The sequence below is a fragment of the Janthinobacterium saanense genome, assembly GCF_014200675.1.
In the GTDB taxonomy this organism is placed as follows: Bacteria; Pseudomonadota; Gammaproteobacteria; order Burkholderiales; family Burkholderiaceae_D; genus Janthinobacterium.
Map to the genome: position 1 here is coordinate 1 of NZ_JACHCI010000014.1, position 177,367 is coordinate 177,367.

Sequence of the window (177,367 nt, forward strand, 5' to 3'; positions counted from 1 at the left end):
AGGGTCATCGAGCATGCTCGGCAGGTTAACAGCTGAACTTGCCGTTTACAAGACCCAAATAAAAATGCCGTTCAGTCTTAACTGAACGGCATTACAGCTTCGCGCTGTCTTTTTGTTTTTTGCCGCATCCACGTTCATCGTGTCGTGTCTGAGAAAAATACAGCAGTGTGTAAGCGTTTGTAATCGCCGTCAACGCCATGCTGACGGGCCGCGTTTTATGCTCAGTGACACGGCAAACATGCCGACACGGATTGAAATACCAGACAAACCACCACTGAGGACTGCACCATGAAAAAAGTATTAGCTACCCTGATCGCCGGCCTGTTCGCTACCGCTGCTTTTGCTCAAACGCCTGCAGCTCCTGCCCCGGCAGCAGCACCCGCCGCAGCGTCGGCTAGCGCGTCGGCACCGGCCAAAGCCGTCAAATCGAAAACGCATCACAAGGCACACAAGACCAACAAGCTGAAAGCCGATGAAACGAAAGCGGCCGATGCTACCCCTGCAACGCCAGCAGCAGCGAAGTAAGCAGCAAGCAGTAGCAGCAAGCAAGCCCCCTGCAACGTCAGCAATACCAGCAAGACTAAAAGACAGCTTCGGCTGTCTTTTTGCATTTTCAGTCACAAAAAAACAGCGCAACACCGGTGCAGGCTCGATGTAAATCGATGTAAAAATCGCGGCAATAACGCTTCCTGGTCACAGAAATGTTTGCCTGAATACCCGACCATCAAATACAATTGAGAACTATTCGCATTAACGTTTTCATTTGCTTACCCTTCAGGAGTGTTTTAATGCCCGGCCGTCCCCCTTTCGCCTCCCCTTCCCTCGCTGCCTCCCTGACAACACCCGTACTGCGCCCACTGGCCCTGGCCATCTCGCTGGCGCTCGGCGCGGGTTTGGCCCATGCCACCGATGCACTACCTGCTGCACCGGCCGGCAATGGCGATGACGCCGTCATGCAAACCATCACGGTCACGGGCAAGAATGACGACGAAGCGTACACGGCGCGCAAGAGCGCTTCGGCCAGCAAACTCGATCTGTCGCTGCGCGAAACGCCGCAATCGGTGTCGGTCGTCACGCGCGCGCAGATGGATGATTTCAAGCTCGACAACGCCAGCAAGGTGCTGGCGCAAACCACGGGCGTGACGGTGGAAGCGGTGGAAACGGACCGCAGCTATTACACGGCGCGCGGCTACGACATTACCAATTTCCAGTATGACGGCGTAGGCATTCCCTTCGTCTTCGGCAATGTGATGGGCGACCTCGATACGGCAGTGTTTGAGCGCGTCGATGTGGTGCGCGGCGCGAACGGCTTGATTTCCTCGACCGGCAATCCATCGGCCACCATCAACTTCGTGCGCAAGCGCCCCGTCGCCGGCCTGGCCGCATCGGCCGCCTTCACGCTGGGCTCCTGGGATACGCGCCGCTTCGACGCCGACGTCTCGACGCCGCTCAGCGCCGATGGCAAGGTAGCGGCGCGCTTCGTGGTGGTCCACCAGGAAGGCAATTCCTACCTGGACCGCTACTCGCCGCAAAAGGATGTCGTCTACGGCATCGTCGAAGCGAAGCTGACGCCGGACACCACGCTCACCGTCGGCAATACCTATCAAAAGAACCAGGAACGGGGCGGCATGTGGGGCGCCCTGCCCCTGTCGTACAGCGATGGCACGCCGACCGATTACCCGATTTCCACTTCCACCTCGGCCAACTGGTCGCGCTGGAATATCAAGACCAACAATACCTTTGCCGAACTGGCCCACCAGTTCAATGACGACTGGAGTTTGAAATCGACCCTGAGCTACACGCGCGCCACCTCGGATTCGACGCTGCTGTATGTGTATGGCACGCCCGACCGCACTACCGGCGACGGCTTGTTCAGCTACCCGTCGGCCTATAACTCGAACAATGGCCAGACGCTGGTCGATATTTCAGCCAATGGCAAATTCATGCTGGGCGGGCGCAAACACGACATCACCCTGGGACTGGGCTGGTCGAAATCCACGCTGAGCGAAACCTCGTATTATGGCCGCGGCATCGGCACTCCGCTGCCGAATGGCACGGCCTTCAACGGTTCCTATCCCGAGCCGGTTTTCGACGCCTCGACCGACGGCAGCGCCTATACCGACAAGCGCAAGAACGCTTTCGTCGCTGCCCGCTTCAACCTGGCCGACAATACCAAGCTGCTGGCCGGCTTCAATACCGTCCAGGCTGACAGCACCGGCACCGCCTACGGCGTCAGCCAGGCCAAATCGCAAAGCGACACCACGCCCTACGTGGGCCTGGTGTACGACATCAACCGCAATGTGTCGGCCTACGGCAGCTACACGGGTATCTTCAATCCGCAAAGCAGCATCGATTCCCGCGGCCAGACGCTGTCTGCGGCAACCGGCAAGAGCCTGGAAGCGGGCCTGAAAAGCGAATGGTTCGGCGGAAAACTGAACCTGTCGGGCGCCTTGTTCAAGACGCGCCAGGACAATGCAGCCGAAGTGGCAGGCACCACGGCCGACTTCAGGACCTACTACAAGGGCGTCAATTCGGAATCGAAAGGCCTGGAGTTCGACGTGGCGGGCGAACTGGCCAAGGGCTGGCAGGCGAACGCCGGCTACTCGCAATTGCACATCACGGGCGACGATGGCCAGGACGCCCGCACCTTCATCCCGCGCAAGCAGTTCCACCTGGCCAGCACCTACCGCGTAGCCGGTTTGCCAGCAATGAAAGTGGGCGCCAGCCTGACCTGGCAAGACGCCATCTACAACCAGGTCAGCGACAGCCTCACCCTGCATCAGGGCGCGTATGGACAACTGGGACTGATGGCCAGCTACGATATCAGCCGCAATGTCAGCCTGTCGATGAACCTGAACAATGTGACGGACAACAAGCATTTGACCAGCCTGTACTGGACCCAGTCGCTGTATGCGCCCGGCCGCAATGGCAGCGTGACCCTGAGCTGGAAGTACTAGGGAAGCCGGATGCGTTTGCGCCCTGCCCTGGTCGTACTGCACCGCTGGTTCGGACTGGCGGCGGCCGTATTCCTGTTTATCTCCGGCTTGACGGGCGCCGTCATTTCGTGGGACCACGAACTCGACGCCTGGCTCAATCCGCAGCTGTTTCATGCGCAGAGTCGAACGGGATCAGCGCAATCAGGCCTGGCGCTGGCGCAGCAGCTGGAGGCGCAGAATCCGCGCCTGCGCGTCAACTACCTGCTGACGACAATGGAGCCGGGGCACACGGCGCTACTGTCCGTCGAAGGCAGGGTCGATGCTGCCACCGGCAAGCCCTATGCACTGGGCTACAACCAGGTAGCGCTGGACCCCGTCAGCGGCAAGGTACAGGGCACGCGCGAGTGGGGCGCCGTGTCGCTGACGCGCGAAAACCTGCTGCCCTTCCTGTACAAGCTGCACTACACCATGCATATTCCCGATGGCCGGGGCATCGAGCTGGGCTTGTGGTTCATGGGGATCATCGGCATGGTGTGGTTTGTCGACTGCTTTATCGCCCTCTACCTGTCGTTCCCCAACTGGCGCAGCTGGCGCAAGTCGCTGGCCTTCCGCTGGCGCCAAGGCAGCCATAAGCTGAACTTTGACCTGCACCGTTCTGGCGGCGTGTGGGTTTGGCTGCTCTTGCTGATACTGGCGCTGACATCGGTGTCCATGAATCTGCAAACCCAGGTGATGCGCCCCCTGGTGGCGAAGTTTTCCACCCTCAGCCCGAACGCCTTCGACAGCCGCACGCCGCGTACGCCCGCGCAGCAAGGCGCACCGCGCCTCACGCGCGAGCAGGCGGTGGCGCTGGCAAAAACGGAGGCGGCAAAACGGGGCTGGCTGCTGCCGGCTGGCGGGGTATTTTATTCATCGGCCTACGGCTTGTATGGCGTGGGCTTTTTCAATGCCGACAATGACCATGGCGACGGTGGCCTGGGCAATGCGTGGCTGTATTTCGACAGCAGCGATGGCAGCCCCGCCGGTGGCGTGATACCCGGCACGGGCAGCGCCGGCGATATCTTCCTGCAAGCGCAATTCCCGCTGCATTCTGGCCGCATCATCGGGCTGGCGGGACGCATATTAATTTCCGCCATGGGCCTGGTGGTAGCGATGCTGAGCGCCACGGGCTTGATCATCTGGGTGCGCAAGCGCCGCGCGCGCTTCATGCAAACTTCAGGCAAACGGCAATTTATATAAAGACAAGACGGGGAAATTGAGCGACACTTTCCATCCGATTATCATGCTGGATAGCCGCCCATGCCACGCCTTGCTTCTCCCCTGCTCTTATTACCACTGTTCGTCTCCTGCGCCGCCCTGGCGCAAGCAGACGCCCCATCCCCCCTCTCCACTGTGTTGCAAACCTACGACAGCGACCCGCACGGCGACTTGCGCGCCGTGGTCGTGCTGCGCGATGGCGCCCTGGTCGCCGAACGTTATTACAACGGCGAGACGGCGGACACCCTGCACGATATCCGCTCGGCCGGCAAAAGCATCACCGCCCTGCTGGCGGGCGCCGCCGTGGCGCGCGGCCAGCTGCAAACGACGGGCACCGTGGGCCAGTACTGGCCCGAAGTCGCCAACAGCCCTGCCGGCAAGGTGGTGCTGGACGACGTGCTGACCATGCGTTCCGGCCTGGCCGCGTTTGACGAAGACGAAAACTCCCCCGGCAATGAAGACAAGCTCGATGAGGCGCCAGATCCCAGCGATTTCGTGCGCGGCGTGCCATCGAACGTCACGCCTGGCACCGTCTACCGCTATAACTCGCTGACCGCCTATATCGCCGGGCGCGTGGTGGAACAGGCCAGCGGCGCCGACCTGGAAACCTTTGCGAGCAAAACCCTGTTTGCACCGCTGGGCATCACGCGCTGGAGCTGGGGCCGCGATGTCGCGGGCCACCCCAAAGGCCAGGGCAACCTGTCCCTGCGCGCGCGCGACACGGCGAAGATAGGCCAGATGGTGCTCGATGAAGGTGTGTTTGACGGCCGTCGCGTGATCGAGGCCAGCTGGATCAAGGCGGCATTGGCGCCGCGCGTGGCCACCGGCAAGGCAGACCGCTATGCCGATCACTATGGCTATTTCTGGTATGCGAAGACGCAGGAGATCAGCGGCGAAAAAATTCCCGTCTTTTTCGCCTCTGGCAATGGTGGCAACAAGATCTATGTGATTCCCGCACGCCACATGGTAGTCAGCATCGCATCGAGCGCCTATGGCAAGGGCTATGGCCAGCGCCGCTCGGAAGAGATTTTGAAGGCCTTGCTACAGGCAGAAAAAGCCCGCTAGGCCAGGAAAAAAACACGTAGATGTAAGCGTTTGTAATCCCCGTCAACGCAGTGCTGGCGGGGCGCGTTTTCTGCTCAGTGACACGGCAAACATGCCGACACAAACAGAAGCACCAGACAAACCACCACTGAGGACTGCACCATGAAAAAACGCATTTTCAACGTTACAGCTACCCTGATCGCTACCCTGTTCGCTACCGCCGCTTTTGCACAAACGCCAGCCGCACCGGCAGCGGCATCGGCCACTGCCACCGCGCCAGCAGCGAAAGCTGAAACGCCAGCACCGGCCGCCAAGGTTGCGCACAAGAAAGCCAAACATCACAAGGCGAAGACAGCCAAGCCAGCCGAAGCAGCTGCTTCAGCAGCGCCGGCCACGCCAGCAACGCCAGCCAAATAATCGGGCTGCAGTATTCAGAAAGACAGGGCTAGCCCTGTCTTTTTTTTCGTCCGATTATTTGTACTTACTTCGGCATCAGCACCGTGTCGATCACATTGATCACGCCATTCGACTGGTACACATCATAGGTGCTGATGTTGGCGCTATTACCGCTTTCATCCATCACCACGATGTTGTGCATGCCGTTCATGGCGAACATCAGCTTGCCGCCGCTGGCCGTGGCCAGGGTCGCTTTACCGTCATGCATCTTGATTTCGTGGGCCAGGGCCTTGAAGTCGTATTTGCCGGGAACCACGTGGTAGGTCAGGATTTTTGTCAAGGTGGCCTTGTTTTCTGGCTTGACCAGGGTGTCCACGGTACCGGCTGGCAGTTTGCCGAAAGCCGCATTGGTGGGCGCGAAGACCGTGAACGGGCCCTTGCCTTTCAGGGTATCGACCAGGCCTGCCGCCTTGACGGCTGCGACCAGGGTGGTGTGATCGGCCGAATTGACGGCGTTGTCGACGATGTCCTTGCTGGGGTACATGCTTTGGCCACCGACCATGGTGGTCATGTCGGCGGCGAAGCTGGCGCCGGTGGCCAGCATGGAAGTGGCAAACAAGACTGCTGGAATGAAGGTGCGCATGATGATCTCCTGGTGTCTGACTGTCTGAAGGCTGGCTAAACCAGCCTGTGCGTGATTGCACAGTCATTTACGCGCCCATGCAGCGATCGGATTCAGTTATTTTTGCTGCCTTGAAGGCAAACCCCCAAAAAAATACGGCGCAGCGCAAAATGCGCATACGCCGTACTCAGTTACTATTCAATCACTATTCAATCAAATCCCAAGGCGCGGGCCGGGGTTAGCCAGCCCGCGCTGCCGGGATCAGTTGGCCGCGACTTGCGGCTCAGGCTCGCCCCAGCCACCGCCCAGGGCGCGGATCAGCGCCACGGTGGTGACGGCGCGGTTGCCCCGCAATTGCACGGCATTGCGCTCGATGGTGGCCAGGTTGCGCTGTGCGTCCAGCAGGTCCAGGTAGCTGGAACGGCCGGCTGCGTACAGTTTTTGCGCCAGGTCGGCAGAACGGCGGGCCGATACCACGGCTTCATCGATCTGCTGCGTCTGACCCGACAGGATGCGCAGGCCGGCCAGGTTGTCTTCCACCTCGGCGAACGCCACCAGCACGCTCTGGCGATAGGTCGCCACCGATTCTTCCAGCTGCGCTTCGCTGCGCGTCACGGCTGCCTTGTTGCGGCCGCCATCGATGATCGGCATCGACATCAGGGCGCCCAGCAGCCAGGAGCGGCTGCTCCACTTGAAGATGTCCGCGACGGTGTCACCCGTGCCGCCAGCAGCGGCATTCAGGGTCAGGGCCGGGAACATGGCCGATTTCGCCACGCCGATACGCGCATTCGACGCTTCCATGGTGCGCTGGGCCGACGCGATGTCGGGACGGCGCTCCAGCAAGGACGAAGGCAGGCCAGCCGGTATCACGGGCAGGAAAGCGCTGTCTTGCAGCGGATTGACCGACGCCGTGAAACTGGCGGCCGGTTTGCCCAGCAAGACGGCCAGCGCATGCTCGTTGGTGGTGCGCTGGCGCTGCAGGCCAATCGCTTCGGCGCGCGCCGTCGACAGCTCCGTGCGGGCACGGGCCAGATCGAACTCGCCGATGTCGCCCAGGTCGTAGCGGCGCTGGTTCACATGCACGCTTTCTTCACGCAGGCGCACCGTCTGTTCCAGGGTCGCCAGTTCCGCATCGGTTTCACGCAGCATGAAATAAGTCTGCGCCACGTCCGCTTGCAAGGAGAGCAGCACCGAACGGTAAGTCGCTTCCACCGCCAGCGCATCGTTGCGCGCAGCGCTGACATTGGACGATACGCGGCCGAACAGGTCGACTTCGTAGCTGGCCGTCAGGTTGGCCTGGTACACATTGCCAGGCGCGACTGGTGTGCCTTCCGGCAGCGACAGCGACAGTGCGGAAGCGCGGTTGCGCTGTGCACCCACGTTCACGCCCACTTGCGGAATGCGGTCTGCTTCGGCGATACCGGCAATCGCCCTCGCCTGCTTGACGCGGGCGGCGGCCACGGCCAGGTTGGCGTTGGCCTTGGTCGCTTCGCCTATCAGCTCGGTCAAGGCCGGGTCATTAAAGGCCAGCCACCATTCGCCACGCGCCTGGCGTTCCGCCGGCACGCCCTGCTTCCAGCGCGTGCCATCGGATGCCGTCTGCACGGCCGCCAGCGTTTGATCTTCCTTGAACGCGGCGGGCGTGGCTATTTGCGGCTGCTTGAACTCAGGCGCAGCGCAGGCCGCCAGCAGCACGGCAGCGGCCATGGCCGTCAAGGTCGTGCGCAAGGCAGTTGCAGCCCTGGGTGCAGCCATGCGTGTCATGACATTTTTTTTCACGATACTCACGATACATCTCCTTCCAGATCCAGCACAGGCGCTGCAGCATGCTTGACCACCGCATCGGCCGGCTTTTTCTCAAAACGCTGCGCCAGAGTGCGCAGCAATACATAGAACACAGGCGTCAGGAACAGGCCGAAGAAGGTCACGCCCAGCATGCCGGCAAACACCGCCACACCCATCGCATGACGCATTTCCGAACCGGCGCCGTGCGAGAACACCAGGGGCACGACACCCATGATGAAGGCGATCGACGTCATCAGGATAGGACGCAGACGCAGACGGCAAGCTTCCAGCGCCGCTTGCACGATGGTGCGGCCATGGTCTTCCAGTTCACGCGCAAACTCCACGATCAGAATCGCATTCTTCGACGCCAGCCCCACCAGCACGAACAGGGCGATCTGCGTAAAGACGTTGTTGTCGCCACCGGTCAGCTTGACGCCGAGCAAAGCGCACAGAATCGACATCGGCACGATCAAAATCACCGCCAGCGGCAGGGTCCAGCTCTCGTACTGGGCAGCCAACACCAGGAATACCAGCAGCACGCACAGCGGGAACACATAGATCATCGTGTTACCGGACAAGATGTCCTGGTAGGTCAGCTCGGTCCATTCAAACGAAATCCCTTGCGGCAGTACTTCCTTGGCGATGCGTTCCAGCGCGGCTTGCGCCTGGCCACTCGATACACCCGCTGCAGGACCGCCGTTGAAGTCGGCTGCGGCGTAGGCGTTGTAGCGCTGTACGCGGTCCGGACCATAGGTATCCTTGACGCGCATCAGCGACGACAGAGGAATCATCTCGCCCTTGTCGCTGCGTACTTTCAGCTGCGCGATGTCTTGCGCATGCGAACGGAAGGCTGCATCGGCTTGCACACGGACCTGATAAGTGCGGCCAAACTGGTTGAAGTCGTTCACGTACAGCGAACCGAGGTTGATCTGCAAGGTCTGGTAGATCGTTTGCAGCTGCACGCCCATCTGCTTGGCTTTCACGCGGTCGACATCGGCAAACAGCTGTGGCACGTTGATCTGGTAACCCGAGAACACGCCCGCCAGTTGCGGCGTCTGGTAAGCCTTGGCGGCCAGCGCCTGCGTCGCGTTGTACAGCGCGTCGTAACCGAGGTTGCCACGGTCTTCGATCATCATCTTGAAGCCGCCGATGGTACCCAGGCCGTTGACCGGCGGTGGCGGGAAGACCATGATGAAGGCGTCCTGGATACCGCCCAGGCGCTTGTTGATCTCGGCCGCGATGGCGCCGCCCGACAATTCCTTGGTGGTGCGCTGGTCAAACGGTTTCAAGGTGGCGAACACGATGCCCGAGTTAGGTGCATTGGTGAAGTCGTTGATCGACAGGCCGGGGAAGGCAATCGTCGACTCAACGCCAGGCACCGATTTGATCACGTCGGACATGCGGCGCACGACATCTTCCGTGCGGTCCAGCGAGGCGGCGTCAGGCAATTGCGCAAAACCGACCAGGTACTGTTTATCCTGGCCTGGCACGAAGCCGGCCGGCACTGCCTTGAAGGTGAAGATGGCGGCAATCACCAGCAGCACGTACACGCCCAGCGACGCGCTCTTGCGGCCCAACACACCTTTGACGCCCGCTTCATAGCGGTGCGAAGCACGGCCGAAGAAACGGTTGAACCAGGCGAAGAAGCGGCCGAAGACTTTATCCATCACGCGCGTCAGCGCATCTTTCGGTGCATCGTGCGGTTTCAAGAGCGCGGCCGACAAGGCTGGCGCCAGGGTCAGCGAGCTGAAAGCGGAGATTACGGTCGAAATTGCAATCGTCAGTGCGAACTGGCGATAGAACTCGCCCGACAGGCCAGGAACAAAGGCGATCGGCACGAACACGGCGCACAGCACCAGGGCGATGGCGATAATCGGGCCACTCACCTCTTTCATGGCCTGGATGGTGGCGTCGCGTGGCGACAGGCCTTCTTCGATATTACGCTCGACGTTTTCTACCACCACGATGGCGTCATCGACCACGATACCGATGGCCAGCACGAGGCCGAACAGCGACAGGGTATTGATCGAGAAACCAAAGCCCAGCATCACGGCGAAGGTGCCGACGATGGAAACCGGAACGGCCAGCAGTGGAATGATGGACGCGCGCCAGGTTTGCAGGAAGATGATCACGACCAGTACCACCAGTGCGATCGCTTCGAGCAGGGTGTGGATCACGGCTTCGATCGAGGAGCGCACGAACTGGGTCGGGTCGTACTCGATGCGGTATTCCACGCCTTGCGGGAAGTCTTTTTTCAGCTCTTCCATCTTGGCGCGTACATCGCTGGACAATTGCAGCGCGTTGGCGTTAGGTGCTTCGAAAATACCCATGCCGACGGCCGGATTATTATTGAGCAGCGAACGCAGCGAGTAGCTATTGGCGCCCATTTCCACCCGCGCCACATCGCGCAGGTGCGTCACTGCGCCATCGCCATTGGTACGCACGATGATGTCGCCAAACTGCTCTGGCGTTTGCAGACGGCCCTGGGTGTTGACGGTCAGCTGGAATGGCGCATTCTTCGCTGGCGACGCGCCGATCACACCGGCGGCGACCTGCACGTTCTGTTCGCGGATGGCGTCAACGACATCATTGGCCGTCATGCTGCGGGCAGCGACTTTTTGCGGATCGAGCCAGATGCGCATGGCGTAATCGCCGGCGCCGAAGATCTGGATATCACCCATGCCCGGCAAGCGTGCCAGCTGGTCCTTAACGTTCAGCACGGCGTAGTTACGCAGATACATATCGTCATAGCGCTTGTTCGGCGAGACCAGATGCACCACCATGGTCAGATTGGGCGAGGACTTGACCGTCGTCACACCGATCTGGCGCACTTCTTCCGGCAGGCGCGGCAAGGCGCGCTGCACGCGGTTCTGCACCTGCGTTTCAGCTTGCTCGACGTTGGTGCCGATCTTGAAGGTCACGGTCAGCATCATCGCGCCGTCCGAGGTGTTTTGCGAAGACATGTAGAGCATGTTCTCGACACCGTTGATCTGCTCTTCGAGCGGTGCTGCCACCGTCTCGGCGATCACTTTCGGGTTTGCACCCGGATACTGCGCGCGCACCACCACCGATGGCGGCACGACGTCAGGATATTCGGAGATGGGCAAGCCGAAAATCGACAATAGCCCCGCTACGAATATGATGATCGACAAGACCGCCGCAAAAATCGGCTTGTCGATGAAAAAGCGTGAAAAATTCATGTTTTATTCCTTGGTAGTCGATGCTGCTTTCGCGGCAATCTTGGCGTCTTTTGCTTCAGGTTTCGCCGGTGCAGCCGGTGCGGTTGGATCAAAGTCCATCGCCACCAGTTGTGGCGTCACCGCTGCGCCTGGGCGCACGCGCTGCAAACCATTCACGACGATCTTCTCGCCCACTTTCAAGCCTTCGCGCACCACGCGCAAGCCGTCCGAATTCGGACCCAGCTTGACGGCGCGGTATTCAGCCTTGTTGTCGGCGCCGATCACGTAGACGAATTTACGGCTTTGGTCGGTGCCCACGGCGCGGTCGCTGATCAGCAGCGCCGTGCTTTGCGCCTTCGGACCGTTGCCGCCATCGAGCTGGACGCGTGCAAACAGGCCAGGCACAAGTTCGCGGTCGGTATTGGCGAAGGTGGCGCGCATGCGCACGCTGCCGGTAGCCGGATCGAGCCGGTTGTCGACGAATTCCAGCTTGCCTTCATGCGGGAAACCGGTTTCATTGGCCAGGCCGATTTTCACGGTGACGGGCGTGCCTTTTTGCGCCGTACCGGCGACGCGCAGATAAGTGTCTTCATCGCCGTCAAAGCTGGCGTAGATGCGGTCGGTCGACACCACGGAGGTGAGGATGGCGGTAGCATCGATCAGGTTGCCGACGGTGATTTCAGCCTTGCTGACGCGGCCGCTGATAGGCGACTCGACGCGGGTATAGGACAGATTCAGCTTGGCCGCGTCATACGAGGCTTGCGCCGCGCGGGCATCGGCTTCCAGCCCTTTCATATCGGCCGCTTTTTCATCGTATTCGCGCTGGGCGATGGCTTTTTCAGCCAGCAGCTTTTCAGAGCGCGTCAACTCCAGCTTGGCCAGGCCAGCCTTGGCGCGGGCCGAGGCGGCAGCGCCTTCGGTGCGTTCCACTTCCGCCTGGTATGGGCGCGGGTCGATCACGAACAGCACATCGCCCTTTTTCACTTCGCTGCCTGGCTTGAAGTTCACGGACGTGATGAAGCCGTTGACGCGCGAGCGGATTTCCACGCGGTCGATCGCTTCCAGGCGGCCCGAGAATTCCTGCGTTTCCGTGATCTGTTTTTCCACCACGGCGGCGGTGGAGACCGGCGGACCGCCGGCTGCGGGCGCGTCGGGCACCTTGCTATTCGCCGAATCGCAGCCAGCCAGGCTCACGGCAACCAGTCCGGCCAGCGCGAGCGATGCGGCCAGGGGCTTGAGCAGCGTCGAAAATTGTTGAACGTTTTTCATTTTATTTCCCTGTCTTATGAAAATTTCTAATGGTATGGGCGGCAGGAAGCAACCCAGCTAAAAAGGTACTGTTGGTGCCATGGCGCCCGACGGCGCTCGATCAAAGGTAAACAGGCCGCCTGCGGCTTAAAAGCAGACGGGGACGACAAAGCTGGCTGTGCGAGTGCACAACGCAGGCAGAAAGGGAATTACACCAAGAACTACACTACATAGTGTAACAACCAAAACTCAAAAAGTAAACTGCTTAGTGTAATTTTTTTTGTGATGCCGCGAAGATCGGCGTCATGACTCGGGTTCTTGTCCCAAGCCAGCCACAAAACTGGCAATTTCACCCAATACGTGCACTCTGCACGCGCATTCATTGCGGGCGCCCGCTTCATTGAGGGGCGCGGCGGGCATGCGCCGCACGGTCGTCTTGATGCCACAAGCGATCAGCTTGCTGCCGTATTGTTCAGCCTCATCGCGTAATGGGTCATCTTCGCTGGACAGGATGAGCGCTGGCGGCAAATTCTTCAGCCGGCTCGACTGCAGCGGCGACGCGTACGGATGGGCGCGGTCAGCGGCGTTCGGCAAATAGCCACGGTAGGCGGCGGCGCATTTATCAGCCACTTCCACCAGTTCCGGACAAGTCGGCAAGGCGCGCATCGAGCACGACGACAAGCCGGGGTCCAGCATGGGCATGATCAAGACCTGGCCAGCGAGCGGCGGGCCGCCCCGGTCGCGCGACATCATGGCGCACACGGCAGCCAGGTTGGCGCCCGCCTCGATGCCGGACACCACCATCTGCTTGCCCGTCCAGCCCAGCTTGGTCTTGTTCTTTTTCGCCCACAGCAGCACCGCATGCGCGTCTTCGACGGCGGCGGGAAATGGGCGCACCTTGGCCAGGGTGTAATTCGATGCCAGCACCACGTGGTCCGGGTTGCTCAACACCAGGCAGCGCAGAAAGTCGTCAGATTCGTCGAGGTCGCCATCGACAAAACCGCCGCCGTGGAAAAATACGATCAGGCTGGACTGCCTGGCGCCAGGCACACCGGCCGTATAGAGCCGCGCAGCGAGCGGCTCTTGCGCGCCCTGCACTTGAATATCGCGTATCTTCAACGCCTGGCCAGGCGCCAATTCGGCGACCAGCGCACTGACCTGGCTCATTGCGCCACCACCGGCTGCACTGCAGCATCGACCACAGTATCATTCAGGCACAGCAGCGCGGCGCGGCCGACTTCATGGGTCAGGGCGTTATAGCCGCTGGCTTCGGATTGCGCCGCCTGCGAGTACGCGTCCGTATATACCATCGCGGACAAGGCAAGCGCACTCAGCAATATTGCGAGCACTGCAAAGCTTCCATTTCGATGACCCATGATCTTTCTCCTGATGACTGTCTGCAGACACTTCTTTATGCTGCAGTACAACAACTATAGACTTGTTCTACAATCTGATAAAGAGTGCAATGACGAATTGATTGTTCAGAATCTCGAACAATAAGGAAGAACATGAATAAACTGCAGGCAATGGAAGTATTCATACAGGTAGTCGATGCGGGCGGTTTTACGCGCGCTGCCGAAAACATGCAGTTACCCAAGGCGACCGTCTCGACCCTGATACAGTCGCTGGAAGCGAGTTTGTCCGTCAAACTGCTGAACCGCACCACGCGACACGTCAGCATCACCTCGGACGGCGCCGCCTATTACGAGCGCTGCGTGCGCATCCTGTCGGACGTGCGCGAAGCGGAGGAATCGCTGTCGCGCACCCGGCTCAGCCCCAGCGGACGCTTGCGCGTGGATGCGCCCACGGCCCTGGCCAGCGAATTGCTGATCCCTGCCCTGCCCGACTTTTTTGCGCGCTATCCCGACATCGTGCTCGAACTCGGTTGCAGCGACCGCCCCGTGGACTTGATCGAGGAAGGCGTCGATTGCGCCGTGCGCGGCGGCGAACTGGGCGATTTGAACCTGATCGCCCGGCGCGTGGGCCAGTTGCATTTCATGACTTGCGCCTCGCCCGGCTACCTGGCACAGCATGGTACGCCCACGCACCCGAATGATTTGACGGCCCACCGTGGCGTCAACTTTTTCTCGGCCAAGACGGGCAAGACCTTCGACTGGGATTTTACGCGCGACGGCGAACGTATCCAGATCGCCATGAACAGCCATATCGCGCTGAACGATTCGAACGCCTACACGGCGGCCGGACTGGCGGGACTGGGCGTCATCCAGATGACCCACTTCATGCTCGAACCCCTGAAGCGGCAAGGCAGGATGATCGAATTGCTGGAAGACTGGCATTCAGACCCGCTGCCCATCCACGTGATCTATCCGCCGAACCGCCACCTGTCCGCCAAGGTGCGCGTATTCGTCGAATGGGTCGCCGACATGTTTTCCACCCACCCGGCCACGCAGCTCAAGAACAAGCATGCGCGGCCTGAACTCCCGGAGACACAGCCATGACCGCAGTTCCCGCAACACCGCACAAGATCGTCTTCCTCGACCGCGACAGCCTGATCGCCACCGTCCGCGCACCAGCGTTTGTTCACGAATGGGCCGAATATCCGCATACCAAGGGCAGCGCACAAACCGTGGAACGTTTGCAAGACGCCAGCATCGCCATCAGCAACAAGGTGCCGCTGCGCGCGGCCGAACTGGCGCAACTGCCGCAACTGAAAATGATCGCCGTGGCCGCCACCGGCACGGACATCATCGACCTGGCCGCCTGCCGCGAGCGCGGCATTATCGTCGCCAACATCCGCGACTACGCGCGCGCCACCGTGCCCGAACACACGCTGGCGCTGATGCTGGCCTTGCGCCGCCAGTTAATCGCCTACCGGGCGGACGTGGAAGCGGGCCTGTGGCAGGCATCCGAACGTTTCTGCCTGTTCGGCCACCCGATCCGCGACCTGGCCGGCAGCCGCCTGGGCTTGCTGGGCTATGGCGCGCTGGGCAAGGCCGTGGCCCAGTTGGCGCGCGCCTTCGGCATGCAGGTGGCCGTGCATAACCGCTCGCCCATCAACGAGACCGATGTGCTGGAAGTATCAAAAGAAGAACTGCTGGCCACCTCCGACATCCTCAGCCTGCATTTGCCGCTGACCGACAAGACGCGCAACATCATCGGCGCGCTTGAGCTGGCCAGCATGAAGCCGACCGCCCTCTTGATCAATACGGCGCGCGGCGGCCTGGTCGATGAAGCAGCGCTGGCCCATGCCTTGCACACCGGCGTGATCGCCGGCGCCGGCTTCGACGTACTTAGCCAGGAGCCGCCGCCGCCCGACAACGTGCTGCTGAAGCTGCGCCTGCCCAACTTTATCCTCACGCCGCACACGGCCTGGGCAAGCGGCGAGGCCATGCAGAAACTGGCCGAGCAGCTCATCGACAATGTGGAAGCGTTTGAACGGGGCGCGCCGACGAATCTCGTCGGCTGATCGTCGCTTACAGTTTCTGCTTGCCGCGCTGCGTATCGTTGCCGACCCGGCGCAAATCGGCCTGTTGCACAGAACCGAGCGCGCCCGAGCCTGAGCGGCTGGCGTTGATGTCGCTGATCTGGTCGATGCGCACCGTCAAGTCATTACCGTAGACGGTGCTGTGCAACTTCAGCGTGCCCGCATTGTTGTCAAACTTATGCTTGCTGAAGACGCCGCGCCTGCCACTCGCGCCGCAGCAAGCCATACAGGGCCGAATCGCTGACCTGGCCGCCGACAATCCAGCGCTCAGGCAAGAAACCTTCCTGCTTGAAACCCTGGCGTTCCAGCGCGCTGGCCGAACCCTTGTTGAGCGGATCGATATCGGCTTCCAGGCGGTTCAAGTCCCGTTCGATGAAAGCGTATTCCAGCAAGGCGTTCAGCGCCTCCTGCATATAGCCGTGGCCCCAATGCTGGCGTCCCAGCACGTAGCCGAGCTCGGCGCGGCGGTTTTGCTTGTGCAGCGCAAACAGGTTGCAACTACCCAGGTATTCTCCGGTGGCCTTCAGTTCGATGGCGAAGCGAAAAAATTCTTCCTTTTCAAACGCGGCGACGTCTTCGGCAATCTTGGTAGCGGCGCGTTCGCGGTCCGTCCAGGGCGGTTCGCTGAAATAGCGCATGACTTCAGGGTCGGAGTGGATGGCAAACATGGCTGCGGCATCGGAGGGCTGCGTCTTGCGCAGGATCAGGCGGGTGGTGGTAATCGTCTTCGAGTAAGCCATGCAATTCTTTCTGTCTCCAATCAGCGATTCTTATTATTTCATGCAACTATAATGATGTGGCAATTTTTTTAGCAAGGACATTTTCCAGGATAGAGGCATGTCGTTTTTAGCTGATGCGCTGCGGCAAACGTTGACGCAACTGGGCAGGCAGCAGCCAGCACCGGGGTTTGCCCACACGTCCAGCCACTCGATGCTGCCTCATTTGGCGAGCCGTGGACACAAATCGATCTGAAAACAGCAGCCCAGCATTGACAAGCAGAAATGCGCGTGGCATCGTGAGGCCATGCCATCCTCATTCCCCCACCTTTCGATTATTGCCACCATGACGCACAAGGTGGCTTAGCAGAGGAATGACATTGCAAAAGCCGCCTGCGGGGCGGCTTTGTTGCATCAGGCGTCGCGCAGGTTTTATCTCCAGCAACAGAAACCAGCGAGCGACCATGCACTCCACTTCCAACACGCCATTTTCCACACCGACCCTGCACCTGGTATGCGGCAAGATCGCCTCGGGCAAATCCACCTTGACCAGCCGCCTGGCTGCGGCGCCGCAGACGGTGCGCATCAGCGAAGATAGCTTGCTGGCGCAGCTGTATCCAAACCAGATAAGCAGCCTGGCCGATTACGTGGCCCACGCGGCGCGCCTGCGGGCGGCCATGCAGCCGCTATGCCTGCAAATGCTGCGCGCCGGCGTTTCCGTGGTGCTCGATTTCCCGGCCAACACGCCCGCCAGCCGCGCCTGGATGCGCGAGCTGGCAGAGCAGAGCGGCGCGCCGCATGTGCTGCACTTTCTCGATGTGCCCGATGAGGTCTGCAAGGCGCGCCTGCGCAAGCGCAATGAAGATGGCAAGCATCCATTCCAGACCAGCGAAGAACAATTCGACGCCATCACGCGCCACTTCGTGCCGCCCTCCGCAGAGGAAGGATTTGTGATCGTCCGCGCGGACAGTTAATACAGCACCAGCTCGCGTGCCGGCTTGACAGGGGTACGGCGCGGCGTCGCCACGGCGCGCACCGGTGCCGCATCCTCCAGCGCGAAACGCGACACCAGCTGCGCCAGGTTGGCCGCCTGGTCTTGCAAGCTGCCAGCCGCCGCGGCCGCCTGCTCCACCAGCGCTGCGTTTTGCTGGGTAACGCCATCCATTTCCGTGATGGCCTGGTTGACGTGGCTGATGCCCGTGCTTTGCTCTTGCGAGGCGGCCGTGATGTCCGCCATGATGTCGGTGACCCGCGACACGCTGGCCACCACCTGGTCCATGGTGGTGCCGGCCTGCGCCACCAGGGTGCTGCCGGCATTGATGCTGTCGACCGAATCGCCGATCAGCACCTTGATTTCCTTGGCCGCCGCCGCGCTGCGGTGCGCCAGGTTGCGCACCTCGGTCGCCACCACCGCAAAGCCGCGTCCCTGCTCGCCGGCGCGCGCCGCTTCCACGGCAGCGTTCAAGGCCAGGATATTGGTCTGGAAGGCGATGCCGTCGATGACGCTGATGATATCGACGATGCGGGTCGCCGAATGATTGATGGTCTGCATGGTCTCTATCACTTTGGCCACCACCACGCCGCCCTGCTGCGCCACTTCAGACGCAGCCTTGGCCAGCTGGTTCGCCTGCAAGGCGTTTTGCACATTATTGGTGACGGTCGAGGTCAGTTCTTCCATCGAGGCGGCGGTTTCTTCCAGCGAACTGGCTTGCATCTCAGTGCGCGCCGACAAGTCCATATTGCCACTGGCAATTTCACGCGAGGCGGTGGCGATGGTGTCGGCACTCTGGCGGATTTCAGCGATGGTGCTGGCCAGATTGCTTTGCATGGTTTTCATGGCGAACAGCACGCTGCCCCTGTCATCGGCATGGGTGATGACGACGCCGCTCAAATCGTTGTGGGCGATTTTTTCGGCGACCTGCGCCGCGTAGGCCGGCTCGCCGCCCAGCGCATGGCGCAGGTTGCGGTTAATCGCCAGCACGATGAGCGACAAGGCCCCGCACAAGACGGCCAGCAAACCCAGCGATTTCCACAATGCTTCCTGGAACGCTTCGTCGATATCGTCCATGTACACGCCGACCATCACATTCCAGCGCCATGGTTTGTAGCCAGCCACCCGGCTCAGTTTCGGCACGGCGCTGCTTTGCCCCGGCCGTGGCCACACGTAACGCACAAAACCGGCGCCGGCCTCGCTCATGCCGGCCGCCACGATGTCGTGGTACATATACTTGCCGTTGGCATCCTGGAAATTCATCATGTTCTTGCCATTGTTTTCAGGCTTGAACGGATTCATCAGGGCGTAACCGTCAAAGTTGGTAATCGTCAGATAACCATCTTTGCCGAAACGCATGTTCTTGATGATCTCGGTGGCTTGCTTTTGCGCCTCTTCCTTGCTGATCTTGCCCGCCGCAGCCTGGTCGCCAAACAGCTTGATGGTGCTCAAGCCCAGGTCGGCGATATTACTGAGGTCGGCGCTGCGCTCTTCGATGCGTATCTTGCGCACTTCGTAGGCGTCGTACACGAAAATACCGGTGATGCACAGCAGGCTGCACAGCAGCGGTATCCATAATTTTTGCTGAAACGAGAGCTTGTTCATGCGGTCTCCAACGTAGGTGGCGGTCACGGTCAAGACCACAATACGTTGGAAGCAGGCCCAATTTCATGCGAATAAACAATGTTTTAGCTACATACTCATTAATGTGTTGCAACTTGTTTTCAGCCGCAACAGGTGCTGCGAAGGCTGCTTTTAAAACGTCCCCGGCAGCAAAATTTTCTTGTCCACCTGCTGCAGGTCGCGCAAGCCGCAAAAAGCCATCGTCAAGTCCAGTTCGTTGCGGATGATGTCCAGGCATTTTGTCACGCCCTGCTCGCCCATCGCGCCCAGGCCATACAGGAAAGGCCGGCCGATATACACCCCCTTGGCGCCCAGGGCCACGGCCTTGAGCACGTCCTGGCCCGAGCGGATGCCGCCATCCATATGTACTTCGATCTGCGCGCCGACGGTGTCGACGATGGCGGGCAAAGCTTCGATCGATGATTGCGCGCCATCGAGCTGGCGGCCGCCATGGTTGGACACGATCAGCGCATCGGCGCCGCTGGCCACGGCCAGGCGCGCGTCTTCCGGGTCCATGATGCCCTTGATGATGAGCTTACCGCCCCAGCGCTGCTTGATCCATTCCACGTCCGCCCACGACAGGCTCAAGTCGAACTGCTGCTGGGTCCAGGCCGACAGCGAAGACATGTCGGACACGGAAGTGGCGTGGCCGACGATATTGCCGAAACCGCGGCGTTTAGTCGCCAGCATACCCGCCACCCAGCGCGGCTTGGTGGCCATATTGAGGATATTCGGGATGGTCAGTTTGGGCGGCGCCGACAAGCCGTTGCGTATATCCTTGTGGCGCTGGCCCAGCACCTGCAAGTCCAGGGTCAGCACCAGCGCGCTGCAGTTTGCCGCCTTCGCGCGGTCGATCAGGCGATTGATGAATTCGCGGTCCTTCATCACATACAGCTGGAACCAGAACGGTTTGGTGGTGTTCGCCGCCACGTCTTCGATCGAACAGATGCTCATGGTCGACAAGGTGAACGGCACGCCGAAACGTTCGGCCGCCCTGGCCGCCAGGATTTCACCATCCGCATGCTGCATGCCCGTCAAACCCGTGGGCGACAGGGCCACCGGCATCGCCACTTGCTGGCCCACCATGGTCGTAGCCAGGTTGCGGTTTTCCAGGTTGACGGCCACCCGCTGGCGAAATTTGATTTTGGCGAAATCGCTGTTGTTGGCGCGGTAAGTCGATTCCGTCCAGGAACCGGAATCGGCATAATCGTAAAACATGCGCGGCACCCGTTTTTGGGCCAGCAGACGCAAATCTTCGATGCAGGTGATGATATTCGTGCCCATGCTCATGCGTTTCCCCGGTCGATAACAAGTCAAAGCATGATCCTGCATTTGCCGGCAATTGTCTATCCGCCACATGATTTGCTGTAGACCGACCGCTGCGGCCATAAAAAAAGACAGGCGAACCTGTCTTTTTGTGGGTACAACGCGCGCTTACTTGGCTGCTGGCGCTGGCGTTACTGGTGCGCTGGCGACCTTGGTGTCAGCGGCCTTGGCTTCGGTTTTCTTCACGCTTTTATGCGCTTTTTTCTTGGCAACCTTGGCTTCAGGGCTGGCGGCTGGGGTAGCTTCCTTGCCTGGCTTGACCTGGGCCTTCATCGCCACTGGTGCGGAAGCGGCTGGCGTAGCGGCTGGAGCTGGTGCTTGAGCGAATGCAGCGGAAGCGAACAGACCGGCGATCAGGGTAGCGCTCAGTTTGGCAAAAACGTTTTTCATGGTGCAATCCTCAAGTTCAAGTGGTTGATTTATCTGTCTATCTGTCCTTCTGTGACGCGGTGTTTTGCGTGTCACAGAGCAAAAAACGCGGTGGCAGGCACTGGCGTTGACGGGCATTACAAACACTTACATTGTGGCGTTGGATGCCGCGCTTGATGTTATGCAGAACCGATAAAAGGGACTCAAGTTGTAGTTCAAGCCGGCTCGCCGCCAAAGTCCAATTCGGCCCCTCCTCCGGCCAAGGCTCACCGGGCCCAGCGGGCCTGAAAAATGTTCAGGGCAAGGCGCGCGGGCGCAGACAGTACGCATGTACGGCAAGCCCAAGCAACGCAGCCATGGACATTTTCTCAGGCCCGCGACTCAGGCCCGCACTTCCAGTCGATGAACGGTGGCAAAGTAACGGGCTAGCGGGGCAAAGGTCACCTTAAATCCTTCTGTCATGGATATCACCCGAGGAAACTATTTACGCTACCAGTCGCGCAGACCGAGAATCTTCTGCCCCAGCTCGCTCAGCTGCGCCTGCGGATACAGCCGCTTTTCCTGCTCCAGCGGGTCGCCAGGAAAAGCATACCCTTGCGGCGCGCTGCGCTCGCGCCAGCTTTGCACACGCCAGTCGCGCAAGCTTTGCTGCTCTTGCTGGGCGGGCGTAAAGGAAATATATTGCGCCAGCCGCACCTGGTCCGTGGAGGTATTCGGGCGGATGCCGTGCGCCAGCAAGCTGTTGAAGATCAATAGCTCACCTTTTTTCATGGCAATGAATTCCATCGGATACGGCACCGTTGCCAGATCAGGCTGCCATGGGTTGCGCTCCTTGGCAGCCTGCGCGCGCCAGGCGGCAAAGTGCTGAAACAGTTGCGGATAACATTGAAAGCCGCCGCTCTCGGGTGTCGTGTCGGACAGGGCCAGCACGCCCTGCACGTTGACGGGCAGCGGGTCGATTGTCGTGTCCGCATCCCAGTGGATGAAACCGCCAAACTTGCGCTTGCCCTGATTCGGCGTGTTCAGATTGGCGCGATCTATCGTCACCCATAAATCTTCGCGGTCCCAGATATCGACGAAGGCATCGTAGACTCTAGCCGTCTGGCGGTTATCCCAGAGTGTCTGGTTGTGGTACGCCTCCACCATGCCGGAACCGTTGAGCTCCTGCATGGCGTGATCGCGCAATTGATCGCGGTTCCAGCTGGCAGGGTCGTGCTGGTCCAGGCCCTGGAATTGCCACAGAAAATCCGTGGTGCGCCGCACCTGCTCTGGCGTGACGGCATCCTTGACGATCACATAGCCATAGCTTTGCCAGTGCAGAAAATCGCTGTCGGACAGCACGCGCAGCGGCAACTGCTTTTGCAGCTCGCGCAACTGGGTTTGCACCGTGTACGCCACGGAAGGGTTGCCGGGGCGCTGGTCGCCATACTTATACTGATCTTGCATCGCTGTCTCCTTGGGTATGTTGTGAGACAGATTGTGCGATGCCGGCGCCGGTCAAAATGCGCGCAAAGTCGCCAATACTGATACGATCCTGACTATTCATCCCTATAAAACGTCACGATGACACCGCTATTCGAGCAAGTCACGATACCGCCAGGTCACTCCTGGGGCTTGCTGTGGCGCCAGCTCGACGCGATTCCATTTATCTGGCATTACCACCCGCAGTTCGAGCTGACGTTGACGGTCAATGCGCGCGGCCAGCGCTATATCGGCGACCATCTCGGCGATTTCGAGCCTGGCGACCTGGTGCTGGTGGGGCCGAACTTGCCGCATACCTGGTCGGCGCATGAGCGCATCGATGCTAAGCAGCCGATGCTGGCGGTGGTGGTGTGGTTTTCGCCGGAATGGATCACGCAATTGGCGGCGGTATTTCCCGAGTTGCAAAGCTTGCGGCAACTGGCCATGCGCGCCGGCCCCGCCCTGTGTTTTTCACCAGAAACCAGCGCGCGCTGCGCCGAACGGCTGTTGCAACTGCAAGCCTTGCCGGTACCGCAGCGTTTGCCGCTGCTGCTCGATGTGCTGCTGATGCTGGCCGGCGATGGCCGCGCGCAGACGCTGGCGTCGACGGCGCAAACGCCGATCAAGGCCGACGGCCAGCAAAAACGCATGGAAAAAGTACTCGACCATATGCATGCGCATTTCCGCGACGAGATCGCGCTGGAAACCCTGGCGCAGCAGGCAGCGCTGTCGCTGGGCGCTTTTCACCGCTTTTTCAAGCGCCACGCGTTTTGCACGCCGGGCGCTTATCTGGCCCGGCTGCGCATCGGCCGTGCCTGCCAGCAATTGATCGAGAGTGAATTGAGCATCGCCGTGATCGCGCAGGAAGCCGGTTACCGCAACCTGGCGCATTTCAACCGCCAGTTTCTGGCGACCAAGCGTGTGACGCCACGGAAATTTCGCCGGCAATATCGTAACGATTAAAAAAACCAGCAGAAAAACGAAAAAGGGGACCAGATTTTTCAATCTGATCCCCAATATTCTGGTGCGGCTGGCAGGAATTGAACCCACGACCCCTTGGTTCGTAGCCAAGTACTCTATCCAGCTGAGCTACAGCCGCAAAACTTCTACATCACTTCACCAGACTGCATGAAGCTTGAAACTTGAATCGGCACCGTTTTCACGATGCGGACCTGATACTGGTGCGGCTGGCAGGAATTGAACCCACGACCCCTTGGTTCGTAGCCAAGTACTCTATCCAGCTGAGCTACAGCCGCAAAACTTCTACATCGCTTCACCGAACTGCATGAAGTTTGAAACTTGATATCTACACCGTGCTAATACGGCGCTGACCTGATACTGGTGCGGCTGGCAGGAATTGAACCCACGACCCCTTGGTTCGTAGCCAAGTACTCTATCCAGCTGAGCTACAGCCGCAAAACTTTTACATCGCTACACTTTACTGCACGCAGCCAATTACTAAAACTACGCATTAAAACTTTTTACAACAAAACCAGAAAATATCTGATTTTTAGAATTCTGGTGCGGCTGGCAGGAATTGAACCCACGACCCCTTGGTTCGTAGCCAAGTACTCTATCCAGCTGAGCTACAGCCGCGCAGGCAAACATTATAACGTATTCATTTCGCTTTGAAAAGTTCGATTTTTCAATCGCTTAGCTGGTTTTGACAGAACAATCGTCCTATCGTATCCCGCTACTTTTCATCACGAAAAAGCCTACGTCATTCTGCACACGACACCCTGCTTGCGCAGAGTACTTCCAGTGCATCGAGTAGTTGCTGTCTCGAAAGAAGCGGGATTATAGGCACTGCTTTCCACTGTGTCCAGTGCTATCTCTCATAGAGTGAAAACAAGCGCAAAAACAGCTGACCGGCCTGACGGCAATTATCCCCACAAACCTGGCGGCAAGCGTGTGGTGGCCGCCAGGCGCTTGGGGCTACAATGACCGCATCGTCCAAGCCAGGCATGGCCTGGCCTGGCAAATACATGGCGGACTTCCATCATGACCAGACATACCAAAGACATCAGCGGTCACAGGAGGCCAGATGGCCAAGCGTGAACGCAAAACAAGTCTGCCGCCCGCCGCCGCACCAAGCCTGCCGGATGAGCGCCTGGGCCATCTGCTTGAAGGCATCGCCGATGGCGTTTGCCTGCTGGACCGCGACTGGACCATCCGTTATATCAATACGCACGGTGCCGACATGCTGGCGCCGCAGCGCCCTGCCGGCAGCGCGCTGGCCGGCCAGTCCCTGTGGCTGGCCTGCCCCGAGATGCCGGGCACCGAAATGGAAGTGCAATACCGGCGCGCCATGGCGCAGCAGCAAAGCGGCAGCTTCGAATTGTTTTATCTGCCGCTGGGGCGCTGGCTGGAAGTGCGCCTGTTTCCCTCGGCCGAAGGCCTGAGCACGTATATCCAGGACATCAGCCAGCGCAAGACCTCGGAAGACAGCTTGCGCCAGAGCGAGGAAGACTTGCGCGCGCTGGCCAATTCGATCCCGCAACTGGCCTGGATCGCCAGCTTCGATGGCACCATGGCCTGGTATAACCAGCGCTGGCACGATTACACCGGCACCACGCCCGAACAGATGGCCGGCGAAGGCTGGAGCACGGCGTACGACCCGCAGCGCCTGCCCGACATGCTGCAGGCATGGAAGGATGCCTTGCACAGCGGCACGCCCTTCGAGATGGAATTCCCCATCCGTGGCAGCGATGGCCAGTACCGCTGGTTCCTCACGCGCGCCAATCCCGTGCGCGACCGGGGCGGCCAACTGCTGCGCTGGTTTGGCACCAGCACCGACGTGGACCAGGTCAAGCGGGCCCAGGAAGCACTGCGCGATGAAACGCGGGTACTGGAATTGCTTAACAACACGGGCGCCGCGCTGGCCCGCACGCTGGACTTGCCTGCCCTGCTGCAGGAAACAGTCAATGCGGCCACCCGCATCAGCGGCGCGCGCTTTGGCGCCTTCTATTATGGCGTCGACCATGACGAACACCATCTGCACGAGAGCGGCGACGGCCACGAACCGCCGCTGCCTGCGGCGCGCGCGGTGAGCGGCATCAGCGCCGGCCAGGCCGAAGCCATCGACATCGACCTGCGCCAGGGCCCCGGCATGCGCCACAACGATTTGCTGGCCGCCCCCGATCAGCGCACCGACGGCGCACCCGCCTTGCGCAGCTGCCTGAGCATGCCCGTGCGCTCGCGCTCGGGCCAGTTGCTGGGCCGCTTGCTGCTGGGTCATCCACAAGCAGGCATGTTCAACGCACGCAGCGAACGCATCGTTGCCGCCATCGCGGCCCAGGCCGCCGTCGCACTCGACAACACGCGTTTGTACGCAGCCGCCCGGCGCGCGGCCGAAGAGCGCAAGGTGCTGCTCGACAGCGAGCGCGAGGCGCGCGCCGAAGCCGAACGCACCAACCAGTTGAAAGACGAATTCCTGGCCACGCTGTCGCATGAACTGCGCACGCCGCTGTCGGCCATCCTGGGCTGGGCGCAAGTATTGCGGCGCGGCACGCGCGACCAGGCCGACCTGCACCGCGGCCTGCACAGCATAGAGCGCAATGCCCGGGCGCAGGCGCAGCTGATCGAAGACTTGCTCGACATGAGCCGCATCACCTCCGATAAAGTCATGCTCGACATGCAGACCATCGTGCCGGCCAGCGTGATCGCCTCGGCCATCGAAACCCTGCGCCCGGCCGCCGACGCCAGGCACATTGCGCTCAATACCATCATCGCGCCCGATGCGGGCACCATCATCGGCGACCCTGGACGGATGCAGCAGGTGATCTGGAATCTGCTGTCGAATGCGCTGAAATTCACGCCGCAGGGTGGCCAGGTGACGATCAGCGTGCAGCGCGACAGCAGCTATCTGACCATCACCGTGGCCGACAACGGCATGGGCATACAGGCCAGCTTCCTGCCCTATGTGTTCGAGCGTTTCCGCCAGGCCGATGCCTCGACCACGCGCAAGCATGGCGGCCTGGGCCTGGGACTGGCCATCGTCAAGCACTTGGTCGAACAGCACGGCGGCGCTGTCACGGCCAGCAGCGCCGGCGAGATGCAGGGCGCCACTTTTACCGTGCGCCTGCCATTGAGCCGCCAGGCTGGCAACGAGCTGGCGCAAAACGATGGGGCGGTAGCCAGCGACGCCGGCCTGTGCGACCTGTCTGGCATCAAAGTGCTGCTGGTCGACGATGAGGCCGATGCGCGCGAGCTGGCCGAACGCATATTGCGCGGCAGCCATGCCGAGGTCTGCAGTGCGGCCAACGCGGCGCAGGCGCTGCAGCTGATGAGCAGCGAACGGCCCGATGTGCTGGTCAGCGACATCGGCATGCCCAATATCGACGGCCTGGAATTACTGGCCCTGATACGCGCACTGGGGCCAGACCATGGCGGCGCCCTGCCCGCGCTGGCGCTGACGGCCTTTGCCCGTCCACAAGACCGTCAGCGTGCACTGGAAGGCAGTTTCCAGGCCTATGCCTCCAAGCCGCTGGACCCTTCGGCCTTGCTGGCGACAGTGGCCCAACTAGCAAAAACAGTGAAGCAAGGCAATCAAAATTGATGAAAAGAAACAAATATGGCGAGTCAAAATGATCACGATCGTGGGTTGCCACTCCTACTTTTAGACGCGGCCCTGTCCTACAAGCAACTTCCACGAAGTTTGCTACACTAAAAAAAATCACTGTTATGGCTATACAGCAATGATACGGCTTAGCACCTGATCAGCGGTGCGGCGGCGGCAAGCCCATCGGCTGTCGTGCGCCCTGTCTTGTTGCATAAAGATACTATCACTCTGATATGCTGCCAGCCGATGATGTTGCCAGCCGTGATGCTACCAGCCGAAATACAAGCTGCGTCGCCAGCGCTAATTTGATGCATAGACCTGAGACCACACATGCCCAGCCAAGATGAGATTTTGAAAGCCAAAATTTTGGTCGTCGACGACTCCCCCGACAATGTCGACCTGATGCTGGAAATCCTGCGCGATGCGGGCTATAGCAATGTGACAGCCACCATGCGGCCGGCCCAGGTCTGCCCCTTGCATCTGGAACATTGCTACGATTTGATACTGCTGGACTTGCAGATGCCCGAATTGAATGGCTTTGAAGTCATGAAAGGCTTGAAAGAGATCGAACACGGCGGCTATCTGCCCGTGCTGGCCTTGACGGCGCAACCGAGTTTCAAGATTGCCGCGCTGGAAGCGGGCGCGCGCGATTTCATCAGCAAGCCTTTCGACCTGATGGAAGTACATAAACGCATACACAATATGCTGGAAGTGCGGCTGCTGTACAAGGAACTGGCGCAATACAGCAAGCAGCAGCAGGAACTGGCCTTGCACGATCCACTGACGGGCCTGCCTAATCGCCGCCTGCTGGAAGACCGCATCGAACATACGGTGCAGCAATCGGCCCGCAACCGGGGCAAATCCGCCGTGCTGTATCTGGATCTGGATGGCTTCAAGGCGATTAATGACCGCTATGGCCACGGTTATGGCGATGAAATACTGAAAATGGTAGCCGCCCGCCTGGTCGGCGCCTCGCGCAAGGAAGATACCGTGGCCCGCATCGGCGGCGACGAGTTCGTCATCGTGCTGGGCAACCTGGCCGGCAAGGGCGATGCGCGCGAACCAGCCGCCAAGCTGATCGAAGTCATTTCAGAACCGTATTTCATCAACGACTTGACCCTGCGCCTGTCGACCAGCATCGGCATCAGCATTTATCCCGACGACGCCACTTGCGTCGAAGTTTTGCTCAGCTCGGCCGACACGGCCCTGTACGAAGCCAAGCGCGCCGGCAAGAACCGCTATTGCTGCACGCCCCATGACGTGGTCGCCTCGCAAGCCAGCAAGCAAAAGAGCGGCCTCGCTTCCATCCTCTGAACAAGCTGCATGCCTGACAAAAAACCGGGATGCCACCCGATGGCATCCCGGTTTTTTTATTGATTGAAATGCATCGCTTAACTGCTTTTCTTGGCAGCCGTCACTTCATGCCTGCCCGCATGCTGGTGATCGTCATGGGCATGGACTTTCTCTGGCGCCACTTCGATGCGCGTGATGCCTGCATCGACGGAAATCGGATCGCTGGCGGGGAAAGTCATTTCGACGGCGTCGTCGAGCAAGGCATCCTTGGCTTTTTCCTCGCCGCTCATGCCCTCCTCGTCCGCCAGGATGGCTAGCGCGCTGGCCCATTTGACGAAATTCAGATTGGACAATTCACGCACGGTGCTCACGCCAAACGCCTGCTGCAAAGCCTTGGCGTCTTTCGCGCTGACGCCACGCAGGGCGCTGATGGGCGCATTGACGATGTCGCGAAAACTTTTGTCGGCATATTCCTGGTCAACGATGGTATCGATATTCATGGCAATTCCTTTCAGGGCGGTGATAGGGCCGCGAGCGCATCGGCATCACGGCAAGACAGCCCCACTATGGCAGCGGCGAGCGCCTGAGTATGTGCGCAGCCGTACGTAAAAACCGAGGCTTGCGACACCCGTCCGACAGGGATTAAATAGTCCAAACACATTATAATTGCCCAAAAGACATATTTTTTCCATACATGCGCCTTGTGGCGAAATCCTCATGTATGATCCTCACCTTCCATCCTGTCGTATTCTTTTTATTATTTACGGGGCGCCATGTCCGCACAAACAGATCCGAACCAGGAAGCTTACAGGGCCGATGCGGAACGCGCCGCCGATCTCAGCGAGTTGCTGGGGCATGTCAATACCAGTTGGGACAATGAACGGCGCGCCCTGTCGCGCCAGTTGCACGACAGCCTGGGCTCGTCGCTGACGGCGCTGACCATGCATCTGTCGCTGCTGACCCAAAAGATGCCGCAGGAAGCACCGTTGCTGGACCGCGCGGCAACCATGAAGCAATTGCTGCTGAACGTGATTGAAACCAATCGCCAGATGCAGATGAAATTGTGGAACGACAAGCTGGAATTTTTGGGCGTGAATGTGGCGCTCAGTGAACTGGCCGCGCAATTTGCCGAACAGCACAAAATCACCGTGCGCTGCAGCCTGCCTGAAGATGAATTGATGTGCCCCCGCAACGTGGGCGTGGCCCTGCTGCGCACCCTGGAAGAAGCGCTGAGCAACATCGCCGCACACGCGCAGGCAACAGAAGTGGACATCATCGTCGATGACAATGACGAGGGACTGATGCTGACCATCAAGGATAACGGCGTGGGCCTGCCGGCCAACAAACCGGTTGAAATGAGCAAGCATGGCCTGCGCTCCGTGCGCGAACGCGTGCACTACCTGGGCGGCACCCTGGCCTTGTCGGCCCATCCGCAAGGCGGCACGATATTGCAAGCCATCTTGCCGCGCATTTTGCCGAAAGAATAGACAAAGAGGACAGCATGCACCGATGCGCCGCTATTTTGCTGGGAACGCTAATAAGTGTGGGAAATGTGCAGGCTGCCGAAAAAACCGTGCCGCCACCGGATACGGTGGACAAGCTGGCCTGGCTGAGCGGCTGCTGGCTGGTCGATGGCGCCGAGCCGGGCACCGGTGAACAATGGAGCACGGCGGCCGGCGGCACCATGCTGGGCGCCAGCCGCACCGTCAAGGGTGGCAAGACCACCGAGTTTGAATTCGTGCAGATCCGCATCACCGATCCGGGCCAGCTGGCCTACATCGTGCAGCCATCGGGCAAGGCGCCCGTGGTCTTCAACTTGCTGCGCCAGGATAAAGCGAATGAATTTATTTTCGCCAACCTGGACAACGATTTCCCCAGCCGCATCACCTACCGCCATGATAGCCAGCGCATCTTGCATGCCAGCATCACCGGCAGCTTGAAAGGGAAATTGACCACCATCGCATTCCCGATGACGCGGGCGCGCTGCGACGCTGTCACCAGCGAGCGCTCCCGCTAAGGCCAAGGGTCAAGGGTCAAGGCAACTCGTCAGTGCAGCTTGACCTGCGGCGTGCTGCGCTTGATCAAAAAGCGCCCCATCGCCATCACGCCCGTGCGCACGCTGCCCAGCACCGCCTTGTGGTGCATCAGGTGCAGGCTCACATACATCATGCGCGCAACAAAACCTTCGACGAACCAGCTCAGGCCTTTAAGCGAACCCATCAAGGTTCCCACCGAGGTGGTGCGGCCGAACGACACCAGCGAACCGTAATCGAGATACTCATACGGCTTGGTTTGCGGCGGCTTGCCTTTGACCTGCAACAGGAAGGTCTTCAGCAGATAATCGGCCTGCTGATGCGCAGCCTGGGCGCGTGGCGGCACCAGCTTGCCATCGGCGCCGGCGCACGCCGCGCAATCGCCCAGCGCATAGATATTCGCCTGGCCCTGCACATTGAGCATGCCCGTCACTTCCAGCTGGCCGGCGCGGTTGGTCGGCAAACCTAAAGTAGACAAAAATTCGGGTGCGCGGATGCCGGCCGCCCAGACGCAGATATCGGCCGCATAGGTGGTGCCGCTGGCGATCGTGACCTTGTCCGCTTCGATGGAAGTGACGCGCGTATCGGTCGCTACCGAAATACCATGCTGGTTAAGCAGCTTCAAGGCTGCCCGCGAGACACGCTCGGGCAGCGGCGCCAGGATGCGCGGTGCCCCTTCGAGCAGGGTGATGCGCACATCCTTGATGGCGTTCAGGTTCTGGAAGCCATACGCCGCATACACGCCGCTCGCTTCACGCAATTCAGCCGCCAGTTCCACCCCCGTGGCGCCGCCACCGATGATGACGATGTCGACGCCAGGATGGCCCAGGTCGCCCTGGCGCTGCTCGGCCATGGCCAGCAGTTTGAGCAGGGTCAGACGGAAACGCTCGGCGTCTTCCGTGGCATTGAGGGAAATCGTGTTTTCCTTGGCGCCAGGCACACCGAAATAATTCGAGGTGCTGCCCACGGCCAGCACCAGCTGCTCGTAGCCGATCTGGCGTTCCGGCAGCAGCTGCTCGCCCTTGTCGGTGGCAATGGCGCCCACCGTGATACGGTTCGCCGCCGCATCGAGCGCCATCAAGGGGCCATACACATAGGTAAAGCCGTTATCGTGGGCCAGCATCTGGTAGGACAAGCCTTCCTGGTGGATGTCCAGGGTGCCCGCCGCCACTTCATGCAGCGACGGTTTCCAGATATGGTAAAGACGGCTGTCGACCAGGGTCACCTGGCCGGGGCCGAGTTTGCGGCTAAGTTTGCAGGCCAGCTCCAGGCCGCCTGCCCCACCGCCTACGATGAGTATTTTACTGTGCAAAGATCCTCCGTACGATTGCTATGATGAATTCTGTTACTGCTTACCTGCGGTCGCCACCGCGGTCGCCGCCCCGGTCATTGCCTGGCCCACGGTCTCCCGGTCCACGGTCATTGCCGGGACGATTGCCTGGCCGGTCGCCCGGGCGATTATCATGGCGGTCATCGGGCCGGTTGGGCCTGGCCTGTGGCGGTGGTGGCGGACGATAGCCCGGACGGCCATGATAGCGGTCCGGATGCTGCTGGCGATAGCGCGGTATATACTGGTCGGTATACCAACGGTCCTGAACAAAGTATACCTCTTGGTTACAGGCATTGTACACGCGGCAGTAGCGGGGCCAGTTTTGCGCATAGCCCGGTGGCACGCGCAGGTAGATAGGACGGCCCGCATAGTGGCTGGGACGCTGGACAATTATCGGTTGCGGATAGAGCAGTTCGGGCGCGGGATAATCGCCCACGTCGATACGGCCGAAAAAGCCGGGCTGGCCGATACTGATGGATACACCCGTTTGCGCCTGGGCGCCGGCGGTAATCGCCAGCAAGGCAATCGCGAGGGTCAGGGTTTTCATTGAGAACTCCTGTAGATGGCAGTACATCAATTGTAGTCCTTGTTTGAAAACAAGTCGGTACGCATGAACACTTAGCGCCTGACGCCCGGCTTTATCCGTCATTACCAGTATTTTGCCAGCGGGACGACCAGGCCGCTGAACAGCGACCAGCTGGGCGAGGCCGGGGTCAAACCGCGCGCCAGGCCCATGTCGATGGCCAGGCGCGGCGTGGGATTCCAGGTCGCCGCCAGCAGTAGCTGGGCCGTAGCCGGCGCGCCACGCAGTCGCGTGCCCGACAATTCCGCCGTGGCGCCCCAGCGCGTGCTGACAGGCAGGGAAAAGGATGACGCCCAGCCGGTTTGCACCCGGCCAGCTTGCGGCGTTTGCGCGCCCAGCCGCGTGGCATTCAGATTGATATCCATATGGAGAATGTCGAGGTCGTGGCTGACGATGCCGTTCACGGACAGATCGCTCTTGCCGCTGCCTATGCTGTCTTTCGCGGTGGGAAATTTCCAGCCCAGCTCCAGGCCCAGCGCCGTTGCGCTGTCGAGCAGGAAAGCGCGCTTGAGCACCACCGTGGTATCGCCCACGCCAGAGGCAGGCGCCCCCGCTGCATCGCGCGCATGCACCGCCGCCTCGCCTTCCAGCAAGAGCCCCCATTCGGGCGTGAAGGCCAGCTTGAAGGTATAAGGCAGACTGGTCCGGCGCGTCTCGCCCGTCTTGCTGGACAAGCCGCCCGCCTCGAACTCAAGCTGGCCAGGCACGGGTAACTGGGCAGGCGTGGATACGGAGGGACGGTAAGGCAGGACGGCATCGCCGGCGTCCTGCTGCGCCTGCACGGGTGCTGCAAGCAAGGCGGCCCAAGCGATAAAGATGCTCAGGAAGAACAGCCTGGCGCCTGGCAAGCAACTGCGTCTTTTGCCCACTTCAAGCCAACATCAGGCTAATCTGCGCACAGTCTGCCTGGCCGCGGGCGCCGGACGGCGCAGCGGCGTGACATTGCTGGCCGCCGCTGCGGCCGGGCTTTCCTGGGCATGCAGGCGGAATACGCCGACCAGATCGCTCAAGGCATGGGCTTGTTCCTGCAGCGATTCGGCAGCCGCAGCAGCCTCTTCTACCAGGGCCGCGTTTTGCTGCGTCACCTGGTCCATCTGCACCACGGCCTGGTTGACCTGTTCGATGCCCGCGCTTTGCTCGGTACTGGCGGCCGTAATTTCCTGCATGATATCGGCCACCCGGCGCACGCTGCTGACCACTTCATCCATCGTCAAGCCCGCGTCTTGCACCAGCCTGGCGCCAATTTCCACCTGCTCGACCGAATCGCCGATCAGGGTCTTGATTTCCTTGGCCGCCGCCGCGCTGCGGTGCGCCAGGTTGCGCACCTCGGTCGCCACCACTGCAAAGCCGCGCCCCTGCTCGCCTGCCCGCGCCGCTTCCACGGCCGCATTCAAGGCCAGGATATTGGTCTGGAAGGCGATGCCGTCGATCACGCTGATGATGTCGACGATCTTGCGCGAGGACGTATTAATCGATTCCATGGTTTGCACCACTTGCCCCACCACCGCGCCACCCTTGCCGGCCACTTCGGAGGCGGCGCCGGCCAGCACATTGGCCTGGCGCGCATTGTCTGCATTCTGGCGCACGGTGGAAGTGAGCTCTTCCATCGACGAGGCGGTCTCTTCCAGCGAACTGGCCTGCTCTTCCGTGCGGGACGACAGGTCCAGATTGCCCTGGGCGATTTCGCCCGAGGCCGTATTGATGGTTTCCGTGCCCGCACGCACCTGGCTGACGATGCCGACCAGCTTGTCGCGCATGCCTTTCATGGCATACAGCAAGCTGCTATTGTCATGGCGACCGGTGCGAATCTCGACCGTCAGGTCGCCCTCGGCAATCGCGCCTGCAATTTTGACGGCATAGTCCGGTTCACCACCGAGCTGGCGCGTCAGGCTGCGCGTGATCAGCGCGCCCAGCGCCAGGCCAGCTGCCAGGCTGCCCAGCACCAGCGCGATCATGAAGCTGCGGCTGCCCTCATAGACACTGTTAGCTTGATCGGCGGCAACTTTGGCCCGCTCTTCCTTTTGCTGCGACAAGGTATCGAGCACGGTATCGAGCTCATCGGCATGCGCACGCGTCTTGTTCAACAAGGCATCGAGCTCGGCGCTGTGCTGCGACAGGGGCTCGGAAGTTGCCAGCGCCAACGCTTCTTGCATGGTGCTGCGGTATTCGGCGTCGACGGTAGCAAAACGGGCAAACAATTCCTTGGCCGCCGGCGTGACGAACAGCGGTTGCGCCTTGGCCAGATTGGTCTTGTTGATGTCCAGGTATTTGGCGATATCGGCCTGGCGCGTACTGCGTTCTTCGGGGGTCGTGGCCAGCAAGAAATTGCTGCGCGCCCGGCCTACCTTGGTCAGCGCGATATTGGCTTCCTTGATATACGACAGCCCCAGCAACTCATTGTGGTACATCTCGCCAGCCATGGTATCGATCTTGCCCATATTGAAGATACCAATGCCCGCCACGATGGCGCCCAGCAGCGCGACACCAAAGAATGCAGCGATCAAACGCGTCCCCACCTTCATCCGATTCAACATGATTCCTCCTTTTCTAGTCGTTCGACACACTGGCCATATAGCTAATCTATTGATTATAAAGAAGAAAAGAAAGGACAAATGCTCGGATTGTCACTAAGCAACAATTGCTTGATTTAGCACAACAACTAAAACGGCTTGCCGTGATAGCAAGCCGTATGTTGCACTGCGGAATGTTCCGCTATCTTAATGGTCCATCTGTCCTGAGGGTTTGCGCACCGTCATCTCGACGCCATGTTGGCCAGGCGCCAGGTGTTTACCGACTCCCTGGCCGCGTACCGTCTCGGGCAAGGCGCCCGTCCATTCATAGGCCAGCGTGCCGGCCGGGTGCTGGTACCAGCCCGGATCGCGGTAATCGCCCGGCTTCTGGTCCTTGCGCACCTTGACCGTGGTAAACATGCCGCCCATGCCGATGGCGCCAAATGGGCCGTCGCCGGCCATCATCGGCAAGGTATTGTCGGGCACAGGCATCTGCATTTCGCCCATGTCGGCCATGCCCCGCTCGCCCATCACCATATAACCGGGCACCAGTTGGTTGATCTTGGCGGCTATGCCCTTGTGATCGACGCCTATCATGGTGGGCACATCATGGCCCATGGCATTCATGGTGTGGTGCGACTTGTGGCAATGGAAAGCCCAGTCGCCCAGTTCGGTGGCCGTGAATTCCATGGCGCGCATCTGGCCCACGGCCACGTCCACCGTCACTTCGGGCCAGCGCGATTCCGGGCGCGTCCAGCCGCCATCCGTGCCCGTCACCTCGAATTCATGGCCATGCATGTGGATAGGGTGGTTGGTCATGGTCAGATTGCCCACGCGCACCCTCACCTTGTCGCCCTGGCGCACCACCATCGGGTCGATGCCGGGGAAAACGCGGCTGTTGAAGGTGTATAGATTAAAGTCGTTCATGGTCATGATCTTGGGCGTGTAGCTGCCCGGATCGATGTCGTAATTGCTGAGCAGGAAGACGAAATCGCGGTCCACCTTCATGAAATTCGGGTCTTTCGGATGCGTGACCCAGAAACCCATCATGCCCATCGCCATCTGCGTCATTTCGTCCGCATGCGGGTGGTACATGAAAGTACCGGGCCGTTTGGCGATGAATTCATACACAAAGGTCTTGCCGGGTGCAATGCCGGGCTGGGTCACGCCCGTGACGCCATCCATGCCATTGGGCAAGCGCTGCCCATGCCAATGCACACTCGTGTGTTCCGGCAATTTGTTGGTGACAAAGATGCGCACGCGGTCGCCCTCCACCACTTCAATCGTGGGCCCCGGCGACTGGCCGTTGTAGCCCCACAGATTGGCCACCATGCCGGGCGCCAGTTCGCGCACGACAGGCTCGGCCACCAGGTGGAATTCCTTGACGTTGTTATTCATGCGCCATGGCAAGGACCAGCCATTCAGGGTCACCACGGGATAGTACGGCCGGCCATTCGGCGGCGGCGGCGGGGTCCTGGTGTCGGCCGTGCTCATGCTGACGGCTTCCGGCAGGGAAGCGGCGCCCACACGGCTGACGGCGGCGGCGCTCAAGGCGACGGCGCCCGCGTTCATGAAGAAGTTTCTACGTGTAATCATCATTATTCCTTGTTGGGGTTGCCGCTGTTACCTGCGCCATTGATGGCGGCCTGCAGTTCGGTTTGGGCGATCCAGAAGTCGCGCTGGGCTTCGATGGCGCCATTCACGCTCATCACCTGTTCGCGCGCATCGGCCAAGAGCTCGAACACGCTGGCCAGCATGCCGTTGTAGCGCAGCAGCACTTCATGCGAAATCGTCTTGCGCAAAGGCACGACTTCATCGCGGTAATGGCGCGCCAGGTCGTAGGCCGTGCGGTAGCCGGAATACGATACGCGCACTTCGGAGCGGGCGCGGATGGCGGTGTCGGCCGTGCGCTGCAAGGATTGCTCGTACAGCGCTTGCGCCTTGGCGTTGCGGGCCGTGCCCCAGTCGAACAAGGGCAGCTCCAGCGCAACTTCGTAACCGTTTTCGCGTGGCGCGCCATTGACGCTCTTGTTGGTGTAACCGGCGTCGAGTACATTGACCAGGCTGGTGACTTTCGACAAGCCCAGCGCATCGGCTGTGGCATGGGCGTCCATCTTCGCGCTTTGCACGTCGAGGCGCTGCTCCATCGCCTGCGCCTCGATATTGCCCGCTTCCGGCAGCTTGGCTGGCAAGTCGGGCAAGCGGTCCGGCAGGCTGAAGTTCGTCTGCGCGCCCCACAAGCCCAGCAAGCGCGTCAAGCGCTCGCGCGCTGCCGTCGCCTGATGCCGGGCGCGCGCCAGTTCGCTGACGGCGTCTGCATAAAACACTTGCTGGCGCGCCTGGTCGAGCCGGCTCCAGTTGCCTACCTGCTGCATGCGGCCCGCCAGTTCGGCGCCCGCTTCGGCGGACACGCGCGCCTGCTGCATGAATTTTTCCGTCTGCACACTGGCCACCGCGTTGAAATAGGCACGCCGCGTATCGGCCGCCAGTTGCACGGCGCTGCTGGCCGCCTGCAGCTTGGCTTGCTCAAAGCGGCCTTTTTCTATTTTCACGCGCATGGGCATGGTCAGCAAACCGGCCAGGTCAAAGCTGACGCTGCGGTCGATTTCATTGCCATCGCCACCATGGACGCGGCCAAACGACAGGCCGGGATTACGCAAGCGGCCCGCTTGCACCAGGTCCGCCTCGGACGCGCCCAGTTCGGCCAGGGCGATTTTCAAGCTGCGATTGTTCAGCAAGGCAATCTGCACGGCGCTGTCTGCGCTCAGGGGCTGCGACAATAACTGTGTCAATTGCGCATCGTCAGCCTGCCTGGCGAGCGTGGCGCTCTGGCCCACGCGTGCCGAGGTCAATGCCGACACCTCCTGCAAGCCGCCATCCTGGCTGAAACTGGCGCATCCGCTCAACAGCAAAGCCAGCGCCAGCGCGCTCATTTTGGGATAAGCCATGTCAATGCCCCTCATGCTGATGTGCATCTTGCTTGGCAGGCATCTTCATGGGTTCCATCTTGTCCATCTTCATATGCTCCATCTTGTCCATCTTCATATTCCCCATATGGCCACCGGCATCGCCGACCGTCTTGTTGGCCGCCACCCACACTGCATCGGGCGTCTTGTCGGCTTCGTCAAACGCCTGGTAACCGTCCAGGGCGGAGTGGAATTTGGTGGCGGGAACAGGCGCTTGCCCATCCTGCGGTTGTGGCGTGCTGGAAGGTGCGGCAGCAGCCAGCAGCGGCCAGGCGAACGCCAGGCAGAGTAATTGCTTCATGTTATTTCCTGATGGTAAAAAGTCGCGCACGGGGCACGGCGCAAGATATGGATAACGCTAGCGATAGCGAAGCTGAAGGCGCAGCCAGGCAGCGCCGCCAGGTTCACGGGCGGTCAGGCGGAGCGGACCAGTCTCGGCGGACGTTCCAGGCCGGCAGGGATATGCCCGCTGAACAGCAGGCTGCCAGCCAGCGGCACGGGAGCGCCGCACAGGCTCAAAGGCTGCAGCGCCAGCATGGCGGGCGGCGCCGTGGCGCCTGCAGTGCAAGCGCCGTGGTTGCTGCAATCGTGGCCATGGTGCATGCCCATGTCCGCTTTGGCAGCAGCCGGTTCGGCCATGTCGTGGCAATGGGAAACCTGCGCCGTGACGACAGTGGCCACCACCGCTTCCTCCACGCAACAGGCGCGCATGGACGACGCGTACCCTTGCAGGGGGAGCGCGGCGATCAGCAGCCAGAGCAGGAAACGGAAAAAAACGCGGTGCATGGAGTCAGGTATTCTCTAAAAAACCTTGATTAACGACCTCACTATAAACCTTCCCATGTAAGGAAGGTCAAGCATTATCGATCAGTAAATGCTCTTGCGCACTGGCCACGCCCACGCAGTTGCGGCCCTTTTTCTTGGCTTCATACAGCGCTGCATCGGCGGCGTGCAGGATGGCGGCGGCATCCACGGCCTCTTGCACCGAGGCCACCACGCCCAGCGACACAGTGACGGCGCCGGCGCCTGGAATATCGGCGTCGGCCACGCGCGCGCGCAGGCGCTCGGCCACGCGCACCGCCGCATTCAGGCCGGCGTCAGGCAAGAGCATCAGGAATTCATCGCCGCCATTGCGGCACAGCACGTCGGCATCGCGCGAACAAGAGCGCATCAGCTGGGCCAGGTGCAGAATGACTGCATCGCCGACGGCATGGCCGCGCTGGTCGTTGACTTGCTTGAAATGGTCGATATCGATGGCCACCACCGCGAATGGCCGCGCCTGCGCCTGCCACGCTTCCAGCGCCGCCGCCATGCCGCGCCGGTTGGACAGTCCCGTCAGCGGGTCGGTCTGCACGTCGAACTTCAGCTTGCCTATCTTGTGCTGCAATAGCGACAAGCCCAGCAGCAAGGCCTTTTTAATTTGCGACGCTTCCAGATACCAGGCGCGGATGGTGCCGATATGCTCGGCCGTGCCATGCCGGTCCATGCGGCTGGCGCTTTCCGCCAATTGACCCAGGGGCCGCGAAATCAGCCTGGCCAGCCACCAGATGAATGGCAGGCTCAGCAAGGCGATCGGCAAGGAATGCCAGACGGTATCGAGCATCAGCTGGTTCAAGGGCGCCAGGGTCATCGCCGTGGGCCGCTGGGCCACGATGCCCCAGCCCGTCGACGGCATCACGGCGTAGCCAGCCAGCATGTCGACACCAACACTGTTGACCATGCGGGTGCTGCCCGCCTCACGCCGCGCGATGATGGTGTCGATCATGCTGTTGGCGCCGACCTGCTCGCCCAGCCGTTCAGGGTCCGGGTGGTACAGCAGACGCCGGTTCTGGTCGACCACATATAAATAAGAGCCATCGCGGTAGTAGTGATGGCCGAGCATGCTGAACAGGATGCTCTTTTGCTTCAGATAAATACTGCCGCCCACATAACCAAGATAGCGGCCATCCTTGTCGACGATGGGGTGGGAAATAAACACCACCAGATTACCTGCCGTCGAGACATAGGGTTCGCTGATCACGGGGCGGCGCTCTTGCAGCGCATGTCTGGCGCCCGGCGAATCGAGTTGGCGGTTTTTCAAGCCCAGGGTTTCCGGCGACACGCCCAGCACCTTGCCCTGGGCGTTGACGATCAGTACGGAATTAAAGCTGTTGGTTTGCAGGCGCAAACGTTGCGCCTCATCGGCCAGCATATCGCCATTGGCCATGTGCAGCGGCAAGCGCGCGGCGCTATAGGCCAGTTGCTGGCGGGCCGACTGCAGGAAATCCTCGGCCGTGCTGGCCAGCTTGCTTGCATAGGCGTGATTGGCTTCCAGTGTGGTGTTGATCAGCAACTGGCGCTGGACCTTGTAGCTGGCATAGAAAGTATTGACCAGGGAAATCAAGGCGCTGGCAAAAGCGACCAGCACGATCAAACGGCGCAAGTTCATGCGCAGAACAGGTTTAGTCCACATGGAGTCGGCAACAATGCGCACGATTGCGCGTAGCAAAAGTGCACATTATACGAGCAGAAAAGTAGGCCTAAGCTGTAAAAAAACAAATACACGCCACAAAAGACTATTTTCAGGCGGCAATGATAACTTTGCCGCCCAAGTCAGTTAATGCCCTGCTCAGGCGTGAATCGCGTGCTTTTTTACCCAGTCCACATAGCGCTGCATCCAGCCCTGGAAGAAACCCAGGCTGGCCGCGCCGATGGCGCCATGCTCGTCGAACAAGCCCTCTTTGGCCTGGATAAACATTTCCGGCTGGGCCAGCAGCGGCACGTCGAGGTAGGCCAGCACATTGCGCAAATGCTGCTGCGCCAGGGCCGTGCCGACGGCGCCCACAGACACGCCCAGCACGGCGCCCGGCTTGCCGGCCCACACGCTTTGGCCATACGGACGCGAGGCGTGATCGATGGCGTTTTTCAGCACGCCGGGTATCGAACGGTTGTATTCGGGGGTAAGGAAGAGTACAGCTTGCGAATCGGCAATATCGGTCTTCAAGCGCCGCACCTGTTCGGCCTGGGCGCCGTCGTCATCCTGGTTATACAAAGGCAGGTCGCCGATTTCAATATGCTTGAACGAAAATTCAGGCGGCGCCAGCTTGATGATGGCCTCGGCCAGTTTGCGGTTGAAGGAATCCTTGCGCAGGCTGCCAACAATGATTGCCACTTGGTATTGACTCATGGGAACTCCTGATATGGTTGAAAAAAAGCCCTGGAGCAGAACGTCACGCCAGGGCCATCTTGCCACAAAATTCAGGAATTTCTCACGCTAGTGTGCCGCCCCTGCCAGGCCTTGCGCCAATCCTTGATACTCGCGGTAATAACGTCCACCGAGATTGGTCAGCACCTCGTAGCCGATGGTATTGGCCATGGCGGCCACCGCATCGACCGTATGTTCGGCGCAGATCAGGTCCACCAGGCTGCCGGGCGACAGGCGTTCCGGCGCAATCGCGCTGACGTCGAGGGTGATCGAATCCATCGAGATATTGCCGATTTGCGGCACTTTGACGCCATCGACGATGGCCAGGCCCTGGTTGCTCATGCTGCGCAGCCAGCCATCGGCGTAACCGACGGACACCGTGGCCACCTGGCGCGGCTCGCTGGCCGTGTAGCGGCGGCTGTAACCCACATGGTCACCGGCGGCAATCGTGCGCGTCTGCAATACCTTGCCTTGCAGCCGCACTACCGGACGCAAGGGATTCGGTGCATCGGCGTGCGGCGCAATGCCGTACAGGGCCGCGCCGGGGCGCACCAGGTCGAAGTGATAGTCGGGCGACAAGAATACACCCGAGGAATTGGCCAGGCTGGCGCGGTATTGCGGCAAGCGCGCGCGGATGGCGGTGAAGCAAGCCAGCTGCTCGGCATTCATGGGGTGGCTGCGTTCATCGGCGCAGGCCAGGTGGCTCATTATGTAGCGCACATTGATGCCATCGAGAAAGTTCGCGTCGGCCAGCCAGGCATCGACTTCCTGCGGCGACAAGCCCATGCGCGACATGCCACTGTCGACTTGCACGATGGCGTCCAAGGTCTTGCCGAGCAGCTTGGCATGGGCGCGCCAGCCGGCTACCTGCTGCGTGCTGTTGAGCACGGGAATCAAGCCATGGGCGGTGAATTCGCCTTCCGTGCCGACCGGCGGGCCGTGCAGCACGAAGATATCGGCATCGGTCGCCACGTGCGGGCGCAGGCTGATGCCCTCTTCCAGGTGGGCCACGAAAAAGTGGCGGCAACCCTCTTCATACAGGGCCGCACCGACTTGCGCGGCGCCCAGGCCATAGGCGTCGGACTTCACCACCGCCGAGCAGACTGCCGGATGGGCGGTGCTGCGCAGCAAGCGGTAGTTGGCGCGCACGGCGCCCAGGTCCACCGTCAGGATGGCGCCGCTACGCTCTTTCGGAGGCATGACCATCTCAGGCACCCGCGTATTGCAGCTTGCCGCCGCGCTGCAGGCCCGCATAGCGGCTGACGGACAAATCGTCGGCCAGGATGGCTGGCTTTTTCGACGAGATCAGGTCGGACAGCAATTGCGCCGAACCGCAGGACATGGTCCAGCCCAGAGTGCCGTGACCCGTGTTCAGGAACAGATTGCGCAGCGGCGTGCGGCCGACGATAGGCGTGCCGTCCGGCGTCATCGGGCGCAAGCCGGTCCAGAAGGTGGCTTCGGCCGTGTTGCCGCCGCCAGGGAACAGGTCGTTGACGACCATTTCCAGGGTTTCGCGGCGGCGCGGGTTCAAACGCAGATTGTAGCCCGCGATCTCGGCCATGCCGCCCGCACGGATGCGGTCATCGAAACGGGTGACGGCGATCTTGTAGGTTTCGTCGAGGATGGTCGAGGTGGGCGCCTTGCTGCCGTCGACGATGGGCACGGTGATCGAATAACCTTTCAGCGGATACACGGGAATTTCCAGCAGCGGCTGCATGAAGCCGGTCGAATAGGAACCCAGGGCCACCACATAGGAATCGGCCTTGAGCACTTCCGCGCCGCACTGCACGCCGGCAATGGTATCGTTTTCCGTCAGCAAGGCGTCGATCGCCACGCCGTAGCGGAATGTCACGCCCAGTGCCACGGCCATTTCAGCCAATCGGGTGGTAAACAACTGGCAGTCGCCGGTTTCATCGTTGGGCAAACGCAGGCCGCCAAACAATTTATCCTTGACCGCTTCCAGCGCCGGCTCGGCGCGCGACAATTCATCGCGCTGCAGCACTTCAAACGGCACGCCCGCGTCTTTCAGTACTTCGATATCCTTGGCGGCCTCGTTGTACTGTTTTTCAGTACGGAACAATTGCATGGTGCCTTGCTGGCGGCCTTCATAAGTAATGCCCGCTTCGGCGCGCAAGACTTTAAAGCAGTCGCGGCTGTACTCGGCCAGGCGCACCATGCGTTCCTTGTTGACGGCATACGCTTCCGGCGTGCAGTTCTGCAGCATTTGCCACATCCATTTCAGCTGCGCCATGCTGCCATCGAGCGAGATCGACAACGGCGCGTGGCGCTGCATCATCCATTTCACGGCCTTCAGGGGAATGCCGGGCGCAGCCCACGGCGAGGCGTAGCCGGGAGAAATCTGACCCGCATTGGCGAAGCTGGTTTCCAGCGCCGGACCGGGCTGGCGGTCGATGACGGTCACTTCATGTCCCGCCTTGGCCAGATAGTAGGCACTGGTGACGCCGATGACGCCGCTACCCAGAATCACGATACGCATAATTTCCTCAATTAAATTTAGGGCACATTGCCAAATTTACCGCTATCATATTGGGAATGACCCAGTATTTGTTCACGTATAAATCGAGAAATTCAGCAATAAATCATGAGAATTCTTAAAGAATCGGCGCGGGGACTCGATAAGCTGGATCGCCACATCCTGCGCATCCTGCAACAGGATGGCCGCGTGTCCATGAAAGAGCTCGGTGAACAGGTGGGATTGTCGATCACGCCCTGCATCGAAAGGGTCAAGCGCATGGAGCGCGACGGCGTCATCACCGGCTATCACGCCAAGGTCAACCCGGCTGCGCTGGGCGCCAAACTGCTGGTGTTTGTCGAAATTACCCTCAATCAAAAATCGGCGCTGGCCTTCGAGCAATTCCGCCGCGAAGTGCTGCAGATCCCCGAAGTGCAGGAATGCCATCTGGTCTCGGGCGACTTCGATTACCTGATCAAGGCGCGCATCCACGAAATGGCCGAGTACCGCAAATTGCTGGGCGACATGCTGCTGCAACTGCCCGGCGCCGCGCAATCGAAAAGCTATGTGGTGATGGAAGAGATCAAGGAAACCCTGGCGCTGTCTACCGAGGTACTGCAAAACCGGTAAAAGTACCGGAATGCAGTACCAGTGGCATTGCTATTTGCACCTTTGTATAATCATGTAGCCTGTTTGACGAAACGCCAGCACACTGCAGTCCTGACATCGCGCACCTCCCCGAGATTGGAAGCCGTGATGCACACAGGGAGCATGTTATGAATACAATCATGAAACTGGCGTTTTGCTGCCTCGCGGGCCTGGCCGTCGCCATGTGCACTGCCAGCGAATACAAGGTCAACCGCGCCCCGGCCAATGGCGCCATTTATCAAAACATTACCGTCGGCAAAACCACCCGCGTCGACCTCGACGCCGCCCTGGGCAACGCCACCGTCGTCAGCTTCGACCCCGGCTATGAAGTCTGGGTTTATAAAAACCAGTTGCAATCGCCGTCCGTCAGCCGCTACCTCCCTCTGCTGGAACCGAAAGGCACGCGCGAAGTGGCCGTCATGTTCGACCAGGCCGGGGTAGTTCGGAAATACCGGATACACGAGCCACGCCGATAGCGCTTTACACAACACACAGTCACCCCGCTCAGCCTGATGGCATGCCATCGGGCTGAGTCCTTTTCAGCGCCGTCTTTTGCGATGGCCGGTGGGCCAGGGCGCAAGACACCACGCCCGCCACCAGCAAGCTCATCGCGGCGCACTCGGCAACCGTCGGCCAGCGCTGCTCCCAAATATAGCCATATAACAGGGCAAACAGGAATTCAAACACGATCATTTGCCCCATCATGGCCAGCGGCAAGACGCGGCTGGCATAATTCCACAAGCCATTGCCGACTACCGAGCACAAGATAGCCACGCCACTGACCACGCCGGCAAACACCAGCCATGCCGAGCTACTGCGCCCGGAAGTCGCCACGCCCAGCGCCGGTATCAGCAGCAATAGCGCGCCAGCGCCCGTGACCAGCCCCGTCAGCAAATTCCATTCCTGCGCCGACACACCGCGCAACTGGCCCAGCCATCGGCTATTGCTGACGGCATACACAGTCCACGACAGCAGCGCCGCGATTGCACACAGCAAGCCGATCACCGAGCCATGGCCCGGATGCGAGAGCGGCTGCCAGCTGATGCACAGCAAGCCGCCAGCGCTCAGCAGCAGCGAAGGAAGCAAGCGCCGCAGTGGCACGGCGTGCTGGTCGCGGCTGCCGACCAGGGTGACCACCACCGGCAGCAAGCCGATCACCATCGACGTCAGCGCCACGCCGCCCGTTTGCACGGCGCTGGCCAGCAAGATGTAATACACGATATTGCCTGTCAGGCTGAGCCAGACCAGGGCGCGCCAATCCTGCCACGTCAGGGTACGCAGCAAGCGCATCCAGGCAGGCGCGATCAGGATGGCGGCAATCAGGCCATAGGCCAGGTAACGCCCGGCCGCCAGTTCCAAAGGGTGAAACGCGGGGATCAAGGCCGGGGCCAGGAATACCAGCCCCCACAGCGCACCGGCAACGATGCCGGCGGCCATCCCCGAGCGGGTCTTGTTTACTTCCATACACAATCTCCTGAAAAGAAGACAGTGTGGAAGGAATAGCCGGGCAATTCTTGACACGCTCTACTGCACTTTTGACCTGGCCTCGCGACGTAGACGGCGGTAGGCAGACGGCGTCACATCAATGCTGTCGCGCATGGCGCGCGTCAATGCGCTCTGCTCTGAAAAACCGGCAAGCAAGGCGATCTGGGCAATCGTGGCCTTGCTGGTCGTCAATAGTTCGCAGGCGCGGCTCAGGCGCTGCTGCAACAGCCAGGCATGCGGCGTGGTCTGCAATTCCGAGCGGAACAAGGCGTGCAGGCGGCTCACGCTCAAACAGGCGCAGCGCGCCATGGTGTCCGTCGACCACGGCTGGCCCGGATCGCTTTGCACGCGCACCAGCAGCGCGCTCAGGCGCGAGGTGGCTTGCGGCGCATCGAGCAGCAGCGTATCGAGCAGCAACGGCGTCCAGCCCTGGGCCAGGGCTGGCGTCAGCATCTGCTGCTGCGCCATCAAGCCCATGTATTCAATCAATTTTCGCGCCCCCTGGCCAAGCGCCATATACGGTTTATCCAGCAGACGCTGCCAATTGCCAGATGTCACGCTCGCCTCATCCACGTCAAGGATGATGGAACTATTGGCCACCTGGCTATGCTGGGCATGCCAGGCGCCGGACGGTATCACCACACCCTGCTGCGTATCGACCCGCCCTGTCCTGCCCTCTATCTCCAGCAGCAACTGCCCATGCATGGGCAACACCAGCTGCACATAATCATGCCGGTTCGGCGCGCGCAACTCCGCATAACTGCGCAGGCTGAGATCGATGAGAGTGGACGAGGTGCTGGACATGGCGTGGCCGTGTGGCGCGGGGAAGGGTTTATTCTAGCAGTTCAGCCTGCTGCCGGAACAACTTGCGGTAGGCCGACGGTGAAGTCTGCAGGCTGGCCCGAAAATGCTGGCGCAGCGATAATGCCGTGCCGAAACCGGCTTCTTGCGCCACGACATCGATCGATGCCTCGCTTTTTTCCAGCATGCCTTGCGCATGGGTCAGGCGCTGGTTCAGCAGCCATTGTTTAAATGATGTACCCGTGGCTTGGCGGAAATGCCGGGTGAAGTTGCGGCGGCTCATGGCGGCCCGCTCGGCCAGCGCATCGATGTTGTGGTCCATCCCCAGGTTGGCCGTGACGCAGGCCAGCACGTCGGCAAACCGGCCGTCACTGCCGGACACGGGCAGCGGCCACTCGATGAATTGCGCCTGCCCACCCTGGCGATGGGGCGCCACCAGCAAGCGCCGCGCCACCCGGTTGGCCACCTCGGCGCCGGCCAGCTGGCGCAGCAGAAACAAGCAGCAATCGAGGCCCGCCGCCACGCCAGCCGAGGTCAGCACGCCGCCATCGTCGACATACAGCACTTCGCGGTCCACTTTGACTTTGGGATAGCGCACCGCCAGCGCGTCTGCCATATTCCAGTGCGTGGCGGCGATCTTGCCATCCAGCAGCCCCGCCTGCGCGAGTGGAAATGCCCCCAGGCACAGGCCCACCATGCGCGCGCCGCGCACACTGGCAGCACGCAAGGCGTCGAGCAAGGACGGTGATGCATCGCGGCAATCGTCGTGCCAGGCCGGCATGATGATGATATCGGCGCCGTCCAGCCCCTCAAGGCCGAACTCGGGCGTGATGGCAAAGCCGGCTGCCGTGCCCAAGGGCACAGGATCGGCAGCGCAGACGCGCACCTGAAAGCGGGGCAGATCAGGTTCGTTCAACTGGGCGCCAAACACCAGGCAAGGCACGGACAGGTGAAACGGCGTCATGCCATCAAAGGCGATCACGGCCACGGTCAGGGGAGTGTGTATATTCAGCATGGCCCGATTCTATCTCATAATGGCCTTCAGGCCACTCGCCGGCGACAGCGCGCCGTCCCACAATGTGGCTATCAACTTTTAAACCGGACTTTTCAAGGAGAACTCCCATGTCCCCAGCCCCAGCTCCACGCCGCGCCCTGCTCGTCATCGATGTGCAAAATGAATACTTTACGGGCAATATGCCCATCGAATACCCGTCCGTGGATATTTCCCTGCCAAATATCAGCAAGGCCATGAACGCAGCGCGCGCCGCCGGCGTGCCCGTGATCGTGGTCCAGCACGACGCGCCATCCGACTCGCCGGTGTTTGCCAAGGGCAGCGACAACTGGCAGTTGCACCCGGCCGTGGCCAGCTTTGCCGCCGACCACCACATCAACAAAAGCATGAGCAGCGCCTTTGCCGGCACCGACCTGGCGGCCTGGCTGGCCCAGCACAATATCGACACCTTGAGCATCGTCGGCTACATGACGCATAACTGCAACGCAGCCGCCATCTTTCACGCGGTCCACAACGGTTTGCACGTGGAAACACTCAGCGACGCGACCGGCTCGCTGCCCTACGCCAATGCGGCCGGCCAGGCCAGCGCCGAAGAAATCCACCGCGTCTTCAGCACGGTCTTCCATTCCAACTTCGCGCCCGTGGTCAGCACGCAAGAATGGATCGCGGCCGTGCAGCAAGGCAATCCTTTGGAGAGGGACAATATTTACCTGTCGAACCAGCGCGCCCGGACCGCAGCTTGAGTTTTAAAAGCGCCGGTGCCCGTCATCGGGCTCGCAGCGGCCGCTGAACTTGATCATGCCGTCGACCGTGATCACGCCGCTGCGGCGGTTGATCACGAGGGTGGGCCGGTTCAGGCTATTGAGCTGGAAGCGGCCGCGTATTTCATCGTGGCCGACAATCAGATCCATCACATCCCACCAGCCATTATTGCTGTCCGAGTGGATCGGCGGCACCAGTTGCTTCGGCAAGTGGATCTGGGCGGCACTACCGTGCACCGAGACATTGACGGCCGTATCGAAATTGCTCTTGCCCGTTTCAATCGCCGATTTCTGCACGTATTGGTGCTTGTCATTGTCCCATTCCATGCCGGAACGGTTCTGCACGATGGTTTTTTCCGCTTCGCCGTAACACACCAGCTGGATATCATCGCCGCGCTCGGCGCGCTCATATTGTCCATCCGCTTGCGCGGCCAGGGCCATGGCGATCAAAAGAGTGGAAACGGCTGTCATCGGGAGCCTCCTGGTGAGTCTGTCACGACAAATTATCAGATAATTAATCCTAACATAGAAAAAGCCATGGCACTGTCAAGTGTGGAACTCTCCCGGCGTTGCCTTCAATACTGTTCGACCGGTCTGATCAGTCAGACCTCAGCCTTGCAGGAAGATTCCCCATTTATTGCGGACAGGGCCATTCTGAATGGTTCCCTGGTATCGCGCGCCATCGTCATTCAGGGCTACACAACATGATGCAAGGCCCGAAGCTTCTGTCCAGAAGCACCTTTATTGAGCGGTATTGGTGTCACAGTGTGTTATCTGGATAAAAAAATGATTGCGGTATCATATTAATTCCACAATGAACCAGGGACACGACATGGGGCGCCGCTCAGGATTTGAAGGATTCATCCGCGCTACAGGCAGAGCCATCGCAGCTGCGGAGAGGGAAAGGAAGCGACAAGAGCGAGGCGCCGCAACGATGCAGCGCGTTTATGAGCGCAAGCAGCGGATGGCCGCTGCGCAATCCCTGCGTGATATAAAGGCTTCAGAAAAACAGGCAAAGATCGACTATCTGGAATTAAGGCAGCAAGAGGTCGCAGACCTGAACGATGAAATTGAGGATTGCCTGGCTAGTTTGCGTGGCGTGCTGGCTCACACTCTTGCTGTTGATGATACGATTAATTTTGATCGTCTTCGGCCAACGGAAAAATTCGCCCCTTTTGAAATATCGCCCCGCTTGCGCAGTAGCTCAAGTCCAGAGCGGGTTCTGCACCAACCTCCTCCCGCGTGGTCAACATTCATACCTCATGTAGCCAGGCGTCATGAATTGCAGGAAAAAACCGCAACAGAAAATTATAACAAGCAGTTGTTAGCATTCAACATACAGGAGATCGCAAAGAATTTCTTCAGGGAGCAGGAGCGCCATGAATATGACGCGCGAAAAGCAGCTTTTTATGCGGCCCAATCAGAGCGGAATAGCGAGATCGATCAATTCAAGGCGGATTATTTCTCACACGACCGCGATGCCCTGGTCACTTACTGTGAAATGGTGCTATCCAGGTCAGAGTATCCCGTCAACGATTTCCCTCAACAATTTCGTCTGGCCTTCGACCCGCAAAACGGTACATTGGCTGTTGAGTACGACTTGCCATTGATTTCGATAGTCCCTGCCACCATCGAATTTCGCCACATAAAAAGCAAAGACAGTATCGAACCCAAAGTGCGTAAGCCCGCAGATATCCAGGGCATTTACCGGCAACTGATCGCGGAAATTGCCTTGCGCACCATGCACGAGCTCTTCGAAGCCGATCAGGCATTGGCGATCCAGGTGCTCTCATTTACCGGCATCATTGATACGCATGATCCGGCGACAGGCCACGATACCCGCGTGCCTGTCATTTCGGTGCGTGCAGCACGCGATACTTTTATAATGATTAATTTGCACCGCGCCGATCCTGTCGCATGCTTGCGTACCCTGGGTGCACATATTTCTGCCCGTCCCGCTGAACTGCTCGCAGTCAAACCGGTCATCGAATTTAATATGGTCGATAAGCGATTTGTTTTGCAGGGCGATGCATTGAATGAGTTGGAAAACCGGGCAAATTTACTTGAACTCACTCCAACACAGTTTGAGGTTCTGGTTGCAAATTTATTTGGGAAAATGGGACTGGAGACCAAGCTCACTTGCAGCTCACGGGACGGTGGGGTGGACGCCGTGGCATTTGATATCCGGCCTGTCCTCGGTGGAAAAGTTGTTATTCAGGCCAAACGATATAAAGATACCGTAGGTGTGAGTGCAGTGCGAGATCTATACGGGACCATGTTAAATGAAGGAGCAAACAAGGGCATCCTGGTCACAACCAGCAAATATGGCCCCGACGCCTATACTTTCTCGGCCGATAAGCCGATCGAACTGATAGACGGCTCAGCTTTACTATACCTGCTGCGAGAGCACGCTGATGTGCATGCCAGGATTGTTCCGGTCAGCTAGTTCATACAGAAAAGCACAGGTATGATGTTGCCATTCCCTGTACCCGATCAAAGATGCACAAACTCATACTGCTGACCTTGGCCGCTGCCGGCACCTTTCTGCTGGCCACCGGCGCCCTCGTTGCCACGGGCCTGCACGACCAGCTGGCGCAAGCCGACATGATCGTCGTGCCCGGCAACACCATCGCGCCCGATGGCCGGCCCAGCCCTCGCCTGCAGGCGCGGCTCGATGTGGCCTTGAAGCAATTCCGGGAACGGCGCTCGCCGCGCCTGTTTGTCAGCGGCGGCACCGGCAAGGAAGGTTTTGACGAGGCAGCCTCGATGGCCAGTTACCTGCGCAAGCAGGGCGTGCCGGATAGCGCCATCATCGAGGATAATCAAGGCTGGACCACGGAGGCGACTGCCCGCAACGCGGCAACGTACTTGCGCAGCCATGGCTTGCAGACGGCCATGGTGGCGACCCAGTATTTCCATGTGCCACGCTTCAGGCTGGCGCTGGAACGGGCCGGCATCGCCGTCAGCGGCAATGTGCATGCGCCCTACTTCGAGCTGCGCGACCTGTATTCGGTTCCGCGCGAAACGGTGGCGTACGCCGTGTATTACACGAAGCCTTAACTTCCTGCGCTCCAGTCGCGCGAACGATCCACGGCGCGCTGCCACTTATGCAGGCGCGCCAGGCGTTCATCGGCTCCCATGGCTGGCTCGAAACGCCGCGCCACCTGCCATTGGGACGCGATTTCTTCTTCGGAATCCCAGAAACCCACGGCCAGACCCGCCAGGTAGGCCGCGCCCAGGGCGGTGGTTTCCGTCACCACGGGGCGCACCACGGGCACATTTAATATGTCGGCCTGGAATTGCATCAGCATATCGTTGCGGGCCGCGCCGCCATCGACGCGCAATTCGCTCAGCGCAATGCCGGCGTCATCCTGCATGGCGGACAATACGTCCACGTTTTGATAGGCCACGCCTTCCAGCGCGGCGCGCGCGATGTGGGCTTTCCCCGTGCCGCGCGTGATGCCGATCAAGGTGCCGCGCGCATACGGGTCCCAGTACGGCGCGCCCAGGCCGGCAAATGCAGGCACGAACACCAGGCCGCCGGTATCGGGCACGCTGGTGGCCAGCGCTTCCACTTCGGACGAGTCGCGGATGATGCCCAGGCCGTCGCGCATCCATTGCACGGCTGCGCCGGCGATAAAGGCGCTGCCTTCCAGCAGATAATCTGTGCTGCCCCTGGCTTCGCTCAAGCTCCAGCCCACGGTCGTCAAGAGCCGGTTTTTCGATGGCAGCGGCTGCTTGCCCACATTCATCAGCATGAAACAGCCCGTGCCATAGGTATTTTTCGCCATGCCGGGCTGCAAGCAAGCCTGGCCAAAGGTGGCCGCCTGCTGGTCGCCGGCGATGCCGGCAATCGGCACGGGTACACCCAAGAGCGCCGCATGCGTGTGCGCGGCCACGCCGCTCGACGGCAGCACATCGGGCAATAGCGAGGCGGGAATCTCCAGCAGCGCCAGCAAATCCGCATCCCATTGCAGGGTGTGAATATTGAACAGCATGGTGCGCGAGGCATTGCTGGTGTCGGTGATGTGCGCGCCGCTCAGCTTGTAGATCAGCCAGGTATCGATGGTGCCGAACGCCAGTTCGCCGCGTTCGGCGCGCGCGCGGGCGCCCGGCACGTGATCGAGCAGCCATTTCAGCTTGGTGGCGGAAAAATACGCATCCAGCACCAGCCCCGTCTTTTGCTGTATCGACTGCGCCTTGCCCTGCGCCAGCAGTTGCTCGCAGAACGCGGCATTGCGCCGGTCTTGCCAGACGATCGCATTGGCGACGGGCTCGCCCGTGGCCCGGTCCCACAACACGGTAGTTTCGCGCTGGTTGGCCACGCCGATGGCGGCGATATCGCTGGCCGCCACGCCGCTGTCGCGCATCAGCTGTTGCAGCACCGCCAGTTGCGAGCTCCAGATTTCATTGGAGTCGTGCTCTACCCAGCCCGGCTGCGGGAATAGTTGGCGAAATTCCTGCTGCGCGCTGGCGTGCGGCCGGCCTGCATGGTCGAACAGGATGGCGCGCGAACTGGTGGTTCCCTGGTCCAGGGCAAGTATGTATTGAGTCATGGGTATTATGTGTTCTTGTATGGATGATCTTGTAGCCAGCTTTCCAGTCTGGCAGCCGTCTCGGGCGGCAGATGCAGGCCCAGCTTGGAGCGCCGCCACAGTATATCGTCGGCGCTCACGGCCCATTCGTGGCGCTGCAGATAGTCCACTTCAGCCGCATACAGGCTGGCGGCAATTTCCTCGCCCATCTCGGGCACACTGCTGCGGCCGGCCAGCAGCACATGGGTGCGGCTGCCATAAGCGCGCGCGTAACGGGCCACCAGCGCAGCCGGCAGCCAGCCATATTGCCGCTGCAGCGCCAACACGAACTGACCGAATTCGCGCACGGAACGGTTGCTGGGCTCGCTGCCAAACAGGTCGCCACCGGGCAGGCAGGCGTTTTCCGTCCAGGCGCCATGCTTATTGCCCAGCAGCGGCGCCAGCAAGTCCAGCGCTTCTTCGGCCAGCTTGCGGAAGGTGGTGATCTTGCCGCCAAATATGCTCAGCAGCGGCGGGCCATGCCCCTCCTGGTCCAGCTCGAAACGGTAATCGCGCGTGACGGCTTTCGCATCTTCCTGGCTAGCTGCCGCCTCTTCCACCAGCGGACGCAGGCCCGCATAGGTCCAGACCACGTCAGCGGGCACAATCGGCTGGCTGAAATACTCGCTCGACAGTGCACATAGATAGGCAATTTCCGCTGCATCGATTTCCACCCTGGCGCTGTCGCCGTGGTAATCGAGATCGGTGGTGCCGATCAGGGTAAAGTCGTGTTCATACGGAATCGCAAACACGATGCGGCCGTCATGGTGCTGGAAGATGTAGGCATGATCATGCGCAAACAGGCGCTTGACGACAATATGGCTGCCCTTGATCAAACGCACATGCTGGCGGTGGTTGCCGGGCGCGGCCTGCTGTAAAAAATCCGAAGTCCAGGGGCCGGCCGCGTTGACCACGGCGCGCGCCCGCACGGTGGACTGCCTGCCGTCACCGTGCTGCAAGGTCGCCCGCCAGTATTGCCCGTCACGCAGCAAGGCCGTGCAGCGCGTGCGCGTATGGATGCGCGCCCCATGCTCTTTGGCGTCGATGGCGTTGAGTACCACCAGGCGCGCATCGTCGACCCAGCCGTCGGCATACACGAAACCGCGCCTGAACTCGGGTTTCAAGGGCTGGCCCGCCACATGCTTGCGCAAGTCGATGCCATGCGAAGCGGGCAGCAATTCGCGCCGCGCCAGATGATCATATAGAAACAGGCCAGCCCGTATCAGCCAGGCCGGGCGCTGCCCACGGGCGTGCGGCATCACAAAAGACAAGGGCCAGATGATGTGGGGCGCCGAGCGCAGCAGCACTTCGCGCTCGGCCAGCGCCTTGCGCACCAGGCGAAATTCATAATATTCCAGGTAGCGCAAGCCGCCATGTATCAGCTTGGTGGAAGCGGACGAGGTATGCGCCGCCAGGTCATGCTGTTCGCACAGCAGCACTGACAGGCCACGCCCGGCCGCATCGCGCGCAATGCCGGCGCCATTGATGCCGCCGCCCACCACCAGCAGCTCGCAGTCACTTTCCAGGGGAACTGCTTCATCGTACGGTGTTGCGGCCATCTGGACTCCATGATTGCCTGTGGCAGGCAGAAAGAAGGAGGTTACGCCAGAACACGAATACTCAGCAACACATTCTCCATACGCGTTGCCCGCATCGCCACCCGCCGCCGTGATCAGAAAGCGCCATGAAAGCTTGATGGATAGCCCAAGATGATGTTACAATAGATACAACATGCATTATTTTTTTAATCTTGCTATCTGGCAATACAGTTATATAAATGATATTTGTCTTAAGTGCATCTTAAGTAAAGAAAATAAAGATCCGCATGAAACGTTGTAATTCTTGTCAAATCAGTGAGAAATAACTCGCAATATGACTGTTCCCCAACAAACCACTCGACAGCAAAAGCGCGAAGGCCCCAACCCCGCCGGTTGCGCCGCGAAGTGAAGGAAATAAAATGAGCCATAATTTTGAAGCGGCCGTCATGCCGCCTGCCTCCCGCCCGAATACGGCCTCTGTCAGCGAACTGGAAGCACACCTGGGATACTGGCTGCGCTTTGTTTCCAATCACGTTTCGCACAGCTTCCAGAAAAAAGCCGAAGCCAATGGCGTTACCGTTTCCGAATGGGTGGTTTTGCGGGAAATGTTCCGCCTGGGCTGCACCTCGCCCACTGTGCTGGCGCAAGTGGCCGGCATGAGCAAGGGCGCCGTGTCAAAACTGATCGATCGCCTGGAAAGCAAGGGCATGGTCAGCAAATCGATCTTGCTGGCCGACCGCCGCCAGCACTCGATCGAGCTGACCAGCGAAGGCGAGGCGCTGGTGCCGGTGCTGGCCGGCATCGCCGACCAGAACGACGAGGAATTCTTTGGCAAGCTGCCCCAGCAATTGCGTGAGGACTTGCTCGAAGCGCTGAAGGAAGTGGCGCGCACGCACCAATTGAAGAGCGTCCCGCTCAATTAAAAGCGGAACAGCCGTGCCGGCGTATCGTGCAGCACCACCTGGCGCTGCGCCAGATCCGGCAGCCAGCTTTCCATCAGCCTGAACTCGGTATCGTAATGCGCGGTTTTCTCGAACAGCGTATGCGGCCAGTCGCTGCCCCATATCAACCGCTCCGCACCAAATTCACGCAATAGCAAGGGCATCGCGGCCAGCGCCGTTTCTTCGCCGCGGCCACCAGGGCCGTTGCGGTAGGCGCCAGACAGCTTGACCCAGACGCGCCGCGTCTGCCCCAGCGACAGCAGATAGCGAAAGCCGGGATCATTGACGCCCAGCATGGCGCTGGGGCGGCCAAAATGGTCGACCACCACTTTTACACCAGCGGCCAGCAAGGGCGCCAGCACCGGTTTTAGTTCCTGCGCTATCTGGTGCACCTCGACTTGCCAATCGCGCAACCTCACCTGTTCCAGCAATTCCGGCCAGCCAGGGCTGGCAAAGTCGGGCGCCGGCAAGCCGACCAGGTTCAGGCGGATGCCGACCACGCCAGCACCCTGCAAGGCGTCGAGTTCTTGCACCGATACGCCGGGCGCCACCACGGCGATGCCGCGCAAGCGCCGGGGATGGGCGCGCAATACGCTGACCAGATAGCTATTGTCGAGACCGAGAAAACTGGGTTGCACCAGCACTCCGTGCGACATGCCGTGGGCATCCAGCAAACCCAGATAAGCGGCCGGCGTCGCATCGTAGCCGGCTGGTGCGCGGCGCGGGTCCGGCATCGGCAGGCTGTGCAGGAATACATGGGCATGGCAATCGATAGCGGTCATGGAAGTCATTCTTTGCGTGGTCGCGCATCCGGCCAGGGGCGCAAGCGCCATCCCTGCAGCCGAACACATCAGGGTAAAAGTAAAATCGCGTCGCGTCGTCATCGTGATCACTCGATTGAGGTTTTAATGGGAAGCCACCGCGTCAAGCGTGCCATCGAGCTTCTTGCCCATGGTTTCAGGCAGCAGCAAGACGGTGATCACCACCAGGCCGTAGGCGATGGCGGCGTCGATGCCGATCGCCTCGCCCAGCGGCATGGAGCGGCTCATATAGCCGACCAGCAGCGGGAAACCGGCCGAGGCGATGCGGCCAAAGTTGTAGCAAAAGCCCACGCCGGCGCCCCGTATCGCGGCGGGATACAGTTCATTGAACAGCGCGCCCAGGCTGGCCGGTATGCCGGCGGCAAAGAAGCCCAGCGGAAAGCCGAGAAATAACATGGCCGTATTGCCCATCGGGATCAGCAGATACACCAGCACGGTAATCGTCGAGCAGACGGCGAACAGGGCCACGTTGCGGCGCCGGCCTATGCGGTCGAGCAATTGCGCACTGGCAATGCAACCGAGCCAGAAGGCGGCGATGATTACCGCCAGGTAGCCGCCGGTGCCCAGCACCGACAGATGGCGTTCCGTGCCCAGGTAAGTCGGCAGCCAGGTCATCAGCGCGTAATAGCCGCCGTGGGCGCCCATGCCCAGCAGGCTGCCGATCACGGTGGTTTTCAGCAGCGCCGGAGAAAAGATGCCGACCAGCGCCACCTTGTCTTTGGATGGAGGAAGGACAATCTTGGCCGGCTCGGGTATCGAACGGCGCACATACACCACCAGCAAGGCGGGCAGCAGGCCCAGCATGAACATGGCGCGCCAGGCCAGGTCCGGCGACAACCAGGAAAACAGTATCGTGTAGAGGATCACGGCAGCGGCCCAGCCTACCGCCCACGCGCTTTGCACGGTGCCCATGGCCTTGCCGCGATGCTCGCTGCGCACCGATTCAGCCATCAGCACGGCGCCAGCGGCCCACTCGCCGCCGAAACCAAAGCCTTGCAAGGCTTTCAGCACGATCAATTGCGGGAAGGTTTGCGCAAACGAGCATAAAAACGTGAACAGGGAAAACCAGACGATGGTCAGTTGCAAGGTGCGCACGCGGCCAAGGCGGTCCGAGACAGCGCCGATCACCCAGCCGCCCAGCGCCGACGAGACCAAGGTCGCGGCGCTGATCATGCCGGCCTGCCCTTTATCCAGGCCAAAGGCGGCGATCAGCGCGGGAATGGCGAGGGTAAAAATCTGTACATCGAGCGCATCGAGCGCCCAGCCGCTGAAGCAGGCCCAGAACGTCTTGCGTTCCAGCGCGGATACCTGCCGATACCAGTTAAACATTGTGTCTCCTCAATTTCATACGACAAGATGGCCTGTCTGTTTTTATTAAATCATATAAACATATAGATGTTTGAACGAATCTTAGGCCGGGAAATTGGCTTTGTCAATCAACTTCAGCGGCCGCCGCAGGATGGACTGGCAGCCCATATCCAGATACAGTGCTGAGCATTCACCCCTTATTCACGTCCAGCCCATGATGAAACACACCATTCCCGCCCACGATGACCGTTTGCCCCTGTACCAGCGTCTGCGCGATGACATGCTGGCCAGGATTGCTGGCGGCGAATGGCAAACGGGCGTGGCGATACCCACTGAAATTGAATTGACCAGGCTGTATGGGGTGGCGATAGGTACGGTGCGCAAGGCGGTGGAAACGCTGGTGGCCGATGGCATGCTGGAACGCAACCAGGGACGCGGCACGTTCATCCGCCGGCCCAGTTTTGACAGTTCCTTGTTCCGCTTTTTCCGTCATCAAGTCAGGCAAGGCCAGCCGGTCGTGCCGCAAAGCCGCATCCTGGAACGCAGCCTGACCACGCCGCCGGCGTTTGTCGTGAGCGCGCTGGGACTGGCAAAAAAAGCGCAAGCCTTGCGCCTGGAGCGCTTGCGCCTGGTCGATGGCAAACCCGTGCTGCTGGAAGAAATCTGGCTGCCGCACACCCCGTTTGCCGCGCTGCTGAAGGTCGAGGTGGAAGACTTCCCCGATTTGCTGTATCCGTTTTATGAAGCGCGCTGCGGCAAGGTGATCGCTTCGGCGCAGGAAACGCTGACGGTCGCTTCCGCCGATGAGGACGAGGCCCGCTTACTTGCAATCCAGGCGGGCCAGCCGGTGGTGATCATCGAGCGCCTGGCGCTGGGCTACGACCGCCAGCCGCTGGAATGGCGCCGCTCGCGGGGGCCGGCCGATGGTTTCCGCTACCAGGTAGAGATACGTTAAGCATCACGCCAGCTGGCGCCGCAGCAAGGCAACGGCCTCGGCTAGCGATAGCAGAGCCGTGTCAAGCGACAAGGCGGGGGCCAGCGGCGCTTCATAGGGCGCGGAAACGCCCGTAAACTGAGGCAGTTCACCGGCGCGTGCACGCGCATACAGCCCCTTGGGATCGCGCGCCTCGCACACTGCCACCGGCGTGCTGATATGGATTTCGATGAACTGCGCCGCGCCGATAATTTCGCCAGCCATGCTGCGGTCGTCGCGGTACGGTGAAATCAGCGCCGCGATCACCAGCACCCCCGCCTGGTTCATCAGGCGCGCCACTTCGGCCGTACGGCGGATATTTTCACGCCGGTCGCCGGGCGCAAAGCCCAGGTCGCGGTTCAAGCCTTGCCGCAACACATCGCCATCGAGCACAAAGACCGCTACCCCTTCGGCGCGCAACTGCTGTTCCAGCGCCTGCGCAATGCTGGTCTTGCCCGCGCCGCTCAAGCCTGTCAGCCAGAGCGTGGGCGGCGCGGTGATGGCGTATGTCGGCTGTGGCATCGTCTGTCCCTGTTTAATGTGTAGCTTGCAATATAGCAAAGCACTGCAAAAAAACCTATCTTCGCCGCCAATCTGAACACCTGTTTGCGCCAGATCATATTGGGTGATGCAGGGGCAAGCCATGCCTGCCTCGCCTGAAAAAGTGGCCGCAGATTCTACGGTCAACGGACACACAAGCAAATAATATTGGAAAAGCATGTCTTTTCCTCACTACAACTACACGACACTGGTTCCTCGAGGCAATTCATGGCAACATGGCTGCGCCGTTTTGCTTGCAAAACGCCATAGACCAGAACCCTCGAGGAAAAAACGCAATGTCTTTATATCGCAAACTGGCCGGCAGCATGCTGCTGGGCCTGGCTACAGCGGGCATCGCCCACGCACAATCCCCTACCCCGGCCGCCGCGCCCGCCAGCGATCCTGCCGTCAGTGACCCGGCCGGCACGGATCCGTATCTGTGGCTGGAAGACGTACTCGGTGAAAAGTCTTTGGCCTGGGTCAAGCAGCACAATGCTGTCAGCGTCAAGGAGCTGGAAGGCCAGCCCGGCTTCCCTGCCTTGCAGGCGCGCCTGAAAACCATCCTCAATTCCAAGGAGCGCATTCCTTACGTCAGCAAGAACGGCGAGTATTACTACAATTTCTGGCGCGACGCCCAGCACGTGCGCGGCATCTGGCGCCGCACCACCCTGGCGCAATTCCAGACGCCAGAGCCTGCCTGGGAAACCGTGATCGACCTCGACCAACTGGCGGCCAGCGAGCATGAAAACTGGGTCTGGGCCGGCGCATCTTGCCTGTATCCAAAAGGCGAACGCTGTTTGATCTCGCTGTCGCGCGGCGGCGGTGACGCCAATGTCGTGCGCGAATACGACGTGGCCAAGCGCGCTTTTGTCGAGGGCGGCTTCAGCTTGCCTGAAGCCAAGGGCAGCGCCAGCTGGATAGACCAGGATACCCTGTTCGTTTCTACCGATTTCGGCCCCGGCTCGATGACCAGCTCGGGCTACCCGCGCATCATCAAGCAATGGCAGCGCGGCACGCCATTGGCGCAGGCGCAAACCTTGTACGAAGCCAAGCCCGAAGACTTGAGCGCAGGCGCCTACAAGGATTTCACGCCCGGCCATGAGCACCAGTTCATCGAACGCCAAATCGATTTCTATAGCGGCGAAATGTTCCTGCGCGATGGCGCGAGCCTGAAAAAAGTCCCGAAACCGGACGACGCCACCGCCTTCACCGTGCGCGACCAGTTGCTGATCACCTTGCGCTCGGCCTGGACCGTCAATGGCAAGACCTATCCGCAAGGCGCTTTGCTGGCCACCGATTTCAATGCCTTCATGCAAGGCAAGCAAGACTTGGAAGTGCTGTACGCACCGACGGCCACCTCGTCGCTGGACAATGTCGCGGCCACCAAATCGGCCATCCTGATCACCGAGCTGGACAAGGTCAAGAACCGCATCACGGAACTGCGCCACGTGAATGGCAAGTGGCAGCGCCGCGCCGTCGATGCGCCGAAGCTGGGCACCCTGGCCGTCAGCGCGCTCGACCACGTCGATTCAGACCAGTATTTCCTGACCGTTACCGACTTCCTCAACCCGACCACGCTCTACCTGGGCACGGCGCAAAACGACAAGCGCACGAAAATCAAGTCGCTGCCGGCCTACTTCGACGCCAGCCCCTACAAGGTCGAGCAATTCGAAGCGACTTCGAAAGACGGCACCAAAGTGCCCTACTTCCTCATCATGAACAAGCAGACGAAGTTTGATGGCAGCAATCCGACCGTGCTGTATGGCTATGGCGGCTTTGAAGTATCACTGAAGCCGAATTACAGCGGCATCATCGGCGAAGCCTGGCTGAACAAGGGCGGCGTGTACGCGCTGGCCAATATCCGTGGCGGCGGCGAATTCGGCCCGCGCTGGCACCAGGCGGCGCTGAAGGAAAACCGCCAGCACGCCTATGACGATTTCATCTCGGTGGCGCAAGATTTGATTACGCGCAAAGTATCGAGCCCGCGCCACCTGGGCATCATGGGCGGCAGCAATGGCGGCCTGCTGACGGGCGCCGTGCTGGTGCAGCGTCCTGACTTGTTCAACGCCGTCGTCAGCCAGGTACCGCTGCTCGACATGCGCCGCTACAACAAGCTGCTGGCAGGCGCATCGTGGATGGGCGAGTATGGCAACCCGGACGTGCCGGAACAATGGGCATACATCAGCAAGTACTCGCCGTACCAGAATGTGTCGAAGGATAAAAAATATCCACGCACCCTGTTTACCACTTCTACACGCGACGACCGGGTCCACCCTGGCCATGCGCGCAAGATGGTGGCAAAAATGGAAGCCCAAGGCCACGACGTGCTGTACTGGGAAAACACGGAAGGCGGCCATGCCGGCGCCGCCAATAATGACCAGCAAGCACTGATGTGGGCGCTGACCTACACCTTCCTGCTGGAACAGCTGCGCTGATCCCCGCCCCACTGCAAGACTGACTCTTTCTGTCCTCCCCTGCCCGGCGCGCTGACGCCGGGCAGGGCAAACCAGGCGCCGCACGAAAAGCTGCGCCTGGTTTGCCGTATGTAAAATATTTATATTTAAATAACAAATAACCGGGAATATGCATGAACCATCCATTGCTGCAGGAAGTACAACGTCAAAATCGTTTATTAAAAGGCATGCTGGGCGTGGCCGGCATCGGCCTGGTGGCCTTGCTCACCATGGCTGCCAAGAAAGATGACCGCGCCAGCTTTTCCGAAATCAATGTCGAACGCATCAACGTGCTCAACGCCGATGGCGGCCAGGCCATCGTGATCGCCAACCGCGAACGCTTGCCGCAGGAATTCAAGGTCGACGGCAAGACCATGAGCAGCAATCGTGGCGAGAAGCCAGGCATGATTTTCTACAATGGCAGGGGCGACGAAGTGGGCGGCCTGATTTTCGATGGCAAGCTCGATGACAAGGGCAAGCCAGCCTCCGGCATGCATTTCTCCATGGACCGCTTTGGCGGCGACCAGCAAGTGTCGCTCAGCCATATCGAAAACAATGGCAGCATGGAAACGGGCCTGAAAGTGTATGACCGTGGCCTGCTCAGCGACTATGCACCGCTGCAGGAAGCCATGGACAAGGCGCCGCCTGGCCCGGAAAAAGATGCACTGCGCCAAAAATGGAAAGAAGCGGGCGGCGCCCAGACCAGCCGCGTCTTCGTCGGCCGCACACGCGGTAAATCGTCGGCCGTGATCCTGGCCGATGCGCAGGGACGTCCGAAAATCATGATGCTGGTATCGCCCGACGGCAAGCCTGCCCTGAACTTCCTCGATGACCAGGGCAATGTGACGCAAAGCTTCCCGCAAGAGCCAGCGGCGAAGTAAGACTCTCCGCCTGAGCCTGAACGCCCCGAAAAACCGCTTATTTGATGTGAGCGCTGGGGCGCTCTGCTATCCGGTCACGGAAGGCTTGCAAATGCTGCAAGCCTTCCGCTCCTGGCCGGTATTTCATCAATCCCCGCGCAAACTCCAGCGCACAAAACGCCGTGATGTCGGCGATGGTGAAACGCTCGCCGGCAATATACGGCTGGCGCGCCAGCAACTGGTCCAGCCATAAGGCCGTCTCGCGCATCTTCGCCCCCTGGGCCGCGCCGAAATCGGGAAACTGCGGATTTTCCAGCGCCACCAGGGCAGGATGGCTGTGGCGCACACAGTTGGCGATGCCCATGAACAGGTGCAATTCCACCCGGCGGTCGGCCATTTCAATGAAGGCGCGCTCGTCAAAGCCCTCGCCCATCAAATTCGGTTCTGGCTGCACGCCTTCCAGATAGGTGCAGATGGCGCGCGTCTCGGCCAGCACGCGGCCGTCCGGCAATTCCAGCGCCGGCACCCGGGCCATGGGATTTTTCGCCAGAAAGGCGGTTTCGCGGTGCTGGCCCGCCATCAGGTCCAGCGGCACGTCTTCGATGCCGGTGATGCCTTTTTCAGCGATGAACATGGTCACGCGGCGAGGATTCGGCGTGCGGGGGCTGGTGTACAGTTTCATGGTTTTGTCTCGTTATCAATAATAAAATTTGTTATTTACCTACCATCATAGCAGCCTGACAAGACGGCCAAGGCGCGTTGACTTTGCCCCGTTTACAGCTTAGATTGCTTGGCGGAAGCGCTGACATCGTGTGCCAGCGCCTCCTCACAATAATCCACAATAATCGACGCAGGCGGTCCACGAAACCATTATGCGTTTTACCCCATGACCAACAGGCATTCCATGTATCGCAATCTTTCCCGCAGCCGCATCGCCGCAGCCGTCCTGGCGCTGACGGCGCTAACAGCCAATAGCTACGCCGCCAACAACGTCCCTGCCAAACAGGCAGACGCCACCAATGCCACCACCACGCAATTGCCGCGCGGCGTCACGCCACAGCACTATGCGCTGTCGCTGACACCCAACGCGCAGGCGGCCACTTTCGCCGCGCGCGCCGTGATCACCATCGACCTGGCCGCGCCTACCAGCTCGATCACGCTCAACGCGCTGGAACTGGCGTTCCAGCATGCGGACATCGCGGGTGCTGGCGGCAAAAAACAAACGGCCAGCAAGATCGATATCGATGCAGCCACGCAGACGGCTACCTTCCATTTCGCCCGTCCGCTGGCCAAGGGGCAATACAAGCTGGCGCTGGACTACAGCGGCAAGATCGGCACCCAGGCCACCGGCCTGTTCTCGCTCGACTACGATACACCGGTCGGCCACCAGCGCGCACTGTACACGCAGTTCGAGAACTCGGATGCGCGCAGCGTGATCCCGTCATGGGATGAACCGAACTACAAAGCCACGTTCGCGCTCGACGTGACGGTGCCGAGCAATCAGATGGCAGTCGGCAACATGCCCGTGGCCGCTAGCGAAGACCTGGGCAATGGCAGCAAGCGCGTGAGCTTCGCCGTCACGCCGCGCATGTCGACCTATCTGCTGTTCTTCGGCCTGGGCGACTTTGAACGCTCGACAACGATGGCCGATGGCACGGAAATAGGCGTGATTACGCAAAAAGGTTCGCTGGCGCAAGGCAACTTTGCGCTCGATGAATCGGCCAGGACCTTGCGCGAATACAATGATTACTTTGGCGTACGCTATCCGCTGCCCAAGCTGGACAATATCGCCGCGCCGGGCCGCAGCCAGTTCTTTGCGGCGATGGAAAACTGGGGCGCCGTATTCACCTTTGAAAACAGCCTGCTGTTCAATCCGGCCATCTCGACCCAGGCCGACAAGGAAAATATCTATTCCACCCTGGCCCATGAAATGGCGCACCAGTGGTTTGGCGACCTGGTGACCATGCGCTGGTGGGACGACCTGTGGCTGAACGAAGGTTTTGCCTCGTGGATGGAAAGCCGCACCACCGCGAAACTGCACCCGGAATGGAATACGGCGCTGTCGGCCGTGGGCGTGCGCGAAGCGGCCATGGGCCTCGATGCACTGGCCACCACGCACCCGGTGGTGCAGCGTATCGCCACCGTGGAACAGGCCAGCCAGGCTTTCGACACCATCACCTATCAAAAAGGCGAATCGGTGATCCGCATGCTGGAAGCGTATGTGGGCCCCGACACCTGGCGCGCGGCCGTGCGCAGCTATATGCGCAAGCACGCTTACAGCAACACGGTCTCCGACGACCTGTGGCGCGAAGTCGATGCCGCCGCCGGCAAGCCGGTCAGCGCCATCGCACATGACTTCACCTTGCAGCCGGGCGTGCCCCTGATCAGCGTGAGCGAAGCTACCTGTTCTGCCGGCAACACCACCGTCACCCTGCGCCAGGATGAATTTACCAAGGACCGCGACAACAAAAAAGCCCTGTCGTGGCGCGTGCCCGTCATCGCGCAAATCGTTGGCAACGCGCAGCAGACGCGCGCGCTGGTGGAAAACGGCAAGGCCACCTTGACCGTACCAGGCTGCGGCCCGCTGCTGGTCAATGCCGGCCAGACCGGCTACTACCGCACCGTCTACACGCCGCAAAACGCGGCGGCCCTGGCCGCCAGCTTTACGGGCCTGGCTTCCATCGACCAGCTGGGCCTGCTGTCGGACAGCCTGTCGCTGGGCCTGGCCGGCCGCCAGGATCCCGCCCAGTTCCTCGACCTGGTCAAGGCCACGCCTTTGAGCGCCGATCCGCAAGTGTGGGGCAAGGTCGCCGGATCGCTGGCAAACCTGCATGAGCAATATGCCGGCAGCAGCGGCCAGCAGCGTTTCGACGCCTGGGCAATTGCCCGCCTGGCGCCGGTACTGGCCCAGACGGGTTGGCAGGCGCGCGCTGGCGAAGCGGCCACGGTCGCCACCTTGCGCAGCCAGCTGATTTCCACCCTGAGCGATCTGGGCGACAGTAGCGTCATCGCCGAAGCGCAGCGCCGTTATGCCGCACGCACGCAAGACCCGAGTGCGCTGCCGGCCCCGCTGCGCCGCACCATCCTGGCCGTGGTCGCCCAGCATGCGGATGCCGCCACCTGGGATCAGCTGCACGCTGACGCCCAGGCCGAGAAAACGCCGCTGATCCGCAGCCAGCTGTATGACTTGCTGGCCTCGCCGAAAGACCAGGCCCTGGCCAGCCGTGCACTGGACCTGGCGCTGACCGATGAACCGGGCGTCACCAACAGCCCGGCCATGATCAGCCGCGTGTCGCGCGCCCATCCGGAACTGGCCTTCGATTTTGCGCTGGCCCATCTGGAGCAAGTCAACGCCCGCATCGACGCCAGCTCGCGCAGCCGCTACTTCCCGCGCCTGGCAGCCGGTTCGGCCCAGGCAGCGATGATAGGCAAGCTCGAGACCTACGCCCAGACCCATCTGGCGCCGACCGCACGCGGCGATGCCGACACCTCGGTGGCCGGCATCCGCTACCGCATCTCGGTGCGCGAACAGCGCTTGCCGGCAATCGATGCGTGGCTGGCCAAGCAGGCTGGATAGTGTTTTAAAGTAGTTTGCAGGGATATGCTGCCTGATGCCTGGGCAGTATATCCCGAACCCCTCCTCAGCGTGGCGTCAACCAGACGCCCGTCAAATACCCCCTCAAAAAATACCCTTACACTAAAAACTCACAAACCCCAAAAAAACCCAATCAGCTTGGGTTTAGACTATAATGCCAACAGTGCTGCATATTTTTGGACTGCGCGTTGTCATTTACACCAATGATCATCGCCCTGCGCACGTGCATGTCATGGGCAACGGTGGTGAAGCGGTTTTTAACTTGCATTGCCAGCAAGGTCCGCCGGAACTCAGGGAGAATTACGGGTTTCCAGAAAGCGTACTGAAGAAAATTGCAGCGGCCCTGGCTGTCAATATGATGCATCTTTGTATTAAATGGAAAGAAATTCATGGACATCACTCATACTGAAATCATTGAGGCGAATCGTCACGGGGAGGCAAAGAAAGCGGCGCATGCTGGCGTGACGGCTGCGCGCTATGATCGCGGCATTTCCCGTATCGTGCTTTCTTTCGATACCGGCCTGGATCTGTCATTTTCACCGCACAATGCGCAGGGGCTTGAACATGCGCGCCCCGCTGATCTGGATGTCATTGAAATCAGTCCATCTGGCTTGGGGATACACTTTCCAAAGATCGATGCGGATCTGTATATCCCGGCCTTGATCGACGGTTTTTTAGGTTCCAGGCGCTGGCTTGCAGCGCAAAATGGCAAAGCCGGCGGCGCCGCTTCGACGCCGGAAAAGCGCAAGGCGGCCCAGGAGAATGGCAAGTCAGGTGGCCGCCCAAGAAAAACGCCGGCAGCCACCGTCAAAACCGGGGAGCCGGCATAAAGCCCTCCCCTGCCTCGAACTACCACCGCGATAATGCCAGCACAAAAAAAAACCGGCTTCGCCAGTGCGGCAGCCGGTTGAAACGCTGTATCAGAGCGCAGGGATAAACAGGGTGGTCAACAACAACACAATTCGTGCCGGTCAGTGAAGGTGTCCGGCAACCTTGGGAACGGGTATTCCGTCTTCCATGTGTGTACTATGCCAGTCCGAGCTTCTTAAAGGCTTAGGACTTCATTAAAGCCGCCTGCTTTTTCCCTCTTCGCATGTCTGGTGCCGATGGTTGAGCTCACCGGCTAAGCTGTTGAGTCATGCCCTGCATCCTAGCGCTCCCGGAACGTAGTGATCTGCGCAGGGCATGCTGTGTGCCAACAAAAGCATCATAACAGCCTCATATGACGGCCTTATGACCTGGCTTAAGGTTTGTCGCCGGCCAGGGGAACACGCTTAATGCCCGTCAATTCAATCTCTACCCGGCGGTTCGGCTGCAAGCAGGCGATCAGGGCGGTGCGTGGCGCCACTTTGTCGCAGGCGGCCAGCGGTGCGGATTTACCTTTGCCGTAGGCGCTGATGACGTTGGCGATGCCCTGTTCGCGCAGAAATTGTTTCACCGCCAGTGCGCGCTTTTCAGACAGGGCCTGGTTGTAGGCATCCGATCCCAGCCGGTCCGTATGGCCGGTGACGGACAAGGTATCGATCTGCACATAACCCTGCTTCAGGCGGGCCGCCAGCTCACGTATCTTTGCCGCGCCCTGCGGCAGCAAATCGTGAGCCCCCGCTTTGTCGAAGGGGAACAAGGCGTCCATGTCCAGCGTAATGCGCTCATGCTCCATGCGTGGCGGTGGCGGTGCCGGTTCTGGCGGTGGCTTGGGCTGGTCCACTGGGCAAGCCGCGGCAGCGGACTGGGCCGACGCTTGCGCATCTTCGGCCAGTTGCACATAGGGATTGGCATGGCGCCAGCCTTGTTGCTTGTATTCATTGCCGGCATGCACCAACTCCACTTCCCCGCAAGCCACTTTTTGCGCCGCGCAGGCAAAGCCGGGCGACTGGTGCAACTGGGCAAAGTTACGCCACAAATCCTCACGCAAGCGCGTGGCGCCATTCACCAGCGGCGTCTCGTCGCCGGGATTGGGACCGCTGCCGCTTTCCAGCGCGGCAACAATTTTTGCCGATTCCTGCAAGGCTAACAGGGGAAAATCCGAGCGGTCATTGCGCGTGTATTCATGGTAGGACACGTCCAGCCAGCATTGCGCCTTGGACAGATAATAGTCCCCTACCCGCACGCCGCCATCGTTGAGTTTTTTGATGCGCTCCTGCAGCAGCCGGTAGGCTTGCTGGTCGCCGGACACGGCCTGGTCAGAAATACGCGCCTCGGGCAAGGCCAGCGGCCCGGCTGGCGCAGTCGTGGGCGTTGCCGCCTGGGCCAGGCCCACGGCCAGCAGATTGGCCATCGATATTAAGGTCAATTTTTGAGTGAATTTCATGGTCGATACTTTCCACAGGGTGAGGTTCATGGCCGGGCCAGGGTACGATTGATGACAGGATCTTTGCCTTTGAACAGCTTTTCATCGAATTTGAAGCGCAGGCGCAAATAGGGGCCGCGTGCCGTGTAATCGGCGCCCGTCAGGTCGCGGTCGGTAAAACCGGACCAGTTATGCCCCGCCGACAGCCACAGGTTTTGTGCCAGCAAGTAGCCCACTTCCAGGCCGTTGGCCCATTGGCGCGAACCCCCTTGCGGGCTGCCCATCACGGCCGTCAGCACGCCGATGTCCCAGTTCTTGCTGATGTCATACACGGTGCGGCCCGAGAACAGCCATGCCGTGTATTTTTCCTGGCCGGCAGGCAAGTTCTTGTCGTTATTGTGCTTGGCGGCCACCCGGCCCGTGAACCACCATGGACGGCTGGGATGGTAATCCAGGTGAGTGGAAACGATGTGCGCACGGTAATTGTCGCCATCGAGCTGCGACTTGTCGCGCACCGTCTTGTACTCGTAGCGGGCCAGGCCGTTGTAACGGTTGTTATCCACGGGGCGCCAGGCAAAACCCAGCTGCGCCCGGTCCTGCAGCACATTGCCGATCGGTGCGCCGCTGGCGTCATCGTTATTGCGCGTGTACAGCAGATAGTTGCGGGCCAGGAAAGTCCAGTCGCGGCTCAGCTTGCGCGCCCAGGCAATGGTATTGAGCCATTGATCCTGGCTCTGGTCGCCCGGTGCAATCTTGCTGTCGAACAGGCGGCGGTATTCCAGCTTGACGGAAGCGCGCCACAGCGGATTGGCCGAATAATCGAGCCCCGCCGCCACGGCCACCGCTTGCTGCTGCTGGCCGTTGATGACTTTCAGGTATTCGACGTTCGTGCTGGCCGCCAGGCCTTCGCTGAGATTCCAGGTATTGCGCAAGCCGGAAGCGAGCTGCAGATCGCGCTGATTGCTGAGGCTGTAATCGAGCGCGTCACGCATGCGGTACTCGCCAAACACGGTGCCGCCCGGCATGTAGCCGGTATCCACGCCGGCGATAAAGCTGGTGCTGCGGTCGGCCGGATTGAGCGAATAGGCAGACGCCAGGCCAGTCTGGTTTTCATAGCGTCCATACAGGCGGCTGCGTTCGGCCAACTGGTATTGCGCACCCAGGGCATAGCGGTGCTGGTCGGTGTCGGAGACGCTTTTTTCCACTTCGCCGTTCAAAGTCCAGCGGTCCGTCGCCTTGTATTGCGTGCCCAGCCGCACGGTGGTGGCGTCCAGCGGGCCGCTGGTGCCGCCGCCCACGCCGGGATTAATCGGCGCAAAGGTGGTGATGCTGCTGCCGGTGACGGGGTCGATGGCCGTGTTGGCCGTGCCATTGCCATAAAAGCCGCCAACAGGATTCAAGCCCGTGCCCAGCGGCGCCGTGTTGGGCGCGATGCCGGCCGTCGATGGCAGGCCGCCGCTTTCCTTGATGTGCTGCAAGGATACATCGAGCAGCCAGCGCTCGCTGGCGTTCCAGGCCACGCCCAGCCGGGCTGCATCGCGGTGGGCCTCGGTGCTGCGCTCATCGCTGCGGATCGCTTCGCCATACACGGTGACGGCCGGATTGATTTTATAGCCGGCCTTCAAGCCCGTCTCGCCGCGCCCGCCCGTGATGCCAGCCGCCGTGTTGTTGAAATCCGTGTCCGAGCGGCTCCAGTATGCACGCGCCTCCAGCTTGTCATCCTTGTGCTGCAACTCGACCCTGGCCGCATTGCCGCTGACGTCATCGCGCATTTCTCCTGCCTGGCCCGATGGCGTGGTGTAGATGCCGCCGCCCGCGCTGTAGCTGGTCGAGGTGGTGCGCGCCGCTTCGACCACCAGCAAGGTGTTGTCGCCCAGGCGCAGGCCAGCATTGACGCTATGCAATTTATACGGCGACAGCGGATTCTTGTCTTCCACGATGGCGCCGCCCAGGGAGACCATCTTGTTCAGCTGCAGCTGGCCATCGGCGCCCACGGTCCAGAATTTCTCGCCGCCCTGGTCCACCTCGTAGCTGATGCGTATCGATTGCGGATTGCCCGCCGCCGTCAGCGCGGGAATCGCCTGCTTGAACAGGATGCGCCCGCTGAAGGGCTCGAAGCTGTAATCCTCGAAGCGCTGCAACTGCGTTACTTGCAAGATATTGCCGTTCTGATTCTTGTCGCGCACCACGATCTCGATCTTTTCAGAGTTCTCGATGCCATTGTTATTGCGCACCGCGAATGGCCCCGAAGTACCGTTGGCCTGGTATTCCTCGATTACCTGTTTCAGGCTGTCGTTGATGGCAAACACGTTGGCGACGATGCCCTCTTTTTCATAATGGCCGCGTCCGCCCGTGGCCGTGCGGTTGTACTGGCCCAGCTTGCGCTGCTGCAAGGTCGCCACATTGCCGCCACCCGTCATCTGGCTAAAACCTTCGCCGGTGGCAAAGTCGCCATACAGCACATAGCTTTTTTCCTTGTCGATACGCACATACAGGCGGTCGCTGGAACGGGCGTCGAAATTGCGGATGGAACTGTCGCCATACACGGGATAAAACTCTTCGGGATTGACGTCGCGCAAAAGGCGCGAGCGCGTATCCTTGTCCGAGTCGTAGGCGGCCGTCAGCAAGGCGTCGCCACGTATCGTGCCTTTCAAGAACATGGCGGCGCGCCCCGCCACGTTGGCCTTGCCATTATTAAAACTGCGGCTCCAGCGGTCAATATCGCGTTCAAAGCCGTCATTGAAACGCGACGGTGAAATCGAACTGCTCGACAGGCTGCGCTTGCTGATAATGCCGTCGATCAAGCCCACGGCCAGCATATCGCGCAATTCGGGCAAGAAACTGATCACGCCCTGGGCCGCTGCAGAGCCAGCCGACACGCGCAGCAGCACGTCTTGCGGCGTGCCAGGCGCAATCAGGCTGAAACTGGCTACGCTATTCTCCACCTTCAACTGCGTGCCTGGCGTGACCTTGTCGGCATCGCGTGCTTCCGGGCCCAGCTCGTCAGTCCGGGCGCCGGGCAGCAAGATGCGCCCGCCGCTCGCCTCCAGCGTCAGCAGGGCTGGCCCCTTCACCGGCTGGCCCTGCTCATCGAACAGGGTGACCCGCACCGTGACGGCGCTCTGGCCATCGGCCGGCACATCGCTTTGATCCGTATCGACGACGATGCGCGCGATGCCCCGGTTGATGCTGTAGTCCACCGCGCCGATGCGGTCGTTAAACAAGGTTGGCGGGGCAAGGCTGGGGCCGGCCACACTGTCCGGCAAGGGCATTTGGGCCTGGCTGACAGCCGGCAGCATCAGCAGCGCCAGCACCATGGCCAGCCGCTTGCGTGCAGGAAGATCGTTCTTCATAGGCGACTTTTCATGAAATTGGGCATCGAACTTGACGGGGGATGGCTTATTGCGCATGATTGCCTCCCGCTGCCGGCGTGGTAGATGGCACGGCGGCAGGCAAAGGCTGGCTGCTAAAACTCTGTCCCGGCCCTCCCCTTTTCAGCGTTTCCGCGCCGCGCGTCTCACCCTGGGCCCGGCGTGCCTTGACTTGCTCCAGCACCGGGGCCGAGCAGGAACCTTCGATGAAGTCGGCACGCATCAGCTCGCCGTTCTTGGTATCGAGGAACAGGCTGTGCGCATCGCCCAGGTTGCGGTTCGACGCTTCCATCATGCGGCTGCCGCGCGGCAAGGTAGCGCCATCGACCTTGATCACATGGCTGTTCGGCGTGATGCCGCAATAGCTGTACTTGCCTTCCACGTCGGTGGTGAAGTTGGTGCCATCTTCCATGTACAGGCGCACGCCCGGTATGCCCAGTTCCTCGTCATCCTGCACGTGGTTGTGATTGCAATCGACAAACACCTTGCCGGCGATACAGGCATCGGTGGTAAATACCCCACCCGTCACTTTCACCCTGGCCCGCGCCTCGTTCGACGCCGGACCGTTGGTGGTCGTCGCCTGGGCCCGGTTGATGCCGTCACCCTGCAGCGCACCGACACCCACCCGCAGACGGTAGCGGAAGATGATGCTGGCGTTCGGCTCCAGAGATTCGAGCTTGAACGACAGTTGCGGACCAGGCTTGCCGCCCGGATCGGCCTGCACCACATTGTTGCGCGTGGTGGTGCCGTCGATGTAGCGGAAGCCGGCCGGCAGCTTGTCGAGCACGCTGACGCCAAACGCCGTCACCACGCCCGTGTTTTTCACCTCGATGGTGTACTGCAAGCTGTCACCGAGCTCGGCCGTGGTCTTGTTGGCGATCTTGCTGACCAACAGCATCGGCTTGTCCTGAGTGTTGAACACCACCGGTGTAAAGCTGGGCGGCGTGGCGCCTGGCGTGGCCGGCAAGACGGCAGTATGGGCCGAGCTCGACTGCGCCAGCGCACCGGCAGGCGCCACCGGCGTCGCGACACCACCGCTCACCGCAATATAGCTGTGGCCGATATTGAAGCCGCCCGTGCCCGTACCTTGCGAGGTACTCGCATACACCTGGTTCAGTTGCGGCACGGTCGGGATCGCCGCCACGCTGCCGAAGTCCACCACCACCGTAAAGGCGATGCTGCAACTTTCCTGCGGCAACAAGTCACCCTTGCCAGTCAGCAAGCCAAACACCGTCACGCCATTAAAATCGGGATTGGCGCTACAGGCGCTGGCGCCGGCAGGCTGCGCCGTCACCAGCAGGCTGCCCGGCTTGAGAAGCACGCTGGTGGCCGTCGGGAAGACCGCCCTCAGGTTTTCCGTCACCTGCACCATGGTCGAGGCAGGCGAGCCGGCCGGATAGCGGTTGGCCGCCTGCACCAGGTAGCCGATCTCGAACTTGCTGGCATCAAGCTGCTGTTGCGACGAAACAGACTTGATCACGTCCACCACCTGCGCCTGCAGGATCACCGGGGTCGGCGTATCTTCGCCCGTGAACGGCACGCCATCCACGGTTTCCGATGCATTGCCGTTACGGTTGGGGTCCACCTTGTCTATCATCGCCGCCACCTCGGCCGCCGTCGCCACCGTGCCCGCGTAAGCACCGGCATTGTTCGACGCATCGACCACGGCGTTGCCCACTGGCGGTGTGTAGACGGGATTGGGCGCATTGGCCGCCACAGCGCGCGCCGCAAACGCCCGTGCCAGGCTGATGGCACCACCGGCATTGGCGCTCGCACCGCTGACGGAGCTGGCAAACACGCTGTTGTTGTATTGCGGCAATGGCGTGCCCTGCACGGTCACTTGCACCGTGAAGGTCACCACGGTCAGCTCGCCTTCCGCCAGCGCCGCATCGCCGGTCAGCAGACGCAGGTCGCTGCCGCTGCAGCCGCCATTGAAAGCCGGGTTGACCGGCAACTGCTTGCTGCCGGCAATCGCTGGCGCCGATGGCGGCGTCACGATGCTGCAGGTGGCCGGTGCAGGGAAGGTGGCGGCCAGGCTGTCCAATGCCTGAACATTGCCCGTCGCCCCCTTGCCTACGTTCTTGACCACCACTGTATAAGGCACGTTATAAACCTGTGCCGACAGCTGCGTCACCTTGCCCACGGCCAGCGAAGCGCCGATGGCGGGCTGCGCCACGTCGGTGACAGCCGTGCAATCGCTGGCCTGGGCGCAGCGCGGTCCATCAGGGCCGGACGGCACCACCGTGTTGTTCAGCGCACCACCACTGCTGAGCTGCGCGCTGACAGTCACTGCCGCGACCGCGTTTGGCGCCAAGCCGGCCGGCACCGTGCAGACCAGCTTGTTGCCCACCAGCGCAGCGCAGGTGGCCGGCGCTACCGGCGTGACCGTGATATTGGCGAGGTTAGCCGGCAAATCATCGCTCAGGGTCACGGCGGATGTCGTCGCGCCACTGCCGTTATTGGCGGCAGTCATCGTCCAGCTGACCGTGTCGCCCACCGTCGCCGTGGCTTTGTCAGCCACCTTTTTCACCAGCACGCTGGAGCTGCTGACCGTGGTGCTGGTCTGGCAATCGGCAGGCTGCAAGCACTGCGGCCCGTCGGGACCGGACGGCACTACCGTGTTGACCACCACGCCAGCCTGCGTCACCTTGGCCGTGACCACGATGCTGGCCACGCCGCCATTGCCATTCAAACCAGCCGCAACGCTGCAATTGAGCACATTGCCAGCCACCGGACTGCAGCTGGCGCCCGTCGCATTGACCACCACGCTGGCCAGGCTGGCCGGCAAGGTGTCGGCCAGCGCAATCGCCGCGCGGGTGACGCCGCCGCCCGTATTGGTGGCCGTGATGGTCCAGCTCACGGTATCGCCCACATTGGCCGTAGTGTGGCTGGCGACCTTTTTGATGGCCACTTTCGGCCCTGTCAGCACCACGCTGGACTGGCAATCGCCCGCCTGTGCGCATGCTGCATGGTCGGGACCGCCAGGCACCACGCGGTTGGACAAGGTACCTTCCGCGCTGCCGCTGGCCGTGATGCGGATGCTGCGCGTGCCATTCACGGCCGCCAATTGACCGGCGGCGATGCTGCAAGTCTGTACGCTGCTGGCCAGCCAGCTGGCCAATGGCGGACAAGTCACGCCCGCATCGGCCGCCACATTCGAGACCGTCAGATTGGCCGGCAAGATGTCAGCCAGGCTCACCACACCCAGGTTGGCCGCGCCACCGCTGTTGATGGCCGTGATGGTCCACACAATGCTGTCGCCCAGCTTGCCCGTCGCCACGCTGGCCGTCTTGCTCACGCGGATCACCGCGCCCGGCATGGTGACGACAGCCGTGTTGGGCAAGTCATTCTGCACTTCGGTGGAACTGGTGGCGATGGTGCTGACGATGGTCGAGACATTGCTGGCCGGCTGGATATACGCCAGGGTAAAACTGTGCGTCTCGTTGGCCGCCAGGCTGGCTGGCAAGCCCGTCACGGTGAGGATGCCGCTGGCCGCATCGTAGCTGCCGGCCGCGCCGATCAGGTTCACGCCCACCAGGCCCTGCGCCAGTTTCAGGCTGTAGCTAACATTGTCGGCCGTGCCCGGACCCACGTTGCTGAAACTTACCGTGCCCGAAATCTGGTCGCCCGCACTGGTGCTGCCGGGGAAGCCGTTCAGGCTGGTGGTCACATCGACCAGCAGCCTGGCGACCGTGCTGCTGGTCTGGCAATCGCTGGCCTGCACGCAAACGGCGTTGTCGGTGCCGCTCGGCAAGACACTATTTTGCAAGGCGCCCGCCGCCGTCGCCGTCGCGCTGACGACCACTTGCGCCACCGCGCCCGGCGCCAGGCCGGCCGTCACGTTGCAACTGAGGATGGCGCCCGCTGCCGGCAAACAAGTGGCCAGTTGCGTGGACAATACTTGCACATTGCTCACGCCGGCCGGCAGCTTGTCCGTCAGGAGGATGGCTGCGCGGGTGGGACCCGTGCCGTTGTTGCTGGCCGTAATCGTCCAGGTCACAGTATCGCCCACGTTCAGGCTGGTTTTATCGACGCTCTTGCGCACAGCCACATTCGGCGCGGCCAACGTCGTCGTCGCCTGGCAGGCGCTGGCCTGTTCGCAGGCCGGATTATCCGTGCCGCCCGGCATGACCCGGTTCGACAGCGGACCTGCCGCGCTGCCACGGCCCGTGATGCGCACGCTGCGGCTGCCATTCAATGCCGCCAGCTGGCCGACGGCCACGCTGCAGCTTTGCACGCTGCCGGCCGTCCAGCTGGCCAGCGCGGGGCAGCTCACGCCCGCATCGGCCGTCACACTGAGCACGACGATATTGGCTGGCAACACATCGCCCAGGGTCACCACACCCTGGTTGGCCAGGTTGCCGGTGTTGCTGGCGGTAATCGTCCAAGTTAAGGTATCGCCCACGGCGGCCGTGGCCTTGTCAACCGTCTTGCTGACGCGCACCAGAGGACCGGGCAAGCTGGTGGTGGCCGTCTTCGGCAAGCCGACCGGCACAGCCGGCGAGGTGGTGGAAATCACGCTGGTAATGCGCGAACTGTTCGTGCCAGGCTGCACATAGAACAGGCGGAAGCTGACGCTCTGGCCGCTGACCAGGGTCGCCGGCAAGCCGCTCAGCACATACAAGCCGGTGCTGCTGTTATACACGCCGCTCACGCCAGGCGCACCGTTGACCGCACTCAGGGATACGCCGGTCAGGCCTTTTTCCAGTTGCAAACTGTACATGACATTCTCGGCCACGCCAGCGCCTTCGTTGCTGAAGGTCACCACGCCGTTGATGGCGTCACCCGCATTGCTGCTGGGCGGGAAACCGTTCAAGGTAGTGGTCACGTCCACCAGCAAGGCCGACACCACCGTGCTGGTGCTGCAATCGCTGGCCTGCAGGCAGACAGGATTGTCCGGGCCGCCAGGCAGCACGGTATTGTTCAGACTACCGGCCAGGGTAGCCGTGGCGCTCAGCCTGACACTGGCGCTGGCGCCCGCAGCCAGGCCGGCCGGCACGCTGCAGGTGACGACATTGCCCACCGGCGCGGCGCAAGTGGCCGGCGCGGTCGGCGCCAGCATGATATTGCTCAAGCCAGCTGGCAAGGTATCGGTCAAGGTGACTATGCCGGTGCTGGCGCCCGTGCCGCTATTGCGCACACTCAAAGTCCAGGTCAGGGTGTCGCCGACGGTGGCGGCTTGCTTGTCCACGCTTTTGATCACGTTCAGGTTCGGACTATTGACCACACTGCTGGTCGTACAATCGCTCGCCTGCAGGCAAACGGGATTGTCTGGACCGTTAGCCGTGACGCTATTGCCGAGCGCCCCGGCCACGGTGGCGCGGGCACTGATCTGCACGCTGGCAGTGGCGCCCGCACTCAAACCAGCCGGTACGCTGCAAGTGAGCACATTGCCGGCGACTGGCGCGCACGTGGTGGGCGCCACAGGCGTGACGACCATATTGGCCAGGCCAGCGGGCAAGGTGTCGGTCACGGTGGCAACGGCCGTGCTGGCGCCGGTGCCGCTATTGGCCAGCGTAATCGTCCAGGTGAGAGTGTCGCCGAGATTGAGCGCCGCCTTGTCGACGGTTTTTCTCAAAGCCAGCACCGGGCTGGTGACGTTGACCGTGCTGAGGCAGGCGCTGGCCTGGCTACAGGCTGGGTTATCGGGACCGCTGGGCACGACCTGATTGGCCATGCTGCCGCCGGCACTGGCATGGCCGGTCAGCACGATCTTGCGCAAGCCATTGTTGGGCGCCAGTTGGCCAGCGGCAACGCTGCAGCTCTGGCTGCTATTGGCCAGCCAGCTGGCCAGCGGCGGACACGTCACGCCGCTGTCGGGCGTGACGCTGGTGACGATGATATTCGGTGGCAAGATATCCGTCAGGGTCACGACGCCCTGGTTGGCCAGGCTGCCCGAATTGCTGGCGGTAATCGTCCAGCTGATGTCTACCCCCAGATTGGCCACGCTCTTGTTGGCCGTCTTGCTAACACGCACGATGGAACCTGGCGTGGTGGCCGTCGCCACGTTCGGCTGGTCGTTCGGCACTTCGGTCGAACTGGTGGCGATACGGCTGACCACGGTCGACAGATTGCTGGCCGGCTGGGTATAGCGCAGCTGGAAGCTGAGCCCCTGCCCCGCCGTCAAGGTGGTGGGCAAGCCGCTCAAGGTCAGCAGGCCGGTAGCGGCATCGTAACTACCGGACACGCCGGTGACGCTGACACCGGCCAGGCCCGTGGCCAGTTGCAAACTGTACGTCACGCCTTCGGCAGCGCCAGGGCCAATATTGCTGTAGCTCACAGTGCCCGTGATGGTATCGCCCGCGTTGCTGCTGCCGGGGAAACCATTGAGCGTGGTGGTCACGTCCACCAGCAATTTCACGGCCGTGCTGCTGGTCGTGCAATCGGCGGCCTGGGTGCACACTGGATTGTCGGGGCCGCTCGGCAGCACCGTGTTGACGTAGGCACCGGCGGCCGTGGCCACGCCCTTGACGACGATATTGAGCGAGGCGCCTGCCACGAAACCGGCCGGTATCGTGCACACCAGCTGGTTACCGTTGACGGCGCCGCAGGTGGCTGGCGATGCGGGCAGCACCTGGCCCACGGTCAGGTTGGCCGGCAAGGTATCGCTCAAGGTGATCGCGCCGGTGGTGGCGCCGGTGCCGTTGTTGGCCACCGCGATGGTCCAGGTCAGCGCATCGCCGACATTGAGATTGCTCTTGTCGACGCTCTTGCGCACCGTCACTTGCGGACTCAATATAGTCGTGGTGCTCTGGCAGGAAGATGCTTGCGCGCAAGCGGGGTTATCCGGGCCGCTCGGCAATACCTTGTTGCCCAGGTTGCCGGCCACAGTGCCGCGCGCGGCGATCGTGATGCTGCGGCTGCCATTGCCTGCCGCCAATTGGCCGGGGGCGATGGTACACGCTTGCGCGCTGTTGGCTTGCCAGCTGGCCAGTGGCGGACAGCTGACGCCGGCGCCCGGCGTCACGGCGGTGACCGCCACGTTCGCTGGCAAGATATCAGTCAGGGTCACCACGCCCAGGTTGGCCAGGCTGCCCGTATTGATGGCCGTGATGGTCCACGTCACCGTATCGCCCACGTTGGCCACCTGCTTGTCGGCCAGTTTGCTAACGCGGATGATGGGACCGGGCACCGACACACTGGCCGTGTTCGGCAAGTCATTCGCCACTTCCTGCGTGGTGGTGGCGATGCTTGACGTCACCAGCGACAGATTGTTGGCCGGCTGCGTATAGCTGATATTGAAGCTGGTGCTCTGGCCGCTGGCCAGGCCAGTTGGCAAGCCCGTCAAAGTCAGCACGCCGGTGGCGCTGTTGTACGTTCCGCTTGCGCCCGTCACCGTCACGCCGGACAAGCCGGCCGTCAGTTTCAGGCTGTAGGTCACGCCGTCGGCCGGGCCGGGGCCCACGTTGGCGTAGGTGACGATGCCGCTAATCAAGTCGCCGGGCTGGGTATTGGGCGGGAAATTGTTCAGGGTGGTGGTCACGTCCACCAGCAGCCTGACCACATTGGTGCTGGTGCCGCAATCGCCAGCCTGCACGCAGACGGGGTTGTCGGGACCGGATGGCAGCACGCTATTGACGGCAGATCCGGCCAGGGTGACCGTGGCTTTCACCACCACCTTGGCCGATGCGCCAGCGCCCAGCCCTGCCGGCACGCTGCAAGTGAGGGTAGTCCCGGCCAGCACGGCGCAGGTGGTGGGCGCTTGCGGCGTGACCTGGATATTCGTCAGGCCGGCAGGCAAGGTATCGACCAGGTTGATCACCGCCGTGGTCGGGCCCGTGCCGCTATTGCTGGCTGTCACAGTCCAGGTAATCGCATCGCCCACATTGACCGTGGCCTTGTCGGCCGTTTTCGTCACTGCCACCTTGGGACTGGTCACTGTGCTGCTGGTGCTGCAGTTGGCTGGCGTCAGGCAAAGCGGGCTGTCGGGACCGGATGGCACGACGCTATTGGCAAACGTGCCGCCGATAGTCGGCTGCGCCGTCACGTTGACGCTGGCCGCCGCGCCACCGGCCAGGCCGGCCGGCACCGTGCAAGTAAGGATATTGCCGACCGGCGCAGCGCAGGTGGCGGGCGCAGCAGGTGTTACCACCAGGCCCGTCAAATTGGCCGGCAAGGTATCGACCAGCAGCACCGGCGCGGTGGTCGCGCCACTGCCGCTATTGCTGACGTTCAAGGTCCAGCTCAGGGTGCCGCCAAGATTCACGCTATTTTTATCGACGGTTTTAGTCACTGCCACTTTCGGGCTGGTGACAGTCGACGTCGTCTGGCAATCGCTGGCCTGGCTACAGACAGGATTGTCGGGGCCGGACGGCAGCACGCTATTGGCAAACGTACCGGCGATGGCTGGCTGCGCCGTCACGGTCACGCTGGCCATGGCATTCGCAGCCAGGCCGGCTGGCACCGTGCAAGTGAGCACATTGCCGACCGGCGCCGCGCAGGTGGTGGGTGCAGCAGGTGTTACCACCAGGCCCGTCAAATTGGCCGGCAAGGTATCGACCAGCAGCACCGGCGCCGTGGTCGCGCCGCTGCCGCTATTGTTCACCGTCAAGGTCCAGCTCAGGCTGGCGCCGAGATTCACCGTATTCTTGTCGACCGTTTTAGTCACCGCCACCCTCGGACTGGTGACAGTAGAGCTGGTGTGGCAATCGCTCGCTTGCAGGCACAGCGGATTATCGGGGCCGGATGGCAGCACGCTATTGACAAACGTGCCCGCGATGGCCGCTTGCGCCGTCACATTGATGCTGGCCGAAGCGCCGCCGCCAGCCAGGCCGGCCGGCACCGTACACGTCAGGATATTGCCCACGACTGGCGTGCAAGTGGCGGGCGCCACCGGCGTTACCACCAGGCCCGTCAAATTGGCCGGCAAGGTATCGACCAGCACCACCGGCGCGGTGGTGGGACCATTGCCGGTATTACTCACCGTCAAGGTCCAGTCCAGGCTTCCCCCGAGATTCACGCTGCTCTTGTCGACCATTTTGTTCACCACCACTTTCGGGCTGGTGACGAGCGAGGTCGTCTGGCAATCGCTGGCCTGCAGACAGACTGGATTGTCAGGACCGGATGGCAGCAGATTGTTGGTGAGGCTGCCGGCGATGGTCGGCCGCGCCGTCACGCTGACGCTGGCACTCGCCCCGGCCGCCAGGCCGGCCGGCACCGTGCAGGTCACCACGTTGCCCACAGGTAGCGCACAGATGGTGGGCGCCACCGGCGCCACCAGCAAATCGGCCAGGCCGGCTGGCAAGGTATCGCTCAGGACCATGGGCGCCTTGGTGGCGCCATTGCCGGAATTGCTGGCCGTCAGGATCCAGTTCAGGGTGCCGCCCAGATTCACGCTGTTCTTGTCGACCGTCTTGCTCACTGCCACTTTCGGGCTGGTGACGGTCGTCGCCGTCTGGCAATCGGCAGCCACGTTGCAGGCTGGATTGTCCGTGCCGGATGGCAGCACGCGGTTGGCCAGGTTGCCGCCCTGCGTGGCATACGCTGTAATGGTCACCGTGCGCAGGCCCGTGGTCGCCGCCAACTGCCCGGCAGCGATGGTACAGCTCTGCGTGCTCGATGCCTGCCAACTGGCCAGCGGCGGGCAGGTCATGCCGGGTGCGGTGACCGACGTCACGACCAGATTGGCCGGCAGGATATCGGCCAGGGTCACCACGCCCTGGTTGGCAACGCTGCCCGTGTTGCGGGCCGTGATGGTCCAGGTGATCAGATCGCCCACGTTGGCCGTGGCCTTGTCGGCGCTCTTGCTGACGCGGATATTCGGACCCGGCACCGTCACCATGGCCGTGTTCGGCAAGTCATTCACCACCTCCACCGACGTGGTGGCGATGATGCTGTTCACCGTGGAAACGTTCGTCACTGGCTGCGTGTAGCTCAATGTAAAGCTGAGGCTTTGTCCCGCCGCCAGGGTCACCGGCAAGCCGGATAGCGCGATGACACCCGTGACCGGGTTATAGCTCCCGCTCACGCCATTCACGCTGACATTGGCCACACCGAGCGGCAACTTCAGCGTGTAGCTGACGCCTTCGGCCGTGCCCGGTCCCAGATTGGTATACGTGACGGTGCCGCCGATGGTGTCGCCGGCATTCGTTACGCTGGGAAAGCCGTTAAGTGTGGTGGTCACGTCGACCAGCGGCTTTTGCACGGTGGTGCTGGTCTGGCAATCGGCCGGCAACAGGCAGACCGCGCCATTGCCGCCTGATGGCAACACGCTATTGATAAAACTGCCATTGAGCGTGGCCACGGCCGACACTTTCACCTGGGCGGCCGCGCCCGGCGCCAGGCCGGCCGGCACGCTACACGTGAGGGTATTGCCCACCGGCGCGGCGCAGGTGGTCGGCGCCGTGGGCGTGACGACGATATTGCTCAAGTTGCCGGGCAAGCTGTCGCTCAATATCAATGGCGCCGTGGTCGTGCCCGTACCGCCATTGCTGGCGGCCAAGGTCCATGTCAGGGTGTCACCCACGTAGGCCGTGGTCTTGTCGACGGTTTTCTTCACGCTCACGAGGGCAGCGACGACACCCAGCGATTTGGTGTCGACATTATTGGCGGGGGTCGGGTCCAGCGTGGCCGAGGCGGCCGTGGTGGTGATCGCCAGGTTGCCGCTGGCAGGCAAATTAAAGGTGGCACTGCAATTGATACGTGAATTGACGCCAAACGGCACGCCAGGCGCGCTGCAGGTTGCCGTCGCGCCCACCGGCAAGCCGCTCATCACGCAGGTCGGCGTGACGGCGGGATCGGGACCGTTATTGGTGCAGACACCCGTCACGGTGATGCTCTGACCCGCATTGTAGGGCCCGCTTGGTATCGTGGTGACGGCTTGCATGTCTGCCTGCAGGCGGCGGTTGCTGATGGTGCAGGTGACGGGCGCATCGGGCATGATCAAGCTACCCGATGCCGTTGCGCCGGTGGCGACAATGGCGGCCGTATCGGTGCGCGCGCAACTATAGCTGCTCTGGTATTGCAGCAAATTGGTCGCCGCGCCCGCCGTTTCGGCCAGGCTCACGGACGCCCCCACCCGCACGCTGGCATTCGCCGTCGCGCCATTGCCGGCCGCCGTGCCCAGCGTGCCATTCGCGTTCATGATGAACAGGCCGGGGTCGGCCGCCGGCGTGAGCGCCTTGATCACTGTCAAAAGATTGGTCTTCGCCGTGGCGGTAGTGGTGCTGTTGTTGTTGCTCAGGTCAGGGTCGGTCTCGTTGGGCGAGACGGTCACGCTGGCCGTGTTGGCGATGCTGGCGACATTGCCGGGCGTGGCCGTAATGCTGATGGTCAGGTAAGCGCCGCTGGCGGGAGTGGCCGTGGCCGTATTGACGGGCAAGGCGCCCATGGTAAGGTTGACGTTATTGCTGCCCGAACCCGAGCTGGTGGTGCCGCAGGAAGCACCGCCGCTGGCCACGCAAGTCCAGCTGACACTGCTCAAGCTGGCAGGCAGCACATCGGAAAAGGTGGCGCCGTTGCTGCTGGCCGGTCCCCGGTTCCACACCTTGACGGTATAGCTCAGCGGCGTGCCGACCGAAAATTGGGCCGGTCCCACCTTGTTGACGGCCAGGTCGGTCCGGCTATTGGTGCAACTGGCATACGAACTGGCCAGGCCAGGATCGCGCAGCTGGGCAGCGGGAATGATTTCCGTGACACCGTCAGGGCGCTTCCAGCGCATATGCATGTAATTAATGCCGCCCACGTTATTCCACAGCACGCGGGCCAGATAACAGCCGCCCGGCGTGGCGCTATTGAAATTGCCGGGCAGATTCTGGAAATCCGTTTCATTCGCGGAATAATCGGAAACACTCCCCACCGGCACGTTATACACGGCGCTGCGGTAATTGGTGGAATATTGCGTAGAGAAATCCACTTTCACGTCATCGTCGTGCGCCACGCTAAACTGGTAATTACCGGCCTGCGGAAATACCACCAGGGTGTACATCACGCGGCCCTGTATCCAGTTGCGACAAGCCGTGAGGGTGCTCTGGGAATCCGTATTGCATAACTGTGCGCCGTCGCCGGTTCCCGCATTGCTCCAGTCCATCTGGGGCGAACTGCCCGTGCGCGCGGCGTTCAGGCCAGGGTTTGCGTCGAGCGCCAGCAAACTGGCCACCCGTGCGCCAGTGCCCGCGTTAAAACTGTTGTCGTAATTCGGCGTAGCCGGATTGGCTGGCACGCGCGAGGTGCCCCGGTAATCGGACCACAGCACTTGCGCGCCGGCTGGTGCAGCGGCGCCCAGCAGCAAGCCGGCCAGCACCAGCACAGGCACACGGCGGCGGCGGTCGGACAAGGCGGCAATGGCAGTGCCAAAGCAAGAGGCAACTGAAGTGAGGCGCTGGCGGCTGCGAAGATCAACCGCTCCGTGGAAGAATGTTGTCATATTTTCCGCTATGAAATGCTGCACTGTGGTGAACAGATATGCATATCAACCTGTCATCTTGTGACATGGCGATATGAACACTTAACAGTTCAAGCGTACGACAGTTGAGTCCGGTTTCTTTCGTGCAACACAACTTTCATGATTCGTTGACATTCCACAACAAATTTCATGCATTACTAGCAGAACAAATAAGTTATTTTATTTTTTGGATATACTGGCCGATCCGCAAAATCAAAAAGATATTATTTTAATAATCATCAGGAACTATCGAATGAATAGCTTTTCATCTCCAAAACAAAATAAAACATGAATTATCACCAATTAACACAAATAAAAACAATATAAGTCCTTTGTTTCTCCCCGCCGGAAACTATTCTTAATTCCATCCTCTCCCTGCTTTATCGGCCGCTTGTCCTGGCATAAGGCCGCCGCCAGATTCAGACGCGCGGCGGCACAGCAGAGCTGGCTGAAACGGCGCCGTATCGTTTACTATCGGGCCATTGCGCACCGCGCCCTCACCCTTTGCTACACGCCACGCCAGGAGTTGTCATCGATGTCCACTATCCGCCGCCACGCGCTGCTCGCCTGCGCCTGCGCCCTGCTTGCCGCCTGCACCCCGCTCACGCCGCCGCCCGCATTGAGCACGCCGGTCCCGGCCCCGGTCCCGGTCCCGGCGCAGCCAGCGCTGCCGCAAGACGCACGCGTGCTGCAGATCGCCCCACAGGAATCTCTGCTGACCATTACCGTGCGCCGCAGCGGGCCGCTGGCGCGCCTGGGCCATGACCACGTGATCGCCAGCCACACCCTGCAAGGCACGGTGGCGCCCGCCCTGGGACGGACCGAGTTCCAGTTCCGTCTCGATGAATTAAGCGTGGATGAAGAAGGGCTGCGGCAAAAGGCCGGGTTGACGACGACGCCGTCCGCCGACGCGATTGCCGGCACGCGCCACAATATGCTGGTGCGCGTGCTCGATGCCGAGCGCTATCCGTGGGTGCACATCGCGGCGCGCCGCACGGGCGATAGCAAGGTGCTGGAAGCAGACATCACCCTGCATGGCGTGACGCGCACGGTGCCGGTGTCTGCCGAAATGGTCGAATCGGCCGATGGCAGCAGGCTGCAGGCCAGCGGCAAGCTGCTGTTGAAACAAAGCGATTTCGGCATTACGCCGTTCGCCATCCTGGGCGGCGCGATGGCCGTGCAAGACCAGATGGAACTGGCCTTCCGCATCACGGCCATCGCCGATGGCAAGCAGCAGCTTAGCGCGCCAGGATCAGGCGCAAGCCCAGGCCGATGAAGATGGTGCCAGCCACGCGGTCCAGCCACAGGCCCACGCCAGGATGGCGGTTGACCCACAGACCGATGGCGCCGGAAAAATAGCCCAGCAAGCCGAACAACAGGCAAGCCTGGGCGGTAAACACCAGGCCCAGCTGCGCCGTCTGCCAGGCCACGCTGCCGTGGCCGGCAATCACGAACTGCGGCAGAAAGGACAGGAAAAACAGCACGACTTTCGGATTGATACTGTTGGCGAACAATCCCTTGGCAAACAAACGCCGCAGCGATTCATCGGGCAAGGCTTTGCTGCCATCGACGCGCGCGCCGCCACGGCTGCGTATAGCGCCTATACCCAGCCACACCAGATACAGCCCGCCCGCCACTTTCAAGGCAGTAAAGGCGATCGGCGAGGCGGCCAGCAGGGCCGACACGCCGATGGTCGCCAGCAGGGTGTGCGTGAGGCAACCGAGGGCGCAGCCCAGGCCGAACGCCATGCCCTGGCGCCGGCCGCGCGACATGCCCACGCCCAGCACCATCAGGTTATCAGGGCCGGGACTGGCGGTAATCATCAGGGCCACGCCCAGGAAAGCTAGTAATTGTTCGGGACTCAGCATGGTGCGCGCTCGCAAATAAAAAGCGCCATGATACTGGATGCGCTGCGCACGGCGCGAGGCCGATAGAGAATAGATGTGTTTATGATATCGACTTGCGCGCAGCAGGCACTTGTCGATTAAAATGGCGTATCTCATGCACAGGGCTTGCCGCTTGCATTCCGAGCGCCACTACCGACCTGACCGATGCCAGTCCAACCATCCCCACGCCAGCATGACAGACCTGCCCCGCTCCGGCAGGCGAGGTGGTTAACGATATGGCTGGCGATGGTATTGTGCTCGCTGGTATTGCCATGCCTGGCAGGCGCCGCCCGCGCGCAAGCGCTACCGCAGCCACTTCCACTGACAGTACAAGGCATCCACAATCTGGGCGATAGCGGCCAGCTGTTTTATGCCGACAATTATGCCGACGATGTGCCCCCGGCAGGCGAAACCGGCACGCCGCCTACGACGGCCGCCTTGCCGGCCTGGCTGGCCAGCTTGCGCCCGGCCAGGGAAGTCAATCTGTTCGGCGGCGCTTACTGGCTGTATGCGCAAGTGCGCAACGACAGCGGCGAACAGCACTGGGTCATCGATCCTAACGACACCCTGATCGACCAGGTGGCGATACACGTGTATGAACCCGACGAACCCGGCGCCCCGCTGACCCTGCTGTCGGGCTACCAGCAGCAGCACGATTATCTGCTGCATTACGGCAAGAACGTGCTGCTGGAACCGGGCGTGACCTACCGCGTGCTGATCCGTTTTTCCAGTCCCTATTATGCGCGGGCGCCGCTGTTCGCCGTGACGCCGCAACAGACTTACCGCAAGCTGGTCGGCCGCGAAAACTTTCTGATGGTGGCCTCGATCGGCGCCCTGCTGGCGCTGGGACTGTTCAACTTCTTCATCTTTTCCATCACCCTGGAAAAAGCCTCTTTCTATTACGCGCTCTACGTGCTGACCTATGGCCTGGCCTGGGCCATGACCTTCCACGTCTTCGCCGACCTGTTCGACTGGCACATGCTGTCACTGCACTATGTGCCCTTCTTCCTGCTGCCGGTCTTGAGCACTCTGTTCTATACGCACTTCCTGCGCCTGCGCGACTATTCGCCGCGCCTGGCCCGCATCAGCAAAATCAATCTGATACTGCCGCTGCTGCTCTTGCCCAGCTGCTTTTTCGCGCTGCAATACGCACACGCGCTGGCCACCATCGCCATTACCATCTGGATGGTGCTGGCGCTGACCTGCGGCATCGTCGTCTGGCGGCGCGGTTACCAGCCGGCGCGCTTCTTCGTGCTGGCCTTCATCGCGCTGATATTGCCCGGCTTCATCATCCTGCCGGCCAACCTGGGCCTGATCCCCGCCGTGGTCGGCAATGCCCAGCTGTGGACACTGCTGGGCGGCACCCTCGACGGCCTGCTGCTGGCCTTTGCGCTGGCCGACCAGATCCGCGTGCTGCGCAACAACCTGGAACAGCGGGTGCAGGAGCGTACGCTGGCCCTCACCCTCAGCAATGAAGCGCTGCTGGTCGCCAAGGAACACGCGGAAGTGGTCAGCCGCCACCGCATCGATTTTCTGTCGGCCATGAGCCACGATATCCGCACGCCGCTCGCTGGCGTGATCGGCATGCTCAAGTTCGCCCTGCGCGACCAGTCGGTACGCGGCCGCACGCAGGAATACCTGCGCATCGGCTTGCATAACGGCGTATCGCTGCTGACCATCCTCAACGACATCCTCGACTTTTCCAAGATCGACGCGGGCAAGCTGACCCTGGAAACGGTGGACTTCGACTTGCTGGCGCTGATAGGCGACGCGGCCGGCATCGTGCAGGGCCAGGCCGACGCCAAGAGCCTGCTGCTGCGCCGCGAACTGGCGCTGGACCTGCCCCGCTATGTGCGCGCCGACCCCACGCGCTTGCGCCAGATCCTGATCAACCTGCTGGGCAACGCGATCAAATTCACGGCCAATGGCGAAGTGCTGCTGGAAGTACGGCGCAGCCGCGACAGCCAGCAAGCAGATGTACACCATATCGAATTCGTCATCAGCGACACGGGCGCCGGCATCGACGCCGACACCCTGCCCCGCTTGTTCCAGAAATTCGAGCAGGCCGACCATTCCACCACGCGCCGCTATGGCGGCACGGGGCTGGGCCTGGCCATCTGCAAGGAACTGGTCGAACTGATGCAGGGCACGATAGGCGTGGAAAGCCGGGTCGGCATTGGTTCGCGCTTCCATTTCAGCCTGCCGCTGGCCGAAGGCAGTGCGCCGCCGCCGGACGCCCGCCAGGCGCCGCGCCAGGCGCACCATGCCTGCCGTTTGCACATCCTGTGCGCGGAAGACGTACGCACCAACCAGATCATCATCGGCACGCTGCTGGAAAGCATGGGCCACGACGTCACCATCGTGGAAAATGGCGACGAAGCGCTGCGCGCACTGGCCAGCGGCAGCTACGATTGCGTGCTGATGGATGGCCGCATGCCACTGATGGATGGCGAACAGGCCGCGCGCCTGATACGCGCAGGCGGCAACGCCAGCTACCCCATCCCTGATGCGCGCATCCCCATCATTGCACTGACGGCCAACGCCAGCGAACATGACCGCCAGCGCTACCTCGATGCGGGCATGGACGACTTCCTCAGCAAACCGGTCGACGAAGCGCTGCTGTTCCAGAAAATCGACGCGGTGATCGACCTGCTGCTGGCGCGCGGCCATGCGCTGCCGCCAGCCACCCCAGCGCCAGCATCCGAGCCGGCGCTGGAAGACGATGCGCTGGCGCGCCAGTTTGGCTTAGCCGAGACAGAAGACGGCGCTGCCGACGACGACGGGTTGCCGCTAGACCTGCTGACGCAGCCGGTGCACATCCTGCCGCTGGCCGGCCTGTCGCCGCAGCATTTGCAGCGCATCGCGCAAGCGTTCCTAGATGAAGCCCCGCGCCGCTTCGACCTGGCGCGCCATGCGGTCCATGATGGCAACGCCAGCGCGGCAGCGGCCGCCTTTCACGCGCTGAAAGGCAGCGCCGGTTATCTGAGCCACCCTACCCTGCACAGCCTGTGCCACCAGATGGAAACCCTGGCTGCGGATGGACAGCTCGATGAGGTGGAAGAGCGCCTGCCGCAAGTACAGGCGGCGCTGGCCGCGGCGCGCCGCGATTTGAGCCAGCCAGACCCCTCGAACTTCAATTAACGCAAAAATCCTACACCGCGCACCCATTCCAGGAACAGTTGCGGCCAGACGGCCGGCTCGCTGCCTGGCTTGCCCAGGCCCCAGCCATGGCCGCCCTGCTGGAACATCTGCAGCTTGACGGGCACGCCTGCCTTGCGCAAGGCTTCGTGCATCAGCCGGCTATTTTCAGGCGGCGAAATCGGATCATCCTCGGCTTGCGCCAAAAACACCGGCGGCATCTGCGCCGCCACTTGCAGCTCCACCGACATGGCGTCGCGCTCGGTCCGCGTAGGGTGGGCGCCCAGCAGCTCTTTCTTGGCATGCGTGGTGTCGTACGGCTTTTGCATGGTCAGCACGGGGTACAGCAGCACGGCGAAATCGGGCCGCGCCGAGAGCGTGTCGACAGCATCGACCGGCGCATACAAGGGCGCCGCCGGCCGGGCCGCCGTCATGCCCGCCAGATGGCCGCCAGCGGAAAAGCCCAGTATGCCGATGCGCGCAGGGTCGATATGCCACTCGCCGGCGTGCGCGCGGATCAGCCGCATAGCGCGCTGGCCATCCTGGAACGGCGCCGCCACGCCGCCGCCTTCTTGCGGCAAGCGGTACACCAGCTCAAAGGCGCTGATGCCCTGCGACTGCAGCCAGGCCGCCGTCGGCCCACTTTCCTTGCCCGCTTCGATATGCGCATAACCGCCGCCGCTGATCAGCAGCACGGCCGTGCCATTCGGTTGCGCGGGGCGGTGCACGATCAGATAAGGCTGCGCCACCTGGGTGATCGAACCTTTGCCGGTTTCACGCTGCGGCCCCGGCGCCGCGCCGCCCGGAGGCGAGCCTGGCCACAGGGGAATGGTGGCCGTTTGCTGCGCGGCGGCGCTACCGAGAGCGGTGGCAAATAGAACAAACAGGGACAGACTTTTCATGCGTGCTCCAACAAGGCAGGGACAGGGAAACGCCATCATAGCAAGCTGGCGCCCGGGCGGGCGCCGGCACACTGTCACGGCATCCGTCTTTTCCAGTTGGGTTTAAAAATCCTTCTCGCCCTGGATCACCGCTGGATACCCCGTCATGGCGCGCGAAGTTTGCATGCCCGCCATCACGGCCGCTTCCACGCAGCCCGCATTCAAGCCCGTCCTGATCCAGTCGCCCGTCAGGAACAGGTTGGCAAAGCCTGACTGCTCCGTCGTCAGCCGGTATTGCGTGCTGCCCACCACCGACATCACGTAGCGCTCGGAGGGATCGACGTTGGCGCGCCAGTACTGGCTGTCGAAACGCGCCGGGCCGCTGCCCTCTTTGGCGTCGATCAGCCATTGCCAAGGGAAGGCAGCGCCCGCCCCCGCTTCCGGCCACAGGGCGCCGATCTGCGTACTTAACTGGTGCACGGCGCCCTGCTTCGCGCGTTCCGCGCAGCGGGCCGGAAAACCCGTGTCCGTCACGGGCGGGTAACTGTCGACCGGGAAGGCGCTGCAAAAATAAGACACGTTCTTCGGTTCCAGGCCGGCCGGCCAGTCTTCGTGCACCAGCAACTGGTCCATCGGCGCCCACGTATCATACGGCTCCGTGAAGGCCGACAGTACTGGTTGTTGCCCCTTGGGCTGATAGGTCCAGCCCATCTGCCTTAAATCCTTGTTCAGCCAGACCTGGTAAGCCTGCGTGGCCACCGTTTTTACCTTGTCGGCCGCCAGTTGCAGGGCCGGGCTTTGCGCCAGCAATTGCGGGCACAGGGCCGGCAGCGAGCCGATCGAAATACCGAACACCACCTTGTCGAAATCGACGCCCTTCTGCAAGACCGTGACGGGCAGCGGCTGGCCGAACGCCTGCTGGTATTGCTGCGGCCAGTCGCTCCAGTACGATTCCAGGTTGATGTCTTGTGCTTGCAGCAGAGCCGCCTGCGCCGGGTCGATCTGTGCGTAATCGGGTGCGCTGGGCCAGCAGGCCAGGCCTTTCACATCGACCAGCGGCGCATAGCCGGCAGCCGTATCCTTCAACTGTACCTGTTCGGTGATGCGGATGCTGTCGATCTCACCATGCAGCGGCACCAGTTCTTCCACGCGCTGGAAGAACTTGAACTTGACGCCGCGTTTTTGCAGCACCTCGTACAGCGGCGTGAAAATGGTGTCGCCCATGCCGGCCTGCATCTTGAACATGATGCCGCCCTTGTAGGCCAGGCCGATGCGCGCCATCGACCGCAATAGCGTGCCAGCCTCGATATTGGGCTTGCCAAAGTCGCCGCCCTCGTAGGCAAACACCAGGTCGTAAAAGCCGCGCACGGGCGCCGAATTGACGCTGAACTGCTCGTCGCCGCCATGCTTGCGCAGCCAGGCACGGAAATCGATATCGTTGATGACATCGAAACCGTGCTTGAACACGCCGTCTTCAAACATGCCCTTCATGACCGTGATGCCCAGGTCCAGGCAGGTAAACAGCCGGCGCAAGCGATCGTCGCCATCGATTTTGCTGCGGTAGCGCAAACGCAGCCAGGCACGGATGCCGCTCAAGCTACTGGCCAGCAGCTGGTGGCGCGCCGCGTCGTGCTTGCGCGAGTCGGGCGCCAGGTCGGCCACCAGCGCCACCAGCGCGCCCACCGACAGGCCCACGTCCAGCCCCAGTTCATCGACCTTGCCCACTGCCTCGTCGGCCAGGCGCCGCAGCCAGCCGGGCCAAGGATCACCACTACCCGCGCCACTGGCGGCTGCCGTGGCGATGCGCGCATCGGCCGCCGCCACCTTGCGGATATCGCCTATCCACTGTTCGATCCAGCCCACCATCGCCACCGCCATCTGCCACAGGGTGATGTCTTCGCCGCCGACACCCGGCTCGCCCGGCAAGGTGGGGAATACGATGGACCAGTTGCGCCAGCCGCCCTTGACGTCTTCGGACAAGGCCACGTAATCGTGCTGCTTGAAGGCGTCGCGCCAGGTGGCCAGGGGCGAGCCGGCCGGCCGCTCCAGGCTGGCGTAGGCTTCCTTGATCATCCTGAAGGCATTCGCGTAGAAACCGAACCAGATATGCAGGCCGTGTTCCTCGATGCGCTGGCCGATGGCGGCATTGCGCCCGCTGGCGCCCTTGCCTCCCAAACGCCAGCCCAGCTGGTACAGCGTGATCTCGCGCTCGTTTTGCCAGCCCGGCTGATTGGTCAAATAATACGCCGCCGTCATCGATGCCACGCCACCGCCCAGGATGGCGATTTTTTCCGGTGCAATGCGGGAATTGTCGACCAGCTCTTCGCCCGGCATGGCTGTAAAGTCAAAATTCACATTGAAGGGCAAGATAGCCTGCTGCGGTCCCAGCTTCAGGCCCAGGGTCTCATTAAGCGGAAAACTGTCGAAGGCATGCAAGGTACATTCGTACTCAAACCCCAGCAGGCGGGCGCTGTGCAGGCGGTTGATGGTGGCCGGCGCCGCCACCAGCGCCTGATACACGGCTTTCACGCCTGCGCTGTCGGGAAACTGCTTGAGGAAGATCTGGTCGATGCGGGGATTGCGCAGCAGCGACAGGATATCTTGCCAGCCTGCCGCATCGAGATCGAAAAAGTCGGGAATCGACAGGAAGATCTTGAACGCCTGCTCGATCAATTCCAGGAAACTGTTGACGGGCTTGTGCGGCCCCTTCCGCACGGTGGCGTTGACTTCCAGCAGCGGGTGCAGCGCCAGCTTTGTTTCCGGCGAAAAATGCTGGAAACCCTTGGCCGCCACGGAACAGCGCAGCGGCTCGCTGCCGGCAGCGGGAATCTCGTACTCGCACAGGTATTTCGGGTAACCGAACAGCTCGCGCCCATTGATCAGGGCCATCGCATCGTCGACAAAAATATGGCAGGGATACCAATAAATATGCGCCAGCTTGTCCTTGGCGTCCATCTGGCCCACCATGATCCAGGTCACGATATCGACTTCCGTGATCCAGCCCTTGGCCTGGTCGACCGGGTTGGCGGAATCGGCGTGATTGACGCGCGTAAAGGTCAGCATCACATACGGCGACAAGGCCTTCAGGCGCATGCGCTTGCCTGCCACCTGGTTCAAGGTCGTGTTGACCGTCGCTTGCAGCTTCGCCAGCTCGCCCTTGACGAAATAGCCAAACATTTCAGACTGTTTCAATTGCAGCGGCGAGTGCATCATCACCGAACCGCCCTGGTAAATATAAGAAGGTCTTGCCGTCATCGTTGCACCCTGGATTTGATTTCAATCAAACAATATTCTCTTAGTGTGCCAGAGAATGAAAGATTAATGATATGAAATAAATTAAACAATTTGCCAATATGCATAGGCTCAGCGGTAGGAGGGAGACAGCAGCTTGAGCGCGTCCGGTGTAGCATGAAGACCTGACTACTTTCACTGTGGAATGAAGATGACGATGGAGATGATCACGACCGACTATGTATCCACGTATTCGGGCAACCGTTTTTATCCGCTGCGGCCCCATATCGACAAGGTAGCCATCGAAGATATCGCGCACGGGCTCGCTTATCAGTGCCGCTTCAATGGCCAGACGCAAGTGTTTTATTCCGTCGCCCAGCACAGCCTGATCGTGGCCGAACTGGTGCCGCCACGGCTCAAGCTGGCCGCCTTGCTGCACGATGCGGCCGAAGCCTATCTGGGCGACATGGTGAAACCGTTGAAAGTACTGTTGCCACAATTTTCCGTACTGGAAGACAAGGTCAGCGCCATCATCGCCGCCACCTATGGCCTCGACTTTTCCGATTACGCCCCCATCAAGCGCGCCGACCTGATTGCGCTGGCGACAGAAAAACGCGACCTGATGCCGCATTCCGTCGAGCGCTGGGCTTACCTTGACGGCATCGCCCCCTTGCCCGCTATAATTGTGGCCATGGATCCCAGTGTCGCAAAGCAACGTTTTTTGCAATGCTTTGCGCAATTGCAGGCTCATCGCATCGATAGTGGGCTAGTGTAAGCCCCATGGCGCCACGTCCCACTCATCAGCCTCCAAAGCTAAGTCCACGTTTTTACAGGACTTTTTCAGATATCCACAGCAACTGTGGATAAAGTTGTTGATAAGCCCCTCTTGACAAGCCGCAAAGCCAGCACTGATGCGGGCTTCAACAATTTGCCGTTTTCACAGGCAATATTTTTACTGAATAAAATCAATGACTTGCAAGGTGGATATTGCCCAACAACAAAGTTGCCTGGGCTCATGAAAAATATATTTTGCTGTGCATAAGCAATCGATCTGCAGACGTTCATCCGGCGTGCCCGTACGCTTGAATGCAGCCTTTTGACAAAGCGTGCACACTAGTATGGTGTGGCTCTCGCGCCGCACGATCACCGCAGGGGAAAGCATGAACTCCAATACAGCAAGCGACAGCGCCGCCACGGCGGCTGACGATCCCGACTGGCTGGTGGACGACCCGCAAGCTGACGGCCAGGCAGCATCCGACGCCGCACAGGCAGCGGCGCCATGGCGCGTCTTGATCGTCGACGACGATGTCGACGTGCACGTAGTCACCAAGTTCGCTCTCAGCCAGGCCAGTTTCCAGGGCCGGCGCCTGAGCTTTCTGCACGCCTATTCAGGCGCCGAGGCGCTTGCCGTGCTGCGCAACACACCCGACGTCGCCGTTGTGTTGCTCGATGTGATCATGGAAAGCCAGGATGCAGGCCTGCAAGTGGCGCGCCAGATCCGTGAAGACTTGCACAACCGCGCCGTGCGCATCATCCTGCGTACCGGCCAGCCGGGGCAAGCGCTGGAACACCGCATCATCGTCGACTACGACATCAACGATTTCTGGTGCAAGACAGACTTGACCACGCGCAAACTATTTACGACCGTCATCTCGTCGCTGCGCACTTATGCCAGCCTGTGTGAAGCACAGCAGCAAGTGGCTGATCTGACGGCAGCACTGGAACATCAGTGCAGCAGGCACTGAGCGCAACAGAACGACTTCTGGTTAAAAACATGCACACTGGATGGGCATACAGTCCTGCTGCGCAGGCCATCTGCGCGTGGCGCATAAGCGGCAGAGCGCGCCGTTTTGATCAAAATCATCTAAGTAGCGGATTGTTAAGCCATTTTTCAGATATCCACACGGACTGTGGATATCTTTGTGGATAAGGACCTATTGACAGCCCTCAAAGCCACAGCCAGTGCGGGTTTCAATAAACTGCTCAATCAAACAGCAAAAATAAATCCATTAAAAATCAAACACTTACAAAATCACACATAATCACAGGAAAATTATTTCACGAATTTCGCTAACCCATCATTTGTGCATAACTGAGCCACCATGAACAATTCGACAACGCCAGATTATGCTCTACAGCAACATCTGTTGTCAGTGCAGCGAGGGGCGCCGGCGCTCCGGCTGCAACAGCACCCGTTCGATCAAGTCAGGGTCGATATTGTATGACTTCAGGTATTCCAAGGCGCACAAGGTGCTGAACGCCGCCTGCACGGCAATGCCCATATTGACGATGTCGCACATCGTTTGATCGGTGCGCGCATGCGGTATCAACTTGCTGACCGGCATATGCAATGTTTGAGAAGAACTAGGCATGATGGGCTTGCTCCTGCAGAAGGGAAAGGCGGAAGGAGTGCGCATGAAGGGACCAGCGCGTGGGAAGACAGCGAAAGTATTGCCGATAAATTCTCGATGTCAATGACAGGCAAACATGAAGCCAGACTTTTTCCACCCGGACTTGTCAAGTCGCCCCGCGCTGGAAAAATCGTGGACAAGCAAGCGCTGGCGCAGCGATAATCGGGCATGCCCCCTCCCCTGCCATCGCCCCCACCCAGCGCGGCCGCCAGCGACGCTGTGCCTGCTCCACGTCCCCGGCCCGCCTCGCTTGCCGACCTGTTTTTCTCTTTTACCTGGCTGGCCCTGCAAGGCTTTGGCGGCGTGCTGGCAGTAGTCCAGCGCGAACTGGTCGAGCGCAAGCGCTGGCTGACCCAGGAGGAATTCCTGGAAGACTGGGCCGTGGCGCAAATCATGCCCGGACCCAACGTTGCCAATCTGTCACTGATGGTCGGTGGCCGTTATTTCGGACTGAAAGGCGCACTGACGGCGCTGGCCGGCATGCTGGCCGCGCCGCTCGTCGTCGTGCTGATACTGGGCGTGCTGTACACGCGCTTCGGCGCCCATCCGCAAGTCATCGGCGCGCTGCGCGGCATGGCCGCCGTCTCGGCCGGCATGATAGGGGCCACCGGCTTGAAGCTGGCCGCCGCACTGAACAAGCATCCGCTGCCGCTGTGGCTGACCCTGCCCTTCGCCGCGCTGGGCGTGCTGATGGTGGCCATCCTGCACTGGCCTTTGTTCTACATCCTGCTGGGCCTGGGCGGCATCGGCTGCGTGCTGACCTACCGGAAGCTGGCGCCATGAACCCGCCCATTCATTTGGTACTGAGCGCGGCAGACTGGCTGAACCTGTTCGGCCACTATCTGCTGCTGTCCCTGATGTCGATCGGCGGCGCCATCTCCACCACCTCCGAAATGCACCGTTTCCTGGTGGAACAGCAAGGCTGGCTGACGCAAGCCCAGTTCAACGAGTCCGTCGCCATTGCCCAGGCGGCACCCGGCCCCAACGTGCTGTTTGTCGCCCTGATGGGCTGGAACGTGGGTTTGAATGCGGGCAGCTACACGGCGGCCTACCTGGGCGTCTTCGTCACTATGGTCGGCATCATGCTGCCCAGCACCACCCTGACCTATGTCGCAGCCCAGTGGGGCTACCGCAACCGCGACCTGCGCGCCGTGCGTGCTTTCAAGCAAGGCATGGTGCCCATCGTCATCGCCCTCTTGATTTCCACCGGCATGATTTTAGGCGGCGCCAACCACAATCTCAGCACCGACTGGCCGCTGTGGACGCTGTCCATCGTGGCTGGCCTGATCATCTGGCGCACGAAAATCCACCTGCTGTGGCTGCTGGCAGCAGGCGCCGTGCTGGGCTGGTACCAGCTGGTGTAATCCTACACCGCCAGATGGCGCTTGACGTCTTCTCCATCCATCTGCACGGCATTTCCACTGGCCACCACATTGCCGCGCGAGAGCACGATAAAGTCGTCGGCCAGTTCGCGGGCGAAATCGAAATACTGTTCGCACAGCACGATGGCCATGTCGCCGCGCTGTTTCAGCAAGGAAATGACCCTGCCGATATCCTTGATCACGGACGGCTGTATGCCTTCTGTCGGCTCATCGAAAATGATCAGTTGCGGTTCAGCCAGCAAGGCGCGGGCAATCGCCAGTTGCTGCTGCTGGCCGCCCGACAGGTCGCCGCCACGCCGCCGCAGCATTTCCTTGAGCACCGGAAACAGCTCGTACACCTGGCCATCGATGCGCGACGCCTGCCGTCCGCTCTTGACGGCCATGCCCATCAAGAGGTTTTCCTCGACCGTCAGGCGGGCAAAGATGTCTCGCCCCTGCGGCACATAGGCAATGCCCAGCCTGGCGCGCGCGTGCGGCGACAGTTTCGTGATGTCGCGCCCGTTTAGCACCACCGAACCGGTCGCTACCGGCAGCACGCCCATCAGGCATTTGAGCAAGGTCGTCTTGCCGACACCATTGCGTCCCAGCAAGGCCAGGCATTCACCTTTCCTGGCCGCCAGCGAAATACCGCGCAAGGTATGCGAGGAACCATAGTATTGATGCAACTGTTCGACTTCCAGCATCGCAGCTTCCTTTACCTTCCTAAATAAACTTCGATCACGCGTTCGTCGGCCTGCACCTCGCTCATGCGGCCCTGGGCCAGCACGGCGCCCTCGTGCAGCACGGTCACGATGCCCTGCCCGGCAATCTCCGTGACAAAACCCATGTCGTGCTCGACTACCATGATGGAATGCTTGCCGCGCAACTCGCCCAGCAATTCGGCCGTACGCGCCGTTTCCGCGTCCGACATGCCAGCCACGGGTTCGTCGAGCAGGATCAGTTGCGGCTCCTGCATCAAGAGCATGCCGATTTCCAGCCATTGCTTTTGTCCATGCGACAACAAGCCAGCCAGGCGCCCCTGCTGGCCATGCAGGCGTATCAGCTGCAAGATGGCCTCGATCTTGCCTTCCTGCTCGGAACTCAGGCGGGCAAACAGGGTGGCCGCCACGCGCTTGTCCATCTTCATCGCCAGCTCCAGGTTGTCGAACACCGTATGCTGTTCGAACACGGTGGGACGCTGGAACTTGCGGCCTATGCCGGCGTGGGCAATCTCGGCTTCCGTCATGCTGGCCAGGTTCATGGTTTGCCCGAACCAGGCCGTACCGGAACTGGGACGGGTCTTGCCGGTGATCACGTCCATCATGGTGGTCTTGCCTGCGCCATTCGGCCCGATGATGCAGCGCAGCTCACCGACCGAAATATCCAGGCTCAGCTTGTTGAGCGCCCTGAAACCGTCAAACGAGACGGTAATATCTTCCAGGTAAAGAATCGCGCCATGCGTGGTGTCAAGCCCCTCGCCCTTGACCCGTGCATACGATGGACCTGCCTCGGCACTGGCCATGCCGGCTAGCATGCGGATACTCATGCGGCCTCCTTGTCCACGCCGGCGGCCTTGCCACGCCGCCATTGTTTCAACACGCCCAGCATGCCTTGCTGCATGAATAGCGTAACCACGATGAATAACAATCCCAGCGCAAACAGCCACAATTCAGGCAAGGCCGCCGTAAACCAGCTCTTCAGGCCATTCACGGTGAAAGCGCCCAGGATGGGGCCGATCAGGGTGCCGCGCCCGCCGACTGCCACCCAGACCACCATCTCGATCGAGTTGGCCGGCGACATTTCCGACGGGTTGATGATGCCCACCTGCGGCACGTACAGGGCGCCGGCTATGCCGCACAGCACGGCCGACAAGGTCCACACGAACAGCTTGAACCACAGCGGGTTGTAGCCGAGAAACATCAGCCTTGCCTCGCTGTCGCGCACGCCCTGCAGGACGCGGCCCAGCTTGGAGCGCACGATGGCGCGCGCACCCACCAGTGCGGCCAGCAAGAAGGCCAGGGTCAGCAGGAACAGCACGGCCTTGGTGGCGGGCGCCGTCACGCTGTAGCCGAGGATGGTCTTGAAGTCCGTAAAACCGTTATTGCCGCCAAAGCCGGTGTCATTGCGGAAGAACAAAAGCATGAAGGCATACGTCATGGCCTGCGTGATGATGGAAAAATACACGCCCTTGATACGCGATCGGAAGGCAAAATAGCCGAACACAAAGGCCAGCACACCGGGCACCAGCAGCACCAGCGCCATGCAATACCAGAAATGTTCCGTGAAAGCCCAGTACCAGGGATAGGTTTTCCAGTCCAGGAACACCATGAAATCGGGCAAGCTGCTGTGATACTGGCCTTGCGCACCGATGGCGCGCATCAGATACATGCCGTGCGCATAGGCGCCCAGCGCAAAAAATACGCCATGGCCCAGCGACAAGATGCCCGTATAGCCCCAGACCAGGTCCAGCGCCAGCGCGGCCAGCGCATAGCACATGAACTTGCCCACCAGCGCCACCGTATAAGCGGACACATGCAGCATATGCCCGTCAGGAAACATCAGATTACAGACTGGCAGCAAGGCCGCCAGCACGCTGAAGGCGGCAATGACCGCCCACATGAGCCGCGAAAACAGGCCCTGATAGCCCCTGAGTGAGTTCATCATTCGACGCTGCGTCCTTTCATGGCAAACAGGCCTTGCGGGCGGCGCTGGATGAAAATAATGATGAACACCAGGATGGCGATCTTGGCCAGCACGGCGCCCGCCACCGGCTCCAGGAATTTATTGACTTCGCCCAGGCCCAGTGCGGCGATCACCGTGCCTGCCAATTGCCCCACGCCGCCCAGCACCACCACCATGAAAGAGTCGACGATATAGCTTTGCCCCAGGTCCGGCCCCACATTGCCCAGCTGCGACAAGGCCACGCCGCCCAGGCCGGCAATGCCGGAACCGAGGCCGAAGGTCAGCATGTCGATCTTGCCGGTGGCCACGCCCACGCAATCGGCCATGCGGCGGTTTTGCGTGACGGCCCGCAAGAACAGGCCCAGCCGCGTTTTATTGAGAATCAGCCACACCGCGATCACCACCAAGGCCGCGAACACGATGATGGCCAGGCGGTTGTACGGCAGCACCAGGCCGCCCAGTACCGTCACACCACCCGACATCCAAGCCGGGTTGGCCACTTCCACGTTTTGCGCGCCGAAAATCGTGCGCACTGCCTGCATCAAGATCAGGCTGATGCCCCAGGTGGCCAGCAAGGTTTCTAGCGGCCGTCCATACAGCCAGCGGATGACAGTGCGTTCAAGCACGATGCCGACCAGGCCCGCCACCAGGAAGGCGGCAGGCAGGGCGGCAAACAGATAAGCATCCTGCATGCCGGGCAAGAACTTGCGAAAAAACAGCTGGCACAGATAGGTGGTGTAAGCGCCTATCATCAGCAGCTCGCCATGCGCCATATTGATGATGCCCATCAAGCCAAAGGTGATGGCCAGGCCCAGCGCCGCCAGCAGCAGCACGCTGCCCAGCGAGATGCCGTAGAACACATTGCCTGCCACTTCCATGCGCCACACGCGCCCCTTGATCTGGTGCATGGTTTCAATCGCGGCCAGTTGCACGCCTTGATCGGGTTCGCCGGGCTTGCCATCGGCGCCCTTGTCCAGCATGGCTTGCAAGGTAGTCAGCAAACGCGCGTCGCTGCTGCCGGCTAGCGCCTGCACGGCTAATTTGCGCGTGGCCGCATCGGGCGCGTGCAGATTGGCGCTGGCGATCAGCACTTGCAATATCTGCCGGATTTCGGCATCGCTCTCCTGCACCAGCGCCTTGCGTATCAAGGGAATTTGCGCGGGGTCGACAGCTTGTTGCAACTCTTGCGCCGCAGCCAGGCGCTGGGCACGGTCTGGCGCCAGCAGCTTCAGGCCCGACAAGGCGCCCTCCACTGCCGCCCGCAAACGGTTGTTGACCATCAGACCATCGATGCCATCGGGTATGGCCACCTTTTGCCCCGTGGCAGCATCTTCGGCTTGCTCGCCGTCAACGATAAACAGCTTGCCATCGGGCGTGGCATACAAGGTCTCCGCCTGCAAGGCCTGCAGCAGACGCATGGCTTCCGGTGTGGCCAGGGCCGCGATACCGGACACGGCGGCGATCCGTGCGTCGGGATCGTCGCCGGTCAAAGGTTTGAGCAAGCCGGGATCGATGGCCGCCTGGGCCAGCGACGACAGGCACAGGCAGGCGAGCGCCAGCAATGGTGAAAAGAGCCGCATGTAAATTCCCAAGAAAGATGGCGCACGGCGACGCTTGGCAAGACTAAAAAATCTTACAAACCCTGCTTGCCCTCGTTGCCCTTGATATACGGACTCCAGGGCTGGGCGCGTATAGTCTCCTTGGTTTTCCACACGACATTGAACTGCCCATCGGCCTTGATCTCGCCTATCATCACGGGCTTGTGCAGATGGTGGTTGGTGGCGTCCATGCTCAAGGTAAAGCCGGACGGCGCCTTGAAGCTCTGGCCAGCCATGGCCGCAATCACCTTGTCGGTATCGGTCGACTTGGCTTTCTCGACGGCCTGCGCCCACATGTGGATGCCGACATAGGTCGCTTCCATCGGGTCGTTGGTGACGACCGAGCCTGCATTGGGCAGCTTTTGCGCCACCGCATACGCCTTCCACTGCTTGATGAAGGCCGCATTCACGGGATTCTTGAGCGACTCGAAATAATTCCAGGCCGCCAGGTGGCCCAATAAAGGCTTGGTATCGATGCCGCGCAGCTCTTCCTCGCCCACCGAAAACGCCACCACCGGCACATCGGTGGCCTTCAAGCCTGCATTGCCCAGTTCCTTGTAGAACGGCACATTCGAATCGCCATTGATGGTGGAAATGACGGCCGTCTTGCCGCCGGCGGCAAACTTCTTGATATTGGCGACGATGGTTTGATAGTCAGCATGGCCGAATGGCGTGTAGACCTCGCTGATATCGCTATCCTTGACTCCCTTGCTTTTCAAATAGGCGCGCAAAATCTTGTTGGTGGTGCGCGGGTACACATAATCCGTTCCCAGCAGCACAAAGCGCTTGGCGCCGCCGCCATCCTTGCTCATCAGGTATTCCACCGCCGGGATCGCCTGCTGATTCGGTGCGGCGCCCGTATAAAACACATTCTTTTCCAGCTCTTCGCCCTCATATTGCACCGGGTAAAACAGCAGGCTATTGAGTTCCTTGAACACAGGCAAGACGGATTTGCGCGACACCGAAGTCCAGCAGCCAAACACCACGGCCACCTTGTCTTGCGCCACCAGCTGGCGCGCCTTTTCCGCAAACAGCGGCCAGTTGGACGCAGGATCGACCACCACCGGCTCCAGCTTCCTGCCCAGCACGCCACCCTTGGCATTGATCTCCGCAATCGTCATCAAGGCCACGTCTTTCAGCGAGGTTTCGGAAATCGCCATGGTGCCCGACAAGGAGTGCAAGATGCCCACCTTGATCGTATCGGCAGCCCAGGCCGGTTGCGTCAATAAGGACGCGGTCAGTGCCAATGCGCCTGCTGCTGCCGCTTTCAAGATGATGCGTCGTGACATATGAACCCCTTTTTATTGGAACCGCGAGTGTCGATGAAGGCATACACGGTTGCTAAAGCAGAATGCATGCCAGCCCTTTGGCTATAGGGCAAGCTCAGCAACGCCACTGTTTGGTGCGGCAAGCAGTAGCCCGCACGAAAAAAAACCCGGCTGCACAAGGACTGTGCAGCCGGGTTGATTTTCTATAAAGAACGGGCTTTATGGTTTGCGCGGCCCCCGCAAACGGCGCCAGCCCTTGCGTCCCAGCGGAAACAGCAGCACAAAGGCCAGCAGCCACGGCAGCATATACGCCAGCGCCGTGATGGCGCTGGCCATGCCTTCCGACAAGTTGTCCGTGAAATTGCCCAGCGAGCGCTTGACCGGTGTCCAGAACGATTGCTTGCCTTCCGCGCTGATGGCCACGTTCAGCAAATCCGTATTGATGCGCTGCATCAGCAAGGCCTCGGCCGCCGTCGCCTGTTCCAGTTCCGCCTGCACCGTGGCCAGTTCTTTCGTCACCTTGATCAGGGCGTCCACATCCTTGCCCGAGCGCTTTTCCAGTTCCTGCAGCTGTGCCTGGTACTGGCGCAGCATCTCCAGGCGCTTGCGGCTGTCGAGCACGGGGCGGCCCAGGTCTTCCACCTTGGTGCCCTGGCTGGTCACTTGACCTTCCTTGCCGACCAGCGCCATCATCTTTTTGATGCCGGCCGGCTTGCTCCGCATGCTGATGCGCGCCTGCATATAGCGCCCGCTGGCGATACTCGAATCGAGCAGCAGACAGCTGTTTTCCGTATCGGCCTTGCAGGCAGCGATGACTTTTTCATACAGGGGCTGCATCTGCGCCTCGCTTGTTGCCACGTCGATGCTGTGCTCATAAGCAAGCAATTCATTGCCCTTGCGCTCATCGATCACGCGTGTTTCCACGGCTTGATACGGGCCAGACTTGCCGCAGGCAGCCAATAACAAGGTGACGGCAACAGCCAAAACAATTTTCCGCATTTCCACTCTCTTTGATTTCTATAAAGGCAACTCGTGTATCGCAAGCATGTAAAAAAGACTAGCCGCGATTCTAGTCGAAACTCCTGGAAATCCGCCGTTTCCTTGCGAAAAAACAAAAAGAATGCGCGTCTTGCGCGCTGGCTGCGGGGGCCGGCGGCTTTGGCGACGGCGCGGTAGCTGGTATCATGCGGGCAACGCCAGCCGGCCATTGTGGTCCGGCCCATGCAAGACCTTGCGAAGCGGCCCCGCCCCTGGCCCGCCGCCGACGCCTCCCTACAGATCAGAGAAACGAGTATCCCATGAACGCATCATCGTCCCATCCGTCATTCTGGCGCAGAGTCCCGCTGGCTTTCGGCGCCTTCTTCAGCACCCTGTCCGACGCCGCCTATGCAGCCCGCGTGGAAAAACTGTCGCTGCCTGAAGTTGCACCAGTGGCGCCAGTAGCACCCGCTCCGGCGCCAGCGCCCGTGCACGTTCCGGCACCGGCTCCCATCATATTAAAAGAAGCCACGCCAGACGCCGCCCTGCAATTGCTGGCACTGCTGCAACGCGAAGCACGTCTGATCGACTTTACGCAGGAAAACCTGGCCAGCCATGCCGACGCCGACATCGGCGCGGCGGCCCGCGTGGTGCACGAAGGCTGCGCCAAGGTCATGCGCGAATACTTCACCATCGAAGCCGTGCGCCAGGAAGCCGAGGGCAGCCGCATCGTCCTGAACGAAGGTTTTGACAGCGCCCAGGTGCGCCTGACAGGCAACGTGGTCGGTTCGGCCCCCTTCAAGGGCACCTTGAGCCATCGCGGCTGGCGCGCGTCCAGCGTGCGCCTGCCCAAGCTGAGCGAACAGCACGACGCAGCCATTCTGGCGCCAGCCGAGGTGGAACTGTGAGCGAGTCCGTAAACACCAGCAACGCCCGTTATGCCATCGGCATCGACCTGGGCACCACCCACAGCGCCCTGTCGTATGTCAACCTGAGCGAGAGCGATGGCGAAAAGTCCAGCCATGGCGTGCTGAAAGTGCCGCAATTGTCGGCCCCCGGCATGGTGGAAGATTTACCGCTCTTGCCATCGTTTGTCTACCTGCCGCACGCCGATGAAGTGGCGGCCGGCGACCTGGCCCTGCCCTGGCCCCGGGCCGTGCAAGAAGCCGACGCGCCATTCGTGGTCGGCGAAATGGCCCGCAGCCGCGGCGCCACCACGCCTATCCGCCTGGTATCGAGCGCCAAGAGCTGGCTGTGCCACCCTGGCGTGGACCGCCGCGCCGCCATTTTGCCCAGCGATGCGCCGGCTGAAGTGGCCCGCATTTCGCCGATCACGGCCGCCACGCGCTACCTGACGCATTTGCGCCAGGCCTGGGATAACGCCCATCCGACCGCACCGTTTGCGGAGCAGGAAATCACCGTCACGATACCCGCCTCGTTCGACCCGGCTGCGCGCGAGCTGACCATGGAAGCGGCGCAAGCGGCCGGCTACACTGCATTGACTTTGCTGGAAGAGCCGCAAGCGGCCTTGTACAGCTGGATACAGACCAGCGAAGGGCGCTGGCGCAAGGACGTCAAGCCGGGCGACATCATTTTAGTGGTCGACGTGGGCGGCGGCACCAGCGACTTTTCGCTGATCGCCGTACTCGAACGCGACGGCGTGCTGGAGCCGCACCGCGTGGCCGTGGGCGAACATATCCTGCTGGGCGGCGACAATATGGACCTGGCGCTGGCCCATCTGGTGGCGCGCAAACTGGCGGCCAACGGCACCCAGCTCGACGCCTGGCAAATGCGCGCGCTCACCTATGGCTGCCGCAGCGCCAAGGAAAGCCTGCTGGCCGACAGCGGCCTCGATACGGCGCCCATCGTCGTGCCTAGCCGTGGCTCCAAACTGATAGGCGGCTCGATCCGCACCGAGCTGACGCGCGCCGAAGTATCGACCTTTATCCTCGAAGGCTTCTTCCCGCAGGTGGAGGCGGCCAGCCGCCCTGCCGTGCGCACCCGCGCCGGCCTGACGCAACTGGGCTTGCCATATGCGCAAGACGCCGCCATCACGCGCCACCTGGCCGCATTCCTGGGCCGGCAAGTGGCGGCGACCAGTGAGCTGCAAGGCTTTGCGGGACGCCAGGCGCAAGACGCCACCTTCTTGCATCCGACGGCCGTACTGTTCAACGGCGGCGTCTTCAAGTCCGAGCTGCTGGCCCAGCGCATCATGGCCACCGTCAATGACTGGCTATACCTGGAAGGCGCGGAACCGGCGCGCATGCTGGCCGGCGCCGACCTGGACCTGGCGGTGGCGCGCGGCGCTGCCTACTACAGTTATGTACGGCGCGGCCATGGCGTGCGCATCCGCGGCGGCACGGCCAGCGCGTTCTACGTCGCCATCGAATCGGCCATGCCCGCCATACCCGGCATGGAACCACCGATCCAGGCCCTGTGCGTGGCGCCGTTCGGCATGGAAGAAGGCAGCGAACTGGAACTGCCGGGCCAGCAATTCGGCCTGGTGGTCGGCGAACCAGTGCACTTCCGCTTCTTCGCCTCGTCCACGCGCCGCAACGACCAGATCGGCGACCTGCTGGACTTCTGGGGACCAGACGAGCTGCAGGAATTGAACGAAATCCAGGCGACCTTGTCTGCCGAAGGCCGCCAGGCCGGCGACGTGGTGCAAGTCAGGCTGCACGCCCGCGTCACCGAAGCGGGCACCCTGGAACTGCTGGCCGTATCCATCGATGGCGCCGAGCGCTGGAAAGTGGAATTCGACGTGCGCGGCACGCCGCAGCAATAAGCATGGCTAGCGCAAAGGGGCAGCCGGACTATCTGGTCGGCATCGACCTGGGCACCACCAATACGGTGGTGGCCTATGCCGATGTCAACGATGCCGCTGCAGGCATCCGCCTGTTCGAGATCGAACAGCTGGTGGCGCCCGGCGAAGTGGCGCCACGCGCCCTGCTGCCCTCCTTGCGTTTTCACCCTGCCGCCGGCGAACTGGCGGCGGGCGACGTACCCTTGCCATGGCCGCAGCAAGATTTGACGGGTGTCGAACAAGCGGTGCTGGGCACCCTGGCCAGGCAGCTGGGCGCGCAAGTGCCCGGCCGCCTGGTAGCCAGCGCCAAGAGCTGGCTGTCGCATGCGAATGTAGACCGCCAGGCGCCTATTTTGCCCTGGGGCGCCGAAACCGATGTGCAAAAAGTGTCGCCCGTGGCGGCCAGCGCCAGTTATCTGGCCCATGTGCGCGCTGCATGGAATCACCGCCACCCCGCCGCGCCGCTGGAAGCCCAGGAACTGGTGCTGACCATCCCCGCATCGTTCGATGAAGGCGCCCGCGCGCTGACCCTGGTCGCGGCGCGCATGGCCGGCCTGCCCACCCTGCGGCTGGTGGAAGAACCGCAGGCTGCGTTTTATGATTTCCTGCACCGCCAGCGCGCTACCCTGCGCGCAGACCTGGAACACACGCGCCGCATTCTGGTCTGCGACGTGGGCGGCGGCACTACCGATTTCAGCCTGATCGACGTCAACTTCGAGGATGGCGAACCACAGCTGGCCCGCACCGGCGTGGGCAACCATTTGATACTCGGTGGCGACAATATGGACCTGGCGCTGGCCCACCTGGTCGAAACACGCATGGCGGCAGGCCAGGAAGGCGGCATGCGTTTGTCGGCCGCGCGTCTGTCGCAGCTGATGGAACGCTGCCGCGCCGCCAAGGAGTTGCTGCTGTCCCAGGACGCGCCCGAAAAAACCACCGTCACCCTGCTGGGCGCCGGCTCGCGCCTGATAGGCGGCAGCCGCTCCGTCGACCTTACACGCGACGAAGTGGCGGCGATGGTGGTCGATGGCTTTTTCCCGCTGGTGGACGCTGGCGACACGGCAAAGAAGGGGCGCGTCGGCATCGTCGAATTCGGCCTGCCCTACGCACAGGATGCCGCCATCACGCGCCACCTGGCCAGCTTCTTACAACAGCATCAAGGCGAACTGCCGGACACTGTGCTGCTCAATGGCGGCGTGTTCCGCGCCGATGCGCTGGCCCGCCGCCTGGCCGATACCCTGGCGCGCTGGCGCGGTGCACCACTGACCATACTGCACAATGACAATCCCGACGTGGCCGTGGCGCGTGGGGCCGTCGCCTATGCGCTGGCCCGCCGTGGCCAGGCGCCGCGCATCGCCGGCGGCTCGGCGCGCAGCTACTTTCTGGTGCTGGGCGAGGCAGGCAAAGATCATCGCGCCGTCTGCATCCTGCCGCGCGGCAGCGCCAGCGGCGAAGAGCTCCGTTTGATTGAACGTGTCTTTGCACTGCGCCTGGGCCGGCCCGTGCGCTTCCACCTGGCGTCCTCAAACTCCGCAGCACATAAACTGGGCGACATCGTCGACCTGAGCGCCGGCGACTATGTGCGCCTGCCACCGATGGCCAGCGTGCTGCATGGCCAAAGTGGAGACAAAGACAAACAGCGCGAAATCGCCGTGCAACTGGCTACCGTGATGACGGAGGTAGGCACCCTGGAAGTGCATTGCGTGGCGCAGGACAATAGCAAGCAGCGCTGGCTGCTGGAGTTTCAGCTACGCGCAGAGCAGGACGATGCTGACGGTGAGACGGAAGCACCACCTCCCCGTCTGGCGCAGGCGCTGGAAAAGATAGACCGCATCTTTGGCGGCAAGGCGCAAAAAGTCGAAGCCAAGGAAGTGCGCCAGCTGCGCCAGCACCTGGAACAGGGACTGGGCGCACGCGAACAATGGCCAGCCCCGCTGCTGCGCCAGCTGTTCGACGCCTTGATGTCACGGGCCAAGGGCCGGCGCCGTTCGGTGGACCATGAAAAAGTCTGGCTGAACCTGGCCGGCTACTGCCTGCGCCCCGGTTATGGCGAGCCGCTAGACGACTGGCGCATGGAACAATTGTGGGCGCTGTTCGAGACGGGAGTGCAGCAGCACCAGGATCACCAGGTCTGCAGCGAATGGTGGACCCTGTGGCGCCGCGTGGCCGGTGGCCTCGCCACGGAACAGCAACTGCGCCTGCTGGACGATTTCGCCTTTAACCTGCAAGCCGATGCGGCGCAGCGCAACAGCCGCCCCGTCACGCTGGTCAACGGCAGCGACGACGACATGCTGCGCCTGGGCGCCTCGCTCGAACGCATCCCCGGCGCTTACAAGGCTGAAGTGGGCGCCTGGTTATTGCAGCGGCTGGAGAAATCCGCCAGCAAGACGGAAGCAGCCGATGCGCACACCCTGTGGGCACTGGCCAGGGTCGGCACGCGCCAGCCCTTCCACGGCAGCGCGCACGAAGTGGTAGACGCCGAGACCGTGGCCGAGTGGCTGGACGTGCTGCTGGCGCTGGACTGGAAAAAGGTCGAACCGGCCGCCTTCGCCGCCGCCCACCTGGCCCGCATGACCGGCGACCGCTCGCGCGATATCGGCGACGCACTGCGCGCCACCGTCATCACCCGCTTGACAGCCGTGGGCGCGCCAGCCGCCTGGGTCACCATGGTGCAGGAAGTAGCGCAACTGGACGAAGCCAACACAAAACGCATGCTGGGCGAAGCGCTGCCGCCGGGGTTGAAGCTGATTAGCTGACATTGGGAGCTTGAATGACACAGCTCCCAAAGCCCGCTTCGATTACTATTGATCGCTGGGGCGGCGATATGCGGCACACAGCTCATAGACGATATTAAACGTCACAAGAAATGCCAGCCGCCTCACGATACTCACCGTATCCGCAGCACCACTAAAGAAAAACCAATCCACGCCAGTGCAGATAACACCCAAAGCAGCGGTCCTTAAAACAATGGCCTGAAGCCGGCTCAGCACACTCATGATTACCTCGGACAGGGTCAAATACGGTATCCGGGCACTGTTGAATGAACCCAGATAGCGTCAGTCTGTCCAGCATACAGGTTTAGATAAATTTAAAATATTACGATTTTGCAATCTCATAAAACTTGTGACTACGCAGATCACAAGTTTTAAATGGGCGCTGTAAAAGATCCCACATAGCGCGCACGCGGCCGTATCAAACTGCCCGATGCCGCCTGCTCCATCGCGTGCGCGATCCAGCCGGCGCTGCGGCCCAGCACGAAGAGCGTCTGCGCCGCGCCGCGCGGTAAATCAAACGCATACTCGATGGCCGCCAGGCCAAAGTCCACATTCGCAGACTGGCCTGTCAAAACCCTGCCCGTAGCGGCTATCGATAGCAATGCTTCCAGTTTTTCGAGCTCTGGCGCATGCTGCTGCAGCAGATCGAGCATCAGCCGCCCCCGTGGATCGCCGGCCGGCTCCGGGTACAAAGGATGGCCAAAGCCGGGCAGGATATCGGCAAAGCCCAGGTGGTCGGCTTGCGCGATACGTACACTCAAGCCGCTGGCGATATCGCCGCTGGCCATGGCGGCATCGATCAGCTCGCGCACGCGCAAGGTGTCGCCGCTGTGGCGCGGGCCGCTGACGGCCGCCAGCCCTGCGGTCAGGGCGCCGGACAAGCCCACGCCCGCCGAAGTGACGCAGCGTACCGTAAAGGCCGATACATTCAATTCATGGTCGGCGCAGGCAACCAGCGCGGCGCGCAGCACAGTGTCAAAGCTGGCCGCCACTCCCCAGGCCGTGCGGCATTGCACGTGCAACGGTGCCTTGTTGATCTCCGTATCGAGCAGCGCGGCGGCCAGGATGCGCATCCACTGCGCTCCCGCCAGGTCGCGCATTGGCGGCCAGGCGGCCAGCAGCGCCATCGCCCGCTCCAGCGGCAAGCGATCCCGCAAGGCTTCCCGCAAGACGGGCCAGTGCGCTGGTGCGGCGATATCGGCAGCGTGGGCAAAGGGATCAGCATCTGCGGTTTCCCACAGTACGCAAGCCGTTTCTTCCAGCGTGGCGTAGCGCGCCAGCGCCATCGCGTCGCGTCCCCGGTAACGCATCACGCCGTCTTCGATTTGGGTGATGCGCGACTCAAGCACCGGCGTGCCCCAGTCTATCGCCTGCTGCGCCACATGGCCGGCCCGGCGGCCATCCTTGCGCCTTGCGGCCAGGCGCAAGACTTCATCGCGTGCATAATGCTTGCTGCGCTCGCCGTCCCTGGCGTGCGACATCAGCAAGCCCCGGCTGACATAGGAGTACAGGGTGGCCGGGGTCACGCCCAGCAACTGGCAAGCCTCGCTCGCGTTCAGTGTCTGCTCACTCAAATCGCTCATGGATTTTTCTTTATATCGATTGCGGCAATCAAGATTGACGCCCCGCTTGCGCAATTTTAGACTGAATCATCACTTAAGGAGCCCATCATGACATTGAACACCATGCTGCACACGCTGTGGACACTGGCCGAGAACGACACAACGCCATTGCGCCGCCTGCGCTTTTCCAACACGGGTCTGTCCCTGCCATCCATCTTCCATGTCGGCCCGATCGCCTGCGCCACCATAGGCGCACAGGCGCTGATGGCGGCTGAAATCTGGCGTTTGCGCACCGGCCGCGAGCAGGATGTGCGGGTCGACCAGCGCCACGCACTGGCCCAGTTCCGTAGCGAGCGTTACCTGCTGGTCGATGGCAAGCCGGCGCCTGATCCGTGGAGCCCGATCGCCGGCTACTACCAGGCTGGCGATGGCCGCTGGATACAGTTGCACACCAATTTCGCCCATCACCACAATGGCGTGCTGAAGGTCTTGCAGTGCGCCGACAGCCGCGTAGCCGTGGCAGCGGCCATCAAGGACTGGAAGGCGGAAGAACTCGATGCACGCCTGGCACAGGAAGGCTTGTGCGCGGCGATGATACGCAGCCCGCAGGAATGGCAAGCCCACCCGCAGGCAGCAGCCATCGCCAGCTTGCCCCTGTTTGACATTGAACGCGTCAGCGACACGGCGCCGCTGCCCTTGCCTGCCGATCACCAGGGCCGGCCTCTGGGGGGCTTGCGTGTACTCGATCTGTCACGCGTGATCGCTGCCCCCGTTGGCGCACGCACCCTGGCGCAGCACGGCGCCGATGTGCTGGCGATCAGCGCCGCCCATTTGCCGAATATTCCCGCGCTGGTGATCGATACGGGACGCGGCAAGCGCCCGGCCCAGCTGGACCTGCGCCAGGAATCGGAACGCGAGCGCCTGCGTGCACTGATACGTGGCGCCGATATCTTCATCCACGCCTACCGGCCAGGCTCACTGGAAGCGCGCGGCTTTTCGACTGCCGAATTGCAGGCATTAAAACCGGGCTTGATAGAAGTCTGCCTGTCCGCCTACAGCCATGCCGGACCATGGGCGCAGCGGCGCGGTTTTGACAGCCTGGTGCAATCGGCCAGCGGCATCGCCTGGGCCGAAGGCCAGGCCCAAAATCTGGCGCAGCCGGGCAAACTGCCATGCCAGGCGCTCGATCACGCCAGCGGCTATATCGCCGCGCTAGGCGCGATGGCCGCCTTGAAACGGCGCGCTGTGGCAGGCGGCGGCTGGCGGGTCAGGCTGTCGCTGGCACAGACGGGCGCCTGGCTGCAAGCGATGGGCACGGTGGATGGCGGCCTGGCGCAGCCCGAACTCGGCGCGGAGGAAGTCGCCGCGTGGAGAAGCGAGACGGACTCGCCATTCGGCCGCATCAACGCGATCAGCCCGGCAGAGGAAATGACCGACACACCGCCCTACTTTGCCCTGCCGCCATCGCCACTGGACGCTTACCAGGCAAGCTGGCTCTGACTTTACTTCGGCTGGGCCAGCAGCAAGCGGCCCAGCGCCTCGAACGCGGGGATGGTGACCGGATCGTTGGCCGCATTGGCTGCCGCCGGCGTGGAAGCGTAGCGCACGATGACCATTTCCGCTGTCGGATCGATGTAGATACGCTGGCCATACACGCCACGCGCCATATAGGCGCCGTGGTCGTTATGCGTGACCCACCACATGTCGCGGTAGCTCCATCCCTGCAGCAAATCGTAGCCTCCCTTGGCGAATAACTGCTTGTCGCCACCACGGCGGATATCGTCGACGGCCGCTTTCGGCACGATCTGCCGGCCCTGGTAGCGGCCATCGTTGCGCAGCATCTCGCCCAAGCGCGCCAGGTCGCGCAAGCCCGTGTTCAAGCCGCCGCCGGAAAATGGCGTGCCGGTCGAATCGACGGTCATATAAGCATCCTGCTCGGCGCCCAGGCGGCTCCAGATACGCTCGGAGAGGTAATCATTGACGCTCTTGCCCGTCACCCGGGCGATGATCCAGCCCAGCACATCGGAATTGACGGTTTTATAGCCGAAGGCCTCGCCATGCCGGCCCTGGTGGGCCACCGTTTGCAAATACTCAAAATAACTGCGCGGGCCCGTGTAATCCGCAGGTTTTGGCAGCGCACTGCCAGCCGCCGCATGCTGCCACACCTCGGCCTGCGGGTCGGCATAGTCTTCGCTGAATTTCAGACCGGTGGTCATGTCCAGCACCTGGCGCACGGTGGCGTCGCCGAAGGCCGACTGCGCCAGTTCAGGCACATACTCGGCCACCTTGCGGTTCGCATCGAGCTTGCCTTCAGCCACCAGGGTCGCCCCCAAGACCCCGATCACGGATTTCGTCACCGACATGGCGCCATGCTGTCCACTCTCGTTCAAGACGCCGAAATAGCGCTCGTAGACGATACGGCCACGGTGCAGCACCAGGATGCCATCCGTGTAACTGGCGGCCAGCGACTGCTCCCAGGTCATCGCGTCTTTCGCGCCCAGCGGCGTAAAGCGCAGGCTGTCGATATCGCTGCGCAGCGCGCGCGGCAGGGACACCGGCGCGCCCAGGCCGCGCGACACATTCACCGTCGGCATCAGTTGGCGAAAGTGCGACACGCTCCAGCGCAGCTGCGGGAAATGAAAATAACTGCCATCGTCGAAGCGGATGATTTTATCGGCTGGCGGCGGTGCACCCACCATCCAGCGCAAACTGGCAGGATCGCTGGCGGCGGCCGACAACGGCGCTGGCGGGGTTTCAACCGCCTGCACACTACAGACCGAAAATAGCAGCAAACCGGCTGCAAAGCCTTGCAGGCCAGGAAAATGCGTCATGCCATGCCCTCCTTGGTTATACATCGATGTAACCGAGCCATCGCCGTGCTACACCAGCGCCACGATCAACAGGACCAACGCCAGCGGCGCCTGCACCAGCACGATGCCGGGATGCGTGCGGCGCAGCTGCTGCCACACATTCAGGCCAGGCGCTTGCTCGTGCGGGTGGTGGGCTTCGTCGCGCAGCGACATCGCGTGCAGGAACATGCCCGCGATCAGGGGGCCGGGATTGACCCACCAGCCCTGTTCCAGCAAACCGCGCGAAGCGTACATCGCCAGCGCGGCGATGAGGAAAGGCGAAGCCCAGACGATCACCAGCATCACGCGGATACCATAAAATTCAGCCAGGGTCGCCATGCGCTGCGAACGGCTCGCATCGTGTTCCGCCATGCGTTTATCGATGGCCAGTTCTGCCCTGCCATACAAGGTCCACAAGCCGCCGAACAGGCAGCCTAGCAGCACGCCGATGACGATATCGGCCACGAACACCAGGTATTTATTCAGGTCGGCCGTGCCGATGCCCAGTGAAGTGTAGGCGGCGGCGTGCAGGTGCAAGCCCGCCTGTTCACCCTCGGCAGTCGTGTAGCGGTCGCGCACGTCATGGGTGGCACCGATGAAAACCACCTGCTTGCGCGGCGCATCTGCCGCCACGCTGGCACGGCCATCCATCAAGTGCACCCTGGCCCGCGTGGGGTCCAGGAAGGCGATCGCCATGGCCGCTGGATGAAATGGCGCCGTGACGGCATTCTGTTCGGCCGCATCCCTGGCGTCGCCATGGATCACGGGCTCGAAAGCCCAGCGCGCCAATTCTTTTTCGCTGCCCGTACGGCCAGCCAGCTGGCAGACGCGATTGGCGAGGCCAGCCACTTCCTTTTGCTCGGACAGCGCGGCCGGCATCGGCTGCTTCTGCTCCTGCCCTTGCTGACCGTGCGCCAGTTCAAACGCCACGGCCGCCAGCACCGGGCTTTTTACTTCAATGCGCGTGACGGCGCCCATGCGTTCGCGGATCTGCGGGCTGGCAAAGTGCAGGCCGGCCGCGCAGCGCGCGCGTATCCAGCGTAAATTCGTATTCTGGTCTGACTGCTCTGGCAAGACCAACACCAGTTTCTGTCCGCTGCTGGCCAGGGAATCGAGCACGCGGTCCAGCGGTCGCCCGCCTGACAAGCGCTGTTCATAGACTGCTGGCGCCAGGTCCAGGTCGATGGCCAGCACCTTGCTGCCGCGCTGCGCCACGCTGGCCAGTAATTGTTCGAGACGCGTGCGTTCCAGCGGTTCGCGCTCCTCGAACACCTGTTCAAACGCAGGCTGGTCGATTTCGATGATGCCGGGCCGGTAAGCGCGCCCCGGATCGACGCCCTTGCGCAGCATTCCCTGTTCGGCACTGGCACGCAGCATGGCGGCGTCCAGCCATTCAAGGACATGAAAGCCTTCCAGCGCCAGCATCAGCGCGGCGATCAGGCTCGCACCGATCACATGGTGCAGCAAGTGCGTGCCGGTCAGCTTGAATGCCGCCCCTAGCTGGGTAACAGGCCATAGCAAACGCCGTGCCAATGTAGGCTGCGCAGGATCTCGCTGATCAGGATAGTCTGGACTCACTCTGCATTCCCCTGCCTTCTCGCCTTGGTCTGGCCGATGTTATCAGAGAAACCAGGCAGGGCCGGGCACGCTAGACGCAGACCAGCCTGAGACGATCGTCTCATCGCCGACTTATGCTGCAACGCAGAATGCGCCATCCGGCCCTTCGTGCTACAAACACGGGACGATAAAAGAGATATGAGACCAAGGAGAGGAGCATGCCCTACGTCCGCCAGACCAGCCATATCGACCGGGTGCGCGACCTGATCGCCGGCCGCGTCGTCAACCCCGGCGCCGATGCGTCCAGGCTGGCCTCGTCCTACCGCCGTTCGCTGAACGACTACCGGCTCGATCCCGCCTGCACCACCGGGCCGCGCATCCTCAGCGGCGCCGAACTGCGGGCCATCCAGCAAGCGGAAGAAGTCTTTTTACGTTCGACGGGGGACTGTCTGCCGCGCCTGCACGCCATGGTGCGCGAGGCGGGTTATTGCGTCATCCTGGCCAATGCGCATGGCGTGACCATCGATTACGCGGTCGACCAGGACCAGCGCAAGCAGTTCAGGAAGGCCGGCCTGTACCTGGGTTCCTGCTGGTCCGAAGACGAGGAAGGTACGTGCGGCGTCGCGTCCGTGCTGCTGGACCAGGTAGCGATCACCGTGCACAAGACCGACCATTTCCGGGCCGCGTTCACGGGCCTGACCTGCAGCGCCGCCCCCATCTTTTCACCGCATGGCGACTTGATCGGCGTGCTCGACGCCTCGGCGCTGGCCTCGCCCGACGCGCGCGACAGCCAGCGCCTGGTGAAGCAGCTGGTGCGCCAAAGCGCCACCTTGATCGAAGACGGTTATTTTCTCCAGTCCTACAGCCATTGCAGCATCCTGCTGGCGCACCGCAACCGCCACTTCGTCGAAGTGCAGCCTGAAATGCTGGTCGCCGTCGATGAACATGGCAGCATCGTGGCGGCCAACCGCTGCGCGCGTCTGGCCATCGAAGGCCTGGCGACCCTGCCCCGCCCGGTCGCCGAAGTGTTCGACGTGCGCGCAGAACGCCTGTTCGATGCGCGTGCCAGCCACCATCTGCTGTCCTTGCGCCTCGTCGCCAGCGGCGCCTGGCTGCATGCGCGCGTGCGCGCGCCGATCCGCCACACACAAGACAGAAGCAGTGCGCGGCCGGTGAGCGCAGCCGCTGTGGCCGAAAACTACAGTGAACAGGAGCTGGCCGAACGCACGCGCATCGTCAACGCCATGACTGCCGCCAAGTGGCGCCCTTTGCAGGCAGCCGCCATGCTGGGCATTTCGCGCGCGACCTTGTACCGCCGCATGAAACAGCTGCGCATCGTGCCGCCGCACAGGCTGTAGGCAGCCGACACGGGCTGAGACTTCCGTCTCATCGCCAGCCATGCTGCAACGCAGGATGCGGCGCCAGAACAGCGGTGATACAACATCGTCAGCGGTGACAAAACCGCATCCCGACAGACATACTTGGAGGAGACACGATGAGCAAGTATCAACACACAGTGGCCGGCGTACTGGAACAGCTCGAGGGTGCATTGCGCGCCAGCGACAGCACGGGCGCCGCGCAACTATTCGAAGAAAACGGCTTCTGGCGCGACCTGGTGCTATTTACCTGGAACCTGAAAACCCTGGAAGGCCGCGCACAGATCGCCGACATGCTGAGCGCGCAGCTGGGCGCCGTGCAGCCGGTCAGCCTGCGCATCGCCGATGGCGAACAGGCCAGCGAGGCCGGCGGCGTCACGCAATGCTGGATCACGGTAGAAACCAGGGTCGGGCGCGGCACCGGTTTTATCCGTATCCGCGATGGCAAGATCTGGACCCTGCTCACCACCATGGGCGAATTGAAGGGCCACGAAGAACCCAGGGGCGGACGGCGGCCCATGGGCGCCGAACACGGGGCGCGCACCAATCGCAGCAGCTGGCTGGAACACCGCGAGCAGGAAGCGCGCGAACTCGGTTATGCGCGCCAGCCCTATTGCGTCATCATCGGCGGCGGCCAGGGCGGCATCGCGCTCGGTGCGCGCCTGCGCCAGCTGAACGTCCCCACCATCATCATTGAGAAAAACGCCCGCCCCGGCGACAGCTGGCGCAAGCGCTATAAATCGCTGTGCCTGCACGACCCGGTCTGGTACGACCACATGCCGTATATCCCATTTCCCGACAACTGGCCCGTCTTCACGCCCAAGGACAAGGTGGGCGACTGGCTGGAAATGTACACCAAGGTGATGGAACTGAATTACTGGGGCTCGACCAGCTGCGAGTCGGCCAGCTTTGACGAAGCGTCCGGCGAATGGACGGTCAAGGTGCTGCGTGACGGCCAGCCCGTGACCCTGAAGCCGAAACAGCTGGTGCTGGCCACCGGCATGTCGGGCAAGCCCAATTGGCCGAAGTTCAAGGGCATGGACGTGTTCCAGGGCGAGCAGCAGCACTCGTCCCAGCATCCGGGGCCGGACGCTTACGTGGGCAAGAAGGTGGTGGTGGTTGGCGCGAACAACTCGGCGCACGATATCTGCGCCGCGCTGTGGGAGGCAGGCGTGGACGTGACCATGGTGCAGCGCTCGTCGACGCATATCGTCAAGTCCGATTCGCTGATGGACCTGGCGCTGGGCGAGCTGTATTCGGAACGCGCACTGGCGGCCGGCATGACGACGACCAAGGCTGATCTGACCTTCGCATCGATCCCGTACAAGATACTGCCGGACTTCCAGAAACCCATCTTCAAGGCGATACGCGAGCGCGACGCCGACTTTTATGCACGCCTGGAAGAACGCGGTTTCATGCTGGACTTTGGCGATGACGACTCTGGCCTGTTCATGAAATATCTACGGCGCGGCTCCGGCTATTACATCGACGTGGGCGCTTCCGAACTGGTCGCCGAGGGCAAGATCAAGCTGAAAAGCGGGGTCGGCGTGCAGGAGCTGAAAGCCCATTCCATCGTGCTCTCGGACGGCACGGAACTGCCGGCCGACCTGGTGGTGTACGCCACCGGCTACGGCTCCATGAATGGCTGGGCCGCCGACCTGATCTCGCAGGAAGTAGCGAACAAGGTGGGCAAGGTCTGGGGACTCGGATCAGCCACCACCAAGGATCCGGGACCATGGGAAGGCGAGCAGCGCAATATGTGGAAACCCACGCAGCAGCAAGCGCTGTGGCTACACGGAGGTAATCTGCACCAGTCGCGCCATTACTCGCAATACCTGTCGCTGCAGCTGAAAGCGCGCATGGAAGGCATCGCCACGCCCGTGTATGGACAGCAGGAGGTGCATCATTTGTCGTGAACTTCGGGGGTAGGCAGATAAAAAAACGGCAGACCAAAGTCTGCCGTTTTTTCATCCTGCACCAAACAATATTACTGTTTGATGGCTTCGATAGCGAACGTCAAAGTCACGTCATCGCTGACGGCAGGCGCATATTTACCGGCGTTGAATTCCGAACGCTTGATGTGGGCCGTGGCGTTGGCGCCGCAAGCGTCTTTTTTCAGCATAGGGTGTGGCGCGCAGGTGAACGAGGTGACGGTCAGGGTTACTGGCTTGGTCACGCCCTTCAGGGTCAGCGTGCCATCGACGCTGGCCAGCTTGTCGCCGTCAAAGTTGAACTTGGTCGACTTGTAGGTCGCGACAGGGAATTTGGCGGTGTCCAGGAAGTCTTCGCCCTGGATGTGGGTGTTGAACACGGTCGAACCGGTGTCTACCGATTTGGTGTCGATCAGCACTTCAACGGAGCCGGTCTTGGCAGCGCGGTCCAGGGTGATTTTACCGGTGGTGTTATTGAAACGGCTTTGCTGCGTCGAGAAACCCATGTGGGTGTATTCGAAACGCGGGAAGGTGTGGCTACCATCGATGACATAGACTTCAGGAGCGGCAACGGCGGACAGCGAGAGACCAGCGGCGGCGATAAAGGCGAGCAGTTTTTTCATTGTAGATTCCCTGATTCAAATGTGAAGGTTTAAAAACCGCGGCCAGCACGCCCTTGGGCGGATGACAATGGTTCGGTTGCAACGATTATGCATGGCATGAAGATCGATGTAAAATGGAAAATATACCTAGTTAGCATCGAAAAAATCGATAATAAACGCATCACTCTCCACTACAACGCCTCCTGTTGCCGATTATTCAGCACACGATTGAAAATATCCAGCAATTTAAATGAGAATGATTCTTGTTATTCATCTCATGGATTGTTATCATGCCTGCCTTTCGCATGGCCGTCATCAAGAACGTGTTCCAAGACCGGCCTAGCCAACCATACGCCAGCCCGCCGGCCATCGCGCCTACGCCAGCCATCAAGCCATATCGCCACGCCGATCCAGCCCAGCCATCACTGCGCGCCCTGCTCTCCACACCAGGCCCGCAGGTGCGACTTGATCATCCTTGATAGAGTAGGAAAACACATGAATGCAAACACCTTGAACACCAGCACAGACACTCGCCTGCCACGCAGCCAGCGCCTGAAAGCCGACACCATGGAAACGCACGACGTGCTCGACAAGCGCATCATGGCCAGCAAGCCCTTCGAGACCACGCAAAACTACACGCGCTTCCTGCAAGCGCAATACGCCTTTTTGCGCGACGTCGATGCACTGTATGAGCATGCGGGCCTGGCCGCCCTGTTGCCCGACCTGGAACAGCGCCGCCGCTACGACAGCATCGCCGCCGACCTGCGCGACCTGGGCGCACCGGTGCCGGCCGATGCCGCCGTAGCGCCATTCGGCCCACAGCTGGACCTGGCCACCGCGCTGGGCTGGCTGTATGTCAGCGAAGGCTCGAAGCTGGGCGCCGCCATCCTCTACAAACTGGCGGGCAAGATCGGCCTCGACGAACACCATGGCGCGCGCCACCTGGCTGGCCACCCCGATGGCCGCGCACGCCACTGGCGCGATTTCACGGCCGTACTCGATACGGCGCCGCTGGACCTTGACGGCGAAGCGCGCGTGATCGAAGGCGCACGCGCCGCCTTCATGCGCATGCACGGCCACGTCGAGGCTTACGTTGAATGAAGGAAGAGCACGCCAGCGCACCACTGCCGGAGACCCACGGTGCACGCTTGCGCCGTTGGGCCTGGACGGCCGCTGGCGCGCTGATGGTTTTACTGGGCATCATCGGCGCCATGCTGCCCGTGATGCCAACCACGATTTTCCTGATCATGGCGCTGGCCTGCTTCAGCCGCGCTTCGCCGCGCCTGGAACACTGGCTGCTGCACCACCCGCGTTTCGGGCCATCGCTGCGGCAGTGGCGCGAACACCGCGCTGTGTCGCGGCGCGGCAAGGCCATGGCCTGCCTGGGCATGGCCATCGGCTTCGTCGCCATGTGCCTCGGCCATCCGCCAGCGTGGGTGATCATTCTGGTGGGCGTGATGGAAATCGCCGTCATCATTTATTTGCTGCGCCGCCCAAACGGCCCGCCGCCATCCCACACAGGCAGCATTAAGGCAGAATCCTCTCAGGATCGCGGAAATAACGAGAAATAATCTCCTTGTTCTTTTACTGAAAAACCTCCCGACACGTGCATCCCGCAAAAAACCGTCTTGCGTGGATGCCGTGCTTGTCGAATTTTCCACCGCCCCACCGCTCCCCAGCTTCATCCCGCACGATTTAATTCGGCCTTACCGCATGTTTTCAGTTTTTTTCACTTGAAAACAGCTGCATAGACATTATTCGCATATTCAAAGCAAGATTCTATCGTAGGGAGTATATGGCGTTCGGAGGTATACTACGCAGCCGATGTCCCAGGCCGGCCCGTCCGGCCGCCGCTGAAAGTTCTTCATGTTGACGATAATTGTCAACATGACAGCAAGGGACGCGAATAATAAAAGGAATAATGCATGACCATAAACCGTACACCGGTGATACGCATAGCTGGCGCGAACAAGACCTTCGCGCTGCCCAAGGGCGAACAATTTCACGCGGTCAAATCGGTCTCGCTGGACGTTTATCCCGGCGATATTTTCGGCCTGATCGGCAAGAGCGGCGCCGGCAAATCGACCCTGCTGCGCCTGATTAACCTGCTCGAACGCCCCGATAGCGGCAGCATCACCGTCGCCGGCCGCGAATTGACCAGCCTGGGCAAGAGCGAGTTGCGCGATGCGCGCCAGAATATCGGCATGATTTTCCAGCAGTTCAACCTGCTGCAAAACGCCAGCGTCTACGACAACGTGGCCTTCCCCCTGAAAATCCATGGCACCACCAAGGGCGAGCAGATCACTGCCCGCGTCGAGGAATGCCTGGCGCTGGTGGGCCTGTCGGACAAGCTGCACAGCTATCCGGCGCAGCTGTCGGGCGGCCAGAAACAGCGCGTGGCGATTGCCCGCGCACTGGCCAGCCATCCCGACGTGCTGCTGTGCGACGAACCGACTTCCGCGCTGGATGCGGAAACCACGCGCGCCCTGCTCGACACCCTGCGCGACATCAATGCGCGCCTTGGCGTGACCATCGTCATCGTCAGCCATGAGCTGTCGGTGCTGGGCGCCATTTGCAACCGCGTGGCCGTGGTGGAAAACGGCGCCATCGCCGAACAATTCGACCTGAGCGACACCACCACCCCGCGCAAGACCGCGCTGGGACGCGAACTGGCTTATTACGGCACCGAAGCGTTCGAAGCCACCGCATGGAAGGATGCCAAACATGTTTGAAGAATCATTCAATAACGTCGTCGCCCTGCTGCCGGAAATCTGGGTGGCGCTAGGCCAGACCATGACCATGCTGGGCATCGGCCTGACGGCCGCCATTTTGATCGGCGGCCCGATGGGCATCTTGCTGTTCCTGGTCTCGGAAGGCCAGTCGCTGCAAAACCGTCCGCTGTCGATGATATTGGGCTGGCTGGTCAATACTGTGCGCAGCTTCCCCTTCATCATCTTGCTGGTCGCGCTGACGCCATTTACCCGCATCATCGCCGGCACCTCGATCGGCCCGCTGGCCGCTGCCGTGCCACTGTCGTTTGCAGCGATCCCCTACCTGGCGCGCCTGGTGGAGCAAAACCTGCGCGAAGTGCCGCGCGGCGTGATCGAGGCGGCGCATGCCATGGGCGCCTCGGAAATGCAGATCATTTTCCGCGTGCTGCTGGTCGAAGCGCGCTCCGGCCTGGTGCTGGCACTGACCGTGCTGTCGATCAGCTTCCTGTCCTATTCGGCCGTGGCCGGCGTGGTGGGGGGCGGCGGCATCGGCGACCTGGCCATCCGCTACGGCTACTACCGCTTCGAGACGGACATCATGGTCGTCACCGTCGCCATCCTGATCGTGCTGGTGCAAATCATCCAGTTCGCAGGCACGCGCATCGCCAAGCGTCTCGACAAACGTTAATCTTCGAATCAAGGAAAACATCATGAATACATTCCGCCGCAATCTGCTGCTGGCCGCCGTCAGCCTGACTTTGTCCGTCGCTGCCCACGCCAAGGACCCGAAAGAACTGGTGATCGGCACCAGCGCCGGCCCTTACGCCGACCAGCTGAAACTGGGCATCAAGCCTATCCTGGAAAAGCAGGGCTACAAGGTCAAGATCGTCGAATTCAACGACTACGTGCAGCCGAACTACGCGCTGGCCGAAGGCTCGCTGGACGCCAACGTGTTCCAGCACATCGTCTACCTGAACAAATTCGCCACCGATAACAAGCTGGCCCTGAGCCCCTTGATCACGGTGCCGACCACGCCGATCGCCCTGTACAGCACCAAGCACAAGTCACTCGCTGAAATCAAGCCGGGCGCCACCATCGCCATGCCGAACGACCCGACCAACCAGGCGCGCGCGCTGGTGGTGCTCGACAAAATGGGCTGGATCAAGCTGAAACCGCATGTCGACCCGCTGCGCGCTTCCGAGCGCGATGTGGCCGACAATCCGAAGAAGCTGAAACTGGTGCCACTGGAAGCGGCGCAACTGCCACGTTCGCTGGCCGACACCGATTACTCCTTCATCAACGGCAACTACGCACAAGCGGCCGGCATCAAACTGACCAGCGCCCTGGTCGCCGAAAAAATTTCGGACAGCTATGTCAACCTGGTGGCCATCCGCACGGCCGACAAGGGCAAGCCATGGGTGAAAGACATCGAAGCGGCCTACCGTTCGCGCGCCTTCCTCGACATCACCAATAAATACTTCGCCGGCTACGAAAAAACCGATTACCAGCTGGCGATGGAAAAGGCTGACAAGAAATAAGCTAGCCTGAAATAAATCCACTCTGCCGTTACAATGGCTTCCAGCCCATCTTTTGCAAGGAAGCCATGTCCGCCCTGCCCTCGTCCCCGCCTTCCTCCAGCATCGTTTCCGTCACGAAGCAGCATGGCCGCTACCGCGCTTTCCTGTTCGACATGGATGGCACCATCATCAATTCCATCGCCGCCGCCGAGCGTATCTGGGGCTCTTGGGCCAAGCGCCAGGGCCTCGATGTGGCGGCCTTTTTACCTACCATCCACGGCGCGCGCGCACTCGACACCATCGCCAGGCTGGACTTGCCCGGCGTAGACCCGCACCATGAGTCGCGCGGCATCACGGCGGCGGAAATCATCGACGTCGATGGCATCGTCGAAATCGCCGGCGCGCGGCACTTTTTGCAAACGCTGCCAGCGGCGCAATGGGCCATCGTGACGTCGGCGCCGCGCGCGCTGGCGATAGCGCGCCTGAAGGCGGCGGGCATGCCGCTGCCAGAGGTGATGGTGACGGCGGAAGATGTGAAGGCAGGCAAACCACGGCCTGAATGCTATCTGCTGGCGGCGCAAAAGCTGGGCGTGCCTGCCAGTGACTGCCTGGTATTTGAAGATGCGGCGGTGGGTATCGAGGCGGGAGAAGCGGCGGGCGCCGAGGTGATGGTGATCACGGCCACGCATCACCACGCCATGGCCACGCGCCACGCCAGCATCGCCAACTATGTAGCGATGACGGCCACGCCGGACGGTGATGGCTTTATCAGCTTGAGCGAGGCTGCAGCACGCGCGCAAGAATAGTCTGTTCCAGCGCCGCGAAAGCCGCGCTGCCCCGTTGACGGGGGCGCGGCAAATCAATCTCCTGGTCCAGTGTGATCTGCCCATCTTCGATCAGCAGCACGCGGTCGGCCAGCGCTACCGCTTCGGCCACATCATGCGTCACCAGCACGGCCGTGAAACCGCGCGCCAGCCAGAGCGACTCGATCAGCTGCTGCATTTCGATGCGGGTCAAGGCGTCCAGCGCACCCAGGGGTTCATCGAGCAGCAGCAATTGCGGTTCATGCACCAGCGCCCGCGCCAGCGCCACCCGCTGCTTCTGCCCGCCCGACAAGGCAGCAGGCCATTCGTCGGCGCGGTCGGCCAGGCCCACCGTCCACAGGGAAGCGGCGGCCGCCCCCACCGAACGGGGCAAACCCAGGGCGACGTTTTCCAGCACGGTTTTCCAGGGCAGCAGCCGCGCTTCCTGGAACATGATGCGGATATCGGGGGACCCGAATTCCTTGCCTGAGCCTACCGTGACCTGGCCTTCGTCGACGCTTTCCAGGCCGGCGATGGAACGCAGCAAAGTACTCTTGCCGCAGCCGCTGCGCCCCACGATGGCGACGAATTCACCGGCACGCAATGCCAGATCGATATTGTTGAGTACTTGGCGCTCGGCGTAAGCCTTGCTCAAGTTGGTCAATGCCAGCGGCACGCCGCGCCGTTCAAACCTGTCGCGTGGCCCAGCCTTGGCCCTGGGCTGTTCGGCAACGGGATCGTACTGCACGAAGTGCGACAAAAAGTCCGATTCTATCTGTATGGGCGCGAGCAGCATGGTGTGTTCTTTCGTGATTAACGGTAAGCGGGGTTCCAGCGCAGGCAATGGCGTTCCAGCCGGCGCGAGAACAGGTCGGCCAGCTTGCCCAGCAAGGCGTATAGCAAAATACCCACCAACACCACGTCCGTTTGCAAAAATTCGCGCGCATTCATGGTCATATAGCCGATGCCGGCCTGCGCAGAAATGGTTTCAGCGACGATCAGCAGCACCCACACCAGGCCCAGCGAAAAACGCACGCCGACCAATATTGACGGCATGGCGGCGGGCAGTATCACGTCGCGGTACAAGGGCCAGCCAGACAAGCCATAACTCTTTGCCATTTCAATCAAGCCCTGGTCGGCCGAGCGGATGCCGTGGAAGGTATTCAGGTAGACGGGGAAAAAGACCCCGACCGCCAGCAAAAACAGCTTGGCCGTCTCGTCGATGCCGAACCACAGGATCACCAGCGGGATCAGCGCTAGCGCAGGGATGTTGCGCACCATTTGCAAGGTCGTGTCGAGCAGGGTTTCCGCATGGCGGAAGCTGCCCGTCAACAGGCCGAGCAGCAAGCCCAGTCCACCGCCAATGGCAAAGCCCAGGGTGGCCCTCCACAAGCTCGTTTTCAGGTGCAGCCACAACTCACCCGATACCGTCAGGCTCCAGAAGGCTTTCGCCACGGCCCACGGTTCAGGCAAGATACGGCTCGACAGCCAGCCCCATTGCGACGCCAGTTGCCAGGCCAGCAGCAAGGCAAACGGCAAGGCCCATGGCGCTGCTGCTCCCCATATTCGACTGCGCTTGACGACACTAGCCGCCATCTCAGGCCGCTTTCTTCTGTGAGGCCGCCGGCACGATATTGCTGGCCATGACTTCGCCAAAAGGCCCTGTCAGCGATTGCTCACCCACCGCCTTGCCCTTGCCCAGCAGCGGAAATACCAGCTCGGCGAAGCGGTAGGATTCTTCCAGGTGCGGATAACCGGAGAAGATAAAGGTATCGATGCCCAGGTCGGCGTATTCCTGGATGCGCGCCACCACCGTGGGGGCGTCGCCAACCAGGGCCGTGCCCGCGCCACCGCGCACCAGACCGACGCCCGCCCACAGATTGGGCGACACTTCAAGCTTGTCGCGCTTGCCGCCATGCAGGGCCGCCATGCGCTGCTGGCCGACCGAATCCATCTTGCCAAACGCGGCCTGCGCCTTGGCGATGATGTCGTCGTCCAGGTGGCTGATCAATTCATCGGCCGCGCGCCAGGCCGCTTCATTCGTTTCGCGCACGATCACGTGCAAACGGATGCCAAACCGGACTGTGCGCCCCCGCTTGGCGGCGCGCGCGCGGATATCGGCGATCTTTTCGGCCACGGCGGCTGGCGGCTCGCCCCAGGTCAGGTAGACGTCCATCTGTTCGGCCGCCAGTTCGTGGGCAGGCTCGGACGAGCCGCCAAAATACAGCGGCGGATACGGTTTTTGCACCGGTGGATACAGGGTCTTGGAACCCTTCACCTGGATATGCTTGCCCTCGAAATCATAGCCTGCCGCACCGCCCTCGCCTGCCAGGGTAGCGCGCCAGACGCGAATGAATTCATCGGAAATCTCATAGCGCTTGGCATGGTCGGCAAACAGGCCATCGGCTTCCAGCTCGCCCTGGTCGCCACCCGTGACGACATTGATCAACAGCCGGCCATTCGACAAGCGGTCAAAGGTGGAGGCCATGCGCACGGCCAGGCCCGGGGTCGACAGGCCAGGCCGCACGGCGACCAGGAACTTGAGTTTTTGCGTCACGCTGATCAGTGACGACGCCACCACCCAGGCGTCTTCACACGAGCGGCCGGTGGGCAGCAGCACGCCATCGTAGCCCAGGGTGTCGGCGGCCACCGCTACCTGGCGCAAATAATCGGCATCGACCGGGCGCGCGCCCTGCGAGGTGCCCAGGTAGCGGCTGTCGCCATGGGTAGGAATAAACCAGAATATATTCAATGGCATAAGGATCTCTTAGAGTGTTCGATGATTACTTGCCGCTGGTGGCCAGTTGCTTGACTGGCAGCAGCGCATCCTTGACAACGATGGGTTTCGGGATCAGCTTCAGGCTGGAAAAGGCGTCGGCCACCTTTTGCTGCGAGGCGATCACGTCGACCGACACAGGTTTGACGCCATAGGCATAACGCGACGCCGCCAGCGCCACCACGTCGCGGCTCAAGCCCGTTTGCGCCGACAGCACGGTCGCCACTTCATCGGGGTTGTTGCGGCCCCAGTCATCGACCTTGGCAATTTCATCGAGCACGATGCGCAGGATCTCGGGATTTTTTTCTGCATACTGGCGCGAAGCGAGGTAGAACTGGTAGTTCGCCACCAGGCCCTTGCCATCGGCCAGCACGCGCGCACCCAGCTGTTTTTCGGCGGCGGCCAGGAAAGGGTCCCAGATGGCCCAGGCATCCACGCTGCCCCGTTCGAAAGCGGCGCGCGCATCGGCCGGCGGCAGATACACGGGCTGGATGTCGCTGTAGGCGATACCGGCTTTTTCCAGTGCCTTCAAGAGCAGATAATGCACGTTCGAGCCCTTGTTCAGGGCGATCTTCTTGCCCTTCAAATCGGACAAGGTGCGCAAGCCGGAACCCTTGGGCACGACGATGGCTTCGCTGCCCGGCGAGGCTGGCTCATTGCCCACGTAGACCAGGTTGGCGCCGGCCGCCTGGGCAAAGATGGGGGGCGCTTCGCCCACGGTGCCAAAATCGATGCTGCCCACATTCAGGCCTTCGAGCAGTACCGGACCGGCCGGAAACTCCGTCCACTTCACCGTCACGCCCTGTTCCGACAAGCGTTTCTCCAGGGTGCCGCGGCCCTTGAGCAAGGTCAGCGTGCCGTACTTCTGGTAGCCGATGCGTACTTCAGGCTGCGCTTGCGCCTGGACCGCCATCGGCATGCTTGACGCCAGCACACCCGCAACGGCGGCAAACAGCAGGCCCACGGTGGTACGGCGGGAGAGACGGTTTTCATGGCGGTTGCTCATGGCGGTTCCTTGTGGTGGATGGATCAGTGCAAACTCAGGCGGGTTGAAGCTGGGTCTGTGGCGTGCGCACAGGCGGCAATACGGCAGCGGCCTGGCGAGCCCCCGCCAGCACGTACAGCCCGGCTGACAGTTCATCGATGCCGGCCTGCACGCGCCCGGCTATCGGCTCATCGAGGTTCAAGCCACGTTCTTCATGCCAGCCCAGTTGCTGCGCGTTCGCGTAGATGCTGGTGTAAACCTGCTTGGCGCCCAACGCCTGCAGCACGGGACGCAAGGCGTAGTCCAGCGCCAGCGTGTGCGCATGGCCACCGCCCGTGGCCAGCGGCAGCACCAGCTTGCCGGCCAGGCCGTCTTGCGCCAGCAAGTCGAGGAAGGCTTTCAGCAGCCCGGTATAAGCGGCCTTGTATATCGGTGTGGCGATCACGATGGCGTCAGCGTCAGCCACTGCCTGCACCGCCTCGGCGATGGCCGGATCGGTGTAATCGGCCAGCAGCAGCGCCTGCGCAGGCAAGTCGCGCACATCGAGCTTGCGGGTGCCATAGCCTTGCAGCGCCAGGCGCTCGCCGATAAACGCCAGCAAACGGCTGGAACTCGATGGCAGCTGGGGGCTGCCGCCCAATAAAAGTATGCTCATGTGATGCCCATTGCAATGTCGAGGGAAGATGATGTAGCCCAGTGCAGCCTATCGCCATCAGGGCTGCGGCAAAACGAATGCTTTCGCGCTTCGATATGTATTTTCCAGATATGAGCGAGCGACGCCCCGCAGCTTTGGCACCCGCCGGCGCAATCGCGCTTTCTGCATATGCATGTGCGCTTTTCTTCGTGTACGAGCTTTGATAGCCGGTGCAATACTGGCCGCATCGTCTCAATGGAATCGCCGTCATGTCATCTGTTCTTCCCTTACCCTCCCACCACACCGGACCAGCAGCGCCAGACGCCATCAGCATCGCCACGGCGCTGGCGGCACGCCTGGCTGAAACGGCCAACGCCCGCGATCAGGCTGGCGGCCATGCGGCGCAAGAGCGGGAATGGCTGCGCGAGTCAGGCCTGCTAACCTTGTCGGTTCCAGTGCAATTTGGCGGCCAGGGCGCACCGTGGACGCTGGTCTGCCAGGTGATACGCATCCTGGCGCGCGCCGATAGCGCGCTGGCCCACGTATTTGGCTTTCACCATTTGCAGCTGGCCGGCTTGCAACTGTATGGCAATGCGCAGCAGCAGCGCCGCTTGCTGACCTTGACCGTGGACGAGCGCCTGTTCTGGGGCAATGCCCTCAATCCACTCGACCGGCGCGTCACGGCGCAAGATAGTGGCGATGGTTATCTCCTCGATGGCATCAAGAGTTTTTCTTCCGGCTCCGTGGGTTCGGACTGGCTGACCGTCTCGGCCTGGCACGCGCCCACGCAGACGGCGCTGATCGCCGCCCTGCCCACGCGCCAGGCTGGTGTACAGGTCAATCCCGATTGGGACGCCTTTGGCCAGCGCCAGACAGACAGCGGCAATGTGCATTTCGAACAGGTGTTCCTGCCGTCCGAACTGGTGCTGCAAGCGCCCGCGCAAGCCGCCACGCCGCAAGCGACCGTGCGTTCGCAGATTGCGCAGCTGATCATGACGAACCTCTACCTGGGCATCGCCGAAGGCGCTTTCGAAGCGGCCCGCCGCTATACGGAGGAACAGGCGAAAGCCTGGTTTGCCTCCGGCGTGGACAAGGCCAGCGACGATCCGCTGGTGCAGCACCGCTACGGCCAGCTATGGCTGCTGCTGCGGCCCGCGCAAGTACTGGCCGGCGTGGCGGCGCAGGAACTCGATACCGTCTACCGCAAAGGTGCGCTGATCACCGCGCAAGACCGCGGCCAGCTGGCCGTCGCCGTGGCCGAAGCGAAAGCCCTGGCACACAAGGCAGGCCTGGAAATCAGCAGCCAGATGTTCGAGCTGACGGGCGCGCGCTCCACCTCGGCCCACTATGGTTTTGACCGCTACTGGCGCAATGTGCGCGTCCATACCCTGCACGACCCCATCGACTACAAGCTGCGCGACCTGGGGCGCTACGCCCTGAGTGGCACGCTACCGGAGCCGACCGCGTATTCGTAATCCTCTTTTACTCAACCAGGAGCCGCCATGACTATCGCCCGCCGCACTCTGATTCTTAGCACCTTGTCCCTGGCACTCGCCACCGGCTTCGCCCACGCCAGGGATCCGAAAGAGATCGTGATCGGCACCAGTGCGGGGCCGTATGCGGACCAGATCAAGCTGGGCATCAAGCCCATCCTGGAAAAACAGGGTTACAAGGTCAAGCTGATCGAGTTCAATGACTATATACAGCCGAACTTTGCGCTGGCCGAGGGTTCGCTGGACGCCAACGTCTTTCAGCACATCGTCTACCTGAAAAAATTCGCCGCCGAACACAAGCTGGCGCTGACCGAGCTGGTGACGGTGCCGACGGCGCCAATCGCCATCTACAGCAAGAAGCACACCACGCTGAACGATGTGAAGGAAGGCACGACGGTGGGCTTGCCGAACGACCCGACCAACCAGGCGCGCGCACTGGTGCTGCTCGACCAGTTGGGCTGGATCAAGCTGCGCGCAGGTTTTGACGCCGTGCGCGCGTCGGAAAAGGATATCTCCGTCAACCTCAAGAAAATCAAGCTGCTGCCGCTGGAAGCGGCGCAGCTGCCACGCTCGCTGGGCGACACCGACTACTCCTTCATCAACGGGAACTATGCCCTGGCCTCGGGCCTGAAGCTGACGGATGCCTTGATCGCCGAGAAAATCTCGCCCAACTACATCAACCTGGTGGCGGTGCGTACGGCCGACAAGGACAAGCAGTTCGCAAAAGACCTCGCGGCGGCCTACCACTCGCGCGAATTCCTCGACGTGACCAATAAATACTTTGCCGGCTATTCGAAGACCGAGTACCAGCAAGCCTTGCAGACAGCAGCCAAATAAATCCATGAGCAAAACGATACGCTTCAACGCTTTCCAGATGAATACCGTGGGCCACCAGTCGCCGGGACTGTGGACCCACCCGCGCGACCAGAGCCACCGCTACACCGATCCTGCACACTGGACCGAACTGGCGCGGCTGCTGGAAGCAGGCCTGTTCGACGCCATCTTCCTGGCCGATGTACTGGGCGTGTATGACGTGTACCAGGGCGGCGTAGCAGCGGCATTGAAGCATGGCGTGCAAGTGCCGCTGAACGATCCGCTGGCGCTGGTGCCTATCATGGCGCAGGCGACGACACACCTGGGTTTCGGCGTCACCTGCGCGCTCACCTATGAACACCCGTACACCTTTGCGCGGCGCATTTCCACGCTTGATCATTTGTCGAAAGGACGCATAGGCTGGAATATCGTCACGGGCTATCTCGATAGCGCGGCGCGCAACCTGGGCCTGAACCAGCAACTGGGCCACGATGAGCGCTACGACCTGGCCGATGAATACCTGGACGTGGTCTACAAGCTGTGGGAAAAAAGCTGGGACGACGACGCTGTGGTCAAGGACAAGGCACGCGGCATCTACACCGATCCGGCCAAGGTCCACCCCATCAACCATCACGGGCGCCATTACCAGGTGCCCGGCATCCATCTGTGCGAACCATCGCCGCAGCGCACGCCGCTGCTGTACCAGGCGGGCACCTCGCCACGCGGCACGCGCTTTGCGGCGCGCCATGCGGAAGCCACCTTTGTCAGTGGCCCCAGCAAGACGGTGGTGAAGCGTTATGCCGACGACTTGCGCGCGGCCGTAGCCCAGGCGGGCCGCGATGGCGATGCCTTGATCATCTATGCGCAGGCGCTGATCATCACGGGCGAAACGGAAGCGCAGGCGCGCGCCAAATATGCAGATTACCGCAGCCATATCGATATCGAGGCGGCGCTGGCGCTGCTGTCTGGCTGGACCGGGGTGGACTTCAGCCGCTACCCGCTGGACGCCACCATCGATTATATCGACCTGGACGCAGGCCGCTCGGCGCTGGCGTCCTTCAGCCAGGCCGACCCCAGCCGCAAATGGACGGTGCGCGAAGCCGCCGAATACATCGGCCTGGGTGGACGCGGCCCCGTGATCGTCGGTGATGCCAGCCAGGTGGCCGACCAGCTGGAAAGCTGGATAGACGACACCGGCATCGATGGTTTTAACCTGGCCTTCGCCGTGGCCCACGACAGCATGGCCGATGTGGTGAGCCATATCGTGCCGGAACTGCAGCGGCGCGGCCGCTACCGCCACAACTACGAAGACGGCAGCTTGCGCCATAAAGTATTCGGCCAGGGTCCGCGCCTGCCGGCCAGCCATGCAGGGCGCCAGGTCAGTATCGATATCGCGCCATCCACCACTCTCGCAGCAGCATGAACTTGCAAACAGCAACATCAAGGAAACCATGAAACGCAGAACCCTGTTACAGCTGGCCGCCAGCGGCGCGGCCATCGCCGCCCTGCCCTCACTTGCTCGCGCCGCAGCACCAGCCACCGCGCCCTTAAAAGAACTGCGCCTGGACTATGCCTATTATTCGCCTGTCAGCCTGGTCTTGCGCCGTTTCGGCTGGCTGGAAGAAGCCTTCAAGCCTGAAGGCACCAGCATCAAGTGGGTCTTCAGCGCAGGCAGCAACCGTGCGCTGGAATACCTGAACGCCAACAGCATCGACATCGGTTCGAGCGCCGGCCTGGCCGCCCTGCTGGCGCGCGCCAACGGCAATCCTATCCGCGCGCCCTACATTTTTTCGCGTCCCGAGTGGACGGCGCTGGTGGTGCGCAAGGATAGCCCGATACGCAGCATCGCCGACTTGAAAGGCAAGAAGGTGGCCGCCACCAAGGGCACCGATCCGTATCTCTTCCTGCTGCGCGCATTGAAAACGGCGGGCCTGAAACGCAGCGATATCGAACACGTGAGCTTGCAGCATGCCGATGGCCGCGCCGCGCTGGAACAGGGCAAAGTCGATGCCTGGGCCGGCCTCGACCCGCATATGGCGGCCAGCGAACTGGAAGCGGGTTCGCGCCTGTTTTACCGCAACGTGGCCTTCAATACCTATGGCTTTTTAAATGTGCGTGAAGACTTCCTGGCCAGCCGCCCCGCCGAAACGGCCAAGGTAATCCAGGCTTACGAACGGGCGCGCGCCTGGGTGATTGCCAACCCGGCCGAGGCATCGAAAATCCTCGCCGAAGAAGCCAAGGTCAGCCTGCCGGTGGCGCTGCTGCAAGTCAAGCTGCGCAGTGATTTCAGCAATCCGCAGCCGTCCAGCGAACACGTGAAGGCGCTGCAGCTGGCCGCGCCCATCCTGGTCGAAGAAGCACTGGTCAAACCGGGCACGGACGTGAACCGCGCCATTACGGAACTGGTCGATACGCGCTTCGCCCGGCCCTATATCAAGGCATAGGCTGCGCCATGAACAAGCAGACGCTGGCCTTTGACAAGGCTTCCCCTTCCCCGTCAAACAGGCTGCGCCTGCCGCGCGCCGCCTGGGGTTTGCTTTTACCCCTGCTTGCCCTGCTGGCCGCCGAAGCGGGTGTGCGCAGCGGCGCCATCCCCGACAACCTGCTGCCCGCCCCCAGCGAGATCGCTGCCACCATCGCCGAGCTGGCGCGCCACGGCCTGGCCGGCCATGTGCTGGCCAGCACCGTGCGCGTGGCCATCGGCTTTGCGGGCGGCGCCCTGCTGGCCATCGTGCTCGGCGCGGCCGTCGGCTTGAACCGCACGGCGGAAGCCTTGCTGGACCCGAGCTTCCAGGCGCTGCGCGCCATACCGTCGCTGGCCTGGGTGCCCTTGCTGCTGCTGTGGCTAGGCATCGATGAAGCGCCCAAACTGGTCTTGATCGGCATCGGCGCCTTTTTCCCCGTCTATATGGGCGTGGCCTCGGGCATCCGCGACGTGGACCGCAAGCTGATCGATGCGGCCCGGCTGTACCGTTTGAGCCGCTTTGCGCTGGCGCGCCGCGTGCTGCTGCCCGCTGCCTTGCCGGCGATTTTTACAGGCTTGCGCAATGGCTTGAGCCTGGCCTGGATGTTCATGGTGGCGGCCGAACTGATCGCCGCCAGCCAGGGCCTGGGCTACTTGCTCAGTGACGGCCGCGAAACCAGCCGCGCCGATATCGTGCTGGCCGCCATCGTGCTGCTGGCAATCCTGGGCAAGGCCAGCGACAGCCTGATGCGCCGCCTGGAAAACCGTTTGCTGGCATGGCGCGACAGCTATGCGCCAGTCTGAAAAAATATGACGACACTATTAGACATCAGCGTCCACGAAAAAAGCTACGGCACACGCCGCGTGCTGCACAATCTGCAGCTGCAACTGCGCCAGGGCGAGATCGTCAGCCTGATCGGCGCCAGCGGTTGCGGCAAGAGCAGCCTGCTATCCATCGTGGCGGGACTGGACGCCGACTTTCGCGGCAAGGTGCAGCTCGATGGCTTGCCGCTGGACGGCGTGCATGCCGATATCGGCTTGATCTTCCAGGAACCGCGCTTGTTCCCCTGGCTGACAGTGGCGCAAAATATCGCTTTTGGCCTGGGTGCGGGTGGCGAGCACGATCCGCGCGTGGCCGCGCTGCTGGAAGAAGTGGGCTTGCAGGGCCACGCCGCCAGCCTGCCCAAGCAGCTGTCGGGTGGCCAGGCGCAGCGGGCGGCGATTGCCCGTGGCCTGTTTGGCCAGCCCCGCATTTTGCTGCTCGATGAACCGTTTTCCGCCGTCGACGCGTTTACCCGCATGAAGCTGCAAGACCTGCTGGCGGCCATCGCGGCCAGGCACGGCTTGACGGTGCTGCTGGTAACGCACGATATCGATGAAGCCCTGTACCTGAGTGACCGCATCGTCATGCTCGACACGCGTGCCGGCCCGCCGCGCGGCCATTACGACGTGAAGCAAGCCCGGCCACGCACACGGGCACCGGCGGCGCAGGCCGCATTGAAAGAGACCATCCTCGCCGAACTGCACGCAGCGCACGCGATTTAACCTTCATCGGACTGCATCCGTGTTTGCAGGGGTGTTTGCATACGCGCGCGATCCATGTCAGCATACGCCACCCCGGCACACCTGATAAGGATAGCAATGCCCTTCACACTGACACGCGCCCTGACTCTGGCTGCCCTGCTGCCCACACTGTTGGCCAGCTCTGCGGCATTTGCCCAAACGCCCGATGCAGCGACCCTGAATGCGGACCAGGCGCCGTTTCGCATCTATGCCAATACCTATTATGTGGGCGTCAAGGGTGTCAGTTCAGTGCTGGTCACGTCGCCGGAAGGCCATGTGCTGATCGACGGTGGCTTGCCCGAGTCGGCGGCCAAGATCATCGCCAATATCGCCACCCTGGGATTCCGTATCGAAGACGTCAAGATGATACTCAACTCGCACGGCCACTACGATCAGGCGGGCGGCCTGGCCGAACTGCAGCAGCGCAGCGATGCGCTGGTCGTGGCCAGTCCGTCTTCCGCACTGGACCTGGCGGCAGGCGAAGTGGGACCGGATGATCCGCAATACAAGGCGCAGCCCAACTATCCAGCCGTGACCGACATGCGACTGGCGCGCGACGGCAACCATTTTTATGTTGGCCCGATCAAACTGACGGCCCACACCACGCCCGGCCACACGCCCGGCGGCTTGAGCTGGACCTGGCAATCGTGCGAGGGCAAGCGCTGCCTGAACATGGTGTATGCCGACGACCTCGATCCGGTGTCGCGGCCCGGCTTCAAGTTCAGCGCCAGCAGCGAATATCCGAATGCGCTCGACGATTTCCAGCACAGCTTTGACACGCTGGAACACCTGCCCTGCGACGTGCTCATTTCCGCCCGTCCGGAAGCGTCGAAACTGTGGCAAAGGCTGGAGCAGAGCGTAACAAAAGGCAGCGCGGCCTTCATCGACCCGCAAGCCTGCCACGCTTATGTGGCCGAGGCGCGCAGCGCGCTGGAGACGCGTTTGCACAGCGAAAAGGAATAAAGCGTCAACCGTGCGCGCCTGCAAGGCGCCGGTCTGCTAGTCTGCGGTGTGACCACTTTGCCATCCTCAGGAGTTTTCGCATGTTGACCTTCTCCCGCCTGATACCACTCGGCTTTGTAGTATTGATCGCCGGCTGCGCGCAAACCGCACCGGCCACCAGCACCACAGGCAGCAGCCCGATTGCGGCAACCGCGCCGGCCCAGCCACCGCTGCCTCTGGTGGGCACCCAATGGAAACTGAAGGAACTGGCTGGCCAGACCATCACGCGCACGCCGCCACAGCAGCACGACATCACCCTGCTGCTGGACAACGGCCGTGTCAGCGGCAATAGCGGCTGCAACCGGATGATGGGCGCTTACGGCACGAATGGCAGCAGTACGCTGACGTTCTCGCAATTAGCCGGCACCATGATGGCTTGCCAGCCGGCCGACATGGAACTGGAACAGCAGGTGCTCAAGCGATTGTCCACCGTCAACGGCTACCGCTACGACGGCCAGGACTTGCTGCTGACCAGTGACGGCGTGGCTATCGCCCGCTATCAAGCAGCGGACAAATAAGCCTCCTCCCCCCTGCTAATCACTGCGTGTCTGCGCCTGCGATACGTTGCTGCCGGCTGGCACGCTGTGTGTCAGCCACACATTCCCCCCGACTGTCGATCCTGCGCCGATGATGATGCGCCCCAGCACGGTCGCACCCGCGTAGATCACCACGTCGTCTTCAACGATCGGGTGGCGCGGCGTGCCCTTGATCAGGGCGCCCGTATCGTCGGCCGGAAAACGCTTGGCGCCCAGGGTCACGGCCTGGTACAGGCGCACGCGCTGGCCGATGATGGCTGTCTCGCCGATCACCACCCCGGTTCCATGGTCGATAAAGAAACTGGCGCCTATCTGTGCGCCGGGGTGGATATCGATGCCCGTCAGGGTATGTGCGATATCGGCGATCAGGCGCGCCAGAAATGGTGAACCCAGCACATGGAGCTGGTGCGCCAGGCGGTGGTACAAAATGGCGATGGTGCCCGGATAGCACAGCATGATTTCAGCCACCGAGGTGGCCGCCGGGTCGCCCGCATAGGCAGCCTGCACGTCGGACACCAGCAGCGCGCGTATCGCGGGCAGGCTGGCGGCAAATGCCCGCGTAATGTCGCGCGCCTGCTGCGCCAGGACCGCATCTTCATTTTTCGCATCGGCTTCATCATCGACCCGCACGGAAAACAGCAGCCCGCGCCGCACTTGCTCGCTCAAGCGGTTCAGGGTGGTGTTGAGGGTATCGCCGACAAAATAATCGATGCTTTCATCGGTCAGGTTGGGCCGCCCGTAATGCGTGGGAAACAGCGCCGCCGACAGGCCGTTGACGATGGTCGTCAAGGCCTCGCGAGACGGCAGCTCGCGCACCCGTCCATTGTGGCGGATCTTGTGCTTTTCTTCGCGCGAAACGCGCAGCGCCTGTATCACGGGCTCCAGATTCCATTGTGCCGATTCGTCGGCGGGCGCCAAGGGGTAGCTGCTAGTCATGCTTTGTCTATCCAGAAAAACGGCGCGCACGCCGGGTCGCCCCAGCTTAGCCGCCAACCAGCAAAAATCTAAGGAAGATTTCTACTCCTGCATATGCGAAAAATGCATATGCAGCCTTGCCACCTTGCCATCAAGTTTCGCGACGCCTCACCGAGTTATGGGGACTCGCGTAAAATGATGGCCTAACGAAAACATATTTCAACATGACTAAATTATTAACATGGATTTTGGCGGGCCTGGCGATGGTCGGACCGCTTGCAATTGATACCTATCTGCCGTCTTTCCCCGCCATCGTGCACGATTTCAATGCCAGCCCCCTGCTGGTGCAGCAAACCCTGAGCTTTTTCCTGTTCACGTTTGCCTTCATGATGCTGTTTTATGGCACCGTTTCCGACTCCTTCGGCCGCCGTCCCGTCATTCTCGTGTCGCTGGTGCTGTATGTGATCGCCTCCGTGGGCGCCGCACTATCACCATCGCTGGGCTGGCTGCTGGCCTGGCGCGTGCTGCAGGGCCTGTCGGCCGGCGCCGGCTCGGTGATCGGGCGCGCCATCGTACAAGACCGCTATTCGGGCGCCGAAGCGCAAAAAATCCTCTCGCATATCATGATGGTATTCGCGCTGGCGCCGGCCATTGCCCCGGTGCTGGGTGGCTGGCTGCAGGTGTCGCTGGGCTGGCGCTGGATCTTCTGGTTCCTGACCGCTTTCGGCGCGCTGATGTTTGTCGTCGTGTACCGCGCCCTGCCGGAAAGCCTGCCGAAAGAGCAGCGCCACGCCTTCCACGCGGGCAGCATCGCCGTCAATTACTGGAAAGTGCTGTGCCACCGCCAGTTTTTGCTGCTCTCGACAGCCATAGGCGCAGCCTTTGGCGGCTTCGCGCTATACATCGGTTCGGCCGCCTACTTCATCATCGATATCCTGCACTTGCCGGAAACGGCGTTTGCCTGGCTGTTCATTCCATTAATTAGCGGCATGGTGTTCGGCTCGGCCCTGTCGGCCCGCATCGCGCAACAGTACAGCCAGCGCCAGCTGATCTGGGCCGGCTTCGTGCTGATGCTGGTGGCCGCTCTGGCCAATATCGGCTACAACTATTTCTTTGCCGCCGAAGTGCCATGGGCCGTGCTGCCGCTGTTCTTCTATTCGTTCGCGCTGTCGATCGCCATGCCGCCAATGACCTTGATGGCCCTGAACCACTTCCCCAACAACAGCGGCCTGGCGTCATCGATGCAATCGTTCATACAGATGCTGCTGTTTGCCCTCGTTTCAGGACTGGTGGCGCCGCTGCTGTTCGACAGCGCCCTGAACCTGGCGTATGGCGTGATGGGTGGGCTGGTGGTGAGCCTGCTGTGCTGGGTGCTGGCGCAAACCGGCACAACATCGACCAAGAACGCCTGAAAAAAGAGCGCCTGAAAAATATCAGGGCCAGGGCGCAGGCGTCACATCCAGATACTGCGCCCCGCCCTCTTCCGGCTGCGGTTCGGCTGCATCCTGTTTTTCAGGCTGGTTCAAGGAACCTGCCGGCGAGCGCAAACTGAGAATTTCCTTGCGCGCTTCGACAAAATCGGCTGAACTCAGGGGATTCTTCTGGTCGGGCCAATGGCTGACGGCCCATTCCTGCAAGCCCTCGAAACGCCGCCACAGTTCCGCGACAAAGGCCCGGCGCGCTTCTTCCCGGACTTCTTCCAGTTGCGCCGGTGTCTTCGACACGCCGTCGCCCACAGAGTCATTCAAAGACTCACTCACAGATTCATTCACATTCGCTGGCATGGCCGCTCCTGGCTGATGGTGTGTACGCCATGGTAAGCCAGAAACGAAAAACCTTCCGTACGGGAGCGAACGTCCAGCTTATTCGGGCATCTTGCGGAAACCTACGGCGAGGCGGTTCCAGGTATTGATGCTGCCGATGACCAAGGTCACGTTGACCATTTCCGCCGGCGACAATTCAGCCTCCAGCGCCGCGTAGTCTTCGTCGGCGGCATGGTTTTCCGATAGCAGGGTCAACGCTTCCGTCCAGGCCAGCACGGCGCGTTCACGCGGGGTAAAAAATGGCGTTTCGCGCCAGACGGAGACGGCGTACAGGCGGCGCTCCGTTTCGCCCGCCTTGCGCGCATCGCTGGTATGCATGTCCACGCAATAGGCGCAGCCATTGATTTGCGAAGCGCGCAAGCGTATCAGTTCGAGCAGCGAGTGCTCCAGGCCCAGTTTGGCAATCGCCGCTTCCAGCGCGTACATGGCCTTGACGGCGTCAGGCGAGGCGGAGGTGAAGTCGAGTCGTTGCTGTGTCATGATGCATTCCTTGATAAAAGTAAAGATGCCTTATTGTAGGAGTGCAGCAGCGTTGCACGGCAGGCCAATCCGGCCGAAAAAAAGCAGACCAACAGCAGGCCATTCATGGAATTACATATCATTATCGACGGCACGCGCGACCTGGGCGGCCAGCTCTACCGACAGCTCAGCGAAGCGATCCGCAGCGGACGCCTGGCCGATGGCCAGCAATTGCCGCCCACGCGCCTGCTGGCCAGCCAGCTGGGGCTGTCGCGCAAGACGGTGTCTGACGTGTATGACAAGCTGGGCTACGAACAATTGCTGGTCGGGAAAGTGGGCGTGGGCAGCTTCGTGCAAACGCCGCACGCCAGACCGCAGCGCCGCCATGCCAGCACGCAACTGGCCAGCGCCGGGCGGATTGCACGCTGGGAAGCCACACCCGTACCGCTGCGCCACTCGGCGCAGGAAGCGCCAGCCCGCTACGCTTTCATCGGCGGGCGGACCACGCCATCGCACTTTCCACAGGATGAGTGGCGCGCCTGCGTGCAGCACGCCGTGCGCCAGGATGTGCAGGCGCGCGGCCGCTATGGTCCCGTGGAAGGCTTGCCCGCCTTGCGCACGGCCATTGCCGGCCATGCCGCTTTCAGCCGGGGCATCCATTGCACGCCTGAACAAATCCTGGTGTGTAGCGGCGCGCAACAAGCGCTGAGCCTGCTGGCGCAAACCCTGCTCGAGGCGGGCGATACGGTCGTGGTGGAAGAGCCTGGCTACCCGGTGGCGCGCCAGGTGTTCGCCGCCCAGGGCGCGCGCGTGGTGGGCGTGGCAGTGGATGAGGATGGCATCATCGTCGAACAGATACCCGACGGCACGCGGCTGATTTATGTGACGCCAGCGCATCAGTTCCCACTCGGCATGCCGATGAGCATGGCGCGCCGGCATGCCCTGCTGGAACGCGCGCGTTATCTGGGCGCCATCATTATCGAAGACGATTACGACAGCGCCTTCCGCTATGAAGGCCGGCCCACGGATTCGCTGCAGAGCATGGACCGCTATGGGCTGGTGGCGCACGTGGGCAGCTTTTCCAAGATCATGCTGCCGGAATTGCGTCTGGGTTATGTGGTGCTGCCGCTGGCCATCGTGCAAGCCGTGCAGACGGCAAAATACCTGAACGATAGCCACACGGCCAGCCTGGGACAGCATGCGCTGGCCAAATTCATCCAGGATGGTCATTTGCTGCGCCATATACGCCGCTGCCACGATATTTATGCCGGGCGCCGCGAACGGCTGCAGCACTGGTTTGACGGCGCCTTGTCACCATGGTTCCGCCTGGTGCCAGCCAGCGCCGGTTTCCACGTGGCCGCCCTGGCCCAGGCGCCGCTCGATATTGCCGAACTGCTGCGCCGGGCACGGCTGGCCGACATCAGCCTGTATGCGCTATCCGGCTTTTATCACGGCCCGGCCCGCCACGAAGGCCTGTTCCTCGGTTATGGCGCCATCGACAAGCTCGACATCGACACGGCGCTGGCCATCGTCCACACTATCTTGCAGGAGATGGCGCCGCTACGCTGACCCTTTTGCCCAGGCGATGATGCCATTGGCGTCGATGGCACCCGGCTGGCGCGCCACTTCCCGGCCGCCACGAAACAGGGCCAGGGTGGGAATGCTGCGGATATTGAAACGGGCGCCCAGGTCTTGCGAGGCTTCCGTATCGACTTTCACCACACGAAAGTCTGGCTCCAGCGCCTTGGCGGCCTGCGCATACCACGGCGCCATCGTGCGGCAAGGACCACACCACGGCGCCCAGAAATCGACCAGCACGGGAATGTCCGTGCGCTCGATATGCTTGAGGAAACGGGCGCTGGCCAGGTCTACCGGCTGGCCCGTAAACAAGGCTTTCTGGCACTTGCCGCACGTGGGCTGCTCGCGCAAACGCGCTGGCGGCAAGCGGTTGACGGCGTCGCAATGGGGGCAAACGATGTGCAGGGCGTCGGGCGTGGCAGCGGTCATGGCGATCCTTTATACAGACAGTAGACGGTATTTTAAGATGGATTGCCGATTCCTGAGCTCACCGCTAGCGCCGGGTTTGCTGTAACCTCTGATGGATAAAAATAGTTGTACCACGGAGAAGACCATGGACCTGTCCCACACACTGTCGCTGCAAAAGGCCGCCTATCTGGCCCAGCCCGCCCCCACCCTGGCTGAGCGCCGGCGCGACCTGCTGTCCCTGCAACGCTTTATCCGCGATAACAAGGTGGCCCTGTGCGAGGCGATCAGCGCCGATTATGGCAACCGTTCAGCCCACGAAACCTTGCTGACGGAAATTTTTCCTGCCATCGATGGCATAGACCATGTCTTGAAACACTTGCGTTCCTGGATGAAACCGCAGCGGCGGGCCGTGGACTGGCGCAACTTTTTTGGCGCGCGCAACCGCGTGATCCCGCAGGCGCTGGGCGTGGTGGGCGTGATCGTGCCGTGGAATTTTCCGCTGAACCTGAGTTTGATACCGCTGACCTACATCTTTGCCGCTGGCAACCGCGCCATGGTCAAGATGAGCGAGAATTCACGCCACCTGGCCAGGCTGCTGATAGACAAAATGCCCGCTTATTTTCCGCCGGACAAATTACAGTTTTTCGATGAGACGGGCGGCGTGGGCATTGCCTTTTCGCAACTACCGTTCGATCACCTGCTGTTTACGGGATCGGGCCAGACGGGCCGTGCCGTGATGGCGGCGGCGGCGCGCAATCTGTGCCCCGTCACCCTGGAACTGGGCGGCAAGGCGCCAGCCATCGTTTGCGACGATTTTCCGCTGCGCACGGCAGCCGAGCGCATCCTGTTCGTGAAGTATTTGAATGCCGGGCAGATCTGCACCACCGTCGATCACGCCTGGCTGCCGGAAGCGAGCGTGGCGGAATTTGTGCAGCATGCACGCGAGATCGTGCCGGCGCGCTATCCGCAATTGGACACGCCTGACTACACCTCCATCATCGACCAGCCTTCGTTTGAACGCCTGTTGCAGGCGCTCGACGATGCGCGCGAACGCGGGGCACACGTCATTTCATTGCTGCCGGGGCCGGCCTTTGACCGGGCCAGCCGCAAGATCGCACCGCATATCGTGATCGATGCGCCGGAAGACTGCGTGTTGCTGAGACGTGAAATCTTTGGGCCCATCTTGCCGCTGCGCAGCTATGCGAATCTGGAAACAGTAATAGACAGCATCAACGCGGGGCCGCGTCCGCTGGCCATCTATCCATTCAGCCATCGCCAGGAGACCATACAGACGCTGATCACCCGCGTGATGTCGGGCGGCGTGTCCGTCAACGACGCGCTGTTCCATGTCGGCCAGCACGATCTGCCCTTCGGCGGCGTGGGCGATTCCGGCATGGGCCATTACCACGGCCACGAAGGGTTTCTCACATTTTCCAAGCTGCGGCCCGTGTTTTACCAGGCACGCTACAGCTCGCTGAAATTCCTGTGGCCGCCGTACGGCAAACTGGCCAGCCGCATCCTGGCCTTTCTGACCCGCTGATTTAGAAAAACAGCGAGGCGGCAATAGCCCACATCACGAGTGCAATGATGCCGTCGAGCACGCGCCAGGCCATGGGCTTGGCGAACACGGGCGCCAGGTAGCGGGCGCCAAAACCCAGCAAAAAGAACCACAGGGCCGACGCCATGATGGCGCCGCCGGCAAAGTAGAAGCGGCCATTGCCTTCATGCTGGCCACCGATGGAGCCCAGCAAGATCACCGTGTCCAGAAAAGCGTGCGGGTTCAGCAGGCTGAACGCCAGCGCCGCGCCGATCACGGCCCAGTAACCTTCAGGCGCCTTGGCGGCCGAGGCCGTCAAAACCGATGGACGCCAGGCCGATTTGGCGGCGCGCAAGCCGTAGGCGATCAAAAAGGTGGCGCCGCCAGCCTTGGCCCACAGCAAGAAGTTGGGGTTATCGGCAATCACGCTACCCATGCCGGCCACGCCAGCGGTAATCAGCATGGCGTCGCACAGCAGGCATACCAGAATGCAAGTGAGCACGTAATGACGCTTCAAGCCCTGTTTCAGCAAGAAGGCGTTTTGTGTGCCGATGGCAACGATCAAGCTCGCGCCCAAACCCATGCCTTTCAAGAAGATTGTGCTGTCCATATCGATTCCTTTTGAGTGCTGTCCAGATTGCGCACGGCCGCCCGCTCCCGGCCGGCAAGAGCCCGGCAGAGCAATAAGAATGGTGTGTGGACGGTGCGGCGGAGCCTGGCTAGACTAGGCTGAGCTCGGCTGCGCGGCAATGTGGAATGTTTATCCTATGACGCTAGTGTAAAGAAAATGTAAATATAAGTATAATGAATGATTCTAACCATACATAAGAGAAACTTATGCGCGTCGTTGACTATCGAGGCCTGGCTGCACTCGATGCCGTGATCGGCCTGGGCAGCTTTGAAAAGGCGGCACAGGCGTTGACGATTAGCCAGCCGGCCGTGTCGCAGCGCATCCGTACCCTGGAAAACCTGGAAGGCACCTTGCTGATCATCCGTAGCCAGCCACCCACCCCGACCGAGGCCGGCCAGCGCCTGATCGCCCATTACCGGCAAGTCAAGCTGCTCGAGGCGGCGCTCGACGCCCAGCCCGGTCCCACCACGCAACTGCCGGAACTGGCCATCGCCGTCAACGCCGACAGCGCCGCCACCTGGATACCGGAAGCGCTGGGGCCGCTGCTGACGCCGCCGTCCTGCCTGCTCGACATCCGCCTCGACGACCAGGACCATACCTTGAGCCAGCTGCGCGAAGGGCGCGTGTTTGCCTGCGTCACCAGCGCCTCCGACCTGGTGGCGGGCACGACAGCAACACCGCTGGGCGCCATGCGCTATCTCTGCGTGGCTTCGCCTGCATTTGCCGCGCAATGGTTTCCCGATGGTTTTACGGTCGAAGCCGTCAGTCAGGCGCCAGCCATCACCTTCGGCAGCAAGGATGCGCTGCACGAACGCTACCTGGAACACCGGCTGGGCTACACGGGCCGCTATCCCCACCATGTGCTCGGTTCGGCGCGCGACTTCGTGCGCTTCATCGAAGCCGGTTACGCCTATGGCATGGTGCCACTGCTGCAGGCCGAAAACGCGCTGGCCAGCGGACGCTTGATGGACGTGGCGGCGGGCCAGGCGCTGGACGTGCCCCTGACCTGGCATGCCTGGGATATCCAGACGCCGCTCACGCGCACCTTGTCGGACGCCGTCATCGCCACGGCGCGCAAATGGCTGCTGCAAAATGGCTCGACCCTGACGGGTCTGGCGGGTGTGACGGAGACGGATGCGGGGCAAGCCTGAAACAAGTGACTGTGCGCCGATAGCGCGCGCGCAACATACGCCAATTGTCTTACACTAGTGCAACCATCCCACGCCAGAGAACACCATGACGATCGCGCGCACCGCCCTGTTCTCCCTGCTGGCCATGATTCCCCTGGCGGGCGGCCTGATCGCCTGTTCGCCGCTGACGGCAATTAATGCCCTCTCGTCAAGCAGCACCTCGCGCGTCACGCCGGACCTGGCGTACGGACCGCTGCCACGGCAAAAACTCGATGTCTATGCGCCGAAAGTCCATAGCGGGCCGGTACCGGTGGTGGTATTTTTCTATGGCGGCAACTGGGTTTCGGGCGAGCGCAAGGATTACGCCTTCGTCGGCCATGCGCTGGCATCGCGCGGCTATCTTGCCATCATTGCCGACTATCGCTTGTATCCCGAGGTGCACTACCAGGAAATCCTGCAGGATGCGGCCCGCGCCGTGGCCTGGGCTGCCATGGAAGCCGGCCGCTACGGTGGCGACACGACACGGCTATTTGTAATGGGCCATAGCGCGGGCGCCTACAACGCCGCCATGGTGGCGCTCGACCCCAGCCTGCTGGCTCGCCACGGCATGCACCCGCAAGACTTGCGCGGCTGGATAGGCCTGGCTGGCCCTTACGATTTCTTGCCGATCGAAAACCCCACTACCCGCCCGGTGTTCTTTTTCCCCGATACGCCCGCCTCCTCGCAACCGGTCAACCACGTGACTGCCAATGCGCCGCCCGCCCTGCTGATCGCGCCCCTGCCCGGCAATGACAAGCTGGTCGATCCGCAGCGCAATACTGGCGGCCTGGCCGCCGCCCTGCGCGCGCAGCAGCGCCCCGTGACGGAAGAATATCTGGACGGCGTCAGCCATACGACCTTGGTCGCCTCGCTGGCCAGTCCCCTGCGCATGCTGGCGCCTACACTGGACCGCGTCAGCGCCTTCATCGATCAGCTCAGCCGCCTGCCCGCTGCAAAAGAATCGCACGATACACAGGCGCTACAACAGCAAACGCAAAGTCCCGCACAAGCTGCGACAAACACAGCCTTGTAACTAAAAACGCCCATCCGCTAAGGGATGGGCGTCGTATTGCAGGCTACACAACCGTTACGACTCCAGTGTGACTAGCCCATCCGGGTCTCGGTCCCCGGGAGGCTACGCAAGCCGGGCAGCAAGGGTCTTGCTGCTTGAGGATTACTCCTTGCGGCCGGTGCTGCCGCTGGGTTTGGCTTGTGCTGCACTGCCAGCGGTATGTGCGGCGCCAGCGTCAGCGCTGCCGGACTGCTGGCTACCCTGGTGGGTGGCGCTTTGCAGGCTTTCGCCAGCGCGGCTTTGCCCCTGGCCCTGCGCACCGCGCTGGTCACGGCTGCTGCCGTTATGGAAGGCCTGGAACGGTTCAGAGATACGCTGAATCGCGTCTTGCTGTTTGCGCACATTTTTTTCCGTTTCTTCGGAAGCCGTGCGCGCCACTTCTTCGGCCAGTACTTTGGCCGTGCGGCTCGTTTCAGCCACATGCTTCTCTGCTACGCTGGCCAGGTCGACTTGCGCATCGGCCGCCAGGCGCGATGCCTGCTGCTGATAAATACGCAATTGTTCGGCCACCGGCTGGCCGGAAGCGGCGGCCGCCTGGAACAGATCTTCCGCGCGGTCGACCGTAATCAGATGCTGGCCGGCAATCGTGGACTCTTCCAGCAAGCCTTGCGCAAATTGCAGATTCAAGTCGCTAAATTGCTGTACCGAACGGAACAGCGATTTCGAGATACCGTTAAAAAACGACAGTTGCGCTTCCAGATGGCTTTTGGCAGCAGGGCTGACACTACGTGAATATGGATACATAGAATTTCCTCATGAAAGTGCGGTGGAATGAAAGACCTGTGCGGCCAGGCACTGCAGCGATGTGTAAGCAGATATCCAGCAGATATCCATCAAACAGGCTCGGCCGCGCTACGCGAAGAACATATCCGTTTTGGTGGAGAGATGCTTTGCAACGCGAATTTCAAGGCTACGTGAGCACCGGTCAGGAGGGATGATATGGATCAAAGGTGTGACAGGTGGCGGGCAAAATAAGAGGTCCGCCCTGCCGTTAAGCGACTTGCTGCCGCCTGGCGCCATCAGCAAAGTCGAGGCACTTAAACAGGCGTATCAATCAACGCGTGCGTAACCATTGCGCTGCAGCGACGCCGCCAGCCAGCGGTTGCCATACCAGCCGCGCAGCAGGAAATAAGCCAGTTCGGCAAGCAGCACCAGCAGCATCAAGGGGAGGATGCGCAGGTTGACGGCCAGCTGGCTACCAAACCACAGGCAGGCTTCCACCCCCAGCATGGGCAGCAAAAACCACCAGCGGCGCTTGGCGACGGCCCACAGCGGGCCAAGAAAGAAGGCGGGCCAGGAAAAGCCATCATGCACATACGCATAATGACCGGCAGCATCCATCAGCAATGAGGTATTGCGTGTCATCAGATCAGTGGTTTCAGGCTTCGGGGGCATGGATGATCGAAAATCATGATGAATTTCTGCTGGCCATGGAAGAACTGCAGTATGCCGCAAGCTTATAGAAGAGACAAGCAAATGTAGCAGGCCCGGCTTGAAGCCGGGCCTGCCATGCGCTCAAATTAACGCAAGTTGCCGGTGTGGCCCAAAGAATAACGGCCCGGTTGCGGCCAGACGGTCAGGCCGTGCGGCTCCTGCCCTACTTTGACTTGCGACACGGAACCGTTGTTCGTGTCGATGCGGTAAACCACATCGTCGAAACGGCCCGACAGCCACAGATACTTGCCGTCGGCGCTGACGTTGCCCATGTCGGGGCTGCCGCCGCCAGGGATTGGCCATTGCGCGACCACTTTTTCGGTGGCGAAATCGATCACACTGACGCTGCCCTTGCCCTTGCGCTTGCCGTGGATGCGGTGCGTGCCACGGTTGGCCACGTACAGTTTCTTGCCATCGCGGCTAGGGTACAGGCCATGCGTGCCCACGCCCGTCTGGATGAAGCCGATTTCCTTGAGGGTGGCGCCATCGACCACGTGCACGCCATCGGCGTCCATGTCGGCGATAAAGAATTTCTTGCCGTCCGGCGAGATGCGTATGTCTTGCGGCATGCCCTTCTTGACGCTGCAGATTTCATCGGCAGGGCCGCCTACGGGACCGGACTCGGCGAAACGCTTGCTTGGCATCTGCAGTTTCAGATAGCCATCGACCTTGCGGCCCACCATGTCGATCTTGGCGATGGTGCCGTCGAATTCGCAAGTGAAGATGGCGTAGCGGCCATCGTTCGAGAAATCGGCATGGTTGATGCCGCCGCACTGCGGCGTATCGATCGAATATTGCACGGCCATGGTCTTCGGATCCCTGAAGTCCAGGCGGTGGCGCGCTTCGGCCACCACGATGGCCGACTTGCCGTCCGGCGTGTAATACATATTATAAGGATCGTCGACCGGCACTTCCTTGCCCGGCTTGCCCGTCAAGGGATTGATCGGCGTCAAACTACCCTTGTTGGTGCGCTCGGCATTGTTCGCCACCCACAGGGTAGACAAATCCCACGATGGCACGACGTGCTGCGGGCCGCTGCCGACCTTGAACTTGTCGACCACTTTCAGGCTTTCCTGGTCGATCACATACACATCGTTCGAACGCAGATTGGGCACATACACGCGGCGCAGATGGTCTTTGACCACCGGGCTCATATTGCTGCTGCCTATGCTGCCGTAAACGTTTTTAGGGTCGACCAGCGGCGGCATGCCTGGCAGTGGCGAATACGCTGCTGCAGCTGGTGCGGCCGGGGCCGGTGCGCTGGCGCCGATGACCTGGCTGGCAACGCCGAGGCCGAGAGCGGCCGCGGCAATGGCGGATAAGGTGACGATGGTGCGTCGTTGAGGTTTTTTCATGGATTTTCGCATGTTTTCGTTGCAAATACCGGCACGTAGTCAAACGGCCGGCGTGGTATCAGTGTTGGGGCTTTATTAACGTTGTATCAATTTCTTGATGGCCGCTACCGAAGTGTCGACCTGCAGCCTGACGCCGATCTCGCCCAGCTCGGCTGTCGCGCGCGTCGCGTCGCCGCGCACGCCGTCAGCCACGCCAGGCTTGGGTCCGTGGGCCATGGCATCGCTGCGCACCAGCGAGGGATCGGTCGCCAGCATCAGCGCCGCGTCTGCCAGGCCCGCGTGCAAGCCGATCTCGGCATTGCTATAGCCGCGCTTCTGCAATTGCGCAATATACGCCGTTTGCGTGATGTCATAGTAATCGAGCAAGGCGTGCGCACGCGCGTCAAGCGCGGCTGGCTTCGTCACGGTCGATTTGCTCCAGGCGTGATTGAGCTTGTTGGCCACGTTTTGCTCATTCTTTTGATAACCGCCATGGTCGCCCACGAACACGATGTCGCGAAAACCATGCTGGCGCAAGCTGGCCGCCGTACCTTCCAGTAGCGCTTCGAAGGCGGCGGGCGGTATCGAAATCGTGCCCGCGTGGCGCATATGGCCGGCCGGCGGATTGATCGTGCCTTCCGGCACATAGGAAACAACGGGCGCGACAATGGTATTGCCCAGCTTTTGCGCGATCTGGCGCGCCAGCATGCCGGCACGCACATTGTGCTTGCCCAAGGCAATATACGGGCCGCTTTGCTCCACGCCGCCGATGGGCACGATCACCGTGGTGGCGCCGTGATCGATGCGGGAGCGCAATTCGGTACTGGTCAAGTCTTCCAGCATCACGCTATTGCTGGCAGAGGCCGCCATGACGGGGGCGCTGCCGATCAGGCAAGACAAACTCAAAGCCAGCATGGCGCCCACAGCTTTGAACGGGATAAGGGGCGCGGATGGCGCAAGGGTAGCGGGGTGCGCGATGCGCAGGGGCAACTGCAGTGTCATAGGCAAACATCTTTCCGTGATCATCAAGGGTGACGCCATGCCTGGACTAAGCAGGCAAGCTGGCTGCCACGCGGGAATTGTATTCCATCGAGGCAGGATCGGCACGTTAATTTGTCGCGACGTTTAGCAAGGGCTTGACTAGGGGAAACTATCTACAAAACGCTGCCTAAAACAATAGCAGCCATTTGCATTTCACACCATGAACTCTAAGGACATGTGAAAGCCGACGTGAGTTGCTGCAGTAAAGAAATTCACTTGTATCCCATCGATGATTGTTGCGCTAGCAGCATCATTGCCATATGGCCATTCGCGCAGCAATACCTTATCGCAGCCCTTAATATCGAACCAGATTTCGGCAAATAAATACCATTTACCAACAACAACAACAACCATTCACCATGAAGTGATAATGTGTGATTTTTTCCGCTTGACAATTCGTTATGCTCTGGAGCCATTGGAAATCGGAAGCCGACCTCTGCCATACCAACATCTTGGAGCTCACGTATTTGCAATGATGTCCTGCAGCAAGAAGACTAAAAAACATAATAGGAAGCCAACAGGTACATGGGGAAAAAGCGAAATCGATACTGCCAACCAATTCCAAAAATAGAAATACTCCGATTTAATCCTGACAAAACCAAAGTCACTTTTCTTGATAGATAATAAAAGAATGAATTTCAACCACTGGTCAGAACACCCGCGGCTTAAAGGGATGAGCTTCCTTGCCATCAACATTAGCAACCATAATGAAAATACACGTCAGATTAATGCGACGCTTTTCGCTCAACAAAAGACGGGACAGTGGGACATCAAACGTGAAATCCTCCGTGCAGGATTATTGAACAAGTTTGTGGTCCTGTTCTACTCGAATCCAGGCAACGCTTCAACACTATATTTTGGAAAAATCAAAGCTACAGACATTACTGGTGAGACTGACCATACACCTCCACGCGATCGCTACGAACTGGAGGTACAAGCACCATGGCAAAACTTTGGCATGTCTGACGTATCGTTCTCACGATTCTTTGACGGTGTGACCATGAGTTCATCACCAACCACTGTATGGGTTAACGCCCCACGCAAAAATGCGGAAAATACGCACTCAAACAGCTACTGCGAAGCGTGGCTAGGGGATCAATGGCAACAGATATTAGTATCTGAGGCACGCATGCACTATAAACCACTAGTAAGGTGCATTGAGTGTCACGGAGCTGTGGTACTAATGAAGGCAGGACCTGGAGGTATTCCAAGAGCTCACGCTGAACATCGCCCCGGGCACGAGGGTTGTTCTTTAGGGCATTATTATAAAGGTGTAAGCTTTCCGCACCCGTATCCTATTCAAGAACTAACCGATGGAAGTAGAGATCCATTTGCCGACCTAGTGATAAACGAGGATGACGAATCAGCATTTCCAGAAGGGGCGGAAAGCTACCAGCTCCATAAGAAGCGTGAACGTGACCCAAATATTGTTTTGCAAGCGAAAGCAAAACGCTTCAGAGAGTCAAATAAACTGGAATGTGAAGTTTGCCTAACAGATTTCCATTTAGTCTATGGTGCACTAGGCTATGGCTTTATCGAAGCACACCATAAGGTTCCAGTGGCACAACTCGACGGCATAGGCCGTACTAAAATTGATGACCTTGCTATGGTATGTTCAAACTGCCATAGAATGCTACACAGAAGTGGAGGAAGAACTGTTGAAGAGCTTCGTGAGATTGTACAACCAACATACTCCGCAACGAGTGATTGATGAGGAAGTACCAATCCAGGCCCTGAAGAAATGGCAACAGGAGCAGCCGGATCTATTTTTCAAACGGGTTTATGGTCAAACAGAACTGGGGAGCTAGAAACTGCTCCTACATCTAGCGGTGACATACCCAATTGTACGCATCAGGAGGAACACTGGGGCCATACCCATGAAGGCATGGCCCGCTTCCTTGTAGCCACGTTCGGTGCACAGTGTGCACCAAGCAAGTTCAACCCAGCATGCGGCGGGTCGGTGCTGGCAAGCGGCGTGAGCTGGCGACAGGCAAGCCACCGGCAGCCCTCAAGCCGGACTGCTGCGCTTCGCCACGCAGGCGGAACACGGACACCACGTCGACCAGCTCCACCGCGCGGTCTTGCAGCGAGGCAGCAGCGGCCGCCGCTTCTTCCACCAGGGCCGCGTTTTGCTGGGTGACCTGGTCCATCTGCGAAATCGCCTGGTTGACTTGTTCGATGCCGGCGCTTTGTTCGTGGCTGGCGTTGGCGATATCGCCCATGATGTCGGTCACGCGCTTGATGCTGGCGACGATTTCTTCCATCGTTGCACCCGCTTCATCGACCAGCACCGTACCGGCGTTGACCTTGTCGACCGAATCGCCGATCAAGTCCTTGATTTCCTTGGCGGCGGCGGCCGAACGTTGCGCCAGGTTACGTACTTCCGTTGCCACCACCGCAAAACCACGGCCCTGCTCGCCTGCACGGGCCGCTTCCACGGCCGCGTTCAGCGCCAGGATATTGGTCTGGAAGGCGATGCCGTCGATCACGCCGATAATGTCGGCAATCTTCTTGGCCGACTCGTTGATCGACCCCATGGTGCCCACCACTTGCGCCACCACCGCGCCACCCTTGCGGGCCACGTCCGAGGCAGACACGGCCAGGGTATTGGCCTGGCGTGCATTGTCCGTATTCTGGCGCACGGCCGAAGTCAGCTCTTCCAGGCTGGATGCGGTTTCTTCCAGCGACGAGGCCTGCTGCTCGGTACGCACGGACAAGTCCGCATTGCCGGCCGAAATCTGCGCGGCAGCCACGCTGACCGTATCGGCCGAAGCGCGCACGGTGGCGATCACTTCCACGATGCGGTCGAGGAATTTATTGAAGGCGGTCGCCGTGCGGCCCACTTCATCCATATTGGCCACCGGCATGGAAGCCGACAGGTCCAGCGAGACGCTGACTTTTTCCAGCGTATGCTGGATATTGCCCAGGCCGCCGCTGATGGTGCGGTAGATATGCAGGGCCAGCGCGCCGGTCAGCAGCACCGCCACGCCCAGCACGGCCAGCATGGTGTTGAAGGCCGTATCGTAAGCATCCAGGCTTTCCGCCTTCACATCATCGACCAGCTTGTTGTTATACGCCAGGTGGTCGTCCATGCTTTTCTTGGCGGCGGCGGCCGTGATGGCCAGCGGCGTGCCGGCCATCAAGGTGGCGCGCACGCCATCCATGTCGCCCGCGTAGGCGGCGGCAAAGAATGGTTTCAGGGCCTGGCGGTAGGCTTCCATGGCGGCCTGGTCGGCGTCGAGCATCTTGCGGTCGGTTTCGTCATAGATGCGCTCGGCGCGGTACTTGGCGATGATATCGTCGAAGTCCTTGTTGGCGGCAGCCAGGGCCTTGTCGAGCGCCGTCTTGTCGGCCAGGTTGGAAAACACGGACAAACGGTAGCCGGCCAGGCGCGAATCGGCCAGCGAAGCCTTGGCGGCATGCAAGCCCTGGATACTCGGAATGATGCGGTTCTGCACGGTGTCAAAGCGCTCCTGCGAACGCTGCAACTGCCATGCGCCGCCGGCGCCCAGCAATAGCAAGGCCAGCAAGGCGATGGTCAGGGTCAGTATAAGTTGCTTGGTGATATTCATGATGTACTCAGCAAATGAAAAAAGCAGCCCGCAGCGTCATGCCGGGCTGCAGGGCCTGGCAAGGCCAGGTACTACATACGATCGCTGTGCGCGATCAGGCAGCCAAAGGAGCGGCGGCGTCCTCGGCATCGGGGCGGCGCAGCAAGTCGCCGTGTTCGCGGGCAAAGGCGAGACCTGCCTTGTAGCCCACGTCGAACAACAGTTGCATGTTCGAACTGGACCAGTCGAGGGTGTCGGGCCAATGCTCTTCCGGGATGCCACCCATCAAGTCCAGCTTCAGCAAACGGCGCTTGGGCTGGCCCGTGCGGGCATCGGTGTTGTGCTCCAGCTCGAACAAGCGCATCTCGCTCTTGGAAATTTTGACCAGCGGCGTGATGATGGAGCGCACCCAGGCGTCATACAGGTTGCGCGGCTTGCGCAGCAGGCGCTCATCGCCCAGGATGTCGAGGATGACCAGGGTATCGGCGTCGTGATGCTCGCCCTTGCCTTCGATGAAAGGATCGAAATTGAGCGTATCGAGCGCGGCACCTTCGATGTAATCACTGCCATCGATGGTGGTCGGCGCGTACAGGAAGGGGAACGACAGGGCCGCGCGCACGTGCTCGGGGCCGATTTCATGCTTGCCCCAGTTTTGCATGCGATGCTCGCTGAGGTTATAGGCATTGATGTAGAACTGGGGCCGCATGCGCGCCACGCCGGAAAAATCCACGGCTTTTTCCAGGAAGGGCAAATGCGCGCACAAGCCCAGGCTTTTCATCGACAGGTCCGACGGCGACAGCGAGGACATCATCAACTTGCCCCAGTCCGACCACGCGCCAGGCGCGCTCGCAAACGTTTGCTGTATCGCCTGAAAAAAAGGATTGTTGGCCGGTGGCTGGAAAGCGTCGCGGAAGGTGCTCGCCTGCATGCCCGGCTTCTGGAAAATCTTGTAATTGATGGGGATCATCTTGTAGATGCTGTCAGCCACCCCCGTATCGGCCCAGCTTTGCAGGGCCTGGCGTGGCGTGGCGTCATGCGGCGTGGTGTAAAGCAAACCCATCAAAACACCGGCGCCGGACGCCGAAATGACGTCAAAATTGATGCCCTCATCCACAAAAGCGGCCAAGGCGCCAGCGATCAAGGTCGAATTTGGTGCACCGCCACCTAACAGCAAACCTGTCTTGCGTGCCGCTCCTTGGCGTGTTGCCTTGGATGGCTTCATCGTTACTGTTTTCATGCATTCTCCCTGAGTAGTGTAAGCCGGCCAACACCCGTGATTGACGGTTACCATGACGGTTACTACTGCTGTATTTCCACTTTTATACGGCCTTGCGGTGGCGACGCGCGCCGCTATTCCCACAAGAATAATGTTGCTTAAACAGATATGAAATTAACATAAATAAATTCCATATGGCAATTTAATTAATGTATAAGTGATATTCAGAAAAGCCATAAGTCGAGGCCACGCGGCATGGCGTGGTGCGACGCAGCAAAACTAAATCGACTGGGAGTAGGAAAATTCCTCATCATGTAGGAAATTTCCCCAATGCAATGACTAGCCGGAGGCAGCATCCGAGGGAAAACTGGATTTCGCCAGGCTGCGCGGCGGGCCGGAAAAGTGCAAATGCAGCGACAGGAAGTCAACAAACACGCGTAACTTGGGCGAGAGATGGCGGCTCGAAGGCCACAGTATCCAGAACTTGCTGGCGTGCCGCAGATACTCTTTCAACACGGCTTGCAACTCGCCGCGCGCGATTGCCTCTTTCACCAGAAAATCAGGCAAATACGCCAGGCCCACACCCTGCGTGGCGGCGCCGATCAGAGCTTCGATGTTATTGCAGGTAAGTACAGTACGTAAACGCAACTCTCCCTCCTGCCCCGGCGTGCGGAACAGCTCCCATTCCTGCAATTTGCCCGTGCTGGGGAATTTATAGCGCACGCAGCCATGCTGCGCCAGATCATGCGGCACGGCCGGCACGCCATGGCGTGCAAAATACGCCGGCGCGCTGACGATAGAAAAGGCGAACGGCCCCAGTTCGCGCGCCATCAGCCGTGAATCGCTGAGCACGCCGCTGCGCACGGCCACATCAATGCCTTCGGCCACCACGTCGATCAAACGGTCATTAAAGTCCAGGTCCAGCTCGATCTCCGGATAGCGCTGCGTAAACTCGGCCAGCAGCGGCAGGATGAAGCGGTAGCCGATCACGGGCAGGCTGACCCGCAGCTTGCCGCGCGGCGCCTCGGCCAGGTGCGACAGTTCTGCCTCGGCATCACCCAGGTCGGCCAGGATGCGCTGGCAGCGCTCGTAAAACAGCGCGCCCTCATTACTGAGGCTGATGCGCCGCGTGCTGCGGTTAAGCAGGCGCACGCCCAGCTTTTCTTCCAGCCGCGCCACGCTTTTGCCCACCGCCGAGGCCGACACACCGAGCAGCCGGCCAGCGGCCACGAAGCTGGACGTTTCCGCCGCCCGCACGAAGGCGCTAATGCCATTCAGATTATCCATCGACCACCATTCAAGATTATTTGTCCGCTATGACTGGATTTTCAGCCTCTTTTTCTCTGATTCGAGCCATATTATCATGAGATTCCCTAGCACTGGAATCACTCCCATGAACACGAAACGAAGCGAAAACCCCGCTGCACGGCGCGCCCTGGTATTGGCGGCCGTCTGCCTGGCGGCGCTGTGCATGCCGCTCAGCTTTACCGGACCGGCCATCGCCATTTCTGCCATCGCCGCCGAACTGCATGGCAGCCCTTTGGCGCTGGCCTGGATCTCGAATGCCTTCATGCTCAGCTTTGGCGGCTGCCTGATGGTGGCCGGCACCCTGGCCGACCGCTATGGCCGCAAACGCGTATTTATAATGGGCATGAGTTTGTTTGGCGCGGCCTCGCTGGCACTGGCGGCCGCGCCCAGCATCGCGCTGCTCGACGCGCTGCGCGCCGTGCAGGGCCTGGCTTGCGCCATGGCCTTGTCCAGCGGCCTGGCCGCGCTGGCGCAGGAATTTGACGGCGCCAGCCGCGCGCGGGCCTTCAGCCTGATCGGCACGGCGTTTGGCGCCGGCCTGGCCTTCGGCCCCTTCCTGGCCGGCAGCGTGATCGACCATGGCGGCTGGCGCAGCCTGTTTATCATCACGGCCGCCGCCGGCTTGATCGCCCTGCTGATCGCCGCCCGCACCATGCACGAATCGCGCGACCCGCAAGCGGGCAAGGTGGACTGGCCAGGCGCCCTGAGCTTCACCAGCGCCTTGTCGCTATTTACCTATGCCCTGCTGCAAGCGCCGCACAGCGGCTGGAGCAGCCCCGCCAGCCTGGGCCTGCTCGGTGGCGCCGCCCTGTTGTTGATGACCTTTGTCGCCATCGAACGCCGCAGCGCGCGGCCCATGCTGGACCTGTCGCTATTTCGCCTGCCCGCCTTCGCCGGCGTGCAGCTGCTGGCGGCTGCTCCGGCGTTTTCCTTCGTGGTGCTGCTGGTGCTGCTGCCGGCGCGCCTGATCGGCATCGAGGGCTACACCTCGTTCGAAGCAGGCGGCATGATGGTCGCCCTGTCTGCGCCCATGCTGGTGCTGCCGATGCTGGCCAGCCTGGCCGCCCAGCGCATCGGCGCCGCGCACATCTGCTGCGGCGGCTTGCTGCTGACGGCCGCCGGCCTGCTGTGGCTGTCGCAATGTGCGCCTGGCATGCCGGCGGCCACCCTGCTACTGCCATTGCTGCTGATCGGCTGCGGCATCAGCCTGCCCTGGGGCTTGATGGATGGCCTGGCCGTCAGCGTGGTGCCGACCGAGCGCGCAGGCATGGCGGCCGGCATCTTCAACACCACCCGCGTGGCGGGCGAAGGCATCGCGCTGGCCATCGTCAGCGCCCTGCTGGCGGCGCTGACCTTCACTGCGTTGCGCGCTGTGCCCGGCATCGATGCCCAGCAAGTAGCGCTGGCCGCCCCTTTCCTGGCGATTGGCGAACTGCAGCACGCCGGCGAACTGCTGCCGCAACTGGATATGACGGCACTGGCGCAAGCCTATGGCACGGCGTTCCGCCACTTGTTATATGTGCTGGCGGCGATTACCGTCGCCTCGAGCCTGCTGCTGCTGGCTTTCCTGCGCCATCCAGCCAGCGCCCACGGCACTGCCTCATCACTGCCTGTTTGCGACACCGTTTCTTGATACCCTCCTGACCCCTGCCGACACGGCGGCGCTCCGGCGCCGCTGCCCCGCATTCCCGCCTGCGACGCTTTCCAGCAACACGCATCATCTTTCCATAATTAAAACAGTTTACGTATCAAAGCGCTTTGAACTACAATCAAAGCGCTTTGAACAATACCCAAAGCGCATTGGATTTGCGTGGCTGTGCAATTACGTCCGCACCGATGACACACCTATAAAAATACTGGAGATACGATGAAACGACACTTATTGAAAGCCTTGCCTGCCGCACTGGTGATGGCCTTGAGCGCTACGGCCGCTCAGGCCGCACTGCCGATCGACTTCGGCGGCTACCTGCGCTCGGGTTTCGGCACCAGCGGCGAAGGCGGCAAGGAATCCTGTTTCGGCCTGGCTGGCGCCTCGTCCAAATATCGTCTGGGTAATGAGTGCGAAACCTATGGCGAGCTGAAATTTGGCGGCGAAGCATTCAAGGCGGCCAATGGCACGACCTTCCGCATCAACACCCTGGTGGCCTTCGCCGTCAACCAGAACCAGGACTGGGAACAATCGGACCCGTCCTGGCGCGAAATCAATGTGGTGGCCGACAAGATCGGCACGGGCATCCTGGCCGATGCGCGCGCCTGGGTGGGCAAACGCTATTACGACCGCCAGGACGTGCACATCACCGATTACTATTTCTGGAACAATAGCGGCCCGGGCGCCGGCCTGGAAAACATCGACCTCGGCCCCGCCAAACTGGCGTACGCCATCATCCGCACGGCCGACGAGAAAGACAGCAAGCGCATGGCGCTGTCGCATGACTTCCGCTTTTCCGGCATCAAGGTCAACCCGGATGGCGAACTGACCGTGGGTCTGCAGTACAACCAGAAACGCAACGCCGCAGGGGCCGAACCCATCGCCAGCGGCCATTTGCTGACCTTCATGCATACACAGGGCAATTTGCTGGGCGGCTATAACAAGGTCGCGCTGCAGTTCGGCAAGGGCAGCGCCGCCAACACGGGCGGCGCCACCCTGGGCGCGACCAGCAACGACAAGCTCACGCGCCTGACGGAACAACTGATGATGCAGCCGAAAGGCGCCTGGTCGGGCATGGCGACCTTGGTTTATGAAGACAAGCAAACGGCGGGTATCAGCAGCAAATGGACCTCGCTCGGCGCGCGCCCCGTTTACAACTTCACCGACAACTACAGCCTGGCGGTGGAACTGGGCCACGACAGAGTCAAGCCGGAAGACGGCGAAACCCGCCAGCTGACCAAGCTGACGATCGCCCCGCAACTGGCGGCCGGCCCCAGCTTCTGGTCGCGCCCCGTGCTGCGCGCCTTCTACACCTATGCCAAATGGAACAAGGCAGCCCAGGCGGCGGCCGTTGCAGACACGGCGCTGTCATCGACGGGCGTGTTTGGCGGCAAGACCAATGGTAGTTCCATGGGTTTCCAAGTCGAATCCTGGTGGTAAGAGCATCTGAAAAACGCCCATGGCGGCGTTGCAAGAGCTTGCCGTACTAGCGTACTGCCTGCGCCCTTGCGCCTGGCCCTGAACGTTTTATCAGACGCTCTTTGTTGAAAATTCAAACAATGGCCGGCGCCCTTCGGACGCTGACCGATGGCAGTCGCACCGCCACATTTAGGGGCAAATAGTCACCGGACTCACCATCGCGCCGCTGCACGCGATGGCCGGCAGTTACAACGTAGTGCACAGCAATCCTCTTTTAACGCGGGCGCCTTCGGGTGAGCCCGCGTATTTTTTTGGCGCGGCCGCAAGTCGCTCGCTTGCGCACTACGGCCAGGCACGATTATCAGATAAACTAGCCAACATCGCTCCGCGCCGCGCCTGCCTATCGCTGGGCGCCGGCAGCGGCAAGACTCACCCCAGACGCAGCATCCATGAACCTCAAAAATCTCGCCAAAACGCTAGGAATTTCCGAAACCACTGTCAGCCGCGCCTTGAATGGCTATCCGGAAGTGAGCGAACGCACGCGCGAACGGGTAATGGCGGCCGCGCAGGCAGCCGGCTACCGCCCCAATCCCATGGCGCGCAGCCTGGCCGTGGGACGCACGAATATCGTCGGCATCATTTATCCGCTGATGCCGAACGACCTGGCCGACCCCATGTTCATCGAGATCGTGGGCGGCATGTCGGAAGCGCTGGAAGCGCAGCAGATGGACATGATCATCGCGCCCGCCTCGGCCAGCAAGGAATTCCACACCTATGAACGGATGGTCAAGGGGCGCCGCATCGACGCGCTGGTGGTCGGGCGCACCAAGCCCTACGACGAGCGCATCGCCTACCTGGCGCAGCAGGGCCTGCCGTTTGTTGCCCATGGCCGCACCCAGCTGAACCAGCCGCACGCCTGGTTCGACTATGACAACGAGGCTGGCATGCGCCTGGCCGTCGAGCGCCTGCTGTCGCTGGGCCACCAGCGCATCGGCCTGATCAGCGCCACGCCGGACCTGAACTTCGTGCGCCAGCGCGTGGACAGTTTTCGCAGCGCCATGCAGGCCGGCGGCCTGGCCATCGATCCCGACAACCTGGTCGACAATGCCCACGACCGACGTGCCGGCTACCAGGCCATGCAGCGCCTGCTGGCCCGCTCGCCCCGCCCCACCGCCGTCATCGTCGACAATCATATGTCGGGCGTGGGCGCCGTGCGCGCGCTGCTCGACGCCGGCATCGCCATCGGCAGCGAGATGTCGCTGATCGTCTGGGGCGTGATGGAAGATTCACTGGCTGGCCACAACGTCACCACCGTGGTGCAACCCGACCCGCGCGGCGCCGGCGCAAAAATGATACAGATGCTGCTGGCCCTGATGGACGGCACGCCCGCCACCGAGCTGCAGGAATTGTGGCCCTGCGAGCTGCTGCCTGGCGAGTCGGCGGGGCGTGTAGCCAGTAGCTAAATTCTGCACTGGCCTGGTAGCAGAAATCTGGGGGGCTGACCCCAGCCTTTGTCACCCATTCCTCCAATACAAATTCTCGACTTCGATTTGTATATCGCTTTACTTTTCAAAGCGCTTTGAACTATACTCATTTCAAACCCAAAGCGCTTTGAATTCAAAATAAGACGCCAGCCGACCAACCAGCAGCGCTCGCCCTGATAGCCGATGCTACAGGCACTTTTAGAAATCACCCATGCCAACCATCCCAAACAATACCGCCCATTTGCCCACCGACTGGTGGCGCAGCGCCGTCATCTACCAGGTGTATCCACGCAGCTTCCTCGACAGCAATGGCGATGGCGTGGGCGACCTGCCCGGCATTACGTCCAAGCTCGATTACATCGCCGCCCTGGGCGCCGACATCGTCTGGATTTCGCCGTTCTTCACTTCGCCGATGAAGGACTTCGGTTATGACGTGGCCGATTATTGCGACGTCGATCCGCTGTTCGGCACCCTGGCCGACTTCGACCGCCTGGTGGCCCGTGCCCACGCACTGGGCCTGAAAGTGATGATCGACCAGGTGCTGTCGCACTCGGCGGACAACCATCCCTGGTTTGTGGAAAGCCGGACCAGCCGCGACAATCCGAAAGCCGACTGGTATGTCTGGGCCGACCAGAAGCCCGACGGTACGGCGCCGAACAACTGGTTGTCGGTGTTTGGCGGTTCGGCCTGGCAATGGGAACCGCGCCGCGGCCAGTATTATCTGCATGACTTCCTCGCCAGCCAGCCCGACCTGAACTTCCACAACCCGGCCGTGCAGCAGGCGCAACTGGACAATCTGCGTTTCTGGCTGGAACGCGGCGTCGATGGCTTCCGCTTCGACTCCTGCAATTTCCCTTTTCACGACGCCCAGCTGCGCGACAATCCGCCAGCCCCGCTGCGCGACGCGCGCTCGGTGTCGGCCGTCAATCCCTACGGCATGCAAGCCCACGTGTACGACAAGACCCAGCCGGAAAACATCGCCTACCTGCAGCGCGTGCGCGCCGTGCTCGATGAATACCAGGCCATTTCCATCGGTGAAATCGGCGCCGATGACGCGCTGGCCGCCATGGCCGACTACACCTCGGGCGGCGACAAGCTGCACATGGCCTACAGCTTCAACCTGCTGACGGAAGAATTCTCGGCCACCCATATCCGCACCCAAGTCGAGCAGTTCGAAGCCAAAGTGGCTGGCGGCTGGGCCTCCTGGTCGGTCGGCAACCATGACAGCGTGCGCGTGATGACGCGCTGGGGCGGCCAACAAGCCGCGCCCTCGCTGGCCAAGGTAGTGCTGGCGGTGCAGGTCGCACTGAAAGGCACGCCTTGCCTGTACCAGGGCGATGAACTGGCCCTGACGGAAGCGGACCTGCCGTTCGAAGCGCTGCAAGACCCGTACGGCATTCCGTTCTGGCCGCAATTCAAGGGCCGCGACGGCTGCCGCACGCCGATGCCCTGGGTGGCTGGCGCAGCGCACGGCGGTTTCAGCACCGCACAGCCATGGCTGCCGGTGCCACCGGAACACCTGGAACGCGCCGTCGATGTGGAAGAACAGCATGGCGATTCGCCGCTGCGTTTCGCGCAGAACATCCTCGCCTGGCGCCGCACCCAGCCGCAATTGCTGAGCGGCGAGATCAGCTTCTTCGATGCGCCCGAGCCAGTGCTGGCCTTGCGCCGCGATTTGCCGGGCCACCCTACCGTGCTGGCCGCCTTCAATCTGGACACCGAAGCGGTGACGTTTGACTGGCCCGCCGCAGCGCAGGCAGCTGAGCTGACCGGTCACGGCTTACCCGCCAGCAAGCAAGGCGCGCAGATCACCCTGCCCGCCCATGGAGGCTGGTTCGGCACGCTGGCTTAAGAACGCCAATTACAATAATGAGCCCCGCGTTTCAGCGGGGCCGGATTGAAGACGAGGGACACAATGGCAGGACTGAAATTAGTTGGTTTGAAGAAGGCATACGGCGAGGTGCAAACCCTGCACGGCATCGACCTGGAGATCGCCGATGGCGAATTCATGGTCTTCGTGGGCCCCTCCGGTTGCGGCAAATCGACCTTGCTGCGCAGCATATGCGGCCTGGAAGAAATCAGCGGCGGCGACTTGTATATCGGCAAGACGCGCATGAACGAGGTGCCGCCCGCCAAGCGCGGCATCGCCATGGTGTTCCAGAGCTATGCCCTGTACCCACACATGAGCGTGGCGCAAAACATGGCTTTCGGCCTGAAGCTGGCCGGCATGAGCAAAATAGAGATTGCTGACGCGGTACAGCGCGCCGCCCAGATCCTGCGCATCGAACCCTTGCTGGAACGCAAACCCAAGGATTTGTCCGGCGGACAGCGCCAGCGGGTGGCCATCGGCCGCGCCATCGTGCGCAAACCCGAGGTGTTCCTGTTCGATGAACCGCTGTCCAACCTGGATGCGTCCCTGCGCGTGCAGATGCGCATCGAACTGGCCAATCTGCACCGCGAATTGCGCTCCACCATGATTTACGTCACGCATGACCAGGTCGAGGCGATGACACTGGCCGACCGCATCGTCGTGCTCAACGCGGGCCGCATCGAGCAGGTGGGCGCGCCACTGGAACTGTATCACCACCCCGCCAACCTGTTCGTGGCCGGCTTCCTCGGCTCGCCGCGCATGAATTTCCTCAAGGGCAAAATCTACAGCCATGCCGATGGCGTGGCAACGATTGCCACCGCCGCAGGTGGTCTGCTGCAGGCGGTGCTGTCGCAGCCACTGGCCAGCGGCACGGCCGTCACCCTCGGTGCGCGGCCCGAACACGTGCAAGCCTGCGTTCCAGACACGAACGCTGCGGCCGGTGCCACCATCACCGCCTCGGTGCAGGCGGTGGAAAAGCTGGGCGACATCAGTTATCTGTACGTGCAAGTGCCCGCTGGCGATGAGCCGCTGGTGGTGCGCGCCGACGCCGATACGGACTGGCGCATCGGCCAGCAAGTGGCGCTGCAAGTGCCGGCCAGCCGTGTCCATGTGTTCGACGAACACGGCCAGACCTGCACCTGATCTTTACGGGCCAGGCGCTACGGGCGCCGCCTGGCCTCGTTTTAACTATATAGCCCAGACCCACCATTATAAAAATACAACTGGAGATAAGCATGTCCTTACTGCACGCGAAACGCAGCTTCATCAAAACCACCCTGATCGCCGCCGCACTGGCCGGCATCGGCAACCTGGCTGGCGCCAGCCTGGCGCAAGCGGCCGAACCTGGCACCTTGCTGATTTGGATCAATGGCGACAAGGGTTATAAAGGCCTGGCCAAGGTCGGCGAAGAATTTACCAAAAAGACCGGTATCAAGGTCGTGGTCGAACATCCGGAAGATGCACCAAATAAATTCCAGCAAGCAGCCGCTGCCGGCAAGGGTCCGGACATCTGGATCTGGCCGCACGACCGTATCGGCGCCTGGATCGATGCCGGCTTGCTGCAACCGATTACACCGAGCAAGGAAGCGCGCAACGCCATCGTGCCGCTGGCCTGGAACGCCTTTACTGTGAGCGGCAAGACCTGGGGCTACCCGATCTCCATCGAAGCCGTGGCCCTGGTCTACAACAAGGACCTGGTGCCGGTGCCGCCAAAAACCTTTGAAGAAATCGCCGCGCTCGACAAGAAACTCACAGCCCAGGGCAAGAAAGCCATATTGTGGGACTACACCAACACCTATTTCACCTGGCCACTGCTGGGCGCCGGCGGCGGTTTCCCGTTTGAAGTCAAGGGCGACGGCCGCTACGATGGCACGAAAACCGGCGTCAACAATGCAGGCGCTGTTGCCGGCGTGAACGTCCTCATGAACCTGATCAACAGCGGCGCCATGCCCAAGGGCGCAGGCTACGCTGAAATGGAAGCCGGCTTTAACCAGGGCAAGATCGCCATGATGATCAATGGTCCATGGTCGTGGGACAACGCGCGCAAGTCGAAAATCAATTTCGGCGTGGCGACCATTCCTACCGTTGCCGGCAAGGCGGCCACGCCCTTCGTCGGCGTGCTGGGCGCGATGATCTCGAAAGCCAGCCCGAACAAGGACCTGGCGACGGAATTCCTGGAAAACCAGATGCTGCAAGTCAATGGCTTAAAAACCATCAACGCCGATGTTCCGCTGGGCACGCCGGCCAACAAGCAGCTGTTCGCGGAATTGAAGACCAATCCGAACATCCAGGCCACCATGGAAAGCGCGCAAGCGGGCCGCCCGATGCCGAACAACCCGGAAATGGGCCGCTTCTGGTCGTCCATGCAGTCGGCGCTGGAAAACATCACGCAAGGCCGCCAGGCGACCAAGGTCGGCCTGGATGCCGCAGCCAAGCGGATTACCACGGCGAATTAAGCACCAACAAGGGCCAAGCCCTGCGGGAACGGCATGCGCGTCCATGACGCGCGTGCCTCCGGCTCTTTCACCATCTTCACAGGTATCCCATCGTGCGCAAGTTTATCGGCCCTACCATATTGACCATCAGCATGGCGCTGGGTCTGTATCTGCTTTTCATGTTGTACATTTCCGGCCAGACCATGCTGGCCGCCGTCTTCCTCGGCTTGCTGACCCTGACGACCTTTGTCTTCACCTCGCCGCGCGCCTACGCCTACCGCTATCTGTTTCCCGGCATCACGGCGGTCATCGTCTTCGTGCTCTTGCCGATTGTCTATACGGTGTCGATCGGCTTTACCAATTTCAGTTCGCGCAACCTGCTCACCTACGAGCGCGCCACGCAATACCTGCTCGACGAGACGCAGCGCGTGGAAAGCAGCGGCTACGCGCTCACCGTGCATGCCGACAAGAATGAATACCGGCTGCGCCTGGAAAGCCCGGACACGGGCGAAGTGCTGCTGAGCGAGCCGCTGGCTCTGAAACGCGCCGTGCCGCTGACGGTGGACGTGGCGCCGGCCGACCCCGTGCAAACGCCCGTACTGGCCCCGGCCCTGCCCATCAAGGACATCATCGCCCTGCAAAAAGACTTGAAGCTGCTGACCCTGCTTATGCCCAACCGCATCGAGCTGCGCATGGTGGGTTTGCGCGAATTCGGCCCCGTGGCCCACGTCTACAAGCAATTGCCCGACAACACCTTGAAAAAGATCGCCACCGGCGAAATCATCCGGCCCAACCTCAAGACGGGCTTTTATGAAATGCCGGACGGCAGCAAGCTGGAACCGGGCTTCAAGGTCAATGTGGGCTTCGCCAACTTCGCCAAGATTTTCTCCGATGAAGCGTTCCGCGGCCCTTTCCTGCGCATTTTCGTGTGGACCATCGTTTTTGCCGTGATCAGCGTGATCACCACCACCGGCCTGGGCATGGCGCTGGCCGTGCTGCTGAACTGGGATGCGCTGCGCTTCCGCGGCTTTTACCGCACCCTGCTATTCCTGCCGTATGCCGTGCCCGGCTTTATTTCCATCCTGGTCTTCAAGGGCTTGTTCAACAATAACTTTGGCGAAATCAACCTGGTGCTGAACGCCTTGTTCGGCATCAAGCCTGCCTGGTTTTCCGACACCACCCTGGCCAAGGCCATGATTTTGATCGTCAATACCTGGCTCGGCTACCCCTACATGATGGTGGTCTGCATGGGCCTGATCAAGGCGATTCCGTCCGACTTGTACGAAGCTTCGGCCCTGGCCGGCGCCGGACCGCTGACGAATTTCTTCAAGATCACCCTGCCCCTGATCATCAAGCCGCTGACGCCCTTGATGGTGGCCAGCCTGGGCTTTAATTTCAACAACTTCGTGCTGATCAGCTTGCTGACCGGCGGGCGGCCCGACTTCCTCGACACCACCCTGCCGGCCGGCACCACCGACTTGCTGGTGTCCTACACCTACCGCATCGCGTTCGAGGATTCCGGCCAGAACTTTGGCCTGGCTGCCGCCATCTCGACCCTGATCTTCTTCCTCGTGGCCGCGATTTCGCTGGTCAATATGCGCCTGACGCGCATGAACAAAGCATAAAGGACTGGCCATGGCTATCGTTGTTGACCGTTCCAACCGCTGGCGCATCCTGGCGGCCCATGTTTGCGTGATCGCGCTGATCGCGCTGGTGATGTTTCCCTTCCTGATGATCTTGTCGATCTCTCTGCGCCCCGGCAATTTCGCCACCGGCAGCCTGATACCGCCGGAAATCAGTTTCGAGCACTGGCGTCTGGCGCTGGGCATGTCTTACCAGGCGCCCAACGGCAGCCTGGTCGAACCGGATTTCCCGGTGCTGCTGTGGCTGTGGAATTCGATCAAGGTGGCGACCATGAGCGCCTCCATCACCGTGCTGCTGTCGACCACCTGCGCTTATGCGTTTGCCCGCATGCAGTTCCGCTTCAAGTCGCAAACCCTGGGCGCGCTGATGCTGCTGCAGATGTTCCCTGCCGTGCTGGCGCTGGTCGCCATCTACGCCATCTTCGATGTGCTGGGCAGCTATGTGCCATGGCTGGGGATCGATCACCACGGCAGCCTGGTGCTTGCTTACACGGGCGGCATCGCCCTGCATATCTGGACCATCAAGGGCTATTATCAAACCATCCCCATCGAGATCGAGGAAGCAGCCAAGGTCGACGGCGCCACCCAGTGGCAAGCGTTTGTCTACGTGCTGCTGCCGATGACGGTGCCGATCTTGATGGTGGTGTTTTTGCTGTCCTTTATCGGCGCCATCATCGAATACCCTATCGCTTCCGTGCTGCTGCATGAACAGAAGCAGCTGACCCTGGCCGTCGGATCCAAGCTGTTCCTGTACGAGCAAAAATACCTGTGGGGCGACTTTGCGGCAGCGGCCATCCTGTCTGGTTTGCCGATCACGGCGGTATTCCTGCTGGCGCAAAAATGGATGATCTCGGGCTTGACGGCCGGCGGGGTAAAGGGATAAGCAGGCATATACCAGGCATGCACAAGCTTATTACTTAAAATTCTATTAAGCATAACAACTTGGTAATAACCTCATGGCACAATGGCTGCGCACTTCACCCGGAACAGCAACGCAGACCATAGAAAACGGAGACACCATGAGAATTGAAACCCTGGCCGTGCATGCCGGCTACAGCCCTGATCCGACCACCAAGGCGGCCGCCGTCCCCATCTACCAGACGGTGGCCTACGCCTTCGACAATGCCCAGCATGGCGCCGACCTGTTCGACCTGAAAGTGGCTGGCAATATCTACACGCGCATCATGAACCCCACCCAGGATGTGCTGGAAAAGCGCGTGGCGGCGCTCGAAGGCGGCGTGGCCGCGCTGGCCGTCGCCTCGGGCATGGCGGCGATCACCTACGCGATCCAGACCATCGCCGAAGCGGGCGACAATTTCATCTCCGCCAGCCAGCTGTATGGCGGCACCTACAATCTGTTTGCCCACACCTTTCCACAGATCGGCATCGAGGTGCGCTTCGCCGATGCGCGCCAGCCCGAGACCTTCGCCGCCCTGATCGATGCACGCACCAAGGCCATCTTTTGCGAATCAATCGGCAACCCGCTGGGCAATGTGACGGACGTGGCCAAGCTGGCCGAGATCGCGCACGCGCACGGCATCCCGCTGATCGTCGATAACACCGTGCCCAGCCCCTATCTGCTGCGCCCGATCGAACACGGCGCCGACATCGTGGTGCACTCGCTGACCAAATACCTGGGCGGCCATGGCACGACCGTGGGCGGCGCCATCGTCGACAGCGGCAAATTTCCGTGGGCCGAGCACAAGGAGCGCTTCAAGCGCTTGAACGAGCCGGATGTGTCATATCACGGCGTGGTCTACACGGAAGCGTTTGGCCCGGCCGCCTTCATCGGCCGCGCGCGTGTGGTTCCGCTGCGCAATATGGGTGCGGCTATTTCGCCGCTGTCCGCCTTCCAGCTGCTGCAAGGGATAGAAACCCTGGCGCTGCGCATGGACCGCATCTGCGACAACACCCTGGCCCTGGCCAAACACCTGAAAAACCATCCGAAAGTCGCCTGGGTCAACTACGCGGGCCTGGAAGACCACCCGGACCACGCGCTGGTGAAAAAATACCTGAACGGGCGCGCTTCGGGCATCCTCTCGTTCGGCCTGAAGCTGCAAAGTGATGAAGACCCGCGCGCCGCAGGCGCCCGCGTGCTCGACGCCCTGCAACTGTTCACGCGCCTGGTCAATATCGGCGACGCCAAATCGCTGGCCACCCACCCGGCGTCCACCACGCACCGCCAGTTGAATGCCGAAGAACTGGCCAAGGCCGGCGTCTCCGAAGACATGCTGCGCCTGTCCGTCGGCATCGAGCATATCGATGATTTGCGCGAGGATCTGGAGCAGGCGCTCAACGCTGCTTAATTTTTAGCGTTGCAACACCTGACAAAACCGTAGCGAGCGGAAGGAAGAGGTGGCTAAGAAGCGCAACCGTACGCAGGTACGGTGAGCATCGCAGGCCGCCTATACCGACGCGCAGTAGGTTTGGTCAGGTGTTCTTAAGGCCGTAGCGCGATGCTGGCTTGCCGCTACGTCCGCCGGCAAACAAGGCCAGGCGGGCGGTATCAAACTGTTCCCACAGGGTCTTGTCTTCCACCGAAGGCAAGGTCACCAGTTCGCCCTGGTCCAGGCCCGCCAAAGCCGCATCGACGCAGTCTTGCGCGCTCATCACGGTAGCCTGGTCCAGCTGCGCCAGCGGCACGCCACTCAAGTCCCACAATTCCGTCGCCGTCGAAGCGGGCAGCACCAGTTGCACGGTGATGCCCGTGTCCGCCAATTCCTGCTGCAGGCCGCGCGTGAAATTCATCACATAGCCCTTGGTGGCGCTGTAGACCGTACTGATCGGCAAGATGTGCAAGGACAGCACGGAAGCGATATTGATGATGGCGCCATGGTTACGCTGCTTGAATTGCGGCAGCACGGCGTACGTCAGTTCCGTCAGCGCGGTGACATTCACCTTGTCCATGGCGTCGACCTTGTCCTTGGTCGTGTCCAGCACGGGCGCCAGGGTCGAGACGCCCGCGTTATTGACCAGCATGGTGATCGAAGGATTGGTTTCCAGCTCGGTGGCCACGCGCGACACATCTTCAGGCACGGACAGGTCGGCGGCAATCGCGCGCACGGCCACGCCGTATTTTTCTGCCAGCGACTTGGCCAGCACGCCCAGGCGCTCGACGCGGCGCGCCACCAGGATCAAGTCATGGCCACGGCTGGCCAGGCGGTCTGCATAGACGGCGCCCAGGCCCGACGAAGCGCCCGTGACGACAGCGGTACCCAGTGTATTGACTGAACTCATGATAATTCCTTTAAAAATGTCGATAAAGTTAAGCATGATGAACATCATGCTTTAATGCGATAAACATGACAGTCATCATGCTTAATGTCGCAAGCATGACGCACATAATGTATGATGTCAACAAAAATCACGTCATTACCGGGAGGACGATATGCGATATCCAGCAGCCGAGACGGCAGAAAAACACCAGCGCATCCTGACACAGGCGGCGCGGCTGTTCCGCGAAAAAGGCTTTGACGGCGTTACCGTCGGCGAAATCATGAAGGCGACGGGCTTGACGCACGGCCCCTTCTACAACCACTTCGCCTCGAAAGAAGCGCTGATGGCGGAAAGCACCCTGCACGGCTCGGCCCATTCGCGCGAGGGTCTCGCTGCCGCCACGGCCAGCCCGGAAGCGATGCGCGACTATGTGCGCGATTACGTCAGCATCGAGCACCGCGATGGCCCTGGCGAGGGCTGCGTACTGGCCGCGCTGGCTGGCGAAGCGCGCAAGCAGCCCACCGTGCGCCCCGCCTTCACCTTCCACCTGAAAAACGTGATCGGCAAGTTCACGGCACATTTCCCGTGGAAGAAAAAAAGCCATCCCCGGCAAGACGCCATCGTCATGATGTCGGCCATGGTGGGCGCCGTGGCACTGGCGCGCGCGGTGGATGACGCGGCGTTTTCGGAAGAGATACTGGCGGCCGTCAGAAGCGCGTTTACCGACGAACCGTCATGAGCAATTGCGCCACCCGCCCTACCCTGTCCTCTACCGTGCCTTTGACTTCAACATAAGCGATGCCGCGCCGTTCCAGCTCGGCCTGATACCAGCCATGCTGGCGCAGGCGGAAGCCGTCGTCGCGGCGCGTGCCATCCTGGATGAAGGGAAAATCGGGGGCGCACAGCAGCACCAGATCGTAAGCATGGCTGGCCGCGTCAGCCAGGCCGGCCAGTTCGGCCTCCGCCTTGCCAAACATCTCGATGCAATAAAAATACGTGGTCAGCGGCGAGGTGTCGCAAAACAGCCAGCGCCGCGCCTCGCGGGCCGCCACCGCTTCGCGCCGCAGCTGTTCCCGGCCTATCTTCAGCAAGTCGTCGTAACTCAATTCCCCATCCTGGCTTTCCCACAGTTCGCGGCCATATTCGGCCACCCAGCGGGTGTCGAAATATTGGGCCAATGCCGCAGCCAGGGTGGTCTTGCCGCTCGATTCGCCACCCAGCACACATACCCTCTGCACGAAACTGGCGTACACGTTCGGCGCCAGGAAAGCGCTGTGGGCATACGGGTCTTGCCGCACCTGCGTGCCCGACACGGGCACCAGCTTTCTTGCCTGGTCCACGCTCACATGGGCCACTTCGCCATGCGCATAATGCTCGCCCAGCACGCGGGCAAAACCGGGGCCGTACTCTTCGCTGGTGAAGACCGCATCGACCGGCGTGCCCAGCACCGTCCAGCATAGCCAGCCCATGAAGTGACGGTGCACATCGCCGTCTTCATCGTTGTGGGGCAGCCGGCGAGGCGCCACACCGCGCGCGGCGCACAGCCGGGCCAGCCGCGCGTCATCGAGCACGAGTATCGTCGCTTGCGGGAATTGCGCTTGCAGCCAGCCGTTCCTGCGCGCCGGTTCATAACCGGGGAATTCCGGCTTGGTGTAACTGACCACCAGCAGCGATGCACACGCTGCTTGCGCGCGTTCTATCAACAGTTCGTGCCCCCTGTGCAGCGGGCAGAATTTGCCGACGACCAGGCCGCGTTTATATTGAGTTGGTCCTGCCCTGCTCATGCGTAAGCGTCCTGCAAATCCGAGCTGTATTGAATGATCTTGTCTTCCGCCAGCAAAGCTTCAACGGTGATGGGACCGAAAAAAGGCGCGAGCAAACCACGCGCCTGATCGGACTGCGGCATGGCGCCCGGCGACAGCCGCAGCTCGACGGCGCCATCGGCATATTGATGTACTCCAAACAGGGCGATGGCCAGCGGTTTCAAGGCGTGTGTGATATCGATGTTATTGATCCACTCGCCGGTACTGGTCCGGTAGCGCAGCGGGCTGCGCCCGGCCAGGCCTACCAGCACGGGGCCATGCGGACCATGGACCAGCGAGGCGTAATCGCCGGTGCGGTAGCGTAGCAGCGGCAGGCAAAAATTGAAGCCACCCGTGACCGTGATTTCACCACGCTCCCCATCGGGCACGGAGCGGCCATCGGCATCGAGGATTTCCACGTACAGCCGGTGCTGCAGCAGCACATAGCCGCCCGCCTGTTCATCGTAGACAGCCACCGGCCCCACTTCATTGAGCGAGTAAATATCGAGCACGGGGCAGCCAAACCGTTCTTCCAGGCGCGTGCGCATGCCGGGCAAGAGCATCATCGACACGGACAGCAGCGCGGCCGGCTTGTGCGCCATCGGCAGGGTCAACAGCTCGGCAAACGAAATCGGGTCGCCGGCGAGCAGCTCCGGCGCCATCGCGTCCAGATAGCGCGCACGGTCGTCGGGGTGGCGCCAATCGTCCACGTGCAGATTGATCTTCGCCAGGCCCGATTCATTCATGGTGGGCGTGACGGAGACATAGGTAAAACAGCGGCGCTGATGGCCCAGCAGCATCACGCCCACCTGCCCCGCGCCATGGCGCAGGGTCACGCCGAAGCGCTGCAATGCCCGCTTGTGGTAAGCCAGGTAGCGCCCCGCCACCAGCGGGTGCGAGGCGATCAGCAGCGGATGGCCGGTGGTGCCGGTGGTCTGGAAATTGATCATGCGCGCCAGGTCCACATTGTCCGGCACGAAGGCGGCGATATCGTGCGCCAGCTCGGCGCGGCTGATCGGCGCCACATCGGCCAGGCGCCCGGGTGGCGAGCCGCAAGCCTGGTAGTGCGGCACCGTGGCATAGGTATGGGCGATAAAAGCCGGCAGCCACGCTGGCGGCGCATCGCTGCTCCAGCCTATCGACGCCTCCATCACTTCGCGCTCGTACTCGCGCAGCGCCGCCACTTCCTCGGCCAGCAGCTTGTTGCCGCTGCGGTTGCGGTACACGGGCGCCGATGGATGGCCGCGCAGCCGCGCCAGCATCTGCACACCCGCCTGCGTCAGGGTCGGGCAATAATCGCGGTCAAATTCCCATGCCCCGCCCGGCAAATTCCAGTCCAGGCTCATTCGCGCGACCATTTGTCGGCCGATTCCTCGGCCGCCTTCTTCGCCAACGCTTCGCGTATCTCGCGTGCGCGCTGCTCGGCCAGCCGGCTCGCTTCGAGCAGGCGGCGCCGCTCGCTGCCGCTGATGGCGGACAATCTGTCCGTCGCCTGGGCCAGGCTTTCATCGCGCGGCCGAAAACCCAGGCGCGCCAGCACGATGCGGGCCAATTCTTCGCGCCGCTCCGGGTCTTGCGTGTACTGGTGGGCCGGCGTGGCCGCCGCCAGCTCGCGCACCGCCTCGCCCAGCACCTGCAGCAAGGCAGGCTGCTCCAACTGCTGCGTGACAAACCAGTCGTCGGCCAGCAGCCAGCACACGATCATGGCCAGCGCCAGCCGGTTGCGGTCCGCCTTCACTTGCGCACCCACGAAGCCCTGCAAGGAAGCGGCAGGCGCACGGGCGCCATGCAATAGCAGAATGTCGTTGACCAGCGCCGCCACGGACACCGCCTGCGCGTTGACCACGCCGGCGATGCGCGGTTCGGCCAGGAATTCGACGGGGGTGTCGGCCAGGCGGTGGGTGAGTATTTCAAGTAATGGGCCAGGATTTTGCATTGTTTTTTTCAATTCAAGCCCAAGTGCACATGCTGGGGTCGGACCCTAAGGGTCCGACCCCAGATTCTGCCCTTGGGTTGCTACACATAGTGCCGCCGGCTAAACACCCGCGCAAATTCCAGCAAATCTTCAAAGCGCTCGACGGCGTGGATGTCCCAGCCCTGTTCGCGGCGCGCGCGTTGCAAGTCGTCGTAGATTTTCTGCATCCATTTATTCGTGCTGCCACCGTCCCAGTCACGTGCCAGGTTCAGGGCCATGGTGCCGCCCGCCCCGCCCTTTTCCAGGGCCTTCGCCGCGATGTCCCAGCCGCTGTTGCCCAGTTCATCGTGGTCGAACATGGTGGTGATGCCGTCGTCGGAAATCATCAAAATGTGGGCTGGCCGCTCGCGGCGGGCTGCATAGGTCTGGCGCAGGCAGTGGATGGGGAAACAGGTGGCACCACCGAAAAAGCCCGTCAGCACGCCCAGTATCGCATCTTCATCGCGCACGAAACCCGGCGTCTGGATCACTTCGCGCTTGCCGCTCCACAAAGTCACTTGCACGCTGGCGCCAGCGCGCAGCGCAGACAAGGCAATCACGGCGCCAGCCAGGGTCAAAAACGAGGTGTGCTGCTGCGGGTTGGGCATGGAGCCGGAACTGTCCACGTACATATCCAGGTCGATGGGCACCCTGTCGATGGCGCGCGCCGCTTCGCGCCCGTAGACGCGGCGCACGGTCGTCACGCCAGGTACGGGGCGCGGCGACAGCATCAGCGATTGCAGCCAGTCGATTTCCTCGAGAGGGTCGCCGACCTCCCACGCTTCCAGCCCTTCCATCTGCGGCTCCGGCGATTCGGGCGCGGGGCGCGTGGGAAAGGCTACCAGATGCGGCAAGGCCCGCTCGCGGTAGTAGCGGATGGCGATTTCATGGTCGCTCAGATGCACGCCCGAAGCCTTCAGGATCTCGCCCAGCTCGAACGGTTCGCGCAGCTGGCCACCGCCTGTCCTGGCCGGTGCGTCAAGGGCAGGCTCTTGACCATCGAGGCCTGAAATGCGCCGGTCGTGCACGGGATGGATGGCGCCGTTCTCTTCATCGTCTTCGATCTGCTGCGCGCCATAGGTCTGGCAGCCGCGGGCCGCGTCGCGCGTGTCATGCAGGTAGCGGCCAGGGTGCAAGGCATCCGCATTATCAATCCCATCGTCCACCAGATACGGCAGCAGCAGGGTGGCGAAGCGGCCCGCCGCCAGCATCCAGTCATTCGCGTACACGCGTATCAGGCGCGCGCCCAGCCAGGCGTCGGTTTCCAGGCGCTCGTCCATGCTGGCGCCACCCAGCTCGCCCTTTTCCAGCTGCCACAGCTGTTCATAGATGCGCATGTAGAGGGTCCATACGCCGCGGGTCTTCTCGGCCTCGTCCTTGTTTTGCGCCAGCTTGCGGTAAATATCGGCCATGCGCAATTTCGCCTGGCGCTGCAGCCTGTCATTGATAAACAAATCCGTGTACAGATTGGCCACCATGGGCGCATGGTGCTCCAGGGTCGGCAAGGCGCGGCGCATGCGGGCCAGCAGGCGGAACTGGTCGCTGGCACTGCCCGGCGCCAGGATATGGTGGCCGATTTCATGAGCGAGAATTTCCACGGCATAGGCGTCCAACCCCAGCTTGCTCACCAGCGGCAAGTCCACCACCACGCTCTGGTCCAGCAAACGTATCATGGCAAGGCTGCCGGACAAGCCCTGCTTGCTCGCCTCGACATGGCTGGCGCACAGGCTGGGATCGCGCAAGCGCGTAAACTTGCTCCACACGGCCAGCGCTTGCGGCCAGGCGGCGCGCCAGTTATCGATCAAGACGGTGTCGGCCAGCGTCTTCATGCCAGCGGCAGCAAACGGATTGCATGCGTGTACGGTGATGTGATGGCCACGGTATGTTCATTGGCGGCCAGCGCGATGTCAGCGGCTGGCAAGTCGAGCTCCATGCTGCGCGCACCGATATGCAAGGTCGCGCCATCGAGGCGCACCGGCGCTGGCAGCTGCGTCGATGCCTGCGCATATTCCTCTGCGGTGGCGCCATGCAGCACGGCGCCGCAGGCGTCGGCCACCAGCAGATAATGACGCTCGCCGCTCAACACGATAAAGCCATCGTGCGCGCCCCGCACCTGCGGCGGCGTGGCAAAGTCGCCGCCCAGGCCCGTAAAGGCACCGAACTCCCTGCCCTGCGCGTTGCCGCGCCATGGATTTTCCAGCAACTGCGTCCGCAGCTGCGGCCAGTGCGCGCATGGTTCACCTAAGGCGGCCAGCGCCAGATGCGGCGGCAAGCTATCGGCTGCCGTGATGGCGCCCAGGCGAAAATGCGCGATACCGGCGCGCCACGCCAGGACCTGGCCTACGGCGCGCAGCTCGGCCACGTTGCTAATCTGCGGCGCGATGGCAGCCATCTCCCGGCGCCACTGGGCGGGCCTGGCTCCGGCCACGCCGCCGAGGTGGATGGCGGCGTTACTGAGCATGCCCAGCACGGGCACCGGTGCGCTTGCCAGCAGCGGCGCAAACAAGGGTGCCAGCTCACGCCAGACGGTATTCAGGAAAGGATTTTTTGCCGCCGGGCCGGCCAGGCCATGCGCCACCAGTTCCAAGGCCATGTCGTAGGCGGCCAGGGTAAAACCGCCGGTCCGCTCGGGCGCCGCCGCTGCCACGGCCACGACTAATGGGTCGAGGCCATCGTGCAGAAAGGCGCTGAACTGCTGCATGTCGAGCGCAGGAAAACGCCGGCGCGCGTCCAGCGCACGCAGGTTGAACTGCGCGCGGCCACTGGCCAGGATGGAGGCGAAGACGGACGATATCATCGGGCTTGTTTCATCGTGCTTACTGAGAGCGCAGCCAGCTGCGGTAATTGGTATAGCGCTGGTGCAGATACTTCAGTTTCAACAGGTCGTCGTACAGGGGGCCGTACAGCTTGCGGCCCCTGGTGCGCTCGCCGATCAGCTTTTCGATGCGGTTCAAGCGGGCCAGGGTTTCGCGCTCGCCGAGCCCATCGAGGCCCAGTTCGAATTCGGCCGACAAGGCGCCAACCGGATCGTCGCGGTCCAGGTCCAGGCGGTTGAATTCATCGTTCGACAGGTCGAACAAGCGGCGCAGCCAGCCCAGCCTGTCGCTGCGGTAGGCGGCATTTTCAGGCAGCGCAAAAAATGGCGCGTCCGGGTCTGGCTGCAGCTTGTTGTGCAACACAAAAGGCAGCACCTGGCGCAAGTCTTCCAGTTCCACCTCGCCATTGCCCCGGAAATAAGCCATGGCCTTGGCGTAGATCAAGAGCGCCATCAGGGTACGCACAGAAATGCCGTTGAGGGTCTGGCAGCCCAGGTCCTTCAGGCGGTCGCGCCCATTGTCGGCCGCCTGCGCGGCGCTACGGTCGGCGCCAGACAAACGGGCCGTATCCTTGGTCATGTATTCAAACTGGCCGCCCGCCGTCTCGAACAGTTCGAACTGGCTGGCGAAAAACTCCAGCCGGCGGCGCACGGCGTCGGGCACGGCTACCTGGCGGATCGCCTCGCCTATCTGATCCACCTCGGTTTCCGTGAAGATGATCTCGGGCGGCACCAGTTCTTCGGGGCGCAGGTTTTCTTCCACCCTCAGCAGCAGCTCGTTCAGGAAGCGCGGATTGAAGGCCAGCGCTTGCACCGTGACGTCAACCCGGTCGCGCAGCGCTTCGATCACTTGATAGGTGCCGCCGCCCTGGTCGTCATTGGCCGTCAGATACCAGGCCGCTTCCGGGCATTCGTATATGTGATTGAGCACTTCCGCATAATTGTCGCCCATCACGGTGAGCAGCGCGCTTTGCGTGCGCGTAGGGATGCGGTTGTATTCATCGACGATCTTGACGCGCATGCCCAGCCACGCACGCCAGGCGATGCGGATATCGTCCATGCTTTGCGCGTTGACCAGGTCCGCCGGCAGCGGATTGCCCAGCAAATCGGCCACCGTCATTTGCGGATGGCCATGCTGCATGGCGCGTTTCACTTCTTTCACGCTGGACCCGGCCAGCACGCCCATCAAGAGGGCGCTGGCCGTCTTGCCACGTCCCGGCCCGCCGACAAACAGGCATTTGCGGCGGGTGGCAAACGTCAGCAAGGGCAGCAGGATAAAACTGGAATAGCTTTGCGCCGATGGTAAATTCAGGGTGCGCCGGCTGTCGCCCACCGAATAGGTTTGCGATGGCCCATCGTTGTACTCGATGTCGTAATGGGGACTGATGATGGCGTGGTTGACGATCCAGAAATAGGCCTGGCGCAGCTTTTCATCGAAAGGCCGTGCCGTACTCTCGCCGTCCCCGCTCAGGGCCACCGGTCCCTGGTACAGGTCCGCCACGTCGAACTGCCGCGCAAGGGGCGCGGCCTTGGGTTTGGTGGGGGCCTGGGACAGGCGCTGGAACAGATTAAAGGGAGGCATGGTTTGTTTTCAGAAAAGCGTAACATCCAACCCCAAACCAGGGACCGGGGTCGGACCCTGAGGGTGTATGGCCGGGACACATAGGTAACACTTGTCGGGAGACATGGGTAACACCTTTTATGATGATTGCACCGCCACAAACTGGAGCGTGCAA

At 61.5% G+C, this 177,367-nt stretch carries 146 protein-coding genes and 4 tRNA genes; 69 read left to right on the forward strand and 81 right to left on the reverse strand.

The window, feature by feature from the left end; all coding sequences use genetic code 11:
- Positions 1 to 288: 288 nt before the first annotated feature.
- The 5 genes from HDE72_RS18120 (at position 289) to HDE72_RS18140 (ending at position 5,654) form a co-directional block, all read left to right on the forward strand.
- On the forward strand, positions 289 to 525 hold the full coding sequence (locus tag HDE72_RS18120) for a hypothetical protein (protein ID WP_183743486.1): 237 nt from the start codon (positions 289 to 291) through the stop codon (positions 523 to 525).
- A gap of 263 nt (positions 526 to 788) precedes the next feature.
- Complete coding sequence (locus HDE72_RS18125; RefSeq protein WP_183743488.1) at positions 789 to 2,957, forward strand: TonB-dependent siderophore receptor; 2,169 nt, start codon at positions 789 to 791, stop codon at positions 2,955 to 2,957.
- Between the two features lie 15 nt (positions 2,958 to 2,972).
- Positions 2,973 to 4,175 (forward strand): PepSY-associated TM helix domain-containing protein, encoded by a 1,203-nt coding sequence (locus HDE72_RS18130; RefSeq protein WP_183743773.1) that lies wholly within the window; start codon positions 2,973 to 2,975, stop codon positions 4,173 to 4,175.
- A 60-nt stretch (positions 4,176 to 4,235) separates the two neighbouring features.
- A complete protein-coding gene (locus HDE72_RS18135; RefSeq protein WP_183743490.1) occupies positions 4,236 to 5,258 on the forward strand; it encodes a serine hydrolase domain-containing protein in 1,023 nt (340 codons plus the stop codon).
- Between the two features lie 141 nt (positions 5,259 to 5,399).
- On the forward strand, positions 5,400 to 5,654 hold the full coding sequence (locus tag HDE72_RS18140; RefSeq protein WP_183743492.1) for a hypothetical protein: 255 nt from the start codon (positions 5,400 to 5,402) through the stop codon (positions 5,652 to 5,654).
- A gap of 64 nt (positions 5,655 to 5,718) precedes the next feature.
- On the opposite strand, the gene HDE72_RS18145 is transcribed toward HDE72_RS18140, so the two are convergent.
- From HDE72_RS18145 to HDE72_RS18170, 6 genes are all read right to left on the reverse strand, one after another.
- Complete coding sequence (locus HDE72_RS18145) at positions 5,719 to 6,276, reverse strand: fasciclin domain-containing protein (RefSeq protein ID WP_183743494.1); 558 nt, start codon at positions 6,274 to 6,276, stop codon at positions 5,719 to 5,721.
- A gap of 240 nt (positions 6,277 to 6,516) precedes the next feature.
- Positions 6,517 to 8,010, reverse strand: a complete 1,494-nt coding sequence (locus HDE72_RS18150) for an efflux transporter outer membrane subunit (protein ID WP_260176798.1) — start codon at positions 8,008 to 8,010, stop codon at positions 6,517 to 6,519.
- 29 nt (positions 8,011 to 8,039) lie between these two features.
- Positions 8,040 to 11,240, reverse strand: a complete 3,201-nt coding sequence (locus HDE72_RS18155) for an efflux RND transporter permease subunit (protein ID WP_183743496.1) — start codon at positions 11,238 to 11,240, stop codon at positions 8,040 to 8,042.
- Positions 11,241 to 11,243: 3 nt separating this feature from the next.
- On the reverse strand, positions 11,244 to 12,488 hold the full coding sequence (locus HDE72_RS18160) for an efflux RND transporter periplasmic adaptor subunit (protein ID WP_183743498.1): 1,245 nt from the start codon (positions 12,486 to 12,488) through the stop codon (positions 11,244 to 11,246).
- A 282-nt stretch (positions 12,489 to 12,770) separates the two neighbouring features.
- Positions 12,771 to 13,634: an alpha/beta hydrolase gene (locus tag HDE72_RS18165; RefSeq protein WP_183743500.1), complete on the reverse strand. Its 864-nt coding sequence runs from the start codon at positions 13,632 to 13,634 to the stop codon at positions 12,771 to 12,773.
- Complete coding sequence (locus tag HDE72_RS18170; protein WP_183677236.1) at positions 13,631 to 13,816, reverse strand: hypothetical protein; 186 nt, start codon at positions 13,814 to 13,816, stop codon at positions 13,631 to 13,633. The genes HDE72_RS18165 and HDE72_RS18170 overlap by 4 nt, the downstream gene beginning before the upstream one ends.
- Before the next feature lie 159 nt (positions 13,817 to 13,975).
- Here HDE72_RS18170 and HDE72_RS18175 point away from each other — a divergent pair, with 159 nt between their 5' ends.
- Complete coding sequence (locus tag HDE72_RS18175) at positions 13,976 to 14,926, forward strand: LysR family transcriptional regulator (protein WP_183743502.1); 951 nt, start codon at positions 13,976 to 13,978, stop codon at positions 14,924 to 14,926.
- The gene (locus tag HDE72_RS18180; protein ID WP_183743504.1) at positions 14,923 to 15,894 is read left to right on the forward strand and encodes a D-2-hydroxyacid dehydrogenase; all 972 of its coding nucleotides are present in this window, start codon (positions 14,923 to 14,925) and stop codon (positions 15,892 to 15,894) included. The genes HDE72_RS18175 and HDE72_RS18180 overlap by 4 nt, the downstream gene beginning before the upstream one ends.
- Positions 15,895 to 15,901: 7 nt before the next feature.
- Here HDE72_RS18180 and HDE72_RS18185 read toward each other — a convergent pair whose 3' ends face one another.
- A complete protein-coding gene (locus HDE72_RS18185) occupies positions 15,902 to 16,060 on the reverse strand; it encodes a hypothetical protein (RefSeq protein ID WP_183743506.1) in 159 nt (52 codons plus the stop codon).
- Between the two features lie 28 nt (positions 16,061 to 16,088).
- The gene (locus HDE72_RS18190; protein WP_183743508.1) at positions 16,089 to 16,652 is read right to left on the reverse strand and encodes a GNAT family N-acetyltransferase; all 564 of its coding nucleotides are present in this window, start codon (positions 16,650 to 16,652) and stop codon (positions 16,089 to 16,091) included.
- 97 nt (positions 16,653 to 16,749) lie between these two features.
- On the opposite strand from HDE72_RS18190, the gene HDE72_RS27820 reads away from it, so the two are divergent.
- Both HDE72_RS27820 and HDE72_RS18195 read left to right on the forward strand, forming a co-directional pair.
- A complete protein-coding gene (locus HDE72_RS27820; RefSeq protein ID WP_260176780.1) occupies positions 16,750 to 16,884 on the forward strand; it encodes a hypothetical protein in 135 nt (44 codons plus the stop codon).
- Between the two features lie 208 nt (positions 16,885 to 17,092).
- Positions 17,093 to 17,602 carry a P-loop nucleotide/nucleoside kinase family protein gene (locus HDE72_RS18195; protein WP_183743510.1) on the forward strand — a complete coding sequence of 170 codons (510 nt, stop codon included), beginning with the start codon at positions 17,093 to 17,095 and terminating at the stop codon, positions 17,600 to 17,602.
- On the opposite strand, the gene HDE72_RS18200 is transcribed toward HDE72_RS18195, so the two are convergent.
- The 4 genes from HDE72_RS18200 to HDE72_RS18215 form a co-directional block, all read right to left on the reverse strand.
- The gene (locus HDE72_RS18200) at positions 17,599 to 19,224 is read right to left on the reverse strand and encodes a methyl-accepting chemotaxis protein (protein ID WP_183743512.1); all 1,626 of its coding nucleotides are present in this window, start codon (positions 19,222 to 19,224) and stop codon (positions 17,599 to 17,601) included. The two genes, HDE72_RS18195 and HDE72_RS18200, sit on opposite strands and share 4 nt — an antisense overlap.
- A 150-nt stretch (positions 19,225 to 19,374) precedes the next feature.
- Positions 19,375 to 20,526: an alpha-hydroxy acid oxidase gene (locus HDE72_RS18205; protein WP_183743514.1), complete on the reverse strand. Its 1,152-nt coding sequence runs from the start codon at positions 20,524 to 20,526 to the stop codon at positions 19,375 to 19,377.
- A 150-nt stretch (positions 20,527 to 20,676) separates the two neighbouring features.
- Positions 20,677 to 20,958 carry a hypothetical protein gene (locus HDE72_RS18210; protein ID WP_183743516.1) on the reverse strand — a complete coding sequence of 94 codons (282 nt, stop codon included), beginning with the start codon at positions 20,956 to 20,958 and terminating at the stop codon, positions 20,677 to 20,679.
- 468 nt (positions 20,959 to 21,426) lie between these two features.
- Positions 21,427 to 22,383 (reverse strand): phytanoyl-CoA dioxygenase family protein, encoded by a 957-nt coding sequence (locus tag HDE72_RS18215; protein WP_183743518.1) that lies wholly within the window; start codon positions 22,381 to 22,383, stop codon positions 21,427 to 21,429.
- 117 nt (positions 22,384 to 22,500) lie between these two features.
- Here HDE72_RS18215 and HDE72_RS18220 point away from each other — a divergent pair, with 117 nt between their 5' ends.
- A complete protein-coding gene (locus HDE72_RS18220; protein ID WP_183743520.1) occupies positions 22,501 to 23,361 on the forward strand; it encodes a helix-turn-helix domain-containing protein in 861 nt (286 codons plus the stop codon).
- Positions 23,362 to 23,420: 59 nt separating this feature from the next.
- Here HDE72_RS18220 and HDE72_RS18225 read toward each other — a convergent pair.
- The 4 genes from HDE72_RS18225 to HDE72_RS18240 all read right to left on the reverse strand — a co-directional run bounded on the left by HDE72_RS18225 (position 23,421) and on the right by HDE72_RS18240 (position 23,994).
- Positions 23,421 to 23,497 (reverse strand) — tRNA-Arg (locus HDE72_RS18225).
- A gap of 80 nt (positions 23,498 to 23,577) precedes the next feature.
- A tRNA-Arg gene (locus HDE72_RS18230) sits at positions 23,578 to 23,654 on the reverse strand.
- 83 nt (positions 23,655 to 23,737) lie between these two features.
- Positions 23,738 to 23,814, reverse strand: a tRNA-Arg gene (locus HDE72_RS18235).
- 103 nt (positions 23,815 to 23,917) lie between these two features.
- Positions 23,918 to 23,994 (reverse strand) — tRNA-Arg (locus HDE72_RS18240).
- A 448-nt stretch (positions 23,995 to 24,442) separates the two neighbouring features.
- Here HDE72_RS18240 and HDE72_RS18245 point away from each other — a divergent pair.
- Entirely contained in the window at positions 24,443 to 26,956 is a 2,514-nt protein-coding gene (locus HDE72_RS18245) for a hybrid sensor histidine kinase/response regulator (RefSeq protein ID WP_183743527.1), read from the forward strand.
- 333 nt (positions 26,957 to 27,289) lie between these two features.
- The gene (locus HDE72_RS18250) at positions 27,290 to 28,273 is read left to right on the forward strand and encodes a GGDEF domain-containing response regulator (RefSeq protein WP_183743534.1); all 984 of its coding nucleotides are present in this window, start codon (positions 27,290 to 27,292) and stop codon (positions 28,271 to 28,273) included.
- A 77-nt stretch (positions 28,274 to 28,350) separates the two neighbouring features.
- On the opposite strand, the gene HDE72_RS18255 is transcribed toward HDE72_RS18250, so the two are convergent.
- Positions 28,351 to 28,752: a hypothetical protein gene (locus HDE72_RS18255; protein ID WP_183677224.1), complete on the reverse strand. Its 402-nt coding sequence runs from the start codon at positions 28,750 to 28,752 to the stop codon at positions 28,351 to 28,353.
- Between the two features lie 273 nt (positions 28,753 to 29,025).
- Between HDE72_RS18255 and HDE72_RS18260 the strand changes: the two genes are divergently transcribed.
- Together HDE72_RS18260 and HDE72_RS18265 are read left to right on the forward strand one after the other, a co-directional pair.
- Complete coding sequence (locus HDE72_RS18260) at positions 29,026 to 29,739, forward strand: sensor histidine kinase (protein ID WP_183743537.1); 714 nt, start codon at positions 29,026 to 29,028, stop codon at positions 29,737 to 29,739.
- A gap of 86 nt (positions 29,740 to 29,825) precedes the next feature.
- Positions 29,826 to 30,269 carry a DUF6265 family protein gene (locus tag HDE72_RS18265; protein ID WP_183759322.1) on the forward strand — a complete coding sequence of 148 codons (444 nt, stop codon included), beginning with the start codon at positions 29,826 to 29,828 and terminating at the stop codon, positions 30,267 to 30,269.
- A 29-nt stretch (positions 30,270 to 30,298) separates the two neighbouring features.
- On the opposite strand, the gene HDE72_RS18270 is transcribed toward HDE72_RS18265, so the two are convergent.
- The 12 genes from HDE72_RS18270 to HDE72_RS18325 form a co-directional block, all read right to left on the reverse strand.
- Complete coding sequence (locus HDE72_RS18270) at positions 30,299 to 31,597, reverse strand: NAD(P)/FAD-dependent oxidoreductase (RefSeq protein WP_183743541.1); 1,299 nt, start codon at positions 31,595 to 31,597, stop codon at positions 30,299 to 30,301.
- A gap of 40 nt (positions 31,598 to 31,637) precedes the next feature.
- The gene (locus tag HDE72_RS18275; RefSeq protein WP_183743543.1) at positions 31,638 to 32,162 is read right to left on the reverse strand and encodes a hypothetical protein; all 525 of its coding nucleotides are present in this window, start codon (positions 32,160 to 32,162) and stop codon (positions 31,638 to 31,640) included.
- Between the two features lie 101 nt (positions 32,163 to 32,263).
- Positions 32,264 to 33,046 carry a transporter gene (locus tag HDE72_RS18280; RefSeq protein WP_260176782.1) on the reverse strand — a complete coding sequence of 261 codons (783 nt, stop codon included), beginning with the start codon at positions 33,044 to 33,046 and terminating at the stop codon, positions 32,264 to 32,266.
- Positions 33,047 to 33,079: 33 nt separating this feature from the next.
- Positions 33,080 to 34,732 (reverse strand): methyl-accepting chemotaxis protein, encoded by a 1,653-nt coding sequence (locus HDE72_RS28010; protein ID WP_183743546.1) that lies wholly within the window; start codon positions 34,730 to 34,732, stop codon positions 33,080 to 33,082.
- Between the two features lie 183 nt (positions 34,733 to 34,915).
- Positions 34,916 to 36,304 (reverse strand): multicopper oxidase family protein, encoded by a 1,389-nt coding sequence (locus tag HDE72_RS18290; protein WP_183743548.1) that lies wholly within the window; start codon positions 36,302 to 36,304, stop codon positions 34,916 to 34,918.
- Positions 36,305 to 36,306: 2 nt separating this feature from the next.
- Positions 36,307 to 37,656 (reverse strand): TolC family protein, encoded by a 1,350-nt coding sequence (locus HDE72_RS18295; RefSeq protein WP_183743550.1) that lies wholly within the window; start codon positions 37,654 to 37,656, stop codon positions 36,307 to 36,309.
- Between the two features lies 1 nt (position 37,657).
- Complete coding sequence (locus HDE72_RS18300; protein WP_183743552.1) at positions 37,658 to 37,975, reverse strand: hypothetical protein; 318 nt, start codon at positions 37,973 to 37,975, stop codon at positions 37,658 to 37,660.
- A gap of 113 nt (positions 37,976 to 38,088) precedes the next feature.
- Entirely contained in the window at positions 38,089 to 38,460 is a 372-nt protein-coding gene (locus HDE72_RS18305) for a hypothetical protein (RefSeq protein ID WP_183743555.1), read from the reverse strand.
- Positions 38,461 to 38,527: 67 nt separating this feature from the next.
- Complete coding sequence (locus tag HDE72_RS18310; RefSeq protein ID WP_183743557.1) at positions 38,528 to 40,126, reverse strand: sensor domain-containing diguanylate cyclase; 1,599 nt, start codon at positions 40,124 to 40,126, stop codon at positions 38,528 to 38,530.
- 156 nt (positions 40,127 to 40,282) lie between these two features.
- Entirely contained in the window at positions 40,283 to 40,840 is a 558-nt protein-coding gene (locus tag HDE72_RS18315; RefSeq protein ID WP_183743559.1) for an NADPH-dependent FMN reductase, read from the reverse strand.
- An 87-nt stretch (positions 40,841 to 40,927) separates the two neighbouring features.
- On the reverse strand, positions 40,928 to 42,058 hold the full coding sequence (alr, locus tag HDE72_RS18320; protein ID WP_260176784.1) for an alanine racemase: 1,131 nt from the start codon (positions 42,056 to 42,058) through the stop codon (positions 40,928 to 40,930).
- 7 nt (positions 42,059 to 42,065) lie between these two features.
- Positions 42,066 to 43,355: a D-amino acid dehydrogenase gene (locus tag HDE72_RS18325; protein ID WP_183743563.1), complete on the reverse strand. Its 1,290-nt coding sequence runs from the start codon at positions 43,353 to 43,355 to the stop codon at positions 42,066 to 42,068.
- Positions 43,356 to 43,460: 105 nt separating this feature from the next.
- Between HDE72_RS18325 and HDE72_RS18330 the strand changes: the two genes are divergently transcribed.
- Both HDE72_RS18330 and HDE72_RS18335 read left to right on the forward strand, forming a co-directional pair.
- A complete protein-coding gene (locus HDE72_RS18330; protein ID WP_183743565.1) occupies positions 43,461 to 43,961 on the forward strand; it encodes an Lrp/AsnC ligand binding domain-containing protein in 501 nt (166 codons plus the stop codon).
- Between the two features lie 146 nt (positions 43,962 to 44,107).
- Positions 44,108 to 44,455 carry a hypothetical protein gene (locus HDE72_RS18335; protein ID WP_183743567.1) on the forward strand — a complete coding sequence of 116 codons (348 nt, stop codon included), beginning with the start codon at positions 44,108 to 44,110 and terminating at the stop codon, positions 44,453 to 44,455.
- A gap of 28 nt (positions 44,456 to 44,483) precedes the next feature.
- Here the strand turns inward: HDE72_RS18335 and HDE72_RS18340 are convergent, their stop codons facing one another.
- Genes HDE72_RS18340 through HDE72_RS18350 form a run of 3 tightly spaced genes read right to left on the reverse strand, consistent with a single transcriptional unit; the run spans position 44,484 to position 47,259 of the window.
- On the reverse strand, positions 44,484 to 45,443 hold the full coding sequence (locus tag HDE72_RS18340) for a DMT family transporter (protein WP_183743568.1): 960 nt from the start codon (positions 45,441 to 45,443) through the stop codon (positions 44,484 to 44,486).
- Positions 45,444 to 45,503: 60 nt separating this feature from the next.
- Positions 45,504 to 46,268 (reverse strand): AraC family transcriptional regulator, encoded by a 765-nt coding sequence (locus tag HDE72_RS18345; RefSeq protein ID WP_183743570.1) that lies wholly within the window; start codon positions 46,266 to 46,268, stop codon positions 45,504 to 45,506.
- Positions 46,269 to 46,296: 28 nt separating this feature from the next.
- Positions 46,297 to 47,259, reverse strand: coding sequence for a GlxA family transcriptional regulator (locus tag HDE72_RS18350; RefSeq protein WP_409254974.1), 963 nt, complete (start codon positions 47,257 to 47,259; stop codon positions 46,297 to 46,299).
- 128 nt (positions 47,260 to 47,387) lie between these two features.
- Between HDE72_RS18350 and HDE72_RS18355 the strand changes: the two genes are divergently transcribed.
- On the forward strand, positions 47,388 to 48,020 hold the full coding sequence (locus HDE72_RS18355) for a cysteine hydrolase family protein (protein ID WP_183743574.1): 633 nt from the start codon (positions 47,388 to 47,390) through the stop codon (positions 48,018 to 48,020).
- Positions 48,021 to 48,023: 3 nt separating this feature from the next.
- Here the strand turns inward: HDE72_RS18355 and HDE72_RS18360 are convergent, their stop codons facing one another.
- On the reverse strand, positions 48,024 to 48,509 hold the full coding sequence (locus HDE72_RS18360; protein ID WP_183743576.1) for a hypothetical protein: 486 nt from the start codon (positions 48,507 to 48,509) through the stop codon (positions 48,024 to 48,026).
- A gap of 463 nt (positions 48,510 to 48,972) precedes the next feature.
- Between HDE72_RS18360 and HDE72_RS18365 the strand changes: the two genes are divergently transcribed.
- Complete coding sequence (locus HDE72_RS18365; RefSeq protein WP_260176785.1) at positions 48,973 to 50,484, forward strand: restriction endonuclease; 1,512 nt, start codon at positions 48,973 to 48,975, stop codon at positions 50,482 to 50,484.
- 53 nt (positions 50,485 to 50,537) lie between these two features.
- Complete coding sequence (locus HDE72_RS18370) at positions 50,538 to 51,098, forward strand: YdcF family protein (protein ID WP_183743580.1); 561 nt, start codon at positions 50,538 to 50,540, stop codon at positions 51,096 to 51,098.
- Here HDE72_RS18370 and glpK read toward each other — a convergent pair.
- Positions 51,095 to 52,594 (reverse strand): glycerol kinase GlpK, encoded by a 1,500-nt coding sequence (gene glpK / locus HDE72_RS18375; protein ID WP_183743582.1) that lies wholly within the window; start codon positions 52,592 to 52,594, stop codon positions 51,095 to 51,097. The genes HDE72_RS18370 and glpK overlap by 4 nt on opposite strands.
- A gap of 5 nt (positions 52,595 to 52,599) precedes the next feature.
- Complete coding sequence (gene glpD, locus HDE72_RS18380; protein ID WP_183743584.1) at positions 52,600 to 54,171, reverse strand: glycerol-3-phosphate dehydrogenase; 1,572 nt, start codon at positions 54,169 to 54,171, stop codon at positions 52,600 to 52,602.
- Positions 54,172 to 54,569: 398 nt separating this feature from the next.
- Here glpD and HDE72_RS18385 point away from each other — a divergent pair, with 398 nt between their 5' ends.
- The gene (locus tag HDE72_RS18385; RefSeq protein WP_183743586.1) at positions 54,570 to 55,073 is read left to right on the forward strand and encodes a MarR family winged helix-turn-helix transcriptional regulator; all 504 of its coding nucleotides are present in this window, start codon (positions 54,570 to 54,572) and stop codon (positions 55,071 to 55,073) included.
- Here HDE72_RS18385 and HDE72_RS18390 read toward each other — a convergent pair.
- Positions 55,070 to 55,975: an amidohydrolase family protein gene (locus tag HDE72_RS18390; protein ID WP_183743588.1), complete on the reverse strand. Its 906-nt coding sequence runs from the start codon at positions 55,973 to 55,975 to the stop codon at positions 55,070 to 55,072. The two genes, HDE72_RS18385 and HDE72_RS18390, sit on opposite strands and share 4 nt — an antisense overlap.
- 21 nt (positions 55,976 to 55,996) lie before the next feature.
- Complete coding sequence (locus HDE72_RS18395) at positions 55,997 to 57,241, reverse strand: MFS transporter (RefSeq protein WP_183743590.1); 1,245 nt, start codon at positions 57,239 to 57,241, stop codon at positions 55,997 to 55,999.
- A gap of 208 nt (positions 57,242 to 57,449) precedes the next feature.
- On the opposite strand from HDE72_RS18395, the gene HDE72_RS18400 reads away from it, so the two are divergent.
- Entirely contained in the window at positions 57,450 to 58,175 is a 726-nt protein-coding gene (locus HDE72_RS18400; RefSeq protein WP_183743779.1) for a GntR family transcriptional regulator, read from the forward strand.
- A 3-nt stretch (positions 58,176 to 58,178) separates the two neighbouring features.
- Here HDE72_RS18400 and cysC read toward each other — a convergent pair whose 3' ends face one another.
- Positions 58,179 to 58,715 (reverse strand): adenylyl-sulfate kinase, encoded by a 537-nt coding sequence (gene cysC / locus HDE72_RS18405; RefSeq protein ID WP_183743592.1) that lies wholly within the window; start codon positions 58,713 to 58,715, stop codon positions 58,179 to 58,181.
- Between the two features lie 314 nt (positions 58,716 to 59,029).
- Between cysC and HDE72_RS18410 the strand changes: the two genes are divergently transcribed.
- On the forward strand, positions 59,030 to 61,168 hold the full coding sequence (locus tag HDE72_RS18410) for a prolyl oligopeptidase family serine peptidase (protein ID WP_183743594.1): 2,139 nt from the start codon (positions 59,030 to 59,032) through the stop codon (positions 61,166 to 61,168).
- A 152-nt stretch (positions 61,169 to 61,320) separates the two neighbouring features.
- Positions 61,321 to 62,067 (forward strand): hypothetical protein, encoded by a 747-nt coding sequence (locus HDE72_RS18415; protein WP_183743596.1) that lies wholly within the window; start codon positions 61,321 to 61,323, stop codon positions 62,065 to 62,067.
- 37 nt (positions 62,068 to 62,104) lie between these two features.
- Here the strand turns inward: HDE72_RS18415 and HDE72_RS18420 are convergent, their stop codons facing one another.
- Positions 62,105 to 62,728, reverse strand: a complete 624-nt coding sequence (locus tag HDE72_RS18420) for a glutathione S-transferase family protein (protein ID WP_183743597.1) — start codon at positions 62,726 to 62,728, stop codon at positions 62,105 to 62,107.
- A gap of 222 nt (positions 62,729 to 62,950) precedes the next feature.
- Between HDE72_RS18420 and HDE72_RS18425 the strand changes: the two genes are divergently transcribed.
- The 3 genes from HDE72_RS18425 to HDE72_RS18435 all read left to right on the forward strand — a co-directional run bounded on the left by HDE72_RS18425 (position 62,951) and on the right by HDE72_RS18435 (position 66,471).
- Complete coding sequence (locus HDE72_RS18425) at positions 62,951 to 65,623, forward strand: M1 family metallopeptidase (RefSeq protein ID WP_183743599.1); 2,673 nt, start codon at positions 62,951 to 62,953, stop codon at positions 65,621 to 65,623.
- A 172-nt stretch (positions 65,624 to 65,795) separates the two neighbouring features.
- Positions 65,796 to 66,050 carry a DUF4160 domain-containing protein gene (locus HDE72_RS18430; protein WP_183743601.1) on the forward strand — a complete coding sequence of 85 codons (255 nt, stop codon included), beginning with the start codon at positions 65,796 to 65,798 and terminating at the stop codon, positions 66,048 to 66,050.
- Positions 66,031 to 66,471, forward strand: a complete 441-nt coding sequence (locus HDE72_RS18435; protein ID WP_183743603.1) for a DUF2442 domain-containing protein — start codon at positions 66,031 to 66,033, stop codon at positions 66,469 to 66,471. The genes HDE72_RS18430 and HDE72_RS18435 overlap by 20 nt, the downstream gene beginning before the upstream one ends.
- Before the next feature lie 413 nt (positions 66,472 to 66,884).
- Here HDE72_RS18435 and HDE72_RS18440 read toward each other — a convergent pair whose 3' ends face one another.
- Genes HDE72_RS18440 through HDE72_RS18450 form a run of 3 tightly spaced genes read right to left on the reverse strand, consistent with a single transcriptional unit; the run spans position 66,885 to position 83,666 of the window.
- The gene (locus HDE72_RS18440; protein WP_183743605.1) at positions 66,885 to 67,982 is read right to left on the reverse strand and encodes an OmpA family protein; all 1,098 of its coding nucleotides are present in this window, start codon (positions 67,980 to 67,982) and stop codon (positions 66,885 to 66,887) included.
- The gene (locus tag HDE72_RS18445; RefSeq protein WP_183743607.1) at positions 67,979 to 71,341 is read right to left on the reverse strand and encodes an Ig-like domain-containing protein; all 3,363 of its coding nucleotides are present in this window, start codon (positions 71,339 to 71,341) and stop codon (positions 67,979 to 67,981) included. Before HDE72_RS18445 ends, HDE72_RS18440 begins: the two co-directional genes overlap by 4 nt.
- A complete protein-coding gene (locus HDE72_RS18450) occupies positions 71,331 to 83,666 on the reverse strand; it encodes a DUF11 domain-containing protein (protein WP_183743609.1) in 12,336 nt (4,111 codons plus the stop codon). Before HDE72_RS18450 ends, HDE72_RS18445 begins: the two co-directional genes overlap by 11 nt.
- Positions 83,667 to 84,219: 553 nt before the next feature.
- Between HDE72_RS18450 and HDE72_RS18455 the strand changes: the two genes are divergently transcribed.
- Positions 84,220 to 84,960 carry a YceI family protein gene (locus tag HDE72_RS18455; protein ID WP_260176787.1) on the forward strand — a complete coding sequence of 247 codons (741 nt, stop codon included), beginning with the start codon at positions 84,220 to 84,222 and terminating at the stop codon, positions 84,958 to 84,960.
- On the opposite strand, the gene HDE72_RS18460 is transcribed toward HDE72_RS18455, so the two are convergent.
- Positions 84,923 to 85,552 carry a LysE family translocator gene (locus HDE72_RS18460; protein ID WP_183743611.1) on the reverse strand — a complete coding sequence of 210 codons (630 nt, stop codon included), beginning with the start codon at positions 85,550 to 85,552 and terminating at the stop codon, positions 84,923 to 84,925. The genes HDE72_RS18455 and HDE72_RS18460 overlap by 38 nt on opposite strands.
- A 264-nt stretch (positions 85,553 to 85,816) precedes the next feature.
- Between HDE72_RS18460 and HDE72_RS18465 the strand changes: the two genes are divergently transcribed.
- Positions 85,817 to 88,711: a hybrid sensor histidine kinase/response regulator gene (locus HDE72_RS18465; RefSeq protein WP_183743613.1), complete on the forward strand. Its 2,895-nt coding sequence runs from the start codon at positions 85,817 to 85,819 to the stop codon at positions 88,709 to 88,711.
- Here HDE72_RS18465 and HDE72_RS18470 read toward each other — a convergent pair.
- On the reverse strand, positions 88,708 to 89,610 hold the full coding sequence (locus HDE72_RS18470; protein WP_260176788.1) for an alpha/beta hydrolase: 903 nt from the start codon (positions 89,608 to 89,610) through the stop codon (positions 88,708 to 88,710). The two genes, HDE72_RS18465 and HDE72_RS18470, sit on opposite strands and share 4 nt — an antisense overlap.
- 102 nt (positions 89,611 to 89,712) lie before the next feature.
- Positions 89,713 to 92,844, reverse strand: coding sequence for an NAD(P)-binding protein (locus HDE72_RS18475; protein ID WP_183743617.1), 3,132 nt, complete (start codon positions 92,842 to 92,844; stop codon positions 89,713 to 89,715).
- A 187-nt stretch (positions 92,845 to 93,031) separates the two neighbouring features.
- Here HDE72_RS18475 and HDE72_RS18480 point away from each other — a divergent pair, with 187 nt between their 5' ends.
- Both HDE72_RS18480 and HDE72_RS18485 read left to right on the forward strand, forming a co-directional pair.
- A complete protein-coding gene (locus HDE72_RS18480) occupies positions 93,032 to 93,595 on the forward strand; it encodes a phosphohydrolase (RefSeq protein WP_260176789.1) in 564 nt (187 codons plus the stop codon).
- 385 nt (positions 93,596 to 93,980) lie between these two features.
- The gene (locus HDE72_RS18485) at positions 93,981 to 94,565 is read left to right on the forward strand and encodes a response regulator (protein ID WP_260176790.1); all 585 of its coding nucleotides are present in this window, start codon (positions 93,981 to 93,983) and stop codon (positions 94,563 to 94,565) included.
- A gap of 405 nt (positions 94,566 to 94,970) precedes the next feature.
- Here HDE72_RS18485 and HDE72_RS18490 read toward each other — a convergent pair whose 3' ends face one another.
- Positions 94,971 to 95,192 carry a hypothetical protein gene (locus HDE72_RS18490; RefSeq protein ID WP_260176791.1) on the reverse strand — a complete coding sequence of 74 codons (222 nt, stop codon included), beginning with the start codon at positions 95,190 to 95,192 and terminating at the stop codon, positions 94,971 to 94,973.
- A gap of 207 nt (positions 95,193 to 95,399) precedes the next feature.
- Here HDE72_RS18490 and HDE72_RS18495 point away from each other — a divergent pair, with 207 nt between their 5' ends.
- Together HDE72_RS18495 and HDE72_RS18500 are read left to right on the forward strand one after the other, a co-directional pair.
- A complete protein-coding gene (locus HDE72_RS18495; protein WP_183743619.1) occupies positions 95,400 to 96,014 on the forward strand; it encodes a chromate transporter in 615 nt (204 codons plus the stop codon).
- Positions 96,011 to 96,595 carry a chromate transporter gene (locus HDE72_RS18500; RefSeq protein ID WP_183743621.1) on the forward strand — a complete coding sequence of 195 codons (585 nt, stop codon included), beginning with the start codon at positions 96,011 to 96,013 and terminating at the stop codon, positions 96,593 to 96,595. The genes HDE72_RS18495 and HDE72_RS18500 overlap by 4 nt, the downstream gene beginning before the upstream one ends.
- A 2-nt stretch (positions 96,596 to 96,597) precedes the next feature.
- Here the strand turns inward: HDE72_RS18500 and urtE are convergent, their stop codons facing one another.
- The 6 genes from urtE to HDE72_RS18530 form a co-directional block, all read right to left on the reverse strand.
- Complete coding sequence (gene urtE, locus HDE72_RS18505) at positions 96,598 to 97,296, reverse strand: urea ABC transporter ATP-binding subunit UrtE (RefSeq protein WP_183743623.1); 699 nt, start codon at positions 97,294 to 97,296, stop codon at positions 96,598 to 96,600.
- An 11-nt stretch (positions 97,297 to 97,307) separates the two neighbouring features.
- Entirely contained in the window at positions 97,308 to 98,138 is an 831-nt protein-coding gene (gene urtD / locus HDE72_RS18510) for an urea ABC transporter ATP-binding protein UrtD (protein WP_260176792.1), read from the reverse strand.
- Positions 98,135 to 99,253, reverse strand: a complete 1,119-nt coding sequence (urtC, locus tag HDE72_RS18515; RefSeq protein ID WP_183743787.1) for an urea ABC transporter permease subunit UrtC — start codon at positions 99,251 to 99,253, stop codon at positions 98,135 to 98,137. The genes urtD and urtC overlap by 4 nt, the downstream gene beginning before the upstream one ends.
- Positions 99,253 to 100,854 carry an urea ABC transporter permease subunit UrtB gene (gene urtB / locus HDE72_RS18520; RefSeq protein WP_183743628.1) on the reverse strand — a complete coding sequence of 534 codons (1,602 nt, stop codon included), beginning with the start codon at positions 100,852 to 100,854 and terminating at the stop codon, positions 99,253 to 99,255. Before urtB ends, urtC begins: the two co-directional genes overlap by 1 nt.
- A 53-nt stretch (positions 100,855 to 100,907) precedes the next feature.
- On the reverse strand, positions 100,908 to 102,161 hold the full coding sequence (gene urtA / locus HDE72_RS18525; RefSeq protein ID WP_183743630.1) for an urea ABC transporter substrate-binding protein: 1,254 nt from the start codon (positions 102,159 to 102,161) through the stop codon (positions 100,908 to 100,910).
- Between the two features lie 198 nt (positions 102,162 to 102,359).
- Positions 102,360 to 103,139 carry a DUF4349 domain-containing protein gene (locus HDE72_RS18530; RefSeq protein ID WP_183743632.1) on the reverse strand — a complete coding sequence of 260 codons (780 nt, stop codon included), beginning with the start codon at positions 103,137 to 103,139 and terminating at the stop codon, positions 102,360 to 102,362.
- A 299-nt stretch (positions 103,140 to 103,438) separates the two neighbouring features.
- Here HDE72_RS18530 and HDE72_RS18535 point away from each other — a divergent pair, with 299 nt between their 5' ends.
- From HDE72_RS18535 to HDE72_RS18545, 3 genes are read left to right on the forward strand one after another with little or no spacing between them, the layout of a single operon-like run.
- Positions 103,439 to 104,026, forward strand: a complete 588-nt coding sequence (locus HDE72_RS18535) for a DUF2760 domain-containing protein (protein ID WP_183743634.1) — start codon at positions 103,439 to 103,441, stop codon at positions 104,024 to 104,026.
- A complete protein-coding gene (locus HDE72_RS18540; RefSeq protein ID WP_183743636.1) occupies positions 104,023 to 105,903 on the forward strand; it encodes an Hsp70 family protein in 1,881 nt (626 codons plus the stop codon). Before HDE72_RS18535 ends, HDE72_RS18540 begins: the two co-directional genes overlap by 4 nt.
- A gap of 2 nt (positions 105,904 to 105,905) precedes the next feature.
- Entirely contained in the window at positions 105,906 to 108,677 is a 2,772-nt protein-coding gene (locus HDE72_RS18545; RefSeq protein WP_183743638.1) for an Hsp70 family protein, read from the forward strand.
- Positions 108,678 to 108,722: 45 nt separating this feature from the next.
- Here HDE72_RS18545 and HDE72_RS18550 read toward each other — a convergent pair whose 3' ends face one another.
- Entirely contained in the window at positions 108,723 to 108,917 is a 195-nt protein-coding gene (locus HDE72_RS18550) for a hypothetical protein (protein WP_183743640.1), read from the reverse strand.
- A 149-nt stretch (positions 108,918 to 109,066) separates the two neighbouring features.
- On the reverse strand, positions 109,067 to 110,278 hold the full coding sequence (locus HDE72_RS18555; protein ID WP_183743642.1) for a citrate synthase family protein: 1,212 nt from the start codon (positions 110,276 to 110,278) through the stop codon (positions 109,067 to 109,069).
- An 87-nt stretch (positions 110,279 to 110,365) separates the two neighbouring features.
- On the opposite strand from HDE72_RS18555, the gene HDE72_RS18560 reads away from it, so the two are divergent.
- The gene (locus tag HDE72_RS18560) at positions 110,366 to 111,757 is read left to right on the forward strand and encodes a CoA transferase (protein ID WP_183743644.1); all 1,392 of its coding nucleotides are present in this window, start codon (positions 110,366 to 110,368) and stop codon (positions 111,755 to 111,757) included.
- A gap of 2 nt (positions 111,758 to 111,759) precedes the next feature.
- Here the strand turns inward: HDE72_RS18560 and HDE72_RS18565 are convergent, their stop codons facing one another.
- Both HDE72_RS18565 and HDE72_RS18570 read right to left on the reverse strand, forming a co-directional pair.
- Positions 111,760 to 113,088: a serine hydrolase domain-containing protein gene (locus HDE72_RS18565; protein ID WP_183743646.1), complete on the reverse strand. Its 1,329-nt coding sequence runs from the start codon at positions 113,086 to 113,088 to the stop codon at positions 111,760 to 111,762.
- A 48-nt stretch (positions 113,089 to 113,136) separates the two neighbouring features.
- Entirely contained in the window at positions 113,137 to 114,627 is a 1,491-nt protein-coding gene (locus tag HDE72_RS18570; RefSeq protein WP_183743648.1) for a CHASE2 domain-containing protein, read from the reverse strand.
- Between the two features lie 254 nt (positions 114,628 to 114,881).
- Between HDE72_RS18570 and HDE72_RS18575 the strand changes: the two genes are divergently transcribed.
- Complete coding sequence (locus HDE72_RS18575; protein WP_183743650.1) at positions 114,882 to 116,021, forward strand: sigma-54-dependent Fis family transcriptional regulator; 1,140 nt, start codon at positions 114,882 to 114,884, stop codon at positions 116,019 to 116,021.
- 137 nt (positions 116,022 to 116,158) lie between these two features.
- Positions 116,159 to 117,955: an NAD(P)/FAD-dependent oxidoreductase gene (locus HDE72_RS18580; protein ID WP_183743652.1), complete on the forward strand. Its 1,797-nt coding sequence runs from the start codon at positions 116,159 to 116,161 to the stop codon at positions 117,953 to 117,955.
- A 71-nt stretch (positions 117,956 to 118,026) separates the two neighbouring features.
- On the opposite strand, the gene HDE72_RS18585 is transcribed toward HDE72_RS18580, so the two are convergent.
- Positions 118,027 to 118,593, reverse strand: a complete 567-nt coding sequence (locus HDE72_RS18585; protein ID WP_183743654.1) for a YceI family protein — start codon at positions 118,591 to 118,593, stop codon at positions 118,027 to 118,029.
- Between the two features lie 269 nt (positions 118,594 to 118,862).
- Between HDE72_RS18585 and HDE72_RS18590 the strand changes: the two genes are divergently transcribed.
- The 7 genes from HDE72_RS18590 (at position 118,863) to HDE72_RS18620 (ending at position 123,606) form a co-directional block, all read left to right on the forward strand.
- The gene (locus HDE72_RS18590) at positions 118,863 to 119,051 is read left to right on the forward strand and encodes a hypothetical protein (protein WP_183743656.1); all 189 of its coding nucleotides are present in this window, start codon (positions 118,863 to 118,865) and stop codon (positions 119,049 to 119,051) included.
- A gap of 16 nt (positions 119,052 to 119,067) precedes the next feature.
- Positions 119,068 to 119,673 (forward strand): biliverdin-producing heme oxygenase, encoded by a 606-nt coding sequence (locus HDE72_RS18595; RefSeq protein WP_183743658.1) that lies wholly within the window; start codon positions 119,068 to 119,070, stop codon positions 119,671 to 119,673.
- Positions 119,670 to 120,143, forward strand: a complete 474-nt coding sequence (locus HDE72_RS18600; protein ID WP_183743660.1) for a YbaN family protein — start codon at positions 119,670 to 119,672, stop codon at positions 120,141 to 120,143. Before HDE72_RS18595 ends, HDE72_RS18600 begins: the two co-directional genes overlap by 4 nt.
- A gap of 354 nt (positions 120,144 to 120,497) precedes the next feature.
- Positions 120,498 to 121,304 carry a methionine ABC transporter ATP-binding protein gene (locus tag HDE72_RS18605; RefSeq protein WP_183743662.1) on the forward strand — a complete coding sequence of 269 codons (807 nt, stop codon included), beginning with the start codon at positions 120,498 to 120,500 and terminating at the stop codon, positions 121,302 to 121,304.
- Positions 121,297 to 121,971, forward strand: a complete 675-nt coding sequence (locus HDE72_RS18610) for a methionine ABC transporter permease (RefSeq protein ID WP_183743664.1) — start codon at positions 121,297 to 121,299, stop codon at positions 121,969 to 121,971. Before HDE72_RS18605 ends, HDE72_RS18610 begins: the two co-directional genes overlap by 8 nt.
- Positions 121,972 to 121,993: 22 nt before the next feature.
- Positions 121,994 to 122,821: a MetQ/NlpA family ABC transporter substrate-binding protein gene (locus tag HDE72_RS18615; RefSeq protein WP_183743666.1), complete on the forward strand. Its 828-nt coding sequence runs from the start codon at positions 121,994 to 121,996 to the stop codon at positions 122,819 to 122,821.
- Positions 122,822 to 122,886: 65 nt separating this feature from the next.
- A complete protein-coding gene (locus HDE72_RS18620; protein WP_183743668.1) occupies positions 122,887 to 123,606 on the forward strand; it encodes an HAD family hydrolase in 720 nt (239 codons plus the stop codon).
- Here the strand turns inward: HDE72_RS18620 and HDE72_RS18625 are convergent.
- The 5 genes from HDE72_RS18625 to ssuE are packed head-to-tail and all read right to left on the reverse strand — an operon-like array spanning position 123,569 to position 128,019.
- On the reverse strand, positions 123,569 to 124,399 hold the full coding sequence (locus tag HDE72_RS18625; protein WP_183743677.1) for an ATP-binding cassette domain-containing protein: 831 nt from the start codon (positions 124,397 to 124,399) through the stop codon (positions 123,569 to 123,571). The two genes, HDE72_RS18620 and HDE72_RS18625, sit on opposite strands and share 38 nt — an antisense overlap.
- Positions 124,400 to 124,416: 17 nt before the next feature.
- Positions 124,417 to 125,199, reverse strand: coding sequence for an aliphatic sulfonate ABC transporter permease SsuC (gene ssuC, locus HDE72_RS18630; RefSeq protein WP_183743679.1), 783 nt, complete (start codon positions 125,197 to 125,199; stop codon positions 124,417 to 124,419).
- Position 125,200: 1 nt separating this feature from the next.
- On the reverse strand, positions 125,201 to 126,361 hold the full coding sequence (gene ssuD / locus HDE72_RS18635) for an FMNH2-dependent alkanesulfonate monooxygenase (RefSeq protein WP_183743681.1): 1,161 nt from the start codon (positions 126,359 to 126,361) through the stop codon (positions 125,201 to 125,203).
- Positions 126,362 to 126,386: 25 nt separating this feature from the next.
- Positions 126,387 to 127,385: a sulfonate ABC transporter substrate-binding protein gene (locus HDE72_RS18640; RefSeq protein WP_183743683.1), complete on the reverse strand. Its 999-nt coding sequence runs from the start codon at positions 127,383 to 127,385 to the stop codon at positions 126,387 to 126,389.
- 34 nt (positions 127,386 to 127,419) lie between these two features.
- On the reverse strand, positions 127,420 to 128,019 hold the full coding sequence (gene ssuE, locus HDE72_RS18645; RefSeq protein WP_183743685.1) for an NADPH-dependent FMN reductase: 600 nt from the start codon (positions 128,017 to 128,019) through the stop codon (positions 127,420 to 127,422).
- A gap of 248 nt (positions 128,020 to 128,267) precedes the next feature.
- Between ssuE and HDE72_RS18650 the strand changes: the two genes are divergently transcribed.
- From HDE72_RS18650 to HDE72_RS18685, 8 genes are all read left to right on the forward strand, one after another.
- A complete protein-coding gene (locus HDE72_RS18650) occupies positions 128,268 to 129,473 on the forward strand; it encodes an acyl-CoA dehydrogenase family protein (RefSeq protein WP_183743687.1) in 1,206 nt (401 codons plus the stop codon).
- A 27-nt stretch (positions 129,474 to 129,500) separates the two neighbouring features.
- Positions 129,501 to 130,328, forward strand: a complete 828-nt coding sequence (locus HDE72_RS18655) for a MetQ/NlpA family ABC transporter substrate-binding protein (protein ID WP_183743689.1) — start codon at positions 129,501 to 129,503, stop codon at positions 130,326 to 130,328.
- Between the two features lie 4 nt (positions 130,329 to 130,332).
- Positions 130,333 to 131,727: an LLM class flavin-dependent oxidoreductase gene (locus HDE72_RS18660; protein ID WP_183743691.1), complete on the forward strand. Its 1,395-nt coding sequence runs from the start codon at positions 130,333 to 130,335 to the stop codon at positions 131,725 to 131,727.
- Positions 131,728 to 131,755: 28 nt separating this feature from the next.
- Complete coding sequence (locus HDE72_RS18665; RefSeq protein ID WP_183743693.1) at positions 131,756 to 132,748, forward strand: aliphatic sulfonate ABC transporter substrate-binding protein; 993 nt, start codon at positions 131,756 to 131,758, stop codon at positions 132,746 to 132,748.
- Positions 132,749 to 132,756: 8 nt separating this feature from the next.
- Positions 132,757 to 133,572, forward strand: coding sequence for an ABC transporter permease (locus HDE72_RS18670; protein ID WP_183743695.1), 816 nt, complete (start codon positions 132,757 to 132,759; stop codon positions 133,570 to 133,572).
- Positions 133,573 to 133,578: 6 nt separating this feature from the next.
- Positions 133,579 to 134,313 carry an ABC transporter ATP-binding protein gene (locus HDE72_RS18675; RefSeq protein WP_183743697.1) on the forward strand — a complete coding sequence of 245 codons (735 nt, stop codon included), beginning with the start codon at positions 133,579 to 133,581 and terminating at the stop codon, positions 134,311 to 134,313.
- 96 nt (positions 134,314 to 134,409) lie between these two features.
- Positions 134,410 to 135,294, forward strand: a complete 885-nt coding sequence (bla, locus tag HDE72_RS18680; RefSeq protein WP_183743699.1) for a subclass B3 metallo-beta-lactamase — start codon at positions 134,410 to 134,412, stop codon at positions 135,292 to 135,294.
- An 80-nt stretch (positions 135,295 to 135,374) separates the two neighbouring features.
- Positions 135,375 to 135,851 (forward strand): META domain-containing protein, encoded by a 477-nt coding sequence (locus tag HDE72_RS18685; RefSeq protein WP_183743701.1) that lies wholly within the window; start codon positions 135,375 to 135,377, stop codon positions 135,849 to 135,851.
- Between the two features lie 15 nt (positions 135,852 to 135,866).
- Here the strand turns inward: HDE72_RS18685 and epsC are convergent, their stop codons facing one another.
- Complete coding sequence (gene epsC / locus HDE72_RS18690) at positions 135,867 to 136,805, reverse strand: serine O-acetyltransferase EpsC (RefSeq protein WP_183743703.1); 939 nt, start codon at positions 136,803 to 136,805, stop codon at positions 135,867 to 135,869.
- Between the two features lie 203 nt (positions 136,806 to 137,008).
- On the opposite strand from epsC, the gene HDE72_RS18695 reads away from it, so the two are divergent.
- Positions 137,009 to 138,196 (forward strand): multidrug effflux MFS transporter, encoded by a 1,188-nt coding sequence (locus HDE72_RS18695; RefSeq protein WP_183743705.1) that lies wholly within the window; start codon positions 137,009 to 137,011, stop codon positions 138,194 to 138,196.
- Between the two features lie 21 nt (positions 138,197 to 138,217).
- Here the strand turns inward: HDE72_RS18695 and HDE72_RS18700 are convergent, their stop codons facing one another.
- Positions 138,218 to 138,532, reverse strand: a complete 315-nt coding sequence (locus HDE72_RS18700) for a hypothetical protein (RefSeq protein WP_260176793.1) — start codon at positions 138,530 to 138,532, stop codon at positions 138,218 to 138,220.
- 114 nt (positions 138,533 to 138,646) lie between these two features.
- Entirely contained in the window at positions 138,647 to 139,087 is a 441-nt protein-coding gene (locus tag HDE72_RS18705; protein WP_183743707.1) for a carboxymuconolactone decarboxylase family protein, read from the reverse strand.
- A gap of 105 nt (positions 139,088 to 139,192) precedes the next feature.
- On the opposite strand from HDE72_RS18705, the gene pdxR reads away from it, so the two are divergent.
- Entirely contained in the window at positions 139,193 to 140,635 is a 1,443-nt protein-coding gene (gene pdxR / locus HDE72_RS18710) for a MocR-like pyridoxine biosynthesis transcription factor PdxR (protein ID WP_183743709.1), read from the forward strand.
- On the opposite strand, the gene trxC is transcribed toward pdxR, so the two are convergent.
- The gene (gene trxC, locus HDE72_RS18715) at positions 140,627 to 141,073 is read right to left on the reverse strand and encodes a thioredoxin TrxC (protein WP_183743711.1); all 447 of its coding nucleotides are present in this window, start codon (positions 141,071 to 141,073) and stop codon (positions 140,627 to 140,629) included. The two genes, pdxR and trxC, sit on opposite strands and share 9 nt — an antisense overlap.
- Before the next feature lie 124 nt (positions 141,074 to 141,197).
- Between trxC and HDE72_RS18720 the strand changes: the two genes are divergently transcribed.
- Entirely contained in the window at positions 141,198 to 142,592 is a 1,395-nt protein-coding gene (locus tag HDE72_RS18720) for a coniferyl aldehyde dehydrogenase (protein ID WP_260176794.1), read from the forward strand.
- Position 142,593: 1 nt separating this feature from the next.
- On the opposite strand, the gene HDE72_RS18725 is transcribed toward HDE72_RS18720, so the two are convergent.
- The gene (locus tag HDE72_RS18725; protein ID WP_183743715.1) at positions 142,594 to 143,199 is read right to left on the reverse strand and encodes a LysE/ArgO family amino acid transporter; all 606 of its coding nucleotides are present in this window, start codon (positions 143,197 to 143,199) and stop codon (positions 142,594 to 142,596) included.
- Positions 143,200 to 143,426: 227 nt separating this feature from the next.
- Here HDE72_RS18725 and HDE72_RS18730 point away from each other — a divergent pair, with 227 nt between their 5' ends.
- Together HDE72_RS18730 and HDE72_RS18735 are read left to right on the forward strand one after the other, a co-directional pair.
- Entirely contained in the window at positions 143,427 to 144,371 is a 945-nt protein-coding gene (locus HDE72_RS18730) for a LysR family transcriptional regulator ArgP (RefSeq protein WP_183743717.1), read from the forward strand.
- 85 nt (positions 144,372 to 144,456) lie between these two features.
- Positions 144,457 to 145,422: an alpha/beta hydrolase gene (locus HDE72_RS18735; RefSeq protein WP_183743718.1), complete on the forward strand. Its 966-nt coding sequence runs from the start codon at positions 144,457 to 144,459 to the stop codon at positions 145,420 to 145,422.
- A gap of 141 nt (positions 145,423 to 145,563) precedes the next feature.
- Here HDE72_RS18735 and HDE72_RS18740 read toward each other — a convergent pair whose 3' ends face one another.
- The 4 genes from HDE72_RS18740 to HDE72_RS18755 all read right to left on the reverse strand — a co-directional run bounded on the left by HDE72_RS18740 (position 145,564) and on the right by HDE72_RS18755 (position 149,231).
- Positions 145,564 to 146,205: a phasin family protein gene (locus HDE72_RS18740; protein ID WP_183743720.1), complete on the reverse strand. Its 642-nt coding sequence runs from the start codon at positions 146,203 to 146,205 to the stop codon at positions 145,564 to 145,566.
- Positions 146,206 to 146,511: 306 nt separating this feature from the next.
- On the reverse strand, positions 146,512 to 146,856 hold the full coding sequence (locus HDE72_RS18745) for a hypothetical protein (RefSeq protein ID WP_183759324.1): 345 nt from the start codon (positions 146,854 to 146,856) through the stop codon (positions 146,512 to 146,514).
- Positions 146,857 to 146,981: 125 nt separating this feature from the next.
- Positions 146,982 to 148,250 (reverse strand): YVTN family beta-propeller repeat protein, encoded by a 1,269-nt coding sequence (locus HDE72_RS18750; protein WP_183743724.1) that lies wholly within the window; start codon positions 148,248 to 148,250, stop codon positions 146,982 to 146,984.
- A gap of 75 nt (positions 148,251 to 148,325) precedes the next feature.
- On the reverse strand, positions 148,326 to 149,231 hold the full coding sequence (locus tag HDE72_RS18755) for a creatininase family protein (protein WP_260176800.1): 906 nt from the start codon (positions 149,229 to 149,231) through the stop codon (positions 148,326 to 148,328).
- A 652-nt stretch (positions 149,232 to 149,883) separates the two neighbouring features.
- On the opposite strand from HDE72_RS18755, the gene HDE72_RS18765 reads away from it, so the two are divergent.
- Positions 149,884 to 150,981 (forward strand): HNH endonuclease, encoded by a 1,098-nt coding sequence (locus HDE72_RS18765; RefSeq protein ID WP_183743728.1) that lies wholly within the window; start codon positions 149,884 to 149,886, stop codon positions 150,979 to 150,981.
- Positions 150,982 to 151,207: 226 nt separating this feature from the next.
- Here the strand turns inward: HDE72_RS18765 and HDE72_RS18770 are convergent, their stop codons facing one another.
- From HDE72_RS18770 to HDE72_RS18780, 3 genes are all read right to left on the reverse strand, one after another.
- Positions 151,208 to 152,842, reverse strand: coding sequence for a methyl-accepting chemotaxis protein (locus tag HDE72_RS18770; RefSeq protein ID WP_183743731.1), 1,635 nt, complete (start codon positions 152,840 to 152,842; stop codon positions 151,208 to 151,210).
- Positions 152,843 to 152,936: 94 nt separating this feature from the next.
- Positions 152,937 to 154,058, reverse strand: coding sequence for a patatin-like phospholipase family protein (locus tag HDE72_RS18775; protein ID WP_260176795.1), 1,122 nt, complete (start codon positions 154,056 to 154,058; stop codon positions 152,937 to 152,939).
- Positions 154,059 to 154,376: 318 nt separating this feature from the next.
- On the reverse strand, positions 154,377 to 155,324 hold the full coding sequence (locus tag HDE72_RS18780) for a LysR family transcriptional regulator (protein WP_183743733.1): 948 nt from the start codon (positions 155,322 to 155,324) through the stop codon (positions 154,377 to 154,379).
- Positions 155,325 to 155,430: 106 nt separating this feature from the next.
- Between HDE72_RS18780 and HDE72_RS18785 the strand changes: the two genes are divergently transcribed.
- The 9 genes from HDE72_RS18785 to HDE72_RS18825 all read left to right on the forward strand — a co-directional run bounded on the left by HDE72_RS18785 (position 155,431) and on the right by HDE72_RS18825 (position 168,150).
- Entirely contained in the window at positions 155,431 to 156,978 is a 1,548-nt protein-coding gene (locus HDE72_RS18785) for an MFS transporter (RefSeq protein WP_183743735.1), read from the forward strand.
- A gap of 234 nt (positions 156,979 to 157,212) precedes the next feature.
- Positions 157,213 to 158,433, forward strand: coding sequence for a maltoporin (locus tag HDE72_RS18790; protein WP_183743737.1), 1,221 nt, complete (start codon positions 157,213 to 157,215; stop codon positions 158,431 to 158,433).
- Positions 158,434 to 158,861: 428 nt separating this feature from the next.
- Entirely contained in the window at positions 158,862 to 159,875 is a 1,014-nt protein-coding gene (locus HDE72_RS18795) for a substrate-binding domain-containing protein (RefSeq protein WP_183743739.1), read from the forward strand.
- 232 nt (positions 159,876 to 160,107) lie between these two features.
- The gene (locus HDE72_RS18800; protein ID WP_183743741.1) at positions 160,108 to 161,748 is read left to right on the forward strand and encodes an alpha-glucosidase; all 1,641 of its coding nucleotides are present in this window, start codon (positions 160,108 to 160,110) and stop codon (positions 161,746 to 161,748) included.
- A 63-nt stretch (positions 161,749 to 161,811) separates the two neighbouring features.
- Entirely contained in the window at positions 161,812 to 162,909 is a 1,098-nt protein-coding gene (locus HDE72_RS18805; RefSeq protein ID WP_183743743.1) for an ABC transporter ATP-binding protein, read from the forward strand.
- Positions 162,910 to 163,001: 92 nt separating this feature from the next.
- Positions 163,002 to 164,222: a maltose/maltodextrin ABC transporter substrate-binding protein MalE gene (malE, locus tag HDE72_RS18810; RefSeq protein ID WP_183743751.1), complete on the forward strand. Its 1,221-nt coding sequence runs from the start codon at positions 163,002 to 163,004 to the stop codon at positions 164,220 to 164,222.
- A 92-nt stretch (positions 164,223 to 164,314) separates the two neighbouring features.
- Positions 164,315 to 165,826, forward strand: coding sequence for a maltose ABC transporter permease MalF (gene malF, locus HDE72_RS18815; protein WP_183743753.1), 1,512 nt, complete (start codon positions 164,315 to 164,317; stop codon positions 165,824 to 165,826).
- A gap of 10 nt (positions 165,827 to 165,836) precedes the next feature.
- Positions 165,837 to 166,727 carry a maltose ABC transporter permease MalG gene (gene malG / locus HDE72_RS18820; RefSeq protein ID WP_183743755.1) on the forward strand — a complete coding sequence of 297 codons (891 nt, stop codon included), beginning with the start codon at positions 165,837 to 165,839 and terminating at the stop codon, positions 166,725 to 166,727.
- A 136-nt stretch (positions 166,728 to 166,863) separates the two neighbouring features.
- The gene (locus tag HDE72_RS18825) at positions 166,864 to 168,150 is read left to right on the forward strand and encodes an O-acetylhomoserine aminocarboxypropyltransferase/cysteine synthase family protein (RefSeq protein WP_183743757.1); all 1,287 of its coding nucleotides are present in this window, start codon (positions 166,864 to 166,866) and stop codon (positions 168,148 to 168,150) included.
- 124 nt (positions 168,151 to 168,274) lie between these two features.
- Here HDE72_RS18825 and HDE72_RS18830 read toward each other — a convergent pair whose 3' ends face one another.
- Positions 168,275 to 169,081, reverse strand: a complete 807-nt coding sequence (locus HDE72_RS18830; protein WP_183743759.1) for an SDR family NAD(P)-dependent oxidoreductase — start codon at positions 169,079 to 169,081, stop codon at positions 168,275 to 168,277.
- Between the two features lie 151 nt (positions 169,082 to 169,232).
- On the opposite strand from HDE72_RS18830, the gene HDE72_RS18835 reads away from it, so the two are divergent.
- Positions 169,233 to 169,799, forward strand: coding sequence for a TetR/AcrR family transcriptional regulator (locus HDE72_RS18835; protein WP_183743761.1), 567 nt, complete (start codon positions 169,233 to 169,235; stop codon positions 169,797 to 169,799).
- Here HDE72_RS18835 and HDE72_RS18840 read toward each other — a convergent pair.
- The 6 genes from HDE72_RS18840 to HDE72_RS18865 all read right to left on the reverse strand — a co-directional run bounded on the left by HDE72_RS18840 (position 169,780) and on the right by HDE72_RS18865 (position 177,213).
- Positions 169,780 to 170,844, reverse strand: a complete 1,065-nt coding sequence (locus tag HDE72_RS18840) for an AAA family ATPase (protein ID WP_183743763.1) — start codon at positions 170,842 to 170,844, stop codon at positions 169,780 to 169,782. The two genes, HDE72_RS18835 and HDE72_RS18840, sit on opposite strands and share 20 nt — an antisense overlap.
- Positions 170,841 to 172,220, reverse strand: a complete 1,380-nt coding sequence (locus HDE72_RS18845; protein ID WP_260176797.1) for an AMP-binding protein — start codon at positions 172,218 to 172,220, stop codon at positions 170,841 to 170,843. Before HDE72_RS18845 ends, HDE72_RS18840 begins: the two co-directional genes overlap by 4 nt.
- Positions 172,205 to 172,798 (reverse strand): hypothetical protein, encoded by a 594-nt coding sequence (locus HDE72_RS18850; RefSeq protein ID WP_183743765.1) that lies wholly within the window; start codon positions 172,796 to 172,798, stop codon positions 172,205 to 172,207. The genes HDE72_RS18845 and HDE72_RS18850 overlap by 16 nt, the downstream gene beginning before the upstream one ends.
- A gap of 80 nt (positions 172,799 to 172,878) precedes the next feature.
- Positions 172,879 to 174,645, reverse strand: coding sequence for a vWA domain-containing protein (locus tag HDE72_RS18855; RefSeq protein ID WP_183743767.1), 1,767 nt, complete (start codon positions 174,643 to 174,645; stop codon positions 172,879 to 172,881).
- Positions 174,642 to 175,613, reverse strand: a complete 972-nt coding sequence (locus tag HDE72_RS18860; protein ID WP_183743769.1) for a hypothetical protein — start codon at positions 175,611 to 175,613, stop codon at positions 174,642 to 174,644. The genes HDE72_RS18855 and HDE72_RS18860 overlap by 4 nt, the downstream gene beginning before the upstream one ends.
- Before the next feature lie 19 nt (positions 175,614 to 175,632).
- Complete coding sequence (locus HDE72_RS18865) at positions 175,633 to 177,213, reverse strand: AAA family ATPase (protein ID WP_183743771.1); 1,581 nt, start codon at positions 177,211 to 177,213, stop codon at positions 175,633 to 175,635.
- Between the last annotated feature and the right edge of the window lie 154 nt (positions 177,214 to 177,367).

What these genes read in the sequence shown, in the direction of transcription:
- HDE72_RS18120 (WP_183743486.1), top strand. Translation starts at nt 289, where the DNA reads ATGAAAAAAGTATTAGCTACCCTGATCGCCGGCCTGTTCGCTACCGCT.
- HDE72_RS18125 (WP_183743488.1), top strand. Translation starts at nt 789, where the DNA reads ATGCCCGGCCGTCCCCCTTTCGCCTCCCCTTCCCTCGCTGCCTCCCTG.
- HDE72_RS18135 (WP_183743490.1), top strand. Translation starts at nt 4,236, where the DNA reads ATGCCACGCCTTGCTTCTCCCCTGCTCTTATTACCACTGTTCGTCTCC.
- HDE72_RS18140 (WP_183743492.1), top strand. Translation starts at nt 5,400, where the DNA reads ATGAAAAAACGCATTTTCAACGTTACAGCTACCCTGATCGCTACCCTG.
- HDE72_RS18145 (WP_183743494.1), bottom strand. Translation starts at nt 6,276, where the DNA reads ATGCGCACCTTCATTCCAGCAGTCTTGTTTGCCACTTCCATGCTGGCC.
- HDE72_RS18150 (WP_260176798.1), bottom strand. Translation starts at nt 8,010, where the DNA reads ATGGCTGCACCCAGGGCTGCAACTGCCTTGCGCACGACCTTGACGGCC.
- HDE72_RS18155 (WP_183743496.1), bottom strand. Translation starts at nt 11,240, where the DNA reads ATGAATTTTTCACGCTTTTTCATCGACAAGCCGATTTTTGCGGCGGTC.
- HDE72_RS18160 (WP_183743498.1), bottom strand. Translation starts at nt 12,488, where the DNA reads ATGAAAAACGTTCAACAATTTTCGACGCTGCTCAAGCCCCTGGCCGCA.
- HDE72_RS18165 (WP_183743500.1), bottom strand. Translation starts at nt 13,634, where the DNA reads ATGAGCCAGGTCAGTGCGCTGGTCGCCGAATTGGCGCCTGGCCAGGCG.
- HDE72_RS18175 (WP_183743502.1), top strand. Translation starts at nt 13,976, where the DNA reads ATGAATAAACTGCAGGCAATGGAAGTATTCATACAGGTAGTCGATGCG.
- HDE72_RS18180 (WP_183743504.1), top strand. Translation starts at nt 14,923, where the DNA reads ATGACCGCAGTTCCCGCAACACCGCACAAGATCGTCTTCCTCGACCGC.
- HDE72_RS18190 (WP_183743508.1), bottom strand. Translation starts at nt 16,652, where the DNA reads ATGGCTTACTCGAAGACGATTACCACCACCCGCCTGATCCTGCGCAAG.
- HDE72_RS27820 (WP_260176780.1), top strand. Translation starts at nt 16,750, where the DNA reads ATGTCGTTTTTAGCTGATGCGCTGCGGCAAACGTTGACGCAACTGGGC.
- HDE72_RS18195 (WP_183743510.1), top strand. Translation starts at nt 17,093, where the DNA reads ATGCACTCCACTTCCAACACGCCATTTTCCACACCGACCCTGCACCTG.
- HDE72_RS18200 (WP_183743512.1), bottom strand. Translation starts at nt 19,224, where the DNA reads ATGAACAAGCTCTCGTTTCAGCAAAAATTATGGATACCGCTGCTGTGC.
- HDE72_RS18205 (WP_183743514.1), bottom strand. Translation starts at nt 20,526, where the DNA reads ATGGGCACGAATATCATCACCTGCATCGAAGATTTGCGTCTGCTGGCC.
- HDE72_RS18210 (WP_183743516.1), bottom strand. Translation starts at nt 20,958, where the DNA reads ATGAAAAACGTTTTTGCCAAACTGAGCGCTACCCTGATCGCCGGTCTG.
- HDE72_RS18215 (WP_183743518.1), bottom strand. Translation starts at nt 22,383, where the DNA reads ATGCAAGATCAGTATAAGTATGGCGACCAGCGCCCCGGCAACCCTTCC.
- HDE72_RS18220 (WP_183743520.1), top strand. Translation starts at nt 22,501, where the DNA reads ATGACACCGCTATTCGAGCAAGTCACGATACCGCCAGGTCACTCCTGG.
- HDE72_RS18245 (WP_183743527.1), top strand. Translation starts at nt 24,443, where the DNA reads ATGGCCAAGCGTGAACGCAAAACAAGTCTGCCGCCCGCCGCCGCACCA.
- HDE72_RS18250 (WP_183743534.1), top strand. Translation starts at nt 27,290, where the DNA reads ATGCCCAGCCAAGATGAGATTTTGAAAGCCAAAATTTTGGTCGTCGAC.
- HDE72_RS18255 (WP_183677224.1), bottom strand. Translation starts at nt 28,752, where the DNA reads ATGAATATCGATACCATCGTTGACCAGGAATATGCCGACAAAAGTTTT.
- HDE72_RS18260 (WP_183743537.1), top strand. Translation starts at nt 29,026, where the DNA reads ATGTCCGCACAAACAGATCCGAACCAGGAAGCTTACAGGGCCGATGCG.
- HDE72_RS18275 (WP_183743543.1), bottom strand. Translation starts at nt 32,162, where the DNA reads ATGAAAACCCTGACCCTCGCGATTGCCTTGCTGGCGATTACCGCCGGC.
- HDE72_RS28010 (WP_183743546.1), bottom strand. Translation starts at nt 34,732, where the DNA reads ATGTTGAATCGGATGAAGGTGGGGACGCGTTTGATCGCTGCATTCTTT.
- HDE72_RS18290 (WP_183743548.1), bottom strand. Translation starts at nt 36,304, where the DNA reads ATGATTACACGTAGAAACTTCTTCATGAACGCGGGCGCCGTCGCCTTG.
- HDE72_RS18295 (WP_183743550.1), bottom strand. Translation starts at nt 37,656, where the DNA reads ATGGCTTATCCCAAAATGAGCGCGCTGGCGCTGGCTTTGCTGTTGAGC.
- HDE72_RS18300 (WP_183743552.1), bottom strand. Translation starts at nt 37,975, where the DNA reads ATGAAGCAATTACTCTGCCTGGCGTTCGCCTGGCCGCTGCTGGCTGCT.
- HDE72_RS18305 (WP_183743555.1), bottom strand. Translation starts at nt 38,460, where the DNA reads ATGCACCGCGTTTTTTTCCGTTTCCTGCTCTGGCTGCTGATCGCCGCG.
- HDE72_RS18310 (WP_183743557.1), bottom strand. Translation starts at nt 40,126, where the DNA reads ATGTGGACTAAACCTGTTCTGCGCATGAACTTGCGCCGTTTGATCGTG.
- HDE72_RS18315 (WP_183743559.1), bottom strand. Translation starts at nt 40,840, where the DNA reads ATGAGTCAATACCAAGTGGCAATCATTGTTGGCAGCCTGCGCAAGGAT.
- alr (WP_260176784.1), bottom strand. Translation starts at nt 42,058, where the DNA reads ATGCCTCCGAAAGAGCGTAGCGGCGCCATCCTGACGGTGGACCTGGGC.
- HDE72_RS18325 (WP_183743563.1), bottom strand. Translation starts at nt 43,355, where the DNA reads ATGCGTATCGTGATTCTGGGTAGCGGCGTCATCGGCGTCACCAGTGCC.
- HDE72_RS18330 (WP_183743565.1), top strand. Translation starts at nt 43,461, where the DNA reads ATGAGAATTCTTAAAGAATCGGCGCGGGGACTCGATAAGCTGGATCGC.
- HDE72_RS18335 (WP_183743567.1), top strand. Translation starts at nt 44,108, where the DNA reads ATGAATACAATCATGAAACTGGCGTTTTGCTGCCTCGCGGGCCTGGCC.
- HDE72_RS18340 (WP_183743568.1), bottom strand. Translation starts at nt 45,443, where the DNA reads ATGGAAGTAAACAAGACCCGCTCGGGGATGGCCGCCGGCATCGTTGCC.
- HDE72_RS18345 (WP_183743570.1), bottom strand. Translation starts at nt 46,268, where the DNA reads ATGTCCAGCACCTCGTCCACTCTCATCGATCTCAGCCTGCGCAGTTAT.
- HDE72_RS18355 (WP_183743574.1), top strand. Translation starts at nt 47,388, where the DNA reads ATGTCCCCAGCCCCAGCTCCACGCCGCGCCCTGCTCGTCATCGATGTG.
- HDE72_RS18360 (WP_183743576.1), bottom strand. Translation starts at nt 48,509, where the DNA reads ATGACAGCCGTTTCCACTCTTTTGATCGCCATGGCCCTGGCCGCGCAA.
- HDE72_RS18365 (WP_260176785.1), top strand. Translation starts at nt 48,973, where the DNA reads ATGCAGCGCGTTTATGAGCGCAAGCAGCGGATGGCCGCTGCGCAATCC.
- HDE72_RS18370 (WP_183743580.1), top strand. Translation starts at nt 50,538, where the DNA reads ATGCACAAACTCATACTGCTGACCTTGGCCGCTGCCGGCACCTTTCTG.
- glpK (WP_183743582.1), bottom strand. Translation starts at nt 52,594, where the DNA reads ATGACTCAATACATACTTGCCCTGGACCAGGGAACCACCAGTTCGCGC.
- glpD (WP_183743584.1), bottom strand. Translation starts at nt 54,171, where the DNA reads ATGGCCGCAACACCGTACGATGAAGCAGTTCCCCTGGAAAGTGACTGC.
- HDE72_RS18385 (WP_183743586.1), top strand. Translation starts at nt 54,570, where the DNA reads ATGAGCCATAATTTTGAAGCGGCCGTCATGCCGCCTGCCTCCCGCCCG.
- HDE72_RS18390 (WP_183743588.1), bottom strand. Translation starts at nt 55,975, where the DNA reads ATGACGACGCGACGCGATTTTACTTTTACCCTGATGTGTTCGGCTGCA.
- HDE72_RS18395 (WP_183743590.1), bottom strand. Translation starts at nt 57,241, where the DNA reads ATGTTTAACTGGTATCGGCAGGTATCCGCGCTGGAACGCAAGACGTTC.
- cysC (WP_183743592.1), bottom strand. Translation starts at nt 58,715, where the DNA reads ATGCCACAGCCGACATACGCCATCACCGCGCCGCCCACGCTCTGGCTG.
- HDE72_RS18410 (WP_183743594.1), top strand. Translation starts at nt 59,030, where the DNA reads ATGTCTTTATATCGCAAACTGGCCGGCAGCATGCTGCTGGGCCTGGCT.
- HDE72_RS18415 (WP_183743596.1), top strand. Translation starts at nt 61,321, where the DNA reads ATGAACCATCCATTGCTGCAGGAAGTACAACGTCAAAATCGTTTATTA.
- HDE72_RS18420 (WP_183743597.1), bottom strand. Translation starts at nt 62,728, where the DNA reads ATGAAACTGTACACCAGCCCCCGCACGCCGAATCCTCGCCGCGTGACC.
- HDE72_RS18425 (WP_183743599.1), top strand. Translation starts at nt 62,951, where the DNA reads ATGTATCGCAATCTTTCCCGCAGCCGCATCGCCGCAGCCGTCCTGGCG.
- HDE72_RS18430 (WP_183743601.1), top strand. Translation starts at nt 65,796, where the DNA reads ATGCCAACAGTGCTGCATATTTTTGGACTGCGCGTTGTCATTTACACC.
- HDE72_RS18435 (WP_183743603.1), top strand. Translation starts at nt 66,031, where the DNA reads ATGGACATCACTCATACTGAAATCATTGAGGCGAATCGTCACGGGGAG.
- HDE72_RS18440 (WP_183743605.1), bottom strand. Translation starts at nt 67,982, where the DNA reads ATGAACCTCACCCTGTGGAAAGTATCGACCATGAAATTCACTCAAAAA.
- HDE72_RS18445 (WP_183743607.1), bottom strand. Translation starts at nt 71,341, where the DNA reads ATGCGCAATAAGCCATCCCCCGTCAAGTTCGATGCCCAATTTCATGAA.
- HDE72_RS18450 (WP_183743609.1), bottom strand. Translation starts at nt 83,666, where the DNA reads ATGACAACATTCTTCCACGGAGCGGTTGATCTTCGCAGCCGCCAGCGC.
- HDE72_RS18455 (WP_260176787.1), top strand. Translation starts at nt 84,220, where the DNA reads ATGTCCACTATCCGCCGCCACGCGCTGCTCGCCTGCGCCTGCGCCCTG.
- HDE72_RS18460 (WP_183743611.1), bottom strand. Translation starts at nt 85,552, where the DNA reads ATGCTGAGTCCCGAACAATTACTAGCTTTCCTGGGCGTGGCCCTGATG.
- HDE72_RS18465 (WP_183743613.1), top strand. Translation starts at nt 85,817, where the DNA reads ATGGTATTGTGCTCGCTGGTATTGCCATGCCTGGCAGGCGCCGCCCGC.
- HDE72_RS18470 (WP_260176788.1), bottom strand. Translation starts at nt 89,610, where the DNA reads ATGAAAAGTCTGTCCCTGTTTGTTCTATTTGCCACCGCTCTCGGTAGC.
- HDE72_RS18475 (WP_183743617.1), bottom strand. Translation starts at nt 92,844, where the DNA reads ATGACGGCAAGACCTTCTTATATTTACCAGGGCGGTTCGGTGATGATG.
- HDE72_RS18480 (WP_260176789.1), top strand. Translation starts at nt 93,032, where the DNA reads ATGACGATGGAGATGATCACGACCGACTATGTATCCACGTATTCGGGC.
- HDE72_RS18485 (WP_260176790.1), top strand. Translation starts at nt 93,981, where the DNA reads ATGAACTCCAATACAGCAAGCGACAGCGCCGCCACGGCGGCTGACGAT.
- HDE72_RS18490 (WP_260176791.1), bottom strand. Translation starts at nt 95,192, where the DNA reads ATGCCTAGTTCTTCTCAAACATTGCATATGCCGGTCAGCAAGTTGATA.
- HDE72_RS18495 (WP_183743619.1), top strand. Translation starts at nt 95,400, where the DNA reads ATGCCCCCTCCCCTGCCATCGCCCCCACCCAGCGCGGCCGCCAGCGAC.
- HDE72_RS18500 (WP_183743621.1), top strand. Translation starts at nt 96,011, where the DNA reads ATGAACCCGCCCATTCATTTGGTACTGAGCGCGGCAGACTGGCTGAAC.
- urtE (WP_183743623.1), bottom strand. Translation starts at nt 97,296, where the DNA reads ATGCTGGAAGTCGAACAGTTGCATCAATACTATGGTTCCTCGCATACC.
- urtD (WP_260176792.1), bottom strand. Translation starts at nt 98,138, where the DNA reads ATGAGTATCCGCATGCTAGCCGGCATGGCCAGTGCCGAGGCAGGTCCA.
- urtC (WP_183743787.1), bottom strand. Translation starts at nt 99,253, where the DNA reads ATGAACTCACTCAGGGGCTATCAGGGCCTGTTTTCGCGGCTCATGTGG.
- urtB (WP_183743628.1), bottom strand. Translation starts at nt 100,854, where the DNA reads ATGCGGCTCTTTTCACCATTGCTGGCGCTCGCCTGCCTGTGCCTGTCG.
- urtA (WP_183743630.1), bottom strand. Translation starts at nt 102,161, where the DNA reads ATGTCACGACGCATCATCTTGAAAGCGGCAGCAGCAGGCGCATTGGCA.
- HDE72_RS18530 (WP_183743632.1), bottom strand. Translation starts at nt 103,139, where the DNA reads ATGCGGAAAATTGTTTTGGCTGTTGCCGTCACCTTGTTATTGGCTGCC.
- HDE72_RS18535 (WP_183743634.1), top strand. Translation starts at nt 103,439, where the DNA reads ATGAACGCATCATCGTCCCATCCGTCATTCTGGCGCAGAGTCCCGCTG.
- HDE72_RS18545 (WP_183743638.1), top strand. Translation starts at nt 105,906, where the DNA reads ATGGCTAGCGCAAAGGGGCAGCCGGACTATCTGGTCGGCATCGACCTG.
- HDE72_RS18550 (WP_183743640.1), bottom strand. Translation starts at nt 108,917, where the DNA reads ATGAGTGTGCTGAGCCGGCTTCAGGCCATTGTTTTAAGGACCGCTGCT.
- HDE72_RS18555 (WP_183743642.1), bottom strand. Translation starts at nt 110,278, where the DNA reads ATGAGCGATTTGAGTGAGCAGACACTGAACGCGAGCGAGGCTTGCCAG.
- HDE72_RS18560 (WP_183743644.1), top strand. Translation starts at nt 110,366, where the DNA reads ATGACATTGAACACCATGCTGCACACGCTGTGGACACTGGCCGAGAAC.
- HDE72_RS18565 (WP_183743646.1), bottom strand. Translation starts at nt 113,088, where the DNA reads ATGACGCATTTTCCTGGCCTGCAAGGCTTTGCAGCCGGTTTGCTGCTA.
- HDE72_RS18575 (WP_183743650.1), top strand. Translation starts at nt 114,882, where the DNA reads ATGCCCTACGTCCGCCAGACCAGCCATATCGACCGGGTGCGCGACCTG.
- HDE72_RS18580 (WP_183743652.1), top strand. Translation starts at nt 116,159, where the DNA reads ATGAGCAAGTATCAACACACAGTGGCCGGCGTACTGGAACAGCTCGAG.
- HDE72_RS18585 (WP_183743654.1), bottom strand. Translation starts at nt 118,593, where the DNA reads ATGAAAAAACTGCTCGCCTTTATCGCCGCCGCTGGTCTCTCGCTGTCC.
- HDE72_RS18590 (WP_183743656.1), top strand. Translation starts at nt 118,863, where the DNA reads ATGCCTGCCTTTCGCATGGCCGTCATCAAGAACGTGTTCCAAGACCGG.
- HDE72_RS18595 (WP_183743658.1), top strand. Translation starts at nt 119,068, where the DNA reads ATGAATGCAAACACCTTGAACACCAGCACAGACACTCGCCTGCCACGC.
- HDE72_RS18600 (WP_183743660.1), top strand. Translation starts at nt 119,670, where the DNA reads ATGAAGGAAGAGCACGCCAGCGCACCACTGCCGGAGACCCACGGTGCA.
- HDE72_RS18605 (WP_183743662.1), top strand. Translation starts at nt 120,498, where the DNA reads ATGACCATAAACCGTACACCGGTGATACGCATAGCTGGCGCGAACAAG.
- HDE72_RS18610 (WP_183743664.1), top strand. Translation starts at nt 121,297, where the DNA reads ATGTTTGAAGAATCATTCAATAACGTCGTCGCCCTGCTGCCGGAAATC.
- HDE72_RS18615 (WP_183743666.1), top strand. Translation starts at nt 121,994, where the DNA reads ATGAATACATTCCGCCGCAATCTGCTGCTGGCCGCCGTCAGCCTGACT.
- HDE72_RS18620 (WP_183743668.1), top strand. Translation starts at nt 122,887, where the DNA reads ATGTCCGCCCTGCCCTCGTCCCCGCCTTCCTCCAGCATCGTTTCCGTC.
- HDE72_RS18625 (WP_183743677.1), bottom strand. Translation starts at nt 124,399, where the DNA reads ATGCTGCTCGCGCCCATACAGATAGAATCGGACTTTTTGTCGCACTTC.
- ssuC (WP_183743679.1), bottom strand. Translation starts at nt 125,199, where the DNA reads ATGGCGGCTAGTGTCGTCAAGCGCAGTCGAATATGGGGAGCAGCAGCG.
- ssuD (WP_183743681.1), bottom strand. Translation starts at nt 126,361, where the DNA reads ATGCCATTGAATATATTCTGGTTTATTCCTACCCATGGCGACAGCCGC.
- HDE72_RS18640 (WP_183743683.1), bottom strand. Translation starts at nt 127,385, where the DNA reads ATGAGCAACCGCCATGAAAACCGTCTCTCCCGCCGTACCACCGTGGGC.
- ssuE (WP_183743685.1), bottom strand. Translation starts at nt 128,019, where the DNA reads ATGAGCATACTTTTATTGGGCGGCAGCCCCCAGCTGCCATCGAGTTCC.
- HDE72_RS18650 (WP_183743687.1), top strand. Translation starts at nt 128,268, where the DNA reads ATGTCATCTGTTCTTCCCTTACCCTCCCACCACACCGGACCAGCAGCG.
- HDE72_RS18655 (WP_183743689.1), top strand. Translation starts at nt 129,501, where the DNA reads ATGACTATCGCCCGCCGCACTCTGATTCTTAGCACCTTGTCCCTGGCA.
- HDE72_RS18660 (WP_183743691.1), top strand. Translation starts at nt 130,333, where the DNA reads ATGAGCAAAACGATACGCTTCAACGCTTTCCAGATGAATACCGTGGGC.
- HDE72_RS18665 (WP_183743693.1), top strand. Translation starts at nt 131,756, where the DNA reads ATGAAACGCAGAACCCTGTTACAGCTGGCCGCCAGCGGCGCGGCCATC.
- HDE72_RS18670 (WP_183743695.1), top strand. Translation starts at nt 132,757, where the DNA reads ATGAACAAGCAGACGCTGGCCTTTGACAAGGCTTCCCCTTCCCCGTCA.
- HDE72_RS18675 (WP_183743697.1), top strand. Translation starts at nt 133,579, where the DNA reads ATGACGACACTATTAGACATCAGCGTCCACGAAAAAAGCTACGGCACA.
- bla (WP_183743699.1), top strand. Translation starts at nt 134,410, where the DNA reads ATGCCCTTCACACTGACACGCGCCCTGACTCTGGCTGCCCTGCTGCCC.
- HDE72_RS18685 (WP_183743701.1), top strand. Translation starts at nt 135,375, where the DNA reads ATGTTGACCTTCTCCCGCCTGATACCACTCGGCTTTGTAGTATTGATC.
- epsC (WP_183743703.1), bottom strand. Translation starts at nt 136,805, where the DNA reads ATGACTAGCAGCTACCCCTTGGCGCCCGCCGACGAATCGGCACAATGG.
- HDE72_RS18695 (WP_183743705.1), top strand. Translation starts at nt 137,009, where the DNA reads ATGACTAAATTATTAACATGGATTTTGGCGGGCCTGGCGATGGTCGGA.
- HDE72_RS18705 (WP_183743707.1), bottom strand. Translation starts at nt 139,087, where the DNA reads ATGACACAGCAACGACTCGACTTCACCTCCGCCTCGCCTGACGCCGTC.
- pdxR (WP_183743709.1), top strand. Translation starts at nt 139,193, where the DNA reads ATGGAATTACATATCATTATCGACGGCACGCGCGACCTGGGCGGCCAG.
- trxC (WP_183743711.1), bottom strand. Translation starts at nt 141,073, where the DNA reads ATGACCGCTGCCACGCCCGACGCCCTGCACATCGTTTGCCCCCATTGC.
- HDE72_RS18720 (WP_260176794.1), top strand. Translation starts at nt 141,198, where the DNA reads ATGGACCTGTCCCACACACTGTCGCTGCAAAAGGCCGCCTATCTGGCC.
- HDE72_RS18725 (WP_183743715.1), bottom strand. Translation starts at nt 143,199, where the DNA reads ATGGACAGCACAATCTTCTTGAAAGGCATGGGTTTGGGCGCGAGCTTG.
- HDE72_RS18730 (WP_183743717.1), top strand. Translation starts at nt 143,427, where the DNA reads ATGCGCGTCGTTGACTATCGAGGCCTGGCTGCACTCGATGCCGTGATC.
- HDE72_RS18735 (WP_183743718.1), top strand. Translation starts at nt 144,457, where the DNA reads ATGACGATCGCGCGCACCGCCCTGTTCTCCCTGCTGGCCATGATTCCC.
- HDE72_RS18740 (WP_183743720.1), bottom strand. Translation starts at nt 146,205, where the DNA reads ATGTATCCATATTCACGTAGTGTCAGCCCTGCTGCCAAAAGCCATCTG.
- HDE72_RS18745 (WP_183759324.1), bottom strand. Translation starts at nt 146,856, where the DNA reads ATGCCCCCGAAGCCTGAAACCACTGATCTGATGACACGCAATACCTCA.
- HDE72_RS18750 (WP_183743724.1), bottom strand. Translation starts at nt 148,250, where the DNA reads ATGAAAAAACCTCAACGACGCACCATCGTCACCTTATCCGCCATTGCC.
- HDE72_RS18755 (WP_260176800.1), bottom strand. Translation starts at nt 149,231, where the DNA reads ATGACACTGCAGTTGCCCCTGCGCATCGCGCACCCCGCTACCCTTGCG.
- HDE72_RS18770 (WP_183743731.1), bottom strand. Translation starts at nt 152,842, where the DNA reads ATGAATATCACCAAGCAACTTATACTGACCCTGACCATCGCCTTGCTG.
- HDE72_RS18775 (WP_260176795.1), bottom strand. Translation starts at nt 154,058, where the DNA reads ATGAAAACAGTAACGATGAAGCCATCCAAGGCAACACGCCAAGGAGCG.
- HDE72_RS18780 (WP_183743733.1), bottom strand. Translation starts at nt 155,324, where the DNA reads ATGGATAATCTGAATGGCATTAGCGCCTTCGTGCGGGCGGCGGAAACG.
- HDE72_RS18785 (WP_183743735.1), top strand. Translation starts at nt 155,431, where the DNA reads ATGAACACGAAACGAAGCGAAAACCCCGCTGCACGGCGCGCCCTGGTA.
- HDE72_RS18790 (WP_183743737.1), top strand. Translation starts at nt 157,213, where the DNA reads ATGAAACGACACTTATTGAAAGCCTTGCCTGCCGCACTGGTGATGGCC.
- HDE72_RS18795 (WP_183743739.1), top strand. Translation starts at nt 158,862, where the DNA reads ATGAACCTCAAAAATCTCGCCAAAACGCTAGGAATTTCCGAAACCACT.
- HDE72_RS18800 (WP_183743741.1), top strand. Translation starts at nt 160,108, where the DNA reads ATGCCAACCATCCCAAACAATACCGCCCATTTGCCCACCGACTGGTGG.
- HDE72_RS18805 (WP_183743743.1), top strand. Translation starts at nt 161,812, where the DNA reads ATGGCAGGACTGAAATTAGTTGGTTTGAAGAAGGCATACGGCGAGGTG.
- malE (WP_183743751.1), top strand. Translation starts at nt 163,002, where the DNA reads ATGTCCTTACTGCACGCGAAACGCAGCTTCATCAAAACCACCCTGATC.
- malG (WP_183743755.1), top strand. Translation starts at nt 165,837, where the DNA reads ATGGCTATCGTTGTTGACCGTTCCAACCGCTGGCGCATCCTGGCGGCC.
- HDE72_RS18825 (WP_183743757.1), top strand. Translation starts at nt 166,864, where the DNA reads ATGAGAATTGAAACCCTGGCCGTGCATGCCGGCTACAGCCCTGATCCG.
- HDE72_RS18830 (WP_183743759.1), bottom strand. Translation starts at nt 169,081, where the DNA reads ATGAGTTCAGTCAATACACTGGGTACCGCTGTCGTCACGGGCGCTTCG.
- HDE72_RS18835 (WP_183743761.1), top strand. Translation starts at nt 169,233, where the DNA reads ATGCGATATCCAGCAGCCGAGACGGCAGAAAAACACCAGCGCATCCTG.
- HDE72_RS18840 (WP_183743763.1), bottom strand. Translation starts at nt 170,844, where the DNA reads ATGAGCAGGGCAGGACCAACTCAATATAAACGCGGCCTGGTCGTCGGC.
- HDE72_RS18845 (WP_260176797.1), bottom strand. Translation starts at nt 172,220, where the DNA reads ATGGTCGCGCGAATGAGCCTGGACTGGAATTTGCCGGGCGGGGCATGG.
- HDE72_RS18850 (WP_183743765.1), bottom strand. Translation starts at nt 172,798, where the DNA reads ATGCAAAATCCTGGCCCATTACTTGAAATACTCACCCACCGCCTGGCC.
- HDE72_RS18855 (WP_183743767.1), bottom strand. Translation starts at nt 174,645, where the DNA reads ATGAAGACGCTGGCCGACACCGTCTTGATCGATAACTGGCGCGCCGCC.
- HDE72_RS18860 (WP_183743769.1), bottom strand. Translation starts at nt 175,613, where the DNA reads ATGATATCGTCCGTCTTCGCCTCCATCCTGGCCAGTGGCCGCGCGCAG.
- HDE72_RS18865 (WP_183743771.1), bottom strand. Translation starts at nt 177,213, where the DNA reads ATGCCTCCCTTTAATCTGTTCCAGCGCCTGTCCCAGGCCCCCACCAAA.